Annotated in this window: 205 protein-coding genes, 1 pseudogene and 1 riboswitch (2 of these 207 cut by a window edge); of the genes and pseudogenes, 86 read left to right on the top strand and 120 right to left on the bottom strand. The window is 68.0% G+C overall.

Annotation, left to right across the window (positions count from 1 at the left end; all coding sequences use genetic code 11):
- Positions 1-294 carry the 3' portion of a hypothetical protein gene (locus tag BLQ28_RS26150; RefSeq protein WP_093246248.1) on the top strand. 42 nt of this gene lie to the left of the window's left edge, so only the last 294 of its 336 coding nucleotides appear in the window; its start codon lies beyond the left edge, outside the window; its stop codon occupies positions 292-294.
- A 72-nt stretch (positions 295-366) separates the two neighbouring features.
- Here BLQ28_RS26150 and BLQ28_RS26155 read toward each other — a convergent pair whose 3' ends face one another.
- Genes BLQ28_RS26155 through BLQ28_RS26175 form a run of 5 tightly spaced genes read right to left on the bottom strand, consistent with a single transcriptional unit; the run spans position 367 to position 4,950 of the window.
- Complete coding sequence (locus BLQ28_RS26155) at positions 367-819, bottom strand: DUF2214 family protein (protein ID WP_093246249.1); 453 nt, start codon at positions 817-819, stop codon at positions 367-369.
- Positions 820-879: 60 nt separating this feature from the next.
- Entirely contained in the window at positions 880-1,806 is a 927-nt protein-coding gene (locus tag BLQ28_RS26160; protein ID WP_093246250.1) for a LysR family transcriptional regulator, read from the bottom strand.
- 40 nt (positions 1,807-1,846) lie between these two features.
- On the bottom strand, positions 1,847-2,827 hold the full coding sequence (locus tag BLQ28_RS26165) for a Bug family tripartite tricarboxylate transporter substrate binding protein (protein WP_093246251.1): 981 nt from the start codon (positions 2,825-2,827) through the stop codon (positions 1,847-1,849).
- A gap of 4 nt (positions 2,828-2,831) precedes the next feature.
- Positions 2,832-4,022, bottom strand: a complete 1,191-nt coding sequence (locus tag BLQ28_RS26170; RefSeq protein ID WP_093246252.1) for a CaiB/BaiF CoA transferase family protein — start codon at positions 4,020-4,022, stop codon at positions 2,832-2,834.
- On the bottom strand, positions 4,015-4,950 hold the full coding sequence (locus BLQ28_RS26175) for a hydroxymethylglutaryl-CoA lyase (RefSeq protein WP_093246253.1): 936 nt from the start codon (positions 4,948-4,950) through the stop codon (positions 4,015-4,017). Before BLQ28_RS26175 ends, BLQ28_RS26170 begins: the two co-directional genes overlap by 8 nt.
- 117 nt (positions 4,951-5,067) lie before the next feature.
- Here BLQ28_RS26175 and BLQ28_RS26180 point away from each other — a divergent pair, with 117 nt between their 5' ends.
- The gene (locus tag BLQ28_RS26180) at positions 5,068-5,808 is read left to right on the top strand and encodes an IclR family transcriptional regulator (protein ID WP_093246254.1); all 741 of its coding nucleotides are present in this window, start codon (positions 5,068-5,070) and stop codon (positions 5,806-5,808) included.
- A 292-nt stretch (positions 5,809-6,100) separates the two neighbouring features.
- Here BLQ28_RS26180 and BLQ28_RS26185 read toward each other — a convergent pair whose 3' ends face one another.
- Positions 6,101-7,072, bottom strand: a complete 972-nt coding sequence (locus tag BLQ28_RS26185; RefSeq protein ID WP_093246255.1) for a Bug family tripartite tricarboxylate transporter substrate binding protein — start codon at positions 7,070-7,072, stop codon at positions 6,101-6,103.
- A gap of 84 nt (positions 7,073-7,156) precedes the next feature.
- Positions 7,157-8,140 (bottom strand): annotated as a pseudogene (hisC, locus tag BLQ28_RS26190) (histidinol-phosphate transaminase); the annotation flags it as partial.
- A gap of 217 nt (positions 8,141-8,357) precedes the next feature.
- On the opposite strand from hisC, the gene BLQ28_RS26195 reads away from it, so the two are divergent.
- A complete protein-coding gene (locus BLQ28_RS26195; protein ID WP_093246257.1) occupies positions 8,358-10,532 on the top strand; it encodes a malate synthase G in 2,175 nt (724 codons plus the stop codon).
- Positions 10,533-10,662: 130 nt separating this feature from the next.
- Positions 10,663-11,931 carry an MFS transporter gene (locus BLQ28_RS26200; RefSeq protein ID WP_093246258.1) on the top strand — a complete coding sequence of 423 codons (1,269 nt, stop codon included), beginning with the start codon at positions 10,663-10,665 and terminating at the stop codon, positions 11,929-11,931.
- Between the two features lie 19 nt (positions 11,932-11,950).
- Here BLQ28_RS26200 and BLQ28_RS26205 read toward each other — a convergent pair whose 3' ends face one another.
- A complete protein-coding gene (locus BLQ28_RS26205; RefSeq protein ID WP_093246259.1) occupies positions 11,951-12,715 on the bottom strand; it encodes a hypothetical protein in 765 nt (254 codons plus the stop codon).
- Entirely contained in the window at positions 12,708-13,307 is a 600-nt protein-coding gene (locus tag BLQ28_RS33390; protein WP_256327464.1) for a hypothetical protein, read from the bottom strand. Before BLQ28_RS33390 ends, BLQ28_RS26205 begins: the two co-directional genes overlap by 8 nt.
- 36 nt (positions 13,308-13,343) lie before the next feature.
- Here BLQ28_RS33390 and BLQ28_RS26215 point away from each other — a divergent pair, with 36 nt between their 5' ends.
- Entirely contained in the window at positions 13,344-13,916 is a 573-nt protein-coding gene (locus BLQ28_RS26215) for a fasciclin domain-containing protein (protein WP_093246261.1), read from the top strand.
- A 40-nt stretch (positions 13,917-13,956) separates the two neighbouring features.
- Here BLQ28_RS26215 and BLQ28_RS26220 read toward each other — a convergent pair whose 3' ends face one another.
- Entirely contained in the window at positions 13,957-14,892 is a 936-nt protein-coding gene (locus BLQ28_RS26220; protein ID WP_093246262.1) for a LysR substrate-binding domain-containing protein, read from the bottom strand.
- Positions 14,893-14,974: 82 nt separating this feature from the next.
- On the opposite strand from BLQ28_RS26220, the gene BLQ28_RS26225 reads away from it, so the two are divergent.
- Together BLQ28_RS26225 and BLQ28_RS26230 are read left to right on the top strand one after the other, a co-directional pair.
- Positions 14,975-15,319, top strand: coding sequence for a DUF2917 domain-containing protein (locus BLQ28_RS26225; RefSeq protein ID WP_256327466.1), 345 nt, complete (start codon positions 14,975-14,977; stop codon positions 15,317-15,319).
- 165 nt (positions 15,320-15,484) lie between these two features.
- A complete protein-coding gene (locus tag BLQ28_RS26230) occupies positions 15,485-16,288 on the top strand; it encodes an enoyl-CoA hydratase-related protein (RefSeq protein ID WP_093246264.1) in 804 nt (267 codons plus the stop codon).
- A 34-nt stretch (positions 16,289-16,322) separates the two neighbouring features.
- Here BLQ28_RS26230 and BLQ28_RS26235 read toward each other — a convergent pair whose 3' ends face one another.
- A complete protein-coding gene (locus BLQ28_RS26235; protein ID WP_093246265.1) occupies positions 16,323-17,216 on the bottom strand; it encodes a DUF4261 domain-containing protein in 894 nt (297 codons plus the stop codon).
- 248 nt (positions 17,217-17,464) lie between these two features.
- Here BLQ28_RS26235 and BLQ28_RS26240 point away from each other — a divergent pair, with 248 nt between their 5' ends.
- Together BLQ28_RS26240 and BLQ28_RS26245 are read left to right on the top strand one after the other, a co-directional pair.
- Complete coding sequence (locus BLQ28_RS26240) at positions 17,465-18,727, top strand: 6-phosphofructokinase (protein ID WP_093246266.1); 1,263 nt, start codon at positions 17,465-17,467, stop codon at positions 18,725-18,727.
- Positions 18,727-18,954: a cysteine-rich CWC family protein gene (locus BLQ28_RS26245; RefSeq protein WP_093246267.1), complete on the top strand. Its 228-nt coding sequence runs from the start codon at positions 18,727-18,729 to the stop codon at positions 18,952-18,954. Before BLQ28_RS26240 ends, BLQ28_RS26245 begins: the two co-directional genes overlap by 1 nt.
- On the opposite strand, the gene BLQ28_RS26250 is transcribed toward BLQ28_RS26245, so the two are convergent.
- Complete coding sequence (locus tag BLQ28_RS26250) at positions 18,945-20,327, bottom strand: zinc-binding metallopeptidase family protein (protein WP_093246268.1); 1,383 nt, start codon at positions 20,325-20,327, stop codon at positions 18,945-18,947. The two genes, BLQ28_RS26245 and BLQ28_RS26250, sit on opposite strands and share 10 nt — an antisense overlap.
- Positions 20,328-20,452: 125 nt before the next feature.
- Here BLQ28_RS26250 and BLQ28_RS26255 point away from each other — a divergent pair, with 125 nt between their 5' ends.
- Positions 20,453-21,955 carry a DHA2 family efflux MFS transporter permease subunit gene (locus tag BLQ28_RS26255; protein ID WP_093246269.1) on the top strand — a complete coding sequence of 501 codons (1,503 nt, stop codon included), beginning with the start codon at positions 20,453-20,455 and terminating at the stop codon, positions 21,953-21,955.
- Between the two features lie 73 nt (positions 21,956-22,028).
- Positions 22,029-23,177: an ABC transporter substrate-binding protein gene (locus BLQ28_RS26260; RefSeq protein ID WP_093246270.1), complete on the top strand. Its 1,149-nt coding sequence runs from the start codon at positions 22,029-22,031 to the stop codon at positions 23,175-23,177.
- A gap of 51 nt (positions 23,178-23,228) precedes the next feature.
- Here the strand turns inward: BLQ28_RS26260 and BLQ28_RS26265 are convergent, their stop codons facing one another.
- The 7 genes from BLQ28_RS26265 to BLQ28_RS26295 all read right to left on the bottom strand — a co-directional run bounded on the left by BLQ28_RS26265 (position 23,229) and on the right by BLQ28_RS26295 (position 31,035).
- Positions 23,229-23,999, bottom strand: coding sequence for an SDR family NAD(P)-dependent oxidoreductase (locus BLQ28_RS26265; RefSeq protein ID WP_256327467.1), 771 nt, complete (start codon positions 23,997-23,999; stop codon positions 23,229-23,231).
- Between the two features lie 61 nt (positions 24,000-24,060).
- Positions 24,061-24,858 carry an SDR family oxidoreductase gene (locus BLQ28_RS26270; protein WP_093246272.1) on the bottom strand — a complete coding sequence of 266 codons (798 nt, stop codon included), beginning with the start codon at positions 24,856-24,858 and terminating at the stop codon, positions 24,061-24,063.
- Positions 24,855-26,243 carry a transaminase gene (locus BLQ28_RS26275; protein WP_093246489.1) on the bottom strand — a complete coding sequence of 463 codons (1,389 nt, stop codon included), beginning with the start codon at positions 26,241-26,243 and terminating at the stop codon, positions 24,855-24,857. The genes BLQ28_RS26270 and BLQ28_RS26275 overlap by 4 nt, the downstream gene beginning before the upstream one ends.
- A gap of 14 nt (positions 26,244-26,257) precedes the next feature.
- A complete protein-coding gene (locus BLQ28_RS26280) occupies positions 26,258-26,944 on the bottom strand; it encodes an HAD-IA family hydrolase (protein ID WP_093246273.1) in 687 nt (228 codons plus the stop codon).
- Positions 26,941-28,185: a Tm-1-like ATP-binding domain-containing protein gene (locus tag BLQ28_RS26285; protein WP_093246274.1), complete on the bottom strand. Its 1,245-nt coding sequence runs from the start codon at positions 28,183-28,185 to the stop codon at positions 26,941-26,943. The genes BLQ28_RS26280 and BLQ28_RS26285 overlap by 4 nt, the downstream gene beginning before the upstream one ends.
- Positions 28,182-29,561, bottom strand: a complete 1,380-nt coding sequence (locus BLQ28_RS26290) for an aminotransferase class III-fold pyridoxal phosphate-dependent enzyme (protein WP_093246275.1) — start codon at positions 29,559-29,561, stop codon at positions 28,182-28,184. Before BLQ28_RS26290 ends, BLQ28_RS26285 begins: the two co-directional genes overlap by 4 nt.
- A gap of 31 nt (positions 29,562-29,592) precedes the next feature.
- Complete coding sequence (locus BLQ28_RS26295; protein WP_093246276.1) at positions 29,593-31,035, bottom strand: NAD-dependent succinate-semialdehyde dehydrogenase; 1,443 nt, start codon at positions 31,033-31,035, stop codon at positions 29,593-29,595.
- 143 nt (positions 31,036-31,178) lie between these two features.
- Between BLQ28_RS26295 and BLQ28_RS26300 the strand changes: the two genes are divergently transcribed.
- From BLQ28_RS26300 to BLQ28_RS26355, 12 genes are all read left to right on the top strand, one after another.
- Positions 31,179-31,709 carry a MarR family winged helix-turn-helix transcriptional regulator gene (locus tag BLQ28_RS26300; RefSeq protein ID WP_176801233.1) on the top strand — a complete coding sequence of 177 codons (531 nt, stop codon included), beginning with the start codon at positions 31,179-31,181 and terminating at the stop codon, positions 31,707-31,709.
- A 137-nt stretch (positions 31,710-31,846) separates the two neighbouring features.
- Positions 31,847-32,842, top strand: coding sequence for a helix-turn-helix domain-containing protein (locus BLQ28_RS26305; RefSeq protein ID WP_143012580.1), 996 nt, complete (start codon positions 31,847-31,849; stop codon positions 32,840-32,842).
- Positions 32,843-32,954: 112 nt separating this feature from the next.
- Positions 32,955-34,433 (top strand): amidase, encoded by a 1,479-nt coding sequence (locus tag BLQ28_RS26310; RefSeq protein WP_093246278.1) that lies wholly within the window; start codon positions 32,955-32,957, stop codon positions 34,431-34,433.
- Positions 34,434-34,476: 43 nt separating this feature from the next.
- Positions 34,477-35,457 (top strand): Bug family tripartite tricarboxylate transporter substrate binding protein, encoded by a 981-nt coding sequence (locus BLQ28_RS26315; protein ID WP_093246279.1) that lies wholly within the window; start codon positions 34,477-34,479, stop codon positions 35,455-35,457.
- Between the two features lie 136 nt (positions 35,458-35,593).
- Complete coding sequence (locus BLQ28_RS26320; protein ID WP_093246280.1) at positions 35,594-36,904, top strand: ABC transporter substrate-binding protein; 1,311 nt, start codon at positions 35,594-35,596, stop codon at positions 36,902-36,904.
- 25 nt (positions 36,905-36,929) lie between these two features.
- Positions 36,930-37,685: an ABC transporter ATP-binding protein gene (locus BLQ28_RS26325; protein ID WP_093246281.1), complete on the top strand. Its 756-nt coding sequence runs from the start codon at positions 36,930-36,932 to the stop codon at positions 37,683-37,685.
- Complete coding sequence (locus BLQ28_RS26330; RefSeq protein ID WP_093246282.1) at positions 37,672-38,370, top strand: ABC transporter ATP-binding protein; 699 nt, start codon at positions 37,672-37,674, stop codon at positions 38,368-38,370. Before BLQ28_RS26325 ends, BLQ28_RS26330 begins: the two co-directional genes overlap by 14 nt.
- A gap of 8 nt (positions 38,371-38,378) precedes the next feature.
- On the top strand, positions 38,379-39,245 hold the full coding sequence (locus BLQ28_RS26335) for a branched-chain amino acid ABC transporter permease (protein WP_093246283.1): 867 nt from the start codon (positions 38,379-38,381) through the stop codon (positions 39,243-39,245).
- A gap of 9 nt (positions 39,246-39,254) precedes the next feature.
- The gene (locus BLQ28_RS26340) at positions 39,255-40,322 is read left to right on the top strand and encodes a branched-chain amino acid ABC transporter permease (RefSeq protein ID WP_093246284.1); all 1,068 of its coding nucleotides are present in this window, start codon (positions 39,255-39,257) and stop codon (positions 40,320-40,322) included.
- Entirely contained in the window at positions 40,319-41,431 is a 1,113-nt protein-coding gene (locus BLQ28_RS26345; protein ID WP_093246285.1) for a class II histone deacetylase, read from the top strand. The genes BLQ28_RS26340 and BLQ28_RS26345 overlap by 4 nt, the downstream gene beginning before the upstream one ends.
- Positions 41,432-41,477: 46 nt before the next feature.
- Positions 41,478-42,245, top strand: coding sequence for a class II glutamine amidotransferase (locus tag BLQ28_RS26350; RefSeq protein ID WP_093246286.1), 768 nt, complete (start codon positions 41,478-41,480; stop codon positions 42,243-42,245).
- Positions 42,246-42,360: 115 nt separating this feature from the next.
- Positions 42,361-44,628 (top strand): TonB-dependent receptor, encoded by a 2,268-nt coding sequence (locus tag BLQ28_RS26355; protein ID WP_093246287.1) that lies wholly within the window; start codon positions 42,361-42,363, stop codon positions 44,626-44,628.
- A 21-nt stretch (positions 44,629-44,649) separates the two neighbouring features.
- Here the strand turns inward: BLQ28_RS26355 and gshB are convergent, their stop codons facing one another.
- From gshB to leuS, 8 genes are all read right to left on the bottom strand, one after another.
- A complete protein-coding gene (gene gshB / locus BLQ28_RS26360; RefSeq protein WP_093246288.1) occupies positions 44,650-45,606 on the bottom strand; it encodes a glutathione synthase in 957 nt (318 codons plus the stop codon).
- Positions 45,606-46,877 carry a benzoate/H(+) symporter BenE family transporter gene (locus BLQ28_RS26365; protein WP_093246289.1) on the bottom strand — a complete coding sequence of 424 codons (1,272 nt, stop codon included), beginning with the start codon at positions 46,875-46,877 and terminating at the stop codon, positions 45,606-45,608. Before BLQ28_RS26365 ends, gshB begins: the two co-directional genes overlap by 1 nt.
- A gap of 21 nt (positions 46,878-46,898) precedes the next feature.
- Positions 46,899-48,767, bottom strand: a complete 1,869-nt coding sequence (locus BLQ28_RS26370) for a potassium transporter Kup (RefSeq protein WP_093246290.1) — start codon at positions 48,765-48,767, stop codon at positions 46,899-46,901.
- 166 nt (positions 48,768-48,933) lie between these two features.
- Positions 48,934-50,250 carry a glutamate--cysteine ligase gene (gshA, locus tag BLQ28_RS26375; RefSeq protein ID WP_093246291.1) on the bottom strand — a complete coding sequence of 439 codons (1,317 nt, stop codon included), beginning with the start codon at positions 50,248-50,250 and terminating at the stop codon, positions 48,934-48,936.
- A gap of 92 nt (positions 50,251-50,342) precedes the next feature.
- Entirely contained in the window at positions 50,343-51,635 is a 1,293-nt protein-coding gene (locus tag BLQ28_RS26380; protein ID WP_093246292.1) for a glutamate-5-semialdehyde dehydrogenase, read from the bottom strand.
- 73 nt (positions 51,636-51,708) lie between these two features.
- Positions 51,709-52,785: a DNA polymerase III subunit delta gene (gene holA, locus BLQ28_RS26385; RefSeq protein WP_093246293.1), complete on the bottom strand. Its 1,077-nt coding sequence runs from the start codon at positions 52,783-52,785 to the stop codon at positions 51,709-51,711.
- A 20-nt stretch (positions 52,786-52,805) separates the two neighbouring features.
- Positions 52,806-53,327, bottom strand: a complete 522-nt coding sequence (gene lptE / locus BLQ28_RS26390; RefSeq protein ID WP_093246294.1) for an LPS-assembly lipoprotein LptE — start codon at positions 53,325-53,327, stop codon at positions 52,806-52,808.
- Between the two features lie 11 nt (positions 53,328-53,338).
- Complete coding sequence (gene leuS, locus BLQ28_RS26395; RefSeq protein ID WP_093246295.1) at positions 53,339-55,969, bottom strand: leucine--tRNA ligase; 2,631 nt, start codon at positions 55,967-55,969, stop codon at positions 53,339-53,341.
- A gap of 203 nt (positions 55,970-56,172) precedes the next feature.
- On the opposite strand from leuS, the gene BLQ28_RS26400 reads away from it, so the two are divergent.
- Positions 56,173-57,147 carry a Bug family tripartite tricarboxylate transporter substrate binding protein gene (locus BLQ28_RS26400; protein WP_093246296.1) on the top strand — a complete coding sequence of 325 codons (975 nt, stop codon included), beginning with the start codon at positions 56,173-56,175 and terminating at the stop codon, positions 57,145-57,147.
- Positions 57,140-58,219, top strand: coding sequence for an NAD/NADP octopine/nopaline dehydrogenase family protein (locus BLQ28_RS26405; RefSeq protein WP_093246297.1), 1,080 nt, complete (start codon positions 57,140-57,142; stop codon positions 58,217-58,219). Before BLQ28_RS26400 ends, BLQ28_RS26405 begins: the two co-directional genes overlap by 8 nt.
- Before the next feature lie 4 nt (positions 58,220-58,223).
- Here BLQ28_RS26405 and BLQ28_RS26410 read toward each other — a convergent pair whose 3' ends face one another.
- The 3 genes from BLQ28_RS26410 to BLQ28_RS26420 are packed head-to-tail and all read right to left on the bottom strand — an operon-like array spanning position 58,224 to position 60,843.
- Positions 58,224-58,820, bottom strand: coding sequence for a peroxidase-related enzyme (locus tag BLQ28_RS26410; protein ID WP_093246298.1), 597 nt, complete (start codon positions 58,818-58,820; stop codon positions 58,224-58,226).
- Entirely contained in the window at positions 58,817-59,344 is a 528-nt protein-coding gene (locus BLQ28_RS26415; protein WP_093246299.1) for a CMD domain-containing protein, read from the bottom strand. The genes BLQ28_RS26410 and BLQ28_RS26415 overlap by 4 nt, the downstream gene beginning before the upstream one ends.
- Positions 59,341-60,843, bottom strand: a complete 1,503-nt coding sequence (locus BLQ28_RS26420; RefSeq protein WP_093246300.1) for an NAD(P)-binding domain-containing protein — start codon at positions 60,841-60,843, stop codon at positions 59,341-59,343. Before BLQ28_RS26420 ends, BLQ28_RS26415 begins: the two co-directional genes overlap by 4 nt.
- A 126-nt stretch (positions 60,844-60,969) precedes the next feature.
- Here BLQ28_RS26420 and BLQ28_RS26425 point away from each other — a divergent pair, with 126 nt between their 5' ends.
- From BLQ28_RS26425 to BLQ28_RS26450, 6 genes are all read left to right on the top strand, one after another.
- Positions 60,970-62,637 (top strand): alpha-glucosidase, encoded by a 1,668-nt coding sequence (locus BLQ28_RS26425; RefSeq protein ID WP_093246301.1) that lies wholly within the window; start codon positions 60,970-60,972, stop codon positions 62,635-62,637.
- Positions 62,638-62,642: 5 nt separating this feature from the next.
- Positions 62,643-64,817: a 1,4-alpha-glucan branching protein GlgB gene (glgB, locus tag BLQ28_RS26430; RefSeq protein ID WP_093246302.1), complete on the top strand. Its 2,175-nt coding sequence runs from the start codon at positions 62,643-62,645 to the stop codon at positions 64,815-64,817.
- A 39-nt stretch (positions 64,818-64,856) separates the two neighbouring features.
- Entirely contained in the window at positions 64,857-66,959 is a 2,103-nt protein-coding gene (gene glgX / locus BLQ28_RS26435; RefSeq protein WP_093246303.1) for a glycogen debranching protein GlgX, read from the top strand.
- A 79-nt stretch (positions 66,960-67,038) separates the two neighbouring features.
- A complete protein-coding gene (glgC, locus tag BLQ28_RS26440) occupies positions 67,039-68,337 on the top strand; it encodes a glucose-1-phosphate adenylyltransferase (protein WP_093246304.1) in 1,299 nt (432 codons plus the stop codon).
- Between the two features lie 17 nt (positions 68,338-68,354).
- Positions 68,355-69,824 (top strand): glycogen synthase GlgA, encoded by a 1,470-nt coding sequence (glgA, locus tag BLQ28_RS26445; RefSeq protein ID WP_093246305.1) that lies wholly within the window; start codon positions 68,355-68,357, stop codon positions 69,822-69,824.
- Positions 69,825-69,966: 142 nt separating this feature from the next.
- Entirely contained in the window at positions 69,967-72,450 is a 2,484-nt protein-coding gene (locus BLQ28_RS26450; protein ID WP_093246306.1) for a glycogen/starch/alpha-glucan phosphorylase, read from the top strand.
- A 129-nt stretch (positions 72,451-72,579) separates the two neighbouring features.
- Here BLQ28_RS26450 and BLQ28_RS26455 read toward each other — a convergent pair whose 3' ends face one another.
- From BLQ28_RS26455 to BLQ28_RS26470, 4 genes are all read right to left on the bottom strand, one after another.
- Complete coding sequence (locus BLQ28_RS26455) at positions 72,580-73,050, bottom strand: ExbD/TolR family protein (protein ID WP_093246307.1); 471 nt, start codon at positions 73,048-73,050, stop codon at positions 72,580-72,582.
- A gap of 39 nt (positions 73,051-73,089) precedes the next feature.
- On the bottom strand, positions 73,090-73,785 hold the full coding sequence (locus BLQ28_RS26460; protein ID WP_093246308.1) for a MotA/TolQ/ExbB proton channel family protein: 696 nt from the start codon (positions 73,783-73,785) through the stop codon (positions 73,090-73,092).
- A gap of 31 nt (positions 73,786-73,816) precedes the next feature.
- Entirely contained in the window at positions 73,817-74,662 is an 846-nt protein-coding gene (gene dapB / locus BLQ28_RS26465) for a 4-hydroxy-tetrahydrodipicolinate reductase (protein ID WP_093246309.1), read from the bottom strand.
- A 93-nt stretch (positions 74,663-74,755) separates the two neighbouring features.
- The gene (locus tag BLQ28_RS26470) at positions 74,756-75,319 is read right to left on the bottom strand and encodes an outer membrane protein assembly factor BamE (protein WP_093246310.1); all 564 of its coding nucleotides are present in this window, start codon (positions 75,317-75,319) and stop codon (positions 74,756-74,758) included.
- A gap of 90 nt (positions 75,320-75,409) precedes the next feature.
- On the opposite strand from BLQ28_RS26470, the gene fur reads away from it, so the two are divergent.
- Positions 75,410-75,829, top strand: coding sequence for a ferric iron uptake transcriptional regulator (gene fur, locus BLQ28_RS26475; protein ID WP_056584276.1), 420 nt, complete (start codon positions 75,410-75,412; stop codon positions 75,827-75,829).
- 36 nt (positions 75,830-75,865) lie between these two features.
- Here fur and hprK read toward each other — a convergent pair whose 3' ends face one another.
- The 4 genes from hprK to BLQ28_RS26495 all read right to left on the bottom strand — a co-directional run bounded on the left by hprK (position 75,866) and on the right by BLQ28_RS26495 (position 80,362).
- Entirely contained in the window at positions 75,866-76,819 is a 954-nt protein-coding gene (gene hprK / locus BLQ28_RS26480) for an HPr(Ser) kinase/phosphatase (RefSeq protein ID WP_093246311.1), read from the bottom strand.
- Positions 76,820-76,918: 99 nt separating this feature from the next.
- The gene (locus tag BLQ28_RS26485; RefSeq protein ID WP_093127334.1) at positions 76,919-77,386 is read right to left on the bottom strand and encodes a PTS sugar transporter subunit IIA; all 468 of its coding nucleotides are present in this window, start codon (positions 77,384-77,386) and stop codon (positions 76,919-76,921) included.
- A 188-nt stretch (positions 77,387-77,574) separates the two neighbouring features.
- Entirely contained in the window at positions 77,575-77,904 is a 330-nt protein-coding gene (hpf, locus tag BLQ28_RS26490; protein WP_093246312.1) for a ribosome hibernation-promoting factor, HPF/YfiA family, read from the bottom strand.
- A 340-nt stretch (positions 77,905-78,244) separates the two neighbouring features.
- Positions 78,245-80,362, bottom strand: a complete 2,118-nt coding sequence (locus BLQ28_RS26495) for an ATP-dependent helicase (RefSeq protein ID WP_093246313.1) — start codon at positions 80,360-80,362, stop codon at positions 78,245-78,247.
- Positions 80,363-80,582: 220 nt separating this feature from the next.
- Between BLQ28_RS26495 and corA the strand changes: the two genes are divergently transcribed.
- Both corA and BLQ28_RS26505 read left to right on the top strand, forming a co-directional pair.
- A complete protein-coding gene (corA, locus tag BLQ28_RS26500) occupies positions 80,583-81,569 on the top strand; it encodes a magnesium/cobalt transporter CorA (RefSeq protein ID WP_093246314.1) in 987 nt (328 codons plus the stop codon).
- Between the two features lie 135 nt (positions 81,570-81,704).
- Positions 81,705-82,466, top strand: a complete 762-nt coding sequence (locus tag BLQ28_RS26505) for a YoaK family protein (RefSeq protein ID WP_093246315.1) — start codon at positions 81,705-81,707, stop codon at positions 82,464-82,466.
- 10 nt (positions 82,467-82,476) lie between these two features.
- Here the strand turns inward: BLQ28_RS26505 and BLQ28_RS26510 are convergent, their stop codons facing one another.
- From BLQ28_RS26510 to BLQ28_RS26560, 10 genes are all read right to left on the bottom strand, one after another.
- Entirely contained in the window at positions 82,477-83,250 is a 774-nt protein-coding gene (locus BLQ28_RS26510; protein ID WP_093246316.1) for a 5'-methylthioadenosine/adenosylhomocysteine nucleosidase, read from the bottom strand.
- 13 nt (positions 83,251-83,263) lie between these two features.
- Positions 83,264-84,895: an ABC transporter substrate-binding protein gene (locus BLQ28_RS26515; protein WP_093246317.1), complete on the bottom strand. Its 1,632-nt coding sequence runs from the start codon at positions 84,893-84,895 to the stop codon at positions 83,264-83,266.
- Positions 84,896-84,931: 36 nt separating this feature from the next.
- Positions 84,932-85,966 carry a dipeptide ABC transporter ATP-binding protein gene (locus BLQ28_RS26520; protein WP_093246318.1) on the bottom strand — a complete coding sequence of 345 codons (1,035 nt, stop codon included), beginning with the start codon at positions 85,964-85,966 and terminating at the stop codon, positions 84,932-84,934.
- Entirely contained in the window at positions 85,963-86,988 is a 1,026-nt protein-coding gene (locus BLQ28_RS26525; protein ID WP_093246319.1) for an ABC transporter ATP-binding protein, read from the bottom strand. Before BLQ28_RS26525 ends, BLQ28_RS26520 begins: the two co-directional genes overlap by 4 nt.
- A gap of 118 nt (positions 86,989-87,106) precedes the next feature.
- On the bottom strand, positions 87,107-88,009 hold the full coding sequence (locus BLQ28_RS26535; protein ID WP_093246320.1) for an ABC transporter permease subunit: 903 nt from the start codon (positions 88,007-88,009) through the stop codon (positions 87,107-87,109).
- A 4-nt stretch (positions 88,010-88,013) separates the two neighbouring features.
- A complete protein-coding gene (locus BLQ28_RS26540; RefSeq protein WP_093246321.1) occupies positions 88,014-89,018 on the bottom strand; it encodes an ABC transporter permease subunit in 1,005 nt (334 codons plus the stop codon).
- A gap of 51 nt (positions 89,019-89,069) precedes the next feature.
- Entirely contained in the window at positions 89,070-90,749 is a 1,680-nt protein-coding gene (locus BLQ28_RS26545) for a long-chain-fatty-acid--CoA ligase (RefSeq protein WP_093246322.1), read from the bottom strand.
- Between the two features lie 100 nt (positions 90,750-90,849).
- Positions 90,850-92,349 (bottom strand): NAD(P)(+) transhydrogenase (Re/Si-specific) subunit beta, encoded by a 1,500-nt coding sequence (locus BLQ28_RS26550; RefSeq protein WP_093246323.1) that lies wholly within the window; start codon positions 92,347-92,349, stop codon positions 90,850-90,852.
- Complete coding sequence (locus BLQ28_RS26555; protein ID WP_093246324.1) at positions 92,346-92,684, bottom strand: NAD(P) transhydrogenase subunit alpha part 2; 339 nt, start codon at positions 92,682-92,684, stop codon at positions 92,346-92,348. Before BLQ28_RS26555 ends, BLQ28_RS26550 begins: the two co-directional genes overlap by 4 nt.
- A gap of 34 nt (positions 92,685-92,718) precedes the next feature.
- Positions 92,719-93,849: a Re/Si-specific NAD(P)(+) transhydrogenase subunit alpha gene (locus BLQ28_RS26560; RefSeq protein WP_093246325.1), complete on the bottom strand. Its 1,131-nt coding sequence runs from the start codon at positions 93,847-93,849 to the stop codon at positions 92,719-92,721.
- 441 nt (positions 93,850-94,290) lie between these two features.
- Between BLQ28_RS26560 and BLQ28_RS26565 the strand changes: the two genes are divergently transcribed.
- The 3 genes from BLQ28_RS26565 (at position 94,291) to BLQ28_RS26575 (ending at position 96,101) form a co-directional block, all read left to right on the top strand.
- On the top strand, positions 94,291-95,004 hold the full coding sequence (locus tag BLQ28_RS26565; RefSeq protein ID WP_093246326.1) for a response regulator transcription factor: 714 nt from the start codon (positions 94,291-94,293) through the stop codon (positions 95,002-95,004).
- 151 nt (positions 95,005-95,155) lie between these two features.
- On the top strand, positions 95,156-95,590 hold the full coding sequence (locus tag BLQ28_RS26570; RefSeq protein ID WP_093246327.1) for a DUF4019 domain-containing protein: 435 nt from the start codon (positions 95,156-95,158) through the stop codon (positions 95,588-95,590).
- Positions 95,591-95,597: 7 nt separating this feature from the next.
- A complete protein-coding gene (locus BLQ28_RS26575; protein ID WP_093246328.1) occupies positions 95,598-96,101 on the top strand; it encodes an NUDIX hydrolase in 504 nt (167 codons plus the stop codon).
- Here the strand turns inward: BLQ28_RS26575 and mnmA are convergent.
- The gene (gene mnmA / locus BLQ28_RS26580; RefSeq protein WP_093246329.1) at positions 96,091-97,200 is read right to left on the bottom strand and encodes a tRNA 2-thiouridine(34) synthase MnmA; all 1,110 of its coding nucleotides are present in this window, start codon (positions 97,198-97,200) and stop codon (positions 96,091-96,093) included. The two genes, BLQ28_RS26575 and mnmA, sit on opposite strands and share 11 nt — an antisense overlap.
- Before the next feature lie 178 nt (positions 97,201-97,378).
- Between mnmA and BLQ28_RS26585 the strand changes: the two genes are divergently transcribed.
- The gene (locus BLQ28_RS26585; RefSeq protein WP_093246330.1) at positions 97,379-99,097 is read left to right on the top strand and encodes a long-chain-fatty-acid--CoA ligase; all 1,719 of its coding nucleotides are present in this window, start codon (positions 97,379-97,381) and stop codon (positions 99,095-99,097) included.
- Positions 99,098-99,110: 13 nt separating this feature from the next.
- Here BLQ28_RS26585 and BLQ28_RS26590 read toward each other — a convergent pair whose 3' ends face one another.
- From BLQ28_RS26590 to BLQ28_RS26610, 5 genes are all read right to left on the bottom strand, one after another.
- Positions 99,111-100,100 (bottom strand): LLM class flavin-dependent oxidoreductase, encoded by a 990-nt coding sequence (locus BLQ28_RS26590; RefSeq protein WP_093246491.1) that lies wholly within the window; start codon positions 100,098-100,100, stop codon positions 99,111-99,113.
- A gap of 45 nt (positions 100,101-100,145) precedes the next feature.
- Entirely contained in the window at positions 100,146-101,819 is a 1,674-nt protein-coding gene (locus BLQ28_RS26595) for an FxLYD domain-containing protein (RefSeq protein ID WP_093246331.1), read from the bottom strand.
- Between the two features lie 72 nt (positions 101,820-101,891).
- Complete coding sequence (locus BLQ28_RS26600; RefSeq protein WP_093246332.1) at positions 101,892-102,491, bottom strand: hypothetical protein; 600 nt, start codon at positions 102,489-102,491, stop codon at positions 101,892-101,894.
- Between the two features lie 12 nt (positions 102,492-102,503).
- Positions 102,504-104,309, bottom strand: a complete 1,806-nt coding sequence (locus tag BLQ28_RS26605; protein WP_256327469.1) for a VanW family protein — start codon at positions 104,307-104,309, stop codon at positions 102,504-102,506.
- On the bottom strand, positions 104,306-104,911 hold the full coding sequence (locus tag BLQ28_RS26610) for a DUF6891 domain-containing protein (RefSeq protein ID WP_093246334.1): 606 nt from the start codon (positions 104,909-104,911) through the stop codon (positions 104,306-104,308). The genes BLQ28_RS26605 and BLQ28_RS26610 overlap by 4 nt, the downstream gene beginning before the upstream one ends.
- A 287-nt stretch (positions 104,912-105,198) precedes the next feature.
- Between BLQ28_RS26610 and BLQ28_RS26615 the strand changes: the two genes are divergently transcribed.
- Entirely contained in the window at positions 105,199-105,888 is a 690-nt protein-coding gene (locus BLQ28_RS26615) for a hypothetical protein (protein ID WP_093246492.1), read from the top strand.
- A gap of 1 nt (position 105,889) precedes the next feature.
- On the opposite strand, the gene BLQ28_RS26620 is transcribed toward BLQ28_RS26615, so the two are convergent.
- A complete protein-coding gene (locus tag BLQ28_RS26620) occupies positions 105,890-106,483 on the bottom strand; it encodes an isochorismatase family protein (protein WP_093246335.1) in 594 nt (197 codons plus the stop codon).
- 137 nt (positions 106,484-106,620) lie between these two features.
- Entirely contained in the window at positions 106,621-107,001 is a 381-nt protein-coding gene (locus tag BLQ28_RS26625) for a helicase SNF2 (protein ID WP_093246336.1), read from the bottom strand.
- Positions 107,002-107,260: 259 nt separating this feature from the next.
- On the opposite strand from BLQ28_RS26625, the gene BLQ28_RS26630 reads away from it, so the two are divergent.
- Positions 107,261-107,749 carry a DUF6314 family protein gene (locus tag BLQ28_RS26630; RefSeq protein ID WP_093246337.1) on the top strand — a complete coding sequence of 163 codons (489 nt, stop codon included), beginning with the start codon at positions 107,261-107,263 and terminating at the stop codon, positions 107,747-107,749.
- A 12-nt stretch (positions 107,750-107,761) separates the two neighbouring features.
- On the opposite strand, the gene BLQ28_RS26635 is transcribed toward BLQ28_RS26630, so the two are convergent.
- The 4 genes from BLQ28_RS26635 to BLQ28_RS26650 all read right to left on the bottom strand — a co-directional run bounded on the left by BLQ28_RS26635 (position 107,762) and on the right by BLQ28_RS26650 (position 110,650).
- On the bottom strand, positions 107,762-108,340 hold the full coding sequence (locus BLQ28_RS26635) for a biotin transporter BioY (protein ID WP_093246338.1): 579 nt from the start codon (positions 108,338-108,340) through the stop codon (positions 107,762-107,764).
- A gap of 32 nt (positions 108,341-108,372) precedes the next feature.
- Positions 108,373-108,966 (bottom strand): energy-coupling factor transporter transmembrane component T family protein, encoded by a 594-nt coding sequence (locus BLQ28_RS26640; protein ID WP_093246339.1) that lies wholly within the window; start codon positions 108,964-108,966, stop codon positions 108,373-108,375.
- Positions 108,959-109,708 (bottom strand): energy-coupling factor ABC transporter ATP-binding protein, encoded by a 750-nt coding sequence (locus BLQ28_RS26645; protein ID WP_093246340.1) that lies wholly within the window; start codon positions 109,706-109,708, stop codon positions 108,959-108,961. Before BLQ28_RS26645 ends, BLQ28_RS26640 begins: the two co-directional genes overlap by 8 nt.
- A gap of 84 nt (positions 109,709-109,792) precedes the next feature.
- Positions 109,793-110,650: an isocitrate lyase/PEP mutase family protein gene (locus BLQ28_RS26650; protein ID WP_093246341.1), complete on the bottom strand. Its 858-nt coding sequence runs from the start codon at positions 110,648-110,650 to the stop codon at positions 109,793-109,795.
- Between the two features lie 278 nt (positions 110,651-110,928).
- Between BLQ28_RS26650 and BLQ28_RS26655 the strand changes: the two genes are divergently transcribed.
- Both BLQ28_RS26655 and BLQ28_RS26660 read left to right on the top strand, forming a co-directional pair.
- Positions 110,929-111,642, top strand: coding sequence for a YebC/PmpR family DNA-binding transcriptional regulator (locus BLQ28_RS26655; RefSeq protein ID WP_093246342.1), 714 nt, complete (start codon positions 110,929-110,931; stop codon positions 111,640-111,642).
- A gap of 53 nt (positions 111,643-111,695) precedes the next feature.
- The gene (locus tag BLQ28_RS26660) at positions 111,696-112,133 is read left to right on the top strand and encodes a GFA family protein (protein WP_176801234.1); all 438 of its coding nucleotides are present in this window, start codon (positions 111,696-111,698) and stop codon (positions 112,131-112,133) included.
- 13 nt (positions 112,134-112,146) lie between these two features.
- On the opposite strand, the gene BLQ28_RS26665 is transcribed toward BLQ28_RS26660, so the two are convergent.
- From BLQ28_RS26665 to BLQ28_RS26730, 15 genes are all read right to left on the bottom strand, one after another.
- A complete protein-coding gene (locus tag BLQ28_RS26665; RefSeq protein ID WP_256327470.1) occupies positions 112,147-113,361 on the bottom strand; it encodes a PepSY-associated TM helix domain-containing protein in 1,215 nt (404 codons plus the stop codon).
- A gap of 24 nt (positions 113,362-113,385) precedes the next feature.
- A complete protein-coding gene (locus BLQ28_RS26670) occupies positions 113,386-114,135 on the bottom strand; it encodes a DUF4198 domain-containing protein (protein WP_093246343.1) in 750 nt (249 codons plus the stop codon).
- A gap of 13 nt (positions 114,136-114,148) precedes the next feature.
- Positions 114,149-116,590, bottom strand: coding sequence for a TonB-dependent siderophore receptor (locus BLQ28_RS26675; RefSeq protein WP_093246344.1), 2,442 nt, complete (start codon positions 116,588-116,590; stop codon positions 114,149-114,151).
- Positions 116,591-116,723: 133 nt separating this feature from the next.
- On the bottom strand, positions 116,724-117,758 hold the full coding sequence (locus BLQ28_RS26680) for a FecR domain-containing protein (protein WP_093246345.1): 1,035 nt from the start codon (positions 117,756-117,758) through the stop codon (positions 116,724-116,726).
- On the bottom strand, positions 117,748-118,257 hold the full coding sequence (locus BLQ28_RS26685; protein ID WP_093246495.1) for a sigma-70 family RNA polymerase sigma factor: 510 nt from the start codon (positions 118,255-118,257) through the stop codon (positions 117,748-117,750). Before BLQ28_RS26685 ends, BLQ28_RS26680 begins: the two co-directional genes overlap by 11 nt.
- 117 nt (positions 118,258-118,374) lie before the next feature.
- Complete coding sequence (gene fetB, locus BLQ28_RS26690; RefSeq protein WP_093246346.1) at positions 118,375-119,166, bottom strand: ABC transporter permease; 792 nt, start codon at positions 119,164-119,166, stop codon at positions 118,375-118,377.
- On the bottom strand, positions 119,163-119,744 hold the full coding sequence (locus tag BLQ28_RS26695; RefSeq protein WP_256327471.1) for an ABC transporter ATP-binding protein: 582 nt from the start codon (positions 119,742-119,744) through the stop codon (positions 119,163-119,165). Before BLQ28_RS26695 ends, fetB begins: the two co-directional genes overlap by 4 nt.
- Before the next feature lie 174 nt (positions 119,745-119,918).
- Positions 119,919-122,390, bottom strand: a complete 2,472-nt coding sequence (locus BLQ28_RS26700; RefSeq protein ID WP_093246348.1) for a PepSY domain-containing protein — start codon at positions 122,388-122,390, stop codon at positions 119,919-119,921.
- Positions 122,391-123,137 (bottom strand): hypothetical protein, encoded by a 747-nt coding sequence (locus BLQ28_RS26705; RefSeq protein WP_093246349.1) that lies wholly within the window; start codon positions 123,135-123,137, stop codon positions 122,391-122,393. It lies immediately after the preceding gene.
- A 1-nt stretch (position 123,138) separates the two neighbouring features.
- A complete protein-coding gene (locus BLQ28_RS26710; RefSeq protein ID WP_093246350.1) occupies positions 123,139-125,682 on the bottom strand; it encodes a TonB-dependent siderophore receptor in 2,544 nt (847 codons plus the stop codon).
- A 128-nt stretch (positions 125,683-125,810) separates the two neighbouring features.
- Entirely contained in the window at positions 125,811-126,842 is a 1,032-nt protein-coding gene (locus tag BLQ28_RS26715) for a FecR domain-containing protein (RefSeq protein ID WP_256327472.1), read from the bottom strand.
- Positions 126,839-127,345: a sigma-70 family RNA polymerase sigma factor gene (locus BLQ28_RS26720; RefSeq protein WP_093246352.1), complete on the bottom strand. Its 507-nt coding sequence runs from the start codon at positions 127,343-127,345 to the stop codon at positions 126,839-126,841. Before BLQ28_RS26720 ends, BLQ28_RS26715 begins: the two co-directional genes overlap by 4 nt.
- 130 nt (positions 127,346-127,475) lie before the next feature.
- A complete protein-coding gene (locus tag BLQ28_RS33400; RefSeq protein ID WP_256327473.1) occupies positions 127,476-127,604 on the bottom strand; it encodes a hypothetical protein in 129 nt (42 codons plus the stop codon).
- A gap of 16 nt (positions 127,605-127,620) precedes the next feature.
- The gene (locus tag BLQ28_RS26725) at positions 127,621-128,625 is read right to left on the bottom strand and encodes a sodium:calcium antiporter (protein WP_093246353.1); all 1,005 of its coding nucleotides are present in this window, start codon (positions 128,623-128,625) and stop codon (positions 127,621-127,623) included.
- Positions 128,626-128,705: 80 nt separating this feature from the next.
- Positions 128,706-128,841: riboswitch (yybP-ykoY riboswitch) on the bottom strand.
- Between the two features lie 63 nt (positions 128,842-128,904).
- Positions 128,905-129,822 (bottom strand): LysR family transcriptional regulator, encoded by a 918-nt coding sequence (locus BLQ28_RS26730; RefSeq protein ID WP_093246354.1) that lies wholly within the window; start codon positions 129,820-129,822, stop codon positions 128,905-128,907.
- Between the two features lie 76 nt (positions 129,823-129,898).
- Between BLQ28_RS26730 and BLQ28_RS26735 the strand changes: the two genes are divergently transcribed.
- The 5 genes from BLQ28_RS26735 (at position 129,899) to BLQ28_RS26755 (ending at position 134,884) form a co-directional block, all read left to right on the top strand.
- Complete coding sequence (locus BLQ28_RS26735; protein ID WP_093246355.1) at positions 129,899-130,771, top strand: HpcH/HpaI aldolase/citrate lyase family protein; 873 nt, start codon at positions 129,899-129,901, stop codon at positions 130,769-130,771.
- Between the two features lie 76 nt (positions 130,772-130,847).
- Positions 130,848-131,801, top strand: coding sequence for a tripartite tricarboxylate transporter substrate binding protein (locus tag BLQ28_RS26740; protein ID WP_256327483.1), 954 nt, complete (start codon positions 130,848-130,850; stop codon positions 131,799-131,801).
- A gap of 29 nt (positions 131,802-131,830) precedes the next feature.
- Entirely contained in the window at positions 131,831-133,012 is a 1,182-nt protein-coding gene (locus tag BLQ28_RS26745; protein ID WP_093246357.1) for a CaiB/BaiF CoA transferase family protein, read from the top strand.
- Positions 133,009-133,884, top strand: a complete 876-nt coding sequence (locus tag BLQ28_RS26750; protein WP_143012581.1) for an amidohydrolase family protein — start codon at positions 133,009-133,011, stop codon at positions 133,882-133,884. The genes BLQ28_RS26745 and BLQ28_RS26750 overlap by 4 nt, the downstream gene beginning before the upstream one ends.
- A gap of 28 nt (positions 133,885-133,912) precedes the next feature.
- Positions 133,913-134,884, top strand: a complete 972-nt coding sequence (locus BLQ28_RS26755) for a Bug family tripartite tricarboxylate transporter substrate binding protein (RefSeq protein ID WP_093246496.1) — start codon at positions 133,913-133,915, stop codon at positions 134,882-134,884.
- Between the two features lie 99 nt (positions 134,885-134,983).
- Here the strand turns inward: BLQ28_RS26755 and BLQ28_RS26760 are convergent, their stop codons facing one another.
- Positions 134,984-135,919: a LysR family transcriptional regulator gene (locus tag BLQ28_RS26760; RefSeq protein ID WP_093246497.1), complete on the bottom strand. Its 936-nt coding sequence runs from the start codon at positions 135,917-135,919 to the stop codon at positions 134,984-134,986.
- Between the two features lie 117 nt (positions 135,920-136,036).
- Here BLQ28_RS26760 and BLQ28_RS26765 point away from each other — a divergent pair, with 117 nt between their 5' ends.
- Genes BLQ28_RS26765 through BLQ28_RS26780 form a run of 4 tightly spaced genes read left to right on the top strand, consistent with a single transcriptional unit; the run spans position 136,037 to position 139,922 of the window.
- Complete coding sequence (locus BLQ28_RS26765) at positions 136,037-136,975, top strand: dihydrodipicolinate synthase family protein (protein WP_093246358.1); 939 nt, start codon at positions 136,037-136,039, stop codon at positions 136,973-136,975.
- A gap of 53 nt (positions 136,976-137,028) precedes the next feature.
- A complete protein-coding gene (locus BLQ28_RS26770; RefSeq protein WP_093246359.1) occupies positions 137,029-138,012 on the top strand; it encodes a Bug family tripartite tricarboxylate transporter substrate binding protein in 984 nt (327 codons plus the stop codon).
- A complete protein-coding gene (locus BLQ28_RS26775) occupies positions 138,002-138,715 on the top strand; it encodes an SDR family NAD(P)-dependent oxidoreductase (protein WP_093246360.1) in 714 nt (237 codons plus the stop codon). The genes BLQ28_RS26770 and BLQ28_RS26775 overlap by 11 nt, the downstream gene beginning before the upstream one ends.
- 40 nt (positions 138,716-138,755) lie before the next feature.
- On the top strand, positions 138,756-139,922 hold the full coding sequence (locus BLQ28_RS26780; protein ID WP_093246361.1) for a mandelate racemase/muconate lactonizing enzyme family protein: 1,167 nt from the start codon (positions 138,756-138,758) through the stop codon (positions 139,920-139,922).
- Positions 139,923-139,946: 24 nt separating this feature from the next.
- Here the strand turns inward: BLQ28_RS26780 and BLQ28_RS26785 are convergent, their stop codons facing one another.
- Complete coding sequence (locus BLQ28_RS26785; RefSeq protein ID WP_093246362.1) at positions 139,947-140,924, bottom strand: tripartite tricarboxylate transporter substrate-binding protein; 978 nt, start codon at positions 140,922-140,924, stop codon at positions 139,947-139,949.
- A 209-nt stretch (positions 140,925-141,133) separates the two neighbouring features.
- Here BLQ28_RS26785 and BLQ28_RS26790 point away from each other — a divergent pair, with 209 nt between their 5' ends.
- Positions 141,134-141,679, top strand: coding sequence for a MarR family winged helix-turn-helix transcriptional regulator (locus BLQ28_RS26790; protein ID WP_093246363.1), 546 nt, complete (start codon positions 141,134-141,136; stop codon positions 141,677-141,679).
- 122 nt (positions 141,680-141,801) lie between these two features.
- Here BLQ28_RS26790 and BLQ28_RS26795 read toward each other — a convergent pair whose 3' ends face one another.
- A complete protein-coding gene (locus tag BLQ28_RS26795; protein ID WP_093246364.1) occupies positions 141,802-142,512 on the bottom strand; it encodes a glutathione S-transferase family protein in 711 nt (236 codons plus the stop codon).
- A 174-nt stretch (positions 142,513-142,686) separates the two neighbouring features.
- On the opposite strand from BLQ28_RS26795, the gene BLQ28_RS26800 reads away from it, so the two are divergent.
- Together BLQ28_RS26800 and BLQ28_RS26805 are read left to right on the top strand one after the other, a co-directional pair.
- Positions 142,687-143,508, top strand: a complete 822-nt coding sequence (locus tag BLQ28_RS26800; protein WP_093246365.1) for an SDR family oxidoreductase — start codon at positions 142,687-142,689, stop codon at positions 143,506-143,508.
- Positions 143,509-143,540: 32 nt separating this feature from the next.
- Complete coding sequence (locus tag BLQ28_RS26805) at positions 143,541-145,133, top strand: class I adenylate-forming enzyme family protein (protein ID WP_093246366.1); 1,593 nt, start codon at positions 143,541-143,543, stop codon at positions 145,131-145,133.
- A gap of 20 nt (positions 145,134-145,153) precedes the next feature.
- Here BLQ28_RS26805 and BLQ28_RS26810 read toward each other — a convergent pair whose 3' ends face one another.
- From BLQ28_RS26810 to BLQ28_RS26835, 6 genes are all read right to left on the bottom strand, one after another.
- The gene (locus BLQ28_RS26810) at positions 145,154-146,140 is read right to left on the bottom strand and encodes a Kelch repeat-containing protein (protein ID WP_093246367.1); all 987 of its coding nucleotides are present in this window, start codon (positions 146,138-146,140) and stop codon (positions 145,154-145,156) included.
- 88 nt (positions 146,141-146,228) lie between these two features.
- On the bottom strand, positions 146,229-146,840 hold the full coding sequence (locus BLQ28_RS26815; protein WP_256327474.1) for an NADPH-dependent FMN reductase: 612 nt from the start codon (positions 146,838-146,840) through the stop codon (positions 146,229-146,231).
- Entirely contained in the window at positions 146,837-147,820 is a 984-nt protein-coding gene (locus BLQ28_RS26820; RefSeq protein ID WP_093246368.1) for a tripartite tricarboxylate transporter substrate binding protein, read from the bottom strand. Before BLQ28_RS26820 ends, BLQ28_RS26815 begins: the two co-directional genes overlap by 4 nt.
- On the bottom strand, positions 147,817-149,154 hold the full coding sequence (gene hmgA / locus BLQ28_RS26825) for a homogentisate 1,2-dioxygenase (protein ID WP_093246369.1): 1,338 nt from the start codon (positions 149,152-149,154) through the stop codon (positions 147,817-147,819). Before hmgA ends, BLQ28_RS26820 begins: the two co-directional genes overlap by 4 nt.
- A gap of 38 nt (positions 149,155-149,192) precedes the next feature.
- Positions 149,193-149,516, bottom strand: coding sequence for an NIPSNAP family protein (locus tag BLQ28_RS26830; RefSeq protein WP_093246499.1), 324 nt, complete (start codon positions 149,514-149,516; stop codon positions 149,193-149,195).
- 32 nt (positions 149,517-149,548) lie between these two features.
- Positions 149,549-150,310: an SDR family NAD(P)-dependent oxidoreductase gene (locus tag BLQ28_RS26835; protein ID WP_093246370.1), complete on the bottom strand. Its 762-nt coding sequence runs from the start codon at positions 150,308-150,310 to the stop codon at positions 149,549-149,551.
- A 176-nt stretch (positions 150,311-150,486) separates the two neighbouring features.
- On the opposite strand from BLQ28_RS26835, the gene BLQ28_RS26840 reads away from it, so the two are divergent.
- Positions 150,487-151,260 carry an IclR family transcriptional regulator gene (locus tag BLQ28_RS26840; protein ID WP_093246371.1) on the top strand — a complete coding sequence of 258 codons (774 nt, stop codon included), beginning with the start codon at positions 150,487-150,489 and terminating at the stop codon, positions 151,258-151,260.
- A gap of 13 nt (positions 151,261-151,273) precedes the next feature.
- Here the strand turns inward: BLQ28_RS26840 and BLQ28_RS26845 are convergent, their stop codons facing one another.
- From BLQ28_RS26845 to BLQ28_RS26860, 4 genes are all read right to left on the bottom strand, one after another.
- A complete protein-coding gene (locus BLQ28_RS26845) occupies positions 151,274-152,041 on the bottom strand; it encodes an alpha/beta fold hydrolase (protein ID WP_176801235.1) in 768 nt (255 codons plus the stop codon).
- A gap of 68 nt (positions 152,042-152,109) precedes the next feature.
- Complete coding sequence (locus BLQ28_RS26850) at positions 152,110-153,105, bottom strand: tripartite tricarboxylate transporter substrate binding protein (protein ID WP_093246373.1); 996 nt, start codon at positions 153,103-153,105, stop codon at positions 152,110-152,112.
- 51 nt (positions 153,106-153,156) lie between these two features.
- Positions 153,157-153,888: an enoyl-CoA hydratase/isomerase family protein gene (locus BLQ28_RS26855; protein WP_093246374.1), complete on the bottom strand. Its 732-nt coding sequence runs from the start codon at positions 153,886-153,888 to the stop codon at positions 153,157-153,159.
- A complete protein-coding gene (locus BLQ28_RS26860) occupies positions 153,885-155,060 on the bottom strand; it encodes an alpha/beta hydrolase family protein (protein ID WP_093246375.1) in 1,176 nt (391 codons plus the stop codon). Before BLQ28_RS26860 ends, BLQ28_RS26855 begins: the two co-directional genes overlap by 4 nt.
- A 350-nt stretch (positions 155,061-155,410) precedes the next feature.
- On the opposite strand from BLQ28_RS26860, the gene BLQ28_RS26865 reads away from it, so the two are divergent.
- On the top strand, positions 155,411-155,857 hold the full coding sequence (locus BLQ28_RS26865; RefSeq protein ID WP_093246376.1) for a universal stress protein: 447 nt from the start codon (positions 155,411-155,413) through the stop codon (positions 155,855-155,857).
- 127 nt (positions 155,858-155,984) lie between these two features.
- On the opposite strand, the gene ssb is transcribed toward BLQ28_RS26865, so the two are convergent.
- Positions 155,985-156,542 (bottom strand): single-stranded DNA-binding protein, encoded by a 558-nt coding sequence (gene ssb, locus BLQ28_RS26870; RefSeq protein ID WP_081270734.1) that lies wholly within the window; start codon positions 156,540-156,542, stop codon positions 155,985-155,987.
- A gap of 105 nt (positions 156,543-156,647) precedes the next feature.
- Here ssb and BLQ28_RS26875 point away from each other — a divergent pair, with 105 nt between their 5' ends.
- The 3 genes from BLQ28_RS26875 to BLQ28_RS26885 are packed head-to-tail and all read left to right on the top strand — an operon-like array spanning position 156,648 to position 162,090.
- Entirely contained in the window at positions 156,648-158,030 is a 1,383-nt protein-coding gene (locus BLQ28_RS26875) for a chloride channel protein (protein ID WP_093246377.1), read from the top strand.
- 18 nt (positions 158,031-158,048) lie between these two features.
- Positions 158,049-161,156, top strand: coding sequence for an excinuclease ABC subunit UvrA (gene uvrA, locus BLQ28_RS26880; protein WP_093246378.1), 3,108 nt, complete (start codon positions 158,049-158,051; stop codon positions 161,154-161,156).
- A 43-nt stretch (positions 161,157-161,199) separates the two neighbouring features.
- Entirely contained in the window at positions 161,200-162,090 is an 891-nt protein-coding gene (locus BLQ28_RS26885; RefSeq protein WP_093246379.1) for a DMT family transporter, read from the top strand.
- Positions 162,091-162,106: 16 nt separating this feature from the next.
- Here the strand turns inward: BLQ28_RS26885 and BLQ28_RS26890 are convergent, their stop codons facing one another.
- The 3 genes from BLQ28_RS26890 to BLQ28_RS26900 form a co-directional block, all read right to left on the bottom strand.
- On the bottom strand, positions 162,107-162,862 hold the full coding sequence (locus BLQ28_RS26890) for a GntR family transcriptional regulator (protein WP_093246380.1): 756 nt from the start codon (positions 162,860-162,862) through the stop codon (positions 162,107-162,109).
- A 217-nt stretch (positions 162,863-163,079) separates the two neighbouring features.
- Complete coding sequence (locus BLQ28_RS26895; RefSeq protein WP_093246381.1) at positions 163,080-164,843, bottom strand: glycerol-3-phosphate dehydrogenase/oxidase; 1,764 nt, start codon at positions 164,841-164,843, stop codon at positions 163,080-163,082.
- On the bottom strand, positions 164,840-166,387 hold the full coding sequence (locus BLQ28_RS26900; protein ID WP_093246382.1) for an FGGY family carbohydrate kinase: 1,548 nt from the start codon (positions 166,385-166,387) through the stop codon (positions 164,840-164,842). Before BLQ28_RS26900 ends, BLQ28_RS26895 begins: the two co-directional genes overlap by 4 nt.
- A gap of 181 nt (positions 166,388-166,568) precedes the next feature.
- Here BLQ28_RS26900 and BLQ28_RS26905 point away from each other — a divergent pair, with 181 nt between their 5' ends.
- From BLQ28_RS26905 to BLQ28_RS26960, 12 genes are all read left to right on the top strand, one after another.
- Positions 166,569-167,615, top strand: coding sequence for a substrate-binding domain-containing protein (locus BLQ28_RS26905; RefSeq protein WP_093246383.1), 1,047 nt, complete (start codon positions 166,569-166,571; stop codon positions 167,613-167,615).
- 14 nt (positions 167,616-167,629) lie between these two features.
- Positions 167,630-169,138 carry a sugar ABC transporter ATP-binding protein gene (locus tag BLQ28_RS26910; RefSeq protein ID WP_093246500.1) on the top strand — a complete coding sequence of 503 codons (1,509 nt, stop codon included), beginning with the start codon at positions 167,630-167,632 and terminating at the stop codon, positions 169,136-169,138.
- Positions 169,135-170,151 (top strand): ABC transporter permease, encoded by a 1,017-nt coding sequence (locus BLQ28_RS26915; protein ID WP_093246384.1) that lies wholly within the window; start codon positions 169,135-169,137, stop codon positions 170,149-170,151. Before BLQ28_RS26910 ends, BLQ28_RS26915 begins: the two co-directional genes overlap by 4 nt.
- 20 nt (positions 170,152-170,171) lie before the next feature.
- Positions 170,172-171,152 carry an aldo/keto reductase gene (locus BLQ28_RS26920; protein ID WP_093246501.1) on the top strand — a complete coding sequence of 327 codons (981 nt, stop codon included), beginning with the start codon at positions 170,172-170,174 and terminating at the stop codon, positions 171,150-171,152.
- A 49-nt stretch (positions 171,153-171,201) separates the two neighbouring features.
- Positions 171,202-172,053, top strand: a complete 852-nt coding sequence (locus BLQ28_RS26925; RefSeq protein ID WP_093246385.1) for a class I fructose-bisphosphate aldolase — start codon at positions 171,202-171,204, stop codon at positions 172,051-172,053.
- A gap of 159 nt (positions 172,054-172,212) precedes the next feature.
- Positions 172,213-176,922: an RICIN domain-containing protein gene (locus BLQ28_RS26930; protein ID WP_093246386.1), complete on the top strand. Its 4,710-nt coding sequence runs from the start codon at positions 172,213-172,215 to the stop codon at positions 176,920-176,922.
- A 144-nt stretch (positions 176,923-177,066) separates the two neighbouring features.
- Complete coding sequence (gene atpE / locus BLQ28_RS26935; RefSeq protein WP_081270724.1) at positions 177,067-177,306, top strand: F0F1 ATP synthase subunit C; 240 nt, start codon at positions 177,067-177,069, stop codon at positions 177,304-177,306.
- Positions 177,307-177,569: 263 nt separating this feature from the next.
- Entirely contained in the window at positions 177,570-178,775 is a 1,206-nt protein-coding gene (locus BLQ28_RS26940) for an ABC transporter substrate-binding protein (protein ID WP_093246387.1), read from the top strand.
- 130 nt (positions 178,776-178,905) lie between these two features.
- Positions 178,906-179,826 carry a branched-chain amino acid ABC transporter permease gene (locus tag BLQ28_RS26945; RefSeq protein ID WP_093246388.1) on the top strand — a complete coding sequence of 307 codons (921 nt, stop codon included), beginning with the start codon at positions 178,906-178,908 and terminating at the stop codon, positions 179,824-179,826.
- Positions 179,823-180,818 carry a branched-chain amino acid ABC transporter permease gene (locus BLQ28_RS26950; RefSeq protein ID WP_093246389.1) on the top strand — a complete coding sequence of 332 codons (996 nt, stop codon included), beginning with the start codon at positions 179,823-179,825 and terminating at the stop codon, positions 180,816-180,818. Before BLQ28_RS26945 ends, BLQ28_RS26950 begins: the two co-directional genes overlap by 4 nt.
- The gene (locus BLQ28_RS26955) at positions 180,815-181,570 is read left to right on the top strand and encodes an ABC transporter ATP-binding protein (protein WP_093246390.1); all 756 of its coding nucleotides are present in this window, start codon (positions 180,815-180,817) and stop codon (positions 181,568-181,570) included. The genes BLQ28_RS26950 and BLQ28_RS26955 overlap by 4 nt, the downstream gene beginning before the upstream one ends.
- Positions 181,567-182,292 (top strand): ABC transporter ATP-binding protein, encoded by a 726-nt coding sequence (locus BLQ28_RS26960; RefSeq protein WP_093246391.1) that lies wholly within the window; start codon positions 181,567-181,569, stop codon positions 182,290-182,292. The genes BLQ28_RS26955 and BLQ28_RS26960 overlap by 4 nt, the downstream gene beginning before the upstream one ends.
- A 15-nt stretch (positions 182,293-182,307) precedes the next feature.
- On the opposite strand, the gene BLQ28_RS26965 is transcribed toward BLQ28_RS26960, so the two are convergent.
- From BLQ28_RS26965 to BLQ28_RS26985, 5 genes are all read right to left on the bottom strand, one after another.
- Positions 182,308-182,652 (bottom strand): hypothetical protein, encoded by a 345-nt coding sequence (locus BLQ28_RS26965; protein ID WP_176801236.1) that lies wholly within the window; start codon positions 182,650-182,652, stop codon positions 182,308-182,310.
- Between the two features lie 23 nt (positions 182,653-182,675).
- Complete coding sequence (locus tag BLQ28_RS26970) at positions 182,676-183,131, bottom strand: FecR family protein (RefSeq protein WP_093246392.1); 456 nt, start codon at positions 183,129-183,131, stop codon at positions 182,676-182,678.
- 14 nt (positions 183,132-183,145) lie between these two features.
- Positions 183,146-186,913: a beta strand repeat-containing protein gene (locus tag BLQ28_RS26975; RefSeq protein ID WP_093246393.1), complete on the bottom strand. Its 3,768-nt coding sequence runs from the start codon at positions 186,911-186,913 to the stop codon at positions 183,146-183,148.
- Positions 186,914-186,936: 23 nt separating this feature from the next.
- Positions 186,937-188,556 carry a ShlB/FhaC/HecB family hemolysin secretion/activation protein gene (locus BLQ28_RS26980; protein ID WP_256327476.1) on the bottom strand — a complete coding sequence of 540 codons (1,620 nt, stop codon included), beginning with the start codon at positions 188,554-188,556 and terminating at the stop codon, positions 186,937-186,939.
- 164 nt (positions 188,557-188,720) lie between these two features.
- Positions 188,721-189,947: a multidrug effflux MFS transporter gene (locus tag BLQ28_RS26985; RefSeq protein WP_093246395.1), complete on the bottom strand. Its 1,227-nt coding sequence runs from the start codon at positions 189,945-189,947 to the stop codon at positions 188,721-188,723.
- A gap of 75 nt (positions 189,948-190,022) precedes the next feature.
- On the opposite strand from BLQ28_RS26985, the gene BLQ28_RS26990 reads away from it, so the two are divergent.
- On the top strand, positions 190,023-190,979 hold the full coding sequence (locus BLQ28_RS26990; protein WP_093246396.1) for an AraC family transcriptional regulator: 957 nt from the start codon (positions 190,023-190,025) through the stop codon (positions 190,977-190,979).
- Here the strand turns inward: BLQ28_RS26990 and BLQ28_RS26995 are convergent.
- The 11 genes from BLQ28_RS26995 to BLQ28_RS27045 form a co-directional block, all read right to left on the bottom strand.
- Complete coding sequence (locus tag BLQ28_RS26995; RefSeq protein WP_093246397.1) at positions 190,963-191,676, bottom strand: SDR family oxidoreductase; 714 nt, start codon at positions 191,674-191,676, stop codon at positions 190,963-190,965. The genes BLQ28_RS26990 and BLQ28_RS26995 overlap by 17 nt on opposite strands.
- Positions 191,677-192,078: 402 nt before the next feature.
- Positions 192,079-192,687: a glutathione S-transferase gene (locus BLQ28_RS27000; protein WP_093246398.1), complete on the bottom strand. Its 609-nt coding sequence runs from the start codon at positions 192,685-192,687 to the stop codon at positions 192,079-192,081.
- Positions 192,688-192,712: 25 nt separating this feature from the next.
- Complete coding sequence (locus BLQ28_RS27005) at positions 192,713-194,437, bottom strand: FAD-dependent oxidoreductase (RefSeq protein WP_093246399.1); 1,725 nt, start codon at positions 194,435-194,437, stop codon at positions 192,713-192,715.
- Positions 194,437-195,180 (bottom strand): SDR family NAD(P)-dependent oxidoreductase, encoded by a 744-nt coding sequence (locus tag BLQ28_RS27010; RefSeq protein ID WP_093246400.1) that lies wholly within the window; start codon positions 195,178-195,180, stop codon positions 194,437-194,439. Before BLQ28_RS27010 ends, BLQ28_RS27005 begins: the two co-directional genes overlap by 1 nt.
- A gap of 24 nt (positions 195,181-195,204) precedes the next feature.
- Positions 195,205-195,954 (bottom strand): SDR family NAD(P)-dependent oxidoreductase, encoded by a 750-nt coding sequence (locus BLQ28_RS27015; RefSeq protein WP_093246401.1) that lies wholly within the window; start codon positions 195,952-195,954, stop codon positions 195,205-195,207.
- 25 nt (positions 195,955-195,979) lie between these two features.
- Complete coding sequence (locus BLQ28_RS27020; RefSeq protein WP_093246402.1) at positions 195,980-196,699, bottom strand: ABC transporter ATP-binding protein; 720 nt, start codon at positions 196,697-196,699, stop codon at positions 195,980-195,982.
- Positions 196,692-197,468, bottom strand: coding sequence for an ABC transporter ATP-binding protein (locus tag BLQ28_RS27025; protein ID WP_093246403.1), 777 nt, complete (start codon positions 197,466-197,468; stop codon positions 196,692-196,694). The genes BLQ28_RS27020 and BLQ28_RS27025 overlap by 8 nt, the downstream gene beginning before the upstream one ends.
- Complete coding sequence (locus tag BLQ28_RS27030; protein WP_093246404.1) at positions 197,465-198,448, bottom strand: branched-chain amino acid ABC transporter permease; 984 nt, start codon at positions 198,446-198,448, stop codon at positions 197,465-197,467. The genes BLQ28_RS27025 and BLQ28_RS27030 overlap by 4 nt, the downstream gene beginning before the upstream one ends.
- A complete protein-coding gene (locus BLQ28_RS27035; RefSeq protein WP_093246405.1) occupies positions 198,445-199,347 on the bottom strand; it encodes a branched-chain amino acid ABC transporter permease in 903 nt (300 codons plus the stop codon). The genes BLQ28_RS27030 and BLQ28_RS27035 overlap by 4 nt, the downstream gene beginning before the upstream one ends.
- A 13-nt stretch (positions 199,348-199,360) precedes the next feature.
- Entirely contained in the window at positions 199,361-200,587 is a 1,227-nt protein-coding gene (locus BLQ28_RS27040; RefSeq protein WP_093246406.1) for an ABC transporter substrate-binding protein, read from the bottom strand.
- A gap of 43 nt (positions 200,588-200,630) precedes the next feature.
- On the bottom strand, positions 200,631-201,410 hold the full coding sequence (locus BLQ28_RS27045; protein WP_093246407.1) for an SDR family NAD(P)-dependent oxidoreductase: 780 nt from the start codon (positions 201,408-201,410) through the stop codon (positions 200,631-200,633).
- A gap of 146 nt (positions 201,411-201,556) precedes the next feature.
- Here BLQ28_RS27045 and BLQ28_RS27050 point away from each other — a divergent pair, with 146 nt between their 5' ends.
- Entirely contained in the window at positions 201,557-202,291 is a 735-nt protein-coding gene (locus tag BLQ28_RS27050) for a GntR family transcriptional regulator (protein ID WP_093246408.1), read from the top strand.
- On the opposite strand, the gene BLQ28_RS27055 is transcribed toward BLQ28_RS27050, so the two are convergent.
- From BLQ28_RS27055 to gtdA, 9 genes are all read right to left on the bottom strand, one after another.
- Complete coding sequence (locus BLQ28_RS27055; RefSeq protein ID WP_093246409.1) at positions 202,278-203,162, bottom strand: acyl-CoA thioesterase; 885 nt, start codon at positions 203,160-203,162, stop codon at positions 202,278-202,280. The two genes, BLQ28_RS27050 and BLQ28_RS27055, sit on opposite strands and share 14 nt — an antisense overlap.
- Positions 203,163-203,273: 111 nt before the next feature.
- Positions 203,274-203,987, bottom strand: a complete 714-nt coding sequence (locus tag BLQ28_RS27060; protein WP_093246410.1) for a hypothetical protein — start codon at positions 203,985-203,987, stop codon at positions 203,274-203,276.
- Between the two features lie 52 nt (positions 203,988-204,039).
- The gene (locus BLQ28_RS27065; protein ID WP_093246411.1) at positions 204,040-205,389 is read right to left on the bottom strand and encodes an FAD-dependent oxidoreductase; all 1,350 of its coding nucleotides are present in this window, start codon (positions 205,387-205,389) and stop codon (positions 204,040-204,042) included.
- Positions 205,389-206,366 (bottom strand): Bug family tripartite tricarboxylate transporter substrate binding protein, encoded by a 978-nt coding sequence (locus tag BLQ28_RS27070; RefSeq protein WP_093246412.1) that lies wholly within the window; start codon positions 206,364-206,366, stop codon positions 205,389-205,391. The genes BLQ28_RS27065 and BLQ28_RS27070 overlap by 1 nt, the downstream gene beginning before the upstream one ends.
- A gap of 83 nt (positions 206,367-206,449) precedes the next feature.
- The gene (locus BLQ28_RS27075) at positions 206,450-207,427 is read right to left on the bottom strand and encodes a Bug family tripartite tricarboxylate transporter substrate binding protein (RefSeq protein WP_093246413.1); all 978 of its coding nucleotides are present in this window, start codon (positions 207,425-207,427) and stop codon (positions 206,450-206,452) included.
- A 53-nt stretch (positions 207,428-207,480) separates the two neighbouring features.
- A complete protein-coding gene (locus BLQ28_RS27080; protein ID WP_093246414.1) occupies positions 207,481-208,689 on the bottom strand; it encodes a 3-hydroxybenzoate 6-monooxygenase in 1,209 nt (402 codons plus the stop codon).
- Between the two features lie 61 nt (positions 208,690-208,750).
- A complete protein-coding gene (locus BLQ28_RS27085) occupies positions 208,751-210,103 on the bottom strand; it encodes an MFS transporter (protein WP_256327477.1) in 1,353 nt (450 codons plus the stop codon).
- A 65-nt stretch (positions 210,104-210,168) separates the two neighbouring features.
- Entirely contained in the window at positions 210,169-210,873 is a 705-nt protein-coding gene (locus BLQ28_RS27090; protein WP_093246415.1) for a fumarylacetoacetate hydrolase family protein, read from the bottom strand.
- Between the two features lie 68 nt (positions 210,874-210,941).
- Positions 210,942-212,030, bottom strand: coding sequence for a gentisate 1,2-dioxygenase (gtdA, locus tag BLQ28_RS27095; protein WP_093246503.1), 1,089 nt, complete (start codon positions 212,028-212,030; stop codon positions 210,942-210,944).
- 143 nt (positions 212,031-212,173) lie between these two features.
- On the opposite strand from gtdA, the gene BLQ28_RS27100 reads away from it, so the two are divergent.
- The 6 genes from BLQ28_RS27100 to BLQ28_RS27125 all read left to right on the top strand — a co-directional run bounded on the left by BLQ28_RS27100 (position 212,174) and on the right by BLQ28_RS27125 (position 216,288).
- Positions 212,174-213,067, top strand: a complete 894-nt coding sequence (locus BLQ28_RS27100) for a LysR family transcriptional regulator (RefSeq protein WP_093246416.1) — start codon at positions 212,174-212,176, stop codon at positions 213,065-213,067.
- Between the two features lie 168 nt (positions 213,068-213,235).
- Positions 213,236-213,685, top strand: a complete 450-nt coding sequence (locus BLQ28_RS27105) for an acyl-CoA thioesterase (RefSeq protein WP_093246417.1) — start codon at positions 213,236-213,238, stop codon at positions 213,683-213,685.
- 89 nt (positions 213,686-213,774) lie between these two features.
- Positions 213,775-214,290, top strand: coding sequence for a phasin family protein (locus BLQ28_RS27110; RefSeq protein WP_093246418.1), 516 nt, complete (start codon positions 213,775-213,777; stop codon positions 214,288-214,290).
- 125 nt (positions 214,291-214,415) lie between these two features.
- Complete coding sequence (locus BLQ28_RS27115; protein ID WP_093246419.1) at positions 214,416-215,123, top strand: TetR/AcrR family transcriptional regulator; 708 nt, start codon at positions 214,416-214,418, stop codon at positions 215,121-215,123.
- A 3-nt stretch (positions 215,124-215,126) separates the two neighbouring features.
- The gene (locus BLQ28_RS27120) at positions 215,127-215,963 is read left to right on the top strand and encodes a tetratricopeptide repeat protein (RefSeq protein WP_176801237.1); all 837 of its coding nucleotides are present in this window, start codon (positions 215,127-215,129) and stop codon (positions 215,961-215,963) included.
- 64 nt (positions 215,964-216,027) lie between these two features.
- Positions 216,028-216,288 (top strand): acyl-CoA-binding protein, encoded by a 261-nt coding sequence (locus BLQ28_RS27125; RefSeq protein ID WP_093246421.1) that lies wholly within the window; start codon positions 216,028-216,030, stop codon positions 216,286-216,288.
- A gap of 102 nt (positions 216,289-216,390) precedes the next feature.
- Here BLQ28_RS27125 and BLQ28_RS27130 read toward each other — a convergent pair whose 3' ends face one another.
- On the bottom strand, positions 216,391-217,653 hold the full coding sequence (locus BLQ28_RS27130) for a CaiB/BaiF CoA transferase family protein (protein WP_093246504.1): 1,263 nt from the start codon (positions 217,651-217,653) through the stop codon (positions 216,391-216,393).
- A 316-nt stretch (positions 217,654-217,969) separates the two neighbouring features.
- Between BLQ28_RS27130 and BLQ28_RS27135 the strand changes: the two genes are divergently transcribed.
- From BLQ28_RS27135 to BLQ28_RS27165, 7 genes are all read left to right on the top strand, one after another.
- Positions 217,970-218,860, top strand: coding sequence for a helix-turn-helix domain-containing protein (locus tag BLQ28_RS27135; protein ID WP_093246422.1), 891 nt, complete (start codon positions 217,970-217,972; stop codon positions 218,858-218,860).
- Positions 218,861-219,006: 146 nt separating this feature from the next.
- Complete coding sequence (locus BLQ28_RS27140) at positions 219,007-219,927, top strand: ABC transporter substrate-binding protein (protein WP_093246423.1); 921 nt, start codon at positions 219,007-219,009, stop codon at positions 219,925-219,927.
- Positions 219,928-219,992: 65 nt separating this feature from the next.
- Positions 219,993-221,483, top strand: a complete 1,491-nt coding sequence (locus tag BLQ28_RS27145) for a sugar ABC transporter ATP-binding protein (protein ID WP_093246505.1) — start codon at positions 219,993-219,995, stop codon at positions 221,481-221,483.
- Entirely contained in the window at positions 221,480-222,460 is a 981-nt protein-coding gene (locus tag BLQ28_RS27150; protein ID WP_093053717.1) for an ABC transporter permease, read from the top strand. The genes BLQ28_RS27145 and BLQ28_RS27150 overlap by 4 nt, the downstream gene beginning before the upstream one ends.
- Positions 222,461-222,632: 172 nt before the next feature.
- Positions 222,633-223,763, top strand: coding sequence for an alcohol dehydrogenase catalytic domain-containing protein (locus BLQ28_RS27155; RefSeq protein ID WP_093246424.1), 1,131 nt, complete (start codon positions 222,633-222,635; stop codon positions 223,761-223,763).
- A 21-nt stretch (positions 223,764-223,784) separates the two neighbouring features.
- Positions 223,785-225,311, top strand: coding sequence for an FGGY-family carbohydrate kinase (locus tag BLQ28_RS27160; RefSeq protein WP_093246425.1), 1,527 nt, complete (start codon positions 223,785-223,787; stop codon positions 225,309-225,311).
- Positions 225,312-225,618: 307 nt separating this feature from the next.
- On the top strand, positions 225,619-226,356 hold the full coding sequence (locus BLQ28_RS27165; protein WP_093246426.1) for an SDR family oxidoreductase: 738 nt from the start codon (positions 225,619-225,621) through the stop codon (positions 226,354-226,356).
- A 36-nt stretch (positions 226,357-226,392) separates the two neighbouring features.
- Here the strand turns inward: BLQ28_RS27165 and BLQ28_RS27170 are convergent, their stop codons facing one another.
- Together BLQ28_RS27170 and BLQ28_RS27175 are read right to left on the bottom strand one after the other, a co-directional pair.
- On the bottom strand, positions 226,393-226,707 hold the full coding sequence (locus tag BLQ28_RS27170) for a polyhydroxyalkanoic acid system family protein (protein WP_093246427.1): 315 nt from the start codon (positions 226,705-226,707) through the stop codon (positions 226,393-226,395).
- On the bottom strand, positions 226,700-227,226 hold the 3' end of the coding sequence (locus BLQ28_RS27175; protein WP_093246428.1) for an aminopeptidase. It continues 604 nt past the right edge of the window; 527 of the gene's 1,131 nt are visible here — the last part of the coding sequence; the start codon falls outside the window, past its right edge; its stop codon occupies positions 226,700-226,702. The genes BLQ28_RS27170 and BLQ28_RS27175 overlap by 8 nt, the downstream gene beginning before the upstream one ends.

The following is a 227,226-nucleotide window of genomic DNA, read 5'->3' on the forward strand; positions in this document are numbered from 1 at the left end:
TCCTTCGGTGCCGCACAGGCCCAAGACAAGGCCGCCGCGCCAGCTGCAGCACCTGCCGCGGCCGCCGCCCCCGCCGCTGGCGCAAGCTGCGACGCCAAGGCGGTCGACAAGAACGGCAAGGCCCTGGCCGGTGCCGCCAAGGCCAGCTCGATCAAGAAGTGCGAGAAAGAAGCCAAGGCTGCAGCAGCTCCCGCCTGCGCAACCAAGGCGGTCGACAAGAACGGCAAGGCCCTGGCCGGCGCCGCCAAGAACAGCTTCATGAAGAAGTGCGAAGCGGATGCAGCCAAGGGCTGATACATCGCCGCGCTGAAGCTGGCGCAAGAAAAAGGCCCGCCGCGTGCGGGCCTTTTTCATGGGGCCGTCTGCCTACTTGCCGAAGCCGCGCGCGAAGAACACCGCCACCAGCGGGATCACCGCAATGATGTGCGCCTGCACCATCACCAGCTTGCGGGTTTTCTTGATCTCGGCCTCGGCCGGCAGCTTGCCGCTGGCGCGCAGCGTCTTGCGCCAGCGGAAATACGTGAGCGTCGGGAAGATCGACAGCACGCCCACGATGATGAACAGCCCCAGCTTCACGTGCAGCAGCGGGTTGGTCCAGTACCAGGCCGTGCCCTTCACGCCCCACCAGGTGCGCGCGATGCCGGTCACCAGCACGGCGATGGCGGCAATGCCGTAGACCATGTCGATCTTGGCCAGCCGCTCCACCACCGCGGCATTCAGCCACTGGACCCGGCACAGCGCCGCCTCGCTGGAGATGAAGACGACCATCGTCAGGATGGCCAGCAAGTGCAGGTAGGCGAGGATGGCTTCGAGCGTCATCGATGGCTTTCTTCTCAGTGGGTTGCAAATGCAAACAGATTGTGCCGCCGCTCGAACGCCCTACGCCCTGCCTCCCCAGAATTCCGGGTTTCCGTACTGCTCCTTGAGGAAATCAAGCCACAGTCGCACCCGCAGCGGCAGGTGCTTGGCGCCTGCGAACACCGCGTAGATGCCGTTGGGCGGCGCGGCGAAGTCGTCGAGCAGCGGCACCAGCAGGCCGGCGTCGATCTCGGCCTCGACCTCCCAGGTGCTGCGCCAGGCGATGCCGTGGCCGGCCAGGCACCAGTCGTGCAGCACCTGGCCGTCGGAGCAGTCGAGCGGGCCGCTCGGGCGCAGATGGATCAGCTCTTGTGCGCCGCCCTCGGCGGTAATGCGAAAGGCCCAGCCGCGCGTCTGCGAAGCGTCGCTCGACAGCGTCAGGCAGGCAAAGCGCGAGAGCTCGCCGGGATGCTTGGGCATGCCGTGCCGTCGGATGAATTCGGGCGTCGCCACGCAGCGCCGCCGGTTGTCGGCCAGCCGCACGCTCACCAGCGACGAGTCGGGCAGGTCGCCCACGCGCACCGCGCAATCGAAGCTCTCGCCGGTCACGTCGACCACGCGGTCGCTGAGGTTGAGCGAGATCGTCACTTCCGGATGCAACGCATGAAAGCGCGGCACCAGCGGCGCCACATGACGGCGGCCGAAGCCCGCCGGCGCCGTCACGCGCAGATGCCCGCTGGCCTTGATGCCGCCGGCGCTCACGCTGGCTTCGGCATTCGCGAACTCGGCCAGCAGGCGCTGGCAGTCTTCGAGAAAGGCGCTGCCCTCGTGCGTGAGCGTGATGCGTCGCGTGGTGCGCACCAGCAGCTTGACGCCCAGCCGCTCTTCGAGCGCATCGAGGCGGCGGCCCATGATCGCGGGCGCCACGCCCTCGGCCTTGGCCGCGGCGGTCAGGCCGCCACGGGTCGCGACCGAGACGAAGGATTCGAGTTGCTTCAGGCGGTCCATGGGGCGGAAACTATATCGCCCGCCGCAACGGCGCCCGCTCTTATTCGGGCTGCACGCCCGCCTCGCGCACCGCCGCGCCCCAGCGCGCGTGCTCCGAGCGGATGTACTGCGCCGCCTGCTCCGGGCTGCCGCCGCCGGGCGTGCTGCCCTCGGCCAGCAGTTGCGAGATGGTGGCGGGCTTGGCCAGCGCCTTGTCGATCGCGGCGTTGAGCTTCTTCACGATGTCGGCGGGCGTGCCGGCCGGCACGACGATGGCCTTCCAGTCCACCGCCTCGAAGCCCTTGTAGCTTTCGGCCACGGTCGGCACCTCGGGCATCACCGGCAGCCGCTTGGCCGAGGTGACGGCCAGCGCGCGCAGCTTGCCACCCTTGACCATGGCCAGCGCGCCCTGCGGCGTGGCGAACATGTAGTCGGTCTGGCCGCCGAGCAGGTCGGTGATGGCGGGCGCCGCGCCCTTGTACGGCACGTTGAGCACCTTGAAGCCCGCGCGCTTGGCGAGCACCTCGCCGGCCATGTGACCCAGCGTGCCGGTGCCGGCAAGCGCCTGCTTGATCTCGCCGGGTTTGGCCTTGGCGGCCGTGACGAGGTCGGCCAGCGACTTGAACGGCGCGTCCGCGCGCACCACCAGCACCACGGGCTGCGAGGCAACGATCGATACCGCCACCAGGTCCTTCAGCGCGTCGTACGGCATCTTGGGAAACAGCGTCGGGTTGATCGCCAGGTTGGCGGTCTGCCCCAGGCCGACCGTGTAGCCGTCGGGCTTGGACTTGGCCACCACATCCATGCCGATGTTGCCGTTGCCGCCCGCGCGGTTGTCGACGATGAAGGTCCACTTGGTGTCGTCGATGAGCTTCTGCGCGATCAGGCGCGCCACGATGTCGGTGGCGCCGCCCGGCGTGTAGGGCACGACGAGGCGCACCGGCTTCTCGGGCCAGGCGGTGTCGGCGAGGGCGGGGGCGGCGTTCGGGCATGCGGCGGCCGCGGCGCACGCCAGCAAGGCGCGCCGTGTGGTTGAAAACATGGGGTCAGTCTCCGAGGGTGATGTGGTGTGTCTCGAGGGCGGCGATCTCTTCATCGCTGTAGCCCACTTCTTTCAGCAGCTCGCGGCTGTGTTCGCCGATGTGCGGCGGCTGCAGCCGGATGCCGGGTCGCTCGCCGTCCAGCGTGAACGGCATGAGCGGCACCTTGGCGGTGCTGCCGTCGTTCATGCGCACCGGCGCAAGGCCGCCGGTGGCATTGAGGTGCGGGTCGTCGAACAGCTCCTGCGGCCGCGTGATCGGCGCGAAGGGCAGCTCGTTCTGCTCGAACACGGCGGCCAGTTCGGCCGCGCTGCGGTTCGCCAGGTGCGAGCGCAGGATCGGCATCATCCAGTCGCGCGCCAGCACCCGGTCGTTGTTGGTCTTCAGGCGCGGATCGGCCAGCATCTCTTCGAGGCCGAAGGCCTTGCAGAAGATGGCCCACTGCTTGTCGCTCACGGCGGCAAGGAAGATCTGCTCGCCGTCCTTCACGGTGAACACGTCGTACACGGCCCAGGCCGAGATGCGGCTGGGCATCGGGTCGGCCGCCTTGCCGGTGGCGGCGAACTGCATCATGTGCTGCGCGACGAGGAACACGTTGTTCTCGAACAGCGCCGACTGCACCTCGCAGCCCTTGCCGGTAAGGTCGCGCTGGCGCAGCGCGGCCATCGCGCCGATGGCGCCGAACATGCCGCCCATGATGTCGTTCACGCTGGTGCCCGCGCGCAGCGGGTCGCCCGAGCGGCCGGTCATGTAGGCCAGGCCGCCCATCATCTGCACCACTTCGTCGAGCGCGGTGCGGTGGTCGTACGGCCCCGGCAGAAAGCCCTTGTGGCTCACGTAGACGAGGCGCGGGTTGAGCTTGGAAAGCGTGTCGTAGTCGAGCCCCAGCTTCTTCATCGTGCCGGGCTTGAAGTTCTCGCTCACGATGTCGGCGGTGGCGATCAGGCGCAGCGCCGCTTCCACGCCTTCGGGCTTCTTCAGGTCGAGCGCGATGCTCTTCTTGTTGCGGTTGAAGGTCGGAAAAAAACCCGAGCCCGAGCCGAGCAGCCGGCGCGTGTTGTCGCCCTCGATGGGCTCGACCTTGATGACCTCGGCACCGAGATCGGCCAGCAGCAGCCCGCAGGTCGGGCCCATCACCATGTGGGTGAACTCGACGACGCGGACGCCGGCGTAGGGAAGAGGATTCGCTTCAGACATGTGCGTTGTGTTCCTGGACAAAACCCTTGGGCAGGCCGGCTTCGGGCGTCATGCCGTAGACCGGTTCGCCGGGCAGGCCGGCCATGAGCGGCGCGCGCGCCGCGATGAGTTTCTGGATGTCGATGCCGGTGCGCACGCCCATGGCCTCGAACATGAAGACGAGGTCTTCGGTCACGGCATTGCCCGAGGCGCCGGGCGCGTAAGGGCAGCCGCCGAGCCCGCCGAGCGAAGCGTCGAAAGTGCGCACGCCTTCGTCCCACGCCGCAAGGCAGTTCGCCAGGCCGAGGCCGCGCGTGTTGTGCATGTGGGCCGCGCCGGCATGCACGCCGATCTCCGCACGCAGGCGCTTGAAGAGCCGGCGCACCTGCGCGGGGTTGGCATAGCCCACGGTGTCGGAAAGGCCCGACTCGTCGGCACCGGCCTCGATGCATTGCGCGGCAAGACGGATCACGTCGTCTTCCGGCACCAGCCCCTGCAGCGTGCAGCCGAAGGCGGTGGAGATGCCGGCTTCAAGCTTCACATGCGGCGCGATGGCGCGGCGCAGTTCGGCGATGGCACGCACCTCCTCGACCATCTCGGTCGGCGTCTTGCGCACGTTGGCCAGCGAATGCGCCACGCTGGCCGACACCGGCATCGTGAGCTTGTGCACGCCGGCTTCGAGCGCGGCCTGTGCGCCCTTGCGGTTGGGCACCAGCGCCATCACCATGAGGCCGGGAAGCGTGATCGCGTGGCGCACCACCTCGGCCGCATCGGCCATCTGCGGCAGCAGCTTCGCTGGCACGAAGGAAGCGACCTCGATCTCGCGCACGCCGGCCGCGTGGAGCGCGTCGATCCAGCGCAGTTTGTCGGCCGTGGGCATGGTGGCCTTGACCGATTGCAGGCCATCGCGCGGGCCGACCTCGCTGATGAGGACGTCGGGGGGTGTCATCGACTTTGTCTCCTTGAAGCGATCTGGCGTTGATCGCTTGACAGTTCTGTCTTACAGAACTAAATTCCGTTAAACAGAATTAGACCGCCGATCGACTTTCCCTGTCAAGCCCAAGCCATGCCCCGCAAAGCCCAGACCGGATCGGTTTCCGACCTCAATGCCGCCCCCGGCGGCGCGGCTGCGGTCGACCGCGCGTTGAGCCTGCTCTCGGCCTTCCAGCCGGGCGACGAGGCGCTGTCGCTCGCGCAGTTCGCCGAGCGCACGCAGCTCTACAAGAGCACGGCGCTGCGGCTGCTGGCCTCGCTCGAACATGCACGGCTCATCCGCCGGCAGGACGACGGGCGCTACGCACTCGGCACCGAGATCGCGCGGCTGCACGGTCTCTATGCAGCCTCGCAGTCGCTCGACCGCATCGTGTTGCCCGTGCTGCGTTCGCTGGCTGCCGCAACGGGCGAAAGCGCGGCGTACCACGTGCGGCAAGACCAGGGCGACAGCTGGGTGCGCCTGTGCCAGTTCCGGGTCGATTCATCGCATGTGGTGCGCGACCACGTGCGCGCGGGCGACCTGCTGCCCAACGACCGGGGCGCGGGCGCGCGCGTGCTGATCGCCTTCGGGCCCGAGGCCGAGCGGCCGCGCGGCACCAAGGAACGAAAGCTGTACGACACCATTCGCGCGCAGGGCTACTGCGCGCTGGTGGGCGACCGCACGGCCGAACTGGCGGGCATTTCTGCACCGGTGTTTCGTGCCGATGGCAGCCTTGCCGCGGCGGTCACGTTGACGATGCCGACGCATCGCTATGACGAGCGCTATATCGAGCCTGTGCGTGCTGCGGCGACGGAACTCAGCGGGCAGGTTTGATTTGAGCGGTGCGGAGTCGATTCGGGGCGTGTGCACAGGACACCGGGTACTCCCCTCCGCGAATGTCCCCCGCTTCGCTCCTCCTTTATTTCGCTGCGGGGAGCACCCGGTGCCCTGCGCACAAAAGGCGCTGCCGTTGTGCTCGCCGATCAACGACCACTCTGAACAACGCCCACGCTGGCGGGGTGCCTTGCGCAGCGAAATAAAGGAGGAGGCCGCAGGCCGGGGGACATTCGCGGAGCAAGGCACCCCGTCGGCGTGGGCGCCGCCCTGAACAGCGTCCGAATAGATCTCAGGCGTCCGCCTTGAAGCCCGAGTTCTTGATCGGCATTTCCCAGCGCTTCAGATGCGCCGCCTGAGTGGCTGCCAGTTCAGCCGGCCCGGCATGCGTGGGCACCAGCCCCAGCGCGTAGATCTTTTCCTGCACATCGGGCATCCGCATCGCGTCGGCTACGGCCTTGTCGATGCGCGCAACCAGGGCGGGCGACATGCCCGGTGGGCCATAGAGGCCGAAGAAGGCATCGGCCGTCACATTGAGGCCCGCCTCCTTCAGCGTCGGCACATCGGGCAGCGCGCGATTGCGCTGGTCGCCCGTCACCGCAAGGATGCGCACCTTGCCGGCGCGGTGGTGCTCGATGGTTTCGGAGGCGGTGTCGACCATCAGCGGCACCTGCCCGCCGATCAGGTCCTGCGCGGCGGGCGCGCCGCCGCGATAAGCCACGTGCGTCATCGGCACGCCGGCCGCCTGCGCGATCAACTGGCCCGCGAAGTGCGGCACCGTGCCCGCACCCGAGGTCGCGTAGTTGGCCTTGGCGGGGTTGGCCTTCATCCAGGCGAGCACGGCCTTGAGGTCGCCGGGCGGCGCACCGGGCCCGGCTGTCACCGCGAAGTCGAAGGTGCCGCCGAGCGAGATCGGCGTGAAGTCCTTCGCCGGGTCGTAGCCGAGGTTCGGGTACAGCCACGGGTGAATCACCATCGCGCCGCTGGGCGAAAAGGCCAGCGTGTTGCCGTCCGGTGCCGCGCGCCGCAACTCACCGAGCGCAAGACGACCGGCCGCGCCCGGCTTGTTGTCGATGATGACGTTCTGCCCCAGCGACACGCGCATCTTGTCGGCGAGCACGCGCGCCACCACGTCCGCCGAGCCGCCCGGCGGAAAGCCGACCAGGATGCGGATCGTGCGGTCCTGCTGCGCGAAAGCCATCGGCGCGATGGCCCCGGTGGCGATGACGGCAGCGGCCTGCGCTGCGAACTGGCGGCGTTTCATGGGCTTTGTCTCCTCGGGTGGTAATGGCTTTGGGGGCTTGGGGCTCAGGGCTCGGGGGCCGGGCAACAGCGGCGAAGGCGTCGGTCAGCGCAGCGCGGCCAGCACGGCCTTGTTCTGCTCCGGCAGGCCGATGCTGATGCGCAGCCATTGCGGCAGGCCGTAGTTGGCGAGCAGCGAGACCTCGATGCCGGCGGCCAGCAGGCGCGCATGCACCGCCTGGCCGTCGCCGACCTGCACGGCCAGAAAGTTGCCGGACGAAGGGATGTACGTCAGGCCCAGTTCGGTGAAGCCCGCCGCGAGCTGGTCGCGCCCGGCGGTGTTGACTTCATAAGTGCGCGCAAGAAATTCGGCGTCGCCCAGCGCGGCCACGGCGGCGGCCTGGGCCGGCGTCGTCACGTTGAAACGTGGGCGTTGCGCGTTCATGCGCGCCGTCAGCGCCGGCTGCGACACGCCATAGCCGATGCGCAGCCCCGCCAACCCGAAGGCCTTGGAAAAGGTGCGCGTCACGATCAGGTTGGGCAGGCGCCGCACCCACTCGACGCTGTTGTAGCGCTGCGCCGGCGACAGGTACTCGGTATAAGCCTCGTCGAGCAGCACCGTCACATGCGCGGGCACCGACTGCAGAAAGGCCAGCAGCGGTGCAGCGTCGATGAAGGTGCCGGTCGGGTTGTTGGGGTTGGCGACGAACACCAGCCTGGTGTCGTCGCCGATGGCGGCGCGCATGGCGTCCAGGTCGTGCCCGAAATCGCGCGAGGGCACGACGGTGGCGTGCGCATGGGCGTGCGCCGTGGCGGCCGCATAGACGATGAAGCCGTACTGCGAATAGACGACGCCCTCGCCCGGCTTCAGGCTCACCTGCGCCGCGAGTTCGAGGATCTCGCTCGACCCGCTGCCCAGCGTGAGCCATTCGGCCGGCACATAGAGCTTGGCGGCCAGCGCGTTCTTGAGCGCGGTGCCGTTGGCGTCGGGGTAGTTGCCCGCGCCTTCGAGCGCGGAAGCCGCCGCGCGGCGGGCCGATTCGGGCATGCCGAGGGGGTTTTCGTTGGAGGCCAGGAGGATCATTGCGGCGGAGGTCGATTTATTTAAGAAGTTAAATATATCCCGCGTTGAAAGCCTCCCTATCAGTGCCTACCCTTTGAACTCACAGGTGTCTTTGCGCCAATTACCTTCATTTTTGTCACTGATAAATCCCGCTTTCGGCTCTTACTCTCCAGTAAGGTATCGAATAAAGTTCAACCATCCTCCGTTTTCAAGTTTCAGCATTGCGTTCTCCAGGAGAAAAAACATGACTGCCCGCACCCCCTCCCACGGACTCCAGGTCGCGACCGAGCTCTACCGTTTCATCGAAGACAAGGTCCTGCCCGCCAGCGGCGTGGCCAGCGACGTTTTCTGGAAGGGCTTCGACGCCATCGTCAGCGACCTCGCACCGAAGAACATCGCGCTGCTCGCCGAGCGCGACCGCCTGCAGGCCGAACTCGACACCTGGCACAAGGCCCACCCCGGCCCCATCGCCGACATGCCGGCCTACCGCGCCTTCCTCGAAAAGATCGGCTACCTGCTGCCGCAGCCCAAGGGCACGAAGGCCACGACCGCCAACGTCGACTCCGAACTCGCGCTGCAGGCCGGCCCGCAGCTGGTGGTGCCCATCCTCAACGCACGCTATGCGCTGAACGCCGCCAACGCACGCTGGGGCTCGTTGTACGACGCGCTCTACGGCACCGACGCCATTCCCGAAACCGGCGGCGCCGAAAAGGGCAAGGGCTACAACCCGGTGCGCGGCGCCAAGGTCATCGAGTTCGCACGCAACGTGCTCGACCAGGCCGCACCGCTGGCCAACGGCTCGCACAAGAACGCCACCGGCTACAGCGTGAAAGACGGCCAGCTGGTCGTCGCGCTGCAAGGCGGCAGCACCGGCCTGGCCGATGCCTCGCAGTTCATCGGCTACCAGGGCGATGCCGCATCGCCGTCGTCGGTGCTGCTCAAGCACAACGGCATCCACCTGGACATCCGCATCGACCGCAGCACCGCCATCGGCAAGAGCGATGCAGCCGGCGTGAGCGACCTGGTGCTCGAAGCCGCGCTCTCGACCATCCTCGACCTCGAAGACTCGGTGGCCGTGGTCGATGCGGCCGACAAGGTGGTCGCGTACTCGAACTGGCTCGGCATCGTGCAAGGCACGTTGACCGAAGAAGTCGCCAAGGGCGGCAAGACCTTCACGCGCGGCCTGAACGCCGACCGCGAATACACCGGCGCCAACGGCCAGCCCGTCAAGCTGCATGGCCGCTCGCTGATGTTCCTGCGCAATGTGGGCCACCTGATGACCAACCCGGCCATCCTGTACGCAGGCGGCAAGGAGATCCCCGAAGGCATCCTCGATGCCGTGGTGACCACCACCATCGCCACCATCGACCTGAAGCGCAAGGGCAACTCGCGCACCGGCAGCATCTACATCGTCAAGCCGAAGATGCACGGCCCGGCCGAAGTGGCCTTCGCGAGCGAGCTGTTCGGCCGCGTCGAGCAACTGCTCGGCCTGCCCGCCAACACCGTGAAGCTCGGCATCATGGACGAAGAGCGCCGCACCAGCGTCAACCTGAAGGCCTGCATCGCCGAGGCCGCAGCGCGCGTGGCCTTCATCAACACCGGCTTCCTGGACCGCACCGGCGACGAGATGCACACCGCCATGCAGGGCGGCCCGATGATCCGCAAGGGCGACATGAAGTCCAGCGCATGGATCGGCGCTTACGAAAAGAACAACGTGCTGGTCGGCCTCTCGTGCGGCCTGCGCGGCAAGGCGCAGATCGGCAAGGGCATGTGGGCCATGCCCGACCTGATGGCCGCGATGCTCGAGCAGAAGATCGGCCACCCCAAGGCCGGCGCCAACACCGCCTGGGTGCCCTCGCCCACCGCCGCCACGCTGCACGCGCTGCACTATCACCAGGTCAGCGTGACCGCGGTGCAGCAGGAGCTGGAAAAGATCGACGCCGATGCCGAGCGCGACAACATCCTCAACGCGCTGCTGCAGGTGCCGATCGCGGCCGAAGCCAAGTGGTCCGCCGAAGAGCGCCAGCAGGAAATCGACAACAACGTGCAGGGCATCCTGGGCTACGTGGTGCGCTGGATCGACCAGGGCGTGGGCTGCTCCAAGGTGCCCGACATCCACAACGTCGGCCTGATGGAAGACCGCGCGACGCTGCGCATCTCGAGCCAGCACATCGCCAACTGGCTGCTGCACGGCGTGGTGACCAAGGCGCAGGTCGACGAGACCTTCCAGCGCATGGCCAAGGTGGTCGACGAGCAGAACGCGGGCGATCCGCTGTACCAGCCGATGGCGGGCCACTTCGCGACCTCGGCCGCGTACAAGGCCGCGCAAGACCTGGTGTTCAAGGGCATCGAGCAGCCGAGCGGCTACACCGAGCCGCTGCTGCATGCATGGCGCCTGAAGGTCAAGGGCGAAGCCTGACCCGCACCTTCCCGGCACTGCGCCGGGCTTGAGCGAACGAACGGCGCCCGAGGGCGCCGTTCTGCATGAAGGGCGGCATGCCAGTAGCATTCGTGCCGCTCCCTTCTTCTTTCAGCTCCCTCCCCTCCCGATGAACACGAACGCGGCATCGCCGCCCCCGCCGCGCTGGTCGACCTCCGCGGCCGCCATGCTCGTGGCACTCGCCAGTGCCTTCGCCCTGAGCCAGGCCTTCCGCACCGTCGGCGCCATGATGGCCACGCCGCTCAGCAGCCACTTCGGCCTGTCGCCGCAGCAGCTCGGCACGTGGGCCGGCACCTTTCACTTCATGTTCGGGATCATGCAGCTCGCGATGGGCGTGTCGATCGACATGTTCGGCGTGCGGCGCACGGTGCTCACCGCGTTTCCGCTGGCCATCGCGGGCGCGGCGCTGTGCGCGGTGGCATCGAGCTTTCACATGCTGCTGCTGGGGCAGGCGCTGATCGGCGTCGGCTGTGCGCCGGCATTCCTGGCCTGCACCGTATTCATCGCGCGGCACTTCGACGCCTCGCGCTTCACGGCGATGTCGGGGCTGGTGATGAGCATGGCCGGCCTGGGCATCGTGTTCACCGGCACGCCGCTGGCCCTGCTGATCGAGGCCGCGTCGTGGCGTGCCGGCTACGCGGTGCTGGCCGCGTTCGCGGTGCTCTCGTGGGCCGTCATCTTCTGGCGCGTGCGCGAGCCGGCGCGCGCGGTGGACCTTGCGCCGCAGTCGGCACCGGCCGAACGCCAGTCGCTGCGCAAGGCCGTGCGCGAGTTGCTGCCGCTGTTCGCGATGCCGCACACGCTCGGCCTGCTGTGTTTTGCCTGCGTGTCGTATGCGGCCTTCATCACGCTGCGCGGCCTGTGGCTCGGGCCGGTGCTGCACGAGCGGCACGGACTGTCGCTCGTTGCGAGCGGCAATGTCGCGCTGGTGATGACCGTCACCGGCATGATCAGCCCCGCGCTGTTCGGCCGCCTCGACCCGGGCGCCGCGCGGCGCCCTCTCTGGATGATGGGCTGCGCCTGTGCCGGCGCGCTGATGTTCACGGCGATGGCGCTCACGCATTCGCGCGCGATCGACATCGGCCTGCCGATCCTCTATGGCCTTCTCTCGGGCTACAGCGTGCTGCAGTACGCATACACCAAGAACGGCTACCCGGCCGCCATGACGGGGCGTGCGATGGCGCTGATGAACATGGCGATGTTCCTGGGCGTGTCGCTGATGCAATGGACGACGGGCGTGGCCGCGTCGTGGGCGGTGGCCCACGACGTGGAGCCGTTCCGTGCGGTGTTCCTCACGGTGGCGGGCATGCTGGCAGCGGGGACGCTCGCGTTCTTCGTGCTGCCGCGCGCACCGGTGGCGACGCGGGTTCACGCCTGACGGTCGAGCGCACGCCGCCTCAGGCCCCGTCGCCGAGACGCGCCCGTACTTCACGGCGACTCAACTGGCGCTTGGCCACGGCGTAGACAAAGTCCTGCGCGTACGTGACCTGACGGTATGTCGTGCCCGCCGGCGCGTGGCACACGCCGCGTCGTGTCACCAGGCAGCCGCGCAGCACGTCATAACGCTTCTCGTCCTTCGCACCGGCCCCCTTGCTTTCCGGGAACGGCGCCAGCCGGACTTCGAACCAGCAGCCATCGACCAGATGCCATTCGATGGCGTCGTCGATCGCGATACGGGCGATCACGGCCTTCGGTTTGTTCGCAGCCCGGTTCTGCCGCGCCTTGAGCCGAGCCCGATTTGGAAGCAGGATGCCGGTGACCGGATGCACGAACAGCTCCACGCGCAATGCATCGCGCAGCGGCACATGCAGATTGCCGCCCCAGCGATGCGAGCGCACCCGCACTTCGCCATCGCGCATCACCGCATCGCGCACGACAAAGTCGTCGATGTGCTCGAAGATGTGCGCCTGCACCGTGCTGCGGCGGTCGATGCCACTGCACAGCTCGGCGTACACCTTGTCCCACGGCCGATGCGCCTGCTTGTGCAGCCAGCGCTTGAGCGGCGCGAGATTCTCGTTGAGCCACTTCGTGCGACCGTAGCCGCGCTTCATGCCCAGGTGCGAACCACGCTCCTTGCTGTTGCGCCATGCGCGCCCATCGCCTTGCACGCCACCACCGCGACGTGGCCGCTCGACGATGACCTTGTCCATGTCGTCACGCATCGTCGCCCCTCCCCACCAGGCTGCGCGCAGCCTTCTGCAAAGCCACCTTCTGCGCCCGCCGTTCCGCACGGTGCGTGCGCAGATGGCGCCCCGCGCCCTGCCCCGTTTCGCGGCGCGCCATCGCGGCCACCACGGGGTTGCGCGGTGCCGTTGCCGGCACCGAAAAATAAAACCGGCCCAGACGCTTCTCGTCGTCGCGGGCCTTTCGTTGAGCACTCATGTGCGCACACTCCAAAAACAAAAAGGCCCCGGCAAATGGCTGCGCGGGGCCTTTGTCGATGGGCCTCGGCGGATGCATTGATGCACATCCGGCCGGGGCGGTCGGTGTGCGGGTCAGGTGTTCAGAAAACGGTTCATTGATGTGTGTTGTCGCCCGGGAGGTTGGTCGTCGCCAGGCGCGGAGAGAAAACTGTTGGCTGAAAAACGAAGGGCGGATTGTGGCGAGCGCGCATGCGATGCGCAAGCACCCCGCCTGCTGCTGTGGCGCAAAGCCGACGCGCAACAAATCGATGAACGGGTGCGAATCCAAACGCGAGCACGCGGCGTATTCGATCCAAGCGCATCGCGCCCCCGAGCTGTTGGCGGTTTCCACAGACACCTCAAGAACCATTCTTTCCAGGAGCCTTCAATGAAAAAACTCATGATTGCAGTCGGCGTTTCGGTCCTGCTCGGCGCTTGCGCGGGCGGCATGGGCATGAGCGGCAGTGGCGGCATGTCGTCGAACCCGATGGTCGGCGGCGCCGCGATGTACCCCACGAAGGACATCGTCGACAACGCCGTGAATTCGAAGGACCACACCACGCTGGTCGCTGCCGTGAAGGCCGCGGGCCTGGTCGATACGCTCAAGAGCCCCGGCCCGTTCACCGTGTTCGCGCCCACCAACGAAGCCTTCGCCGCACTGCCGGCCGGCACGGTCGACACGCTGCTCAAGCCCGAGAACAAGCCGACGCTGACCAAGGTGCTGACGTACCACGTGGTGCCCGGCCGCATGGACGGCCCGGCGCTGATGAGCGCGATCAACGCAGGCGGCGGCAAGGCCGTGCTGAAGACCGCCAGCGGCGGCACGCTGACCGCGACGATGAGCGGCGGCAACGTGTGGGTGACCGATGCCAAGGGCGGCACCGCGATGGTGACGATTGCCAACGTGTACCAGTCGAACGGCGTGATCCACGTGATCAACAAGGTGCTGCTGCCGGGTTGATCCTTCTTCTTCGACGCGGCAACGGCGCGGCGGGCCTTCGTCAGGTGCGCTGCGCCGCTTCCGCTTCGTCGCGCAGCCACTGCGCGAAGTCCTGCGCGTCGCGGTTGCCCGCGGCGCGCTTCGACATCTCGATGAAGTAGCCGCGGTGCGACACGGCGCCCTCGCCGAGCGGCGCCACCAGCCGGCCATCGCGCACCAGTTCGCGCAGCAGCGGCAAGCGGCCGATCACCACGCCCTGCCCCGCCACCGCGGCCGCCACGGCGTCGGCGTACTGCGTGAAGCGCAGCGTGCTCTTCATGCGCAGGTCTTCGAGCCCCATCACCTTGAGCCACGGCTCCCACTCGGCGGTCGGGGCCTTGCTGTGGTCGGGGTACTCGACGGTCAGCAGCGTGACGCCCGCAAAGTCCGACAGCTCGCGCAGCGACGCGGCCAGCTGCGGCGAGCACAGCGGAATGATCGACTCCTCGAACAGCGCCGGGCCGACGCCCCTATCGATGGGAGAGAAGCGCACGGCCAGGTCGAGCCGGCTGACGTCGAGGTCGAGCGCATCGAGCGTGGCCGACACGCGCACATCGACCTGCGGGTGCGTGCCGGTGAAGCGCGCCAGCTTGGGAATGAGCCAAAGCGACGCAAAGCCCGGCGTGGTGGTGATCGCCACCTGCCGTGGCGCGGCGCTGGCGCGCACGCGGGCGGTGGCGTCGCGCAGCCGCTCCAGGCTGTCGGTGACGGCGCGCTGCAGCACGCCGCCGGCCTCGGTGAGCGCCAGCGCGCGATGGCGGCGCTCGAAGAGCAGCACGCCCAGGCTGGCTTCGAGCTGCTGGATCTGCCGGCTCACGGCCGACTGGGTGAGGTACAGCTCGCCGGCCGCCAGCGTGAAGCTGAGCCGGCGCGCGGCGGCTTCGAAACTGCGCAGCAACTCGAGCGGCGGGAGCTCGCCGCTCAAGGCGCCAGGGGCTTTCGCATTCTCTGCAAGCATGCAACGAGTTCCGAATGACCGCGTGTAAGAGGGAGATCGGCTCACTATATTCATTCGTATCCCGAATGCAATGGAGTTAGCCATGAGCACCTACCCGTCTTCTTCGTCCGCCCCCTCCACACCCTCTTCGCGCTTCGACGTGAGCCTGCCGCATCGCGCGGTTTTCTCGGTGCCCGATGGCGCCGGCGTCGGCATCGAATGCCGCAGCGGCTCGGTCTGGGTCACGCTGGATCGCGATACGCGCGACATCGTGCTCGCACCGGGCGAGCGCTTCGAGGGCACCGAGCACCGGCGCATGCTGGTGTCGGCGCTGCAGTCGTCGTGCATCACGGTGACCGATGCGCAACCGGCTGCAATGCCGCTGCCCACGCCGGCGCGCCAGCGGTCGCCTTGGCGACTTCTGTCCCACGGGTTGTCCCCGGCTTGACCTGATGGCCACCGGCATCGACCCTCGATGCCATGGACTTCCAGTGCACCGAATGCCGCCGCCGCGACGGGCGGCTTTTTGTTTTGGGCGCACGATTCACGCTGTTTTCTTTTTTGAAAAGGACATGGACATGGCACAGGCACACACGGTGGCGGAGCAGCTCGGATGACCGCACCCTCCTTCATTCTTTGCGAAGTGGCCGACGGCATCGCGACGCTCACGCTGAACCTGCCGGCCAAGCTCAACCCGATCGCGCACGGGTTGCAGGTCGAGCTGAAGGAAACGCTGGAGCGCATCCGCGACGACCGCTCGGTGCGCGCCGTGATCCTGACGGGCGCCGGCAAGGCCTTCTGCGTGGGCGCCGACCTGAGCGCGATGGCGCCCAATGAAGCGGGCAAGTCGCTCGGCGCGCAGACGGCGGAGTGGATGCAGTCGCTGAGCAACCCGCTGATCGAGACGCTGCGCACGCTGCCGATTCCGGTGGTCGCGGCCGTCAATGGCCCGGCGGCCGGCGCGGGCGTGGGGCTCGCGCTCGCGGCCGACGTGACCATCGCGGCGCGCAGCGCCTACTTCTACCTGCCCTTCCTGCCCAAGCTGGGCATCGTGCCCGACCTGGGCTGCACCTGGGCCATTCCGCGCCGTGCCGGCAGGGCGCGCGCCATGGGCATGGCATTGCTCGACGAGCGCGTGGGCGCCGGGCGCGCCGTGCAGTGGGGGCTGATCTGGGCCTGCGTGGACGACGAGCAATTGCTCGAAGAAGCCCGCCGCATCGCGCAGCGCCTGGCCAGCCTGCCGGCGCACGCGGTGGTGGAGGCACGCGAAGCCTTCGAGGCCTCGGAGCACCACACGCTGAAGGAGCAACTGCACTACGAAAGCGAACGCCAGCGCGAACTCATCGACCGCCCGAGCTTCCGCGAAGGCGTGAGCGCCTTCCTGCAGAAGCGGCCACCGGTTTTCGAGGGGCGCTGAGCGCCACGCGGGGCCGCTCAGTCGGCGCGGCCCGTCAGTGCAGGCGCGCCTCGATCTCGTCGGCGCCGATCATCTCGGCCACCAGCACGGCATCGGGGCCGTCGAGAAAGTATTCCGTCTCGAGCGGCGCGCGCAGGCGCAGGAACTTGTCTTCGCCGACCTGCATGGTGTGGCCCGCGCCCATCTCGGCCCCGCTCTCGATCAGGTAGCGCAGGACATTGCCGAACAGGTCGAAGTACTTCCGGCCTTCGTGATGGCCTTCGGCCAGCGCCGCGAAATCGGGGTGGCCGAAGTGATGCGCGCCATAGGTGCGCATCCAGACGCCCTGCACGCCTTCGACCTCGTACTTGACGAAGCCGCAGTACAGGGCCGGCAGGTCGAGGTGCCGCAGCAGCTCGATGCTGTCGCCTTCGTTTTCGGCATCGAACACGCCCGCCGGCAGCGAGGTGCGGGCCGATTCGTTCAGCACCGCCAGCGCACCCAGGCGGGCCATGGCGCCGGCCACGGTCGCGAGGGCCACGTACTGCTCGAGCACCGAGGCCTCGTAGCCCGCGTAGTAGAGGATGACGTGGCTGCGGTGTGCGCGAACCCGGGCCTTGAGTTCCTGCGGGTAGTGCGCCGGCGCGACGCAGGCCTCGACCGATTCGCCTGGCATCGGTGCGTCGAAGCCGACCATCCGGACCACGTGTTTCTTCCAGCCCGCCAGCGCCAGAAAAGTGCCGGGCTCTTCCGTGATCTCGCAGCGCGCATCGCCGGTGGAGCGGTGGTAGGCGCGCAATGCCTCAGCGAGCGCGGCGACATCGATGTTCAGCGCATCGGCGAACACGACCGTCAGCGCGACGGTATCGCCGGCATCGGGGTTGGCCACCAGCGCACCGGCATCGGCCGGCTCGTCCTTGCGGCCGAAGAAGCGGGAAAAGATGCTCACGCGCGGACTCCTGAAAAGTTGTGTGCCTGCTGCCCAGGGAACGGCGCGGACCCGGTGGCGCGCCATGTACGCACGCCCTCGTGCGCGGCGTGCGGAAACGAACTGTAATCGCGCGAGATGTCGGTTGATCGGCCATTGGCCTGCGGCCGGCGATTGCGCCAGAATGGCCCTCCCGCGAAGCGTTGCCGCCATGCGCCCTGGACGCCCCCAGGGCGATGACCGTCGCGTCACAGCACGGAGATTGCCCCATGAGCACCGCCATCCTCAATGCCTTCTACGCCCAGTCGGGCGGCGTCACCTCGGTCATCAACGCGTCGGCCTGCGGCGTGATCGAAACGGCGCGCCGGCACCCGGACCGCATCGGCAAGCTCTACGCCGGGCGCAACGGCATCATCGGCGCGCTGACCGAAGAGCTGATCGACACCGGCGCCGAACCGGCCGAGGCCATCGCGGCCCTGCGCAGCACGCCCTCGGGTGCGTTCGGCTCCTGCCGCTACAAGCTCAAGTCGCTCGAGAAGAACCGGCGCGAGTACGAGCGGCTGATCGAGGTGTTCAAGGCGCACGGCATCGGCTATTTCTTCTACAACGGCGGCGGCGATTCGGCCGACACCTGCTTCAAGGTGAGCCAGCTGTCGCAGTCGCTCGGCTATCCGCTGCAGGCGATCCACGTGCCCAAGACCATCGACAACGACCTGCCGCTGACCGACTGCTGCCCCGGCTTCGGCTCGGTCGCGAAGTACGTGGCGGTGTCGACGCTGGAGGCCTCGTTCGACGTGCGCTCGATGGCGGCGACATCGACCAAGGTGTTCGTGCTCGAAGTGATGGGACGGCACGCAGGCTGGATCGCCGCAGCGGGCGGGCTCGCCGCGGACCAGGGCATTCCGGTGGTGGTGCTGTTCCCCGAGATCGAGTTCGACAAGCCGCGCTTTCTTGCGCGCGTCGATGAACTGGTGAAGCAGCACGGCTACTGCTCGGTGGTGGTGTCCGAAGGCTGCCATCACCCCGACGGCACCTTCCTGGCCGAGCAGGGCACGCGCGATGCCTTCGGCCATGCGCAGCTCGGCGGCGCCGCGCCGGTGGTGGCGCAGATGGTGAAGGACGCGCTGGGCCACAAGTTCCACTGGGCCGTGGCCGACTACCTTCAGCGCGCGGCCCGGCACATCGCCTCGGCGACCGACGTGAAGCAGGCCTACGAGCTGGGCCAGCGCGCGGTGGAGCTGGCCCTTGAAGGCCGCAACGCGGTGATGCCGACCATCGAGCGCATCTCCGACGTGCCGTATGCCTACCGCCTGGGCAGCGCGCCGCTCGAATCGGTGGCGAACGTCGAGAAGCCGATGCCGCGCGATTTCATTTCGGACGACGGCTACGGCATCACCGAGAAGTGCAGGCGCTACCTGCTGCCGCTGATCGAGGGCGAGGACTATCCGGCCTACCGCGACGGCCTGCCGGTTTATGTGACGCTGCAGAACGTGGCGGTGGCGAAGAAGCTGCCGCCCTTCGAGATCGCGTGATGGCAACAGCTACAGCGGTCATCGACCCCACGCGCTGCCCGCTGTGCGGCGAGTTGAATCGCTGCGCGATGGAGATCGAACGCGAGACCGGCCAGGCACAACCGCCCTGCTGGTGCATGCAGGCCGACTTCAGCCATGCGCCGTTGACGAACCTGCCGGAAGCGATGCGGGGCCTGTCGTGCATCTGCGCCCGCTGCGCCGCGGGTGACGCGCCCGCTCAGGACTGACCGGGCGCTTGCGACTGGGTCTGTGACGGGGCCTGTGACTGGGCCTGCACTTGCGGCTCGGGTGCCGGCTGCAACTCGATGATGGGCTCGGGCGCAGGCGCCGCCACGTCGCTGGCCATCACCATCGTCGGCGCCGAGCCATGCCGCTGCCCGGTGATCACGCCGTGGATGAACTGCAGCTTGCCCACCGCCGCGCGTGGCAGCACGAAGGGGTAGTAGTCGGGCTGGCCCATGCTGCGCGACAGCTCGTTCAGCACGTTGGTGAGCAGCACCCAGCCGTTGATGAAGTCGAGAAACTTCGCGGCATCGGGATGCGCGGGCTGCCAGAGGTCATCGACGGTGAAGAGGTCGCTCGCCAGTTCGACGTTGGTGGCGTCGACGCCGAAGCTCATCGCGGTGTCCGCCGTGTCGGCCATGTGCAGGTAGTGGGCCCAGGTCTCGGCCCAGTCTTCCCACGGGTGGGTGCTGGCGTAGCTGCTCACGAAGCGGTCGGCCCAGTCGGGCGGCGGGCCCTGTTCGTAGTGGGTCTGCAGTGCGACCGCGTAGTCGGCGCGGTCGTCGCCGAAGAGCGCGCGGAAGTCGTCGATCCACGGCGTGGGCAATACCAGCAGGTCCCAGTAGTAGTGGCCGATCTCGTGGCGAAAGTGGCCGAGCAGCGTGCGGTAGGGCTCGCGCATCTCGGCGCGGATGCGTTCGCGCACGGCGTCTTCGGCCTCTTCCGCGTTGAGGGTGATCACGCCGTGCTCGTGGCCCGTCATCACGTGCGGGCCGCCCGGCACGTTGCTGAGGAAGTCGAAGGCCAGGCCGTGCACCGCGTCGGCATGGCGGCTCACCACCGGCAGGCCGAGCGCGAGCAGTTGCGAGATCAAGCGGCGCTTGGCGGTTTCGAGCTTGCGCCAGAGTTCGCCGTTGGCCTCCACCGAGAGATCGGGAATGGTGCGCGTGACGCTGCACGCCAGGCAGTAGCCGGGCGCCAGGCCGTGCGTGTCGGCGGGAAGCGTCTCGCCCTCGCGCGGCACCGACACCATCCAGTTGCAGGCGGCGGGCGTCATGAGGTTGGCGCAGCGCCGGTAGGTGGGGCCGTGCGGGTCGCCGAAGACGGTGAAGGTGTCGGGCAATGCACCGCCCCCCACGGCCGGTGCGAGCGGCATGACGCCCAGGCGGTCGATGACGTAGCCGAGCGGCGTGTGGCAGGCCAGGCATTCGCTGTTGCGCAGGAACACGGGGCGCCCGCACTGGCAGCGGTAGGCTCGGCTGAGGGTCGGCGCGGCAAGCTCGGCCGCGAGCGTGGGCACGGCCCCGGGCTCGACCGGGGCGAAGGCCGCGACATCGTCGGGCTGGCCGTTGGCTTGTTCGTTCAGTGGAGAGTCCATGTCGTTGTGCGGCGCTTGACGCGAAGGGGACAGCCGCTGCATTGTGCGACCGCCCGGCGCGCCCTTGGCCGCGCAAACACCGATATGCTTGTAGGACGACGGACCCCGAGACATTCCGCCGCCCCATGACCTCCCCACAGACATCCGAAGCCGCGACCACGCCGGCCCCGCCTTCCATCGGCACGATGCGCCAGCGCTATGGCGAACACTACCGCTGGTACCTGCTGCTGTCGGTGATGGTGGGGACGATGGCATCGATCATGTCCTCGACCATCGTCAACGTGGCGATCCCCGGCATGAGCCATCACTTCTCGCTCGGACAGGAGCGCGCGCAGTGGGTGAGCTCGGGCTTCATGGTGGCGATGACGGTGTCGATGCTCACCACGCCGTGGCTGCTGTCGCGCTACGGCTACCGGCGCACCTACGTGGGCACGATGCTGTTGCTGCTGCTCGGCGGCATCGTGGGCGGACTGGCCAACAACTTCTCGCTGGTGCTGTTCGCGCGCGTGGCCGAAGGGCTGGCGGCGGGCGTGGTGCAGCCCATTCCGGCCATCATCATCCTGCGCGCCTTCGAGCCGCACGAGCAGGGGCGCGCAAGCGGCATCTTCGGCATGGGCGTGGTGCTGGCGCCGGCCATCGGGCCGAGCATCGGCGGCGTGCTGGTCGACCTGTTCGGCTGGCGCTCGATCTTCTTCATGGTGGTGCCGTTCTGCCTGGCGTCGCTGTGGCTGGCCTACAAGTTCGTGCCGACCACCGCGCCCGGTGGCGTGGCGGCCGTGCGCGGCGGCGGGCTCGACGGGCGCGGGCTGGCGCTGGGCACGGTCGGCACGCTGTGCCTGCTGAACGGGCTGGTCGAACTGCGCGGCGATTCGCCGCTGCAGGCAGCGCTGCTGCTGGCCGGTGCGCTGGCGGCTTTCGCGGCCTTCGTGTGGTGGCAGCGGCGGCTCGCGGCCTCGGGCGGCACGCCGCTGATGAACCTTGCGCTGTTCCAGTACCGGCAGTTCGCGATGGGCAGCGTGGTGGCGTTCATCTACGGCACGGCGCTGTTCGGCTCGACCTACCTGCTGCCGGTGTACATGCAGGTGGGGCTGCATCTGTCGGCCTCGCACGTGGGCACGATCCTGCTGCCGGCGGGCATCGTGCTGGCGGTGACCATCGCGGGCGTGGGCCGGCTGGCCGACCGGCACCCGACCTGGGTGCTGGTGAGCATCGGCCTTGCGCTGCTGGCCACCTCGTTCGCGCTGATGATGCTGCTGCGGCTCGACAGCGCGCTGTGGCTGCTGGTGGCCTTCGCGATCATCGGGCGCATCGGGCTAGGCTTCATCCTGCCTTCGCTCAACCTCGGATCGATGCGGCCGCTGGCCAAGCCGCTGATTCCGCAGGGCGCGAGCGCCATCAACTTCGTGCGCATGCTGGGCGGCGCGGCCGGCGTGAGCCTGTGCGCCATCGTGCTGGAGTGGCGCCTTGCGGCGCACGGCGATTCGCTTGCCAACCCGATGAGCAGCCCGGCGCGGCTCGCGGCCTTCGACGAGGTGTTCGCGATGCTCGCGGGGCTGTGCGCGCTGGCCGTTTGCGCCGCATGGCAGCTGCGCGAAGGTGCCAGGAGGACGGCACGCAACACGGGGTAAACCCCGGCGCTGGGGAGCGCCGCTTTCGCATTCAATTGTTATCAGTTGTATCTAAATCGCGAAACGGTTCCCCATGCATCGCAGAAGCTTTCTTGCCGCCTCGGCTGCGGCCATGGCCGCGCTCGGCCCCCTGTCGCCAGCCCATGCCGCCAATACCGCAGAGAGCGGCGTGAGCGATGGCGAGATCGTGCTCGGCCACACCGGCATCCTGAGCGGCCCGCTCGGGGTGCCGATCAAGGTCGTGATGGCCGGCGCAGGGCTGGCCTTCGACGCGGTCAACGCACAAGGCGGGCTGTCGGGCCGCAAGATCAAGCTGGTCTCGCTCGACGACGAACTCGTGCCCGAGAAGGCCGTTGCCAACTACGAGAAGCTGCTCGGCGAGCACCACGCGTTTGCCTTCTTCGGCTGCGTGGGTTCGGGCACCACCGCCGCGGCGGCCAAGGTGCTGAACCAGAGCGGCGCGCCGATGGTGGGCGGCTATGCGGTGTCGGACTCGGCGCGCGACAAGGTCAACGGCTCGGGGTATTTCGTGCGCGCCACCTTCGCGCGCGAGGCGCAAGCGCTGGTGCAGCACCTGACGACCATCGGCGTGTCGCGCATCGGCGTGGCCTACCTCGACAACCCCGGCGGTGCCGAAGTGGCCAAGCTCGTCGAGGCGGCGTTGAACGCGTTAAAGCTGCAACCGGCGGCCGCTGTGGCCGTCAAGGGCGACGGCTCGGGCAACGAAGCGGCCGGCAAGGCGCTCGCGGACAGCAAGGCGCAGGCGGTGATCATGTACCTCGGCGGCGGCATCGGCGGCGAGGTGATGAAGAGCGCATGGACGGCGGGCGGACGCCAGATGTTCTACGGCATGTCGATCGTGCCGGGCGACGTCACGGCGAAGCTGGTGGGCGACAAGACCAGCGGGCTGGCCATCTCGCAGATCGTTCCGTACCCGTGGAGCGAGGTCGATGCGGTGGCACGCGACTACCGGCAGCTGGCTGAGCGCGCCAAGGTGGACGTGGGCTACCTGAGCTACGAGGGCTACGTCAACGCGCTGGTGATGATCGAGGCGCTGCGCCGCACCGGCCGCGAGCTGACGCGCGCGAAGCTGCACGCCACGCTCAAGACCATGAAGCTGCGCGTGGGCAACATGGAGATCGACTTCACCGGGGCCAGCAACACGGGCTCGCGCTTCATCGAGATGGTGCGCGTGACGAAGGAAGGCAAGTTCCTGCGCTAGGCGAGGCCGCGGCAGCGCAAGCCGCCGCTGGCGAATGCGGTCACGCCGCGCTCAAGCCGCGCGCGCCGCCGCCGGCACCCGCGCCCCGCCGTCGGCCACCAGCGCCGCACCGGTCACGAACGACGCCTCGTCGCTGGCCAGGAACAGGCAGGCGGCGGCCATCTCCTCGGGCGTGGCCAGGCGGCCCAGCGCGATGCGCGCCACGGTCTGGGCGCGCGCGGCGTCTTCATCGATGCCGCGTTCAGCGGCCAGGTCGCGCATCTCCTGGCGGCTCATCGGCGTGTCGACCCAACCGGGGCACAACGCATTCACGCGCACGCCCTTCGGGCCGTAGGCCTGCGCGGCGGAGCGCGTGAGCGCGACCACGCCGGCCTTGCTGGCCGCATAGCTGGCCATGCCGGCCCCCGCATTGAAGGCCGCGACCGATGCGATGTTGACGATGGCACCGCCGCCCTGCGCCACCATGCCGGGCAGCACCGCGCGCTGGCAGCGCATGGTGCCGCCGAGATTGACTTCGTGCAGCCGCTGCCAGTCGCCGTCGTCGATGTCGGCCGCGTCGTCGTTGCGCACGATTCCGGCGCAGTTCACCAGCACGTCGATGCGGCCGAAGGCAGCCTGGACCGCGGCCACGGTGGCGCGCACGGCCGCGTCGTCGGTCACGTCGCAGTCGAAGGCCGGGCCGTCGCCCACCGGCTGCGGACGCGGCCAGCCGGCCACCGCGACACGTGCGCCCTCGGCCGCGAAGCGCGCGGCCACGGCGGCACCGATGCCGGTCGCCGCACCGACCACGAGGCAGGCCTTGCCATGCAGGCGTGTGCTCACAGGAGAACCTCCGTGCTGCGCACTGCGGTGCGAGCTTGCTTGGGGCGGCCCGGCGCGGCGCTCATTCCAGCTGCTCCGCGAAGAACGGGCTCTCGGGCAGCGTCGAGCCGCCATCGACCACGATCGTCTGCCCGGTGATGTAGCGCGCCGCCGGGCTTGCCAGGAAGCGCATCGCGTAGGCGATGTCCTCGGGCCGGCCCAGTTCGCCGGCCGGGATGTGGCGCGCGATGCGCGCGGCCTTGGCCGGATCGGACAGCAGCGAGCCGCCCTGCTTGGCGATGTAGCCCGGCTCCACGCCGTTGACGGTGATGCCCTCGCGCGCGTACTCCAGCGCGGCCGTGCGGATGAAGCCGTTCACCCCCGCCTTGCTGGCCGCGTAGTGCGCGCTGCCCGGCATGGCCACGCGCGGCCCGGTCACCGACGAGGTGACGAGCAGCCGCCCACCGCCGCGCGCACGCAGGTGCGGCACTGCCGCCTGTGCGAGCCAGAAGCAGGCCTTGAGGTTGACGGCCAGCGTGTGCTCCAGCTGTTCGTCGGTCATCGCATCGATGGCGGCCCAGGGATTGACGGCCGCGTTGTGGACCACGATGTCGAGCGCGCCGAAGGCACGCACCGCCTGAGCCACCGCGCGCTCGGCTTCGTCGCGCCGGCCGATGTCGCAGGCCAATGCATGCGCCGCGAAGCCGCGCGCCCGCAGCTCCGCCGCCACGGCCTCGCCGGCACTGCCGGTGCGGTTGGCGATCAGCACCGAGGCACCGGCCTGTGCAAACACCTGCGCGATGGCCGCGCCGATGCCGCGCCCGCCGCCCGTGACCAGCGCGACCTTGCCCTGCAGGCCGAAAGGATCGGCGGTGCTCATCCCCTGCACTCCCGCACGAACGCGGCAAAGGCCGCGTTGTGCTCGTCCACCTCGCGCGCGGTGGTGCCGGGGCAGCACAGCATCATGTTGTGGAAGGGCGTGATGAGCACGCCGCGGTTCATGAGGTACAGGTGCAGCAGCGCTTCGAGCTCGCCGTCGCGCGTGCGGCGCACGTCGCTCGCGTTGCGCGGCGCGTCGGCGCAGAACAGCGTCTCGACCCGCGCGCCGACCTGCGTCGCGTGCCACGGCAGGCCCGCCTCGGCGATGCTGGCGTTCACACCATCGGCCAGGCGCTGCGCGAGCTCCAGCATGCGCTCGAAGGCCTCGGGCGTGAGCACCTGCGAGAGCACCGCGCGCATCACCGCGACGGTGAGCGCGTTGCCCGCCAGCGTGCCGCCGAAGCCTGCATGCGCCGACTGACGCTGGGTGGGATGCAGCTTGGGCAGCACTTGCCAGACGCGTTCGGCGGTTTCGGCGCTCAGGCCGAAGGCAGCTGCGGGAATGCCGCCGGCAATCGCCTTGCCGACCACGAACATGTCGGGGTCGAGCCCGTGCTTTCGCGTGTAGCCGCCCGGCCCGCTGGAGAGGGTGTGCGTCTCGTCGATGACGAGCAGCGTGCCGGTCTCGCGCGTGAGGCGGCGCAGCGCGTCGTGGAAGCCGGGCTCGGGCGCGATCATTCCGTAGTTGGTCATGGCCGGCTCGGCCAGCACGCAGGCCACGTCGCCGGCGCGCAGCGCGCGTTCCAGCGCGGGCACGTCGTTGAACTCGACCACGGCCGACAGCTGGTCGTGCGGAAAGCCGTTGGGGTGGATGTTGTTGCGCATCGCGACGGCGCCGTCGCGCAGCTCGACATGCGCCTCTTCCACCGAGCCGTGGTAGCAGCCCGAGAACACCAGCACGCGCGGCCGGCCGGTGACCATGCGCGCCAGCCGGATGCAGGCGCGGTTGGCGTCCGAGGCGGAGGTCGTGAGGTTCCAGTACGGCAGCCCGAAGCGGCGCGACAGTTCCTCGCCGACCCAGGCTGCGTCGTCGGTGGGCAGCATCAGCGAGCTGCCGACGCGCGCCTGCCGCGTCAGCGCCTCGACCACCGCCGGGTGGCCGTGGCCGCACATGCCGCCGGTGTCGCCGAGGCAGAAGTCGGCGTAGCCGTTGCCGTCCACGTCGACGAAGCGCGCGCCGTAGGGCAGCTGTGCGTCCTGCACGTACAGCGGCCAGCCGCCGATCCAGCGGCGCATCCAGTGCGAGGGCGCGCCATAGAGCCAGGCCTGCTGGCCCTGGGCAAAGAGTTCGCCGGAGCGGGCGTGGGTGCGCGCATAGCGGTCCTGTTCGGCCTGCATCAGGGCCTGCACGCGCTCGCGCGGCACGGTGGGTTCGAAGGTCGGCATCATGGCAAGCCCGGTCAAAGGGAAGAACAAGAAGAAGAGGAAGGAGGGGAAACACCCAGCAGCGCGAGGGCCTGCGTGTAGCTCGCGCCCGGGTGCATCACGTCGAAGTGCACGGTGCGCAGGCCCACGCGCTGCGCGCCAACGATGTTGCGCAACTGGTCGTCGACGAAGACGCAGGCTTCGGCAGGCAGGCCGAGCTGGTCCAGGCACTGCTGGTAGGCGCGCGCATCGGGCTTGAGGATGCCGGTGTGCGTGGCGTCCACCACCACGTCGAAGGCGCTCATGAAGGGCAGCCGCTTGCGGAAGCCGGTGCCGTAGAACAGGTCGAGCTCGTTCGACAAGATGGCGAGCCGGCAGCCGGCGCGGCGCGCCGCCTCGATGGCCGCGAGGGCCTCGGGACGGATCGCCGCCTCGGGGTCGGCGCCGCGCGCGCGCTGCACGAAGGTCTCCATGCGGTCCCAGCGTTCGCCGACCAGCGCGCCCACTTCGCGGGTGCGCGCCATCCAGTAGTCGCGCTCCGAGAGCTTGTCGGCCTGCATGTCGCGCCACAGCGGATCGCTCGCGAGGTCGAAGGGGCCGCGCCAGGTGAGCGTGCCGCGCGGCAGCGACAGCGCCTCTTCGGTCAGTGCGTGGGTCTCGAACAGGGTGCGGCTGATGACGCCGCCGAAGTCGAGCACGAGGGCTTGCGTGTCGTGGGTCATTCGGGCCTCCCGGCGGGCACGGTGCCGTCGGCCACCCAGGCGTCGAACACGCGCAGCGCGGCGTCGCAGAAGGCGGCGTCGTTGATGTGCGCGTCCAGCTCGACCAGCCACGCAGGCTCGACGCTGCCGCGCAGCGCTTCGGTGAAGGCCGCAAGGCCTTCCGGATCGTGCAGCGGCTCGCCGGGACGGTCCCAGCCTTCGATGCCGTGCAGGGGCATCAGCACGCAGGTGGCGCCCTCGGCGCGCGCGAGGCGGCGCGCGATCTCGGTGGCCACGCCGCGACGGAACGCCGGTGCGCTGAGCGCCGAGGCCAGCAGCCGGTTGTGGATGTGCGCGGGCCGGCCTTCAAGGCCCTCGGGCGTGGGCTGCCAGGCCGGGTAGTCGAGCATGTCGATGGCGCCGGGCGCGACGATCTGCGGCGTGCCCGCGCGGCCGGCGCCGAGCAGCCGGTCGGGGCCCGCGGTGACGCACGAGCCGCCGAGCTGGTTGGCCAGCTCCTGCAGGCTGAAGTCCATCACCGCGCAGAAGCGGCCCTCGGCAGCCAGCGCCTCGAAGGCGCGCCCGCCCATGCCGGTGGTGTGGAACACGGCGACTTCGTAGCCGCGCGCTTCGAGCGCGGGCTTGAGCGTCTTCATGTAGGTGAGCGCGCTGGAGCCCAGCGAGGTCATGCCCACCAGCGGCTTCTCGAAGGCCGGCACGCAGGCCTGGCGGCAGGCGCCGAGCACCGCGCCCGCGGCCTGGCTCAATGCCGAGCGGCACAGGCTGTTGAGCCCGTAGAGCCCACCGGCCCACAGCACCATGATGAGGTCGGGCGGAATGCGCTCGGGCGGCAGCAGGTGCGAGTAGGCGATGGTCGAGACCAGCACCTTCGGCACGCCCAGCGGCAGCGCCTGCGCCACGTCGAGCGCCAGGTCGGTACCCATGGTGCCGCCCAGCGCGAGCAGGCCGTCGATGCGCCCCTCGGCCTGCCAGCGCGCGGCGAGCTTGGCGGCGCCGCGCGCCATCAGCGTCATGGCGCTGTTCTCGTCGCCGCTTTGCGCCACCTCGGCGACGGTCTTGCCGGCGGCCGCGGCCACTTCGGTGTTGGGAATGTCGGGCGCGAAGGGCGCGCCGTCGAGCACGCCCACGTCCATCACGACGACGCGGCCGCCGCCGGCCTCGATGCACGCGCGCATGAACAGCAGCTCGGCGCTCTTGGTGTCGGCGGTGCCGATCAGCAAGATGGTCGGGGGTCGGCTCACAGCGTCGCTTCCACGTCGGAGAACGCGCCTTCGAGCGCATCGACCATGAAGTCGACCTCTTCGCGCGTGATGACCAGCGGCGGCGAGAGGATGAGGTTCGGCCCCGAGATGCGCACCATCAGCCCGCGCCGGTAGGCCGCCTGCGCCACCTTCGCGGCGATCGGGTTGCCGCGCGGCAGCGTGGTGCGCGTGGCCTTGTCGGCCACCATCTCGATACCCAGCATGAGGCCCATGCCGCGCACGTCACCGACGAAGCTGAACCTGTCAACGAAGGGCCGCACGCGCGCCTGGAAATGCGCGCCCACGCGCGCGGCGTTGCCGGGCACGTCGAGCGCCTCGATCTGATCCAGCGTGGCCAGCGCGGCGGCGGCCGCCACCGGGTGAGCGCTGTAGGTGTAGCCGTGGCCCACCGCGGCCTGCCCCGAGGCGTCGTTGAGGAAGACCTCGGCCACCTTGCCGCCGATGGCGGTGGCACCCAGCGGCACGTAGCCCGACGAGATGCCCTTGGCCAGGCACCACAGGTCGGCCTTCACGTTCCACAGCCGCGTGCCGAACATCGCGCCGCCGCGGCCGAAGCCGGTGACGACCTCGTCGGCGATGAGCAGCACGCCGTACCTGTCGCAGATCTCGCGCACGCGCGGCCAGTAGTTGGGCGGCGGCACGATCACGCCGCCCGCGCCCTGGATCGGCTCGGCGATGAAGGCGGCCACGGTGTCGGGGCCCTGGAACTGGATCTCGCGCTCCAGCAGCGTGGCGCAGATCTCGCCGAGTTCTTCCGGGTCTTGCGTGTATGGGTTGCGATACAGCCAGGGCGTGTCGACATGAAAGCAGCCGGGAAGCAGCGGCTCGTAGGCGCGGCGAAAGTTCAGGTTGCCGTTGACGCTCATGCCGCCGAAGTGCACGCCGTGGTAGCCCTGCCGCAGCGCGATGAACTTGAAGCGGTCGGCCTGGCCCTTGAGCTTCCAGTACTGGCGCGCAAGCTTGAGCGCGCCTTCGACCGCGTCGGAGCCTCCGTTGCTGAAGAACACCGCGGCCACGCCGTCGGGTTCCATGGTCTGCACGAGGCGCGCCGACAGCTCGATGGCGCGCGGGTGCGTGGTGCCGCGGAACACGTTGTAGAAGGGCAGCTCGTCGAGCTGCGCGACGATGGCGTCGCGCACCGGCTTGTTGCTGTGGCCCAGGTTCGCGGCCCAGAGGCCGCCGACGCCGTCGAGCATCTTGTGGCCGTCGACGTCCCAGATCCAGCAGCCCTGGCCGCGCGCAATGATGTCGGGCCTGGTCTTGAGCATCGCCTGCGGATGGGCCATGGGGTGCCACAGGTACTGGGCGTTGTCTTGCTTGAGCGCCGCCACGGCGGCGGCATCGGTCGTTGTCATGCGGGTCTCCGGAAGTATTCGATGGATGTGTTCAGGCCGGCACGCCGACGGTGAGGGTCTTGACCTCGGTGTAGTGCAGCAGGCCCTCGGCGCCCATCTCCTGGCCGATGCCGCTTTCCTTCCAGCCGCCGAAGGGCATCTCGGGCTGCGAGACGCCGAAGTGGTTGATGCCGACCATGCCGGCCTCGAGCGCATCGCCCAGGCGGTGCGCGGTCTGCAGGTCGCGCGTGAAGGCGTAGGCGCCCAGGCCGTAGGGCAAGGCATTGGCCTGTGCGACGGCTTCGTCGAGCGTGTCGTAGGGCTGCAGCACGGCGATGGGGCCGAAGGGCTCCTGGCGCATCACGCGGCTGTCGGCGGGCGCGTTGGCGATCACGGTCGGCTCGAAGAAGAAGCCGGGCCGCTGCACGCGGTGGCCGCCGCACAGCAGCTGCGCGCCGCGCGCCACGGCGTCGTCGACGAAGCGTTGCATGTCCTCGATGCGGCGCGCGTGCGCGAGCGGGCCCATCTGCGTGGCCGCATCGGTGCCGGCGCCCAGGCGCAGCGCACGCGCGGCCTGCACGAAGGCCTCGCTCCATTCACCAAAGCGCGCGCGCGGCACGTAGAAGCGGATCGGCGACGCGCAGACCTGGCCCGCGTTGCGGAACTTGGCGGCCAGCGACTGCTTGAGCGCGAACGGAAAGTCGGCGTCGTCGCAGACGATCACTGGCGCATGGCCGCCCAGTTCGCCGGTGAAGCGCTTCACGTGCCGCGCCGCCTGCTCGCCGAGCAGCTTGCCCACGGCCACCGAACCGGTGAACGACACCTTGGCGATGGCCGGATGGTCGATGAGGAACGACGACACCTCGGCCGGGTCGCCGCACACCATGTTCAACGCATCGGGCGGCACGCCGGCATCGAGAAAGGCGCGCACCAGCAGCATGCAGGTGCCCGGCGTTTCTTCCGCCGGCTTGATGACCACGCTGCAGCCCGCGGCCAATGCACTGGCGAGCTTGCGCGCCGGCAGGTTGGCGGGAAAGTTCCACGGCGTGAAGGCGGCCACAGGCCCGACCGGCTGGCGCATGACCGACTGCGAAAGAATGCCCTCGACGCGTGGCGGCACGAGGCGGCCGTAGAGGCGCTTGGCCTCTTCGGCCTGGAAGTCGACGATGTCGGCCGAGAGCGTGACCTCGCGCAGCGATTCGGCGAGCGGCTTGCCCTGTTCGAGCGTGAGCACGTGCGCGATGGTCTGGGCCTGTTCGCGGATCTTCTGCGCGGCGGTGCGAAGGATGTTGCAGCGCTCGAGCGCGCTTCTGGCGCGCCACTGCACGAAGCCACGGCGCGCGGCATCAGCCGCCTCCGCGAGTTCGTCGCGGCCGGCCAGCGGCAGCTGCGCGATCGTTTCTTCGGTGGCGGGGTTGACGACCGCGCGGTGGCCGCCGGTGGTCTGCGTGCGCCATTGGCCGGCGATGTGCAATGCGAGTTCGGGGTAGTCCATACCTGCACGATAGGGAGCGAGCCCCTTGCCGCGTTATCGAAAACTGGCAAACCTCGCGCGGCTTCGTGCGCTGCATGCGATGGGCTTCCTATACTGTCCGCGCCCTTTCTTCTTTCACGACGCACACACGCCACGACCTCACCGTGCCCCGTTCACGCACTCCTTCCCGGCCGGCCGCCAAGGCCAACGCCAAGGCACGCAACAGCGCCGCCGGCGTGAAGGCCTTCGACCTCGAGACCTTCCTGCCCTTCCAGCTTTCGGTGGTCGCCAACCGCGTGAGCCAGACGGTGGGCCAGTCGATCGCCAGCCGCTTCTCGCTGCAGATTCCGGAGTGGCGCATCGTCGTGGTGCTGGGCAAGTACGGTGCGCTGTCGGCGCTCGAAATTGCACAGAAGACGAGCATGGACAAGGCCCGCGTGAGCCGCGCGCAGCATCGGCTGGTGGACCTGGGCCTGGCCAACATGCACCCTTCGGCCGACGACCGCCGCAAGGTCATCGTCTCGCTCGAAGAAGAAGGACTGGCGCTGTACCGCGACATGGTGCCGCTGGCCCACGACACCGCGCAGCGCCTGTTCGCGCAGCTCACCGCGGACGAGCGCCACGTGCTGCAGACCATCGTGCAGAAGCTGTTCGACAGCACCACCGGCTTCGAGCCCAGCGGCGAGCTCGAATAGACCTGGAGACAGAGAGCGATCGGGTGGCTTAGGGGTTTGTCCTGTCACTTTGAGATCGTTGTCAACGAAACAATCTGGTCTGGAGATTGCTTCCGGCACGGGTCTTCACGCCCTTGCCGCCGCTTCGCCGGACCGCCATGAATAGCCAGACCGCCTCCGTTCTTTCTGCCCCTGCCCCCACCGTTGCGACGCGCTGGACCCTCTCCACGCACGACATCGACGCCTATGCCAGCGGCCAGAACGGCTGGCACCTGGCGTGCGACATGCTCTCCGGCGGCAGCTTCGCCGGCTTTCTCGACCACGTGCAATTGCCCGGCCTGCGGCTGGTGCGCGAGACCACCAACCGCGCGCTGCGCCAGCACGGCGAGATGAACCCCGACTGCTGCGGCTTCGCGCTCACCTGCCGGCAGGACGGCGAGGCGCGCTTCTCGGGCCAGCGGCTGGACACCGGGTCGGTGATGGTGGGGCGCTGCGACGAGCTCGACCTGTGCAGCCCGCCGGGCTTCGAGCTGACGGGCATCGTGGTCGACAACGCGCTGCTGCAGTCGCTCACCGAACGCCTGAACGACCGCGAGCCGCCGGCCTGGCTCGAACGGCGCGTGGTGCTGCACTTCGACGACACCACCATGCAATCGCTGCGCGGCACGCTGCGCGGCGCCTTCACCGCGCTCGACGCGTTGCCCGGCCTGCTCGACGACCCCATCGCCACGGAGCAGTTGCGCGACGACGTGCTGCTGGCCTGGCTGAACGCGCTGCCCGAAGACGTCGATCTGCGGGAGCTGCGTTCCACCGAGGCGCACCGCCGCGTGGTGCGCCGTGCCTGCGAGCTGATGATGTCGCGACCCGACGAACCGCTGTCGATGCTCCAGGTGTGCAGCCGCATCGGCGCGAGCCAGCGCAAGCTGAACTACTGCTTCCAGGAAACGCTGGGCCTGAGCCCGGCGCGCTACCTGCGGGCGCTGCGCCTGAACGGCGTGCGCCGCGCACTCAAGCAGCCCGAGTCGCGCTCGGTGCAGGACATCGCGGCGCACTGGGGCTTCTGGCACCTGAGCCAGTTCGCGACGGACTACCGGCGCCAGTTCGGCGAACTGCCCTCGCAAACGCTGCGCGGCGCGGCGCTCACACGGCACTGATCCAGCCCTTTTCCGGCGCAATGGCCGAGGGGAATCCCTCGGTTTCCGGTGCTCCAGTTTTGCCGTTTTTCGATACCTCTTTGCAGAGGCGGTCGCTATCGTTGGCCGCCATATGTCCGCCGCCCTGCCCACTCTGCAGCCTCTTCCACTCCTTCCGGGTGCCCGCGCACTCGCCGCCGCCCTGCAACGCCGCGAGCTCTCGTGCCGCGAGCTGATGCAGGCCTGCCTGGCACGCATCGACCGCTTCAATCCGCAAGTCAACGCACTGGTCTCGCTGCAGCCGCCCGACGAGATGCTGCGCCAGGCCGATGCCTGCGACGCGCGGCTCGCACGCGGCGAGCCGGTGGGCCGGCTGCACGGCTTCCCGATGGCGCCGAAGGACTTCGTGGCCACTGCCGGCCTGCCGACCACGATGGGCAGCCCGGTGTTCGCGCGGCAGGTCACGGCGCACGACGCGATCATGGTCGAGCGCCTGCGCCGGGCCGGCGCCCTCTTCGTGGGGCGCAGCAACACGCCCGAGTTCGGCCTGGGCTCGCACACCTACAACACGGTGTTCGGCACCACGCGCAACGCATGGAGCCCCGACCACGCGGCCGGCGGCAGCAGCGGCGGCGCTGCGGTGGCACTCGCGCTGCACATGCTGCCGGTGGCCGACGGCAGCGACATGATGGGATCGCTGCGCAACCCCGCGGCCTGGAACCACGTCTACGGCCTGCGCCCCTCGCTGGGCCGCGTGCCCACCGGGCCGGGGCCGGAGCTGTTCTTCCAGCAACTGGGCTGCGAAGGGCCGATGGGCCGCACGCCCGAAGACGTGGCCTGGCTGCTGTCGGTGCAGGCGGGACATGACGCGCGCTCGCCGTTGAGCCTGGCCGGCGACGGCGAGGCCTTTGCGCAGCCGCTGGATTCGGAATTGCGCGGCAAGCGCATCGCGTGGCTCGGCGACCTCGGCGGCCACCTGCCGATGGACCCGGGCGTGATGGCGCTGTGCGAATCGGCGCTGCGGCACTTCGACACGCTGGGCTGCAGCGTCGAGCCCGCGTTGCCCGTCTTCGACTTCCATGCGCTGTGGAACGCCTGGCTGGGCCTGCGCGGCTTCATCGTCGCCGGTGCGCTGCGCGGGCTGCATGCCGACCCGGCCACGCGCGCCCTGCTCAAGCCCGAGGCGCGTTGGGAAATCGAACAGGGCGAACGCCTGAGCACCACCGCGCTGCACCAGGCTGCCGTCACGCGCACGCAGTGGCACGGCGTGCTGCTGCAGCTCTTCGAGCGCTTCGACTTCCTGGTGCTGCCGGCCGCGCAGGTGTTCCCGCTGCCGGTCGACGTGCACTGGCCGCGCGAAGTCGGCGGCCGCGCGATGGACACCTACCACCGCTGGATGGAAGTGACCATCGGCCCTTCGCTCGCCGGCCTGCCCGCGATGGCGATACCGGCCGGCTTCTCGCAGGCCGACGGCACGCGCGGCTTGCCGATGGGCCTGCAGCTCATCGGCCGCCCCGGTGCCGACCTCGACGTGCTGCGCATGGCGCACGGCTGGCACCAGGCCGTGCCCTTCGCGAACGTGCAGGCGCCGCTGCTGCGCCAGGCGCACTGAATTCCGCACCCACACACATCACCGCCCGAGGAGAAAAAAACCCATGCGCAGACGTTCACTCATCGGCGCCGGCCTGATTGCCGGCCTGGTCCCCGGCTTGTCCGCCATGGCCCAGGGTCTCGCGGGCAAGACGCTGAACCTGATCGTCCCCTACCCCGCGGGCGGCGGCTCCGACATCAACGCGCGGCTGGCCGCGCCCGAGCTGTCGCGGCTGCTGGGCCAGCCCGCCATCGTCGACAACGTGCCCGGCGCCAGCGGCTCGCTCGGCGTGATGCGGGCGGCCAACGCGCCCGCCGACGGCTCGGCGCTGCTGCTGGGCTCGCCCATGGAGCTGATGCTCACGCCGCTCACGCTCAACAGCGCGCGCTACAAGGCGGAAGACTTCCGGCCCATCGGCGTGATGTCCGTCACCTCGATGGTGCTGCTGGCGCGCAAGGACCTGGGTGCCGGCAGCGTCGACGAGCTGATCGCGCTGCTGCGCCGCCCCGGCGCGAAAGAGCTGAGCTACGGCAGCATCGGCCCCGGCTCGCTCTACCACCTGCTGGGCGAACGCTTCACGCAGCAGACGGGCACGAAGATGCTGCACGTGCCCTACAAGGGCATGGCACCGGTGGTCAACGACCTGCTGGGCGGGCAGATCGACCTGGTCTTCATGCCGCTGGCCGGCAACGTGCCCGACCTGCTGGAGGCCGGCAAGGTCAAGGCGCTGGGCATTGCGGCCTCGGCGCCGCACGAGCGCTTTGCGGCCGTTCCGTTGATGCGCAGCAGCAAGGGGCTGGAGGACTTCGTCTACAGCCTGTGGTCGGGCGTGCAGGTGTCGCAGCGCGTGCCGGAAGAAGCGCAGCAGCGGCTGCACACGGCCTTCAACCAGATGATGCAGAAGCCCGAGATCCGCCGCTCCATCGAACTCGGCGGCAGCAAGGTGGCACCCGAGCAGTCGCTGGCCGAGCTGCGCCGCGGCTACCTGGCCGACGTGGAGCGCTACCGCGCGATCGCCAGGTCGGTGAACCTGCGGCCCGAGTGAAGGCATGGACGCATCGATGCGAACGCGAGCCACGGCCGGCGGCCCGCGTTTTGCCAGTTTTCGATAACGCCGCCATGGCGCCCGGAGAGAGGATGCAGACCCGTCCATCCTTCATCCGCCAAGGAGAACCCCCATCATGTCCGCCGACCTTTTCCGTGCAGCCTCCGGCGCGCTCACGCGCCGCCAACTCGTCATTGGCGGCGGCGCGGCCGCGCTGGCCGGCGTGCCCGCGCTGGCGAATGCGCAGTCCAAGACGATCAAGATCGGCTACCTCACCACGCTGTCGGGCATTCGCGCCAACTTCGGCGAGGCCGACCCCTGGAGCCTGGAGCGCATCCGCGCCACGCTGAAGGACGGCCTGACCATCGGCGGCACGACCTACAAGGTCGAGATCGTGGTGCGCGACACCCAGTCCGATGCGAACCGCGGCGCCACCATGTCCAGCGAGCTGCTGCTGCGCGAGAAGGTCGACCTGCTGCTGGTGCAGGACAGCGACGCCGCGCTGGCCGCCGGCCAGCTGTGCGACGTCAACGGCGTGCCGATGGTCTCGACCATGGGGCCGTGGCAGGCCATCACCTTCGGGCGCGGCTCCACGCCGCAGAAGGGCTTTCCGTTTTCCTTCCACTTCTTCTGGGGCGCCGACGACGTGCTGAAGAACTTCTTCGGCATGTGGGAGCCGCTGAAGGTGGAACGCACGCTGGGCACGCTGTACATCGACAACGGCCCGGGCCATGCCTTCGCCGATCCGGCCACGGGCATCCCGAACGGCGCGAAGCAGCGCGGCTACAAGGAGACCAACGGCGGCTTCTTCAAGATCGCGACCGACGACTTCAGCAACCAGGTCTCCAGCTTCAAGGCGGCGCACGCGAACATCGTTTCGGGCTTTGCCTACGCCAACCACTTCGCCACATTCTGGAAGCAGGCGCAGCAGGCGGGCTACCGGCCCGAGGTGGTGACGATGGCCGCGTCGTTCCTGTTCCCGAGCGCGGTGGAGTCGCTGGGCGCGGCGGGCAACGGCATGTCGACCGAGATCTGGTGGACGCCCAGCTTCCCGTTCAAGTCTTCATTGACCGGCCAGAGCGCCAAGGCGCTGGCCGCCGACTGGGAAGCCACCACCGGCAAGCAGTGGACGCAGCCCATCGGCTACGGCCACGCGCTGTTCGAGGTCGGCATCGCGGCACTGAAGAACGCGAGCAACACGAAGGACAAGAAGGCCGTGCGCGACGCGCTGGCCAACCTGCAGCTCGACTCGGTGGTGGGGCGCATCGACTTCAAGGGCAGCCCGATCAAGAGCGTGGCCGTCACGCCGATGGTGGCGGGCCAGTGGCGCAAGACCAAGGCAGGCAGCAAGTTTCCGTACGAGCTGGTCATCACGCACAACAGCACCGCCAAGCAGATCGCGGTGGAAGACGAGCTCAAGCTGCTGTCGCAGCTGAAGCCGGCCTGAACGCGATGAACGCGACCGCATCCGCATGACCGACTGCCTCGTCATCGACGGCCTGTGCAAGCGCTACGGCGAGATCGTCGTGGCTGACCAGGTGTCGCTCTCGCTCGCGCGCGGCCAGTGCCTGGGCGTGGTCGGGCCGAACGGCGCCGGCAAGAGCTCGCTGTTCAACCTGATCACCGGCGTGGCCGTGCCCGACGGCGGCAGCATCCGCCTCGAAGGCCGCGAGCTGGTCGGCCTGCGCGCCGATGCACGCGCGCGCCTGGGCGTGGCGCGCGCCTTCCAGATTCCGCAGCCGTTCGCGCATCTGACCGCTTATGAGAACGCACTGGCCGCCGCCACCTTTGCCGCGCGGCTGCCGCGCGCGCAGGCCGAGCGCCAGGCCTGGGCCGTGCTGGAACGCACCGGGCTGGCCGACCGCGCCGACGTGCCGGCCGGCCGCCTGCCGCTGCTGGACCGCAAGCGGCTGGAGCTGGCCAAGGGCCTGGCGTCGCGGCCGCACCTGCTGCTGCTCGACGAAATCGCGGGTGGCCTGACCGAGGCCGAGGTGCAGGTGCTGGTCGCGCTGGTGCTCGAGCTAAAGCAGGACGTGGCGATGATCTGGATCGAGCACATCGCGCAGGCGCTGATGGCCGTGGCCGATCGCATCATGGTGCTGAACTTCGGCCGCAAGCTGCTGGAAGACACGCCCGCCGCCGCGATGGCCAGCCGCGAGGTGCGCGAGGTCTACATGGGCGTGGGCGATGAAGACGCACTGCAGGAGCACGCACATGCCGCTGCTTGAAGTGCGCGACCTGTGCAGCCACTACGGCGACCTGCAGGCGCTGTTCGACCTGTCGCTCGACGTGGCGGAAGGCGAGGCCACCGCGCTGATCGGCGCCAACGGCGCCGGCAAGTCGACGCTGATCCGCGCCATCGCCGGGCTGGGGAAGCGCAGCCGCGGCACCATCCGCTTCGACGGCCAGGCCATCGAAGCCGAGACGGCCGAGCGCATCGCGCGCCGCGGCATCGCGCTGGTGCCCGAGGGACGGATGCTGTTCCCTTCGCTCACCGTCGAAGAGAACCTGCGCATGGGCGCGCTGTGCGGCCGCACGGGCCACTGGACGCTGTCCACCGTGTATGCGCTGTTCCCCATCCTGCAGGAGTTTCGCCACCGGCCGGCCACGCAGCTGTCGGGCGGGCAGCAGCAGATGGTGAGCATCGGCCGCGCGCTGATGGCCAACCCGCGCCTGATGCTGTGCGACGAGATCTCGCTGGGCCTTGCGCCGGTGGTGATCGAGCAGATCTACCGCGCCTTCGGCGACATCCGCGCGCAAGGCACGGCGCTGCTGGTGGTGGAGCAGGACGTGACGCGCGCCTGCCGCATCGCGCAGCGCGTGTACTGCCTGCTCAAGGGGCGCGTCACGCTGGCGGGCCGCGCCACGGACTTCAGCGCCGCGCAGATCGCCAACGCCTACTTCGGACACTGAACGCACCCATGGCCTGGATCGAGACTCTCATCAACGGCGTGCTGCTCGGCGGCCTCTACGCGCTCTTCGGCCTCGGGCTGGCGCTGGTCTTCGGCGTGATGCGCATGGTCAACCTCGCGCATGGCGAGTTCGTGGTGCTGTCGGCGTACTTCGCGGTCTTTCTGGCGGCGCAGTTTCCCGATGTGTCGCCGCTGCTCTTCATCGGCCCGGTGGCGCTGGCGGCCTTCGGCGTCGGCTACGTGCTGCAGCGGCTGCTGCTGAACCGCGCGGTGGACACCGACGATCCGCTCACGCCGGTGCTGGTCACCTTCGGCATCGCGGTGGTGCTGCGCAACCTGATGGCCGAGCTGTTCGGCGCCGACCCGCGCGCGCTCGAGGGCGGCGCGCTGGCCACGGCCGGCTTCGACATCGGCGGGCTGCGCATCGGCTGGTACCCGGTGCTGGTGCTGGTGCTCGCGGTGCTGGCCTTCGGTGCGCTGCAGTGGCTGCTGCAGCACTCGCGCTTCGGACTGATCGTGCGCGCCACGTCGGACCACCGCGAGATCGTGCGCACGATGGGCGTGCGGCCGCGCCATGTGTATGCGGTGGTGATGGGGCTGTCGCTGGCCTTCGCTTCGGTGGCGGGGCTGCTGCTGGCGCTGCGCACGTCGTTCACGCCGTTCTCGGGCGTGGAGCGGCTCTTGGGCGCCTTCGAGGTCGTGATCATCGGCGGCATGGGTTCGTTCCGGTGGGCGCTGGTCGGTGGCATCGCGCTGGGCGTGGCGCAGCTCGCGGGCCAGCGGCTCGATTCCAATGCGGGCGCGCTGTATGCCCACCTGCTGTTCTTCGTCGTGTTGATGGTGCGCCCCAACGGCATCGCCGGCGCACGCACCTGAGGCACCGAGATGACTTCGACGCGCAACCCGTCCCTTGCTCCCTGGCTCGGTTTCGCCGCCGCGGCGGGGGCCATCGCCTTCGCGCCCACCGTGGCCGACGGCGGCCTGCTGCGCCTGCTCAGCGAAGTGCTGATCACCCTGGCCATGGCCCAGATGTGGAACCTGCTGGCCGGCTACACCGGGCTGGTGTCGATGGGCCACCAGGCCTTTGCCGGCATCGGCGCCTACCTGCTGTTCGTGGCCTCCGACCGGCTCGGCATCTCGCCCTACTGGATGGTGCCGGTGGCGGGCCTGGGCGGCGCGCTGCTGGCCGCCGTGGTGGCGCCGCTGATGTTCCGCCTGCGCGATGCCTACTTCTCGATCGGCATGTGGGTGCTGGCCGAGATCGTGCGCCTGCTGGTCGCCAAGTTCCCGCTGTTCGGCGGCGAATCGGGCGTGCCGCTGCAGGCGGTGCGGCTGGTGGAGCCCGAGAGCTTTCAGCAGAACGCGTTCTGGATCTCGGGCGCCATCGGGCTGGCGGCGGTGGCCGGCGTGTACCTGCTGATGCGCTCGCCCTTCGGCCTCGGGCTGATGGCGGTGCGCGACAACGAACTGGCCGCCACCAGAATCGGCGTGAACGTGTGGCGCAACCGCTTCATCGCCTTCGTGCTGTCGGGGCTGGGCTTCGGGCTGGCCGGCGCGGCGCACTTCATGGGCACGATGTTCGTCTCGCCCGACTCGGCCTTCGACATCAACTGGGTGGTGACAGCGATGTTCATCGTGATCATCGGCGGCATCGGCACCATCGAGGGGCCGCTGATCGGCACCGCCATCTACTTCGGGCTGCGCGAGCTGTTCAACACCTGGTTCGCGATGTCGGGCGGCTGGTACCTGATCGCCATGGGCTGCATCGCCATCGCCGTCATGCTGCTGGCACCGCGCGGGCTGTGGGGCCTGGCGCGCGAGCGCTGGGGCTGGCGCGGCCTGAGCGTGCAGCGCCATCCGCCAGGCGGCGCTGCCGTTGCCGCGGCGCCGTCTTCTTCCCTTCCTTCACCCACTTCACCCACACCCTCATCCACGCGAGGACGCACCGCATGAAGACCACCGCCTTCTTTCACGACGAACGCACCTTCTGGCACGTGCCCGGCGGACTGCATGCCCTGTTCCTGCCAGTGGGCGGCTGGGTCCAGCCGATGGCGGGCAGCGGCATGGCCGAGTCGCCCGACTCCAAGCGGCGCATCAAGTCGCTGATGGACGTGTCGGGCCTGAGCGCGCAGCTCGACGTACTGAGCGCCCCCATGGCCAGCGAAGACGACCTGCAGCGCGTGCATCCCGCGAGCTACCTGCAGAAGTTCAAGGCCGCCAGCGACGCCGGCGGCGGCGACCTGGGCGAGGTCGCGCCCTTCGGCCCCGGCAGCTACGAGATCGCGAAGCTCTCGACCGGCCTAGCCATCGCTGCGATGGACAGCGTGCTGCAGGGCCGCCATCGCAATGCCTTCGCGCTCACGCGCCCACCGGGCCATCACTGCCTGCGCGAGCACAGCATGGGCTTTTGCCTGTTCAACAACATCGCGGTCGCCATCGAGACCATGAAGGCACGCCACGGCCTGGGCCGCGTGGCCGTGATCGACTGGGACGTGCACCACGGCAACGGCACGCAGGAAATTTTCTACGACCGCCCCGACGTGCTCACGCTCTCGCTGCATCAAGAGAACTGCTTCCCGCCCGGCTACAGCGGCGCCGAAGACCGCGGCACGGGCGCGGGGCTGGGCTTCAACGTCAACATCCCGCTGCAGCCCGGCGGCGGGCACGCGGCCTACATGCACGCCTTCGAGCGCATCGTGGCGCCGGCGGTCGACCGCTACCGGCCCGAGCTGATCGTGGTGGCGAGCGGGCTGGATGCCAACGGCGTGGACCCGCTGGCGCGCATGCAGCTGCACCCCGAGTCGTTCCGCCAGATGATGCGGCGGGTCAACGCGCTGGCCGCGAAGCACTGCGGCGGGCGCGTGGTGGTGGTGCACGAAGGCGGCTACTCGGAAGCCTGCGTGCCGTTCTGCGGACTCGCGGTGGTGGAAGAGCTGTCGGGGCACCGGACCGAGGTGGAAGACCCGTTCAGCGAGTTCTTCGGACTGCAGCAGCCTTCGGCGCGCTTCGATGCGTTCCAGCGCGGGCTGATCGACGAGATGGCGGCGCTGCACGGACTCTGAGCCACGGCCGCCGCGGCGCCTGGCAAATCGCGGTCTAATCGACGCCATGTGCCAATTGCTAGGGATGAACTGCAACACGCCGACCGACGTGACCTTCAGCTTCACGGGGTTCGCGCAACGCGGCGGCCGCACCGACCATCACGCCGATGGCTGGGGCATCGCGTTCTTCGAAGACCGTGGGCTGCGCCACTTCGTCGATCACCAGCCGGCATGCGAATCGCCGGTGGCGGAGTTGATCCGTCGCTACCCCATTCAGAGTCGCAACGTCATTGCGCACATCCGCAAGGCGACGCAGGGCGAGGTCAACCTGCAGAACTGCCACCCCTTCGTGCGCGAGCTGTGGGGGCGCTACTGGGTGTTTGCCCACAACGGCGACCTGAAAGACTTTCGGCCGCGGCTGCACGGCAACTTTCATCCGGTGGGCAACACCGACAGCGAGCATGCCTTCTGCTGGCTGATGCAGGAACTGGCCAAGTCGCATGCGGGCGTGCCCAGCGTCGAGGAATTGACGCTCACGCTGCGCGAGCTGGCGCCGCAGCTGGCGAGCCACGGCACCTTCAACTTCATGCTGTCCAACGGACAGGCGCTGTGGGCGCATGCCTCGACCAACCTCTGGTACGTGGAGCGCCGCCACCCTTTCGTGACCGCGCAGCTGTCGGACGAAGACCTTGCCATCGACTTCGCGCAGCACACCACGCCCACCGACCGCGTGGCCGTGGTCGTGACCGCGCCGCTGACGACCAACGAGACCTGGACGCCCTTCGCGCCGGGCGAATTGCACGTGTTCGTGGATGGGCAGCGGTCCGCGCTCTGAGGGCGAAAAGTAGTATTTTTGACTGATACATTTTTGCAACAGCGCAATAAAGTATCAGTGGTTCGATGCAAACAGAGAACAATAATGGTTCTCATTTGCAAATTTCGAACCGTCCATGTCCGCCCCCTTCTTCCATCTCCGGCCCACCGTGGCCGCGTCGCTGCTTGCACTGAACGCCCTGACGGCCGTGGCGCAAACCTCGGGAACCTCGGAAACCTCGCAGGCGGCGCCTGCCCCTGCGGCGGCGTCGAGCGGCACGCTGTCCACCGTCACCGTGGAAGCCAGCGCCGACGCCTCGGCCGAGGGCCTGACCAAGCCTTACGCCGGCGGCCAGGTGGCGCGCGGTGGCCGGGTCGGCATCCTGGGCAACCAGGACATGATGAGCACGCCGTTCTCGAGCACCAGCTACACGAATGAGCTGATCCAGAACCAGCAGGCCCGCAGCGTGGCCGACGTGCTGCAGAACGATCCGACGGTGCGCGTGGCACGCGGCTTCGGCAACTTCCAGGAGTCGTATTTCATCCGCGGCTTCATCGTCAATTCCGACGACATCGCCTACAACGGCCTCTACGGCCTGCTGCCGCGCCAGTACATCTCGTCCGAGCTCTTCGAGCGCGTGGAAGTGTTCCGCGGCGCGAGCGCGTTCCTGAACGGCGCCACGCCCACGGGCGGCGGCATCGGCGGCAACATCAACCTGCTGCCCAAGCGCGCGCCGAACGATCCGCTCACGCAGGTCACGGTCGGCACCGCCAGCGGCTCGCAGACCTATGTTGCGACCGACATCGCGCGCCGCTTCGGCCCCGACCAGAGCCTGGGCGTGCGCCTGAATGCAGCGCACCGCGACGGTGGAACGGCCGTGGACGGCGAAGGCGTCAAGCTCGACACGCTGTCGGTCGGCCTCGACTGGCGCAGCCGCGACGCGCGGATCTCCGCCGACATCGGCCACCAGGAACACCGCCTGCGCGACGCGCGCCCCAACGTCACGCTCGGCAGTGGCGTCACCGTGGTGCCGAAGGCGCCCGACAACGGCACGAACTACTCGCAGCCCTGGACCTACTCCTACGAGCGCGACACCTTCGGCTCGGTGCGCGGCGAATACGACATCACGCCCGACATCACCGCCTGGGCCGCGGCCGGCGCGCGCAACAGCTACGAGAACAACTCGCTGGCGGGCCCGACGGTTTCCAACGGCTGGACGGGCGCCTCCACCACCACCCGCTTCGACAACACGCGCGAAGACCGGGTCAAGACGGCCGAGATCGGCCTGCGCGGCAAGCTGCGCACCGGCGACATCGGCCACGAATGGGTGATCGGCTACTCGTACTTCAACCTCGACAAGAAGAATGCCTATGGCATGGGGCTGGGCGCCGGCGGCACGCTCAACAGCAACATCTACTACCCGCGCGGCTACCTGCAGCCGGCGCTGACCTACCTGGGCAACGACCTCGCCAACCCGGCGCTCAACGGCACGACGACGCTGAAGAGCCTGGCGATCGGCGACACGCTGTCCTTCATGGACGACCGCCTGCGCCTGACGCTCGGTGCGCGCCACCAGACGCTGCAGACCAGCGACATCAGCTACCGCGTCGTGAGCAGCGGCAAGCTGACCGCCGCGGGCGGCACCGTCACCGCATACGACCAGAGCCGCACGAGCCCGATGGCGGGCATCGTGTTCAAGGCCAGCAACGAACTGTCGCTCTACGCGAACTACATCGAAGGCCTCTCGCAGGGCGAGACCGCGCCCGCGCAGTCCGGCGGCCAGCCGGTGCTCAATGCCGGCCAACAGTTGAGCCCCTACGTGTCCAAGCAGAAAGAAATCGGCATCAAGTACGACGCCGGCCAGGTGGGCGGAACGCTCGCGCTGTTCTCCACCGAGAAGCCACGCGCCTACATCGAGGGCAACTACTTCTCTTCAGCCGGCAAGGACCGCCATCAGGGCGCCGAGCTCAGCGTGTTCGGCCAGGTCACCAAGGGCCTGCGCCTGCTCGGCGGCCTGACGCTGCTCGACGCCAAGCAGAAGGACACCGGCAGCAGCACGACCAACGGCAAGCGCGTCATCGGCGTGCCCAAGGTGCAGGGCAGCATCGGTGTCGAATGGGACGTGCCGGGCGTGCGCGGCCTCTCGCTCGACGGCCGCCTGGTGACGACCGGATCGAGCTACGCGAACGCCACCAACACCTTGCGCGTACCGGGCTGGACGCGCCTGGACATCGGTGCCCGCTATGTGACCGAAGTGGCCGGCAAGCTGGTGACGCTGCGTGCGCGCATCGACAACCTCGCCAACCGCAGCTACTGGTCTTCGGTCGGCGGCTACCCCGGCTCGGGCTACCTGGTGCTGAGCACGCCGCGCACCTTCACGCTGTCGGCGTCGATGGACTTCTGACCGGGCCCGAACCGGCCGGTGCTACGCGGCGCCGACCAGATGCGCTTCGAGCGCATCGATGAACATGGCCGGCACATCGAAGCCGGTCTGTTCGGTGATCTCCTGGAAGCAGGTCGGGCTGGTCACGTTGATCTCGGTGACCGAATCGCCGATCACGTCGAGCCCGATCAGCAGCAGCCCACGCGGCGCGAGTGCCCGGCCCACGGCCTCGGCGATCTCGCGGTTGCGCGCGGTCAGCGACTGCGCCACGCCCTTGCCACCGGCGGCAAGGTTGCCGCGCACTTCGGTGCCTTGCGGAATGCGCGCCAGCACGAAGGGCGCCGGCTCGCCCGCGATGATCAGGATGCGCTTGTCGCCCTGGACGACCTCGGGGACGAAGCGTTGCACCATGATCGTTTCGGCGCCGTCCTTGTTGAGCGTCTCGACGATGGAGCCCAGGTTCAGCGCGTCCTGCTTCACGCGGAAGATGCCCATGCCGCCCATGCCGTCGAGCGGCTTCAGGATGATGTCGCCGTGCTCCGCATGGAAGTCGCGCACGGCCTGCGCGCTGCGCGTGACCAGCGTTGGTGTGACGAACTGCGGAAACTCCATGATCGCGAGCTTCTCGGGGTGGTCGCGCAGCGCACGCGGCGAATTGACCACCTGCGCGCCTTCGCGCTCGGCCTGCTGCAGCAGGTGCGTCGCGTAGATGTACTCGGCGTCGAAGGGCGGGTCCTTGCGCATCAGCACGGCGTCGAAATCTTTCAGCGCCTTCGACTCGGTGATGTCGATGCGGTACCAGTCCTTGCTGTCGCCGGTCAGCGTGATCTGCTGCACCGTGGCCGTGACCAGCCCGCCCGACTTCCACTGGATGTCCTGCGGCAGGCAGGCCGCGATGCGGTGGCCGCGGCGCTGCGCCTCGCGCATCATCGAGAAGGTCGTGTCCTTGTAGATCTTGAAATGATCGAGCGGGTCGGCGACGAAGAGGATGTTTTTCATCAGGCGTTCTTTCCGGCGCCGGGAGCGGCGGCCACTGGGGTGTCTGGCGCGATGTTGCCGGAAGCAGCGATGTCCTTGCCGGCCGGGGCCTTTTCCGCTGAAGGTGCGCGTCCGATCTGCTGCACGGCGAGCGCGACGGCGCCGGCCACCACGCCCCAGAACGCCGAGCCGATGCCCGCGAGCGTGACGCCGGACAGCGTGACCAGGAAGGTGATCAGTGCCGCCTCGCGATGCGCTTCGTCGCGCACCGCCGCAGCCAGCCCACCGCCGATGGTGCCCAGCAATGCCAGCCCCGCGATGCATGCCACCAGCTCCTTCGGAAAGGCCGTAAGCAGCCCAGTGACCGCCGCGCCGAACAGCCCGATCACCACGTAGATGGCACCGCAACTCACGGCCGCCGTGTAGCGGCGCGCCGGGTCTTCATGCGCCTCGCGGCCCATGCACATGGCAGCCGTGATCGCGCTCAGGTTCAGCGCGAACGCACCGAAAGGCGCGAGCACCAGCGTCGCAAGGCCGCTGATGGTGATGAGCTTGCTGACCGGCAGGTCGCTGTACCCGCTCGCGCGGATCGCAGCCACGCCCGGCAGGTTCTGCGAGGCCATCGTCACGACGAACAGCGGCAGCGACAGGCTGACGATGGCCTGCCAGCTGAAGACCGGCATCGTGAACACCGGCCAGGTGAACGCGAAGTGCACGGAAGACCATGCCAGTTGCCCGCGCGCCGCGACGAAGACGATGGCCACGAGCAAGGTCAGCGGCACCGCGTAGCGCGGCAGCAGCCGCTTGGTGACCAAGTACGTGCCGAGCATCAGCAGCACCAGGGGCAACGCGGTTTGCGCCGCAATGAAGGCCGACAGGCCGAAGCGCGCCAGCACGCCCGCGAGCAAAGCGGAAGCAATCGCCATCGGGATCTTGTTCATCACCCGCTCGAACCAGCCGGTGGCACCTGCAAGCACGATCAGCACCGCGCACACGATGAAGGCGCCCACCGCCTCGCCCATGCCGTAGCCCATGCCGGCGACGGCCAGCACCGCCGCGCCGGGCGTGCTCCAGGCAATCATCACGGGCTTCTTCCACCAGAGCGAGGGCAGCGCCGAGGCCAGCCCCATGCCAATGCCCAGTGCCCACATCCACGAAGCCGCCATCTCCGGCGTGGCGCCGAAGGCCTGCGCGGCCTGGAACACGATGGCCACCGAACTTGTGAAACCCACGAGCACGGCGACGAAGCCCGCGGTGAAAGCCGAGAGGCTCAGGTCTTTGAAGAACGACATCGGGCGATTGTGCCGCCGGCCTCAGATTTCGATCTTCGACCCTAGTTCAACGACCGCGTTGTTCGGCAACCCCAGGAATGCGGCCGCACCGCTCGCGTTGTGGTGCATCTGCGCGAAGAGCTTCTCGCGCCACGGCGCCATGCCGCTGCCGAGCGTGGGGATCACGACGTCACGCGACAGGAAGTAGCTGGTGGCCATCGGCTCCAGCTGGCAGCCGCGCAGGCGTGCGTTGTCGAGCGCACGCGGCAGGTCGATGTCGTTCTTGAAGCCGTAGTGCACGATCACCTGCCAGCAATGGTTGCCGAGCGCCTCGATCTCGATGCGCTTGTCCATGGGAATCCAGGGCACCTCGTGATTGCGCACGGTGACGAACATGTTCTGCTCGTGCAGCACCTTGTTGTGCTTCAGGTTGTGCAGCAGCGCATTGGGCACGACACCCGGCTCGGCCGTGAGAAACACCGCGGTGCCGTCGACACGCGCCGGCGGGCTCACGAACACCGAGGCAAGGAAGGACTTCAGGTCGATCGCGTCGGCGTGCTGTGCCTCGCCCATCAGGCGCCGGCCTTCCTTCCAGGTGATCATCAGCGTGAAGACGAAGCCGCCGATCATCAGCGGGAACCAGCCGCCCTCGAACAGCTTGAGCAGGTTCGACGCGAAGAACAGGAAGTCGACCACGAAGAAGACGGCGGTCGAGGCGATGCACAGCGCCAGCGGCAACTTCCACGCATAGCGGATCACGAAGAAGGTCAGGATCGTGGTGATCAGCATGTCGGTCGTCACCGCGATGCCGTAGGCCGCGGCCAGGCTACTCGAGGTGCGGAACATCACGACCGCCAGCACGATGGCCACGAACAGGCCCCAGTTGACCAGCGGAATGTAGATCTGCCCCGCCGTGCGCACGCTGGTGTGCTCGATGTTCAGGCGCGGCAGGTAGCCCAGCTGGATGACCTGCCGCGTGACGCTGAACGCCCCGGTGATGAGCGCCTGCGACGCGATCACCGTGGACGCCGTGGCCAGCATCACCAGCGGGATGAGCGCCCATTCGGGCGCCATCATGAAGAAGGGGTTCTTCACGGCCTCGGGGTTCTCCAGCAGCAGCGCGCCCTGGCCGAGGTAGTTGAGCGTCAGCGCCGGCATGACGACCGAGAACCACGCGATGCGGATCGGCTGCTTGCCGAAGTGGCCCAGGTCGGCATACAGCGCCTCGGCACCGGTCACGCACAGCACCATGGCGCCGAGCAGGATGAAGCTCGTTCCCGGGTTGCTCCAGATGAACCTCAGCGCATACCAGGGGTTCAGCGCCTTGATGATTTCAGGGTGGTGCAGGATCTGCCACACGCCCAGCACCGCGATCGCGATGAACCACGTCAGCGTGATCGGCCCGAAGAACTTGCCGATGCCCGCCGTACCGCGCTTTTGCACCGCGAACAGGCAGAACAGCACGACCAGCGTGATCGGGATCACATAGTGGGTGAAGTGCGGCGACACCACCTCCAGGCCTTCGACCGCCGACAGCACCGAGATGGCCGGGGTGATGACCCCGTCGCCATAGAAGAGCGAGGTTCCGAAGATGCCGACCACCAGGAGCAGGTGGCGCAGCCTGGGGTTATCGGCCACCGCGCGCGAGGCCAGCGCGAGCATCGCGACCAGCCCGCCCTCGCCTTCGTTGTCGGCCCGCAGCACCAGCACCACGTACTTGATGGAGACGATGACGGTCAGCGTCCAGAAGAACATCGAGAGGATGCCGTAGACGTTCTCGACGGTGAACGGCACATGGCCGTGGCCGAACACTTCCTTGACCGCATACAGCACGCTGGTGCCGATGTCGCCATAGACAACGCCGATGGCGCCGACGATCAGGCCGGCTGAGAGGGATTTGGGGGCTGACACGAAGTCGATGGGAAAAGGGCTTGCAGCTTGATCGATGCGTCAGACACACCGGGGACCCATGGCAGCAGGCTCTCGCCCGCCACGCATCCCCTCCGCCCTTTTGTTTCCGTTGATGTGGGGCCGCTATTTTGCCGTTGCGCGCCGCTGCCGCAACCCGCCCCTTCAATCATTCGTAGATTTCGGCGTCCGGATCGGTTGCTTCCATCTCGTAGCTGGCCGCCACCATGGCCAGCCGGCCGACCACCCCATACATGTAGAAGCGGTTCGGCGCGCTCGCGCCGGGCTTGGCACCAGGCTGCGGCAAGTGCGCACTTTCGGAAAAAGCCAGCGGCACGAAGCTCGCGCCCGGCAGCTTGAGGTTTTCGTCGGCCGCCTGCTCGGCGTGCACCCGGTAGAAGCCGCCCACCACGTAGCGGTCCATCATGTAGACGACCGGCTCGGCCACGCCGTTGTGCACGCGCTCGTTGGTCAGCACGCCTTCCTGGACGATCAGCTCGGTGGGTTCGCGCAGGTCCCTGCCGGCGCTGGTCTTGGCGGCCGAAGAGGTGCTGGTGCGCGACTTGCCGATCAGCGTCTCAACATCCTTGGCGTCGCGCACGGTGATCACGCCCGGGCTGCCGCTGCCGCTGTGGCCGCCCTTGACGACCACGAAGGGCTTCTCGTTGATGCCGTATTCCTTGTACTTGCGGCGCACCTTGGTCAGCACCGCGTCGACATGGCTGGTCAGCACGTCGATGCCGCGGCCCTCGGCCACGTCGACGCCTTCGGCGCGCGCATAGATCGGGTTGATCAGCCAGGGGTCGATGCCCAGCAGCTTGCCGAAGCGCTTGGACAGCTCTTCGTAGCTGTGCAGGTGGTTGCTCTTGCGGCGCACCGACCAGCCAGCGTGCAGCGGCGGCAGCAGATATTGCTCGTGAAGGTCTTCGAGGATGCCCGGCGTTCCTGCAGAAAGCTCGTTGTTGAGAAGAATTGTGCAGGGATCGAAGTTCTTGAGCCCCAGGCGGCGCTTGCTGCGCACCACCGGCTCCAGCGTCACGGTGTCTCCGTTCGGCAACTCGATCTTCTTGGGCGAATTGATCGCCGGATCGATCGAGCCAATGCGCACGTTGAGCCCCGCCATATGGAAGATGCGCACCAGTTGCGCGACGTTGGCGAGATAAAAGGTGTTTTTCGAGTGGTTTTCCGGAATGACGAGCAGGTTGCGCGCTTCCGGACAGATCTTCTCGATGGCCGCCTGCGCGGCCTGCACTGCCAGTGGCAGCATTTCCTTGGTGAGGTTGTTCCAGCCACCGGGAAACAGGTTGGTGTCCACGGGCGCCAGCTTGAAGCCCGCATTGCGGATGTCGACGGCGCTGTAGAACGGCGGCGTGTGCTCCATCCATTCGAGCCGGAACCAGCGCTCGATGGCGGGCATCGAGTCGAGTACCCGCTGCTCCAGTTCGTTGATCGGGCCGGTCAGGGCAGTGACGAGATGCGGAACCATGCGGCGGCCTTGTTGGTTTTGTGCTTAAAGGTGGAGCGGAATTGTAGGATTTGGGGATGTCCGCCCCGATGACAAGACCGACGGGGCGTGCATCAGGTCCGCACTTCGCCTTGACCGAGCACCACGTACTTCAGCGAGGTCAGCCCCTCGATGCCGACCGGCCCGCGCGCGTGGAACTTGTCGGTGCTGATGCCGATTTCAGCACCCAGGCCAAACTCGAAGCCATCCGCGAAGCGGGTGCTCGCATTGACCATGACGCTGGCCGAATCGACCTCGCGCAAGAAGCGCTGTGCGTGCACGTGGTCGCGCGTGACGATGGCGTCGGTGTGGTGGCTCGAATAGCGGTTGATGTGCGCGATGGCCTCGTCGACACCGGCCACGACCTTGATGCTGATCACCGCGGCCAGGTATTCCTCGGACCAGTCGGATTCGACTGCGTCGACGATCTTTGCCTGGGCACCGACCGCGCCGTCGGCCCGCAGGATGCGTGCGGCCACAGGGTCGCAGCGCATTTCCACACCCTTGGCCGCGAAGATGGCGGCGATTTCAGGCAGGAAGTCTTCCGCCACCGTGGCCGACACCAGCAGGCCTTCGGCCGCGTTGCAGGGGCTGTACTTCTGGGTCTTGGCGTTGTCGACGATGCGCAGCGCCATGTCGAACTCGGCCGTGTCGTCCACGTACACGTGGCAGTTGCCGTCCAGGTGCTTGATGACCGGCACCTTGGCATCGCGGCTGATGCGCTCGATCAGGCCCTTGCCGCCGCGCGGAATGATCACGTCGACGAACTCGGGCATGGCGATCAGCTGGCCCACGGCCTCGCGGTCGGTGGTCTGCACCAGTTGCACGGCCTCGACCGGCAGGCCCGCTTCGGCCAGCGCCTCGGACACCAGCAGCGCCAGCGCCTTGTTCGATTCGATGGCTTCGGAGCCACCGCGCAGGATGGCCGCATTGCCGCTCTTGATCGCCAGGCTCGCGGCCTCGATGGTCACGTTGGGACGGCTCTCGTAGATCATGCCGAACACGCCGATCGGCACGCGCATCTGGCCCACGCGGATGCCGCTGGGTTGCTGCTTCATGCCGATGATTTCGCCGATCACGTCGGCCATGCCGGCGAGTTGCTCGCAGCCGAGGGCAACGGTCTCGATGACCTTGGGCGTGAGTTTGAGGCGGTCGACCATGGGCGCCGAGAGGCCGGCGGCCGTGGCGCGCTCCAGGTCCTTCTGGTTGGCCGTCACCAGCACCGGGCCGGCTTCGCGCAGCCGGCGGGCCAGTGCCTTCAATGCTATGTTTTTGGTAGCTGCATCCGCACGGGCCATGAGGAATGCTGCGGCTTTTGCTTGCAAACCCAGGGTTTGCATGTGCTCGCTGACGTTAAACGCGTTCATGTCGGCATTTTCCCACGCCGACCTGTGGCCCGGCTTACAGAGGTTTTTTGACGCCTGAAGCCATCACGCGGACTCAGGCGCGACGCGGAGCGGCGGCCGCGCTGCTGCTGCAAGCACGGCACAGCATCAGCGCCAGCCGCTGCAGGGCCTGCCAGCCGCTGGCCGGCCAGTCGGGCTGTTTCAGCCCCTTCACGATGCCGTCCACCACGTGGGCCGAACGCAACAGCCGGGTCAGCATGCGGTCGTCCAGGCGCGGCAACACCCGCTCGAAGGCGCGCTCGCGCGGGCCCCAGATGCGGTTTTCGCGCAACGCCATCGGCAGCGGCCGGCCGGAGGCCATGGCGTCTTTCACGCGCTTGAGGGCGCGGATGTCTTCGGCCAGCGTGTAGTGCACCAACACCTCGGCCTCGCCCTCGGCCTGCAGGCCGTCGAGCATGCGCGCCACGCGCTGCGGATTGCCGGCCAGCACGGCTTCGGAGAGCTTGAAGACGTCGTAGCGCGCCACGTTGTTGACCGCACCCTCGACCTGCTCCCAGCTCAGCTCGCCGGCCGGATGGAGCAGCGCGAGCTTCTGGATTTCCTGGTGCGCGGCCAGCAGGTTGCCTTCGACCCGGTCGGCAAAGAACTGCAGCGTGCGTTGGCCTTCGTCGCCGGGCATCACGCGCTGGCCCTGCAGCCCAAGGCGCTGCGCGATCCATTGCGGCAGCGCGGCGCGTTCGATGGGATCGACCTGGATGCTCACGCCGTTGTTCTCGAGCGCCGAGAACCAGGCGCCAGTGCGCGTGGCCTTGTCCAGGCGCGGCAGCATCACCAGCGTGAGCGTGCTGTCGTTGCCGGGCGCCCCTTCGGCCAGTTGCTGCAGGGCGGTGCTGCCGTCCTTGCCGGGCTTGCCCGAGGGAATGCGGATCTCGACGATCTGCTTGTCGGCGAACAGCGAGAGCGAGCCACCGGCCGCGAGCACCGCGCTCCAGTCGAAATGCGCACCGGCCACGGTGTACGAGCTGCGCTCGGTGTAGCCCTGCGTGCGCGCGGCGGCGCGGATGGCATCGGCCGCTTCCTGCGCGAGCAGGGGCTCGTCGCCGTGGATCGTGTAGAGCGGCTTCAGGCCCTTCTGCAGGTGGGCACCGAGTTGGGCGCTGGCAAGTTGCATGGAATCGCGAGAGCCCTGGCCTACAGCGTTTTCACAGCCGCTAGGCGGCGCATCACCTGCTGTGCGATGTCGGACTGCATGTCGCGGAACAGCAGCTCGGCTTCGCCTTCCTTGGCCAGCGCATTGGTTTCGTTGTAGCTCAGGTCGCGCGTCTGCGAGACCTCGGAGACCGGCAGCAGGTCCTTGCCGCCCGGCGTGTGCAGCCGGAAGCGAACGCGCAGGCGCAGTTGCAGCTCGCGCAGCTGGCCCTGCGAGTTGGTCGAGATGATCAAGCGGTCGCGGTCTTCACCGACGATTTCGAGCACCGCATCGGCCGTCTTCGACTCCTCGGAAGGCACCAGCGTCACGGTGCCAGTGGCCCGGATCTCGCGCCGCAGCTGGTTGATCATCGCGGTGTTGCCCGATATCGACAGCGTCTTGAACGCGAAGACCGGCGCCTTGCGCAGCTCGAAACCGCAACCGGCCAGCCCCAGCGAAGCACCCGCCGCCGTGAGGCCGAGAAGAAAGCCGCGGCGCGGCAGCGAGACATTGCGTGTGTTCATGCTTGAGTCGTTCAAAGGACCACGTTGACCAGGCGGCCGGGAACCACGATCACGCGCTTGGGCTGCGCGCCTTCGGCGAAGTTGACGAAGTCGTCGCAGGCGATCGCCAGCTTCTCGATCTCGTCCTTGGAGGCGCCGGCGGGCACGAGCAGCTTGCCGCGCAGCTTGCCGTTGACCTGCAGCATCAGCTCGATCTCGTCCTGCACCAGCGCGCTGACGTCGACCGTCGGCCAGGCCGCGTCGAGCAGGCCGCCCAGGTCCTTGTCGTAGCCGAGTTCGTTCCAGAGTTGCTGGGCAATGTGCGGTGTGGCGGGGTACAGGCAGCGCAGCAGGATGCCAAAGCCTTCGCGCACCGCGGCCGCGTCGCCCGCGCTGCCGTCGGGCTTGAAGCCTTCGAGCGCATTGAGCAGCTTCATCGCACCCGACACCACCGTGTTGTATTGCATGCGCTGGTAGTCGTAGTCGACCTGGCGCAGCACCGTGTGCACTTCGCGGCGCAGCGCCTGGGCGGATTTGCCGAAGGTCTGGCCGCTGGCCGCCACCGGCTGCACGTCCGCCTGCGCAGCGCCGAAGTTCCACACCCGGCGCAGGAAGCGGTAGCTGCCTTCGACGGCCGCGTCGTTCCATTCGAGCGTGGCTTCGGGCGGCGCGGTGAACATCGTGTACAGACGCGCGGTGTCGGCGCCGTACTTCTCGATCAGGTCTTGCGGGTCGACGCCGTTGCGCTCGCTCTTGCCCATCTTGCCGACACCGCCGTACTCGACCTGCGTGCCGTCGGCCGTGGTACCGCCGGTGATGCGGCCCTGCGCATCGAGCACCGGCGTGACTTCGGACGGCGGGAAGTAGTCCTTGCCGCCCTTCTCGTTGCGCTTGTAGAAGATCTGGTTGAGCACCATGCCCTGCGTCAGCAGCTTGGCGAAGGGCTCGTCGGCCTTCACGAGGCCGATGTCGCGCATCACCTTGATCCAGAAGCGCGCATAGAGCAAATGCAGGATGGCATGCTCGATGCCGCCGATGTACTGGTCCATCGGCATCCAGTAGTTGGCGCCCTCGGCCACCATGGCGTCGTCGTTCTTCGGGTCGCAGTAGCGCATGAAGTACCACGACGAATCCACGAAGGTGTCCATGGTGTCGGTCTCGCGCCGCGCGGGCTTGCCGCAGACGGGGCAGACCACGCCGGCGTGGAAGCCTTCGTGCTTGTTCAGCGGGTTGCCCGAGCCATCGGGCACGCAGTCGGTGGGCAGCACCACGGGCAGGTCCTTCTCGGGGACCGGCACCGCGCCGTGTTCATCGCAATGGATGATCGGGATCGGCGTGCCCCAGTAGCGCTGGCGGCTCACGCCCCAGTCGCGCAGGCGCCAGGTGGTCTGCAGCTCGCCCAGGCCCTTCTGGCCCAGCGCATGCGCCACGGCGGCCACGGCCTCCTTGTAGCCCATGCCGCTGAAGTTGTCGGAGTTGATGGTCACGCCGCGCTGCTTGTCGCCGTACCAGTCCTGCCACTTGTGATAGTCGAAGTGCGGCTCATCGTCGACCAGCACGACCTGGATGATCTCGATGCCGTACTTGTTGGCGAAGGCGAAGTCGCGCTCGTCGTGCGCGGGCACGCCCATCACGGCGCCATCGCCGTAGCCGATCAGCACGTAGTTGCCGACCCACACCGGCACCTGCTCCTCGGTGATCGGGTGCTTGACGGTCAGGCCCGTGGGCACGCCCTTCTTTTCCTGCGTGGCGAGCTCGGCCTCGGTGGTGCCGCCGTTCTTGCATTCCTCGATGAAGGCCGCGACCTTGGGGTCGCGCGTGGCGGCGTGCGCGGCCAGCGGATGCTCGGGGGCCACGGCGCAGAAGGTCACGCCCATGATGGTGTCGGCACGCGTGGTGAACACGTACATGCGGCCGTCCTGGATCAGCTTGCCGCTGGCGTCCTTGATGTCATGGGTGAAGGCGAAGCGCAGGCCTTCGCTCTTGCCGATCCAGTTCTCCTGCATCAGCTTGACGCGCTCGGGCCAGCCCGGCAGCTTGTGCTGCGTGAATTCGAGCAGCTCTTCGGCGTAGTCGCTGATCTTCAGGTAGTAGCCCGGAATCTCGCGGCGCTCGACCGTGGCGCCGGTGCGCCAGCCCTTGCCGTCGATCACCTGCTCGTTGGCCAGCACGGTCTGGTCGACCGGGTCCCAGTTGACGACCTGGGTCTTGCGGTAGGCAATGCCCTTTTCGAGCATCTTCAGGAACAGCCACTGGTTCCACTTGTAGTAGCTCGGATCGCAGGTGGCGATCTCGCGGCTCCAGTCGATGGCCAGGCCCATGGCCTGGAGTTGGCCCTTCATGTAGGCGATGTTCTCGTAGGTCCACTTGGCCGGCGGCACGCCGTTCTTGAGCGCCGCGTTCTCGGCCGGCAGGCCGAAGGCGTCCCAGCCCATGGGCATCAGGACGTTGTAGCCGCTCATGCGCAGGTAGCGCGTGAGCATGTCGTTGATCGTGTAGTTGCGCACATGGCCCATGTGCAGCTTGCCGCTGGGGTACGGCAGCATCGAGCAGGCGTAGTACTTCTTGCGACTCGCGTCTTCGGTGACGCGGTAGGCATCGGCGGCGCTCCATTGCGCCTGGGCAGCGGACTCGACGTCGCTGGGTTTGTAGCTGGGGTTCATGTCGGCTCGGCAAGGCCCGGCGCGGGGTGGCCGGGGAAGGCGGATTATCGCGCCGGACTAGACTCGCCCCCAGGCTTCGCGCACTTCGTGTCGCTTCTCCACCCCCTACCGGGGGCAACACCAGCGGCCCGGCAAAGCCGGTTCCGCGGTGTTTCGCGAAAAATGCATGCTTACTCTCCCGTGATGCGGACGTAAAGAACACCATGAAACTGCGCCTGAAACACCTCGCCCTGGGCCTTGCGGCCGCCGCCGGCCTCGCCGCCACGCCCCTGTGGGCCCAGCACAACGACAAGCCCCTGCGCATCGTCGTGCCCTTCGCCTCCGGCGGCGCGCAGGACGTGATCGCCCGCTACCTGGGCGCCAAGCTCACCGACAAGCTGGGTGCGCCCGTCATCATCGACAACAAGGCCGGCGCCGGCGGCATCGTGGCCGCCGACGCGGTGGCCAAGGCGACCGACGGGGCCACCGTGCTGCTTGCCACGGGTGGCGCCATCACCATCGCGCCCCATCTGCAGGCCAAGCTGCCCTATGACCCGGTGCACGACCTCGTGCCGGTGGCCCTGGTCGGCGACACGCCCATGACGGTGTCCGTGCGCACCGAAAGCCCCTACAAGACGCTGGCCGACGTGCTGCGCGACGCCAAGGCCAAGCCCGGCCAGGTGACCTATGCCTCGACCGGCAATGGCACCGTCTCTCACCTGACGGGCGCGCTGCTGGCCCAGGCGAGCGGCGTGAACCTGCTGCACGTGCCCTACCGCGGCGCCGCGCCGGCGCTGACCGACCTGCTCGGCGGGCAGGTGGCGCTGATCGTCACCAGCGTGGCGTCGATCGAGCCGATGGTGGTCAGCGACAAGGCGCGCGTGCTCGGCACCTTCTCCCGCGTGGCGCTGCCCAGCATGGGCACGGCCCCGACCGTCGGCGAAGCGACCGGCCTGCCGGGCATGGAAGTGCCGGTCTGGGTCGGCGTGATGGCCCCCGCGCGCATGCCCGCCGCGAGTGTCGAGAAACTCTCAGCCGCGCTGGTCGAGGTGTGCAACCTGCCTGAAACGAAGCAGCGCTTTGCGCAGTTGGGCGCGGTCAATACCTGCGGCAATGCGGCGGCGCTGGGCAAGGTGATCACCGAGGACAGCCAACGCTGGGCCAAGGTCATCAAACAGGGCAGCATCAAAGTTGACTGAGACCACGACGAAGATTCACCGGGTCGGCATCGCAGGCACCGGCGCCATCGCGCTCGCCAGTGCGGCCTGGCTGCGCCACGCCGGCCACGCCGTCACGCTCTGGTCGCCGGGCGGCCAGGGTGCCGAGGCCCTGCGCACGCAAGAGTTGGAAGCCAGCGGCGTCCAGCCCTGCAGCGTGACGGTCGAGGTGGCCGACGACCCGGCGCAGCTGTGCCACGCGTCCGACGTGCTGCTGCTCGCCCTGCCCGTCAACGGCCACCGGCACGTGATGGATGCGCTGCTGCCCTTCATTCGCGACGGCCAGACGGTCATCGTCAGCTCGATGGCGTCGCTTTCATCGCTCTATCTCTGCGAAAGCGCCCGGCGCGCCGGCAAGCGGGTGACCGTCGCCAGTTTCGGCACGACCGTGCTGACCGCGCGCCGCGCATCCGGCACGCAGGTCAAGGTGATGACGCGGCGCAAGGCCGTCGGGGTGTCCGCCCTGCCGGTCGCGCACGTCGGGCAGGCGGTGGCGCTGTGTACCGAGCTGTTCGGCGACGGTTTCTTCGCGCAGGAGAGCACGTTGGCCAGCGCCCTGGCCAACGTCAACCCGCAATCGCATGGCCCGCTCGCGGTCTTCAACTGGACGCGCATCGAGCGCGCCGAGAACTGGCCGCAGTACCACTGCATGACGCCGGGCGTGTCCCGTGCGATCGAGGCGCTCGACCTGGAGCGGCGCGCCGTGGCGCGGGCCTTCGGCATCGAACTCGGCCCCATCGAGGAGCACTTCGCGCGCTCCTTCGGCACCGCATCGACGCGGCTCGAGGACATCGCGGCCGAGCTGCACGCCAAGCGCGGCGGCCCGCCCGGCCCGGTCGATACCGGCACCCGCTACGTGACCGAAGACATGCCCTACGGCCTCGTGTTCATCGAAGCGCTGGGCGCGATCGCCGGCGTGCCGACGCCCGCCACGCGCACCATCGTCGACGCCGCCTCGCTGGTCAACGGCATCGACTTCCGGCGCGAGAACGACCTGCTGGCGCCGCTGGGCCTGGCCAACGAAACCGTCGCCGGGCTGCTCGGCCGCCTGTAGCGACCTACGCCGCGGCGTCCGCCGGGAAGACCGGCTCGCCGAGGTTGAGCATCAGCCGGTTGGCCCAGGCGAACAGCGCCACCGAGTGGATCAGGTCGAGAATTTCCAGCTCGTTCAGCCCGACCTCTTTCAGTGCGCGGATGTCTTCGGCCGACACCTGGTCCGGCGCGGTGCCCAGCCGGGCCGAGAACGCGACGATGGCCTTCTCGCGCGGCGTGGTGCCGGCGGAGGCCGGCTCCTCGAACACCTGCGAAATCACATCGTTGCGCTTGGCCAGTTGCTCGAAGCGCTGCGCATGCACCGAGGCGCAATACACGCAGCCGTTGACGCGCGATTCCACCGTGGCGCCCAGCTCGCGCTCGGCGCGCGGCATGCCGCCCGGCGCGAACATGATCGCGTTGAAGGCAATGGAGCGCTGCAGCAAGATCTCGGGCTGGTGCGCGAGCACCAGGAAATACGGCGAGGTGCGCGCCTGCGGGCTCATCTCGTCCAACGCCGCGAGCTGACCCGCACTGGCGGTGCCGACATTCACCATGTCGAGCCACGGCTTCCAGCTCAACACCTCGGTGGTGAAGCCCTTGATGCGGATCGGGAGCGTCATGCCGACACCTCCGCGGCGGCCAGCGCCTTCAGTCCCGCAACGACGCGGACCTGGTAGGAGAGAAAGGCGATCAGTTGGCTCAGCGCCACGAGAGCTGGCGTCGACAGGCCATGCGCCGCCAGCGCGTCGATGGCCGCGCGGTCGCCTTCGATCGGCCGCTCGATCAGCTTGCCCGTGAAGAGCAGCATCGCGCGCAATCGCGCATCGGCGAGCGAGGCGATCTCGCCACGCTCCACCGCGTTGGCCACGGCGGCATCCGCGCGTTCGGCATCAAGTTCCTCGCGGTAGTGCGCGGCAAGATTCGCCGCCTTCGAGACGCGGCAGGCATGCAGCGCGACCAGCAGGCGCTCGGTGCGCGAGAGGCCCTCGACCTTGTGCGAGAACATGGCGTCATAGCTGCTCTGGGTGGCGGACACGACCTTCTCGCGCTGCTGTCGCAATGCCCAGGTCGGTTGGTTCGCGGAAAGGGGAACGACGTGGTCAACCACATCGATGGCCGGCAACTGCACGGCAGGGTTCGTCATGCGGGGTCCTTGGAAGAAGACGGGGAAGAAATTGAAGAGGCTTGCCCGGCACCCCGCTCGCCGGGCGGCAGCGCCGGCACCCACTCGTCGCCGAACAGTTCCGGCTCGCTGTAGGCCTCGAGGTTGGCGAAGTGGTGGTCGAAGTCTTCGCGGTAGAACAGGCTGGCGATGCCACTGGCGAGCCGCTTGGCACCTTCGCTGATGGCAGGAATGTCGCCCGACACCGTGCCGTGCGACAGCGCCGCCGGGTAGCAGAAGCAATGGATGCGATCGAGCCCCGGGCACTCACCCGGCACACGCTGCTGGAATTCGAAGACCGGCCCGAGGTCGGGCGAGTCGGCCAGTTCCTGGTCTTCGTCGCCGGGGGCGGGCACGAAGCGGTCGCTCCAGGTCCGCACGTGGGAGGCGATGCCGTCGAACTCGGGGCGATGGGCCCAGTCGACCTTGAAGCCGGTCGAGACGATCAAAAAGTCGAACACGAAGTCGCCCTTGGGCGTCGACACGCGCATGGCCTCGCCCTCGGGCGCGACCGACAGGATCGGGCAGCCGAAGTTGAAGAAGGCGTTCGGATGCCCCGACACCCGCAGCGTGCTGCCGTGCGGCGGCGGCACGTTCGCCACGTTGATGTAGTGGCGGATGCGCCACTTCAGTTCATCGGGCAGGTCGTAGTGGCCCTGCGTGAGCCCCGGCACGCCGGCACCCTTGCCCTTGTTGACGCGCGGCAGGTCGGGCCGGCGGATCAGCAGCTCGACGCTGTGCGCGCCAGCTTCCAGCGCGGTGCCCGCGCTGTCCATGGCCGAGGAGCCCGCGCCGACCACGCCCACGCGCAGGCCGCGCAACTGGCCGTAGCCCATCTCGTCCGATGAATGCGCCCACTTCGAACGCGGCAGTGCATTCACGAAAGCCGGAATGGCCGGCCCGCCAAGACCGTCGCGGCCGGTGGCGAGGACGACACGGCGTGCCAGCACGCTGCGTGGACCTTCCGGCGTGCGCAGGTCGAGGCGAACGGACGTCGCATCGGGCAACGGGTGAATGCCGGTAACAGCCGTGTCGTTGCGCACGTCCACGCCCATCACGCGGCGATACCAGACCAGGTAGTCCATCCACTGCAGGCGCGGGATCTTGTCCATGGCCGTCCAGGCTTCGAGGCCGAACTGGGCCTCGAACCATGCGCGGAAGGTCAGCGCGGGCAGGCCCAGCGCCGGACCGGTCAACTCCTTGGGCGAGCGCAGCGTCTCCATGCGCGCCGTGGTCGCCCACGGGCCTTCGTTGCCGGCGGGCGAACGGTCGAACACCACGGCGCGAATGCCCTGCTGCGCCAGCGCCACCGATGCGGCCAGGCCGGCCTGGCCGCCGCCGATGATCGCCACGTCGAGCGCCGTCTCGCCTTCCACCTGCCGGGCGGGCATCCATTGGCGGCCGGGAAAACCGAGGTATTCGAGGTCCTGGGCGAGCCGCGCTTCGAGCGCGGCGAGGGAAGAAGCGGAATCTGATGTCATTTTGAAAAGCGGAAACGGCGCCCAGTGTAGAAAGCTTCGCGGGCCGCCAGGCCGCATGCGCCTGCAAGCCCGTACCACTGGCCCGAATCTCGCATGCCACAATGAATTCCGACCACAGGGGCAGGCATGAGCATGAGCAGCAGCAACGGCGAATGGTGGCGTGGCGCGGTGATCTACCAGATCTATCCACGCAGCTTCATGGACAGCAATGGCGACGGCATCGGCGACCTGCCCGGCATCACCGCCCGGCTCGACCACGTGGCCAGCCTCGGGGTCGACGCGATCTGGGTCTCGCCCTTTTTCCGCTCCCCCATGAAGGACTTCGGCTACGACGTGGCCGACTACCGCGCGGTCGACCCGATGTTCGGCACGCTGGCCGACTTCGACGCGATGCTGGCGCGCATGCATTCACTGGGCCTCAAGCTCGTCATCGACCAGGTGCTGTCGCACACCTCCGACCAGCACGCGTGGTTCGTCGAAAGCCGCGCGAGCCGCGACAACCCCAAGGCCGACTGGTACGTGTGGGCCGACCCCAGGCCCGACGGCACGCCGCCCAACAACTGGCTGTCGGTGTTCGGCGGCTCGGCCTGGCAATGGGATTCGCGCCGGCGGCAGTACTACCTGCACAGCTTTCTCACCGAGCAGCCCGACCTCAACTTCCACTGCCCCGCCGTGCAGGACGCCCTGCTGGGCGAGGTGCGCTTCTGGTGCGAGCGCGGCGTGGACGGCTTTCGCTTCGACGCCTGCAACCACCAGTTCCATGACGCGCTGCTGCGCGACAACCCGCCGGCCTCGGTCGAATCGCAGGGCGAGGTCAGCACGGTGCGCGTCGACAACCCCTATGCGATGCAGCAGCACCTGCATGACAAGAGCCAGCCCGAGAACCTGCTGTTTCTCGAACGCCTGCGCCGCTTGCTCGACGGCTACGGCGCAGTGGCGCTGGGCGAGGTCGGCGACGAGAATGCGCCGCCCGTCATGGCGCAGTACACGGCGCGCGACAAACGCCTGCACCTGGCCTACAGCTTCAGCCTGCTGACGGCCGATCACAGCGCCAGGCACCTGCGCCATCAGGTCGAGGCGCTCGACCATGCCCTGGCGGCCACCGACGGCTGGGGCTGCTGGGCGCTGTCGAACCACGACGTGCCGCGCGTCGCCACGCGATGGAGCGACGGCGGCCCACCCGACACGCGGCGCGACCGCCTTTGGCTCGCACTGCTGCTGATGCTGCGCGGCAGCGCCAGCATCTACCAGGGCGAAGAACTGGGCCTGCCCGAAGCCGAAGTGCCCTTCGAGTTGCTGCAAGACCCGTACGGCCGCGCCTTCTGGCCCGAGTTCAAGGGCCGCGACGGTTGCCGCACGCCCATGCCCTGGACGGCGGAAGCGCCCCACGGCGGCTTCACCACCGGCACGCCCTGGCTGCCGGTGTACGGCCCGCACCTGCCGCTGGCGGTCGAGCAACAGGCCGGCGATGCGGCCTCGATGCTGGCCTTCAGCCGGGCGCTGCTGCACTGGCGCCGCACGCAGCCGCTGCTGCGCACGGGGCGCATCGCGTTCCTCGATGCGCCCGAACAGGTGTTGCGGTTCGAGCGGCGCGACGGCAACCGGTCGATGCAGGCGATCTTCAATCTGAAGAACGTGCCGGTGTCGATGCCGCTGTCCGCTGAGCTCGCGCCTCTGGCCGGCCACCCGCTGGCATCGACCGCCACCGTGCAGACGCAGGGCGAAAAGCGCATGCTGGTGCTGGCGCCCTACGGCGTCTTCCTCGGTGAACCTGCCGGCGAAGGACAAGTCTGACCACCATGCCCCCGAAGCTGCTGTTGCCCGAATCCGAAGTCCGCGCGCTGATGCGCGCCGAACATGGCGATCCCTTCGCCGTGCTGGGCCCCCACGAGACGCGCGAAGGCCTGGTGGTGCGCGCCCTGATGCCCGGCGCGCAAAGCGTGGCGGTGATGCATTCGCGCACCGGCTGGCCGCTGGCGATGCTCACCCGGCAAGAAGGCTCCGACGTGTTCGGCGGACTGGTACCGGCCGCCGAAGCCCGGCTGGGCTATTCGTTCCAGGTCGACTGGGGCACGCACAGCTCGCGGCTGCAGGACCCGTACCGCTTTGCGTTCGTGCTCGGCGACACCGACGTGTGGCTGCTGGCCGAGGGCACGCACCTGCGGCCCTGGGAGCGACTGGGCGCGCACCTGCGCGAGATGGACGGCGTCAAGGGCGTGGCCTTCGCGGTCTGGGCGCCGAATGCGCGGCGGGTGTCGGTGGTGGGCGACTTCAACAACTGGGACGGCCGGCGCCACATGATGCGGCTGCGCCGCGAGTGCGGCGTGTGGGAGATCTTTGCACCGCACGTGGCCACCGGCGACGCCTACGAGTTCGAGATTCTCTCGGCGCACGGCGAGGTGCTGCGCAAGGCCGATCCCTTCGCGTTCTCGTCGCAGCTGCGCCCCGGCACCGCGTGCGTGGTCGCGCCCCTGCCGGCGCCGGTGGCCATGCCCGAAGGGCGCGCGCAGGCCAACGAACGCCACGCGCCGATCAGCATCTACGAAGTGCACCTGGGCTCATGGCGCCGTAAGAACGGCCACGAATGGCTCGACTACCGCGAGCTGGCCGACACGCTGGTGCCCTACGCACGCGACATGGGCTTCACGCACATCGAGCTGCTGCCGGTCAGCGAGCACCCCTTCGACGGGTCGTGGGGCTACCAGCCGATCGGCCTGTATGCGCCGACATCGCGCTTTGGCACGCCGGGCGACTTCCGGCATTTCGTCGAAGCGGCGCATGCCGCGGGGCTGGGCGTGATCCTCGACTGGGTGCCCGCGCACTTTCCCACCGATGCGCACGGCCTGGGCCGCTTCGACGGCACGGCGCTGTACGAGTACGCCGACCCGCGCGAGGGCTTCCACAACGACTGGCAGACGCTGATCTTCAACTACGCGCGCACGGAGGTGCGCAACTACCTGGTCGGCAACGCGCTGTACTGGCTGGAGCGCTATGGCGTCGATGGGCTGCGGGTCGATGCGGTGGCCTCGATGCTGTACCGCGACTACAGCCGCAAATCGGGCGAGTGGATACCGAATTCGAGCGGCGGGCGCGAGAACCTGGAGGCCATCGACTTCCTGCGCCGCATGAACCGCGTGGTGGGCACGGAGCGGCCGGGCGCGGTGACGCTGGCCGAAGAGTCGACGAGCTTCCCCGGCGTGACGCGGCCGCCCGAAGATGGCGGACTGGGCTTTCACTACAAATGGAACATGGGCTGGATGAACGACACGCTGGCGTATGCGGGCACCGACCCGGTGTATCGCAAGCACCATCACCAGCAGATCACCTTCGGCCTGATGTACGCGCACAGCGAGAACTTCGTGCTGCCGCTCTCGCACGACGAGGTGGTGCACGGCAAGGGCTCGATGATCGGGCGGATGCCGGGCGACGAGTGGCAGAAATTCGCGGGGCTGCGCAACCTGTACGGCTATCTCTGGGCGTATCCGGGAAAGAAGCTGCTGTTCATGGGGGGCGAGTTCGCGCAGTACGCGGAATGGGATGCCGACCGCAGCCTCGACTGGCATCTGCTGGAGCACGCGCCGCATCAAGGCGTTCGGCGGCTGGTGCGCGACCTGAACAACGTGTACCGCTACTTTCCCGCGCTGCACGAGCTGGACAACGAGGCCGCGGGGTTCGAGTGGATCGTGCATGACGATGCGGACCAGTCGGTGTTCGCCTTTGTCCGGCGTGCGCGCGATGGTTCGTTCGTGATCGCCGTGTGCAACTTCACGCCTTTGCCCCGGCATTCGTACCGGCTGGGGGTTCCCGTGGCGGGGACCTATCGCGAGATCATCAATACGGATGGCGACGTGTATGGCGGAAGCGGCGTCGGCAACGGGATCGTCGAGAGCGCGGCCGTGCCCTGGCATGGGAAGGCGGATTCGATTTCGGTGAGCGTGCCGCCGCTGGGAACCGTGATGTGGGTGCTCGTTTGATGTGGGCGCGCAGGTGTCCTGTTCCTTCGCGTTTGGATCATGCTGAGTAGCGGCTCGCCCTTTCCTCTTGGTGCGTCGCTGTCCTCGGGCGGCGTCAACTTCGCGCTGGTTGCGCCCAATGCGGAGGCTGTCGAGCTCTGCCTCTTCGATGGCGCGGGGCAGAACGAACAACAACGCCTTCGGCTGCCGGCGTGCACCGATGGGGTCTGGCATGGGCTGCTGCCCAGCGGGCGGGCCGGGCTGGTCTACGGGTATCGCGTGCATGGCCCGTGGGCGCCGCATGAAGGGCAACGCTTCAATCCGGCGAAGCTGCTGCTCGATCCGTATGCGCGGGAGATCGTGGGGCGCTACGACGGAAGCGCGCTGTTCCTGGGGCATGACCCCGTCCGGCCGGACCAGCGGGATGCGCGGGACAACGGCGCCATTGCGCTCAAGGGACGCGTGACGGCGGCCACAAGCACGACGACGACGCCGCCAGGCCATGCGCGCATCGCAGCCGGCGAGCGCGTGCTCTGCGAGCTGCACGTTCGCGGCCAGACGCGGTTGCATCCGGGCGTGCCGGCCGCGCTGCGCGGCACCTATGCCGGCCTGGCCGAGCCTGCGGTGCTCGACCACCTGCAGCGCCTTGGCGTCACCACGCTGAGCCTCATGCCGGTGCAGCATCGCGCCGACGAGCAACGGCTGCTGGCGATGGGCCTCGCCAACTACTGGGGCTACAACACCATCGGCTGGTTCGCACCTGAGGCGCGCTACTGGAGCGGCCGCCCAGGCACCACGCCCGCGAGCGAGTTCCGCGCGATGGCCGATGCGGTGCATGCGCGCGGCATGGAGCTGGTGATCGATGTGGTCTACAACCACAGCGCCGAGAGCGACGAGCTCGGCCCCACGCTGTCGCTGCGCGGCATCGACAACGCCCTGTATTACCACCTGCGCGAAGACGACCGCGCGCTCTACGAGAACTGGGCGGGCACCGGCAACTGCCTGAACCTGGGCGAGCCCCGCGTGCTGCAACTGGTGATGGACAGCCTGCGCTTCTGGGCCTGCGAGATGGGCGTCGATGGCTTTCGCTTCGACCTTGCGCCGGTGCTGGGGCGCCACGCGGCCACGGGCTTCGATCCGCGTGCGCCGTTCTTCGCGGCGATCGCGCAGGACCCGGTGCTGTCGCGCACGCTGCTGATCGCGGAGCCGTGGGACATCGGCCCCGGCGGTTATCGCCTCGGCGAATTCCCGCCAGGCTGGCTCGAATGGAACGACCGTTACCGCGACACGCAGCGCGGCTTCTGGCTGCGGCAGGGGCGCGGCGACGCGGCGGGCCTCGGCGACTTCGCGTACCGCTTCACGGCCTCGAGCGTGCAGTTCGCGCACCATGGCCGCGCGCCGACCGCCAGCGTCAACTTCATCACCGCGCACGACGGCTTCACGCTGCGCGATCTCGTGAGTTTCGAAGAGCGCCACAACCTTGCCAACGGCGAGAACAACCGCGACGGCCACGCCCACAACCTGAGCAACAACTGCGGCGTCGAAGGCGCGAGCGACGACCCAACGGTGCTGGCGCTGCGCCTTCGCCTGCGGCGCGCGTTGCTGGCGACGCTGATGCTTTCGCAAGGCACGCCGATGCTGCTGGCAGGCGACGAACTGGGCCACAGCCAGCAAGGCAACAACAACGCCTATTGCCAGGACAACGAGACCACCTGGCTGGCGTGGATCGGCACGTCCGACCCGGCCAGCGACGCCGCGCAGATGAGCGCCTTCGTGGCCCGGCTCGCGGCCCTGCGCCGCGAAGCGCCCGCCTTGCGCAGCACGCATTGGTGGCCCGCCGAGCCGCCGCAGGGAACCACACCGGGCATCCGCTGGCTTCGCCCCGATGGCGCGCCGATGACGCCGGACGACTGGCGGCTGGGCACGGCCCTTGCAATCCTTTTCAGGCATGCGGCAACGAACGGCAACAACGACAACAACACACAGGGCGCGTGGCTGGTGATGCTGAACGCCGGTGCGCAGACGGTGTCGTTCCAGTTGCCCGAGGGCACCTGGCACGCCTGCCTCGCCACCGACCCGCAGTGCGATGCGGGCGGTGCGCCACAGGCGCTCGACGGTACGGCACAAGTGCCTTTTTCGAGCCTGCTGATTGCAAGAACGTAGAAGCCAGCCTCTCGCCGCGGTGCTAGTCTCGATGCAGAAACTCTGACGACGGATTCCAACGAACGAACGGAGACACAGGATGGACAAGCAGCTCACCACGCAGGAACCCCTGCAGGCTCATCAACTGGTCCGCCGCACCATCGCCCTGGTGCTGGCCGGTGGCCGAGGCTCCCGCCTCAAGCAGCTGACCGACCGGCGCGCCAAGCCGGCCGTGTACTTCGGCGGCAAGTTCCGCATCATCGATTTCGCGCTGTCGAACTGCCTGAACTCCGGCATCCGGCGCATGGCGGTGGTCACGCAGTACAAGTCGCACTCGCTCATGCGCCACCTGCAGCGCGGCTGGAGCTTCCTGCGGGCCGAGCTCAACGAAATGGTCGACGTGCTGCCCGCGCAGCAGCGCGTGGGCGACGAGCACTGGTACCGCGGCACGGCCGACGCGGTGTTCCAGAACCTGGACATCATCCAGACCCGCTCCACGAGGCACGACTACGTGGTGGTGCTGGCCGGCGACCACATCTACAAGATGGACTACTCGATCATGGTCAAGGACCATGCCGAGCGCGGTTTGGGCTGCACGGTCGGCTGCATCGAGGTGCCGCGCATGGAAGCCACGGCCTTCGGTGTGATGGCGATCGACGACGGACGGCAGATCACGGCCTTTCTCGAAAAGCCGGCCGACCCGCCCGCCATGCCCGGCCACCCCGACCTGGCGCTGGCGAGCATGGGCATCTACGTGTTCGACTCCGAATACCTCTACCAACTGCTCGAAGAAGACAGCGTCAACCCCGATTCGAGCCACGACTTCGGCAAGGACATCATTCCGCGCGCCGTGGCGCAGGGGCGCGCGCTGGCGCATCCCTTCACGATGTCATGCGTCACGCGGGCTTCTCGCGGGCCGGGCGCCAAGGCCTACTGGCGGGACGTGGGCACGATTGATGCATTCTGGGCAGCCAACCTCGACCTGGCCTCGATCACCCCGGAGCTCGACATCTATGACACCGACTGGCCCATCTGGACCTACCAGCGGCAGCTGCCACCGGCCAAGTTCGTGCTCGACCGCGAGGGCAAGCACGGCATGACGGTCAACACCATCGTGTCGGGCGGCTGCATCGTCTCGGGCTCCAAGGTCAGCAGCTCGGTGCTGTTCTCGGGCGTGCGCATCCATTCCTTCTGCGAGATCAACGAGGCCGTGCTGCTGCCCGACGTGGAAGTCGGCCGTGGCGCCCGCCTTCACCGCGTGGTGATCGACCGCGCCTGCGTGATCCCCGACGAGATGGTGATCGGCGAAGACGCCGAGGCCGATGCCGCGCGCTTCGAGCGCACCGAAAACGGCGTGGTGCTGGTCACGCGCGAAATGTTGAAACGACTGGCTGCCTGAGGCCGCGACGACCCACGATGCGAATCCTCCAGGTCAGCGCCGAAATCTTTCCCCTCCTCAAGACCGGCGGCCTGGCGGACATCGCCGGCGCCCTGCCCATCGCGCTCATGGCCGCGGGGCAAGACGCACGGGTGCTGCTGCCGGGCTTTCCGGCCATCGTGGCCGGCGTGCGCGACCTGGTGCCGCTGGCCGAATTCACGGCCCCGTGGGGCGAACGCTTCGGCCTGCGCGCGGGGCACATCGCGATCGATGGCGCGCCCCCGATCCCGGCCTACGTGATCGACGCGCCGGCACTCTACGACCGGCCCGGCAATCCCTACGAAGACACGACACGCCAGCCCTACAGCGACAACCACCGCCGCTTCGCCCTGCTCGGCTGGGCGGCGGCACAGCTTGCACAGGGGCTCGACCCGCACTGGCAGCCCGAGGTGGTGCACGCGCACGACTGGCATGCGGCGCTGGCCCCCGCGTACCTGGCCTTTGCGCGGCAGGCAGGCGGGCCGCGCGTGGGCAGCGTGTTCACCGTGCACAACCTGGCCTACCAGGGCGTGTTCGCGCCCTGGCACTTTGCCGAGCTGGGCCTGCCGGCCTCCGCATTCCACATGAACGGGCTCGAATACCACGGGCAGGTGTCGTTCATGAAGGGCGGCCTCTACTTCGCCGACCGGCTGACCACGGTGAGCCCGACCTACGCGCTGGAGATCCAGACGGCCGAACAGGGCTGCGGCCTCGACGGCCTGTTGCGCCAACGCAGCGGCGTGCTCAGCGGCATCCTCAACGCGGTCGACGACCAGGTCTGGAACCCCTCCACCGACGCCGCGCTGGTGCAGGGCTATCACACGCCCGAAGGCCGCCACATGGCGGGCAAGGCGCGCTGCAAGTCCGTGCTGCAGCACCAGCTCGGCCTGGCCGAGCGGCCGGATGCGCCGCTGTTCATCGTCGTGAGCCGGCTCACCGAGCAGAAGGGCCTGCACCTGGTGCTTGGCGGCCTTGATGCGCTGCTCGCGCAGGGCGGCCAGCTGGCGTTGCTGGGCAGCGGCGAGGCCTGGCTCGAAGAAGCATTCCGCCAGCGCGCGGCCGCCGCGCCGCAATCGATCAGCGTCACCATCGGCTACAACGAAACGCTCGCGCACCAGCTCTTCGGCGCCGGCGACGTGACGCTCGTGCCATCGCTCTTCGAGCCCTGCGGCCTCACGCAGATGTACGGCCTGAAGTACGGCAGCCTGCCGCTGGTGCGCCGCGTGGGCGGGCTGGCCGACACGGTGGTCGACAGCACGCTCGAAGACATGGCCAGCGGCGAGGCCACCGGTTTCGTGTTCGATCATTTCGACGATGCCGACTACGCACGCGCCCTGCGCCGCGCCTTCGCGCTCTACGACCGCGCGCCCGACTGGCGCCGCGTGCGCGGCAACGCGATGCGTCGGCCGGCCGACTGGGGCACGGCGGCGGCGCAATACATCGACGTCTACCGGCGGAGCATGAAATGACCCCCGGCCTTCGCGCACTTCGCGTCGCTGCGCCAACGCCCTTGCAGGGGGCAATACCTACGGCCCGGCAAAACCGGTTCCACGGTGTTCCCGCGAAGCCCCCTCGACTGCCAACCTGATCACTCACACCAGAGCGCCCACCATGACGATCAAAGACTTCGCCTACGACCACCCCGACCGCGACGTCGCGGCCTTCAAGCGCGCGGTGGCCAACAAGCTGATCTACGCGGTCGGCAAGGACCCGGTCGCCGCCAGCCAGGACGACTGGCTCAATGCCACCTCGCAGGCCGTGCGCGACCAACTGGTCGAGCGCTGGATGATGACCACGCGCGCCAACTACGCGCAGGACCTGAAGCGCGTCTACTACCTCTCGATGGAGTTTTTGATCGGGCGCACCTTCACCAACGCGCTGCTGGCGGTCGACCTCTACGACACGGTGCGCGAGGCGCTGGCCGACTTCGGCGTCGACATGTCGGCGCTGGCCGAGCGCGAGCCCGACGCGGCGCTGGGCAACGGCGGCCTGGGCCGGCTCGCGGCCTGTTTTCTCGATTCGATGGCCACGCTGGGCGTGCCGGGCATGGGCTACGGCATCCGTTATGAATACGGCATGTTCCGCCAGCGCATCGTCAACGGCCAGCAGGTGGAAACACCCGACTACTGGCTCACGCGCGGCAACCCGTGGGAGTTCCAGCGGCCCGAGGTCAACTACCGCGTGCGCTTCGGCGGCCATGTACAAAAGCGCGAGGGCACCAACGCACCTTACGGCGCGGCCGACTGGGTCGACACGCACGATGTGCTGGCCGTGGCCTACGACACCATCATTCCGGGCTACGGCACGCAGGCCACCAACACGCTGCGGCTGTGGTCGGCGCGTGCCACCGAAGAGATCGACCTCTCGGCCTTCAACCGCGGCAACTACATGGGCGCGGTGGAAAGCAAGAACCAGTCGGAGAACGTCTCGCGCGTGCTCTACCCCGACGACTCCACGCCTTCGGGCCGCGAGCTGCGGCTGCACCAGGAGTATTTTTTCTGCAGCGCGAGCGTGCAGGACCTGCTGCGCCGCTACCTGCGCAACCACAAGACCTTCGACCAGCTCTCCGAGAAGGTCAGCATCCATCTGAACGACACGCACCCGGTGCTCGCGGTGCCCGAGCTGATGCGCCTGCTGCTCGACGAGCACGGCCTGGCGTGGGACGTGGCCTGGGCGCACACGCAGAAGGTGTTCAGCTACACCAACCACACGCTGATGCACGAGGCGCTGGAGACCTGGCCGGTCGAGATGCTGGGCCGCATATTGCCGCGGCATCTGCAGATCATCTACGACATCAACGCGAAGTTTCTTGCCACGGTGACGCAGAAGCTGGGCAACGACGTCGAGCTGATGCGCCGGCTGTCGCTGGTTGACGAAGCGGGCGAGCGGCGCGTGCGCATGGCCTATGTGGCGGTGCTGGCGAGCCATTCGATCAACGGCGTGTCGGGGCTGCATTCGGAGCTGATGAAGCAGTCGATCTTCTCGGATTTCGCGAAGATCTTTCCCGAGCGCTTCAACAACAAGACCAACGGCGTCACGCCGCGTCGCTGGCTGGCGCAGGCCAACCCGCCGCTGGCCGCGCTGCTCGACCAGCGCATCGGCAAGGGCTGGCGGCGCGACCTGTCGCAGCTCGAAGCGCTCAGGCCCATGGCCGCGCAGCCGGCCTTCGTGCGCGCGTTTCGCCATGCCAAGCGCGAGAACAAGCTGCGGCTGGCCAACTGGGTCGAGCAGCACCTGAAGGTCGACATCGACACGGACGCGATGTTCGACGTACAGGTCAAGCGCATCCACGAATACAAGCGGCAGCTGCTCAACGTGCTGCACGTGGTGGCGCGCTACCACCGCATCCTCGATGCGCACGCGGCTGGCACGCCGATCGACATCGTGCCCCGCGTGGTGGTGTTCGCGGGCAAGGCGGCCTCGGCCTACGCCATGGCCAAGCTGGTGATCCGGCTCATCAACGACGTGGCGGACACCATCAACGCCGACACGCGCGTGGGCAAGCTGCTGAAGGTGGTGTTCTTGCCGAACTACAGCGTGAGCCTGGCCGAGGTCATCATGCCGGCGGCCGATCTGTCGGAGCAGATTTCCACCGCGGGCACAGAGGCCTCGGGCACCGGCAACATGAAGTTCGCGCTGAATGGCGCGCTCACCATCGGCACGTTGGACGGCGCCAATGTGGAGATGCGCGAGAACGTGGGGCCGGAGAACATCTTCATCTTCGGCAACACGACGCCGGAGGTGGCGGACATCCGTGCGCGGGGCTACCAGCCGCGCGACATCTACGAAGAGAACGCGGAGCTCAAGCGCGTGCTCGATGCGATCCGCGACGGCGCGTTCTCGGCGGGCGAGCCCGCGCGCTACCAGGGCATCTACGACGCGCTGGTGAACTGGGGCGACCACTATTTGCTGCTGGCGGACTATGCGAGCTACGTGGCGAAGCAGGCCGAGGTGGATGCGCTGTACCGCGACTCGGATGCGTGGACGCGGATGGCTGTGCTGAACGTGGCGGGGATGGGCGCGTTTTCATCGGACCGCACGATTGCGCAGTACGCGCATGAGATCTGGCATACCAAGCCGGTGGTGCTGGGTTGAATCTGCGGTATTTCTCCCTCCCCTCCCGGGGGAGGGCTGGGGTGGGGGCAAGCGGCGCTCATTGAGGGCGCTCTGCCCGCCCCCAACCCAACCTTCCCCCAGAGGGGGAAGGAGCAAGACAAGGCAGGGTCAGCGCGGCTTCTGCGGCGCCGCTTCGGCCTCGGTCACGAATCCGATGCGGCTCAGTCCCGCCTTGTTCGCAATGCCCATCAGCGTGACCACCTTGCCATAAGGCACGGTCTGGTCCGCGCGCAACTGCACCTCGGTGTCCTTGCTGTCGGCGGCAGCCTTCTCAAGCCGCGTCGCCAGTTCCTCGTCGGTCACGGGCTGGTCGTTGAGAAACACCTTGCCCGAGGCATCGACGGAAAGGCTCACGAACTTGGGCGCGTCGTTGGGCTGGCCCGCATCGGTCTGCGGCAGGTCGAGCTTGATCGAGCTGGCCATCAGCGGCGCCGTGATGATGAAGATCACCAGCAGCACCAGCATCACGTCGACCAGCGGCGTCACGTTGATGTCGGACAGCGGCCGCTGCGCGCCCGCGCCCATCGCACGCCCACCGCCGCCAGCGCTGCTGCCCAGGGAAGTGCGACCGAAGGCCATGGTGTTCTGCGTGGGTTGTTGTGTCTTGCCGGGGGCAGGTCAGACCGGCATCGGCCGCGCGGGCGGCGGCGCGGCCGGCTTCGGGGCTTCACCGAAGCTGCCGAGCAGGTCGTGCGCGAAGCCTTCGAGCTCGGCCTCGATGCGGCCGATGACGCGGCCAAACACGTTGTAGGCCAGCACGGCCGGAATGGCGACCGCCAGGCCGAAGGCCGTCATGACCAGCGCCTCGCCGACCGGGCCCGCCACCTTGTCGATGGTGAAGCCGCCGGTCTGGCCCGCGATGCCCGACAACGCGCCATAGATGCCCCAGACCGTGCCCAGCAGCCCGACGAAGGGGGCGGTGGCGCCGACCGTGGCAAGAAGAATCTGGCCGGCCTGCAGGCGCCGCAGCGCGGCGTGCAGCGCATCGCGCAGGACGCGGGTCAGCCGCTGGTTGCGGTCGACCGTGGCACCCAGCGTGCCGTCGGGTGCGCCGCCCGCCACGCTCCGGATGGCCGACACGGCGGGCGACACCAGCGTCGCGCGGTCGAAGGCCTTGAGCTTCTGCTCGGCGTCGGCGAGCGTGGACGACTGCCAGAACGCGGCGATGCTGCGCAGCACGTCGCGCGTGCCGCCGCGCAGCAACCAGGCCTTCCAGAGAATCACGACCCAGCTCGAGATCGACATCGCCAGCAGCAGCGCGGCCACCGCGCGGCTGACGCCGTCGCCGTGGGCCAGGAGATCCAGAACGCTCATCGGCGGTCCTTTGTCGGGCGTTTTGCGCGGATCAGCGCAGGCCGAGCACGTCGTACATGTCGAACAGGCCCGACTTCCGGCCCGCCAGGAAACGCACCGCGCGCAGGGCGCCCTGCGCATAGGTGACGCGGCTCGACGACTTGTGGGTGATCTCGATGCGCTCGCCGATGCCGGCGAACAGCACGGTGTGGTCGCCCACGATGTCGCCACCGCGGATGGCCGAGAAGCCGATGGTCGAAGGGTCGCGCTCGCCCGTGATGCCTTCGCGGGCATAGACGGCGCATTCCTTCAGGTCGCGGCCCAGGGCGTCGGCGATCACTTCGCCCATCTTGAGCGCGGTGCCCGAGGGCGCGTCGACCTTGTGGCGATGGTGCGCCTCGATGATCTCGATGTCGTAGCCGGTGGCCATCGCCTTGGCCGCCATTTCGAGCAGCTTGAAGGTGACGTTGACACCCACGCTCATGTTGGGCGCCATCATGATCGCGACGTCCTTGGCGATCTCGGCGATCTCGGCCTTTTGCGCGTCGCTGAAGCCGGTGGTGCCGATCACGGCCTGCACGCCCAGTTCGCGGCAGACCGCCAGGTGCGCCAGCGTGCCTTCGGGGCGGGTGAAGTCGATCAGCACCTGCGCGTCTTTCAGGCCGGTGCGCAGGTCGGAGACGATGGACACGCCGCTGTCGAAGCCCAGGAAGGCGCCGGCATCGGTGCCGAGGGCCGGGTTGCCAGCGATGTCGAGCGCGCCGGCGAGGCGGCAGTCGGGCGCATTGCGCACGGCCTCGATCAGCATGTGGCCCATGCGGCCCGAAGCCCCGGCGATCGCGATGCGGTGCGATGCGGGGGCGGAAGAAGAGAAGGAAGAGGAAATGGATTCAGTCACGCGGATTCAGTCTTCAGAATGGCCACTGGGATACATGGACACGGGACGGACGCCGCCTGACTCGGCGGGCGCCGCCCGCTGCTGCTGGTGCGCTCAGCGCGTGGCTTCGAGCGGGGGGTAGGCTGCGGGCAGCGGCGGCAGGTTGGCCGAAGCGGCGCCATCGGCCTTGTCGCTCTTGTCGTCCTTGGCGGGCGCGTATTTCTTCAGCGCGTCTTCGGAGGCTTCGAGCGGCGGCACCTTGCCGGTTTTTTTGCGGGTGTCGAGCGTGGCGACGAAGTCTTCTTCGCTGGGCATTTCGTCGCCCTCGAAGCGGTCCATCAGTTCGCCGTTGAAGAACACGGTCAGGTGGCGCTCTTGCGGGTCGACGCCCTGGCGGCGGATCGTGAAGACGTAGTCCCAGCGGTTGGCATGGAACACGTCGCTCAGCAGCGAAGTGCCGAGAACTTCACGCACCTGCTGGCGGGACATGCCGGGCTTGAGCGCCGCGACCTGTTCCTTCGACACGAAATTGCCCTGCACCACTTCGACTTTGTAAGGGGTGATGGCCGACAGTGCGCCACGCGTGCTATCGCTGAAACTGCTGCAGGCACCCAGGAGAAGCGTCGCGGTGACGGCAGCAACCAGCAGCCAGGGACGGCGTTGGAGAATGGCAGGCATGGGAGGAAAGGGGGGTAGCGATATGATCGGCCATTGTAGCGGCTGACCCTTTTCAGGGCCTTTGCCGCAGCCCCGGGCGCAGGAACCAACATGGCCAATATCGACGAACTCAAGAACACCGGCCTGAAGGCCACATTGCCACGCCTGAAGATTCTTGAAATCTTCCAGACCGGCAGCCAGCGGCACATGACGGCCGAAGACGTGTTTCGCGTGCTGCTGAACGAGCATTCCGACATCGGCCTGGCCACGGTGTACCGGGTGCTGACGCAGTTCGAGCAGGCCGGCATCCTCGAGCGCAGCCATTTCGAGAGCGGCAAGGCGGTCTACGAACTGAACGAAGGCACGCACCACGACCACCTGATCTGCACCTCGTGCGGCAAGGTCGAGGAGTTCTACGACGCCGAGATCGAACGCCGCCAGCAGATGATCGCCAAGGACAAGGGCTGGATCCTGCAGGACCACGCCATGTCGCTCTACGGCCTTTGCGGCGACTGTGTAAAGAAGCGCTGATTCAGGGGGCGCTCCGGCGCTCCCGGCAGGCCGTACTCAGTCCTGCCCGGTTTCCATCGCCTTGTGGTGGCGCGCCACGAAGTCCGCATAGGTGTCGATGCCCCGCAGCTGCAGGATCGAGTTGCGCACGGCCGCCTCGACCAGCACGGCGATGTTCCGCCCCGCCACCACCTGGATGATGACCTTGCGCACCGGAATGCCCAGCACGTCCTGGGTGAGCGGCGCCGAAGGCATGCGCTCGTAGTCGCGCTCGAAGCTGTCGCGCCGCACGAGGTGCACGATGAGCTTCAGGCGCATCTTCCGGCGCACCGCCGTCTCGCCGAAGATCGCGCGGATGTCCAGCAGGCCGATGCCGCGCACTTCCAGCAGGTTCAGCAGCAGGTCGGGGCAGCGCCCTTCGATGGTGTTCTGGTTGATGCGGTACAGGTCGACCGCGTCGTCGGCCACGAGGCCGTTGCCGCGCGAGATCAGCTCCAGGCCCAGCTCGCTCTTGCCCAGGCCCGATTCGCCCGTGATCATCACGCCCATGCCCAGGATGTCCATGAACACGCCGTGCATCGAGGTGCGTTCGGCGAAGTGCTTGGACAGGTAGGCGCGCAGCAGGTCGATCACGAAGGCCGACGATTCGCGCGTGGCAAACAGCGGCAGTTGGGCGCGCTCGCAGATCGACAGCAGCTCGTCGGGCGCCGCCTGGCCGTCGGCCAGCACCAGCATCGGCGGCTCCAGCGTGACGATGCGGGCGATGCGGCGGGCGCAGTCTTCGAGGCTGCCGCGCGTCAGGTAGGCCACCTCGCGGGCGCCCAGGATCTGCACGCGGTACGGGTGGATGTAGTTGAGGTAACCGACCAGGTCGGCAGCCGACTGGGCGCGGCTGATGACTTCGGGGTCGAACTGGCGCTCCGAGGCACCGAGCCCGGCGAGCCATTCCCAGCGGAGCGACCCACGGAACTCCTCGAACATGGCATCGGCGCTGATGACGGTCGGCTTCATGCGTTCAGGAGGCGGCGCTCACACGCCGGCATTTTCTTGTGATGGACGAAGGCAGCAGCAGCGCAGCTTATCAGCAGCTGCGAGTGCCAACGCATGCGCTCAGGCGACTTGGGTGGATTGCCAGCCGGCGATGAGGCCGTGGAGCGCGGCGGCATCGGTGCTGGACTTGATCTGTTCGCGCAGGCTGGCATCGCTCAGCAGCTCGGCGATTTCAGAGAGGATTTCGAGGTGCTTCTGCGTGGCCGCTTCGGGCACCAGCAGGAAGATCAGCAGTGCCACAGGCTGTTCGTCGGGGGCGTCGAAGCCGATCGGGTTGGCCAGCTGGAACACGGCGGCCATCGGTGCCTTCAGGCCCTTGATGCGGCCATGCGGAATGGCGACACCATGGCCCAGACCGGTGGAGCCGAGGCGCTCGCGCGCAAACAGGCTGTCGGTGATGAGGGCACGGCCCAGACCGTGAAGGCTTTCGAACAGCAGGCCGGCTTCTTCAAAAGCGCGTTTTTTGCTGGTGGCGTCAACGCTCACGAGCACTTGAGCGGGCGGCAGGATGGACGCGAGGCGATTCATGGTGGGTGCAGAGCGGGGGCGATTATGCACCCGCTTGGTAAAAACCCCCAGTCCCCCTATTTACTTTTTGTCTACATGTTGCCCAGAGGCCTCGTACGCCTCGAAGGGACTTGCAAAGCCCCACCACAACAGTCGGAAAACAAAAGGCCGCCCGAAGGCGGCCTGTGGCGTGAACCCTGGGGTCTTGCTTACATCAAGCGCTTGGGTGCCGAATGATGATGGTCCTGCAGGCGGTCCTTGTGGCGCACCACCTGGCGGTCGAGCTTGTCGACCAGCTCATCGACCGCGGCATAAAGATCAGCGTGGCTCGATTCCGCGAACATGTCATTGCCCTTGACGTGGATGTTGCATTCCGCCCTTTGGCGGCGTTCCTTTTCCTTCTGCTTTTCCACCGTGAGGATCACCTTGACATCGACGACCTGGTCGAAATGTCGGGTGATCCGGTCCAGCTTGCTCGTGACGTAAGTGCGCAAGGCAGGCGTGACGTCGAGGTGATGACCGCTGATCGTCAGATTCATGAATGACCTCCTGGAATTGACGTTGGGGGAAATGACCCCGCTCCGGAATGAAGCGTGGCCGGCGAAACCAATGAATCGGGGTGAATCGAGAGGAAGAGAAAGAGGGGGAAGAAGAGAGGGGAAAGAAGAGGAAAGAGGGGAAGGTCGATTCACTATGCCCAAGCTGTCACGGTATTGCAATACCCGAGTTGCCCGGGGGTGCGAGGCGCTCGAAACGCCTCATGATCCGCTATTCAATCCATAGCGGACAACGTCAGCGGGACAGCCGCTGCGGCGCTTTGAAAGGAAGTGTTTTCACCCGCGCGCCGCGGTGACCCTGCCGCCCGCAGGGCCAGCCGCTTCAGCGCCAGGCGGCGCGCATGCGGTTGCGCAGGTCGATCACGGCGGCCGGTGGCGGCACCGCCGGGGGCAGCACCGGCGCAGGCGGCCAGGTCTGCTGCTCGAAGCCCGCGAGATCGGCATCCGGAATGAAGCGCGTGCGGTTGGCGTACAGGTGCCGGTCGCCGCGCACGGCCTGTTGCGTGATGTGGAAGCGCTGCGGCACCAGCAGGTGCAGATGGTCGCGCGCCCGCGTCATCGCCACGTAGAGCAGGCGGCGCTCTTCTTCCAGTTCTTGCGCGCTCTGCACCACGTCGGCCGGCATGCAACCGTCGACGACGTTGAGCACGTGCACCGAACGCCACTCCTGTCCCTTCGCCGAATGGATGGTCGAGAGGATCAGGTAGTCCTCGTCGAGCAGCGGCGGCCCCGGGCGATCGCTCGTGGCTTCGGGCGGATCAAGCGTGAGTTCGGTGAGAAAGCTCTCGCGAGAGCCGTAGCCCGCCGCGAGCCGTGCGAGCTGCTCGATGTCGGCACGGCGCACGCCGGAGGTGTCTTCATAGAGACGCTCCAGGTGCGGCAGGTACCAGTCCATCGCCAGTTCCACATCGGCCGGCCACGTCAGCGAAGGCGCACGCAGCGCGGCATAGGCCTTGGCGAAGTCGTTCCATTGCGCGCGCGCCGCGGACGGCGGCACGAAATCGCGCACGGCCGCCGCGGGGTCGGCCGCCTTGTCCATCGCATCGAGCAGCCGCGTGCCGGTGGCCGGCCCGATGCCCGGTATCAGCTGCGTCACGCGAAAGCCCGCCATGCGTCCGCGCGGATTCTGGGCAAAGCGCAGCACCGCGAGCAGGTCTTTCACATGCGAGGCCTCCAGGAACTTGAGGCCGCCGAATTTCACGAACGGGATGTTGCGCCGCGCCAGTTCGAGTTCGAGTGCCGCGCTGTGCGTCGAGGTGCGAAACAGCACCGCTTGCGACTTGAGCGCCAGCCCGCCCTCGCGATGCGCCAGCACCTTGTCGGCCACCCAGCGCGCCTGCCCGGCCTCGTCGGGCACGAGCACCAGCAAGGGCTTGCCGGCCGAGGGCTTGTCAGTCCAGAGCGTCTTGGCGTGCCGCTCGGCCGCATGCGCGATCACGCGGTTCGACGCGTCGAGGATCGGCTGCGTCGAGCGGTAGTTGCGCTCCAGCGTGACCACGCGCGCGGCCTGCGTGAACTGCGAGGGAAAGTCGAGGATGTTGCGCACCGTCGCGCCGCGAAACGAATAGATCGATTGCGCGTCGTCCCCCACCACCGTCACGCCGCGCCCGTCGGGCTTGAGCGCCAGCAGGATCGACGCCTGCAGCAGGTTGGTGTCCTGGTACTCGTCGACCAGCACGTGGTCGAAGCGCGCGCCGATCTGCGCGGCCAGTGCGGGCTCGGCGGCCATCTCGGCCCAGTAGAGCAGCAGGTCGTCGTAGTCGAGCACGTTCTGCTGCTGCTTGGCTTCCACGTAGGCGCCGAACAATTTCTTGAGCTCGGCCTCCCACTCGTCGCACCAGGGGAAGGAGGTCTTCAGCACCTCGGCCAGCGGCGCGCGGGTGTTGACGCAGCGCGAGTAGATCGACAGGCAGGTCCCCTTGCGCGGAAAGCGGTTCACCGTTGCCGAGAGGCCCAGCTCGTGCCGCACCAGCCCCATCAGGTCTTCGGCATCGCCCCGGTCGTGGATGGTGAAGTTTTCGTCCAGGCCGATCTGCGCGGCGTACTCGCGCAGCAGCCGCGCGCCGATGCCGTGGAAGGTGCCGGCCCATGGCAACGCAGGCGGCACCGCCGAGGACAAGCCCAGCACCTGCGTCAGCACCTGGCCCGCGCGGCGCCCCATTTCCTGCGCGGCACGGCGCGAGAAGGTCAGCAGCAACAGGCGTTGCGGATCGACGCCCCCTGCGATCAGGTGCGCCACCCGGTGTGCCAGCGTGCTGGTCTTGCCGGAGCCTGCGCCTGCAATCACGAGCAGCGGACGGTGGTCGTCGCCCACGGCCGCGCCCACGCCGTGCTCGACCGCCGCGCGCTGCGCCTCGTTGAGCGTTGCCAGCGCCGCGGCCAGGCGTTCGGACTGGCTCGTTGCGGCGGCGGAAAAAACAGGAAGCGCAGCGGTCTGCATGGGCAGGACTTTACTGTATGCCCGTCCAGTCCGACCTCGATGCAGCCCCATGGCCAGTGACATAATCGCGCCTCGCTGCAAATGGAGACTCCCCCATGGAAACCGCCCCGTCTCGGCAGCTTTCAACTCCCTTTCTGACGGCCTGATCGCTCACGTCGGGCCCGGGAATTGAAAGCGCCCCTCCCTCGCCCATCGTTCAGTCATCCCCGGGAGTGAGCCCATGCTCAACATCTTTACGCTCGCCAACGGCCGCCTTGTCCAGGAAGAGATCGAGGCCCTCGAAGAGCTCTCCAAGTTCAGGCCGATCTGGGTCGACCTCGAATCGCCCACGCTCGAAGAAAAGCGCTGGATCAAGCAGTACTACGGCCTCTCGATCCCCGAAGACGCGATGGACGAGGACATCGAGGAGTCGGCCCGCTTCTACGAAGAAGACAACGGCGAGCTGCACATCCGCTCCGACTTCCTGATCGACGACGACGAGAACCCGCGCACGGTGCGCGTCGCCTTCATCCTCAACCAGCACAACACCGACCTGCGCAGCCGCGGCGTGCTGTTCTCGATCCACGACGAAGACGTGCCCGTGTTTCGCCTGCTGCGCATGCGCGCGCGCCGCGCGCCGGGGCTGATCGAAGACGCCAAGGAAGTGATGCTCAAGCTGTTCGACGCCGACGCCGAGTACTCGGCCGACACGCTGGAGAACATCTACGACGAACTCGAAGTGGCCGGCAAGAAAGTGCTGTCGGGCAACGTCAGCGACGAACTGGCCGGCGAGGTGCTCGGCGCCATCGCGCGGCAGGAAGACTTGAACGGCCGCATCCGCCGCAACGTGATGGACACGCGCCGCGCGGTCAGCTTCATGATGCGCAGCAAGATGCTCAACGCCGAGCAGTTCGAAGAAGCGCGGCAGATCCTGCGCGACATCGAATCGCTGGACAACCACACGGCGTTCCTCTTCGACAAGATCAACTTCCTGATGGATGCGACCGTCGGTTTCATCAACATCAACCAGAACAAGACCATCAAGATCTTCTCGGTGGCCAGCGTTGCGCTGCTGCCGCCCACGCTGATCGCGAGCATCTACGGCATGAACTTCAAGTTCATGCCCGAGCTGGACTGGGCCATGGGCTACCCCTATGCCATCGTGCTGATGGCGGCCAGCGCGCTGGTGCCGATGTGGTATTTCCGCCGGCGCGGCTGGCTGAAGTAACGCAACGCCCGCGCTGCCGCGCTGCCGCGCTGCCGCACTGTCGCACTGCCATAGCGCGCGCGGTGCCGGGGCCGGATACCGGGTGCTAGAGTCGCTCACAGCAGGCGCCAGCCGGCCGGCGCCACCGGAGAGCCCGTGCGCAGACTTCGCTTCCTCACCAACCGCCATCGCGCGCCGTCCACCAACAGCGCGCTCGGCCTTCTGCTTGCGTTCAATGCGGGCGCCGTCAATGCGGGCGGCTTCCTCGTGCTGCACATGTACACCTCGCACATGACCGGCTTCGCCTCGCAGCTGGCCGACGGCATGGTGCTGGGCAACGTCACGCTGCTGCTGAACGCGCTGGGCGCGATCCTCGCGTTCCTGACCGGTGCTGCGGCCTGCGCCGTACTGGTCAACTGGGGTCGGCAGCATCGCCTGCACGGCGTCTACGCCCTGCCCCTCGTGCTCGAAGCCGCGCTGATGTTTCCGTTCGGGCTCATGGGCGCCATCACCTTGACCTGGGCCACGCCGTTCGCGGTGCCGCTCACCGTGCTGCTGCTGTCGTTCATCATGGGCCTGCAGAACGCGGTGGCGTCGAAGACCTCGGGTGGCAGCATCCGCACGACCCACATGACCGGCAACATCACCGACATGGGAATCGAGCTGGGCAAGATGCTCTACTGGAACCGGCGCGCAACCGCATCGACTCAGACAGCGGTTCGCCACGACCGCAGTCGCCTGCGCAGGGCCGCAGGGCTGGTCGGCATGTTCGTGTTCGGCGGGGCCGTGGGGGCGCTCGGCTTCAAGTACGTCGGCTTCATCTGCGTCGTTCCGCTGGCGGCCTTGCTGCTGGCGCTGTCGATCCCACCGCTGCTTCGCGACATTCCGCTGCGCCGGCTTGCGCAGTGGCGAAACTGACGCCGTCTTCTCAGGCGGCGGTGCCGCCCGTGGCAAGCCACGTGCCCACCAGCGCAAGGCTGTAGCGGCTCGCGACCTCCGCCACGAAGCGCGCGAAGTCGCCATGCGCGGCATCGTCGGCCCGATCCGAAATCGTCCGCATCGCGGCGAAGGGCACACCGTAGTCGTGGCACACCTGCGCCATTGCCGCGCCCTCCATCTCGACCGCGAGCGCATCGGGCAAATCGCGCTGCAAGGCCGCGCTCTCCGCCGTGGTCGATACGAAGCGGTCACCGCTCACCAGCAGGCCGCGGTGCACCCTGGGCCGCCGAAGGCTGAATTCGTCGGCGGCTTGCTGGCCGACCAAGGCCACCGGGTCGCGCAGCACATCGGCTGCCACTGCCGACAGCGCGTTACCGATGGCCGCGTCGGCCGGAAAGCGCGCCATGCCCATCAGCGGAACCTCGTACTTCGGAAAGAGCGGCGAGGCGTCCATGTCGTGCTGCAGCAGCTCGGTTGCAACGACCACGTCGCCGACGTTCACGCCCGGCGCCAGTCCGCCCGCCACGCCGGTGAACACGATCGCGCGCACGCCGAAGCGTTCGAGCAGCACCGTGGCGGTGACCGCCGCCGCAACCTTGCCGATGCGCGACAGCACCGCCACCACCGGCTGGCCCTGCAGATGCCCCACCCAGAAGTCGCGCCCGGCAACCCGGACGCGCTGCTCGTCAGGCATCTGCGCGAGCAGCGCGCTCAGTTCCTCGTGCATGGCCGCCACGATGGCGACCGGTGCGACGCCACTCATGCGGCCACGTCCATCACTTCATGTCCACGCCGTAGAAGGTGTGGCGGCCGAAGGGGCTCAGCTTGAAGTCGACCACTTCCTTGCGCACCGGCTTCAGCTGCACCGCATGCGCGATGGTGAACCACGGCGCCTGCTCCTTGAAGATGACTTGCGCCTTCTTGTAGAGCGCGTCGCGGTCGGCCTGCTTGGTCGTGCTCTTGGCCTTCACCACGAGGTCTTCATACGGCTGGTAGCAGAACTTCGACACGTTGCTGCCGCTGGCCGACTTGGCCGAGGCGCAGCCCAGCAGCGTGTAGAGGAAGTTGTCCGGGTCGCCGTTGTCGCCGGTCCAGCCCATCATGCCCATCTGGTGTTCGCCGGCCTGCAGGCGCTTGCGGTACTCGCCCCACTCGAAGCTCTTGATCTCGGCCTTCACGTTGATCTTGGCCAGGTCGGCCTGCATCAGCTCGGCGATGCGCTTGGCGTTCGGGTTGTATGGACGCTGCACGGGCATGGCCCACAGGTCGGTCGTGAAGCCATCGGGAAAGCCGGCCTGCGCCAGCAGCTTCTTGGCGGCTTCGGGGTCGTACGGGTCGTCCTTCACCGCGTCGTTGTAGGACCACATGCTCGGCGGAATCGGGTTCTTCGCGGCCACGCCGGTCGACAGGTACACGCCGTCGATGATGGCCTTCTTGTTGATCGCCATGCTGATGGCCTTGCGCACGCGCACGTCGTCGAAGGGCTTCTTCGTGGTGTTGAACGACAGGTAGCCCACGTTCAGGCCGGGCTGCTCCAGCAGCTGCACGTTCGGGTCCTTGCGGATCGCGTCGAGGTCGGCCGGGTTCGGGTACGGCATGACGTGGCATTCGCCCTTTTGCAGCTTGGCCCAGCGCACCGACGCATCGGGTGTGATCGCGAACACGAGGTCGTCGATCTTGGCCTTGCCGCCCCAGTACTGCGGGAAGGCCTTGAAGCGGATGATCGCGTCCTTCTGGTATTGCACGAGGTAGAACGGGCCGGTGCCGATCGGGTCCTGGTCGACCTTCTCGGGCGTGCCGGCCTTCAGCATGGCAATGGCGTATTCCTTCGACTGGATGCCCGCGTACTGCATCGCCAGGTTCGCAAGGAACGGTGCCTCGGCCTGGTTGAGCGTGATCTTGACGGTGTAGTCGTCGATGCGGTCCACCGACTTCAGCAGCTTGGGCATGCCCATGTCATTGAAGTACGAGTGGTTCTGGCTCGTGACCTTGAAGTACGGGTCGCTCTCTTTCCACTGCCGCTCGATCATGAAGATGAAGTCGTCGGCGTTGAAGTCGCGCGTGGGCTTGAAGCTCTTGCTGGTGGTGTGCCACTTCACGCCCTTGCGCAGGTGGAAGGTGTAGACCGTGCCGTCGGGCGAGATGTCCCATTTTTCGGCCAGGCCCGGCACGACCTTGGTGCCGCCGCGCTCGAACTCGACGATGGTGTTGTAGACCTGCGTGGTCACGTCGAACGAAGTGCCGGTGGTGTTCATGCCCGGATAGAAATTCTCCGGGCTGCCTTCTGCGCAATACACCAGCGTCTTGGCAGACACGACGCCACAGGCCAGGGTAAGGGCCGCAAGCGCTGTCGGTGCCAGAAGCGCCAGCTTTCGTGAGCGGCGCGAAACGGTGGGCTGGGTCTTCATGTGGACTCCTTGGGACACGGTTGAAAAAGCAGGTTGCTAAGGATTCGTCGCCATCGAGATGGCGGGCGAAGGAACATCGGCGCGGACCGGGGCCGCACCGTCGAGGAACTTCTCCGAAAAGTGGCAGGCCACCAGCCGCTCGTCGAGCAAGCGCGGCAGCGGACGCTCTTCGCGGCAACGCGGCGCCACGTGCGGGCAGCGCGTGCTGAAGACACAGCCCGAAGGCGGATTCAGCGGCGAGGGCAGCTCGCCCTTGAGCACGATGCGCTGGTTGCTGAGGCCCGGCGTCGATGCCAGCAACGCCTGCGTGTAGGGATGCAGCGGCCGCGCGAAGATGCGCGACTTGGGGCCCTGCTCCACCGCGTGGCCCAGGTACATCACCAGCACGTCGTGCGCGATGTGGCGCACCACGCCGAGGTCGTGCGAAATGAAAAGGTACGCAAGGCCCAGTTCGGCCTGCAGGTCGCTCAGCAGGTTCAGCACCTGCGCCTGGATCGACACGTCGAGCGCCGACACCGGCTCGTCGGCCACGAGCAGGCGCGGCGACAACATGAGCGCGCGCGCGATCGCGATGCGCTGGCGCTGGCCGCCCGAGAACATGTGCGGATAGCGGTTGGCGTACTCGGGCCGCAGGCCCACGCGCACGAGCATCTCGCGGGCCTTCGCGGCGCGCTCCGGCTTGCCCAGTGCGGTGTTGATCGCGAGCGGGTCTTCGAGCACCGCCGAGATCTTCTTGCGTGGATTGAGCGAGCCGTAGGGGTTCTGGAACACCAGTTGCACGGCCTGGCGCAGCTCGCGCTTCTGCTCCGCCGCCTGATCCACCGCGTCGGCGCCGACCAACGTGAGCTGCCCCGCCGTCGGCTTCTCGATCAGCGCGATCATCCGCGCCAGCGTCGACTTGCCGCACCCCGACTCGCCGACCACGGCCAGCGTGCGGCCGCGCTCGATGCGAAAGGAGATGTCGCCCACGGCACGCAACTGCGAAGGCGCGCGAAACAACCCGCGCCGGATTTCATAAGTGCGCTGGAGGTTGCGTGCCTCCACCACGACGTTGCTCGTCACTTCGCTCATTGCACGGCCTCGGCAACCGACTGGCGCGGCCTGTCGTTCTCGATGGCCGCCAGCCGCCCCAGCTCGCCGAGCGGGAAGTGGCAACGCACCTCGGCCTCTTGCCACTCGCGCAGCGCCGGCCGCACATGGCAGGCGCGCTCGGTGACGTAGGCGCAACGCGGCGCGAACAGGCAACCGGCGGGCCGGTCGTGCACGCCCGGCACCATGCCGCTGATGGTGGCGAGCCGTCCCTCGGGCGCGGCCCGCTCGGGCAGCGCCGCGAGCAGCGCCTCGGTGTAGGGATGCTGCGGCGATGCGAAGAGGCGGTCGACGCGCTGCTGCTCCATCAGCTGCCCCGCGTACATCACGGCAATGCGCTGCGCCATCTCGCTGACCACGCCCATGTTGTGCGTGATGAGCACGAGCGCCATGCCGCGCTCTTTCTGCAGGTCACGCAGCAGGTCGAGGATCTGCGCCTGGATGGTGACGTCGAGCGCGGTGGTCGGCTCGTCGGCGATCAGCAGGCGCGGGTTGCAGGCGATGGCCATGGCGATCATCACGCGCTGGTTCATGCCGCCCGAGAGCTGGTGCGGATAGCTGCCCAGGCGCGACGACGCGGCCGGAATGCCGACCTGTTCGAGCAGCTCGGTTGCGCGCCGCTTCGCATCGCGCTTGTCGAGCTTCAGGTGCAGCCGCAGCGTTTCCATGAGCTGGAAGCCGATGGTGAAGCAGGGGTTGAGGCTCGTGGTCGGCTCCTGGAAGATCATCGCGACCTCCTTGCCGACCAGCGAGCGGCGCACCTTGTCGGAGATGCCGAGCAGCTCCTTGCCCGCGAAGCGCATGTGGTCCGCGCGCACCCGGCCGGGAAAGCCGACGAGGCCCATCAGCGCCATCATCGTGACGCTCTTGCCCGAGCCCGATTCGCCGACGATGCCGAGCACTTCGCCCTCTTCGAGCCTGAGGCTCACGCCGTCGACGGCATGCAGCACGCCGCCTTGTGTAGGGAACTCGACGTGCAAATCCTTGATGTCCAGAAGGCTCATCTCTCCCCCAGTCTTCGCGCACTTCGTGTCGCTACGCCAACCCCCTCGCAGGGGGCGATACCGGCGGCCCGGCAAAGCCGGTTCCGCGGTATCCCTGGAATGAGGAAATCGATACTTTTCATCGTTTCAGCTTCGGGTCGAGCGCGTCGCGCAGCCCGTCGCCCAGCAGGTTGAAGGCCAGCACGGCCATGAGAATCGCAAGGCCGGGGAAGGTGACGACCCACCACGCGCGCAGCACGAATTCGCGCGCATCGGCCAGCATCGTTCCCCATTCGGGCGACGGTGGCTGCGCGCCGAGGCCGAGAAAGCCGAGCGCGGCCGCATCGAGGATGGCGGTCGAGATGCCGAGCGAGGCCTGCACGATCAGCGGCGCGGCGCAGTTGGGCAGCACCTCGCGGAACATCAGGCGCAGCGTGCCGGCGCCGCTGACGCGCGCGGCGGTCACGTAGTCGCGCGAGACCTCGGCGATGACGGCGGCGCGCGTGATGCGCACGTAGTGCGGCAGCACCACGATCGCCACCGCGAGCATCGCGTTCACCAGGCCCGGCCCGAGGATCGCGACGATCACGATGGCGAGCAGCAGGCTCGGCAGCGTGAGCACGATGTCCATGAGCCGCATGATCGCGATCTCGAGCATGCCGCGAAAGAACCCCGCGATGAGGCCGAGCACCACGCCCGCGACCACCGACAGCGCGACCACCGCGACACCGATCGACAGCGAGAGCCGTGCGCCATGCATGAGGCGCGAAAGAATGTCGCGCCCGATCGCGTCGGTGCCCAGCAGGTAGCTGACGCTGCCGCCCTGCTGCCACGCCGGCGGCTGCAGGAAGACGGCGCTGTTGGTTTCGTTCGGCGCGTGCGGTGCGATCCACGGCGCGAACAGCGCGACGAGCAGCAGCAGGACGATGATGGCCAGCCCGATGACCGCGCCACGATTGGCCGAGAAGGCCGTCCAGAACTCGCGCCAGGGGCCGGGCGGTGCGGGGCTTGCGCCGGGGGAAATGATTTGTGTGGTCGCCATGCGTTCAGCGCCGGATGCGGGGGTTGATGACGCCGTAAGCCACGTCGACGAGCAGGTTGACCATCATCACGATGGCACCGAGCAGCAGCATGCCGCCCTGCAGCACCGGATAGTCGCGCCGGCCGATGGCCTCGATGAGCCACTTGCCGACGCCGGGCCAGGAGAAGATGGTCTCGGTGAGGATCGCGCCGGTGAACAGCACGCCCACCTGCAGCCCGATGACGGTGACGACCGGGATCAGCGCATTGCGCAGCGCATGCAGCCCCACCACGCGAAAGCGCGAGAGGCCCTTGGCGCGCGCGGTGCGGATGTAGTCTTCGCCGAGCACCTCGAGCATGGCCGAGCGCGTCATGCGCGCGATGACGGCGAGCGGCACGGTGCCCAGCACCACGGCCGGCAAGATCAGGTGATGCAGCGCCGACCAGAAGGCATCGGTGTCGCCGGCGCGCAGCGAGTCGATCAGCAAAAAGCCGGTGTCGGGCTCGATGTAGTACTGCACCGCGATGCGCCCCGACACGGGCGTCCATCCGAGCTGCACCGAGAAGAACAGGATCAGCAGCAGGCCCCACCAGAAGATCGGCATCGAGTAGCCGGTGAGCGACGTGGCCATGACGCCATGATCGAAGATGGAATTGCGCCGCACCGCCGCCAGGATGCCGGCCGGCAGGCCGAGCAGCAGCGCGAAAAGAATCGCGCAGACCGCAAGCTCCACCGTGGCCGGGAAGAGCGCGAGGAACTCGCTCATCACCGTGTCTTGCGTGATGAGCGACTTGCCGAGGTCACCGTGCAGCACGCGGCCGATGTAGATGCCGTACTGCACGATCACGGGCTTGTCGAAGCCGTAGGCGGTGCGCAGTTCGGCATGGCGCGCGGGATCGATCCCGCGCTCGCCGGCCATGGTTTCTATGGGATCACCCGGCACGAGCCGGATGAGGAAGAAGGCGAGCAATGTCATGCCGATGAAGGTCGGCACCAACAGGCTCACACGGGTAAGAATGAATCGAAACATCGACCCGCGAATATGCAAGATCGATGCCGTGGCCCTACCCGGGCCGAACCCTTACTTCTTCGCGTCTCGCAACTCGCGGCGAAGGATCTTGCCGACCGGTGTCTTCGGCATGTCCGTACGAAACTCTACGATTCGCGGCTGCTTGTAACCCGTTAGGTTTGCTCTGCAATATTCGCGCACTTGGGCCTCTGTGAGCGAAGGGTCTTTCTTGACGATCACGAGCTTCACGGCTTCGCCGGTCTTCTCATCAGGCACACCGACCGCCGCGCATTCGAGCACGCCCGGAATCAGTGCCACCACGTCTTCGATCTCGTTCGGGTACACGTTGAAGCCCGACACCAGGATCATGTCCTTCTTGCGGTCGACCACCTTGAAGTAGCCGCGCTCGTCGACCACGCCGATGTCGCCGCTCTTGAAGTAGCCATCGGGCGTCATGACCTTCGCGGTCTCGTCGGGGCGCTGCCAGTAGCCGGCCATCACCTGCGGGCCCTTGATCGCGATCTCGCCGCGCTCGCCCACAGGCACTTCGTTGCCTTCGTCGTCGAGCAGCTTGAGCCAGGTGTTCGGCAGCGGCAGGCCGATGGTGCCGGTGTAGGCGGTGCTGTTGGTGGGGTTGCAGGTGGTCGACGGCGAGGTCTCCGACAGGCCGTAGCCCTCGCAGATCGAGCAGCCGGTTTTCTCGAGCCAGAGCTTGGCCACCGCGGCCTGCACGGCCATGCCGCCGCCGACCGAGATCTTGAGGTTCTTCCAGTTGACGGTGTTGAAGTCGGGGTGGTTCGCCAGGCCGTTGAACAGCGTGTTGACGGCCGGGAAGCTGTGGATGGTGTGCTTCGACAGTTCCTTGAGCACGCCCGCGATGTCGCGCGGATTCGGGATCAGGATCAGCTTGCCGCCCGTGCGCATGTTCAGCATCATGCCGACCGTGAACGCGAAGATGTGATACAGCGGCAGCGCGCACACGCTGGTGGGCTGTTCATTGGCGGGCACCTTCTCCATGGCCGGCGCGTTCCATGCCTCGGACTGCAGCACGTTGGCGATCACGTTGCGATGCAGCAGCACCGCGCCCTTCGACACGCCCGTGGTGCCGCCGGTGTACTGCAGCACGGCCACGTCGTCGGGGCCGATGGCCACGGGTTGCGGCGCGCGGCTGGCGCCCTTGTCGAGCGCATCGTTGAAGCGCACCGCGCCCGGCAGGCTGAAGTGCGGCACCAGCTTCTTGACGTTGCGCACCACGTAGTTGACGAGCGCGCCCTTGAGGAAGCCCAGGCGGTCGCCCATGGAGGCCAGCACGATGTGCTTGATCGGCGTGGCCGCGATGCATTGCTGCAGCGTGGTGCCGAAGTTCTCCATGATGATGATGGTCTTGGCGCCCGAGTCCTTGAGCTGGTGCTCGAGTTCGCGCGGCGTGTACAGCGGGTTCACGTTGACCAGGATCAGGCCTGCGCGCAGGATGCCCGCGACCGCGATCGGGTACTGCGGGCAGTTGGGCATCATCGCGGCCACGCGGTCGCCCTTGACCAGGCCGAGCCCCTGCAGATAGCCCGCGAAGGCGCGGCTCTGCTTGTCGGTCTCGGCGTAGCTGATGTCCTTGCCCATGAAGCTGTAGGCCGTGCGGTCGGCGTACTTCGTGAAGCTCTCTTCCATGAGCGCGACCAGCGAGGGGTACTGCGAAGCATCGATATCGGCGGGCACACCCTGCGGGTAGCTGCTGAGCCAGGGACGGTCGGTCATTGGTTTTGTCTCCTCCGGGAGTCGGACAGTTGAAAACGAAAACGGCGCACGAAGTGGCGCCGCCAGGAACTCGCCCGCATCGCGGGCACGGACCTTCGGCCTATTCGATGGCCTTGCCCATATCTTCTACTACTTTCTTGGCATCGCCAAAAACCATCATGGTCTTGTCCATGTAGAAGAGCTCGTTGTCCAGGCCCGCATAACCCGCGGCCATGGAGCGCTTGTTCACGATCACGGTCTTGGCCTTGTAGGCCTCAAGAATGGGCATGCCGTAGATCGGGCTGCCCTTGGTGTGGGCGGCCGGGTTCACCACGTCGTTGGCGCCCAGGATGATCGCCACGTCGGCCTGGCCGAACTCGCCGTTGATGTCTTCCATCTCGAACACCTGGTCGTAGGGCACCTCGGCTTCAGCCAGCAGCACGTTCATGTGGCCGGGCATGCGGCCCGCCACCGGGTGGATGGCGTACTTGACGGTGATGCCCTTGTCGGTGAGCTTTTGCGCCAGCTCCTTCACCGCATGCTGCGCGCGTGCCACGGCAAGGCCATAGCCCGGCACGATGACGACCGTCTCTGCATTGCCGAGCACGAAGGCCGCGTCGTCGGCGCTGCCGGTCTTCACCGGGCGCTGTTCCTTCGCCGCACCGCCGGCGCTGGCGGCCTCGCCACCGAAGCCGCCCAGGATCACGTTGAAGAACGAGCGGTTCATGGCCTTGCACATGATGTAGCTCAGGATCGCACCCGAGGAGCCCACCAGCGAACCGGCCACGATCAGCATCGCGTTGTTCAGACTGAAGCCGATGCCCGCCGCCGCCCAGCCCGAGTAGCTGTTGAGCATCGACACCACCACCGGCATGTCGGCGCCGCCGATCGGGATGATGATGAGCACGCCCATCACGAAGGCCAGCGCCAGCATCGCGAAGAACGCGCCCCAGTTTTCGGTGGCCACGAACAGCAGGCCCAGCGCGATGGTCAGGAGGCCCAGCACCAGGTTCAGCATGTGCTGGCCCTTGAACTGCACCGGCGCACCCTGGAACAGGCGGAACTTGTACTTGCCCGACAGCTTGCCGAAGGCGATGACCGAGCCGCTGAAGGTGATGGCACCGATGGCCGCACCCAGGAACAGTTCGAGCCGGTTGCCGTAGGGAATGCCGTAGCGCACGAAGCCGTCGAGAACGAGCGCGCCATCGGGCGTGGCGGCACCGATCAGCGCGGCCACGGGTGCGGCCGTGATGCCGAAGGCCCAGGGCTCGGCCACGGCAGCCACACCGATGAAGACCGCAGCCAGGCCGATCATGCTGTGCATGAATGCGACCAGCTCGGGCATCTTGGTCATCTCGACCTTGTTGGCCATGAACGCGCCCAGGCCACCGCCGACGACCACGGCCGCCAGCACATAGCCGATGCCGGTACCGAAGTCGACGTTGAGCGAACGCGTCAACCCGTGGATCAGCGCGATGGTCGTCAGCACGGCGATCGCCATGCCGGTCATGCCGAAGATGTTGCCGCGGATCGAGGTGGTGGGATGGGACAGGCCCTTCAGGGCCTGGATGAAGCAGACGCTGGCAATGAGATACAGCAGCGTGACGAGGTTCATGCTCACTTGGCGGCTCCCTCTTCTGCCTTTGCGGCGCCTGGTGCGGCCTTCTTCTCTTTCTTCTTGAACATCTCCAGCATGCGGCGGGTGACCAGGAAGCCACCGAAGACGTTCACCGCCGCCAGCGCCACGGCCAGCACGCCCATGGTCTTGCCCAGCGGCGTGGTGGTGAGTGCGGCCGCCAGCATGGCGCCCACGATGACGATGGCGGAGATCGCGTTGGTCACCGCCATCAGCGGCGTATGCAGCGCGGGGGTGACGGTCCAGACCACGTGGTAGCCGACGTAGATCGCCAGCACGAAGATGATCAGGTTGATGACGGTATGGGAAACGGGATCCATGGCGCTTGTTCTCCTCGCGTTTTCGCTTGTTCGCTTATTTCCGGGTGACCTGGCCGTCTTGCGTGACGCGGCAGGCAGCGACGATGTCGTCCTCGAGGTCGATCTTCAGCGCGCCCTCCTTGGTGACGATCAGCTTGAGAAAGTCGAGCACGTTGCGCGCGTAGAGCGCCGACGCGTCGGCCGCCACGAGCGCCGCGAGATTGGTCTCGCCCACGATGGTCACGCCATGCTTGACCACGGTCTTGTCGGCTTCCGACAGCGGGCAGTTGCCGCCCACGCCATCGGGGCCCTTGCCCGCGGCGATGTCGACGATCACCGAACCCGGCTTCATGGCCTTGACCATGTCTTCGGTGATGAGCGTCGGCGCGGCGCGTCCGGGAATGAGCGCGGTGCTGATCACGATGTCGGCCAGCGCCACGCGCTTGGCGACTTCGATCTGCTGGCGCGCGAGCCAGCTCGGGGGCATCGGCTTGGCATAGCCGCCGACACCGACGGCGGCTTCTTTTTCTTCATCGGTGTCGTAGGACACCTCGATGAACTTGCCGCCGAGCGATTCGATCTGTTCCTTGACGCTGGGGCGCACGTCGGAAGCTTCGATGACGGCGCCCAGCCGCTTGGCCGTCGCGATGGCCTGCAGGCCGGCGACACCGACGCCGAGGATGACGACGCGCGCGGCCTTCACGGTGCCGGCCGCCGTCATGAGCATCGGGAAGAAACGCTGGTATCTGTCGGCCGCGATCATCACGGCCTTGTAGCCGGCGATGTTGGCTTGCGAAGAGAGCACGTCCATGCTCTGCGCGCGCGTGGTGCGCGGCGCGGCTTCGAGGGCGAAGCCGACGACGCCGGCCGACGCCAGGCGTTGCAGGCCGGTGGCATCGAAAGGATTGAGCATGCCGATGACGACGGCGCCGGACTTGAGCAGCGCGGCTTCCGCATCGGTGGGCGTGCGCACCTTGAGGACCATGTCGGCACCGAAGGCGCCCGCCTGGTCGGTGATCTCTGCCCCTGCGGCCTGGTAGGCGGCATCGGTGACGCTGGCTGCGACGCCGGCGCCCGACTGCACGCGAACGGTGTGCCCTGAGGCCGAAAGTTTCTTCACCGTTTCAGGTGTAACGGCCACTCGGGTTTCGCCAGCCAGTGTCTCGGCAGGCACGCCTATCAGCATAGAGATCTCCTCAGGGCAAGGGGGCACACGGAATGCGGGCAGAGCTTACAGCAAGATTACAGACGCTTGCTGTCGCCAAAATGCCCCGCACCCCTTGCCCGGGAGCGCCGGTGGATGCTGTGGTCTTAGCTATCTAATTCATAGCGAATCGAGGATGCCGCCCTTCATGCGGGTGCGGATCGCGATCTTCACGATGCCCTGGTGAGATCGACTGTGGCACCGCTTGTCCAGCACTCAATTGTTGGTGACACCTCGCTCAATCTTGCCCAAGAAAATCTTCATTTGTATTCAACTGACGCCAATTGTCCGCACTACTTCCTTGAAAAACTGGATTAGCGTGCATTAGTTGCAATTCACATTTCTTACGCCAGTCGCAGATAGATACACTTCAGGCAGATCGTCGGCTCAACGAGGCTGGCGCAGGGAGGAAAAGGGGATGGAATGCGAATTGCCGTACTGGACGCTGGCCCGGATCAGCTCAAGCTGATCAATCAAACCATGGTGGGACTCGGACACGAGTGCCACCTGTACACCGAAGGACGAACACTGCTGCAGGCGTTGCGCCGGCAGACCTTCGACCTGCTCATCCTGGACTGGAGCCTGCCCGACATGGCCGGGCCGGACGTCGTGAAGACCATCCGGCAGGAGCTCAAGAGCCGTCTTCCCATTCTTTTCGTGACCGACCGGCGCGACGAGGCGAACATGGTCGAGGGCCTCAATGCCGGCGCCGACGACTTCATGGCCAAGCCGATCCGCGCGGGCGAACTCGAAGCACGCATCAAGGCCTTGCTGCGCCGATCCTACCCGGCGCAGCACGAGTCCGAACTGATCTTCGGCCCTTACCACTTCTATCCGCCTTCGCGCGTGTTGAAGGTCCGTGGGGCGCCGGTCGAACTGAAGAACCGGGAGTACGAACTCGCGCTTTTCCTGTTCCAGAACCTCGGGCGGCTTCTTTCGCGCGAGCATCTGCACGAGGCCGTCTGGGGCCTGGGCATCGAGGCGCTGTCGCGGTCTCTCGACACCCACATTTCGCGCCTGCGAACCAAGCTCGACCTGCGGCCTGCGAACGGCTTTCTGCTGCTGGCCATCTATGGCCTGGGGTACCGGCTGGAAACGATCGAGTCGGACGCGCTTCCCAAGACCAGTACGCGGTAACCGAGGCACCCCGTTGCCGAGGCACGCAACAGCCTCCCGCCTGCCCCGGCCTTCGCGGGAATCTCCCGCGCGCTAAAGTCTCCAACGGTTCTGCCGCCCGGAGACCACTCATCGGGCACCCCGCGACCTCCCCTCACAAGGAACAAGACGAATGCCCCGAATGATCCGGTTTCTGCTCGCCGCCGCGCTGCTTTGGAGTTGGTTCGGCCCTGCCGCCGCCCAGGACGTCGAGCCCAGCGACATGGTTCGAGGCGGCATGCAGGCGATCCAGATGATCGACCAGGGCAGGGCCGGCGAACTTTGGGACGGCGCCACCGCCGCCACCCGCAAGCGCGTGACGCGCGCCGACTTCATGAGCAAGGTCACCGGAAACCGCGCCTCGCTCGGCGCACCGCGGCAGCGCGTCTGGGTGGCCATCAATCGCCAGGTGGTGACCGACCCTGACAGCGACACGGCCGGCCAGTACGTCAGCGTCGAATACGAAACCCGCTTCACCAACAAGCCCGAGAACACCCTGCGCGAACTCGTGAGCTTTCACCTCGACAGCGACCGCGTCTGGCGCTTCAGCGGCTACGTGCTGCGGTAGCCCCGCAATGGCTGCCGTGCGCTGGAAGCCCAATGTCACTGTGGCTGCGGTGATCGAACGGGATGGACGTTTCCTGCTGGTCGAGGAGCATGCCGCCGACGGCCTTCGGCTCAACACGCCCGCCGGGCACCTGGACCCCGGCGAATCCCCCGCCGAGGGCTGCGTGCGCGAGACGCTTGAAGAAACCGCCCACCATTTCACGCCCACGGCGCTCATCGGCATCTACATGGCCCGTGCCCGGCCGCAAGCCGAACAAGGCGAAGACGTGACCTACATGCGCTTCGCCTTCACCGGCACGCTCGGCGCGCTGGAAGAAGGCCGCGCACTCGACGAAGGCATCGTGCGCACCGTATGGATGACGCTCGCCGAGATTCGCGCCAGCGTCGCGCGGCATCGCAGTCCGTTGCTGCTGCAATGCATCGAGGACTACCTGGCCGGCAAGCGCTACTCGCTCGATATGGTTCACATCGACGAGTCGGTGCGCTCGGCACCGCCAGCGGTCAAACGATGACGCCGCCCCCCAGGCAGCGCTCGCCGTCGTAGAGCACGGCCGACTGCCCCGGCGTGACCGCCCATTGCGGCTCGCCGAAGCGCAGGCTGAACCCCTGGGCCCCACCCGTCTCGCCGGCTCCCATGTCGCAGGCCGCATCGGCCTGCCGGTAGCGCGCCTTCGATCCGTAGGCGCCCGGCACAGGCGCCTCGCCCGCCACCCAGCTTGCATCGTCGGCCTTCAGTTCCGACGACAGCAGCCACGGATGGTCGTGGCCCTGCACCACCCAGAGCGTGTTCTTCTCGACGTCCTTGCGTGCCACGAACCAGGGCGAATGGTCGCCCGAGCCACGCTGCGCGCCCTTCTCCTTGACGCCGCCGATGCCCAGCCCCTGCCGCTGGCCCAGCGTGTAGAAGCTCAGCCCCTGGTGCTCGCCCAGCTTGCGGCCCCGGTCGTCCTTGATCGGGCCCGGTTCCTTCGAGATGTAGCGGTTCAGGAAATCGCGGAACGGCCGCTCGCCGATGAAGCAGATGCCGGTCGAGTCCTTCTTCTTCGCGTTCGGCAGGCCGATCTGTTCGGCGATGCGGCGCACCTCGGTCTTGTGCAGCTCGCCGACCGGGAACAGCGTCTTCGACAGCTGCGCCTGGTTCAGGCGATGCAGGAAGTAGCTCTGGTCTTTTGACGCGTCGAGCCCCTTCAGCAGTTCGTGCCTGCCAGTGGCCTCGTTCAGCCGCACGCGCGCGTAATGCCCGGTGGCGATCTTCTCGGCGCCCAGCCGCATTGCGTGATCGAGGAAGGCCTTGAACTTGATCTCGGCGTTGCACAGCACGTCGGGGTTGGGCGTGCGGCCGGCCTTGTATTCGCGCAGGAACTCAGCGAACACGCGGTCCTTGTAGTCGGCCGCGAAGTTGACGTGCTCGATCTCGATGCCCAACACGTCGGCCACGCTGGCCGCGTCGATGAAGTCGATGTTCGACGAGCAGTATTCGCTGTCGTCATCGTCTTCCCAGTTCTTCATGAAGATGCCGACCACCTCGTGCCCCTGCTGCTTGAGCAGGTGCGCCGTGACCGCGGAGTCCACCCCGCCGCTCAGTCCCACCACGATCCGTTGCTTTGCCATAAGCCCGCCATTGTCCCAGCCTCGCGGTAGGGGCTTCCCGCGTGTGGGAAATCGGGAAAACCCGTGTCGCCTGCATGTCAGTCCGGGGGCCACAGTGGAAAGACCGGGCGCTACAGTGCCTCCGAAGGGCGGCACAGACCCGCCCGCGCGATTTGCAACAGCACAGCGGAGACAACGCATGGCCATCCCTTCCCCCTCTGGCGACAACACCCCCTGGACGCGCGCGTACCCGCCCGGCATGCGCTGGGACGCCGAGTTGCCCGTCAAGCCGGTCCAGCAGATGCTCGACGAAGCCGTCGCGCGATGGCCCGGGCACTCCGCCGTCGAGTTCATGGGCCAGGTCATGACCTATGGCGAACTCGGTGCCGCGGTCGACCGCGCCGCCAAGGGCCTGCAGGACCTGGGCGTGAAGCCCGGCGTGCACGTCGGCCTGTACCTGCCGAACACGCCCCACTACCCGATCGCATTCTTCGCGGTGCTCAAGGCCGGCGGCACGGTGGTGAACTACTCGCCGCTCGACGCCGAGCGCGTGCTGGCCCACAAGATCGAAGACAGCCGCACCAACATCCTGATCACGCTCGACCTCGCCAATCTCTACCCGCTGATGGCGCGGCTGCTCGACAACTCGCGCCTGCAGAAACTGGTGGTCGGCAGCCTGGGCGACTACGGCGCGGCCGGCGACAAGGTGCAGGCCCAGTTGCAGGCCGCGGGCCAGATCGCCGCCGTGCCCACCGACGACCGGCATGTGCGCTTCACCGCCCTGCTGAAAAGCGAAGGCGCGCACCGCACCTATCCGCTGGGCGATCTCGCGCAAGAGATCGTGGTGCTGCAGTACACCGGCGGCACCACCGGCCTGCCCAAGGGCGCGATGCTCACGCACGCCAACCTCACGTCGGCCAGCGCGCAGTACTACGAGTCGACGCGCGGCGAGCCGCCCATCCTCGACGAAGGCAGCGAGCGCTTTCTGGTCGTGCTGCCGCTGTTCCACATCTTCGCGCTGAGTGCCGCGATGCTGCTCGGCGTGCGCCTGGGCGCGGCGCTGGTGCTGCACACGCGCTTCGATGTCGATGCCGTGATGAACGAGCTGGCCGCCAGCAGGATCAGCGTGTTCCCCGGCGTGCCGACGATGTACACGGCCATCCTGTCGCACCCCAAGGCCAAGGAGATGGACCTGCGCTCGCTCAAGTTCTGCGGCTCGGGCGGCGCACCGTTGCCGGTGGAGGTGGAGCAGCGCTTCTTCGCGCTCACCGGCTGCCACCTCAACGAAGGCTGGGGCATGACCGAGACCTCGCCGGTGGGCACCTTCACGCCCGCGCGCGGCGTGCGCAAGGCGGGCTCGTGCGGCATGCCGTTGCCGCAGGTGCGCATCAAGCTCGTGAGCCTGGACGATCCGACGAAGGACGTGACCGCGTTCGGCGAAGCGGGCGAGCTGTGCGTCAAGGGCCCGAACGTGATGAAGGGCTACTGGAACAACCCCAAGGCCACGGCCGAGTCGATGACGCCCGACGGTTATTTCCGCAGCGGCGACGTCGCGAAGATGGACGCCGACGGCTACTTCTACATCGTCGATCGCACCAAGGACATGCTGCTGTGCGGCGGCTACAACGTCTATCCGCGCGTGCTCGAAGAAGCGGTGTACGAGCATCCCTCGGTGGCCGAGGTCTGCGTGATCGGCGTGCCCGACGACTACCGCGGCCAGTCGCCAAAAGCCTTCATCAAGCTGAAGGAAGGCGCGCCCGAACTCACGCTCGATGCGCTCAAGCTGTTCCTGAAAGACCGCCTGGGCAAGCACGAGATGATCGGCGCGCTGGAGCTGCGCGCGGAGCTACCCAAGACGGCCGTGGGCAAGCTCTCGAAGAAGGACCTCGTCGACGAGGAAGCCCGCAAGCGGGCCTGACTGACGGTTGCGGCTACTTCTTCTGGCCGAAGGCTTCGGCCAGGAGTTCGTACGAGCGCAGCCGCGCAACGTGGTCGAACACCTGCGAGGTGATCATGAGTTCGTCGGCGCCGGTGCGCGCCACGAACGCTTCCACGCCCTTCTTGACCGTGTCGACCGAACCGACCGCGGAACACGACAGCACCGAGTCGAGCAGTGCGTTCTCGGCCGGCCCGACCTTCTGGCGGTAGTTCTCGACCGGCGGCGGCAGGCGACCGGGCCGGCCGCTGCGCAGGTTGACGAAGGCCTGCTGCCACGACGTGGCGCGGAACTCGGCCTCTTCGTCGGTGTCGGCCGCGAACACATTGAAGCCCAGCATCACGTACGGCTTCTGCAGCTGCGCCGAGGGCTTGAAGGTCTCACGGTAGATCTGGATGGCCTGCATGATCTGCTGCGGCGCGAAGTGCGAGGCAAAGGCATAGGGCAAGCCCAGGTGCGCCGCGAGCTGCGCGCCGAAGGTGCTGGAGCCGAGGATCCACACCGGCACTTCGAGCCCCGCGCCGGGCACGGCTCGCACGGGCTGCTGCGGCGTCTTCGACATGAAGTCCATCAGCTCGATCACGTCCTGCGGGAACTGGTCGGCATCCGATTCGAGGTTGCGGCGCAGCGCCCGCGCGGTGCGCTGGTCGGAGCCGGGCGCACGCCCCAGGCCCAGGTCGATGCGACCCGGGTACAGCGACTCCAGCGTGCCGAACTGCTCGGCGATCACCAGCGGCGAATGGTTCGGCAGCATCACGCCGCCGGCACCGATGCGGATGGTCGACGTGCCCGCCCCCACGTACGACAGCAGCACTGCCGTGGCCGCGCTCGCAATGCCCGGCATGCCGTGGTGCTCGGCCAGCCAGTAGCGCGTGTAGCCCAGCTTCTCGCCGTGCTGCGCGAGCGAGAGCGAGTTGCGGAACGACTGCGCGGCGTCGCTGCCTTCGATGATCGGGGAGAGGTCGAGGATCGATAACGGAATCATGGGCGCGATCATGGCGCGAACCGCCCAACGCCGTCAGGCGAGGGGCTATTCGGTTTGGTATAGCGTCGTCACGCTCGCGAAGTCGCGGCCGTTCTGCTCCACGTTCACCTGGAAAGGCACGCTCTCGCCCGGCGCGATGGCCGGCAGGTTCTCCACCAGCTTGAAGCCCGTGAGCTGTCCGTTGCGGTCGCGCAGGCTGACCCACAGCCGCACCTTGCCGACGATGCCCGCGCCCGGGTTCTTCACGGTGCCCGTGACTTCGACGCTCTTGTAGGTGAAGCGCTGGCTGAAGTTGAGCAGCACGCTGCCGGTCTCGGCCTTGGTGCCCGTCACCTTCACCTCGAGCGGCATGCGCGGCCCCGGCATGGCGGCCCGGCGCATCGGCTTCCACTCGATGCGGGTGTCGGTGATGCGCTCCATGTCTTCCGGCTCCAGGAAGATCGGAAAGCGCTCGCCCGGATAGAGGTACGCCAGCCCCGAGATGTTGGTCGTGCCATCGGCCTTGCTGCCGCTGAAGCGCGAGATCACGCCGCCCGGCGCGATGACCACCGCGTCGGTGCTGCGGTTCACGAGTTCGGTCAGGAACAGCCGCTGCTGGATGTTGTTGCGCCCGTCGATCAGCGGCAGCAGCTCGAGCTGCTTCGGATCGAAGCGCTCGCTGTCGTCGGCCAGCAGGTCTTCGGTGCCCAGGCGCAGGTCGGGGTTGAAGCGCTCCGGCGCACCGGTGGTGCGGATCACGCGATCGGCGCTCAGCACCGCCGTGCGTGCGCCCGAGGCCTCGACCGTGCTGTAGCCGATGCGGTAGTCCCACGCCGCGATGGCCGCCGCGCGGCCGAAGCGCGCAATGCTCAGGTCCACCGAGGTCTGCGCGCCCGCCTTGAGTTCGTTCGCTTGCCCGTAGCCGTGGCCGAAGCCGATCACCTGCCCCGCGTCGTCGTACAGCGTGGCCAGTACCTCGATGCCGCCGAGCATGGCGCCGTCCTTGCGCGTGTTGGCGACGCGCCCCACCAGCCGCACGCGCTCGCCCTGCTGCACCAGCCGCACGCGCGAGAAGCTCATGCGCGGCCCCTCGACCGCGTTGTAGGGCTCGGCCAGCTTCTGCACCTGCAGCTCCTGCCGCGTGATGTTCTTGCCGCTGGGCATGTCGATCAGCGCGGGCGTGCTCTCGCCCGCTTCGAGCACCGAGATCGGCACCATCTCGCTGCGCTCGTCGAGACGGGTCTCGCCGTCGTAGTACGTGGCCCGGATGCCCGCGCGCGACAAGGGCTTGCCGGTCTCGTTGCGCACCACCACCAGCAGCTTGGGCACGGCCGAACTGCCGCTGCCCACCAGCACCTGCCGGGGCTCGCCGAGCTTCAGGCCATCCGTCGGGATGGTGCGGTCGATGACGGCAGCCACCACCGGCTGCGAGCCGGGCTGGTTGCGCGACCCGAGGAACACGTCAGCGAGGCTCCCCACCAGCAAGATGCCCAGCACGACGACCACGCCGATGCCGATCTTGCGCAGCATCAGCTTCTGCCGGAGCGCTTCCTCTGCCGCCAGTCGCCTGCCTGCCTCGTTCTTGACCTGGTTGAGCACGCGTTCAAGCCGGTCGGACACGTTGTCCTCGACCAGCGTGACGGAGCCGCAGTGCTCGCAGGTGTACTCATTGAGCCCGGTGCGCTTGAGCACGCTGCTGCCGCACTCGCCGCACTTGAGCGTCTGGAGATCGATGGTCATGAAGTGCTTCCGCTTTCTTGTTCTGCCCGCGATTCTCCCTGCACCCTGTTGCCTGCCGCGGTCATGCGCCTGCTACCAGCCGAATTCATCCACGATGGCTTCGGCCGTGGCGGCGTCGCCAAGCAGCGACACGAGCCGCTTTACCAGGTGCGCGCGTTGCACCGGGTCGACGCTGTCGTCGTCCAGGAACAGGTCGTCGCCGGCCTCTTCCACGAACTGGCCCACGGTGCCCAGGCAGGCGGCCATCTGCAGGATGTCGGCAAAGATCGGCTCGTCGTCCTGCCACGCGCCCGCGCCGTGCCGCGCGAACCGGATCGCACCCGTGCGCAGGTCGAAGATGAACGGGTCCGCGCCCTGGTCGGCCACCACCAGCCAATGGTCGGGCCAGTCGGCCAGGCGCTCGCCGGTGATGCCGTGCCAGCGGTAGCCGGCCTGCAAATGCCACAGGCGCGAGAGCGGCGGAATGCAGAAGGGATTGCCAACGTTCGGGACCGTGAGGCCCGCGTAACCCACGCGGTCGTTGACCCACTCGCCGAGCGGGCCGACCTGTTCGTAGAACATTGCGATGGCGGGCGGCAGCGGAATGTCGCCGTGCCAATGCGTCGCAGCCGGTTGCGGCGCCAGCTCGCCGTGCGGAGCCAGGGCCGCGCGGGCCTGTTCGATCGATGCCAAGTCTTTCTCCAGTCAGGTGTTGCAGGCCGTCTGCAGTGCGGCGCGCAGGGCTTCCACGTCGCCAGCCGCCACTTCGCGCACGCCCGGCCATGCAGCCAGGCCGCAGGCGGTCGAGGCCACCACGGGCAGGCCGGCCGCCACGGCACGCAAGAGCGCACGCGGCGCGTGCTCGATGTGCGCGGGCAATGCGACGACGCTGGCACCGGCCAGTCCATCGCCTTGCCAGTTCATGTGCTCGACATGGCCGATGCCCTGCCAGAGCCGCACGTCGTCGGACGGCGAGCCCAGCACGCGCAACCGGCATGGCCAGCCTTGCAGTGCCGCGGCCAGTTCGCGCGCGCCTTTACGCGCCAGCGCGCTTGCCGCGAACACGACGAGTGGCAGATCTTCGCGTCTCGCCGCGAGGGCCTTGGTGCCGGGCAGCACCCAGTCGAGCCGCGACAACGCGGCCTGCGGCGCCGCCTTGGCAAGTTGCCGTGCGACTTCCGCATGGGGCGTGACCACGGCCGCGGCGCGAGCCAGCCCCATGGACTCGGCCCGCACGAGCGCAGGGTCGACACGGAAGTCGCGCAGCGTGGCGTCGCCGGGCCAGCGGTCGGAAGCTGCATCGAGCCGGCGCTCGATCTCGGCCATGGGCAATGCACTGGCCAGCACGGTGACACGGCGGCCGTCGAGCGCGCCGGTCCGCTGCAGATGCGGCAACAACGCCTGATCGACCACCAGTTGCGTGTGCTCGGGCTTCAGGCGCGCGGCAAAAGCCTGCGCCATCCAGCGTTGGCCATCGATCAGGCTGGCCTGGCGCCGGCCCGCGTGCCGCGCCCAGAGCCGCTGCCACAGCGCGCGGCGCAGGCTCGCGGCCCATGGCGATGTCGCGGGTGCAACGCCTTCGGGCACGGGCTCCCGATGCCAGCCGAGCCTGGGTGCACGCCAGAACGCCAGCCGCAAGGGCACCGGCTGCATGCGGTCCGCGCCGGGGTGATGCGCCTGCAGGTAGCGCGCGAACTCCGGCGTCCACGCATCGACCAGAACGCCGGTGCGGCCTTGCGGCGCGACGTCGACTGCAGGGCGATGGCGAAAGCAGGCCGTCTGGTCGCAGCTCAGGCAGCCGCGCGCGAGCGGCAGTGCCTGCGGCGCAGCGCTCTCTTCACCGGATCGCCGCAGCGCGACGGCCGCAACCGGCGTCGCCAGCGGCGAACGCGCTCGGATGCGCAGCACCAGCTCGGTGGCCGTCAGCTCCACTTCGAGCCGCCACGCATGCTTTGCGCGCAGCTTGAGGTCGACGTAGTTCCAGAACACCGTGGCATCGACGGCATCGTGGTCGGCCGACCCGGCCTGCTCGATGCGCGCCGTGTGCCCATGCCGCTCGACCAGCTCGAAGCCGGCACGCGCCGCCACGGTGGCGAGCGCATTCGACAGCTGGCAGAGGCCCCCGGCCAGGGTCGGCACCACGCAGCCGCCGCGCAATTCGCGGCCCACGACGAAGCCGCGCCATGCGCCCGGCCGGCCCAGTTGGCGCCAGAAACTCAGCAGCTCATCGGCCGGCACCTCGATCGCATCGAAGGCACGGCGTGCCACGCGCAGGTTCTGCACCTTGCCGGCGACCAAAGGAAATTCGTCCGCGCGCCCGTCGGACCACAAGGGCGTGCGGTATTGCGCGAGCACGGGCGCATCGGCCAGCGCGTGATCGCCATCGCGCCATCGCCGGGCCGAAGGCCGCAGCGTCTCGCGCAGCGCATGGGCCGTGGCCAGCAGCCGCGAGCGCAGCCAGAAATCGATGGCGTCGATGCGGCGCGGCGGCTGCCAGGCCTGCACGCTCACGCGGAGGGGCCTCGCTTGCGCCATTGGCCAAGGTCGGCCTCGATGCGCTCGTTGATGTTGCCGCTCCACTTCGCGTCGAAGCCGGCTGCGCGCAGCAGCTCGACGATGCGATTCCCGACAAGGACGGTGTTGGCCTCGCGCTGCGTGATCTCGGGGATCATGCCGCCGCTGAAGGCCAGGTACAGGCGACCGGTGCGCACCGCGGTGTCGAGGTCTTGCGAGTGATAGAAGCAGCAGCCGCGAATGCCCGAGGCCAGGCGCCCCGCGGCACGCCACTGCTCGCGCACGTCGTCGTGGCCGTCGGCCAGCGAGTTGCCGGCGCGGTGCAACGCGATGATCTTTTCATCGCGCAATTGCACGAAGACGGCGTCGAGCCGGTCGTACTCGGTCTGCGCGGGCCAGTCGCGCTCGGCGGCGTGCTTGGCGGCGCAGGCACGCTCGGCTTCGGTCTTGACCCAGGCGCGGTCTTCGGCCGTGATCTCGTCGGGATCGAGGTACTCGTCGGTGATCATCCATTCGACATCGGCGTCGGGATAAAAGCCGCTCCACACCAGATCGTGGATGCGTCCGCGCGTGTCTTCGGGGTCGAGAGTAAGGGCCATGCGTGTGGGGTTGCCGCGTCAACGGCGACGGATCATGCTTTCTTTTTTTCGGCGAAAGTGCCCTCGTATTTTGGCCCGTGTGCACCATGATGGCGCAGTAATGCGAAAGCATGAAGCCTTGCGGCTCCTCCTTCCGCGTTGCCATCATGAAGGATGCGTGGGGGCAAGGCAATGCGCCTTTTGGCGAAGGAAGCCCTGGCCGCACGGCGGGCTCACAGCCGCTCTGGCCGGGGAACCGCACCGGGATGGGGCTGCTATTTGCGAATGGCTATGCTCGGCGCCTTCCCATGCCTCGCCACCCTCCTTCCATCGACCTCGTCACCCCCACGGGCGGGGAGCCCACCGAGTGGACGTCCAACGCGCCGCAGGCGATCGAGCGCGTGCCGCAGTCGGCCTCCGACTGGGCGGCGTGGCTGATCGCGCTCGCGGTGCTGGCGTTCTTCGCGGTCTTCGGCTTCCAGGCGATGACCTGGGCGCTGGCCGGTGGCTGGCAGTGGCTCTGGATGGTGGTCGGGCTGCCCGTGTTCGCGACCTTTTCCGTGCTGACGGTGATGTTCGTCGTCAAGCGCCTGCGCGAAGGGCGCCGCGTGCGCGTGGCGCTGGAGAACATGTCGCTGGAGCGCGGCGAGGGCTTTCGCGTCGGCGAGCCGCTCGAATTGCGCCTGCGCGCGACGGTGCCGCGGGCCCGGGCGGGCGAGCGCACGGTGGCGCCTGAGCGCATCGTCATGCGCCTGATGCGGCGCGCCGCCGGCGACGGGCTCGGCGGCGAGACGGATCGGTCCGATACCTGTTGCGACGAGGCCGTCGCGCATCGCGACGACGCGCGGGCCGACCGGCTGGTCTATGCCTGCGAGCTCTGCGCCAACCCTGAGCTCGGCGGCGATGCAGCGCAGTGGTTCATCGAACTGCACGACCCTGCGGCCGACGACGGTCTGCCTTTCTTCGTCGCCGGCCTGCGGCTGCTGCCCGCCCGCTGAATCAGCGCGCGGTGCCGCCGGCCGCAAGGGCCGCCAGCAGTGCCTCGGTCGAACGCACCCGGCCCATGCGCGGGAACAGCTCCCTGTTCGCGAAATGGTGCGGCTCGGCCGCCAGCGACGTCATCGCGTCTTCCACGAACACCAGTTCGTAGCCCCGGTCGAAGGCCGCACGCGCCGTCGACTCGACGCCGAAGTTGGTCGCGATGCCGCTCATCACCAGTGTCCTGACGCCGCGCCGGCGCAGTTGCTGGTCGAGATCGGTGCCGTAGAACGCGCCCCACTGGCGCTTGGTGATCCGCACATCGCCAGGCTGCACCTGCACTTCGGGCACCAGTTCCGAAAACTCGGGCGGCGGCACGGGCGATCCGGGCGGCCGGCTGATGGATGCATCCGCCGGCAGGCTCAGCAGCGCCGAGACGTCGACGCGCACCCAGACCACGGTGCCGCCCGCGGCGCGCAGTTTCTCGGCGATGTGAATGGTTCGCTCCACCACGTCGGCGGCGGCATGCGGCGCGAGCTGGCGCCCCACGTTGCTGCGCTGGAGATCGATGGAGATAAGGGCGGTTTGGCGGGGGTTCAGGTCAAGAAGTTCCATGCCGACCCATGATACGGACGCAATGTGAGCCCGTCATGAGCGGGACGGGCGCACAAAAAAAGCCGGGCCATGCGTTGGCATGGCCCGGCTTATTGAGACAACGTCCGCCGGAGCGAGGCGTCGGCTGTGAGGCTTGCTTACAGCGGCATTGCGTCGCCGTGGGCGGCAGCGCGGGCTGCGGCACGCACTGCAGCGCGGTCCACCGAGCTGGCAACGATCGGGGCCACGCCCGACGATGCGCCTTCGGCGTACGGGTCGGCGCTGTGTGCTGCGGCGACGGCTTCACTGCGCACGGCAGCGCGGCTGGTCGACGACACGAACACTGGCGCCGGGCCGGAGTTGGCACCGGTGGCGTAGGGGTTGGCGCTGTGCGCGGCAACCACGGCCTGGCTGGAAACATCGGCCCGGCTGGCGGCCGAGGTCAGCTGATGCACGCCTTCATAGGTTTCGGCATGGGCGGAACCGGCAGCAGCCAGCAGGGCAACGGCAACAGCGGAGAGGAGCTTCGAGGCGGTCATTTGGATTTCCTTCAGTTCAGTTCAATTGTTTTTGCACTTGGATGATTTCGAACCGGTCTTGGGTGGGTTGCCGTCCCTCTGGGGGGCGGCCACCGCGCTCGGGGCCCTGTTCATCCAGATCGGCTTGGGGGCCGGTCTGTGAATGAATTGTGCGCCGATATCTAAGTAGAAACCCGTAGCAAACAGAACCACGGTGTTCACACGCTGGAAACAATCACCCGTCAGAAAGGGAGATGAGGGCTTGTCGTAGAGTGCCGGCATGAACGCGCCAGCCCCTTCCTTCGCCCCTTCGTCCGAGGCCTTTGCGCCCTGGGGCAGCCCGGACGCTGTCTTCGACAGGCTGGAAGGCGCCTGGAACCTCGACCGGACCATCGAAGGCCAGGCCTCCATGACCGGCACAGCCATGTTCACGCGGCTCGACACAGGGGTGCTGAAGTACCGGGAGGAAGGCCGAATCCGGTTGGCCGACGGCAAGGAATTCGACGGCCACCGCGAATACCTCTTCGAGCGCGCCCCGGGCGGCTTCGAAGTTTTCTTCGCCGAGCAGCCGCCGCGCCTTTTTCATCGCATCGCCATCGTGCGCGACGGCGACGCGCTCGCCGGATCGGCCACGCACCTGTGCACGCCCGACACCTACGACAGCAGCTACCGCTTTCTGGGCGACGGCACCTTCGTCATCCGGCACACGGTGCACGGCCCGCGCAAGGACTACCTGTCGGCCACCATCTTCAAGCGACCCAGCGCATAGCCCGGGGGCAAATCAATCGCGGTCGAGCCGCCAGCCCGGCATGCCGCGCATCACCGTCTGCACGAGCATGGCGCAGATGCCGCACTTGATCAGGTCGCCTGGAATGAAGACCAGCATCGCCAGCGCCGCCTGCGACAACGACATGTGGGCCACCCACGAGAGCCCCACGATGCCGAAGGCATAGACCACCACGATCCCGCCGACCACCGACGCGACAAAAGCCGCCGCCAGCAGCCCGGTGCCTGTGGCGCCCGCCATGCGGCGCATCAGCAGGCCGCAGGTGAAGGCGCCGAACATCCAGCCGAACAGGAAGCCCGAGGCCGGTGCCACGAACACGCTCAGGCCCCCACGCCCACCCGGCAGCAGGGGCAAGCCCAGCGCCACCGCAAGCAGGAACAGCGCGATCGCCAGGAACCCGCGCCGCGGCCCCAGCAGGCAGCCGGCCAGCATCACGCCCAGCGACTGCAGCGTGATCGGCACGCCGAACGGCAGGTCGATCTTGGGGATCAGCCCGAACACCGCCATCAGCGCCGCGAACAGCGCGATGTACGACAGGGAACGGGACGAAGTGAGGGAGCCGGTGGTGGTCATGGGAATCTCGGTCCAGAAAAAAGGGTTCGGAGTCAGCGGCCCAGCCGCGCCGCCAGCGCATCGGCCACGCGCTCCGCGGTCTGCAGGGTGCGGATGGTCAACGGCGCCAGCAGCCGCAGGCCGCCGCCGTGCCCCGCACGGGCGCGGTAGGCATCGTCCAGGCGCTGCCATTGCACATAGAAATTTTCGGCGAAGCGCAGCATGAGGCCAAGGCCGAGCGCGATCCGCTCGGTCGGCACGCCAAGGCGCTGCAGCGGATGCATGAGGGTTTCGAGCACCGCCAGCAGGTCTTTGAAGCGCGTGGTCAGCGTCAGCATCAGCGCGAGCGTGGCCGCGCTGGCCAGCCGCAAAGCACTGGCCACGCCCAGCGGCGTCGTGCCCAGCGCCCAGTGAAAACCGACGATCAGGCCGCCGGCAATCGCCACGCCGACCAGCATGCGCACGCGGCGCCACGCGGGGCGCCCGAGCGACGCGAAGATCAACAGCACCACGGCGCAGGCAATGGCCAGATGCACGGGCCTGTCGACCAGCACCAGCAGCGTGCCGCACACCGACAAGACCGCGAGCTTGATCCACGCGGCAATCGCATGCATCCACGTCTGCTCTTCCGAATAGAGGCTACGCATGCGACGTGCCCCGCTCCGCCCTGGCGCGCTCGCGCACGTTCGCGGCATAGGCCTCGCAGACCTCGCGACCCGGCCCGTCGGCGCGCACCTTGCCTTGCTCCAGCCACAGCACGCGCTCGAAGTCGTGCACGTGGTCGAGCAGGTGCGTCGACAAGACGATCTGCTGGTCGGTGGCATCCAGCTGCGCCGCCAACCGCGCCTGGCTCAGCAGGTCGAGGCTGGCGAAGGGCTCGTCCAGCAGCAGCGTGGCGGGCTGGCTGATCTGCAATGCCAGCAGGCACACCTGCTGGCGCTGCCCCTGGCTCAGCTCGCCGATGGCGCGCCCGGCCCATGCGTCGAGCCCGCGCTGCGCAAGGAAGTCGCGCGCCCGCTGCCGCGCCGCCTGCCGCGTCTCGCCGCGTGCCGTGAGGCTGAAAGCCAGCTCCTCGGCCACGGTCGGAAAGATGATCTGGTCGTCGGGATTCTGGAACATCAGCCCCACGTGCTGCGACAACTGCCGCCGGTCGGTCTGCGTGTCGCAGCCATGCACCACGACGCGCCCCTGCTGCGGCTGGTCGAGCCCGCTGATGAGGCGGAACAGGCTGCTCTTGCCCGCCCCGTTGTCGCCGACCAGCCCGATGCGCGCCTCCTGCAGGTGGAGCGTCAGCCCCTCGAAGACGTGCTGGTTGCCGCGCGCCAGCGTGACCGCCTCGAGGCGAATGCTGTGCGGGGAAGAAGGGGTGATGGATGTCGGCTGCGGCAAGGGGCCGCCACTGTACCCGAACGCCTGCAGCCGGCCCTTCCCCCGCCCTGCTTCAGGCTGCGGCGGCTGGCGCCGATGGAATGCTCAAGGGGTGGACGGAAACAGCGCGTTGATCTCGCCGGCCGGGATCATCTCGCTGCCCATGGTGCGAAAGCCGGCGTCGTGGGCCGTGTCGTCGAATGCTTCGGTGGCAATGCGGCCAAGCAGGCCGAGCGCCGCCTGCAAAGGGCCGCACCCCAGGCTGATGCGCCGCGCACCAGCCTTGGCGAGCACATCGACCGCCGGCGCCTTGGTGTGGCCGGCGTAGACATTCACAGGCAGCGCCACCGCATCCGCAAGGCCCGCGATTTCTTCGAGGCTGCCCATGCCCGGCACGAAGATGCCGTCGGCGCCCGCCGATGCGTAAAGCTGCGCACGGCGCAACGTGTCCTGGTAGCGTGCGGCGGGGTCGTCGTTGGCGACGAAGTGGGTGTCGGTGCGCGCGTTGATGAAAAAGCGCGCGTCCAGCTGGCGCAGTGCGCCGATGCGCTCGCAGAGGATCTCCGGCGGTGCCAGTTCGCGCATGCCCGGCAGCACGCCGTCTTCGATGTTGATGCCGGCCACGCCCATGTCGATCAGCGCGCGCACCAGGTCGCACACCGCCTGCGTGCTGTCGCCAAAGCCGCGTTCGATGTCGACCGTCACCGGTACGCTCACCACGCGGCAGATGCGCGCGCAGGCTGCGAGCAATTCGCCGGCCGGCATGCGCTCGCCGTCCGCATGGCCCAATGACCACGCCATGCCGGCGCTGGTCGTGCCGATGGCCGGCGCACCGGCGCGCTCGACGATGCGCGCGCTGGCCGCGTCCCATGCGTTCACCAGCACCAGCGGGCCGGGGCCGCTGTGCAGGCGATGAAAGATGTCTGTCTGCTGGCGTTGTTGTCGCGTGTCGTGGGTCTGCATGGTGGTCGTTCGATGCCGAGGGGTGAAGGAATGGCCACAGCGTAGGCACGATCCGCCTTCGCGACTTGGAAAAAACTGCTGTCGGCACATCGAGGATGACGCGCGCACGCCTCTCGACAAGGCCGATTCCTGCCTCCGGCAAGTGGTGGCACGCACCCGGTTTCCCTCCCGGCCGCGCTCCAGCTACAGTAGTCGCCCCAAACCGGTCATCCAGCCCTTCTGCCGAGAACCAGACGAGAGCCAGACAAGGCCGCAACACACACCTCAAGGAATCAGACATGGGCGCGCAATGGAAAGCAAAACACAAGGATCTGGCCGCCAATGCCAAGGGCCGGCTCTTCGGCAAACTCGCCAAGGAAATCATGATGGCCGCGCGCAACGGCGCCGACCCGGCCTCCAACTCGCGCCTGCGGCTCGTCGTCGAACAGGCCCGCAAGGTCTCGATGCCCAAGGACACGCTGGACCGCGCCATCAAGAAGGGCGCGGGCCTCACGGGCGAGGCGGTGCATTTCGAGCACGTCATCTATGAAGGCTTCGCGCCGCACCGCGTGCCGGTGATGGTCGAGTGCCTGACCGACAACGTGAACCGCACCGCGCCCGAAATGCGCGTGCTGTTCCGCAAGGGCCAGCTGGGCACCTCGGGCTCGGTGTCATGGGACTTCGACCACGTCGGCATGATCGAAGCCGAGCCCACGGGCGCCGGCGCCGACCCCGAAGTGGCCGCCATCGAGGCCGGCGCGCAAGACTTTGAGCCGGCCGGCGAAGGCAACACCACCGTCTTCCTGACCGACCCCACCGACCTCGACCTCGTGAGCCGCGCACTGCCAGCCCAGGGCTTCACCGTGCTGTCGGCCAAGCTGGGCTACAAGCCCAAGAACCCGGTCGATCCGGCCAGCCTTAGCGCCGAGCACCTGGAAGAAGTCGAAACCTTCCTGGCCGCCATCGACGCGAACGACGACGTGCAGAACGTGTTCGTGGGCCTGGCGGGCTGAGGTTGCCCGGTGCAGCGCACTGTCTGCACTCCGAGGCAAGAAAGGAAAGGCCTGTGACCGCTCCTGAAGAAGCGCCCCGGCGACAGCTCACCGGCCAGTGCTTGTGCGGCGCGGTCCGCTACGCGGTCGCGGATGAATTCGTCTACGCGCTGAACTGCCACTGCGCCAACTGCCGGCGCGCGACGGGCTCGGCGTTCAAGCCCTTCGCGGGCATCGAACGCCGCAAGCTGGCGATCACGCAGGGCGAAGACAGGCTGCTGGTCTTCGGCGAGCGGGACGCGGGCGACATGCACTGCGGGCATTGCGGCTCGCTGCTCTATTCGATCGTGCGCGAGGGCATGTACGCCCACATCACCCTGGGCACGCTGGTCGATGCCCCTGCGATCCGGCCGAGCGCGCACATCTTCGTGGGCTCGAAGGCGCCGTGGTTCACGATCACCGACGCGCTGCCGCAGTACGACGAGCACGTGGCTCCGCCGGCCGAGGACTGACCGAGCCTGCGACCTACGAAGCCGCGCGTGTACGCGTCCTGCGAACCCACATGAGCACGCCCGTGGCAGACAACAGCGCCACGACCAACCCCAGCAACGCGACGAAAAGCTTGTAGGGCGTGCCGAACACGCGCGCCATGTGCAGCGCACCGAGCCAGTCTTCCAGCACATTGCCCTTGCCGCCGCCGGCAAATCCGCGCAACGCGCCGCTGTCGGCATCGATCAGCACGGCGGTCGCACCGGCTGCGTCCCGAATGTCGAGGCTCGATCGGACCCGGTACACATAGACGCCGTGCGCGCGGTCCAGGCGCAGGTCGCGCTCTGCTTCGACGACGAAGTTCTTTTCACGGGCCAGCGTCGACAGCGCCTGCCTGCCGGCTGCATGCGCGGCTCGCCAATCGAGCACGGGTTGCGCCATCGGAACCGGGCGCGAAGGCACGCCCGCCCAGAGATCCTGCGACACGACGCCCAGCGACATGACGGGTCGGTAGACGCTGTCGCGCAAAGTCAGCATCACGCTCGACCACGCGAAGACCAGCAGCACCGGCCACAGCCAGAGGCCCGGCGCCCGATGAAGGTCCAGCATCAGCCGCGCAACGCTGCCGGATGGCGCCACGCGCCACGCGCTTCGCCAGCGCCGCCACCAGCCTGGCAGTGAGCCCGTGGAACTGCGAGCGGGCGCCCTGCGCGGCAGCGTGAGGCCGAAGCCGATGAGGCAATTGAGCGTCCACAGCAGTCCCACCGCGCCCAGCACACGCGCGCTCCATGGCGCGGACATCGCCAGGGAGTAGTGCAGCCGATACAGGAAGCTGATGGCGGTCTCGCGCCGGAACAGCGACGCGCCCCACAACCGTGTGCCGAGCACCGCCGCGCTGTAGGGGTTCATGAACAACTCATCGACATCGAGCGCGAACGGCTGGCCGGTCTTCGGGTCGATGCGGGCCGAGAGAATGAACCGCAGCGAACGGCCGTCATGCCGGTTCAGGATCACCGTATCGACCAGCGCCTGCGGCGGCGCGGCAAGCTGTGCCCTTTCACGCAACACGAACGGGTCGAGCGCCGATGTCGCCGGCCGCGCATCGACGACGAACAGCGCCGGGTTCAACCAGGCTTCGAGGCTGTCCTCGAAAGCCAGCAGGCTGCCCGTCAACCCGGCCATCAGCAGGAAGGCGGCCGTGACGAGCCCCGCCCACCGATGCAGCCGCACGAAGTGTTGGCGCACCCTCACCGCCCTGCCATGCGCATGCGGCGATCAGTCGCCGGCACGCGGCAGCGTGAAGGCCAGCGTGGCTTCGAGCCCGTCTTCATCCGCCTCGCTTCGGTCGCTTCGCGGCCGCGTGAGGGAAACCGCGATCACGTTCAAGCCGCTGCTTCCGACGACGAGCGTGGCCCGCCCCGCCCTGTCGGTCTTGACGCGCGGCCCCGAGGTGTTGCCGATGAAGTCGCCGATGACCGCCGCGCCCGCCACCGGCTGGCCGTTCGACAGGACGCGGACCGCCAGCCGCTCGCCCCGGTGCAGCTTCAGCGGATCGGACAACGGCACGATCTCCAGCGCAGTGCCGAGCGGCTTGAACGGCATCCGCACCGGCTTGAGCAAGGTGGTGCCGAGCTTCATGTAGTAGCCCGCCTTGCGCGCGGCCGGCACCTGCAGGCGCGAGCCGCTGACCCATTTGCCGTCGGCGCCCTGCGACCAGAAGCCATCTTCGACCGCCATCGAGAGCACGGCCGCATCGGCATCGGGCTCGACGACCACGTTGCGGGTGCGCGGCTGCAGCTTGACGCCTGTGGGCGCACCAGTCGCGGTGAAAGCCTTCACCTCGTGAACCTGCCGAGCCTCGTAGGCTTCGTCGAGGGCGCCTTCGCCAAGAACCAGCGCCAGCTCGCCCGCGCGCTGCGTGATCCACACGCCATGCGCGGCGGCGGGCACGCAGAACACGGCCGACAGAAGGCACGCGGCCAGCGCGAGGCGGCGATGCACGGAAGAAAAAGAAGAGGTGTTCATCGCTGCGCGCGCCTCAGAAATTCGTCGTCATCGCCAGGCGGACGATGCGCGGGTTGCCTTGCGTCACGCCGCCATAGTTGACGGAACTCCAGTAGCGCCTGTTGGTGACGTTCTCGATCGACAGCCGGACCACCGAGGCCTTGCCCAGCACCTTCGTCACGTAGGCCGCGCCAAGGTCCCAGCGCGTGAAGGCCGGAACGATCATCGTGTTGGCGCGGTCGAGCGGGCGGTTGCCCACGTGGTAGATGCCCGTGTTGAACGACAGGCCCGGCACCGAGGTCAGCCGGTAGTCGAGGAACAGGTTGGCCTGGAAGCGCGCGACGTTGCTCGGGCGGCGTCCTTCGAGCGCCGCATCGCCGGTCTCGCGCTGCTCGGCATCGAGCCAGGACGCGCCGGCAATGCCGCTCAGCTGCGGCGTGATCTCGCCATTGGCCGTGAGCTCGACGCCCCGGTGGCGCTGCCGCCCCTGCTGGCGAAAGATGTTGTCCGAGGGCGTGACGGCCTGCAGCGGCTTGTCCATGTCGAAGGCCGCGGCGGTGACCATCAGGCCGTCGAGCACCCGGCTCTTCACGCCGATCTCGTACTGGCGGCTCTTGATGGGGCCGAGCTTCTGCAGCGCGTTCTCGGCATAGCTCGGCGCGTAGGCGCCCTGCTCGAAGCCTTCGCCATAAGTGGCGTAGAAGGTGGTGCGCTCCGACGGCTTGAACATCACACTCAGCGTGGGCACGGTGACGCGCGTCGTGTACTTGGGCGTGCCGTCGTACTTGCTGCCGATGTCGCTGCTGTAGCTGATGTGGCGCGCGCCCACCAGCAGTTGCCACTGCGGCGTGAAGCTGATGGTGTCGCTCACGAACACGCTGCTCTGCCGCGCGGTGCTCGCGGGCAGGTGGGTGTTATCAGCCAGGTAGGGCTGCAGGTAGGGCAGCGGCCGGAAGACGTTGCCGATGAGCTGCGGAAAGCGCTGGTAGTCCCCGTCGGGCGATTGCAGGCTGGAGTACGAATAGCCGATGACCGTCTCGTGCCCGAGCGTGCCGGTCTTGAAGCGGCCGGTGGCGAACACCTGGCCGGCGGCGGTGGGGTAAGGCTCGGCCTCGTAGCGCGTGTTGCCCTTGAGCACATCGCCGTTCGGCGCGATCTGCGAGGCATTGAAGAACAGCGCATTGCGCTTGGTGCGGCTGAAGCCCAGCTGCGCGGTCAGGTCCCAGTTGCTGTTCAGCGCATAGTCGAGGCGCGCGCCGATGTTCCAGGCGTCGGTCTTGTACTGGCCCCAGGGCTGGCCGACCAGCGTGCGCGGATTGAAGCGCGATGCGGCCAGCACGGTGCCGTCGCTGCGCGGGCCGATCATGCCGCTGGCCGCCAGCGATTTGCGCTGCCAGTCGAAGTCGAGCTGAAGCAGCGCATCGCGGTTGATCTTGATGTCGACCGCGCCACTAAGGAAGTCGCGCTTCAGGTCGCCGAAGTGGGTGAAGTCGCCGACCTTCTCGGTCGCGGCATTGAAGCGGTAGCCGACGGTGCCGTTGGCATCCAGCGGGCCGCCAGCATCGACGGCCGCATAGCGCCCGCCGTAGCTGCGCACTTCGGCGGTCACGCTCGCAAAGCGCTCGCGCGTCGGCCGCTTGACCACGTAGTTGACGATGCCGCTGGGCTCGCCCACGCCATACAGAAAGCCCGACAGGCCCTTGAGCACATCGACGCGCTCCTTGTTCTCCAGCGGCACGTCGCTGTAGACGTTGGCCAGCAGGCCGTCGCGGCGCACGTTGTTGAAGGAGTTGGCCGAGAAGCCACGCACGGCCACGCCGTCGAACGACGAGAAGCCCGAGGTCGGTGTGACCGACGGATCGTTGCGCAGCACGTCCAGCGCGGTGCGGGCACGCTGGGCCTCGATGGTGTCCACGGTGTAGGAACCCACGGCGAACGGCAGGTCCTGCAGCGAGCGGATACCGAGCGCGCCGGCGTTGACGTCCTGCACGTCGTAGAGCCGCTCGCGCTGGGCGCTGACGATGACGGGTGCCAGCGTTGCACCCGAAGCCCCCGCTTCGCTGCCCGACGCCGCCGATGCCGGTGCGACCACGGCCGCACCCGCCGCCTTGCGCAGGCGCCACCCACCGCTCGCACCCGGCACCGCTTCGAGCCCACTGCCCGCGAGCAGCCGATCAAGCCCCTCGGACACGCTGAAGCTGCCTTGCAGGCCCGGGCTGTCCAGGCCCTTCGTCAGCGTCGGATCGATCGCGATCATCACGTTGGCTTCACGGCCGAAGCGGCCCAGCACGCTGTCCAGCGAACCGGCGGCGATGGCGTAGGGCCGGCTCTGGCCTGCAGCCTGCGCGGCTTGCGCCCAGGCCGATGCCCCGCCCGTGGCGGCCACGCCCAGTGCCGCGGACAGGCAACCGGCGCGGGCCAGCGCGGCCAGTGGAGAGGGCCGGAAACGTCGTTCGGGCCGTGCGATGAATGCCATGTGAAGAGCTCTCTGTGATCGATGGAAATGGAAGCCGCACCGCTTGCTTTTCGCGGCACCTCTTTCCGTTGATGCACGAGATTCCGGAACCTGCCACTTTCCGGCGGGTTTTTTTCGAGGCGCCTTACCGGGCCTACCGGGCCGCGACCGTCACCCAGTAGCGGCTCAGGGATTGGCGCCTGACGGGCAGCGTTTCTTCCAGCATGGCCAGCACCGCATCGGTGTCGGCCAGCGGAAAGGAGCCGCTCACCAGCACGCTCGCCACCGCGGGGTCGCAGCGCAGCACGCCGGTGCGATAGCGGCCCAGTTCGGCGACGAAATCGTCCAGCCGCATGCGCTCGACCACCAGGCTGCCGTCGGCCCAGGCCGCGGCGCTTTCGTCCAGATGGCCCACGGCTCCGACGCTCGCCGCGCTGTAGCGCACGCGGCTGCCGGCGGGCACGCGGGTCACCTGGGAACGCTCGCCCGCGCTCACGTCCACGGCGCCTTCGAGCACGGTCACCTCGCTTCTTTCGCCGCCGTCGCCATCGAACTCGCGCACGACGAAGCGCGTGCCGATGGGCACGATGCGCCCGTCGCGGCCGAGCACGACGAACGGGCGCCGCATGGCGTCCTTGGCCGTAGCCACCATGATCTCGCCGCCCAGCAGCCGGAGCGTGCGCGTTGCCGCATCGAAGCGCACGTCGATCGCGGTGCGCGTGTTCAGCATGACCTGCGTGCCATCGGCCAGCACGACGCGCCGCCGCTCGCCGGCGGCGGTGCAGTGGTCGGCGTTCAGCGCGGCGATATCGTGCCGCATCGCCCATGCGCCCCACGCGCCCCATGCGCTAACACCCAGGCCCGCCACGGCCTTGAGCGCCCATCGGCGCTGCTGGCGATCGACACCGCGCAAGGTCGAGCGGGCGATCTGCGGGGTAACGGCGCTGGTGCCTTCGCGCAGGTCGCGGCCCAGCCCGCACAGGCGCAGCCAGGCGCGCTCGTGGTCGGGGTGCGACTGGCGCCAGCGGTCGCAGGCATCGCTTTCGCTGGCCGACGCGCCGCCGGACTGGATCTTCACCAGCCAGGCCACCGCCTGGTCGACGATGGCGGGATCGATGGGGCGGAGCGCATCGGCCGAGGGCCGGAACACGAGCCGCTCGAAGCGGGTGGTGCCGGACTCACTCGCCATAGACGGCGTCGTAGCAGTGGCGGTACGCCTTCACCATCGCCTTTTGCACGACGTTGACGGACACCTGGAGCTGCAGGGCGATCTGCGGATAGGTCATGCCGTCGAGCTGCGCCATCAGGAAGATCTCGCGCACGTGCGGCTTGAGGCCGTCGAGCACGCGGCTCACCGCCGCCAGGGCTTCGAGCACCAGCAGCCGGGTCTCGGGCGAAGGGCTCACGGCCTCCGGGAGATGCGCGATCGCGTCCAGGTACGTGCGCTCCAGTGCAAGGCGACGGAAATACTGGGCGGCGATGCGGCTCGCCACGGTCGTCAGGTAGGCGCGCGGCTCGCGCAGCGGCCCCGATTCATTGGAGGAAAGAATGCGCGCGAAGGTGTCCTGCGCCAGGTCAGCCGCGTTGTCCACATTGCCCAGCTTGCGGCGCAACATGTCCAGCAACCACGGTTGATGGTCGCTGTAGAGCGTGTTCACGAGGCGAATGGAGGCTTCGGAGGAAGACATGAAGGCTTGCAATGCGATCGCAGCACTTATTGCGAATCGTTCTCATTGTAAGCAGATGGTTATACGCAGGCAACGATCCAATCCGCGCCGATCGGACCGCGAGCCTCGCGCGGACGCTCAGCGCAGCCGGTCCGAGCGCAGCCGCTGGCGCTCGTCGGTCATCGACCGCGCCGCCATGTAGACCGCGCCGGCGGCCGCCAGCCCGCCCGCGCCAGTGAGCAGGAACAGCAGCAGGATCTGGTACTTCGCGGCCTCGATCGGGTCCATGCCCGCCAGCAGCTGGCCGGTCATGATGCCCGGCAGCGTGATGACGCCGGCCGCCGACATCTGGTTGATGATCGGGATCATCCCCCGGCGGATCGACGAGCGGATCAGCTCCGCGAGCGACTGGTGGATGGTCGAGCCCAGCGCCAGCTGGGCCTCGATGCCCGCGCGGCCCTTGGTCACGCCCTCGAAGAAACTATCGAGCCCGAGGCTGGCCGAATTGAGCACGCTGCCCAGCACGATGCCCATGAGCGGAATGGCATAGCGCGGGTCGTACCAGGGTTGCGGGCGGATCGCCGTCATCAGCGCCAGCACCACCGTCGCCACGCTCGACACGCCGACCGCCGCCGCGCCGATGCGGAAGTTGCCACCGCCCTTCAGCCGCCACGCGGGCCGCACCGCCACCTCACGGGCGGCGGCCAGGATCATCAGGACGACGATGGTGAGCGTTGCCACCGGCGACGCCGCGCTGAAGACGAAGCGCAGCACCAGCCCCACCAGCAGAAGCTGCACCACCATGCGCGTTGCGGCCCACAGCACCTGGCGATGCAGTTGCAGGTGCAGCATCAGCGAGGCACCCGCGTTCAGCAGCACCAGCAGCGTGGCGAGCACCAGGTCGGTGGCGTCGAGATGGATGGTGGTCATGCGATGGCCTGCAGCTGGCCTTGCGCCATCTCGAAACGCCGGTGACCCATGCGGTCTGCCTGCTCCTGCGAGTGGGTCACCATCAGAATCGTCAAGCCCGCCTCGAGCTGCCGCGACAGCAGCGCTTCGACTTCGAGCGTGGTCTTGGCGTCGAGCGAGGCGGTCGGTTCATCGAGCAGCAGCACGGCCGGCTTGCGCGCCAGCGAGCGCAGGAGCGCCATGCGCTGGCGCTCGCCCGTGGACAGGCGCGCGATCTCCGTGGCGAGCAGATCGCCCGACAGGCCCACGTCCGCCAGCCAGCCGGCCAGCGGCCCGTCGACGCCTTCCGGAAAATGCCCGGCCGCCGTGGGCGCCCACCATGCGGGCTCCGCCGCCTGGTAGATCACGCGGCGGCGCCATTCGGGGCCCGAGCCGGCATTGCGGTCGACGCCGTCGAGCGCGACGGCCCCCTCCCCCGGGTCCATGTCAGCGATGAGGCGCAGGAAGACGCTCTTGCCCGAGCCGGATTTGCCGAGGATGCAGATGCATTCGCCCGCCGCCACGTCCAGGTCGATGAGCCCGCCGGTTCGGGTGCGCAATTGCCTGATCCGCAGACGGGGAAGTGGATCGGTCATGCGGCGAGGCCTGCGAAGAACGACACGGCGAAAGCGGGGGGCGTGACCATCGCCGGATGCTAGGCGATGCAGCCCCCGCACGAAAAACTTCAACCGGATGCCATACCGCGCCGCTGCGGATAGCGGCCGATGTCAGATTCAGTACACGTCGCGGCGGTAGCGGCCTTCGGCGATGAGGTCGTCGAGCGCGGCGCGCCCCAGCACGTCTTCGAGCACCGCATCGACACCCGCGGCCATGCCGGCCACGCTGCCGCAGACATAGACCACCGCGCCGTCACCGATCCAGCGGCGCAACGTGTCGGCCGCCTCGCGCAACCGGTCCTGCACGTAGATGCGCGTGGGCTGGTCGCGCGAAAAGGCCAGATCGACACGCTCGATAGCCCCTTGCGTGCGCCATTGCGCCACTTCGTCCATGAAGAAGGCGTCGTGCGCGCGTTGCCGTTCGCCGAACAGCAGCCAGTTGCGCCGATGCCCGCGCGCGATGCGCTCGCGCAGGTGTCCGCGCAGCCCGGCATAGCCCGAGCCGTTGCCGATGAAGATGCAGGGCACGTCGCCGTCGACAAGTTCGAAGCCCGGATTGCGCAACAGGCGCAGCGCGATGTCCGCACCTTGCGGCGCAAGTGCGGTGAGCCAGCCAGACGCAATGCCGAGGCCCGACGCATGGCGCGCCTGACGCACCAGCAGGCGCACACGCCCTTCCTCTGGCACCGAGGCGATGGAGTAGCGCCGGGGCGCCAATGGCGCCAGGTTGTCGGCACGCGACTGGGCGTCGTGCAAGCGCGGCAGCAGCTCGACCAGCGCACCCGGCTGCCATGAAGGCAGCTCGCCATGCGCCGGCGTGAGTTCGATCTCGTACAGCGGCGTGCCGATGCTGTCCGGATTGAGCAGGCGGCGTGCCGACAGCGTCCAGTTGGCAAAGGGCACCTCGTCGACCTCTGGCACCGGCAGACCGGCGCTGCGGTCATCGCCCGCACCGGCCAGCACGCCGAGCTTGTGCCGCCAGGCCGCGAGCGCGCCCGGGTCGCCGTTGTCCACCTCGATCATCGGGAACATCGATTGCGCACCGGCCGCCACCAGCGCCTGGTCGAGCGTGTGGCCGAAGCCGCAAAAGCGCGGGTAGTTCCGGTCGCCCAGGGCCAGCAGGCCGTAGCGCAGATGCGAAAGCACTGCATCGCCGAACTGCGACAGCTGCTGCGCAAAGCGCCGCGCCATATCGGGCGGCCCGCCTTCGCCAAAACTGCTGACGACCATCAGCACGCGCTGGTGGTCGCGCAACTGCCCGGCATCGAGCCGCGCCAGCGACGCGAGCGTGACGGCGACGCCGGCAGCCTGCAGCGCGGCGGCACTGCGCAACGCGATGCCTTCGGCCACGCCCGACTGGCTGGCGAAGGCCAGCAGCACGCGCTCGGGCAGCGCGCCGTCGTCGGGCCGGGGCACCGTGCCAAGCGCTGCGCGCTCGGCACGAACCGCGCGCTTCTTGCGCCGCCGGTCGAGGTACAGCATCCAGCCCGTGACCGCGAACACCGGCAGCATCAGCGACGCCAGCAGCATCGCGATGCGTCCGGGCAAGCCGAAGTAGGTGCCCATGTGAAGCGGGTAGATCGCCGCCAGGAAGCGTCCGCCCTGCGACTTGGCAGCGTAGCGCTCGTCCTGCGTGACCTCGCCGTCGGGCAGCCGGACCGTCGTGCGGTTGCGCGCACGGTCGTGCGGCGGATCGGCGTCCAGCCAGGTGAAGAGCACCGAGGGCGTGGCACCCGAAGGCACGCGCAGGATCGCCTGGCTCCATCCACTGGAGTCCTTGGCGAGTTGCTCGAAGGCGGCCCATGCCGGCGCGATGTCGACCGCGCCCGCGTCCGCGCGCGCCATGTTGCGCACACGCGGTGCCGCCGCCGCACCGGCCGCTGGCCGCGCGGCCGTTCGTGCACCGCCCACCATCACGTCGACGGTGTCGCGCAATGCATCGAAGGCCCAGTACATGCCGGTGGTGGTGAGCACCATGTACATCAGCAGCGCGAACGTGCCCATCACCGAATGCAGACCCCACAAGAAGGAACGGCCCTTGAGGGCGGTGTCGAAGGTGAACCATGCGCGCCAGTCGAGCGGCCGGCGCGGCCATCGCAGGTACAGGCCCGAGAGCGACAGCAGCAACAGGCCGCCGGCCAGCACGCCGGCCGTCGTCTTGCCCTGCTCGCGCGGCAGCAGCAGCCAGCGATGCAGTTCCTCGATCCACTCGAAGAAATCGGCGCCCACGAGCGGCGGCAGTGCGGCGCCCGAATACGGATCGAGGTAGACGGTCTCGCCGCGCCGCTCGCCCTTGGGCGGCGCGAAGATGACGCGGGCCGCTGCGCCCGGTGCCGCGTACACGGTGAGCGTGCCGACCTGCCGTTCGCCGAAGGCCTGCCGCACGGCGCCGAGCAGTTGCGGCGGCGTGAGCGCCGGTGCGGCCTGCGCGGGCACTTCGCGCCCGCCCGGATTCATTGCGTCCAGCAGCTCTTCATGAAACGAAAGGACCGCGCCGCTCAGGCCGATCACGACCAGCACCGTGCCGGCCGTGATGCCGATCAGCCAATGCAGCTGGAACCAGATCTGGCGCAGTCCGGGGAGTTTCATTTATCGCGCACCCACTGCCCAGTCGATCGCCGCGTCGAACAGCTGCCGGCCCGAAGGCGCGAGGTTGGTGAAGGTGTCGTTGTCCAGGAAGAACATCACCCGCCTTGCCGGGGCGAGCGATTCGTAGTCCATCGTCGCGCCCTTCTCGTAGCCGAAGATCGCCGCCTTCTCGGGCTGGCCGTAGAGCGTGGCGATGGTGGTGGCGCCCAGGCCGGGCTTGCCCCAGCTCATGGCGGCCTGCTTCACGTAGACGTTGTTCACGCCGGCGGCGAGCCCCGCCGCCATCGGGTGTGGTGCGTTCACGATCCAGAGGTAGCGCTCCTTGGGCGCTTCGCCGAAGTCGACGTCGTGCCGCTTGCCGGTCATCGCGAGGTCGTCCAGCAGGTCGTTCTCCCAGGTGAGCAGGGGCACGGGCAACTGGCGCCACGCGCCGCTCACGTCCTTGGCCGCGACGGTGGACGAGATGACGACAAGGTCCGAGCCGTTCGCCACCGTGGGGCTGGCCGACTGGTCCTGCAGCGTGACGGCGTAGCCGCGCGATTCGATGTGCTGCCGGATCTTTTCATCGACCGGCAGGTTCGGGCCGCTGCGCTGCACCAGCAGCACGACCTTGCGCCCGTTGCCTGCAGCGGTGGAAGTTGCAGAGGCGGCAGGTTCGGCCGCCTGCGCGGCCTGCAGGCCGGCCAGCAGCCCGCATGCGATGAGGAGAGAAGCGGCGCGGCGCGAGAGATGCATGAGCGGATTCATCCTAGAACTCGAAGGTGGTCAGCAGCGACACCTGGCGCGCATCGCCCATCGAGATGAAGTAGGTGTTGACGGCCGAGGGGTAGTAGGTCTTGTCGAACAGGTTCTTCACGTTGAGCTGGAACTTCACCTTGCGCCCGTACATGCGCGTGTCGTACGTGGCGAAAGCATCGACCGTGGTGTAGGCCGGCAGCTCGAAGCTGTTGGCGGAGTCGCCCGCGCGCTTGCCGACGTAGCGCGCGCCCGCGCCCAGGCGCAGCCGGCCTTCGCCGCCGAACACCGGGCCGGCGTCGTACACGGCCGAGATCGATGCCGTCTGGCGCGCCACGTTCCAGAGCCGGTTGCCCGCGTACAGCGGGTCCTGCGTGGTCTTCGCATCGACGAAGGCATAGCTGCCGATGGCGCTCCAGCGCTTGCCGAGCTGGCCCGCGAAGTCGATCTCGAGGCCGCGCGAACGCGCGGCGCCCGAGGTGCGCCAGTCGGTCAGCTTGGTCACGTCGTTGAACTGCGACACGAGCACGTTCTTTTTGTGGATGTCGAACAGGGCCACGGTGCCGGTGATGCCGCCCGGCATGTCGAGCTTGGCGCCGAACTCCCACGACTTGGCGGTTTCCGGCTGCACGGCCGAGTCGAGGACGAAGCCGCTCGACAGCGGCGCGATGGTCGACGCGGGCTTGAGCGACTGCGTGTAGCTGCCGTACAGCGAGACGGTGTCGCTCCACTTGTAGACCAGCCCCACGCGCGGCAGCACCTTGGAGCCGTCGGTGTCGGTGTTGACCTTGAACGGCCGGCCGCGCCCTGCCGTCTGCGTCCATGCCTGGTAGCGCAAGGCGGCGACGGCGATCCACTTGTCGTTCAGGTGGATCGAGTCCTGGAAGAACAGCGACTGGTTGTGGAGCTTGTCGGTCTGATCGCTGTCGCTGGCCGACACGGTGCTCGAAGGCAGCTCGAGGCCGTACACCGGGAACAGGTAGCTGAAGGTGCGCGTGGTGGCCTGGCGCAGCAGGTCGGCGCGGTAGATCTTGCGGTACTCGGCGTCCACGCCGAACTGCAGGTCGTGCCGCATGCCCGCCAGCTGCACGCTGCCGTCGACGTACGCGGTGCCGTAGCTGTCGGTGCTCAGCGCGCCGTGCGTTGCGTCGTTGCTGCGCGTGAGCGTGCCGCGCGTGGCGTTCAGGCCGTTCACGCGCAGCTGGTTGGCGTCGTAGGTCTCGCGGTTGTAGCTGAGGTTCAGGTGGCCGGCCCAGCCGCCGCCGAACTGGTGGTCGACCGAGAGCTGGCCCAGGTGGGTTTCGCCCCGCATCTCGTTGAAGGGTTCATCGAGCCGCTGCGTCTTCGGCAGGTTCAGCGGACGCTGGGTGCGCGGGTCGAGCGCGGTGCCACGGTCGAAGGGCGTGACGTACTTGCGGTACTCGTACCAGAGCACGGCCTGCGTGTCGTCGCCATACCAGGCGAGCGATGGCGCAACGAGGGTCTCGCGGTGCGTGCCGAAGTTGCGCCAGTAGTCTTCGTCGACGTGATCGACGATCAGCCGGTAGGCCAGGCCGTTCTCGCCGATGGGGCCGGTGGTGTCGAGCGTGGCGCCGGTGCCGGTGCGGCCGTTGGCGTAGCCCGATCCGAGCAGCGATACGGCCGTGCGCTGGCGCAGTTGCGGCTTCTTGCTGACCACGTTGATCACGCCGCCCGGGTCCATGATCCCGTACAGCAGCGACGACGGGCCCTTGAGCACCTCGACGCTTTCGGCCGCCGCGTTCATGCCCCGGCCCTGCACCAGCGGCATGCCGTTGTGCATGATCGATCCGTCGCGGTTGCCACCGAAGCCGCGCTTCATGATGGTGTCCTGCGTGCTGGCCAGGGTGTTGCCCTGCGTGATGCCGCTGACGTTGTTGAGTGCATCGTCGATGTTGCGCGGGCGCTGGTCGCGGATCACCTGGGCCGGCACCACATTGACCACCTGCGGAATGTCGAGCACCGGCGCGGTGGTGCGCAGGGTCGATGCGTCGGGCGTGGGCTGGTAACGGTCGTCCGCGTCGGAGGGCGCGGGCGCCGCGCGGGCCACCACGCGCACGGCGGGCAGCGTGCCGTCTGCGTCGGTGTCGGGCTCGCTGCTGGATGCGGCCGCTTGCGGCTCGGGCGCCGCCTTGCGCAAGGTGAACTCGCCCACGCCGCCTTCCACGGCTTCGAGCCCGGTGCCGGCCAGCAAAGCGGCAAAGCCCGCGTGCACCGTGTAGCTGCCCTGGATACCGCTGGAACTCAGGGTGCGGGTGCTGGCGGGGTCGAACGACAAGGCCACGCCGGCGGCCGCCGCGAAACGACCCAGCACCGATGACAACGGACCCGCGTCGATGCGGTAGGCCTTGGCCGACTGGTTCTGCGTGCGCGCCGCCGCTTGGCCGGCAGCGGGCTCGGCGGCCCATGCCGCGGCGGGCAGCGTCACGGCGGCGAACAGGCACAGCAGGGCCTTGTGCACGGCATGCGTGACGGGCAAGAGCGCGGCGGGGGCAAGGGGCTCACGCGCGCGGTCGCGGCGTGACGGGTTCTCGGACATTCGGATCTCCTTCGGCACAGGGTTCGGTGTTGGGCGTCTTCTCTGGTAGGCCGAACGAGATCGAAAAAGATGAAAGCCGGAACGAAAAGAATTTTGAAAAGGCGAACGGATGCGGTGCGCCCGAGAGCTCAGAGCGGGCCCAGCGTGACCCAGTAGCGAGTCATCGCGGACACACGCACCGGGAGCGAACGGGCGATCACCGCCAGTGCCTTGTCGGTGTCCTGGAGCGGGAATGCGCCCGACACGCGGAGGTCTTCCACCGCCGGGTCGCAGGCCAGCCGGCCGCGGCGATAGCGCGACAGCTCGGCCACCACGTCGCCCAGCCGCCAGTCGTTCACCACGAGGCTGCCCTGCGCCCATTCGGCGGAAGCGGGGTCGGCCTGCTGGGGCGTGTCGATGCGGCCACGCGTGAAGCCGACCTGCTGGCCGGCGCGCAGCACGACGGCCTGGTCGGGCGCTTCGGAGGCGCGGATTTCTACGGCGTCTTCGAGCACGGTGACGGCCGTCCGCTCGCCATCGCGCCGAACCGTGAAGCGGGTGCCGAGCGCGACGATGCGGCCGTGATCGGTCTCGACCATGAAGGGCCGCATATCAGCCTGCGCAGCGGTGCGCAGGCCGCGATGCTTCGCGGTCTCGACCAGGATCTCGCCCTCCCGCAGCCGGACGACCCGGCGCGAAGCATTCATCGCCACATCGACGGACGTGCGCGTGTTCAGCAAGAGCTTCGAGCCATCGGCCAGCTCGACGGACTGCTGCTCGCCGGTGCCCGTGCGATGGTCGGCCAGCCACGCATGCCAGCCGCCTTGCGCATCAACCGCCTGCCACGAGAGGTATGCCAGCGCACCGCCCGAGGCCACGACGCCGATGCCGCGCAGCACGCGGCGCCGGTCGGGCTGCGCCGCGCGCAAGGTGGACGCGGCGATGTGCCCCGGCACGCGCCGCAAGGTGGCCTGCATGGCCTCGAGCCGCTGCCAGGCCCGCTGGTGATCGGGGTGCGCCTGGCGCCAGCGCTGCCACGCGGCCTCGTCGGCCTCGAGCGCATCGCCCGAGCACAGGCGCGCGTACCAGGCAACCGCCTCCTTGCGCACGTCGAGTTCGGTGCGGGCCGGTGCGCCGGCGCCACGCACCGTGGCCGTCGATTCGGGTTGCGGTGTTCTCACGGTGCGAGCAGGTAGCAATGCTCGATGGCCTTGAGCATGTAGTTGTTGACCGTGCGCACCGTCACGCCCAGGCGCCGGGCGATCTCGGCGTAGGTGAGCCCGTCGAGCTGCGAAAGGATGAAGGCCTGCCGCACCGCCGGCTTCATGCCGTCGAGCATGGCGTCAATGGCCGTGAGGGCTTCGAGCACGATGGCCCGCGCTTCGAGCGACGGCATCTGCGGCTCGGGCAGCGCGGCCAGCGTGTCGAGGTAGGCCCGCTCGAGCGCGCGGCGCCGGTGGAAGTCGACCACCAGTCCATGCGCGATGGTTGCCAGGTACGCGCGGGGCTCGGCCGCCGCCACGGGCTCCTTCTTGCTCAGCACGCGCACGAAGGTGTCGTGCGCAAGGTCGGCGGCGTTGTGCGAGCAGCCCAGCTTTCTGCGCAGCCACGCATGCAGCCACCCGTGATGGTCGCTGTACAACCCCTTCACTTGATGCTGCAACGCGAACTCGGCGGCCGACATGGCATTCCCACGCAGCCGGTCAAGCCGCGGTCAGAAGTTAATAAGAACTGTTCTCAATTATACAAAAGACCTCATGGCTTGGGACGGGCCGCCGTTGCCGGATGGCATCCGGCACGGTCGCGAAGCGGCGCTACGGGCAGATCGCCATCCATTCGCAGACGTTGAACCCCAGGTAGAGCATCACGACCGCCGCCACGGCAACCCAATGCCAGTGCCGCTGCAGCGCCCTGCAGAGCGCGTGGGCCGCGAGTCTCGCCATGGAACGCGGCCGTGCGTCAGCTGAAATACCAGACGACGTACCCCGCGAAGACGAAGTACAGCAGGCCTGCGCTGGCCAGCAGCCGGGTGTCCATGACGCCCCGCCGGAACAGCGACCACAGGAAGGCCACGGCCACCATCGTCACCACGGCCGCCGCCATGAGCGGCCCGTCGAACAGCCACGGCGTGAAGAACAGGCCCAAGGCGCTGGGAATCGTCGCCTGGATCATCATGGCGCCGGAGATGTTGGCAAGCGCCAGTCGCTCCTTGCCCTGGCGCACCCAGATCAACGCGTTCATCGTCTCCGGCAGCTCGGTGGCCACCGGGCTCAGCAGCAGCGCCACCATGTGCGGCGACATGCCGAACGCGATGCCGAGCGATTCGAGCTGGATGACGAAGACATGCGATGCCGCCGCGACGACCGCCAGTGCCGCGATGGTTTGCAGCGCCACCCAGAACAGGGTCGGGTTGGCGTCCTTCGGGCGGATCTTGAGCGGCTCGAAATCTTCCGCGCCCTCGCTTTCTCCACCCCGAAGCTCACGCCAGACGTAGATCGCATAGGCCGCCAGGAACAGCACGCCGAGCCACGGCTTGATGCTGAAGACCACCAGGCCCAGGCCCGCCTTCACCACGAAGATCGCCATGAACCAGGCCTGGTCGCGGCTCAGCCTGCGCTGGTCGACGGCAACCTCGTGCCGGTTGGCCAGCCCCTGCTGCTTGCGCCGGTTGGCGATCAGCGCAAAGCCGACCACCGCGTAGGCAATGGTGGCAAGGACCAGCGGGCCGCCGAGGGCGGCGCCGACACCGATGTCCTTCTGCGCCGGCGTGCTGCCCATCACCACGGCAGTGAAGGTGACGGCGCTTTCCGGCAACGCGGTGCCGAATGCCGCAAGCACGGTGCCGGTGGCGGTGGCGCTGAGGTTCAGGCGGTGGCCGAGCCACTCCACGCCATTGACGAAGAACTCGCAGGCGAAATAGATCGCGCCTGCGGACAAGGCAAACAAGACCAATGTAGTAAGCATGGAACGTGGGGCGCCAGACAAGCAGTGAACCATTGGCACAGCAACGTGGCTCGTCCGGCTGACGGTTCACGCTGTGGCCAAAGGTCTCGCTGGTCAAGCCGGAAACCGAGACGGTTCCGGTTGAAGCTCACGCCATGGAATTCGCAGAACTCCAAGACTGTTGACGTGAGCACCTCTCGAAGAACGAAAGGTTAGCTACTCCCCAATGACAGGAGCCGCGATTATGCCAAGCCCGGAAGAAAAAGAGATGACAGGCGATAGGACTCCGTTGCCATCCCCTCAAACTGCGGGTTGACTGCGGCGGCCCGGCCCGCGCGCCGGCCCCTTGCCGGAGACGACGATCTCGGCGCTTTCGACAAAGCCCTGGATCAGCCGCAGGCGCGGCGATGCACGCTGCCACAGGATGCCGAAGCGCCGCGGCTCCGACGGCAGCGGCAACGGGATCTTCGTCACGCGCTGGCCTTCCAGCAGCGGCGATGCGATGTCGGGCACCAGCGAAACGCCCAGGCCCCGATCGACCATCATCGCGATGGCCAGCAGCGAACTGAGCTCGAAGCGCTCCTGCGGCACGATGCCCGCCGCGCGCAGGTAGCGGTCGGCCTGCTTGCCGCCGCCGAGGTTGCGGTCGTAGCGAATCAGCGGCGAGGTTCTCAGCAGTTCGTGCGGATCGCGCCGCGCCAGGCGGCTCGGCGCCAGCAGCACCAGCGGCTCTTCGCGCAGCAGCGACCAGTCGAAGGTCTTGGCGAGCACATAGGGCGGGTACAGGCACACGGCCGCGTCGAGCTCGCCCTGCTGCACCGCCTTGTAGAGCGTCGCCGTCGTGCCCGATTGCAAAAAGACCTTGGCGCCCGGATGCGTCTTCACGAAGCGCGCGAGGATGTCCGGCAGCAGGCTGTGAATGGCCGTGTTGATAGTGCCGATGAGCAGCTCGCCACCCGCCGCGTCGCTGCCCAGCAGCGCCTTGATGTCGCCCACCTCCCGCAGCAGGTTGCGGGCCCTCTGCACCAGCTGGTGCCCCGCCTCGGTGGGCTGCACCGTGCGGCCGGCGCGCGCCAGCAGCGGCGCATTGAGTTCGCGCTCCAGCGTGCGGATCTGCTGGGCCACCGCCGCGGGCGTCAGGTCGAGGCGGCGCGCGGCCTCCGACATCGAGCCCGATTCCACCACCAGGAGAAAGCTGTGCAGGTAGGCCGTTTCCATGAAGATAATTTTCCTATCATCTGATCATAGAGAGCATATGTTTTTCTAATCTCATGAACTGCACACACTGCGGTGCATGAGAAGCAAACTGTTCGTTCCCGGCACGCGCCCCGAGTTGTTCGCCAAGGCGTTGGGCAGCGCGGCCGATGGCATCTGCCTCGACCTGGAAGACGCGGTGTCCGAACCGCGCAAGGACGAGGCGCGCGACACCGTGCGGCAACTGCTGCTGCAAGGCGGCGAGGCCACCGCATCCGGCAAGACGCTGATCGTTCGCGTCAACGCCATGGACACGCCGCACTTCGCGCACGACGTGGCAGCGACGGTGCAACCCGGCGTGCACCTCATCAACCTGCCGAAGCCGGAAAGCCCCGCGCATGTGCGCGCCGCGGTCGAGGCGATCGAGCGCGCCGAACAGGCCAACGGCGTGCGCACGCCCGTCGGCCTGCTGCTGAACATCGAGTCGCCCGCTGCCTTGCGCACGGCATCGCAACTCGCACTGGCCCATCCGCGCGTAGTAGGCCTGCAGCTGGGCCTGGGCGACCTGTTCGAGCCGCTGGGCATTGCGCGGCGCGAGCCGGCGGCCATCCAGCAGGCGATGTTCGCGGTGCGCATGGCCGCCGGCGAAGCGGGCATCTACGCCTACGACTGTGCCTTCGCCGACATCCGCGACGCCGAAGGATTCCGCGCCGAGGCCATGCTGTCGCGCAACCTCGGCTTTCTCGGAAAGACCTGCATCCACCCGAGCCAGATCGCCATCGCCAACGAGGTGTTCCGCCCCACCGACGAAGAAATCGCGCACGCATGCAAGGTGGTCGAGGCCGCCCGCGACGCCGATGCGAATGGCGTGGGCGCCTATGTGGTGGACGGAAAAATGATCGACATCCCCTTCGTGATCCGCGCGCGCGCCATCGTGGCGAGCGCGCGCAGCCTCGGCCTGCTGCCGGGCTGACCCTCTCGCTTCAAGAAAAAAACCGGAGACAAGACACATGCCCTCATCCCTTCGCCTGCGCGATCTTGGCCTTGCCATGGCCCTTCTTTCGGGCATTGGCCTGCCGGGCACCTGCGCATTCGCACAACCGCCCGCGTACCCGGCCAAGCCCGTCACCATCGTCGTTCCCTATCCGGCCGGCGGCTCGAACGACACCTTCGCGCGGCAGGTGGCCAAGGAACTGGGCGACGAACTCAAGCAGCCCGTGATCATCGACAACCGCCCCGGCGCGAGCGGCAACACCGGCACCGCGCAGGTCGCCAAGGCCACGCCCGACGGCTACCTGCTGGTGGCGGTGTCTTCGAGCATGACGACCAACGCGGCCGTGCAATCGAAGCTCCCCTTCGATCCGGTCAAGGGCCTGGCGCCCGTGGCCATGTTCGCCAAGGGACCGTTCATCGTCGCGGTCAACAACGACTTTCCGGCAAAGACGCCGGCCGAGCTGATCGCCGCCATCAAGGCGAAGCCGGGCCAGTACAACTACGCGTCGTCGGGCTCGGGTAGCGTCAACCAGTTCGGCACCGAGCTGCTCAAGGCCAAGGTGGGCGACCTGCAGATCGCGCACATCCCCTACAAGGGCATGGGCCCGGCCGTGACCGACCTGATCGGCAACCAGACGCAGCTGCTGATCTCCAGCGGCCCGTCGCTGCTGCCGATGGTGCGTGCCGGCAAGCTGCGTGCCGTCGGCATCACGAGCCTGAAGGCCAGCCCGGTCGCGCCCGAACTCACGCCCATGTCCACGGCCGTGCCGGGCTACGAATTCGAACTCTGGTGGGGCCTGCTGGCACCGGCCGGCACACCGCCCGATGTGGTCGCCAAGCTCAACGGCGCCGTCAACCGCATCCTGGCCAAGCCGGCAATCGCGGCCAACTTCCTGCGCGAAGGCGCCATCGCCACGCCGCTCACGCCGGCGCAGTTCGGCACGGTCATCGCCGACGACGTGGCGCGCTGGAAGACGCTGGCGCGGCAACAGAACATCACCGCCGATTGAAGACAGACGACAAAGAGAAAGAAAGATCCATGAGCCTCGACGCCCCCCACGACGACACACGCCTGCCTGCGCGCGGCGGCCCGGCCGGGCCGTTGAGCGGCCTGCGCGTGCTCGATCTGAGCGCCTACATCGCGGGCCCGTACGGCTGCTCGCTGCTGGCCGACCAGGGCGCGGAAGTCATCAAGATCGAGCCGCCCACCGGCGACAACCTGCGCAAGTACCCCTCGACGCTGGAAGCCGAAAGCCGCGCGTTCATCGGCGTCAACCGCAGCAAGCTCGGCGTGGTGCTCGACCTGAAGAATGCGGATGACCTTGCCGCGCTGATGGCGCTGGTGCGCACGGCCGATGTGCTGGTGCACAACTTCCGGCCCAGCGTGCCGCCCCGGCTGGGCATTGCGTACGAACAACTGAAGACCGTCAACCCGCGCCTGATCTATTGCAGCGTTACCGGCTATGGCGAAACCGGTCCGCTGCGCGAGAAGGCGGGCTACGACCAGGTGCTGCAGACCATGACCGGCATGTGTGCACTGCAAGGCAAGCGCGGCGAAGCACCCGAAATTCTTTATGGCTCGGTGGTCGACTACTACGCCGCCGCGCTGGTGGCCGCGGGCGTGGCCTCGGCGCTGTACGAGCGCGAGAAAAGCGGCCAGGGCCAGTACGTCGGCGTGTCGCTGCTGCGCTCGGCGCTCACGATGCAGTCGGCGCGCATGGTGTGGGCCGAGGGCGAGCCGAAAGACGTGGGGCGCGACATGCGCTCGGGCGGCATCACCGGCCTGCACCCGACGCACGAGGGCTACATCTACATCTCGGCCAACACGCCGCATTTCTGGCAGGCGCTGTGCGCCAAGGTCGGCCTGCCCGAACTCGCGGCCGACGAACGTTATGACTCGGTGCGCAAGCGCGCGCAGCACTTCGCGGAGATCGTGCCGAAGCTGCGCACCGCGCTGGCCACGCGCACCGCGCTCGAATGGGAAGCGCTGTTCGGCGAAGACGTGCCCTGCTCCGCCGCGCGCACGGTCGAGGACATGTTCGACAACGAACAGGTGCTGGCCGAAGACATGGTCGCGACCTTCGCGCACCCCACGCTCGGCACCTACCGTGGCTTCACACGGCCGGTGCAGTTCGGCCGCACGCCGGGCCCCGAGCCCTTTGCCGCGCCGACGCTGGGGCAGCACACCGACGCGGTGCTGGCAACGCGCAAGGCCCCATGAACGCGAGCGCCGCATACCCGCACAGCAGCGGCACGCACAAGCCCGCCGGCGTGGCACCGACAGGCGCCTGCGACGCGCACATGCACATCTACGACCGCCGCTTCGCGCATTTCGGCGCGCCGGATGCCATGGTCGACGGCGCCACCGTCGACGACTACCGCCAGCTGCAGCAACGCATCGGCACGCGGCGCACGGTCGTCGTGCAGCCGCGCGCGCACGGCACTGACAACAGCGTGACGCTGGCCGCCATCCGCTCGCTGGGCACCGCGCATGCACGAGGCATCGCGGTGCTGCGGCCCGACGTGAGCGATGCCGAACTCGAACGCCTGCACGCGGGTGGCATTCGCGGCATCCGCTTCACGCTCTACACGCCCACGCATGCGGCGACCGATTTCTCCATGGTCGAGCCGCTGGCGCAACGCGTGCACGCGCTGGGCTGGCATGTGCAACTGCACTGGAGCGCCGACCAGATCGCGGCGCACGCGGCCTTGCTGGCGCGCCTGCCCTGCACGATTGTGTTCGACCATCTGGCTCGGCTGCCCTTGCCCGATGCCGCATCGCATCCCGCGTTCGGCGTCGTCAGCCGGCTGCGCGACAACGGCCGCACGTGGATCAAGCTGTCGGGCGCCTACCTCGACTCCAAGGTGGGCGCCGCTGGCGGCTATGCCGACACGACCGCCATCGCGCAGGCCTGGGTGCAACAGGCACCCGAGCGCGTGGTGTGGGGCAGCGACTGGCCGCACCCGACCGAGCCCATCGCCAAGCCCGACGACGCGGTGCTGTTCGACCTGCTCAGCGAGTGGGTGCCCGATGCAGCCACGCGCCACCGCGTGCTGGTCGACAACCCGGCGCGGCTCTACGACTTTTCCTGAAACCACAAAGACCGAGCGAGACATCCGAATGAAGAGAAGAACAAGCCGCGTACTGGCATCGATCGCGGCGCTGGCCGCCTGCGTGCCGCTGCTGGGCAGGGCCGCCGCATGGCCCGACAAGCCGATCCGCATGGTGGTGCCCTACGCCGCGGGCGGTGGCGCCGACAACACCGCGCGCATCGTCGCGCAACAGATGAGCGTTGCGCTAGGCCAGCAGATCATCATCGACAACAAGCCCGGCGCGGGCGGCGTGATCGGCGCCGACAACGTGGCCAAGGCGCCCGGCGACGGCTACACGGTGCTGTACGACGCGTCGGCGTTCTCGGTCAATCCGTCGCTGCGCAAGCTGCCTTTCGACGCGGCGAAAGACTTCATTCCGGTGTCGCTGGTGGCCACCGCGCCGCAGATCCTCGTGGTGCCCGCCACCGCGCCGTACAAGACGGTCGCCGAGTTCCTGGACTTCGCGCGCAAGAACCCCGGCAAGCTGAGCTTTGCCTCGGCGGGCGGCGGCACCGGCTCGCACCTGGCGGGCGAAGCGCTGAACGAGCAGGCGAAGATCAACCTGATGCACGTGCCCTACAAGGGCGGCGCGCCCGCGCTGACCGACGTGATGGGCGAGCAGGTGTCGGCCTACTTCGGCAACGCGGCATCGACCCTCGGCTATGTGCAGTCGGGCAAGCTGCGCGCGCTGGCCGTGAGTTCGGCCCGGCGCGTGCCCACCTTGCCCGACACGCCGACGCTCGCCGAGTCGGGCCTGCCGGGCTACAACGTCGTCGAGTGGAACGGCGTGTTCCTGCCCAAGGGCACGCCGCCCGATATCGTGCAGAAGCTCGGCAAGGCAGTGCAGGCAGCGGTCAACGAACCCAAGGTCCGGCAGAAGCTGCTTGCTCTCGGGCTGGAACCCGCGGGCACGACGCCCGAGGCGTTCTCGAAGTTCGTGCAGGACGAAACCGGCCGCGTCAGCGCGTTGGTGCGTGCGCGCAATATCCGGGTCGATTGATTCGCCGGGCCGCGCCTTCGCTCACGTCGAGCGTGAAGACGCCACAGGCCTGGTCCGGTGGTGCGTCGGGCGCACCGTCGTTTCGATGGCCTGAAGAATTCAGCCGCGCGACGCACCGTCATTGACCAGCTGCCACAGCGCCTCGGCCACCGGCGCCATGTGCGCGGTCTGCCGGTACAGCCGGATGTCCACCGGCACCCGCCACGCGCCCGCGCCGGCATCCACCAGCGTTCCGTTGCGCAGATCGTCCGCCACGAGGCTCATCGGCAACCACGCAAGGCCGCGCCCTTCGAGCGCCATCGTGCGCAGCAGCGCGGCGTGGTGCGCGGTGAAGACCACCGACAGCGATGAAGCGAAGTCCTTGCCGAACTCGCTGCCCTGGATCGACCGCATGATCCGCCCCAGGCCCGATGCCTCGCTGTACGCCAGCACCGACGGCGCCTGTCCGCTGCCGAGCGCGTGCAGCGGCGCACCGTTCGCATCGGGCGCCGCGACCGGCAGCAGCACGTCGTCGCTCAGGCGTTGCATCGGGTACTGCGCATCGTCGAGCCTGCCCGGCGCATCGGCATGGCCATGGCACAGCACGAACTGCACGCGGCGCTGCAGCATCAGGTCTTCGCAGGCCAGGGAGCTGTCTGAAATCGTCTGGATCGGCCCCAGGGTCAGCCGGGCTTCGATGCTGCCCAGCCAGCGCGGAAAGAAGGTGAGCGACAGCACGTGCGTGGCCGCGAAGCTCAGGCTAGCCGCGGCCAGATCGTGCGCGGCCTTTGCCTTGATGCGGGCGGCTTCAAGGCCGGCCAGCACTTCCTGCAGCAACGGCTGAAAGCGCTTGCCCGCTGCCGTCAGCGCTGTGGGGTGCGCGCTGCGGTCGAACAGGTCGACGCCCACCCACTCCTCCAGCGCGCGGATGTGGCGGCTGAACGCGGGCTGGGCGATGGCGCGTGCCTGCGCCGCGCGCGAGAAATTGCCGGTCTCGGCCAGGGCCAGGAAATCTTCCAGCCATTCGAGGTCGAGGGGTCGGTTGCCGGGGCCCATGCGCAGCGCGATCTGGTGGTTTGAATAGTTGTATGCGATTCGAGTATTGGACGGTTCGCACCCCGCCAGCAAAAGATGCACGCATTCCTGCACCTCGAACCCCAACGGAGACACAGCATGCCTTCCATCGCGAATTATCGCGGGATCATTCCCGCCATTTCCTGCCCCTTCACCGCCGACCACCGCATCGACGAGCCGGCCTTGCGCAAGCTCGCTTCGTGGCTCGCGGGCCATGACGGCGTGGTGGCGATCATGACCAATGGCCACACCGGCGAAGTGTTTTCGCTGACCCCCACCGAGCGCGCCGAAGTGACCCGCATCGTTGCCGACGAGCTGCGCGGGCGCATGCCGGTGATCTCGTCCATCGTGTGCGAAGGGCTGGCCGAAGCCGCCGAGCATGCGCGTGCCGCGCAGGCCGCCGGCGCCGTGGCGCTCGACGTGATGCCGCCGCACCATTGGCTGCGCTTCGGTTTCACGCCGGGACATGCGCTGCAGTACTTCGACGCCATCCACCGCGCCGCGCCCGAGCTGGACCTGGTCTGCCACGTGTACCCTGCATGGACGCGCGCCTCGTACTCGTCGCAGCTGCTGGCCGACCTGGCCCGCCTGCCCTACCTGCAGGCCTTCAAGGTCGGGCAGCGCGACATGAACAAGTACGCCCGCGACATCCAGGCGATCCGCGAGGCCGATGCGTCGAAGGCAATCCTCACCTGCCACGACGAGTACCTGCTGGCCTCGATGGTGCAAGGCGTCGATGGCGCGCTGGTCGGCTTCGCCACCTTCATCCCGCAACTCATCATCGACCTGTGGAATGCGGTGAAGGCCGGCGACCTGAAGAAGGCGATGGCGGTGCAGGCGCTCATCACGCCGCTGAAGGATGCGGTGTACGGCGGCGGCGAGCCGACCGGCGAGGCGCATGCGCGCATGAAGGGCGGCATGTACCTGGCCGGCGTGCTCGACAACGCCACGGTGCGCCCGCCGACCGAAGCGCCCAACGCGCGCGAGATGCAAGCGCTGCACGCAGCCGTGCAGCAGGCCGGCCTGTCCAGGCGCTGAGCGCCAGCCCGACACGGCCGGGTCTTTCCCATAAACACAAGGAGACAAGAGACATGCAACGCCACCATTTCCTGCGCGCCGCGCAGGCCACGCTCATGGCCCTCGCGCTGGCCGCAGCCGCTCCGGGCTTTGCTCAACAGCAGACCTGGCCGAGCCGGCCGGTGCGCATGGTGATCCCGTTTCCGCCGGGCGGCACGCTCGACACCATCGGCCGCCTGCTGGCGCAGAAGCTCGGCGAGCAGACGGGACAGACCTTCATCGTCGAGAACCGGGCCGGCGGCAACGGCATCATCGGCGCCGACGTGGTGTCCAAGGCACCGGCGGATGGCTACACGCTGCTGTTCAACGCCTCGACCTTCACGACCGCACCAATGACGATGAAGTCCGTGCCCTACGACGTGGTGAAAGACTTCGCACCGGTGGCGCTGGTCGCCAAGGCGCCGCTGTCGGTGGCCATCAACAAGAACCTGCCGGTGACGGACGTGAAGTCGCTCATTGCCTATGCCAAGGCACATCCGGGCAAGATGACTTTCGCGGTGGGCTCGATCGGCTCGGCGGGCCACCTGTCGACCGAACTGCTAAAGCGCGCGGGCGGCGGGCTCGACTACCTGATCGTGCCGTACAAGGGCACCGCGCCGGCCTTCCAGGATTTGATCGGCGGGCAGATCGACGGCTTCATCGACCCCATCCTCGGATCGCTGCAGTACCAAAAGAGCGGCATGGTGAAGGTGATTGCCGTGACCTCGGCCGCGCGCGCCACGAGCCTGCCGAACGTGCCCACGGTGGCCGAGAGCATTCCGGGCTACGAGTTCTACAGCTGGTATGGCCTCTGGGGCCCGGCGAAGCTGCCGCCCGCCATCACGCAACGGCTGAATGCCGAGGTCAACAAGGCCCTGGGCACCGACATGCGCGAGACGCTCAACGCGCAGGGCCTGCTGCTCACGCCGGGCAGCGTCGACGACTTCGCCAGGTTCCAGGCGGCCGACATGGCGCGCTCGAAGAAGATCATTGTGGAAGGCCGCATCCATGTCGAATGACGCCATCGCAGCACCGCATGCCGTGGTGACGGGCAGCAGCGGCGGCATCGGCCGCGCCATCGCCTCGCACCTGCTGGCACAGGGCTGGCGCGTGAGCGGGCTCGACCTCGCGGCGCCGACACTGCTGTCGCAGCCGGGCTTCACGCATGCGACGGTCGACCTGTCGCAACCCGAAGACATCGCGCGCGCCACGGCCGCGCTCGGAGACGTCGACGCGCTGGTGCATGCGGCCGGCGTGCTGCGCGTGGGCCCGCTGGGCCGGCTCGACCATGCGGGCGGCGAACTGATGTGGCGCCTGCATGTCGATGCAGCCACACGTCTGGCCGATGCCCTCGTGCCCGCGATGGCCGCGCGCGGCACCGGTGGCCGCGTGGTGTTCGTCGGCAGCCGCGTCGCGCAAGGCATGCCGGGGCGCGGACAGTACGCCGGGACCAAGGCCGCGCTGATCGCGCTCGCGCGAAGCTGGGCGGCGGAAGTCGCCGACCGGGGCGTGACGATCAACGTGGTGTCGCCCGGCGCGACGCAGACCTCGATGCTGCAGGACCCTGCGCGCGCGGGCAGCGCGCCGCGCCTGCCGCCCATCGGCCGGCTGATCCAGCCCGAAGAAATCGCCGCGCTCGCCGGCTTCCTGCTGTCTCCATCGGCCGCCGCCATCACCGGGCAGGACATCGCCATCTGCGGCGGTGCATCGCTGCACCGCTGAGCTTTTCTTTTTTCCTCTTCTTTTCCACCACAGACAGACCATGAAAATCGTCGACATCCGCGAGTCCACGCGCCCCATCAAGTCGGACATCCGCAACGCCTACATCGACTTCTCGAAGATGACCCTGAGCCTGGTGGCGGTGGTCACCGACGTGATCCGCGATGGCAAGCCCGTGGTCGGCTACGGCTTCAACTCCAACGGCCGCTACGGCCAAGGCGGCCTGATCCGCGAGCGCTTCCTGCCGCGCCTGCTCGAAGCCGATCCCGCATCGCTCATCGACGAGACGGGCGACAACCTCGATGCGCACAAGATCTGGGCCCGCATGATGATCAACGAGAAGCCCGGCGGCCACGGCGAGCGCTCGGTGGCCGTCGGCACCATCGACATGGCCGTGTGGGACGCGGTCGCCAAGATCGCCGGCAAGCCGCTTTACCAGTTGCTGGCCGAACGCTACGGCAATGGCACGCCGAACCCGCGCGTGTTTGTCTATGCAGCCGGCGGCTACTACCACCCGGGCAAGGGACTGGAAGGGCTGCAGCGCGAGATGACCAGCTACCTGGAGCGCGGCTACTCGGTGGTGAAGATGAAGATCGGCGGCGCCTCGCTCGCGGAAGATTGCGAGCGCATCGAGTCGGTGTTGGAACTCCTCGCCCCCGGCCAGCAACTGGCGGTCGACGCCAACGGCCGCTTCGACCTGCCCACCGCCATCGACTACGGCCGCGCGCTGTCGCAGTACCCACTGTTCTGGTACGAGGAGGCCGGCGATCCGCTCGACTACGAACTGCAGGCGAAGCTGGGCGAGGTGTATGCCGGCCCCATGGCCACGGGCGAGAACCTGTTCTCGATGCAGGACGCACGCAACCTGATTCGCCACGGCGGCATGCGGCCCGACCGCGACTGGCTGCAGTTCGACTGCGCGCTGAGCTACGGCCTGGTCGAGTACCTGCGCACGCTCGACATGCTGAAGGCGCACGGCTGGTCGCCCTCGCGCTGCATTCCGCATGGCGGCCATCAGATGTCGCTGGCGATTGCGGCGGGCCTCGGGCTCGGCGGTAACGAGAGCTACCCCGACCTGTTCCAGCCCTACGGCGGCTTCCCCGACGGCGTGAAGGTGGACAACGGCTACGTCACGCTGCCACCGCTGCCGGGCATCGGCTTCGAGGGCAAGGCGGATCTCATTGCCGAGATGCGCGCCCTCGCGAGTTGAATGAAAGGATGAACGGTTGAACGCTCAGGGCTGGAAGCCCGAGCGGCGCACCACCGGTTCCCACTGCTGGCGATAGGCCTTGAGCATCTGCGCGGTCTCCGCGGCGGTGCTGACCACGGGCGTGATGTAGAGCGCGTCGGCCGCCTTCTGCAGCCCCGGGTCTTTCATCACGTCGTGGATCGCGTTGGCCAGCAATTGCACCTTCGCAGGCGCCATCGAGCTGGGCGCGAAAAAAGTGTTCCAGCCATCGGCATCGATCTTCATGCCGGCCTCGCGGAAGGTCGGAATGCCCGGCGCGAAGCTCGCGCGCTTCTTGCCCGACACGGCCAGGATGCGGATCTTGCCGGCCACGTGCTGAGCGTAGACCGAGTCGAGCGTGTCGATGGCAATCGGCAGGCTGCCGCCGATCAGGTCGGCCGACAGCGGCGCCGAGCCGCCGTAGCCCTTGATCTGCGGCTGCACGCTCAACGCATCGCCCACCATCAGGCCGAAGAAGTGAGGCAGGCTGCCGGTGGCCGGCACGCCGAAGACCGCTTCTTCGGGATGCGCCCAGAGCCGACCGACCAGAAACATCGCGCGGTCGAGCTGCAGCTTGTTGCCCACCGCGAGCGCGAAGTCGTAGCTGCTGACCTGCGAGACGGGCACGAAGTCCTTGTCGGGGTCGTAGCCCGCGTCCTTGAACACGAGCGGCGCCACCACCATCACCGCGGGATTGCCGAGCATCAGCACGTTCTGCCCCGCGGGTGCGCGCTTGACCTCCTTGGCCGCCAGCCGGCCGCCTTCGCCAGGGCGGTTTTCGACAGTCACCGCCACGCCGAGCTTGGGCGTCAGCCGCTCCGCGATCAGGCGCGCGATGCGGTCTGTGCTGCCGCCGGGGGCGTAGCCGACCACGAGGCTCAGCGGCGCGTCCAGCGCGGGTGCCTGGGCATGGGCCACGGGTGCGCAGGCGGCAAGGGCCATGCCCCATGCCATGAGCTTGCGCCGGGAAAGGAATGCAACCATCGGATCTCCTGGGGGGCGGGGGTGATGAGCAGGCAGGCAGGCAGTCAGGCAGGCGCGATTCCTGCACGGCGAAAATCGCCTGCCGAACCTGTTGCTGCTTGTGGAAACTTGTTACCGAGTTATACGTACGCCACAAACAGTTGATCTAATCCATCACCTGTGCGCTGAGGCGAGCGGACCACACTCCCGGCCCTTCTGAATCCATCCGTATGCAATCCTTTCCCGACGCGGCAGCGTTGCGCGCGCCGCAATCCCTGGACGACCTGTTGCTGTACCGGCTGTCGCGCGCCGCGCGCGCCGGCAGCGGCATGGCGACGCGCCTCGTCGAAGGCGGCTTCGGCATCACGCGTCGCGAGTGGGGAATGATCGGCACGCTCGCGCAAGAAGGCGAGCTGACGTCGTCGACGCTCGCCGCGCACCTGCAGCTCGACCGCGTGCGCACCTCGCGCGGGCTGCGCAGCCTCGTCGACAAGAAGCTGGTCGAGCGGCGCCAGGATGCACAGGACGGGCGCGAGGTGCACGTGCGCCTGAGCCCTTCGGGCCAGCAACTCTTCGCCAGGCTGTTCCCGCGGATCGCGGCGCTCAACACCGACCTGCTGGCGGGCATCGATCCTTCGGAGCTCGATGTCTTCCTGCGTTGCCTGCGGCACCTGGAGCAGCGCGGCGGCGAGTTAATCGCGCAAGGCGCCGTCGTGGAAAAGGCCGACCGGCGTTCCGGAGGCACGCGGCATCGGTGGCCGCAGCGCGAGGGCTGAACGGGCGGGGCACGAGGCCTGATTCCGCAGGGCCCGCGACGGTCGACTTGAGTGGTTGCGGCAGCTCGCCAAGAACACATCCCCGGCGCGAAGCAGATGCCACGCTCGGTTGGCTCAAAAGCTCAGGGCCGGGCACGGCCGCCGCCAGCCCCGGCCTGCCGTGCCCCAAGGCCGATCCCCTGTGGCGGCAACAGCGGAATGCCAGCTCGAGCGGCGGCCGCGTCCTGCACCGACATCGCGCGCTCGAAACCCGCGCGCGAACTCAGGCGCTGCCAGTAGCGCTGCACCGCCGGCCCCAGGCGCTCCTTCTGGCCCAGCACCCTGGCCAACAGCAAGGCGAAGCCGATCGAGATGTCGGCCGCCGTGAAGCGGCCGGCGCATGCGAAGTCCTGCGCCTCCAGCAGCTTCTCGAGCGTCCGCAAGCGCCCCGAAAAGAACTGCGCGTAGTCGTCCGCGGCCTGGGGCTGTTGGCGTTCCCTGGGCTCCAGCAGGGCATAGCGAAGCACCAGCGTCAGCGGAAAGGTCAGCGAGGCCTCGCCGAAATGAAGCCAGTTCAGGTACGCCCCGTAGGCGGCCTCGTCGCGCTCCACGTTCAGCGGCGTCGGGGCATGCAGGCTGGCCAGGTACTGGCAGATGGCGACCGACTCGGTCATGCGGGTTTCGCCATCGACCATCAGCGGCACCGTGCCCTGCGGATTGATCTTCAGGTACTCGCGGTGCAGCACGCGCGGCGGAAACGCCAGCATCTCCAGCCGGTAGGGAACGCCGAGCTCTTCGAGCATCCAGAGGACCCGGAACGAGCGGGCATTCGGGCAGTGGTAGAGCGTGATCATCGAATGAAGGGCTCGGCGCCAGGGGAGTTGCGGCGCCGATCGTTGCACGCGCGCGCTCGCGGTGCCTTGCGTCGATTGGCTGGAACGCGCAGCCAATCGACGCAAGTCTTTTGCCGCACCGGCGGATAGCCTGACGGGCTCATGCGGTCGGTGGACCGCGATTGCGGAGCGCCCATGCCATCCTTGAAATCGAAAACACTCTTCATCACCGGCGCCAGCCGCGGCATCGGCAAGGCCATTGCCCTGCGGGCCGCGCGCGACGGCGCCAACATCGTGGTCGCGGCGAAGACGGCAACGCCCGACCCTCGCCTGCCGGGCACCATCCACAGCGCCGCCGAAGAGATCGTCGCCGCCGGCGGACAGGCGCTGGCGGTGGTGGTCGACGTGCGCGACGAAGCCCAGGTGCGGGCCGCCATCGATGCCGCGGTGGCGCGCTTCGGCGGCATCGACATCCTGGTCAACAACGCCAGCGCGATCCACCTGGAGACGGTCGAGCACACGCCGATGAAGCGCTACGACCTGATGTTCGAGATCAACGCGCGGGGCAGCTACCTGTGCGCGCAGGCCTGCCTGCCGCATCTCGAAAAGGCGGCCAACCCGCACATCCTGACCCTGTCGCCGCCGCTGGACCTGAACCCCAAGTGGTTCGCGCGCCATGCGGCCTACACCACCTCGAAGTACGCGATGAGCATGCTCAGCCGCGGCCTGGCCGAAGAGCTGCGCGGGCGCGGCATCGCGAGCAACTCGCTGTGGCCGCGCACCGTGATCGCCACCAGCGCCCTGCGGATCGCCGCGCCCGACGTGGCGGGGCAGGCGCGCGTGCCGGCCATCATGGCCGATGCCGCATGGCACATCCTGACCCGGCCGAGCCGCGAGCTCACCGGCCAGTTGCTGATCGACGAACAGGTGCTGCGCGATGCCGGCGTGACCGACTTCGCGCCGTACCTGGTAACGCCGGGCGTCGAGCCGTTGATCGACTTCTTCGTGGAACCGTGACCGGGTTGCCAGCCTCTCCAGGAGACCATCGCATGCAGACAGCAGATACCGCAGACATCGAACGCACGGGCATTGCCCGCATTTCCCTCGCGGACATCGTCCGGCGCAGCGCGCGGCGCAACCCGGACAAGACAGCGGTCATCCAGGGCGACCGGCGGATCGGCTTCGCGGCGCTCGATGCGGCGAGCGAGCGCGTCGGCGAGGCGCTGCGCGACCAGGGGCACACCCAGCGCCGCATCGCGACGATGTGCGTCAACTCGATCGAGCACCTGACGGCCATCCAGGCCATCCACAAGTCGGGCAACGTCTGGGTGCCGGTCAATGTGCAGCTGGACGCGGCCTCGATCGAGCACGTGCTGAGCCACGCCGAAGTCAGCGGCGTCTTCATCGATGCGGCGCTGTTCGGCGTGCCACCGCTGCGCGAACTGGTCGAGCGCCTGGGCCTTCTGACGGTCGTGATCGGCGGTGCGCATCCGGCGGCCGCGGACACGCTGGCGTTCGATGCGCTGGCGTCGCGCCCGCCCGCGCAGCCGCTGGCGGCGCCCGGAGGCGACGACGATCTCGCGCTCATCATGTACACCAGCGGCACCACCGGAAAGCAGAAGGGCGTGATGCATTCGCACCGCTCGATTCACGGTGCGCTGCTGTCCTGCGCGCAGAGCTTCGAGGCCACCGAGCGCGACGTCGCCGGTTCGGTGCTGCCGCTCTTCCACTGCGCGCAGCACACCATCAGCATGGGCGCGCTGATGGCGGGCGCGACGATCTGGCTGGCCAACGGCTTCGACCCCGTGGCCATGCTGGCGGCGGTCGAGCGCGAACGCATCACCTGGCTGTCGTGCCTGCCGATGATGTTCGACGCGCTGATGAAGCACCCGCAGCGCCCAAAGACCGACCTCTCGTCGCTGCGCCTGTGCATGTACGGCCTGGCGCCGATGCCGAAGAACCTGCTGGCGGACATCCGGCGCGAGATGTGCGCCGACGTGCGGCTGGGCACCGGCCAGACCGAGATGTACCCGCCGACCATGGTCTACCGCGCGAGCGAGCATCCGGACAAGGACGGCAACTGCTGGGGCGTGTCGGTGGCGGGCGTCGAGACCGCCGTCATGGACGACGACGGCAGGCTGCTTGGGCCGGGCGAGGTCGGCGAGATCGTGCATCGCGGCCCCAACGTCTTTCTCGGCTACCTCAAGGACCCCGAGGCCACGGCCGCGGCGCGCCGCTTCGGATGGCACCACACGGGCGACATCGGCATGTTCGATGCCGACGGGCAGATGCTGTTTCTCGACCGCAAGAAAGACATGATCAAGTCGGGCGGCGAGAACGTCTCGAGCATCAAGCTGGAGGCCGTGCTGCTGGCGCACCCTGCGGTCGGTGCCGCGGCCGTGGTGGGCCTGCCGCATCCGCACTGGGGCGAGGCGGTCGCGGCCTTCGTGGTGCTGCGACAGGCCGATGGCGCGTGCGGCGAGAACGAACTGCTCGCGTTCTGCAAGGAACGCCTGGGCCGCTTCGAAGTGCCCAAGTCGATCCGCTTCGTCAGCGCGCTGCCGATGACGCCGACGGGCAAGGTGCAGAAGTTTCAGCTGCGCAACGGCCACCTGGCGCTCTTCGCGGCCGAAGAGAGGTAGCTCGGCGCTTCGGTGCCGCTTCAGGGCAGGCTGAACGCCATGAGTTCGCCGGTCGTCTCGCCGCCCATGTCACCGGGCAGGAAGAAGCCGCCGGCGACATAGAGCAACCTGCCATCGCTCGCGGCGCCCGCCGCATGGCGGCCTCGTGGCATGGGTGCCAGCGTGCGCCAGGTGTTCGTCTTCAGGTCGAACGCCTCGTTCTCCGCGAAGGCCCGCTTCTCTTGCGGGAACTCACCGCCCAGCACCACGGCGAGCCCCTTGTAGAGGGCATAGGCCAGGCCACTGCGCGCGGTGGGCAGCGGCGGGCCCGAAGTCCAGGTGTTGCTGGCCGGGTCGTAGATGTCGTGGAGATCGGTTCGGTCGCCGGGCCCGGTGAACCGGCCACCGATGACGTGGATCTTTCCTTCTGCCGCAATCACCGCGGCATGGTCCCGCGCCTTCGGCAACGGGGCCAGGGCCGTCCATGTGTTCGTGGCCGGGTCGTAGACCTCGTTGGTGGCGACCGTGGCGTTGGCGGGGTTGCGACCGCCGATCGCATACACCTTGCCATCGAGCACGGCCACGCCCACGGAGCCGCGCCCGGCGCTCATCGGCGCGAGCGTTCGCCATGTGTTCGCGGCCGGGTCGTACTCGAACACCGCCGCCTGGCCGTCCTTGTGCACCGCGCCGACGAAGCCGCCGACGGTGATGATCTTTCCGTTGACCACCGCAACGCCCAGATGGTCGAGCGCGCGGGGCATGGGCTCGCGCACGCGCCAGGTGTCGGTGGCGATGTCGTACGCCTCGTTGCGCGCCACCGAGGCGCCGTCGATCATTCCGCCCAGGGCGTAGAGCTTGCCGCCGACCTGCGCCAGCGACAGCTCGGCGCGCGGCGTGGGCATCGGCGCCTTCTGGACCCAGGTGCCGGTGGCTTCGACGGCCGGGCCCGCCTGGCACTGTCCGGCCAGGGCGGCAACGCCGAGCACGATGGCCATGGCGCGTGTGGCGAAAAATCCGGGCGTCTGCATGGGCGTTTCCTGTTCGGCTCATTGCTCCGGTCGAAGAGCATCGAGATGGCGACCTTGATCGCACGCATTCTGTACGCCCACGGTGAACCTACCGCTGCTGTTGTTGGTGCATCAGGCCGACCTGATCGATCCAATGCTCGAATGCCGCCATCTGCTCGGCGACGAAGCGGCGCGTCGTCTCGTCGGTGCACGTCCCGTCCGGTGCGAACTTGCTCGCCGCGTGGGCGATGAAGACCTCGGGCTTCGACAGGACCATCGCGTCCATGAAGAGCAGCACCTTGCGCAGCTCGTACTGCACGCGCGCGCCGCCGACCGGCCCCGGTGCCGCGCTCAGGATCGCGACCGGCTTGTGGCGCAGCGGCTGGTCGATGCCGCGCGACACCCAGTCGAGCATGTTCTTCAACATGCCCGGAATCGAGAAGTTGTACTCCGGCGTTGCAATGAGGACCGCATCCGCGCGCCGGATGCGATCGCGCAGCGCCTCGACGGGCGCGGGGATCGCATGCGCGAGCACGTCGGCGTCGAACGGCGGAATGTCGCGCCAGTCGACCACGTCCAGCGTCATGGCCGGCGGCATGCTGTCGCCGGCCAGGTTCAGCGCCATGCCGTTGAGCGATGCGCTGCGCAGGCTGCCGCAGAGCCCGATAACGTCGATGGCGCGCGAGGCCGCGCCGGCCTTGGGGTTGGTGTCGGTGCTCATTGCTGGGCAATCCCGGCCTGGGCGACGACTTCGCTCCAGCGCCTGATTTCGCTTTCGACCATCGCCGTCATCCGGGCCGGAGAAGACGGCGCAGGCTCGCTGCCGAGCGATGCCAGCGTGGCCTTGACGCCCGGATCGTCAAGCGCCACACGCACGTTGCGCTCGAGCAGCTCCACCACCTGCGGCGACGTACCGCGGGGCGCCGCGAGCCCCAGCCACGAGCGGATCTCGAAGCCCTTGAGCACGCTCGCCACCGCAGGCACCTGCGGCATCGACGGCCAGGGCTGCGCGCTGGTGACCGCCAGCGCGCGCAGGCGGCCCGACTGGATGTGCGGCGCGGCCACCGTCAGGGTGTCCGCAAGAACGTCGACGTCGCCGGCGATCACCGCCTGCACCGGCGCACCGCCGCCGCGATAGGGCACGTGCAGCAGCTTGACGCCTGCGCTGACGCCCAGCAGTTCGCCCACCATGTGCTGCGTCGAGCCCACGCCCACCGAGGTGAAGGTGACCCGGTCCGGCGTCTGCCGCGCGGTGGCCAGAAGCTCGGCAAGGTTGCGCGCCGGATGGTCCGCGCGCACGGCGATGACGAAGGGAAAGCTCGTCACGGTCGAGATGAACGCGAAGTCTTTCACCGGCGCGTAGGGCAGCGTCTTGCGCAGCACGGCCGACACCGTGTGCGCGCCGGTGAGCATGACGATGTTGTAGCCATCGGGCCGGGCCTTGGCCACGAAGTCGGAGGCAATGAGGCCGCCCGCGCCGCTCTTGATCTCGACGACCACGGGCTGCTTCAGCTTCTCCTGCATCTTCTGTGCGAGCAGGCGCGAAACGACGTCGGCATTGCCGCCCGCGCCGAAGCCGTGGTTCAGCTGGATCGGGCGGCTGGGGTAGCCGTCTTGCGCGCGCGCCGAAGGCAGCAGCGCGAGCATCGCTGCCGTTGCTGCCGCTGCTTCGACGAAGCTGCGTCGGGTTGAGGTCGTCATGGTTGCCTTGTCTCCTGTGGTCGTTGTGTGTTGCCGGCCTTGAAGCCACGCCATGCCGCGTCGTAGTCGGGCTGGAGGTTGGCCGCGCCAAGCGCCTGTGCCGTGGGGCGAAACACGTGCCGGCTCTCGAACATGAAGGCCAGGGTGTTGTCTATGCGATGCGGCTTCAGCTCGGCGGTGCTGGCCCGCTCGAAGGTGGCGGCGTCGGGGCCGTGCGGCAGCATGCAGTTGTGCAGGCTCACGCCGCCCGGCACGAAGCCTTCGGCCTTGGCGTCGTAGACGCCGCGCACCAGCCCCATCAGCTCGCTCATCACGTTGCGGTGGAACCAGGGCGGGCGAAAGGTGTCTTCCGCCACAAGCCAGCGCGGCGGAAAGATCACGAAGTCGCAGTTGGCAATGCCGGGCGTGTCGCTGCCCGAAGTCAGCACCGTGTAGATCGACGGATCGGGGTGGTCGAAGCTGATGGTGCCGATGGCCATGAAGTGCGCCAGGTCGTACTTGCAGGGCACGAGGTTGCCGTGCCACGCGACCACGTCCAGCGGCGTGTGGGCCTGCCCGCCTTCCCAGAGATGGCCCATGAACTTGTTGACGATGCGCACGGGGCCGGCGTCTTCCTCGAAGGCCGCGACGGGGGCCAGGAAGTCGCGCGCATTGGCCAGGCCGTTCGAACCGATCGGCCCCAGCTCCGGCAGGCGGAAGGGCACGCCATAGTTTTCGCAGACGTAGCCCCGGGCCTCGCCCTCGGGCAGCGTGACGCGCCACCGCATGCCGCGTGGCACCAGCGCGATTTCGCCGGGCGCGACGTGCAGGCGCCCCAGCTCGGTATGGAGCAGCAACGCGCCGGCCTGCGGCACGATGAGCAATTCGCCGTCCGAGTTCATGAGGTAGCGCGAGTCCATCGACCGGTTCGCGCGATAGACGTGCACCGCCGCGCCGGTCTGCGCATGCGGGTCGCCATTGCCGGCGATGGTCAGCATTCCGTCGATGAAGTCGGTGGCCGTGTCCGGCATCGGCCAGGGGTTCCAGCGCAGCCGGTTGGCCGGCGTCTCCGCGTCGGTGAACGGACCGCTGCGCCAGCCGCCGTCGTCGATGCGCGCGAAGGCCTCATGCATGGCGCTGGGGCGCCGCCTGTACATCCAGGTGCGCAGGTTGTGATTGCGCGGTGCCGTGAAGGCGGTGCCGGACAGCAGCTCGGCGTAGAGCCCCAGCGGCGCCTGCTGCGGCGAGTTGCGGCCCACGGGCAGCGCGCCGGGGAGCGCCTCGCTGGCGAACTGGTTGCCGAAGCCGCTCTGGTAGCCGGGCGGCGTGTCGGCGTGCGCGGTGTGTGCTGTCATGCGGTCTCCTTCCGCTCTTCTTGCGATCAGTCTTGCTGTCACTCTTGCCACTGGGGCGTGAAGAAGGCCGCTGGCAGCAGGATCTTCGATTCCTGGCTTTGCAGGAGCGGGAGCATTTCCGCCACGTAGGCTTTCCATCCGGGGTCGGCCATCAGCAGCTCCCGCCGCTCGGCGCGTTCGTTCATGTCCACGTAGGCCCACATGTGGATCACCTGGTTGAGCGGGCCGGTTTCGGTGCGGTAGTAGCCGACCATGCGGCCAAGGATGCGCCGCTGGATGGCCAGCCCCTTGGCCTCGTACAGCGACAGGTAGGCCCGCCACTGGCCGGGGTGGGTGGTGTAGGTGCGTTGTTCGACGAGCATGGTTCGGTCCGTTGCGGCATCGCGCCCGGTGCTCACAGGCTGTGGCCTCCGTCGATGACGATCCGCGTGCCCGTGGCCGTGCGCAGATGCGTCACGCATGCCAGCACCGCGAGCGCCACGTCCTGCGGCGTGACGATGCGCCCGAGCGGCGTGGTGGCGGCCTTCTTCGCCAGTTCATCGCGGTTGCGTCCTTGCACGAAGCCGGTGTCGACCGCCGCGGGCGACACGCTGACGAAGCGCACGGGGCCGAAGGCCCTGGCCATCGACACGGTCATCGTGTCGAGCGCGGCCTTGGCCGCGCAATAGGCGATGTTGCTGCCCAGGCCGGTGAACGCGGACACGGAGGACACGTTGACCACGGCCGCGTCCGTGGACGCCTTCAGCAGCGGCATGAGCGCACGCGTGATGGCGTAGGGGCCACCCACGTTGGCGGCGAGTATCTCGTCGAACAGCGCCGGCGCCAGCGCGTCCAGGTCGCCGTGCGCGATGCGCTGCGTGAAGCCGGCCGAGTTCACGAGCACGTCGACGCGGCCGAAGTTGCGCTGCAGCACATCGGCCATGGCGGCATGCGCCGCGCCATCGGTCAGCGGAATGCGCAGCGTGTCGTGGCCATTGCCCGGCAACTCTTCGCACAACGCCCGCGCACGCGCCGCGCCTTCGTTGTAGCCAATGACGACCGTCGCGCCGGCATGCGCCAGTGCGCGCACGCAGGCAGCGCCGATGCCGCTGCTTCCCCCGGTGACGACGGCGACCTTGCCTTCCAGTGCGGAAGCGGGGTCCGGTGCCGTGCTCATCGAAGCCTCCGGGGATGCGCTCGTTTCTTCATGAATGCCCTTGGTCGTTGCGTTCCATGTGCGTGCCTTGCTGCCTTGAACGAGTGCTGTCCGATAGACGGGGCACCGCTATGGCTCCAGCAGGAATTGTTTTCTAATGAATCGCTTCCAACCAGTCGTTTGTCCATCAATCGAACATGAAAACGCCCTCCGATGCAGGCTCGCTGAAACGAGGCGTGGTGATCCTCAAGCTGCTGGCCACCGCGGGCCCGCGCGGACTGGCGCTGACCGAGTTGTCGGAGAAGTCGCAGATTCCGCACCCGTCGGTGCACCGCATCCTGGGCCAGCTCGCGGCGGAGCGGCTGGCGGTTTTCAACGACGAGCTGCGGCGCTACAAGCTTGGTCCGCTGGCGTTCGAGCTGGGCGTGGCCAGCTCGACCATGCACGACATCCGCGACCTGTGCGAACCCGCGATGGACGTGCTGGCGCGAGAGACCGGCGACACGGTCTATCTGGTCGTGCGCAGCAGTTTCGATGCGGTCTGCATGCATCGCCGCGAGGGTGCGTTCCCCATCCGCGCGCTGGTGCTGGAGGTCGGCAGCCGAAGGCCGTTGGGCGTGGGCGCGGGTGGCTTGGCGATTCTTTCGGCCATCGACGACGAAGAGCGCGCAGACATCATCGAGCGCGTCGGCCCGAGCCTCTCGGCCTTCGGGAAACTCTCGACGCAGGATTTGACGGAAGCCTGCGTGCAGGCACGCGCGATGGGTGCCGCGGTGATCCAGAACCGCGTGAGCCTCGGCGTCAAGGCGGTGGGCGTGCCCTTCAGGGATTCGATGGGGCAGGCCGTGGGTGCGCTGAGCGTGGCCGCCCTGTCGCAGCGCCTGAGCCAGCGGCGCATTGCCCAGGTGGCCGACATGCTGCGCGGCGCCACGCAGTCGGTCGAGATCCTGCTGCGCAAGCGGAAGGCCTGAGGGAACGGTTCTTTCAACCGCCGCCGTGTTGCCGCAGGAACGCCTCGACCCGCGTCACGAGGTAAGGCGGCGTTTCGAGCATGGGGTAGTGGCCGCTGTTCGGCAGCAGTTCGATCTGCGCATGCGGGTACATGCGGGGGAAGGTGGCCTGCACGAAGTCGGGCGACACGCCCGCGTCGTGCTCGCCCACCAGCACCAGCAGCGGCGCACGCAGCGCGGCGGCCTTGTCGGAGAAGTCTGTTTTCGAGAAGGCGTGGAAGTAGTCCTCGAAGGCGTCGGGCGCGGCCGTGGCACGCTGGTGCGCCAGGACCCACCGGGCCAACGCAGGCGTGAGACGCGAACCCAGCGAAGGCTCGATCACGCCGAGCGCGGCCTGGTCGCTCCGGGTGGCGGACGCGAACATCGCCGACACCTCCTCGGGCAGCGGCACGCCCGAGGCCGGCACCGGCGTCACGCACACCGCCGCCTGGATGCGGTCGGGCGCATCGACCGCGACCCGCTGCGCCACCATGCCGCCCATGGAGTGGCCCAACAGGGCAAAGCGCTCCCACCCCAGGTGGTCGGCCAGCCCGAAGATGTCGGCGGCGATCTCCGCGATCGTGTGCGCGCCACGGAAGGCACGGGAAGCGCCGTAGCCGCGGTAGTCTGGGAAGGCGTAGGTGAATCCTTCCTCGTCCAGCAGCGGGTAGATCGGTGCCCAGATGCCGTGGTCGCCGAACCAGCCGTGCAGAACCATCACCCGCTGGGGCCCGTTGCCCCTGATCTCGTGGCCCAGAATCATGTGCGTTCTCCTTTGCCTGTACGTGCGTGCGTGTGCCTGTGAGTGTGCGCGTGCGTGCGTTCGCTGCGTCAGTCGATCTTGATGCCCGCGGTGCCGATCACCCGGGCCCATTTCGACGACTCGCTCGCGATGGTGCTCGCAAACTGCGACGGCGTGGCGGCGATGGCCTCGACGGTCTGGTCGTTCAGCTGCCGGCGAACCTCGGGGTCGGCCAGCACTTTCTGCAGTTCGGAAGACAGCCGTTCGACGATGGCGCCCGGCGTGCCTGCCGGCGCATGCAGGCCGAACCAGAGTGCCGAGTTGAAGTCTGCGATGCCCGCTTCGGCAAAGGTCGGCACCTGCGGCAACGCGGCGATGCGCTGCCGGCCGATGACCGCCAGCGCCTTGACCCGCCCGGCATTGACCTGCGCCAGCACCGGCGCCGCCGGCGTGAAGGCCAGGTCCACGCGGCCGGCCATGACATCGGTCAGCGCCTGCGCGCCGCCCTTGTAGGGCACGTGGGTCAGGCGCACCTGGGCCACCTGGTTGAACAGCTCGCCGTAGAGGTGCGTGAAGGTGCCGTTGCCGGACGAGCCGTAGCTGAACTTGCCGGGCGCATCCGATGCCGCGACGACCAGTTCCTTGACGGTGCGGCTGGGCAGGTCGGCGCGAGCGATCAGCAACGCGGGGGCTTCGGCCAGCAGCGTGACTGGCGCCAGGTCTTTCGTGAAGCTGAACCGGAGGTTCGGATACAGGCTGGTGTTGATGACGTTCGCGGTGGTGCTCAGCAGCAATGTGTAGCCGTCGGGCGGGGCATGGGCCACGGCTTCGGCCGCGATGCTGCTGCCCGCGCCCGGCCGGTTCTCGACGATCACGGGCTGCCCGAGGCCCTGCGTCATGCGCGGACCGAGGACGCGCACGATCAGGTCACCGGTGCTGCCGGCCGGGAAGCCGACGATGATGCGGATCGGCTTGTCGGGGTAGGTGGCGGCTGTGGCGGGCGTGCAGGCGCCCGCCAGCGCAAAGGCCGCCGCCAGAGGTGCGAGCAGAGGCGCAAAAAAACGCGCAAGAAATGAAAGTCGCATGGCGATGTCTCCTTGTCATGTTCCCGGGCGCGCCGCATCGGGCGCCGCCGTTCAGCGCGAGCCCAGCACGTTGGCCAGCAGGCCCGCGCCGTAAAGCACGGCGTTGGATTCGTGGTGGCGCGGCGCGGTCGCCAGGAACTGCTTGACCGCCTGCACCGCCGGCGCGGGGAACGACAGCAGCCGCTGCACCAGCGCATCGCCTTCGGCCTGGAGCCGGCCGCTCTCGACGACCCGGCCCACGATCCCCGCGGCCAGCGCCTCGCGGGCGTCGATGGGTTCCGCAGCAAAGACCAGATGCGCCAGCGCCTTGGCCGGCATCCGGTCGAGCAGCGGGGCCATGGCGATGCATGGCGGAATGCCGCGTTCGAGCTCGCGCAGCGCGAAGCTGCTTCCCTCTTCGCACAGCGTGAGGTCGCACCGGGCGGCCAGCACAAGGCCGATGCCCCACGCCCGCCCCGCCACCAGGCCGAGCACGGGCGCGCGGCAGCGTCCGAAGGCCTCGTAGAGCACCTGGATCGGGCTCGCGTCGTCGCGCAGCACGTCCGCCGCGTTGACCCCGGCACCGGGCGGCGGCGGCGCCATGTCGCGGCCGAGGCAGAAGTCCGCGCCGTCCGCGCCCAGCACGATCACGCGGCTCTCGCGCACCGAATCCAGCGCCTCGGCCAATGCCAGGGCCATGTCGTTGGTCAGCCGGTTGCCTGCCTGCGAGCGCTGCAGCCGGAGGGTGGCCACCTCGCCCTGTACCTCACGGCCGATCCACGAAGACTCTTCGGAAATGCTCATGGCGCTTTCTCCTGCAGGCGCTCGGCCATCCAGTCGCAGACCAGGCTCAGTGCCGGCTCCGGCCGGTCGAGGTTCACATGGGCGGCACCGCCCTCTTCCTCGGTGAACACGCGCAGTTGCTTGTGGCGCGAACTCACCGCCTCCAGCAGGCGCTGCGCTTCCGAAGGCGGTGCATGGCGGTCATTGGCGCCGTGCACGATGAAGAGGTCGCAGTCGATGCGGCCGGCCACGCCTTCCAGGCGGAAATCTTCCAGCTTGCGGAACGCGCTTTCCCAGTCGGGCACGCCGAGTATTCGCAGGATCTGCTTGCCGGTGGTGCCGAGCGGCGCGTTGTTGCCCAACTGCGTGGCGCCCTGCCCCGGCACGTAGCCGACGCGCCGCACCATGCACGCATGGGTGTCGAAGACCGCGCCCATCACCGCGCAGGCCTTGATCCGCTTTTCGAAGGCCACGGCGCGCGGTGCGTAGTAGCCGCCCCAGCTGGCGGCCACCAGGCCGATGCGTGCCGGGTCCACCTCCGGGCGCTGCAGCAGCCAGTCGACGCAGGCCGTCACCGGTTTTTCGAAATCGTGGCGCGCGACAAGGCCATGCACGCGCAGGGCCGAGCCCTGGCCCGGACCGTCGAAGGCCAGCGTGGCGATGCCGCGCCGCGCAAGGTTCAACGCCACGTAGAACATCTCTTCCTTGTTCGCGTCCAGGCCGTCCGACAGCAGCGCCACCGGCCCCGGGCCGCGAGGTCCGACGGCGGGCACGAAGTAGGCCGGGATCACGCTGCCTTCGAAGGGAATGTCGACCAGTTCGATCGCGGGATCGCGGTGCTGCGCGAAGGTCGCGAAGCACGACAGGTGCCTGGCATAGGCTTGCTCGGCGCGCGGGTCGTCCGGGTCCAGCAGCCCTTCGGCCCACTGGTGATAGACCGAGGCGCGCAACGAAAAATCGCTGGCGCTGACGCGGTGCCCACGTGCAAGCGCATCGGCCGCTGATTGCTCCAGCTGGCGCCCCAGCTCTCCCCACGTTCGATGCCAGGCCTCGACATCGCCCGAGGGCTGCACGCGCGCCGCATCCCGCAGGCGGGAACACGCCCAGTCGATCTCGCCGAACAGCCCGCCCGCGGCGATGGCGCGAAGCACGGCAAGAGACCAGCGGTAGTTTTCAGGGAAGTAGAAGAACATGGTCTTTGAAATCGGGTGGCGTCTGTCGGGCTTTCGACGGGTCGACGAACCGGCGCCTTTGTGAAGCGTTCCATTCCGCGCTCCAACAAACGGGACGACCTGTTCGCTGCTGTACGAATGCAGATTGTTCGCGGGGCCCTCTTCCGAGACCATGGGTTTGTCCGATAGGTGAACACGATTGCGGCCACACCCTATCGGCGACGCCATGCCGGCCCTGCAAGCGACTCTTTTGCGCGCCTTTCGCCTGCGAAATTAGAGTTTGCAGCCGACCCTCGTTCCTTGTTCATCAGGAACCTGCGCACTAGACTGATTGGGTGGCACCCGCGGTGCCGGGGGCCAAGGAGCCTGCCATGTACAAGCGCATTCTTGTTGCGACCGATGGCTCCGCGCTGTCGGAACAGGCGGTCGTTGCAGCCATCGACCTTGCCATGCTGACCGGCGCAGAACTGGTCAGCGTCACCGTGGCGCATCTGCAACCTTATGGTTATTTCGAGGGCTCGATGGTGCTGGGCCAGCGGGAGATCGAAGCCAACCAGCGACAGGTGGAAATGAACGCCCAGCATCTGGTCGATGCAGTCAAGGCGAAGGCGCTTGGCAGGGGCGTGAAGAGCGCCCAGGCCATCGTCATGACATCGAACCAGGTGGCCGAGGCCCTCATCACCACCGCCAAGAACCAGCAGTGCGACCTGATCGTGATGGCGTCCCACGGGCGGCGCAGCCTCGCGCGCTTGCTGATGGGCAGCGAGACGCTGCATGTGCTGACGCACTCGCACATTCCCGTGCTGGTGCTGCGCTAGGAATGTGCTGACGTCTCGACCCGTTCCAGCACGGCCGCCCGCAACGACGACCTGGGCTCAGGAATGAAAAAAGGCCCGCTCGGAAGAGCGGGCCTTGATCGACAAAACCGAAAGATCGGTTTCGGCTTCAGAACGGGATGTCGTCGTCCATGTCGTCGAAGCCCGACGACGATTTGGCTGGTGCCTGGCGCGGAGCCGGTGCCGGAGCACGCGGTGCCGCTGCGGGTGCACGGGGAGCGTAGCCGCCACCACCGCCGCCGCCATTGCCGCCCTGCGAGTAGCCGCCACCGCCGCCACCTTGCGAATAACCGCCGTCGTCCTCGGGACCGCCCGATGGGCCGCCCTGGCCTTGACGGCTGCCGAGCATCTGCATCTGGTCGGCGCGGATCTCGGTGGTGTACTTTTCGATGCCGTCCTTGTCGGTCCACTTGCGCGTGCGCAGGCTTCCTTCGACATAGACCTGCGAGCCCTTGCGCAGGTACTGGCCGGCGATTTCGGCCAGGCGGCCGTTGAAGACGATGCGGTGCCATTCGGTGGCTTCGCGCATTTCGCCGCTTTGCTTGTCTTTCCAGCGATCGGTGGTGGCCACTGTGACGTTCGCGACCTGGTCGCCGCTCGGGAAGGTTCGCATTTCAGGATCGCGACCCAGATTGCCGACGACGATGACTTTGTTGACCGATGCCATATGCACTGCCCCTGATAAGTAGATGAAGGAGGAGGAAGAGAACCCTCGATTGTGCCCGATGCGGGATGGCCGCAGCCCCGTCAGGTGCCAGAATGGGCCTTGCCGATGAACCGTGAACCTGACTTTTTCGAGCACCTGCGCGCCGAGCTGTCGGGCGGCCGTGTCTGGCTCGACCGCGCCATCGTGCTGGGCTACGCCATCGCGGCCGGGCTGTTCGTGGTGGGGTTCACGCTGGCCAGCGACTGGATCTTCGCGGGCTTTCACCGTTTCTACAGCGCATGGCCCTGGGCCGTGCTGCTGACCACGCCGCTCATCACCGCCGGCATCGTCTGGTTCACGCTGCGCTTTTTCCCCGGTGCGGGCGGCTCGGGCATTCCGCAGATCAAGGCGGCGCTGCACCCGGCGCTGCCCGAGGAGCGGCGTTTCATGTTCGCCTCGCTGCGGCTCACGGTCGCCAAGATCGGGCTCGGCGCGGCGGGGTTCGCGGCCGGGCTGTCGATCGGCCGCGAGGGCCCTTCGGTGCAGGTGGCGGCCGGCGTGATGCAGCACGCGCGGCGCTGGCTGTCGCCCAACACCACCATCGACGGGCGCGCACTGCTGGTGGCGGGCGGCGCGGCCGGCATTGCGGCGGCCTTCAATGCGCCGCTGGCGGGCGTGGTGTTCGCCATCGAGGAGCTGTCGGGCCGGCTCGAGGCGCGCTCCAGCGGGCTGATCATCACGGCCATCGTGCTGGCGGGCCTGGTGGCGGTCTCAGCTTTTGGCAACACCAGCTACTTCGGCGTGATCCGCGTGCCCCGGCTGGGCTGGGACGCGCTCGGGCCCGGCCTGCTGGTCACGCTGCTCAGCGGCGCGGCCGGCGGGCTGTTCGCACGGCTGCTGATCGCCTCGCTGACGGGGGCGCCCGGGCGCCTGAACCGCTGGCGGGCGCGCTTTCCGGTGCGCTTCGCGGCCGTCGGCGGGCTGGCGGTGGCGGTGATCGGGCTGGTCACGGGCGGCGTCACCTTCGGTGCCGGCTCGGAGGCGGTCAAGCAGATGCTGCAGGGCCATGACCAGCTGACGCCGCTCTACACGGTGCTCAAGTTCGTCGCCACCTGGCTCACGGCCTGGTGCGGCGTGCCGGGCGGGATCTTCGCGCCCTCGCTGTCCATCGGCGCTGGCATCGGCGACGCGGTGGCGCGGCTGGCCAATGGCGACCTGGGGCCGGCCCTCATCGCGATGGGCATGGCCGGCTTCCTGGCCGCGGTGACGCAGGCGCCGCTCACGGCCTTCATCATCGTGATGGAAATGGTCGACGGCCATTCGATGGTGCTGAGCCTGATGGCCGCCGCCATGCTGGCCAGCCTGGTGTCTCGCATGATCAGCCGGCCGCTGTACGACACGCTGGCCGAGCACATGGTCGGCCGGGCCATCGGCACCACCGAACCGGTGCGTCCGCCCCCGCCTGAAGCGCCCCCTGCCGAACCGCCGGAACCCGCCCGCTCGCCATGAAATCGCGGGCGGTCTATCATGTCCGGTTGCCCTCGGACGATCGCCCCCTTGAATTCAACATCCACTGAAGACTTCGCGGAGCGCGCGCGCGACGCGAAACTCGAACGCGACACCTACCTCGGCGCGGTGCTGGCGCAGCAGCGCATCAGCATCCGCGGCGCGCGCACCCACAACCTGAAGAACGTCGATCTCGACATTCCGCGCAACAAGCTGGTGGTCATCACCGGCCTGTCGGGCTCGGGCAAGTCGAGCCTGGCCTTCGACACGCTGTATGCCGAAGGGCAGCGGCGCTACGTCGAGAGCCTGTCGGCCTATGCGCGGCAGTTTTTGCAGCTCATGGACAAGCCCGATGTCGACGTGATCGAGGGCCTGTCGCCCGCCATCAGCATCGAGCAGAAGGCCACCAGCCACAACCCGCGCTCCACCGTGGGTACGGTGACCGAGATCCACGACTACCTGCGCCTGCTGTACGCCCGCGCCGGCACGCCCTACTGCCCCGATCATCACCTGCCGCTGCAGGCGCAGACCGTCTCGCAGATGGTCGACGCCACGCTGGCCCTGCCCGACGAGCCCCGGCTGATGATCCTGGCGCCCGTGGCGCGCGAGAAGAAAGGCGAGTTCCTCGAACTCTTCGCCGAGATGCAGGCCGCGGGCTACGTGCGCTTTCGCGTCGACGGGCAGACCTACGAATACAACGACCTGCCCAAGCTCAAGAAAACCGAGAAGCACGACATCGACGTCGTCATCGACCGCCTGCGCGCGCGCCCCGACATGCAGCAGCGCCTGGCCGAGAGCTTCGAGGCCGCGCTGCGCCTGGCCGAAGGCCGTGCCATTGCGCTGGAGCTGGGCGCCGAAGGTGTGGCCGACAAGGAGCACCTGTTCAACGCCAAGTTCGCCTGCCCGATCTGCCACTACTCGCTGTCGGAGCTGGAGCCGCGCCTCTTCTCGTTCAACTCGCCCGTGGGCGCCTGTCCGAGCTGCGATGGCCTGGGCCACCGCGAGGTGTTCGACCCGGCGCGCGTGGTCGCCTTCCCGTCGCTGTCGCTGGCCAGCGGCGCCATCAAGGGCTGGGACCGCCGCAACGGCTACTACTTCAGCATGATCGAGAGCGTCGCCAAGCACTACAAGTTCGACGTCGACGCGGCCTTCGAGTCGCTGCCCGCGTCGGTGCAGCAGGTGTTGCTGCACGGCTCGGCAGCCGAAGAGATCAAGTTCAACTACACCATGGAGTCGGGCAACTTCGCGGGCAAGAAGCTCACGAAGAAGCATCCCTTCGAAGGGATCATCCCGAACATGGCGCGGCGCTACCGCGAGACCGATTCGGTGATGGTGCGCGAAGACCTCGCGCGCTTTCGCAACCTGCAGCCCTGCCCCGATTGCGGCGGCTCACGGCTGCGGCGCGAGGCGCGCAACGTGTTCCTGGTCGATGAATCGGCGCGCCCGGCCGATGGCGGCGAACCGCCGCGCATGGCGATCTTCGAGCTGAGCCATCTCACGCTGCGCGATTCGCTCGCGTGGTTCCAGACGCTCAAGCTGCGCGGCGCCAAGGCCGACATCGCCGACAAGGTCGTGCGCGAGATCGGCCTGCGCCTGAAATTCCTCAACGACGTGGGCCTCAATTACCTGAGCCTGGACCGCAGCGCCGAAACCCTCTCGGGCGGCGAGGCGCAGCGCATCCGCCTCGCGTCGCAGATCGGCTCGGGCCTCACGGGCGTGATGTATGTGCTCGACGAGCCCAGCATCGGCCTGCACCAGCGCGACAACGACCGCCTGATCGGCACGCTCAAGCATCTGCGCGACATCGGCAACAGCGTGATCGTGGTCGAGCACGACGAGGACATGATCCACGCCGCCGACCACGTGATCGACATGGGCCCCGGCGCCGGTGTGCACGGCGGCCGCGTGATGGCGCAGGGCACTTATGCCGAGGTGTCGGCCAACCCCGAATCGCTCACGGGCCAGTACCTCTCGGGCGTGCGCAAGATCGAAGTGCCGAAGCACCGCACCGCCTGGTTGCCGGTCGTGAAGAAGGCCGCCTTCAACGAAGGCAAGAAGCCCTCGCGCTTTCCGCAAAGCCCCGCCGCCGAACGGCGTGCCGCGCGCGAAGCGGCCCACCTTGCCACGCAGACCGACCTGCAGGAGATCCGCGTGGTCGGCGCCACCGGCAACAACCTGAAGAACGTGAGCGTGGCCTTCCCGGTCGGCCTGCTGACCTGCGTGACGGGCGTCTCGGGCTCGGGCAAATCGACGCTGGTGAACGACACGCTCTACACCGCCGTGGCGCGCACCCTGTACCGCGCACATGAAGAACCCGCCGCGCACGAGTCGGTCGAGGGCATCGAGTATTTCGACAAGGTCATCAACGTCGACCAGAGCCCCATCGGCCGCACGCCGCGCAGCAACCCTGCCACCTACACCGGCCTGTTCACACCCATCCGCGAGCTGATGGCCGAGACCAACACCGCGCGCGAGCGCGGCTACGGCCCCGGCCGCTTCAGCTTCAACGTGGCCGGCGGCCGCTGCGAGGCCTGCCAGGGCGACGGCGTGGTGAAGGTCGAGATGCACTTCCTGCCCGACGTGTACGTGCCCTGCGAGGTCTGCCACGGCCAGCGCTACAACCGCGAAACGCTCGAGGTGCTCTACAAGGGCAAGAACATCGCGCAGATCCTCGAGATGACGGTCGAGACCGCGCACGAGTTCCTGAAGGCCGTGCCGACCATCGAGCGCAAGCTGCGCACGCTGCTCGACGTGGGCCTGAGCTACATCAAGCTGGGCCAGTCGGCCACCACACTGTCGGGCGGCGAGGCGCAGCGCGTCAAGCTCGCGCTGGAGCTGAGCAAGCGCGACACCGGCCGCACGCTGTACATCCTCGACGAGCCGACCACGGGCCTGCACTTCGCCGACATCGAGTTGCTGCTGAAGGTGCTGCACCAACTGCGCGACGCGGGCAACACCATCGTCGTGATCGAGCACAACCTGGACGTCATCAAGACCGCCGACTGGCTGATCGACATGGGCCCCGAAGGCGGCGCCGGCGGCGGCACGGTGGTGGGCGAAGGCACGCCGGAAGACATCGCGGCGAACGAGGCGAGCCACACAGGGCGCTACCTCAAGCGGCTGCTGTAGGCCTCTGCACACAGACGCACGGGCCGCGCCACAATCGCAGCCCATGCCCTCCTTCACACCGCGCCAGTTCGTCCTTCTCGTTCTCCTGACCCTCGCCTGGGGTTTCAACTGGCCGGTGATGAAGCTGGGCGTGGCGGACTATCCGCCGCTCGGCTTTCGCGCGATCTCGATCTGGCTGGGCCTGCCGGTGCTGGGCCTTGCGCTGGTGTGGATGAAGGTGCCGTTTCGCGTGCCGCGCAGCGCGTGGCCCGAGCTGCTGTGGCTGGGCGCCACCAACATGTTCGTCTGGCACGCCTGCATCATCCTGGCGGTGAAGGCACTGTCGGGCGGGCGCGCGGCGATCCTGGGCTACACGATGCCGGTGTTCTCCGCTGTCATCGGGGCCGTGCTGTTCGCGGCCGTGCTCACGCGACGTGCATGGCTCGGCGTGGGTGCCTGTGCGGTCGGCGTGGGCCTGCTGCTGTGGCACGAACTCACCGACTTCGCGGGGCGGCCCGGCTACGTGGCGCTGGCGCTGGTGGCGGCCGCCACGTGGGCGCTGGGCACGCAGCTGCTGCGGCACACGCGCATCGGGTTGCCGACGCTCACGCTGTCGTTCTGGATGACGGCGCTCACGGCGGTGGTGATGACGGTGCTGTCATTGCTCTTCGAGCGCGAGCAGTTGCGCTGGCCCGGCAGCGTGACGTGGGGATCGATCGGCTACAACGCGGTGCTGATCTTCGGCTTCGCGCATGCGGCGTGGTTCTATCTGGCGCGCGGCCTGCCGCCCATTGCGTCGACGCTGAGCGTGATGTTCATCCCCGTGCTCGGCGTGTTCAGCGGCGCAGTGTGGCTGGGCGAGGTCGTGCACTGGCAGGACTGGGTGGCGGTCGCGCTGATGATGGTCGCGATCGCGTCGGTGCTCTGGCCTTCGCGCGACACCGCCAAGGCCTGACGCGCGCCTCGGGGCCTCAGGTCGTCGTCTGCACGTGCAGGCGGCTGGTCTTGCAGCGGTGCAGTGCGCGGTAGTGCTCCAGTGGCCTGCCATTCGCGCCGTAGGCAATCGACTCGATGCGCAGCAGCGGCTCGGGCTGCGGCAGGGCCAGCAGTTCGCAGGTCGCGGCATCGGGCAGCACCGCATCGATCCAGCGCTCGGCACGCACGAGGCGCAGGCCGTATTGCCGGCGCAGCACGTCGTAGAGCGAGCGGTCGTCCAGGCGGGTGCGGTGCAGGCCCGGCGCGAGGTCGGCGGGCACCACGGTTTCGACCAGCAGGCGCAGTTCGCCATCGACGCTGCGCAGGCGCTTGAGCGCGACGACCTGGGTGTCGTCGGTGAGGCCCAGCGACGCGGCCTCCTGCTCGGTGGGTGCGCGCAGTTCCTGCGTGAGGATCTGCGTGCGCACCGAGCGGCCCTTGCGCTCCATCTCGTCGGAGAAGCCGAGCACGGTCGAGACAAAATCTTCATCGCGCTCGCGCGCCGACACGAAGGCGCCACGGCCCTTGATCTTGTAGATGAGGTTGTTGCGCACGAGGTCGGCCAGTGCTTCGCGCACCACGATGCGCGAGATGCCGAACTGCTCGCCCAGCTCGGCCTCGGAAGGCAGCTTGGTGCCGATGGGCAGCACGCCCTGCAGTATCTGCATGCGAATGGCGTCGCGGAACTGGGCCCACAGGGGGGATTCGGAATCGCGGTCGAGCACGATCGGGGTGTCGGTCGAAGAGTTCATGTCAGTGGTTCACCACGCAGTCGTGGATTTTTCATGGGACCGGCTTTGCGGGTTCGGGAGCGCTGCTGTTCGGGGCGCGTGCGAATCGCATCGGGTACGCCCCTCCGCGAATGTCCCCCGGCCTGCAGCCTCCTCCTTTGTTTCGCTGCGGAGAGCACCCGATGCCATTCGCACAGTGAGTGCCGCCGGTGCATCGCTGATCGACCAGTGGTTCATTTCACGACTGGCCAAAGGCCGAGCTGGCCATCAATGATGCATCGAAAGAAGGTGCCACCTCGGCCGCCACCGGCGAGAGCCGCACACCATGGCGCTCACGCAATGCGGTGCTGCAGGCCTGCAGTTCCTTGTGCGCCAGGGTTGCATCCCACCCCAGCGCCTCGGCTGCAACGCTCGCCATTTCAGCCAGCGCCGCGTCGGTGACAAGGCCACGGATCGCTAGCAGGGTCCGGCGGATCACCAGATCGTCAAGGTGCACCACGCCCGTTTCGAGGCACAGGTAGGAAAGCTCGGCCACCGAGTAATCGGGCGCGTGCAGCAGCGGCACGTCGCCCGAAGCCCCGAGGCGCTGCGCCAGCGGCAGCGCCTTCGAGCCGTAGCGGCGCAGCAGCACCTGCGCACGCGCACGGCCCAGGCCCGAGGCCGCGACCATGCGGTCGAGAAAGCGCTCGGTGGCTTGCGCATCGGCCGGCAGTTCGGCGCCACCGCCGATGGGCAGGCCCTCGGTCGATGCGGTGCGCGGGCGGCCCAGCCGCTGCAGCACTTCGTTCGTCGCTTCTTCGGCCAGCGCGCGGAAGGTGGTCCACTTGCCGCCGACGAGGCCGACGATGGGAATGTCGCGCGTGGCATTGGGCAGGTCGACCACCACCGAGTGGTCGCGCGAAATCTGCCCCGGCTTGTCGGCGTCCGAACGTGCGAGCGGGCGCACGCCGACGTAGGTGTAGACCACGTTGTCGCGGCCGAAGGCCATGTTCGGAAAGACTTCGCCCAGCACGTCGAGCAGGTAGTCGACCTCGGCCGGCTCGGTCGCGATCTTGTCGGGGTCTTCCACCGGGATGTCGGTGGAGCCCACCAGCACGCGGTCGAGGAACGGGTAGGCGATGCACACGCGCCCGTCCACCGCCTCGAAATACGCCATGCGGCCTTCGAGCGCATCGCGCAGCACGGGATGGTCGAGCACGAGGTGCGAGCCCTTGGTGCCCATCACGCGCGAGCCCGCGCCGCCGAGCACGGCGGTGCTGCGGTCGAGCCACGCGCCCGTTGCGTTGACCACGGTGTCGGCCGTCACGCGCACCAGCGCACCGGTGATCTCGTCGCGCAGCGTCAGGATGTTGCCCGCGCAGCCCATCACACGACAGTAGTTGGCGGCGGCCGAGCGCGGCTGGTCGCGGCAGGCGTCGCCGATCAACTCCAGGATGAGCCACTCGGGGTGGCTGATCCATGCGTCGAAGAAAGTGGCGGTCCAGCGCACGGCCGCGCGGAACAGGGTGCGGGCGGACGGCGGCACGCGGCAGATGCGGTGGTTGGGCATCACGCGCTGGCGGCGGCCCAGCAGGTCGTACAGGCGAAGGCCCGCGGCCACGGCCAGCAGGCCGCGCGTGCGTTGCGGCGGCGTGCGGCCGAAGAACTTGAGCGCGCTGCTCATGAGGCCGCCGAAGAAGCTCGACAGCGGCACCACGGTCTTGAGCGGCTGCACCAGGTGCGGCGCGTTGCGCAGCAGCAGGTTGCGCTCGCGCGTGGCTTCGGCCACCAGCGAGAAGCTGCCGTTCTCCAGGTAGCGCAGGCCGCCGTGGATCATGCGCGACGGTGCACTGCTCGCACCGGCACTGAAGTCGCCCTTGTCGACGATGAGGCAGTCGACGCGCTGCAGCGACAGGTCGCGGAACACGCCGACGCCGTTGATGCCGGCGCCGACGATCACGGTCGAAAAATGGCGGTCCGCCAGCAAGGCAGGACGCACGAAGGGCAGTTGCCAGGCGCTCATGGAGAAACCTCCGCGCTTCGCGCTGCGGTGCGAGCGCCTTCGGGCGGCCGGGCGGCGCTCATCGCGCCCCCCGCCAGATGAGAAAACACAGGAGACATGGTGTCGATCAGTTCGTTGAAACCGGCGTTGAAATCGGCATGGGCCTGCGCGTCGCGCGCATCGGGCTCGACGATGCCGCAGGGCGCAAGCAAGGCACTGCCCTGCGCGGCGTGATCGATGTCCTGCGACATGGCGGCATAGATCGCGGCACCGCGCGCGCCGGTTTCGTCGTCGGCGCAGCGTTCGACCGGGCGGCCGAGAAATGCAGCGAGCAGGCGCACCAGCCGCACGTCGCTGGCACCGCCGCCGAGCACGGTCGTGGCCGACACGGGCAGGCCGCATGCCGCAAGGCGCGCGGTGTGCCGCGCATGCAGGGCCGCCGTGGCATCGACCACGGCGCGCGCCATGTCGCCGCGCGTGTGATGGCTCTTGAGCCCGACGAAGCCGGCGGTGATGCCGCCTCCGCCATTCACGAAAGGCAGGAAGCGCAAGCCCCCCGCGCCCAGCGGCACCGACATCGCCAGATCGACCACGGCACGCGCATCGGGCAGGCCCAGCGCGCCGGCCAGCCACGCGATGTTGGCCATCGACGAGGGGCTGTTCTCCATGTAGAGCCGCTGCTGCTCGCGGCCGAAGTTCACGACGGCGGCAACGTCGGGCTTGGGCTCGATCACCGGCCCGATGACCGCGTTCACGCACCACGTGCCGAACACCGACACCGCGCGCCCGCGCCCTTCGGCGCAGATCGCGGTCATCGAGGCGAGCAGATCGATCGCGCCCATCGCGACGGGAATGCCCGCGGGCAATCCGCACAGTGCCGCTTCCGATGGCTGCAGCTGCCCGAGCACCGTGCTGCTCGGCAGCAGAGGCCCGAAAGCACGCGGGCCGAGGTCCGCGATGCCCGAGGCATCGAAGGCCGCCTGCGACCACGTGCCCGTGGCAATCGACACCAGCCCGGCGGTGCTGGCGTCGCTGGCATCGGTCGCGATCTCGCCGGTCAGCAGAAAGCCGAGGTAGTCCTTCGCGAACAGCAGGCGGTGCACCTCGCCGCGCTGCACGGCGTCGGTGCCCAGCAGCTCGGCCGCGATCACCGTGGGCTGCCCCGGCCAGGGCTGGCAGCCGACGTCGGCGAACAGGCGCGGGCCATGGCTGGCAGCCAGTGCGCGCGCACGCGCATCGGCGCGCTGGTCGGTCGAGGCCACGGCCCGCCCGCCCACGAGCTGGTTGCGCGCATCGAGCGGGTAGAGCCCCGCGCCATGGCCGGTGCAGCCGATGGCGCGGACTTCCGCCACGCGGGCGCCGAGCTGGTGGGCGACATCGCGCAGCACATGGGTCAGGGCCGAGCGGATGGCGGTCGCGCTCACTTCGCATCCCCCCGCGGGCAGCCGGTCGTGCGGCAATGGCATTCGGGACAGGGCGACGGCCCGGCCGCTCCCGGCCTCGAGGGCCAGGGCTTTCAGGCTGCTCGACCCCATGTCGATGCCGATGAGTATGTTGGGCTTCATGTCATAACAGCTTCGGCGGAATAAAAGCACCTTGCCAGTAGCGTTTCCCCTAGTTAACCCCGTAAACAGGCAGCGCGTACATTCTAGCCTGTCATAACAACTGTCGTGACAACGAGGATCAGAGAGCTGCCTTCAAAAGCAGCATCAGCAAGCTGTGCCACCCAACGTGAGGAGACAAAAAATGAGGCGTAATTTCCTGAAGTCCGCAGCGGCCGCCGGCATCGGCCTGGCCGGTGCGAGCGCGCTTGCGCAGCAGCAAGCGGCAGCCCCCGCCGCGGGTGCCGGCCTGCGCGGCAACGCCAGCGACGTCTACGTGATGAACGTGATGGTGTCGGGCGTGGAGTACTGGTTTCCGGTCTACGAAATGATGAAGCAGCTCGGCCGCACGCTGGGCGTTCGCACCCGCTACACCGGCACGCCGGAGTACGACGTCAACAAGCAGTTGGCCTCGTTCGAGCAGGAACTGGCGCGCAAGCCGGCCGGCATCCTGCTGCACCCGATGAACCCCGACCCCTTCATCGAGCCGATCAACCGCGCGGCGGCGATGGGCATCCCGGTCGTCACCTTCGCAGCCGATTCGCCGAACTCCAAGCGCACCTCGTTCATCACCTCGGACAACGACCGCGAAGGCACGCAGGCGGCCGACGCGATTGCCGCCTCGCTCAACGGCAAGGGCGAATACGCCGTGCTGGAAAACCCCGGCCAGGACAACCACGACCGCCGCATCGCCGCCTTCGTGAACCGCATGAAGACCAAGCACCCGGGCATGAAGCTGGTCGGCCGCGCTGCCAGCAATCAGGACCCGAACAAGGCCTACCAGGCGGTGCTGAGCCTGGCGCAGGCCAACCCGAACCTGGGTGCGCTGTTCATGCCCGAGGCCAACTCGGCGCTGGGCGCGGCGCAGGCCAAGGTCGAGACCAAGAAGAACATCAAGGTGATGTGCTGCGACGTGAACGCGAAGATCCTCGACATGATCAAGTCGGGCGACGTGTTCGGCTCCATCAACCCGAACCAGGGCATGCAGGGCTACATGGGGATGATGATGTTGTTCCTTGCCAAAAACCCGACGCTCATCGACCCGATGAACGACGCCAGGCGCAACGGCACCAACCCGATGGCCGTGCCCTTCCTGGACAACGGCCTGGCCGTGGTCAGCAAGGCCAACGCCGACGACTTCTACTGGGACAAGTACCTCGCCCGCCGCGGCACCAAGGGCATCGGCGAGTGAGCCGGGAGAACGCGGTGGGCGCACTGCTCGAGTTGCGCGGCATCAGCAAGCGCTTCGGCGCTTCGCGCGCGCTCTCGGGCGTGGACTTCTCGTTGCACGCCGGCGAGATCCACGCCCTGTGCGGCGAGAACGGCGCGGGCAAGTCCACGCTGATGAACATCATCGATGGCATCCACCAGCCGGACGAGGGCACGATCTCGCTCGACGGCCAGAAGGTGGTCATCGACGGCCCGGCGCATGCGATGCGCCTGGGCATCGGCCTGGTGCACCAGGAGATCGCCCTGTGCGGCGACGCCACCGTGGCCGAGAACATCTTCATGCCCGAGATCAACGCCGGCAAGCACGCGTGGATGAACTACGCGAGCCTCAACGAACGCGCCGCCAGGGTGCTGCAGCGGCTCGGGCAGGACATCGACCCGGCCTCGCTGGTGAGCACGCTGAGCATTTCGAGCCAGCAGCTCATCGAGATCGCCAAGGCGCTCACGCTCGACTGCAAAGTGCTGATCCTCGACGAGCCGACGGCCGCGCTGACCGACAACGAATCGGTGGCGCTCTTCAAGGTGCTGCACGACCTGAAGGCGCAGGGCATCGGCATCATCTACATCAGCCACCGCATGGCCGAGATCTTTGCGCATGGCGACCGCGTGACCGTGCTGCGCGACGGGCGCAACGTGCATTGCGGCCCGCTGGCCGAGCTCAATGCCGACGACCTGGTGCGCCGCATGGTCGGGCGCGACCTGGGCAACTACTACCCGCCCAAGCAGGACGACCGAAGCTCCAACGACCCCGTGCTCGAAGTGAGCGACATCGCCGATGGCGAGCGCGTGCATGGCATCTCGTTCACGCTCAGGCGCGGCGAGATCCTCGGCATTGCCGGCCTGATGGGCGCCGGCCGCAGCGAACTCGCCGAGACCGTGTGCGGCCTGCGCCCCGCCACGCGCGGCACGGTGCGCCTGCGCGGCAAGACGCTCACGGTGCGCAAGTACAGCGACGCGCTGCGCGAAGGCATCGCCTACCTCAGCGAAGACCGCAAGGCGGCCGGCGTGTACCTCGACCTGCCCATTGCGCAGAACATCGCATCGATGGCGCTGCAGCGTGTCAGCTCGCGCTTCGGCCTTTTGCAGCGCGCGGCCGAACACAAGCTGGCCACCGACCTGGGCGCCAAGCTCAAGCTGAAGTCCGATGGCGTGGCGATCGACGTGGCGAGCCTGTCGGGCGGCAACCAGCAGAAGGTGGCCATCGCCAAGCTGCTGGCCACCAACCCGTCGGTGCTGCTGATGGACGAGCCCACGCGCGGCGTGGACGTGGGCGCCAAGTCGGAGATCCATCACATCCTGCGCGAGCTGGCGGGCCAGGGCGTGGGCGTGGTCGTGATCTCGTCGGAGCTGCCCGAAATCATCGGGCTGTGCGACCGCGCACTGGTGATCCGCGACGGCCGGCTGGCCGGTGAACTGCAAGACAACGAAATGACGGAAGAGGCGCTGCTGCGGCTGGCCTCGGGACTCGAACAGGAGATGGCATGAACTACCCCGCACAACTCGACGCCGGCGTGGCGCCACGGCAGGCACCGGGCGGCCCGGCGAAGCCGCCCAACAAGCTCACCAGCATGCGCGAGATGGGCCTGTTGCTCATCATCGCGGTGCTGTGCGTGGCCATGAGCTTCGCCTCGCCCTACTTCCTCACGTGGGACAACGTGCGCGCGATGCTGCTGTCGTTCTCCATCGAAGGCATCGTGGTGGTTGGCATGACGATCCTGCTGATCGTCGGCGGCATCGACCTGTCGGTGGGCTCGGTGGTGTGCTTCGCGATGGTGGTCACCGGCAAGCTGTTCCTCATGGGGCTGGACCCGTGGACGGCAGGCCTCGTGGCCATCGGCGCGAGCGCGTTGATCGGCGCCATGATCGGCGGCTGCGTCACGCGCATCGGGCTGAACCACTTCATCGCCTCGCTGGCCTTCATGGTGATCGTGCGCGGGCTGTGCCTAGCGCTCACGCAGGGCACGCCGCAGTCGCTGTTCTCGCTGCCGGCGGAGTTCAAGTTCATCGGCCAGGGCACGCTGTTCGGCATTCCGGCGGTGATCCTGATCTTTTTGGCGATCGTGGTGGTGAGCGACTTCGTGCTGCGCCGCTCGACGCTGCTGCGCCGCGTGTTCTACACCGGCAGCAATGAGAAGGCCGCGCTGTACTCGGGCATTCGCGTGGGCCACGTGAAGTTCTGGGTCACGGTGCTGTGCTCGGCTTCGGCCGGTCTTGCCGGCGTGATCTACACCGCACGCTTCGGCGCCGCCACGCCGACCTTCGGCATGGGCATGGAACTCAACGTGATCGCCGCTGCCGTGATCGGCGGCGCCAGCCTCAAGGGCGGCTCGGGCACGGTGCTTGGCGCGGTGCTCGGGCTGGCCCTGCTGTCGGTGGTGACCAGCTCGCTGATCCTGCTCGACGTGTCGCCTTACTGGCAGGACGTGATCAAGGGCCTGATCCTGCTCGCGGCCGTGACCATCGACCACATCCTGAACACCCGAAAGACCAAGCGATGAGCTCCACCACTGCATCGACGATGAAGAAGACCACCCTCGGCCCCTCGGGCATCGAAAGCTCGGCCATCGGCCTGGGCACCTGGGCCATGGGCGGATGGATGTGGGGCGGCGGCGACAACGCGGCCGCCGTGCTGGCGATCCAGGCCTCGCTGGACGCAGGCGTGACGCTGATCGACACCGCGCCGGCCTACGGCCTGGGCCGCTCCGAGAGCATCGTCGGAACTGCGCTCAAGGGGCGCCGGCAGGAAGCGGTGATTGCCACCAAGTGCGGGCTGGTGTGGCACACCCAACAGGGAACGCACTTCTTTGAAGAAGACGGCCACCCGGTGTACCGCTACCTCGGGCGCGAGTCGATCTTTCATGAATGCGAAGAGAGCCTGAAGCGCCTGCAGACCGACTACATCGACCTGTACATCACGCACTGGCAGGACAGCACCACGCCCGTGGCCGAGACCATGGACGCGCTGCTTTCGCTGAAGAAGCAGGGAAAGATCCGCGCCATCGGCGTGAGCAACGTGAGCCCCGAGACGCTGGCCGAGTACCTGCAATACGGCCCGGTCGATGCCGCGCAGGAGCGCTACAGCCTGATCGACCGCGAGATCGAGCAGACGCTGGTGCCGCTGTGCACCGAGCACAACGTGGCGGTGCTCGGCTACTCGTCGCTCGCGCTCGGCCTGCTGGCCGGCCCCATCGACCCCGCGCGCCAGTTCACCGGCGATGACCAGCGCGCCACCAACCCGCGCTTCAGCACGGCGAACCGCGTGAAGCTCAAGGCCTTCTTCGAAGAACTGGAGCCGCTGCGCAAGCAGCTCGAATGCTCGTTCGGCCAGATGATGATCGCGTGGACGCTTGCACGCGGCAGCGTCTCGGTGGCGCTGTGCGGCGCGCGCGTGCCGAAGCAGGCCATCGAGAACGCGGCCGCCGGCGCGATCACCCTGCGCGACGACGCGCTGCTGCTGATCGACGCCGCAGCCGCCCGCCACCTGAACGCGCTGGCCTGACGCCTGCCGCTTCATTCCCCTCACTTCTCTGAACAAGGATTCCCTTCGTATGTCGAAAGACAAGACCGCGCGCCTGAACCGGCTGCTGAACAACGGCCGCTGCCTGGACATCGCGCTCGACCATGGCGTGTGCAACGAGCCCTCGTTCCTCGACGGCCTGGAGGACATGCCCCAGGTCATCGACAGGCTCGTGGGCGCCAAGCCCGATGCGCTGCAGCTCAACTACGGCCAGTCCGACCTGCTGCAGGACCGCCCCGGCCGCGACAAGCCCGCGCTGGTGATGCGCATCGACATGGGCAACCCCTACAACGCCACGCTGCACCGCGTGATGTGGGCCCAGTTGCAGAACGAGCACGACCCGGTGCTGCCGGCCGTGCAGCGCGACGCGGCCTGCGTGGTGGTCAACCTGTTCATGCTGCCGAACGAGCCCGACCTGTTTCGCCAGTGCGTGCAGAACATCGCGCGCGTGCGCGCCGACTGCGACCGCTACGGCATGCCGCTGATGATCGAGCCGCTGGTGATGCAGTCGCCCACGCCGGGCAGCCGCTACATGGTCGACGGCGACGCCGAGAAGATCGTCACGCTGGTGCGCCTGGCGCGCGAGATGGGCGCCGACATCGTCAAGGCCGACCCGACCAGCGACCCGAAGGATTTCCACCGCGTGGTGCAGGCCGCGCGCTGCCCCGTGCTCGTGCGCGGCGGCGGCCGCGAAGACCTGCAGCAGGTCTTCGCGCGTTCGCGCGTGCTGATGGACGAGGGTGCGGTCGGCATGGTGTACGGGCGCAACGTCTACCAGCACGCCAACCCGTCGGCGGTGGTCGATGCGCTGATGGCCATGATCCACCGCGGCGCCAGCGCCAAGGAGGCATGGGACATCTATGAATCGGGCGGCGCGAAGTGATGCGCTGACGCCCGCTTGACGGAGGAGGGAGAGGCTGCACGGCGGGCAACGGTTTCGTTGCCCGCCGGGGGTGCGCCTGCGCGCGCGCTTTGCTGGTGAACGACGGAGTTGATCGAGGAAGAGGGTTCCCTGCGAACTTCAAACAACCTGGAGGCGACGATGAAAATCCGGTATTACTTGATGGCGTTCCTGCTGCCATGCATCACCTTGCTGACGCATGCGGCGATCACCGGGGTCAGTCCGATGACGACCCTGGGCAACATGGCGGCGGCGGTGTCCGAAGCCGTCGCCGACCCGCTCCCGCTGCAGGGGCCGGGCCTGGGCAATCTCACCTACACCTCGGCCGAGCTGTTCAAGCCGGTGTCGATGATCACGAGCCTGGCGCACCCGCTCGACCCGGCGCACAGCGATGCCTACGAGTCGCGCGAGGTGCCCGCCACCTACCCGGGCCGCAAGGACTACGGCATGAACGCGGGCATCATGATCAACGGCTACTTCCTCACCTCCTTCGCGCCGGACAGCGGCCTGGGCCCGGGCGGCTTCCTGCTGTACGACGTGTCGAACCCGCGCCAGATCAAGCTCGTCAAGAAGATCTACGAGCCCGAGGCCCGCACCAAGGAGTTCCGCGAAACGCACTCCTTCGGCACCGCGAAGATCGGCGGCAAGACCTACGTGGTGCTGCCCAGCATCAACGGCGTCGAGTTCTGGGACTTCACCGACATCAACGACATCAAGCAGGTGAAGAAGCTGGCGCTGCCCGGCGTGAACGGCGGCGACTACGAGAACGTGGCCTGGCAGCTCTGGTGGCAGGCGCCCTACCTGTACGTGGCGTCTGCCGGCCGCGGCATCTTCATCGTCGATGCCACGGACCCCGCGAACGCGGTGGTCGCGAACCGCGGCGCCGGCAAGCCGAACCCGGTGCCGACGGGCGAACTCGGCGGCTTTCGCATCGGCCCGATCTTCACGATGGGCAACCACATGGTGCTGACCGCGATGGAAAGCAACGGCGGCTTCGCGAGCCTGGACATCTCCGACCCGCTCAACCCCAAGGTGCTCGATTCGATCGTGGGCACCACGCCGTTCTATTACGCAACCTGCTTCGACGGCCGGAACCTGCATGCCTCCGCGCGCAACAGCGGCGCCAAGATGTACAGCTACGACCTCTCCGACCGCTCGCGCTTCGTGGCCGAAGACAACCGGCTGGTCATCGACGAACAGCTCTACTGCGCCACGCAGGACAACTACGTGATCCAGGGCGCGCAGACGCGCATCCACAAGGTCGATGTGAGCAACCCGCTGAACCATGTCGAAGTGGGCCGCGGCAGCATCCTGCGCGAGGACGACCCGAACTTTTCGCACTCGGACAACGGCCAGGTCGCGATGTTCGGCAACCTCGTCTTCGTGGGCAACGACCACGGCTCGGGCAGCGGCTTCATCGTGCACTCGGTCGACCCGGACACCACCAAGCCTGAGGTGAAGCAGGTCTCGCCCGCCAACGGCGCGAAGCAGCAGGCGCTGACCTCGCGCATCGGCCTGGGCATGACCGACAACATCCGGCCCGAGAGCGTGAATTCCAACACCTTCATCGTGCGCCCCGTGGGCGGCAACACGCTGGCGGGCACCTACAGCGTGCAGCTGGGCATCGTCAACTTCCACCCCGAGCAGCCGCTGCAGCCGGGCACGAGCTATGAAGTGTTCCTGCCGGCCAACGGCCTGAAGGACTATGCGGGCAACGCCATCGGTGCGGACTACAAATCGACCTTCAACACCGGCAACGCGACCGACATCAACCTGATGCACCACTGGACGCTGGCGGGCAACCTCTCGGACCCGGTCGGCAACAACGGCGGCACGCCGGCACAGGGCGATGCGTTCGAGAGCATCGGCATGAACTTCGCGAACCGCACCGCCGGTGTGCCGCTGAAGAACGATTCGGTGGCCACCGTGCTCGGCGGCACCGCATCGCTGAGCTTCTACATGAAGACCACGCAGGCAGGCGGCCCCAACTCGTGGACCGCGCCCGGCATCTTCGGGCGCGACCAGTCGGGCGGCGCGGACGACGTGTTCTGGGGCTGGCTCGACAACGGCGGCCGCATCAAGCTGTCGATCGGCAACGACGCGGGCACGGCCTCCACGGCAGCCGTGAACGACGGCAACTGGCACCACGTGGTGTTGACGCGCGATGCGGCCTCGGGCGCGCAGGCGGTGTACGTCGATGGCGTGAAGACCACCTCCACCGGCCCCACGGGCAACAAAGGCCTGTCGAACAAGTTCAGCGTGCTGGGGCAGATCCAGGGCAACACGGCACTGTTCAAGGGCACGCTGGCGGAAGTGCGCGTGTACGGCCGCGTGCTCAACGACACCGAGGTGAACACGCTGCGCGGCCAGGCCATCATCGGCGACCCGGGCCTTGGCGGCGGGCCGAAGATCGTCAATGGCCAGCTGGTGTTCAACCCGGCCACGCTGGGCAGCGGCGGCGCGCAGTTCCGCTGGAACTTCGGCGACGGCACGCAGACGGCCTACTCGAACCAGCCGAACTACAGCTACACCTACACGCGCCCCGGCCACTTCACGGTGACGCTGACGGTGAAGGACGCCAACGGCCGCGAGACCTTCTACACCTACAACCTCACGGTGATCGTTCCGGTCACGGCGCGGGCGCCCACGCACACCACCAACATCGCGGGCGACGCGAACGCGGTGTACTCGGTCAACCCCGACAGCGGCACGGTCGCGGCCATCGATGCGCAGACGCTGGCCAAGCGCTGGGAAGTACGCGTGGGCGAAGAACCGAAGACGCTGGCCGTGGGCCCCGACGGCCGCCTCTGGGTCGCGGTGCAGGGCGAAGACAAGCTGGTGGTGCTCAACGCGGCCGACGGCAGCACCTCGGCCACCGTGCCGCTGGCCTACGGCAGCGGTCCCTACGGCGTGGCCTTCACGCCCGACGGTGCCAAGGGCCTGCTGACGCTGGAGAGCAAGTCGGTGCTGATGAGCTTCGACCCGAGCAACGGCGCCACCACCGGCGCGGTCGCGCTCGACGGCAACCTGCGCGGCATTGCCGTCAACGCCGATGCGCAGGTGGCCTACGTCACGCGCTTCAAGTCGAAGATGACCGGCGGCCAGCTGCACAAGGTGAACCTGCAGACCATGAGCGCGATGACGACCATCGCGCTGCCGGTGGACACCACCACGGTCGACACCGAAAGCCGCGCACGCGGCGTGGCCAACTACCTGAGCCAGGTCGTCATCTCGCCGGACGGCACGCGGGCGGTGCTGCCTTCGAAGAAGGACAACATCGTGCGCGGCAAGTTCAGGGACGGCAACAACCTGGTGCACGACCAGACGGTGCGATCCATCCTCTCGCAGGTCAACCTGCAGACGGCGGCCGAAGTGTTCGCCGAGCAGATCGACTTCGACGACCGCGCACCGGCGCGCGCCGCGCTGTTCTCGCCGTCGGGCGACTACCTGTTCGTGGCGCAGATGGAAGGCAACCGCGTGGCCATCGTCGATCCGTACAGCCGCTCGGTGCGGGGCGAGATCAACGCCAGCAGCGCGCCGCACGGCCTGTATCTGGACGCGGTGCGCAAGCGCCTGTACGTCAACAACTTCCTGGCGCGCTCGGTGTCGGTGCACGACGTGGCCTCGGTGCTGGCGTCGGAATCGGCGGCGGCGGTCTTCCTGCAGAACGTCTCGACGGTCGCGCAGGAGCCGATGTCGCCCGCGGCGCTGCGCGGCAAGCAGGTGTTCTACAACGCGGCCGACCGACGCATGAGCAAGGACAACTACATCTCCTGCGCGAGCTGCCACGCGGATGCCGGCGACGACGGCATGGTGTGGGACTTCACCCAGCGCGGCGAGGGCCTGCGCCGCACCATCAGCCTGCAGGGACGGCGCGGCCTGGGCCACGGCAAGCTGCACTGGACGGCCAACTTCGACGAGGTGCAGGACTTCGAGAACGACATCCGCAACGAGTTCGGCGGCACCGGCTTCCTGACGAATGCGGACTTCGCGGCCACGCAAGACCCGCTGGGCGCGCCCAAGGCCGGCAAGAGCGCGCAGCTGGACGACCTGGCGGCCTACCTGACCTCGCTGAACAAGTACATGCGCAGCCCGGCGCGCAACGCCGACGGCAGCCTCAGCGTGGATGCGGCGCGGGGCCAGGCGCTGTTCGCCTCGGCGCAGTGCGTGACCTGCCACACCGGCGCCACCTTCCGCGACGGCGTGCGGCATGACGTGGGCACGATCCAGGCCTCGTCGGGCAAGGGCATGAACCAGCCGCTGGCGGGCGTGGGCTTCGACACCCCGACGCTGCTGGGCACCTGGAACACGACGGCGTTCTTCCACAACGGCCAGGCGGCCACGCTGCAGGACGTGCTCGCCAGCGGTCACGGCAACGCCAGCAGCCTGCCGCCCGCCGACGTGGTGGCGATCCGCGAGTACGTGCGCTCGCAGGACACCGACCCGACGCCGACCATCACCCGCATCCGTTCGAACCACAGCAACCTGTGCGTGAACGTCAAGGGCGCTGCAACGACGAGCGGGACGACGGTGGTGCAGTGGCCATGCGGCAACGCGGGCAACGAGAGGTTCACGGTGACGGGCCTGCCCGGCGGCTACGTGCAGTTCAAGGCCGAGCACAGCGGCCTGTGCCTGGCGCAGAACGGCACCGCGACGACGAACGCGGCGGTGGTGCAGCTGGCCTGCTCGGCCGGCGACACCACGCAATGGAGCCAGGTGGGCGGCGCCTTGAAGAACCGCGCCTCGGGTTCGTGCCTCGACGTGCCGAACAACGCCACGACGCAAGACACGGCGCTGATCACCTGGACCTGCAACGGCGGCAACAACCAGAGCTGGACGCAGCTGCCCTGAAGCCCGGGCACTCGCCTGAAAGCAAAGCCGGCCGCGTCATGCGGCCGGCTTTTTTCTTGCCGCCCATGACCTCCCACGTCATGGACCGTGCGCACCCGCTCTGGGAAAGTACGTCCATCGATCAACCAACCAGGAGAAAACACCATGACCGGCTTCAACATCCTTCCCCTCGCAGTCGCGCTGCTGATCGGCATTGCCGCACTCGGCTCGTGCCTGGGCATCGGACTGGTCGGCCAGAAGTTTCTGGAAAGCAGCGCACGCCAGCCCGAAATGGTCGACACGCTGCAGACCAAGTTCTTCCTGATCGCGGGTGTGACAGACGGCGCATTCATCATCGCCACCGGCATCGGCCTGTGGTTTGCGACGGCCAATCCGTTTGGCTGACCCCCAGTCTTCGCGCACTTCGTGTCGCTGCGCCAACCCCCTTTCAGGGGGCAACACCTGCGGCCCGGCAAAGCCGGTTCCGCGGTGTTCTCGAGCAGGCAGCGCACCAGGAAGTGACACGCCCCACTGGCACCATTCGTGCTAGCACCGTTGACATTGAATTGTTTATAGTTAAAGTATTTAGCTATCAACGGTTCGATGTCGTCGGTGCTGCATGACGTGGTGCCGACGCGTCGTTTCACCCATCCTTGACGGAGAACCTGATGAGCCACCTGCCCCTGAAGTCGCCCGCGCTGCCGCGCACCCTGCTCTCGCTGCTGCTGTGCGGCGCCGCCCTCGGGGCTGCAGTGTCGGCCACCGCCGCCCCCGTCAAGGTCGGCCTGGCCCTCGACATCTCGGGGCCTTTTGCGGCATTGGGCGCCGAGGCGCGCGACGGTTTCGCGCTGGGCATCAAGCAGCTCAACGGCAAGCTCGGCGGGCAGGACGTCGAGTTCATCCAGGCCGACATGGCCGGCAGCCCCGACCAGGCCAAGCAGCTGGTCGACCGCATGATCCAGCGCGACAAGATCGATCTCTTCAGCGGCCCCATCGGCTCCAACGTGGCGCTGGCCGTGGGCCCGACGCTCTTCAACGCGAAGGTGCCGTACCTGTCGGCCAATGCCGGCCCGAGCCAGTTCGCGGGTGCGCAATGCAATGCCTACTTCTTCGGCACCGCCTACCAGAACGACCAGTTCCATGAAGCGGCTGGCAAGTTCGCGCAAGACCGCGCCTTCAAGAAGATCGTGCTCATTGCGCCCAACTACCCGGCCGGCAAGGATGCGCTCGGCGGCTTCAAGCGCCAGTTCAAGGGCCAGGTGGCCGACGAGCTGTACACCAAGCTCGGCCAGATCGACTACGCCGCCGAACTCGCGCAACTGCGCGCGGCCAAGCCCGACTCGATCTACTTCTTCCTGCCCGGCGCGATGGGCATCAACTTCATCAAGCAGTTCGTGGGCGCGGGCCTGTCGAAAGACATCACGCTCGTGACCAGCGGCTTCTCGGCCGATGAAGACGTGATCGGCGCGGTGGGCGAGCCGATGCTCGGCCTGTTCAACACCTCGCACTGGGCGCACGACCTGGACAACGCCGCCAACAAGTCTTTCGTGGCCGCGTTCCGCAAGGAATACAACGGCCGCTATCCGTCGGTGTACGCCGCGCAGGCCTACGACGCGATCCTCGCGATGGACGCGGCCGTGAAGCAGTCGGGCGGCAACGCGCAGAACCGCGAAGCCGTCATCGCCGCGCTGAAGAAGGCCAACTACGCCTCGACGCGCGGCAACTTCAAGTATGCGAACAACCACTATCCGGTCGAGAACTTCTACCTGCGCGTGATCGGCAAGGACGCACAGGGCAAGGTCACGAACAAGCTGATCAATACGGTGCTCACGAACTACGGCGACTCGTACGCCGACAAGTGCCCGCTGAAATAAGGCTCGCCCCCAGGCTACGCGCACTTCGTGTCGCTCCTCCTACCCCCTACCGGGGGCGACACCTGAGGCCCGGCAAAGCCGGTTCCTCGGTGTCTCCTGAATGAATGCGGGCAACCCTCCTGATGATCGTATGAGTGGAATTCTTGTTCTCGAGCAGCTGCTCAATGGCCTCGGCTACGGGCTGATGCTGTTCCTGCTGGCGGCCGGGCTCACGCTGGTGTTCGGCATCATGGACGTGCTGAACCTTGCGCACGGCTCGCTGTTCATGGCCGGCGCGTACGTGGCGGCCGAGGCGCACACGCGCACCGGCTCGTTCACGGCCGCCATCGTCATCGCGGTGGCGGTCACGGTGGTGGTGGCGCTGCTGCTCGAAGTGCTGCTGATGCGCCGGCTCTACACACGCGATCACCTCGCGCAGGTGCTCGCCACCTTCGGCGTGATCCTGGTGGCCGACGACATCGTGACGATGGCCTGGGGCCCGTCGCCGGTGATGGCACCGACGCCGGCTGCGCTTTCGGGTCCGGTCAACCTCATGGACGGCCTGCCCTACCCGGCCTACCGCCTCGTGATCCTTGTCGGCGGGCTGCTGGTGGCGCTCGCGCTGTACCTGCTGGTCAACCACACGCGCATCGGCATGCGGGTGCGCGCGGGCGCGTCCGACCGGCCGATGGCCGAGCTGATGGGCGTGCGCGTGGGCCGCATCTTCAACGGCGTGTTCCTGCTCGGTGCGGCGCTGGCCGCACTGGCCGGCGCGCTGATGGGCCCGATCGTCGCGGTGCAGGTCGGCATGGGCGAAGCCATCCTGATTCCGGCGCTGGTGGTGCTGGTGATCGGCGGCATCGGTTCGGTGCGCGGCGCCTTCGTGGCCGCACTGCTGGTGGGCGTGGTCGATACCGTCGGGCGCGCCTTCGTGCCGATGCTGCTGCGTGCCACGCTGCCGCCCGCCACGGCGGCCGACCTGGGCCCGCTGTTCGCCGAAGTCGCGATGTACGCGCTGATGGTGATCGTCCTGATCTTCCGGCCCTCGGGGCTTTTCTCGGCGCGCGCATGAAGCCCTCTTCCTCATCTTCACGCTACATCGGCCTCGGGCTGCTCTTCGTGCTGCTCGCGGCGTTTCCGCTGGTCGCGCCGCTGTTCGGGCTCGAGTTCTACATCGGCTTCGTGCGGCGCGTGCTCATCGTGGCGCTGGCCGCCGCGAGCCTCAATTTCATCCTCGGCTTCGGCGGCATGGTGGCGCTGGGGCATGCGGGCTTCATCGGCATGGGCGCGTACACGCTGGTGGCGCTCAGCGACGCGGGCGTCACGTCGGCCTGGATCATGTGGCCAGCGGCGGCGCTCGTGGCCGGCCTCGTTGCCGCGCTGATCGGCACGGTGGCGCTGCGCACGCGCGGCGTGTACTTCATCATGACCACGCTGGCCTTCGCGCAGATGCTGTACTTCGTGGTGGTGTCGCTGCGCCGCTATGGCGGCGACGACGGCTACACGCTGATGTCGCGCCCCACGCTGCTGCCCGGCCTCGACCTGGGCAACGAATCGAACTTCTACTGGGTGGTGCTGGCCATCGTGGCGCTGGCGCTGTGGTGGCTGCACCGCGCCACGCAGTCGCGCTTCGGCCATGCGCTGATGGGCATTCGCGACAACGAGACGCGCATGCGGGCGCTGGGCTATCCGGTGTTCCGGCTGCAGCTGGTGGCGTTCACCATCGCGGGGGCCATCGCCGGATTGGCGGGTGCGCTGCTCGCCGGCGGCAACGGCTTCGTGAGCCCGGCCACGATGCACTGGACGCAGTCCGCGACGCTGCTGGTGATGGTGGTCATAGGCGGACTGGGCCGCAGCTGGGGCGGGCCCGTGGGCGCCGTCGTGTGGCTGGTGCTCGAAGAGGCGCTGAAGCAGCACACCGAGCATTGGCACATGCCGCTCGGGCTGCTGTTGATTGCTGTCGCGTTGTGGGCACCCAAAGGGCTTGCTGCTCTCTACAAGCGCCGCCTGCCCGTCACCCCGGCTCTCTCCCCAGAGGGGCGAGGCAGCAAGGCAACACCATGAGCCTTTTCAGAATCGAAGGGTTGGTCAAGCGCTTCGGCGGACTGCTGGCCACCGACCATGTGAACCTCACCGTGGAGCGCGGCGAAGTGCATGCGCTGATCGGGCCGAACGGCGCGGGCAAGACCACGCTGGTGAACCTCATCACCGGGCTGCTGAAGGCCGACGCGGGCCGCATCCTGCTCGACGAGATCGACATCACGAAGCTCAAGGACCACCAGCGCGTGGCCGCCGGCATGTCGCGCTGCTTCCAGGTCACGCGCGTCTTCGCCAAGGAGACGGTGCACGACAACCTCATGCTCGCCGCGCAGGCCCATGCGGGCAGCAGCCTGCGCTTCATGGCGCCGCGCGCGACCGAACGCGACCTGATCGACCGCGCCGTGGCGCTGGCCGACCGCGTGGGCCTGGGCAGCGAGCGCAACCGCATCGCCGGCACCTTGCCGCACGGTGCGCAGCGCGCGCTCGACGTGGCGCTGGCGCTCGCGGCCGAGCCCAAGTTGCTGCTGCTCGACGAGCCGATGGCCGGCATGGGCCCCGACGAATCGGCGCGCATGGTCGAGCTGATCGAATCGCTGCGCGCGTCGATGGCCATCCTTTTGATCGAACACGACATGGACGCGGTGTTCCGCCTAGCCAACCGGCTCACGGTGCTGGTGCAGGGCAAGGTGCTGATGAGCGGTACCGCCGACGAAGTGCGGGGCCACCCCGACGTACAGGCCGTCTACCTCGGCACCGAAGCAGAAGGCCATTCATGACAACGACATTGCTCGAAGCGAAGGCCATCGAGGCCGGCTACGGCGCGAGCCAAGTGCTGTTCGGCATCGACCTCGACATCCGCCCCGGCGAAGTGCTTGCGCTGCTCGGCCGCAACGGCATGGGCAAGAGCACGCTGCTGAAGGTGCTGACCGGCACGCTCGCGCCGATGCGCGGTGACGTGCATTTCGACGGCGCGGCCATCGGCGGCCCGAACAAGTCGATGCGGCCGGATGCCATCGCGCGGCGCGGCGTGGCCATCGTGCCCGAGGGCCGGCACGTGTTTCCGAATCTCAGTGTCGACGAGCACCTGCGCGCCTTCGCGCGGCCGCGCCCCGGCAGCGCGCCGCGCTGGACGGTGGAGGCGCTCTACGGCCTGTTCCCGCGTCTGTCGGAGCGCAAGGCCAACGCGGGCAACCAGCTCTCGGGCGGCGAGCAGCAGATGCTGGCAATTGCGCGCGCTCTCTCGACGCACCCTCGCCTGTTGATCCTCGATGAAGCCACCGAAGGCCTCGCACCGGCGATCCGCGAAGAGATCTGGCATTGCATCGCCACGCTCAAGGCCGAGGGCGAAGCGATCCTGGTGGTCGACAAGTACGTGCAGCGCCTGCTGCCGCTGGCCAACCGCCACGTGATCCTCGAACGCGGGCGCGTGGTGTGGCAGGGCGACTCGGCCGCGCTCGACGCCGACCGCTCGTTGTGGACGCGCTACCTGGGCGTCTAGGCCTCTTGCTCGCGCCTATCGCACTTCGCAGTCGACGGCATTCGACTTGGGTGAACTGCTGCCGTTCGCCGCGACGGGCGTGCCCGAATTGAACACGGGCGGCGGCGTGAACTGGATGCCCGGGTTCTGGGGCACGACCACAGGCGGTACGGTGAACGAGGGCGTGAAGCCGAACTGCCCCGCGCTGAAATTGGCCGTACCGGCCGGGTTGGTGACATGGATCAGCCCATCGAGCACCTGCACGTAAAGACCGGGCGCCCGCGAGGCGCCGGGTATCGGCGGCACGTTGTTCTGTGCAAAAGCGGGTGTCGCGGCCATCGCGACCACGGCGGCAAGCAGGGCGAAGAAGATTTTTTTCATCGGTGTCTCGCGAAGGTGGTGGCTCAAGGCTGCTGCAGGGACACGACCATGCTGGCGTTGCCCTTCAGTGCGCCCATCGGCGTGTTGATGACGGTGGCGTCCTTGCTGCGCTGGCCCACGGCCCCGGCGATGCTGCGAAAGCCGCCCTGTGCCAGGCCCAGCTCGATGTTGTCCTGCTGCGGCTTGCCGGCGTCGTAGTCGTAGCGCGTCACCACCAGCATCGACTGCGGCTGCAGGATCAGCTCGGCACCGTCGTTGAACTTCAACTGGGCGTAGGCGCGGCTCTCGGTCATGAGCGTGTCGCCCCGGCGGATCTGCGAGTCCACGGCCAGCAGCCGGGTGGTGCCTTCGGCGCTGCGAACGACCAGCACGCCCGACAGGTTGGTCACCGTGCCGACGGCCTGTGCGTGAGCGGCGGTGGCCCCTGCGAGCGATGCGGCAAGGGCCAGCAGCCCGGCGATGGATTGAAACGGTTTCATGGTGTGGGCCGGCCTCAATTGCAGTACATCTTCTTCGGGGTTGCGCCGGACTTGGGCTCGCTCTTCGCCACCAGGTCGGCATCGGTCGCGGTCTTGTCCTTCGACTTCGGGTCCGGGGACGTCGACGAAGCGTCGCTCGTGGGCAGCGATGCGACGACGGTCTTGACGACTTCGCTGGCCGCCTGCTGCACAGGCGCGACCGGCGACGACGCCGTCGGCGGCGACAGGACCTGGCAGAGCGCCGAGTTGGGCGCGATCGTGCAGATGTCGGCGGACGGCGGAGGCACCACCGCGGGCGTCGATGCCACGGCGGAACAACCCGCCAGCGACGGGCTCACCGCGCACATGGCCGCGCTCGGCAGCACGGCCGAGCAGCCTGGCAGCGCAGCGTTCACGGTGCAGGAGGCCAGCGTCGGCAACACGGCGGTGCAACCCGGCAGCGCGGCGTTGGCGGTGCACGCCGACAGCGTCGGCGCGGTGACGGCCAGGGCGCGCGCCACGGTCGCGCCGCTCGACGGATAGCTGACGAAGAGCGTCGCGGTGCTGCTGCTCGATGCCAAGGGCGGCGCGTTGACCTGGGCGAAGGCGCCGGTGTTGTAGGCGCCGCGCGTCACCACGAAGTCGGCCGTCGCGCCGTTGGCGGGCACGAAGCCGCCCAGCGCGCCGAGGTTCAGCGTCCCGCCGAGGTTGACCGATCCGCCCACATCGAGCAGGTCGAAGCCGTCGTTGCCGAGCCGGATGTTCAGCACGCCGCTGCTGCCCTGCGTGTAGTTGCCCTGCACGGCGAGCGTGCCCGTGGCGCCGGCCGTGCCGGGCGACACGGTGCCGTTGTTGTACAGCGTGGCGTCGCCGCCCAGCGCGATGGCGCCGCTGCCCGCGATGCTGCCGTTGTTGTACAGGTGGGTGCCGCCGCTGCCCAGCGTGGTGCCGGCCTGCAGCACGATGGCGCCGTTGTTCGGGTTGTCGGCGCCCAGGCGCGCATCGAGTTCGCCTTCGTTGATCTGCACCGTGCCGCCGGCCAGGTTGGCCAGTGGCACGTAGGCCGTGCCGGCGCCGCTCTTGACGACGGTGCCGCTGTTCGCGAGCCGCCCCAGGTCGCCCGCGGTGAAGAGCGGCGCGGCATCCGAAGCGTTTGCCGCGATGCGCACGGTGGCGTTGGCATCGTTGGTGATCGTGCTGCCCGCAACCAGCGTCACATGCGATTGCGCGGCGAGGTCGAGCACCGCGCCCGCCTTGTTGTTGAAGGCGCCGCTGCCATGGAAGACCAGGCTGGCCGGCGACGCCGCGCCGAGGTTGACGGTGCCGTAGTTGTTCCAGGTGGTCTGGTCCAGGATGTCGAGCTGGGCCGCGTCCACGCTCACGAGGTTGCGCGTGGTGAGCGCGTAGCCCTGCCCGTTGATCGTGGCCGCCTCGCCGATGGCGAGCTGCGGTGCCGAGGCACCGATGTCCACCGCGCCGAGCAGCGTGATGTAGTTCTTCCAGGCCATCGTGCCCGCGCCGGCAAAGGCGACGTGGCTGTTGAGGTTCACGCTGTCGAGCGTCAGGCGCGTGCCGCCCGCGACCAGCACCTGCCCGTCGAGCGAAACGCCCTGCAGCGTCAGCGCGCCCGCATCGACGCGCACCGTGCTGCCGTTGCTGTTGGACATGCCGGTGTATTGCTGGTCGCTGGCGCTGTTCTTGATGAGCGTGCCGTTGTTGACGAAGTTGCTGACGAAAGCGCCCGAGCCCGCGAGCACGTCGGACTGCGTGCCCGAGGTGGTGATGCTGCCGTTGTTCTCGAAGTAGACGCCTTCGCTGCGCGCATTGATCGCACCGCCGCCGGCCACGGCGATGCCCGCGCCGTTGTGCCATGCGGTGGCGCCCTGCAGCACGACCTGGCCGTCGACCACGACGGGCGCGCCCTGGGTCGAGAGCGAACCGCCCGCGCTGCCGTAGATGTTGCTCGCGTGCAGCACCAGGCTGTTGTTGTTGCCGCTGGCGCCGAACACCATCGCCGTGCCGAGCGTCACGTTGCCGGACCACTCGACGGTGCCGGTACCTGTGAAGCCCGCGCCGGCATTGAAGGCATGCCCGCCCGAGAGCGACAGCGTGGTGCCCGAGCCCACGTTGAAGGTGCCGGTGTGCGTGCCGCCCTGGCCGAACACCGCGATGCCCGCGCCGCTGACCGACACCGTGCCGGCGTTGTTGAGCACGCCCGAGATCGGAGAGACCGGCGAGCCCGCGACGCCCACCGCCAGCGTGGCGCCCGATGCGACATTGACCGTCGCCGCATTGATCGCCGAGCCTGGCAAGCCGAGCGTGGTCGTTCCGCTCGCGATGTCGAGCGTGCCGTTGCCGTTCTGTATCACGCCCTCGGACACCGTGAGCACGCCGCCGTGCAGGTCCATGCCCGCGTTGAGCTTCACGGCATGGTTGGTGGTGGGGCTGGCGGGATAGTCGCCCTGGTAGTTGCTGTTGAGGTTCAGCGTGAGCGCGCTGGCGCTGCTGGTGATCGGTGCGTTGATGACGATGTTGTTGGCGTTCAGCGTCAGCGCCGAATCGATGGCCCCGCGCTTGGCGATGGCCGACGAGACGGTGATGTTGCCCTGGTCGATGTCCGTCGCCGGGTTGCCGCGGCCGGTCGTGATGCTCACGTTCACGCCCGCATCGAGCTGCGCCGTGACCACGTCGGCGCCGATGTACGCGCTGGTCTCGTTCGAGCTGATGGCGTTGCTGCCGGTGGTGCCGCCGCTGCCGCCGCCGGCCACGATCTCGATGCTGTAGGGGTCGATGTGCCACTCGCCGCCCTTGCCCACCGTGGGCACGTTGACGACATCGAGCGAGCGTTGGCCCGAGGTATCGACATAGCCGCCGCGTCCCGCGCTGCCGGTGGCCGACACGCGCCCGTCGATGGCAGCCGCGCCGTCGGCGTAGAGCTGCACGTTGCCGCCCGTGGTGCCGTTGGCGCTGATGTCGGAGGCGGCCGTGGTCTTGAGGTCGCCCGATGCGCGCAGGAACACGCGGCCGCCCTCGCGCACCACGCTGTCGGCGTTGATGCTGCCGCCGTTGCTCACGAGCCCCGCCGCCAGGCCGATGCGGCCCGCTTCGGCGGCGATGCGCCCGAGGTTCTTCACCTCGCCGGCCGTGCCGGTGATGGCCACCGAAACGCCCGGCGTGCCGGTGTCCATCAGCTGCACGCTCTGGCCGGCCGCGAGCAGGATCTCGCCATTCGGCGCGGTCAGCGTGCCGGTGTTGGTCACGCTCGGCGCGACCATGTAGATGCTGCCGCCGCTGGCAGTGGTGATGGTGCCCGCGTTACGGATCTCGCCGGCCGTGGCGCCGGCCTTGATGAAGGTCAGGCGGCCCGCCAGGAAGTCGCTGTCGTTCACGTTGAGCGTGCTCGCGATGAAGCTGCCGACGTCGATGCGCGCGCCCGGCCCGACCATGATGCCGGCCGGATTGATGAGCCACAGCGCGCCGTTGGCCTTGATCTGCCCGTAGATCAGCGACGGGTCGCCGCCGATGGTGCGGGCGAGCAGCGCCGAGGTGCTGCCGGGCTGGCGGATGTCGACCAGCGCGTCCGCGCCCACATTGAAGGTCGCGAAGTTGACCAGCGCCTGCGGCGTGCTCTGGTTGATGTTCAGCGTCGTGCCGTTGCGCACGATCGAGACGTTGCCCGAGGTGACGTTCCACCCGGTCGGCAACGCGCCCGGTGCGAGCTGTGCCCACAGGGGCGTGCCGATCACGGCGCACGCGGCGGCGATGGCCAGGGAAATGAAGCGGGGGCGTAGGTGCAAGCGCATGAGGGTCTGCCTTTTGGAGAGGGTCAGAACGCCAACATGGCGCTCAGGTGCGCGCGCCAGTCGCCGCGCTTCTCGGTCAGCGAATTGCCGGCGTCGTTGACGCGGGCGATGTCCAGCCGCAGGTTGAAGTCGCGGCTCCAGGCGTAGCGCGCGCCGACGCCCATGCTCGAGACGGTGACGTGGCGCGGCACCGCGGTGCCCGCCACGCGGCTGTTGGCGCCGTAGCCGGCGTCATAGAACACCAGCGCGCGCAGCTGGCCCGGAATGCCGGCCCCGCCGGCCAGCTCGGGCGTGTACAGCTCGGCATTGACGATGGCGCCGCTGTCCGCCACCACCGCGCGCTCCTGGAAGCCGCGCACCAATGACAGCCCGGTCAGGCCGAACTGCTCGCTCGACACCAGCGGCGTGCGCGCGTACTGCGCGCTGCCGTTCAGGCGCACCTGCCAGTCGCCCGCCAGTCCCTTGAACCACGAGGCCGCGCCGTGCAGCACCACGAAGCCGTCGTGCGTGTCGCGGTTGCCGGGCGTGAGGTACGAGTAGCGGTCGGTGCGGCCGTCGACGTTGGTGTAGCGCGTGCCGCTGGCAAGGTTGCGCGAGATGCCGACGCTGTAGCCCAGCGTTTCGCCGACGCCCTCGCGCTGGCCGATGTAGGTCAGGCTCAACGGAGCCGTGGTGTAGGGCACACAAGAAGCGATGGGCGGCGTCGGCGGCGCAATGCTCACGTCTTCGCCGCCGATGTTGCAGCGCGAGTCGATGCGCTTGCGGTCGATGCCGAGCACGAGCTTGGCGCTGTACTCGCCGCTGCGGCCCAGGAAGTGGTTCCAGCGCAGGCCGTAGATGTCGCCCTTGCCGGTGAAGCCCAGCACGCCGCCGAGCGTGGGCGAGCTGGCCGGCGAGTTGGCGCTCGATTTGCCGTAGACGAAGTCGATGCTGTCGCCCAGGCGGTACAGCGGAATCCGGTAGCCGAGCGAATACAGCTCCAGGCGCATGCCCGAGGGGCTGTCGGGCGAGGTGGTGTAGGCCAGCGTGCCCACCTGGTCGCGGTCGAACAGGTTCGCATGCTGCAGCGCGACGCCGGTGCGCCAGCGGCCGCTCGCGGGCGTGCCGGTGTTGTCGAGCGTGGCGATGATGCGCAGCGGGTTGTTGTCGGTCACCGCCACCTTGGCGTCGAGGGTGCCGGGCGTTGCGCCCTCGGCGAGCGACACGCCGATGTGCTTGGCCGGGTTGTCGTTGGCCAGCTGCACCGACTCGGAAATGGCGCGCAGGTCCGGCACGCGCCCTGGCTGCAGTTGCGGCAGGCTGGCGAGGATGTTGTCGGTGCTGAACCGGTTGTTGCCGGTGACGGCGACCGCGCCGATCACGGGCTGCACGACCTTGAGCCTGACGATGCCGCCGGTCAGCTCCTGCTCGGGCACCGAGACCTTCACCATCGTGTAGCCGGCCTTCGCGTAGGCCTGCTGCAGCGCATCGACAGCGCGCTGGATGTCGCCATAGGCGCGCCCCTGGCCCGTCAGCGGGCCGACCAGCCGGTCGATTTCCGCGGGGCCGAGCAAGGTGTTGCCGTCGACCTCGAAGCGCACGATGTCGAAGCGTTCGCCCTGCGCACCCGCGCCCAGCGCCGCCGCCACGAGTGTCGCGGCCACACCACATCGAACCCACCACTGTCTCATCGCGCGTCGCCTCATTGTTTTTGTTTCACCGGCAAGCTGAACAAAAAGGCGCCACCGCGGCGATGTTCAGAATGGATACGAATGGTATCTTGATGTAAACAAAAGTGTAAGAGGGCGCGCCCCGGGACGGCGCGGGATCAGGTGCCCGCGACCTCCGTCCGCTGCCCGTTGTGGCTGCCGCCACGACCCAGCACGCGCAGGGCCAACGCGCCGACGACGGCCGAGCAGCACGCAATGCCCGCCACCATCGGCAGCGGCGTGCCGTCGGCAAACGGCGCGACCAGCGCCACGGCCACCGCGCCGCCCGCGAAGTTCATCGTGCCCAGCAGCGCCGATGCGGTGCCGGCCCGCGCGGCATGCCCTTCCATCGCGACCACGAAGGTCGACGGCACGATCACGCCATTGAGCCCGTACACGGCCATCAGCAGGCCGACCAGCCCGCCGATGCGGTCGACGCCCGCCAGCGTGAGCACCAGCAACAGCGCGGTGATGGCGGCATGCGCCATGACCGCCGTGCGCAGCACGCGCCGGATGCCGAAGCGCGCCGCGAGCCAGCCATTCATCTGCGACGCCGCGATCATCGACACCGCATTCAGCGCGAACAGCACGGCGTACAGGCGCGGCGACACGCCGAAATGCGTGCTCATCACGAAGGACGAATTCGCGACGTAGATGAAGAAGCCCGAGAGCGTGAGCGAGGCCATGAAGGCCACGGCCATGAAATGCCGGTCGCCCAGCAGCACGCCGTAGCCGGCCATCGCGCCGCGCAGGCTGCTCTGCAGCCGCGCCGCCGGCGGCCGTGTCTCGGGCAGCAGGAGCGCCACCATGGCCACGGCCAGCACCGCAAGCGCGCCGATCACCCAGAACACCGCGCGCCAACTGCCCGCGTCGGCCACGACGCTGCCCACCAGCGGCGCAAGGATCGGCGACACGCTGTAGACCAGGATCAACAGCGACATGAGCCGCGCCGCCTCGGCACCGGTGTGCAGGTCGCGCACCACCGCGCGCGGCGTCACCATGCAGGCACAGGCGCCGAGCCCCTGCAGGAAGCGGAACGCGATCAGCACGCCGATGCCCGGCGCCAGCGCACAGCCGATGCTCGCGGCCACGAACACGCCCAGGCCCACGTACATCGGCCGCTTGCGCCCGAACATGTCCGACAGCGGGCCGGCCACGAGCTGGCCCACGCCGGTCGCGATGAAGAAGGCCATCAGGCTGGCCTGCACCGCGTGCGGGCCAGCCCCCAGCGCGTGCCCGATGGCCGGCAGCGCGGGCAGGTACATGTCGATGGCCGACGGTCCGATCGCGGTGAGCAGGCCCAGCACGATGGCGTAGCGGGAAAGTTGAGCGTTCGATGAGGACATGCGCCGATGGTCGCGCTGCGGCTTGGATGATTGAATAATCAACAGCCCGCATTTCCTATTCATCCGTACAAAACCATGGACCCCTTGTCCGATGTGCTGTCGATGCTCACGGTGAGCAGCACGCTCTCGTCACGCTTCGAGGCGCGCGGCCTGTGGGCCTTTCGGTATCCGCACTACGCCTCGCACATCAAGCTGGGCGGGGTGCTCGCAGGGCGGTTCCGCCTGCAGGTCGAGGGCGCCGGCGCGCCGGTCGTGCTGGACGCGGGCGACTTCTTCCTGCTGACCAACGGCCAGCCTTTCACGGCCTCCAGCGATCCGCCCGGTCCGCTGCAGGACGGCGTGCAGATCAGCCGCGACCATCGCGGGCCCGATGGCGTGCTGCGCTACGACGGCCAGAACGCCGAAGGCGGCCCGCTGGCCGTCATGGCCAGTGGCCGCTTCACCCTGCATGGCGAGGCCGGCGAACTGCTGCTGCGCCACCTGCCACCGCTCATTCACCTGCGCGCAAGCGATCCCGGCGCGCGGCCGCTGGTGGGGCTGCTCGACCTGCTCGCATGGGAAACGGCCGAGCTGCGGCCGGGCGCATCGCTGGCGCGCACCAACCTCGCGGCGCTGGTGCTGGTGCAGGCCCTGCGCGTGTACCTGGCCCATGCGCCGCAACCCGAAGGCTGGCTCGGCGCGATGGCCGATGCGCGCATCGGCGAAGCGCTGTCGCAGATGCATGGCGACATCGCGCGGCCATGGACCGTGGAGCGCCTCGCCCAGTCGGCCGGCATGTCTCGCACGGCCTTCGCGGTGCGCTTCAAGACGTTGACCGGCTCGACGCCGCTCGACTACCTCGGCGGCTGGCGCATGACGGTGGCGCGCAATGCGCTGCGGCATGGCGACGAAGCCATTGCACGCATCGCAGAGCGCGTCGGCTACCAATCAGAAACAGCTTTCAGTGCGGCCTTCAAGCGCACCGTGGGCGAAAGCCCGGGGCGCTTCCGGACGTTGAGCCGCGACAGCGCGGGCCTTACACCGAGCGCGTGATCCCGCCGTCCACGCGCAGGTTCTGCCCGGTGATGTAGCCCGCGCCTTCCGATGCGAGAAAGCCGATGACGGCGGCGATCTCGCTGCTCTTGCCGTAGCGGCCCATCGGAATGCGCGAACGGAACTCGGCCTTCTCGGGCAGGCTGTCGATGAAGCCGGGCAGCACGTTGTTCATGCGCACGTTCTGCGCGGCGTACTTGTCGGCAAACAACTTGGTGAAGGCCGCAAGGCCCGCGCGGAACACGCCCGAAGTCGGGAACACCGGGTCGGGCTCGAAGGCCGCGAAGGTCGAGATGTTGATGATCGTGCCGCCGCCTTGCGCCACCATCAGCGGCGCCACGAGGCGGCTGGGGCGCACGGCACTCAGCAGGTAGACGTCCATGCCGCGGTGCCAGTCTTCGTCGGTAATCTCCAGGATCGGCGCGCGAGGGCCGTGGCCCGCGCTGTTGACCAGCACGTCGACGCGGCCCCACTCATTGGCGACGCGGTCCACGAGCCGTTTCAGGTCGTCGTTCGATTGGTTCGAGCCCGTCACGCCGATGCCGCCCAGTTCGGCCGCGAGCGCTTCGCCCTTGCCCGACGACGAAAGAATGGCCACGCGAAAGCCGTCGTCCGCGAGCTTGCGGGCCGCTGCCGCGCCCATGCCGCTGCCACCGGCGGTGACGATGGCTACTTTTTTCTGTGCATCAGAAGACATGCAGGGTTCCTTGGTTCATGCAAAGCCTGCATTTAGCCAAGGATTCGGGTCTGCTGCCAGGCGGGGTTTGTGTTTCGGGCTGCTGCTGTTCGGGGGGCGTGCGGATGACACCGGGTACTCCCCTCCGCGAATGTCCCCCGGGGCTGCGCCCCTCCTCCTTTATTTCGCTGCAGGGAGCACCCGGTGCCATTCGCCCGAGGGCACGCTGCTGGTGTGCCGCCGATCAACGACTGCTCTGAACACGCTCACGCCGGCGGTGTGCTCCCCGCAGCGAAATAAAGGAGGAGCGAAGCGGGGGACATTCGCGGAGGGGAGCACGCCGTCGGCGTGGGCGTCGCCCTGAACAGCACAGCTCACCCACCAACCGCACAACGCAACGCAACGCAACGAACCGAAGCCGGCCTATGCCGTAGGCAACGTCGCCTGCATCGAAGCGCGCTGGTTGAACACCTTGAACCACTTCGCGCTGTTCGGCGCCTCGGCGCGCCAGTCGACGGCGGGAAAGCGAAAGTCCATGTAGCCCAGCGCGCAGGCGAAAGCGATGGTGCCGATGTCGACGCGATCGCCAAAAGAAGGCGCCGCGGCTTCGAGCCATTCAAGGCCGGTGCTCACCTTGGCGAGTTGGCCGTCGGTCCAGTCGGACCAGCGAAGCTCCTCGGGGCGCAGCACGTTTTCGTAGCGCGCGAGCAGTGCGGCACCGGTCATGCCGTCGGCCAGCGACAGTTCCGTGAGGCGTGCCCAGCGGTCGGCGCCTTCGGCCGGAAACAGCTTGCCCGACTGCGTGGCGTTCAGGTACTCGCAGATCACGCGGCTGTCGAACAGCACCTGGCCGTCGTCGGTCAGGAAGGTCGGCACCTGGCCCAGCGGGTTCTTCGGAATGATGGTGACGTCGCGCTTCACCGGGCCGGCCGCGCTCGGCAGCTTCTCGATGCGGTCGGCAATGCCCAGCTCGTGTGCCACGACCATGCACTTGCGCACGAAGGGGGAAGCGGGAGAGAAGAAGATTTTCATGATGGTGAAGAAGAAGTGATGTTGTTCAGCCGTGTTCTGCCGCGCCGTGTGCCAGGTGCATGCCCGCCACCCAGCCGAAGGTTAGCGCGGGCCCGAGCGTGATACCCGGCGCAGGGTACTCGCCGCCCATGACCGAGTGCATGTCGTTGCCGGCCACATACAGGCCCGCGATGGGCTCGCCCTGCGCATCGAGCGCGCGGGCGTTGCCGTCGGCGCGAATGCCGAGCGCGGTGCCGATGTCGCCGGGGTACACCTTCACGGCATAGAACGGCGCTTGCTTCACTGGCGCAAGGCAGGCGTTGGGTTGATGGTCCGGGTCGCCGAGGTAGCGGTTGTAGGCATCGCCGCCCTTGCCGAACACCGGGTCCTGCCCTTGCGCGGCGAGCGGGTTGAATTTGGCGACGGTGCGCGCCAGCCCGGACGGGTCCACGCCCGCCTGCTGCGCGAGTGCTTCGAGCGTGTCGGCGCGATAGAGATAACCGGCGCGCACCAGATGCTCGCGCGGACGGCCACCGGGCAAGGCAAGGCCCAGGCCCCACTTCTCCATGAAGGCGCTGTCGCACACCAGCAGCGCGGGAATGGCTGTGGCATTGGCATTCGCGCGGTACATGCCGCGCACGAACTCGTGGTACGAGGTCGATTCATTGACGAAGCGCTCGCCGCGCGCATCGACCGCGATCAGCCCCGGCTTGGCGCGGTCCCACACCAGATGCGGGTAGCGCAGCACGCTGCCGTCGGGCCGCGTGAGCAGCGAGACGGGCGCCCACAGCGCCGGGCCCGTGTGGCCGGTGCCGAGCACACCGCCGGCCTGCCGCGCCATCGCGATGCCTTCGCCGGCATTGTCTTGCGGCGACATCGAATACGGCCCGGTGGGCGCCGGGTAGTGCTGGCCGCGCATGGCCGCGTTCCACGGAAAGCCGCCGGTAGCGATGACCACGCCGCGCCGCGCGTGCACGGTCAGCTCCTTGCCGTCGCGGCGCAGGCGCACGCCGGTGACGGCGCCCGTGGCGTCCTTCTCCAGCCCCAGCGCCGGCGTGTTCAGCCAGAACGGAATGCCCTTCTTCAGCACGCTGTGAAAGAGCCGCGCCGCCAGCGCATTGCCCAGCAGCAGCCGCGTGCCGCGGTGATGGCCGCTCAGGCGGTCGCCGAAGTAGCGCAGCACCAGCTTCACGCCATGCTTCCACGATGCGAGCGAGCGCCAGACCCCGAGCAGGTGCTTCACGTCGGTCATGTTGACCATCATCCCGCCGAGCACGCAGAACTCGGGCAGCGGATCGCGCAGCGTCTTGAAGTGCGCACCGAGCAGCCGGCCGTCGAACTCGATGGGGTCGAGCGAACGGCCGCCCATGGCGGCGCCTTCGCGGTCGGGGTAGTAGTCCGGCGAATAGGTGCGCGCGGCCAGTTGCACGTCGGTGCGTTCGCGCAGGTAGCGCAATGCGAGCGGGCCTGCGTCGAGGAATGCGTGGCGCAGGTCTTCGTCGCCGGCCGCGCCCACGGTGTTCTGCAGGTAGGTCCAGGCCTTGCCGCGCGTGTCGGGGTGGCCGGCCGCCTCGGCCTGGTCGTTGAGCGGCACCCACACGGCGCCGCCCGAGATGGCGGTCGATCCACCGATGCGGTCGGTCTTCTCGACCACGAGCACGTCGAGGCCTTCGAGCTTTGCGGTGAGCGCGGCGGAAAGACCACCCGCGCCGCTGCCGATGACGACGACGTCGTACGCGGTCTTTTCTTGTTGTTGCTGTTGTTGTGCCATCAGGACCCGGAGCCTCCCAGCGATTTGCCGCCATCGACAAACAACACCTGCCCCGTGACGAAGCAGGTCGAGGGCGATGCAAAGAAGGCCACCGCATGCGCGATGTCTTCGGGCCGGCCGGCTGCACCCGTGGGCTGCAGCGCAAGCTGCGCGGCCAAGCGTTCGGGCGACAGTGCGCGCAGCAGCGGTGTGTCGATCAGCCCCGGTGCGATGGCGTTGACCATGATGCCGCGCGGCGCCAGCTCCATCGCGCTGGCGCGCGTGTAGCCGACCAGCGCGGCCTTCGAGGCCACGTAGTGCGCGTGGTTCTTCGCACCCAGGTAGGCACGCGACGCGATGTTGACGATGCGCGCACCGTCCACCATCTTGTGTGCGGCCTCCTGCGTGAGCGTGGCCACGGCCAGCAGGTTCACTTCGTACATGCGGCGGAAGTCCGCCGAAGTCACGTCGAGAAACGCCCGCTCGTCGAAGATGCCGGCGTTGTTGACCAGCGCCGCGAGCGGCGGCAGCTGCTGCACCATCGCGCGCACCGCCGCTTCGTCGGTGAGGTCGATGGCGCGGCATTCCACGTCGAGGCCGGCGGCGCGCAGCACCTGCGTTTCGCGCTCGGCCAGCTCGCCGTTGAAGTCGGCCATCACCACGCGCCAGCCATCGCGCGCCATGCGCTCGACGATGGCGCGGCCCATGCCGCTGGCGCCGCCTGTCACGAGGACGAGCGGCTTCTCTGTACTGCTGTTGTTCATGGTTGTTCCGATGTGCGGCGGTGCTCAGACCGCCAGGTAGCCGCCATCGACCGGCAGCACCACGCCATTGACGTAGCTGGCCATCGATGACGCAAGAAAGACGACCGGCCCGGCAATCTCGTCGGCCTCGCCGTGGCGCTTGATGGGCACGCGGCTCATGTACCAATCGGTGCCGTGTTCGGTCTCTCGCTGGCCAGCCGTCATGTCGGTGACCATCAGGCCCGGCGCCACCGCGTTCACGCGCACGCCGTGCGGTGCGAGGTCGCGCGCCAGCACCTGCGTGAGCGAACGCACGCCGCCCTTGGCCACCACGTAGCCGGCCGACGAGATGCCCGCGCCGAAGGCGACGATGGACGACAGGTTCACGATGTTCCCCTGCGTGCGCTTGAGCGCCGGCACGAAGGCCTGCGTGACGTTGAACACGCCCTGCAGGTTGACCGACATCACGCGGTCCCAGGCTTCGCGCGCGCCGGGTTCGTCGAACTTCGAGCGCGCCGAAATGCCGGCGTTGTTGACCAGCACGTCGATGTCGCCGTGCGACGCCGCGACGCGCACCGCGAGTGCATCGACCGCCATCGCATCGCTCACGTCGACGCTCTCCGCATCGGCGCGGCCACCGGTTTCGCGGATCGACGCAGCCACCTGTTGGGCCACGGCCAGGTCGCGGTCGACCACGAGCACGTGTGCGCCTTCGGCCGCCATGCGGCGCGCGATGGCTTCGCCCAGGCCGCGCGCGGCACCGGTGACGAGCGAGAGTTTGTCTTTGAGGAGCATGGGAATTTCCTTCAGGGTGGCGCCGTCAGACGCCGAGGTAGGCGCGGCGCACGGCCTCGTCGTTCGCGAGTTGCGCGGCGGGGCCGTGCAAGGAGATCTCGCCGTTTTCGAGGATGTAGCCGTAGCTCGACACGGCCAGCGCAAGCTGCACGTTCTGTTCGACCAGCAGGATGGTGATCTTCTGTTCGCGGTGCAGCCGCTCGATGATCTCGAACATCTGCTCCACCAGCAGCGGCGACAGGCCCATCGACGGTTCGTCGAACAGCATCACGCGCGGGCGCGCCATCACCGCGCGGCCGATGGCCAGCATCTGTTGCTCGCCGCCCGACAGGGTGGCGGCCATCTGGTGCTGGCGCTCCTTCAGGCGCGGGAACATCGCATAGACCGATTCGAGGTCGTTGCGAATGCCCGCGCGGTCGCGCCGCAGATACGCGCCCAGGTCGAGGTTCTCGCGCACGCTCATGTCGCGAAACACCTGGCGGCCTTCGGGCACCTGCACGATGCCGCGCTTGACGAGTGCGTCGGAGCCCAGCCGGTCGATGCGTTCACCGTCCAGCCGCACTTCGCCCTCGGTGCAGTCCACAAGGTTCGAGATGCAATTGAGCGTGGTGGTCTTGCCCGCGCCGTTGCTGCCGAGCAGTGCGACGATCTCGCCCTCGGGCACGTCGACCGACACATCGCACAGCGCCTGGATGCGGCCATAGGCGGCCGAGATGGCGCGCAGGGACAACAATGCTTCAGCCATGCGCGGCTCCCTTTCCATTTCCCTTGCCCAGGTAGGCTTCGATCACGCGCGCATTGCTGCCGATTTCCGCGGGCGTGCCTTCCGCGATCTTTTCGCCGAAGGCCATGACGGTGATGCGGTCCGAGATCGACATCACCAGTTGCATCACGTGCTCGACCAGCAGCACGGTGATGCCGTCGCGTGCCACCAGCTCTTTCAGCAACCGGTCGAGGCTTTCGATCTCTCGGTTGCGCAAACCGGCCGCCGGCTCATCGAGCAGCAGCAGCTTGGGCTTGATGGCCAGCGCGCGCGCCAGCTCCAGCAGCTTCTGGCGGCCGAAGTCGAGGTCGCGTGCCGGCTGGTGGCGTTCGTCGGCCAGGCCGACGCGCTCCAGCAGGTGCATCGCGAAGTCTTCGGTTTCGCGGTCGGGGCGGCGCAGCAGCCGGCCCAGCGTGCTGGCGCCGCGCGAGTGCGTGCCGAGCAATACGTTCTCGAGCACCGACAGTTCGGCGAACAGCTCCAGATTCTGGAAGGTGCGCGCGATGCCGAGCGAGGCCATGCGGTGCGGCGACACGCTCGTCAGCTCGCGGCCTTCGAAGGTCACGCTGCCGCTGCTCGGTGTGTAGAAGCGCGAGATGCAGTTGAAGGTGGTCGACTTGCCCGCGCCGTTCGGCCCGATCAGCGCGTGGATGCGGCCTTGCTCCACCTGGAACGACAGCCCGTTCACCGCCTTGAGGCCGCCGAACACCACGCTGATGTCGCGCACGTCGAGGAATGCAGTGGCGCTCATGCGTGCTTCTCCGTTGCATTCACGGAAGTCGCACGCTGCGCCTTGCGACGCGCCGTGAACAGCGACGCCATGCCCTTGGGCAGGAACATCATGAAGAGCATGAGGATGCCGCCGTAGATGATTTCCTGGTACGACGGGGCCTGCCGCAGCAGCTCCGACGCCAGGCCGAACACGATGGCACCGGCCACCGCACCGCGCACCGAACCGAGGCCGCCCACAACCACCATCGTGAGGATCAGGATGGTGGTCTGAAAGCCCAGGCTCTCGGGATGAATGAACGAGGTGAACAGCGTGTACATGCCGCCCGCCACGCCCGCGAACGCCGCCGACAGCACAAAGGCCGTGACCTTCACCGTGCGCGTGTTCACGCCCATCGCCACGGCCGCCACATCGCTCTCGCGCACCGCGCGGAACGACGAGCCCAGCCGCGAGCGCGACAGCGCCACGGTCAGCCACAGCATCAGCGCCGCGATGGCGATGACGAAGGGGTAAGCCTGCAGGTCGTTCATGAGCTGGTAGCCGCCGAGCGAGGCCGGCTTCATCTGCAAGCCGTTCGAGCCGTTGGTCACCGACTCCCAGTTCAAGAACACCCACTGCATCGCCTCGCCGAAGGCGAATGTGGCCAACGCCAGGTAGATGTCGCGCATGCGCAGCGCCAGCAGGCCGATCACCCAGCCCAGCGCGGCCGACAGCACGGCGCCCGCAAGGATCGACACGAAGAACGGCGGCTGCCACTGGTTGTTGATGAGCCCTGCCGTATAGATGCCGATGCCGAAGAAGGCCGCGTGCGACAGCGCGAACTGGCCTGTCTCTCCGATGACCAGGTGCATGCCCAGCGCGAGCACCGAGAACACCATCAGCAGGTTGACCACGTACAGCACATAGCCGCTGGTGGTGAAGGGCAGGACCGCGAGCACCACGGCCATGCCGAGCAGCACCGCGCGGTCCCACCACGGGGACGAAACTGTCGAAGCGCTCATACCTTCTTCACCTGAGGCTTGCCGCCGAGCAGCCCTTGCGGACGCACCAGCAGCACCACCATGATCGCCACGAAGGGCGCGACCACGATGGCGTTGGACGAAATGAAAAGCCCCACCAGGTTCTCGACGATGCCGATGACGAAGCCGCCGACCACCGCGCCCGGCAGGCTGGTGAAGCCACCGACGATGGCGGCCGCGTAGGCCAGGATCGCGATGTGGCCGATGTCGGGCGTGATGAGGATCTTGGGCGTGATGAGCAGCGCGGCAATGGCCGAGATGACGCCCGTGAGCGCCCAGATCTTCATGCGGATGGTGCCGAGCTTCACGCCCACGATCTGCGCGCCGCGCGGGTTCATGCCCACCGCGCGCATGGCCTGGCCGGTGCGGGTGCGCGTGAACATCAAATACAGCAGCACCATCACCACCACGGCCGAGCCGAAGATGGCCAGGTCGAGCAGCGTGAGCGAGGCCTGCCCGATCATGATCGGGTCTTGCGGCACCAGCGAAGGCAGCGAGCGCGGCGTGTCGCCCAGGCCGGTCTTGCGCACCAGGCCCTTGAGCAGGTATGCAAAGCCGAGCGTGGCAATCACGAGCTGCACGCCGACGCCGCGCGAGGCGGTCACGCGCTGCATCACCACGCGCTGGAACGCGGCGGCGAGCATGGCGGTGACCACGATGCTCGCGAGCACCGCGGCCCAGTAGGGCCAGCCCCACACCACCAGCGGAAAGAGCGCGGCGTAGCCGCCGGCCATGAAGATCTCGCCCTGCGAGAAGTTCGGCACGTCGGTGGTCTTGAAGACCATGACGATCGCCACCGCGAGCAGCGCGTAGACGCTGCCGGTGACGATGCCGGACAGCACGCCCTGCTGGACGAACAGCCAGATGTCGGAAAGGCTCATGTCGCGCCGGCCCTCAGGGCTTGTACTTCCACACGCTCTTGTAGCTGCCGGGCACCAGGGCCATGTTGCTGCCGTCGAACTTGATGTAGATGGCCGACTCCTGCGCCGCGCGGTCGTCAGGGCCGAACTCGATCGGGCCGGCCATCACGCCGGAGTCGAACTTCATGGTCGAGAGCGCCGTCAGCACCTTCTCGCGCGTGGGGTTGGGGCCGGCCGCCTTCAGGGCGTTGACCACGGCCATCGCGGGCGGAATGCCGTAGGGCATGTAGGCCTGCGGATGGCCAGGCTTGGAAGCCAGCTCGGGATACGCGGCCTTGTACATGTCGTACACCCACTTCAGCTTGGGGCCGCCGGGCATGTCGGCCAGCACTTCCTGGATGTAGACGTTCTTGAAGGCGTCCTTGTTGCCCACGTTCTCGACCAGTTGCTTCAGGTCGGCGGTGGAGTTCACGGCCAGCACGATGGGCTTGTTGAAGCCCAGCTCGAAGGCGCGCTTGACGATCAGGCTCACGGGCCGCGCATAGGTGGTGAGCAGCAGCACGTCGGGGTTGGCCGCCTTGATCTTCAGCATGGGCGCCGTGACGTCGGTGATGTTCGGGTTGACCGACTGCACCTGCAGGTCGATGCCGCCGAGCGCCTTGGCCTGTGCCTGCGCCGACTCGAGGTTCCAGCCGCCGTAGGCGTCGTCGTGGTTGATGTAGCCGATCTTCTTGGCCTTGAGGTGCTCGCTCGCGAACTGCACCATCGAGCCGCCCACCGCGTGCTGCGAGATCGAGAACGCGCCATAGATGTACTTCGATGGCGGATACAGCGCGCCGTCGCCCGAGGCGTTGAGCATCACCAGCGGGATCTTCGCGCGCTCGACGTATTCGCGCGCGCCCACCACGGCCGCCGAGCACGAGCCGCCGTTGAGCAGGAACACCTGGTCCTGTTCGGTGAGCTTCTTCACCGCGGCCAGCAGGTCGTTGGCGTTGCAGCGGTCGTCTTCGACCACGAGTTCGATCTTGCGGCCGTTCACGCCGCCTTCCTTGTTGATCTTGTCGTAGTACATCTTCGCGGCGTTGATGACGTCGAAGCCGTAGTTCATCGACGCGCCCGACATCGGCGAGAACATGCCGATCTTGATGGTCTTGTCGGTCACGCCTGGCTCGGCCTGCGCAAAGGCGACGCCCGTCAGGGTGGACAGTGCGGCGACCAGTGCCACGCGTGCCAGGGCGGGAATCAGAGGGTTCTTTTTCATGAGCTGTCTCCGTTGGTATGTGTGAGTGAAAGGCGCCGCCCGCTTACTGCATGCGGTAGCCGCCGTTGACGTCGATCACGTTGCCCGTGATGTACGCCGCCTGCTCCGAGACCAGGTAGTCGACCGCGCCGGCCACGTCGTCCACCGTGCCGATGCGACCGAGCGGGATGTTGGCGGCGGCGGCGGTCAGCGCGCCGCTGCTTTGCACGGTGCCGCGCAGCATGTCGGTGTCGATCAGGCCGGGGGCCACCGAGTTGACGGTGATGCCCATGTGCGCCGATTCGCGCGCCATTGCCTTGGTCAGGCCCAGCACCGCCGACTTGGCGCCGATGTAGGTCGCGCTGGAGCGGTAGCCGCCCAGTTGCGCCGCTACCGAGCCGAAGGTGACGATGCGGCCATGCGCCACGGGCAGCGCCTCGCGCCGGCGCAGGTAGGCGCGGCCGCACAGGAACACGCTGCGCGCGTTCACGGCGAAGGTGCGTTCCCAGTCGTCGAGCGAGGTGTCCTTGATGAGCGAGCGCTCGCCGCCGGGCATCAGCAGGATGCCGGCCACGCAGACCAGCGCGGCGACGGGGCCGAGCTGGCTTTCGATGCCGTCGAACGCGGCCTCGACCGCGGCTTCGTCGCTCACGTCGAACTGGCGGAAGTGATGGCCTTCACCCAGCGACTGCGCCACGTTGCGCGCGTTGTCGCCGTCGATGTCGGCCACGACGACGCGAAAGCCGCTGGCCGCGAGGCGGCGGCACACGGCCTCGCCGATGCCGCGGCCGCCGCCGGTCACGAGGGCCAGCCGGCCGGGTGCTTGTGCATGATGTTCCGCCATGGGCTGCGAGTTCTCCGTGCCGCGTCGGTGCGGCGTGAAAGTTGATCGAGGGCCGCATTGTGTATACATGGATACTTTTTACAGTCCTCGTTAACCCTAATATCACGCCTTAATTCTTATATTCACTGGCATCATGTATACCTGACATGGACACACTCTCCCAACAAGTCACAGAGACGCTGCGCACCTGGATCCTTCACGGGCGGCTTGCGCCCGGCATGCGGGTCGAGGAAGTGCCGATCGCCGAAAGCCTGAAGGTGTCGCGCACGCCGGTGCGCGCCGCGCTGGCCGCGCTGGCGATGGAAGGGCTGATCGACCATCAGCCGAAGAAGGGCTACCTGGTGCGCTCGTTCGCGCTCGAAGACATCCTGGCGGCCTACGAAGTGCGCTCGGTGCTGGAGGGTCTGGCCTGCCGGCGCTTCGCGGCGCTGGGCGTGGACAAGCCGACCGCCGCGCTATTGCAGGCGTGCCTGCGCGAAGGCGACGAAATACTTGCGAAGGGGCAACTGCTGGTCGAAGACCTGGCGCCCTACCAGCAGATGAACGTGAAGCTGCACAACGCGCTGATGCACGGCGCCGGCAACCAGTGGATCGTGCGCTTCGGCGCGCAGGCGCAGGCGGTGCCTTTCGCGTCGGACCGGATCATGCTGTGGAACGACCACGGCGTGATCCTGCGTTCGCACGACGACCACCACCGCATCGTGCAGGCGGTGATCGCGGGCGACGCGGCGCGCGCCGAGCAGCTGATGCGCGAGCACGTGTACTACGCCGGCATCCTGCTGCGCGACAACTACCAGCGGCTGCTGGACGAGCGCAGCCGCGATGGCGCGGCGCCGTCGCCGCTCGCGGCAGGCGATCTCGGAGACCTCAGCGCGGCTTGACGATGCGCAGCATGCCCTCTTGCGCGGTGGAGGCCACCAGCCGGCCGTCGCGCGTGAAGAGGCTGCCGCGGCACAGCCCGCGCGCACCGCTCGCGCTGGGCGAATCGAGCACGTAGAGCAGCCAGTCGTCCATGCGGAAATCGCGGTGGAACCACATCGCGTGGTCCAGGCTCGCGGGGCGCACCTGCCCGCTCATGAAGCTCAGGCCGTGCGGCAGCATCGCGGCGCGCAGCAGGCCGTGGTCGGAGGCATAGGCCAGCAGCGCGCGGTGCACCATCGGATCGTCGGGCAGCGGCGCGATGGCACGCATCCAGATCGCGCTTTCGGACGGGCGCACGGCCGGCGTCAGCAGGTCTTCGGGTTCGACGCGGCGGTACTCGATGCCGTGCGGCTCCAGCCCCTTGACGCGCCAGCGCTCGGGCAGGCGGTCGCCCAGGGCGATGCGCTGGTCGAGTTCGCTCGGCAGCCCTTCGGGGCCGTCCACCTGGGGAATGGCGGACTGGTGCTCGATGCCGTCGTCCACCGTCTGGAACGAGGCCGACATCTCGAAGATGATGCGCTCCTGCTGGCGCGCCACCACATGGCGGGTGGTGAAGCTGCGGCCGTCGCGCACGCGGTCGACGCTGTATTCGATGGGGGCATGCTCGCCCGGCAGCAGGAAGTACGCGTGCATCGAATGCACCGGCCGTTCGGCGCCGACCGTGAGGCTGGCGGCCATCAGCGACTGGCCGAGCACCTGCCCGCCGAACACGGCGGGCGTGCCGATGTCTTCGCTCTGCGCCAGGAAGCGGTCGCCCCCGAGCGGCTCGAGCTGCATGAGGGCGACGAGTTCGTCGACGAGGCGGGTAGCGGGGGCGGGATCGGTGGTCATCGGGGCGGGAGCGGTCAACGCAAAAAAAGTGCAACCCGCAACCATAGCAAAGGCCGGGCCCGCGGGCTGTCGCGGGTCGGTCAGGCCGTCGGACCGTTCAGAGAGCGCCTCTTACTTGTAGAAGCAGAAGCCCATGAGGCCGGCGCGGCAGCTGTAGTCGGTGCCGCCCTGAACAACGCGCACGGGCACGCCGCCCAGCAGCATCGAGCCGTCGTCGGCATACACCAGCGGCGTGGGCGCGGCCTTGGTGAAGGCGCCGCTGAGCGTTTCCTGCTCGACGAAATTGACGTAGTAGCGCTTCGCAAAATCGACCGTGTCGGCCGACTTCAGCGGCGCCGCCGCATAGCGCTTGCCGTAGATGGTGCCGAAGTAGCGCAGCGCCGATCCGGTGCGGTCGCCGTACTTCATCTCCGCCCTGGCAAAGCCGGTCTGGATCAGGAAGACCCGGTCTTCGGGCGTGAGGTCGGCGTCGAAGGCCAGCAGCATGTACTGGCCCTCGAAGCTCTGGTTGCGCGCCACTTTCACCTCGCCGATCAGGGCGGGCGTGATCTTGGTGCGGCCTTCCCAGCGCAGCAGCGCCGCCACGGACGGGTCGCCGTCGAACACGTAGTGGTAGGTGTCGCCGGCAATGGCGATCTTGCGGCCGTCCTTGGCCGCGACAAGGCTCAGTATCCGGTCCTTGCCGTGCACGGGCTGGCCTTCGGGTGTACTGGCGCAAGCCGACAGCATCAGGCCGAGGGCGGCGCAGGAAAGAGCGAGGAGGATGCGACGCGCGGTGGTCGACAACGAAAGAAAGTGCACTTTTCGTCCGGGGTTCGAGTTCATCAAGCCCCGGACTCTAGCGCCATCCGCGTGCCTGGCGTGCACGGCGCGTCGTTCAGCGGTCCAGGTCCACGCCGTCGGCGGCCAGCTTCTTTTGCAGCGCCGGCACATCCACCGCCGCAAAGGCCGTGCGGCCCAGCGATGCCGCTGCCGTGCCCGCGGCCTGCCCCATGACGAAGCAGCCACCGCTGGCGCGCGCGGCCGACTGGCCTTCGTGCGTCATCGAGGCGCAGCGCCCGGCCACCAGCAGGTTGTCCAGCGTGCGCGGCACCAGCATGCGCCATGGCAGGTGGTTGTAGGCATTGGCTTCGTCGCGCGGGAAAGCCCACTCGATGCGGCCGTCGGCATGCATTTCCATCGGCCAGGCATTCAGGCCGATGTTGTCGTCGAACTTCGCCGACGCCAGGATGTCTTCGCGCTGCAGCGCATACAGGCCCTGGATGCGCCGTGTCTCGCGGATGCCGACCTGCGGCGCGATCTCCACGATGGCCGACCCGGCGAAGCCCGGCACCTCGGCCTTCAGGAACTTGAAGTACTCGCTGATCTGCCTGCGGCCTTCGAGCTCGCCTTCGGTGAGTTCGCGCGCGTCCACGCCGTTCATCGCATGGCCCTGCGCGTTGCGGATCTGCGTGACGTTGGCGCGCCATTCGCGCGGGTCCTTGTTGGGCCGCAGGATCGCGCCTTCGCGCGGAAACTTGTAGGTGCCCGGCTTTTGCGCCTGCACGCGTGCCATGACGTCGTTGATGGCCTTGAACTCGCCCACGGCTTCGAGCGCGGCCGGTGCGTCGACCTGGCCGATGCGGAACATCGTGGTCGGGAACAGCCCGCTGCCGTGGCCGTCGCCCACCTCGAAGGGCACGCCCGCGAAGGCGGCCACGTCGGCGTCGCCGCTGGCGTCGATGAAGGCATTGGCACGGATCGCCTGGCGGCCCGACTTGGTCTCGACCACCAGTGCCGCCATGCGGTTGCCGTCGTGAATGACCGCCGCCGCGAACGCATGGAACAGCAGCTTGACGCCAGCGGCTTCGAGCAACTGGTCGGCCGCCAGCTTGTAGGCCGAGGTGTCGTACGAGCGCACGCGGATGCGCCCGCCCATGCCGTCCTGCGGCGCGTTCATGCCGTTGAGCGCGCCGATGCGGTCGATCAGGTCGTCGACCACGCCGTGCACGAGCTGCGTCATCTCGCCCTTGCGCTTGCCGTACAGGCCCGCGAAGTTGGTCACGCCGCCGGCCGTGCCCATGCCGCCGAGAAAGCCGTAGCGCTCCACCAGCAGCGTGTTGGCGCCGTGGCGCGCGGCGCTCACGGCGGCGGCGATGCCGGCGGGGCCGCCGCCGACCACCACCACGTCGTATTCACCGAAGACCGGCAGCTCGCGTGCCGGCTCATGCAGGGTCTGGGCGGTCATTACTGCAACTTGATGCCGCGTGCGGAAATGATCTTGGTCATGATCGCCGCCTCTTCGTTCACGCGCGTGCGCATGCCGTCCGGCGAAGTGCCCACGGCCTGCCAGCCTTGCTCGAAGAGCTTGCGGCGCACGTCCGGGTCTTTCATGACGCCTTCGAGTGCCTGGCTGATGCGCGCCTGCGCGGTCTTCGACAGGTTGGCCGGGCCGAGCAGCGCCACCCACACCTCGAGGTTGAAGTCCTTCACGCCCGCGTCCGACAGCGGCGGAATCTCGGGCACCAGCGCGCTGCGGCCACCCGTGAGGCCGATGGCCTTGAGCTTGCCGGCCTTGATCTGCGGCATGGCCACGCCCGGCGGAATCAGGCCCATCTGCACCTGGTCGCCCAGCATGGCGGTGATGACCTGCGGGTTGCCCTGGTAGGGCACGTGCTCGGGCTTGAAGCCGGGCACGCGGGTCTTGAGCAGTTCCATGCCCAGGTGGCCGACCGAGCCGATGCCCACCGAGCCGTAGTTCCACTTGTCGCCGGCCTTGCGGCCCGCGTCGAAGAAGGCGGTGCCCGAAGGCAGGTTGTTCTGCGCCACCAGCACCAGCGGCGCGGTCGCGATCAGCGACAGGTAGGTGAAGTCCTTGGCCGGGTCGTATGGCAGCTTGGCGTACAGCATCTTCGACGACGTGAGGTTGCCGTTGATGACGATGCCCAGCGTGTGGTCGTCGGTGGCCTTGGCCACCTGGTCGGCCGCGATGTTGCCCGAAGCGCCGGCCTTGTTGTCGACCACGATCGGCTGGCCCAGCACCTTCGACAGCGGCTCGGCGATGGTGCGCGCGGCGATGTCGGGCGTGGAGCCGCCCGGGAAGCCCACCAGCAGGCGGATCGGCTTGGTTGGCCAGGTGTTGTTGTCGGCACTGGCGGTCAGCGGCAGCGCGGCAGCGGCGGCCAGGCCGCAGGCGATCAAAAGAGCTCTCTTGGTAGCTTGCATGAAAAGAAGTGTGAAAAAGTTGTCAAAACCAAAAGAGAGGCAGCTTAACTGTCGAGCAAGACAGCGGGCAAGCCGCGCCCTTGCTAATCGAGGCTGATGTTGCCCCTGCGCACCAGCTCGCCATACACCTTCGACTTGGCCTCGGCATTGCGCCCGATTTCCTCGGGCGACCACGCCAGCGGCTCAAAGGCGAAGGTGTCGAAGCGGGCGCGGATCTCGGGGTCGGCGATGACCTGCGCCACGTCGGCATTGATCTTCGACTTGATGGCCGCCGGCACGCCCTTGGGCGCGAGCAGCGACACGAAGGAATTGACCTCCAGCGACGCCGGGCCGCCGGCCTCGGCCATGGTCGGCACGTCGGGCATCTGCGGAATGCGCCTGGGCGCGGCAATGGCGAGGTAGCGCAGCTTGCCGGCCTTGTAGATGCCCTGGCTCGACGGAATGCTGGCAAAGCTCCACGGCACGTCGCCGGCGCCCACGTTCGAGAACAGCTGCGACACCTCGCGGTACGGCGCGTGCCGCATGCGGATGCCGGTGAGTGCCTCGAGCTGCTGCGCGCCCAGGTGGCCGGGGCTGCCGACGCCCCACGAGCCGTAGACCATCGCATCCGGCTCGGCCTTGGCGGCGGCGATCAGGTCGCTCATGTTCTTCCACTTCGAATCGCTGGCCACGGCCACGAAGAAGGGTGTGCGAAACAGCGAAGCCACCGGGTCGAAGTGTTGCAGCGTCACGAAGTTCTTCGACTTGTACAGGTGCGGCAACGCGGCGATGTGCTCGCTGTCGAGCTGCAGCAGCGTGTAGCCGTCGGGCGCGGCGCGGCGTGCCTGGTCGATGGCGATGAAGCCGCCGCCACCGGGCTTGTTGTCGATCAGCACGCGCTGGCCCCACAGCCGCGAGAGCTTGTCGGACACCAGGCGCAGCACCGCATCGGGCCCGCTGCCGGCCGCGAAGGGCGTGACCAGCGTCACCGGCTTGTTCGGAAAGTCGCCGGCCTGCGCCAACGCGCCCGTGGTGGCGGTCAGGGCAAGGATGCCGGTCAGCAGTGCGCGCGGAAATTTCATGCTTTGTCTCCTGGGCCTTCGGCCTCGAATGGTGATGATGAAGGGAACGGGTTTCAGCGCGGCGCGTCGTCCAGGCAATGCGCGGGCCGCCAGTCGTACAGCCACTCGACGGCATCGTAGAAGCGCTCGGGCGTGCGCCCCACCCAGAGGCTGTTGCGCACCAGCCGCTCCACGCCGCTGGCGTGATAGATGCGGCCCATCTCGCGCACCGACAGCACCACGCGCGCCGTGCGTGCCACCCGCGCGGCCTCGTACAGCTTGAACGCGGCGGCCATGTCGAAGTCGCAGGCCTTCACGGCTTCGCCCAGCGTCACCGCGTCTTCGAGCGCCATGCACGCGCCCTGCGCGAGGTACTGCATCATGGGATGCGCCGCGTCGCCCAGCAGCGTGGCCGGGCCGTCGCTCCAGCGCGCGACCGGATCGCGGTCGGCGGTGCTCCAGCGGCGCCACGACGTGGGCCGGTCGAGCAACTGGCGCGGGCGCGCATGCACGCCCTCGAAGTACGACAGCACCTCTTCCTTGCTGCCGTCGGTCACACCCCACTCTTCCTTGTCGCGGCTGTGGAAGGTGACGACCAGGTTGTATTGCTCGCCATGACGCAGCGGGTAGTGCACCAGGTGGCAGTTGGGGCCGGCCCAGACCACGGGCGCGTTCCAGCGCAGGTCAGCCGGCATGTCGGCCGCCGGCACCACCGCGCGATACACCACATGGCCCGAGACGCGCGGCGCATCGCCGATGAGCTTCGCGCGCACCACCGACTTCACGCCGTCGCAGCCGACGATGGCATCGGCGCTGAAGCGCCGGCTATCGCGCGTGATGGCCGTCACGCCGCCCGCGCCGATGTCGAGCGATTCGACCTGCGCCGAGGTGTGGAAGCGGATCAGCGGATGCTGCTTCACCGCCTCGTGGATCGCGCCATGCAGGTCGGCGCGGTGGCTCACCGCATACGGATTCTTGAAGCGCGCGCGGAAGGCTTCGCCGACCGGCACCGAGGCCACCTCGCTGCAATCGACCGCGTCCATCATCACCAGCCGGTCGGTGAACACCGAGCCCTTGCGCACCGCCTCGCCGACGCCCAGCGCATCGAGCGCCGCGAAGGCATTGGGGCCGAGCTGCAGGCCGGCACCGATCTCGCCGATGGCGGCGCTCTGCTCCAGCAGGTCGATGGCCACGCCCAGCCGGGCCAGCGCGAGCGCGGCGGCCATGCCGCCGATGCCGCCGCCGACGAGCAGCACGGTGGGGTTGACTCGGGTCGACGTCATCTTGATGGTTTCCTTGCGTATCTCTTCTCTGGGGAACGGGTCATTCGATGTTCAGGCGCCTCTAGGCGCGCACGGCATGGGAGGCAAGCCGCTGCGTCCTCGCCCGATGAACGCCCAGCATGGCCAGCGTCAGCCCCGCGACGATGGCCGGAATGCCGACCACCGCGAACAGGGCGGGCAGCGTGAGGCCCATGGCCAGCATCGCGCCGCCGCCCATCGAGCCGACCACCGACCCGATGCGCCCGATGCCGTTGGCCCAGCTCACGCCGGTCGCGCGGCAATCGGTAGGGTAGAAGGCCGCCGACAGCGCGTTGGCACCGACCTGCCCACCCGAGACGCAGAAGCCGGCCAGAAACACCACCGTTCCCACCAGCCACGGCGTTGCGGTGAAGCTGCCGATGGCGGCGATGAAAAGAGCGGCGAGCACATAGGCCACGGCCAGCACGTAGTGCGGGTTGGCCCGGTCCATCAGCCACCCCAGGGCGATCGCGCCCAGGGTGCCGCCCACCTGGAACATCATGGTGATCAGCGCCGCGGTCTTGAGGCTGACGCCGGTGGTCTTGAGCAGCGTCGGCAACCAGCTCGACAGCAGATAGATGATGAGCATGCTCATGAAGAAGGCCAGCCACATCAGCAAGGTGCCGCGCAACAGGTCGGGCCTGAAGAGGTGCGACACCGGCGAGCCAGCGGGCGGGCGCGGCGGCAGCCTGTAGGTGGCGCCTTGCAAATCGGTGTGGGGCGAAATGCGCCGCAGCGTGCGCGTGACTTCATCTAGGCGCTTGCCGGTGGTGACGAGGTAACGGGCCGACTCGGGCAGCAACACCCACAGCACCGGCAGCAGCAACAGCGGCAGCACACCGCCCACGACGAGTACCGAATGCCAGCCGTAAGCTTCGACAAGGCCGGCGGATGCCAGGCCGCCCAGCGCCGAGCCGACTGTGAAGCCGCAGAACATCGTCATGACCAGCAGCGAGCGCCGCTTCTCGGGGCAGTACTCCGCCGTCAGCGTGATCGCATTGGGCATGGCGCCGCCGAGCCCGAGGCCCGTGAGAAAGCGCAGCACGATCAGCATGTCGAGCGACGTCGACCAGGCCGACACCAGGCTCATGAGGCCGAAGAAGAAGACGCTGAGCAGCAGCACCGTCCGGCGGCCGAAGCGATCGGCAAAGGGCCCGATGGTCAGCGCGCCCACCATGAGCCCGAACAGGCCAGCGCCGAAGACCGGCGCGAGCTGAGCCGGCGCCAGCTGCCACTGCGCCCGGATGGCCGGCGCGATGAAGCCGATCGCGGCCGTGTCGAAGCCGTCGATGGCGACGATCAGAAAGCACAGGACCACGATCATGATCTGGTAGGGCGACACCCTGCGCTGATCGATGAAGCTGGCGACGTCGATGGTGGATGGGACGGCTGGCACGTGGATGTCTCCTTGTCGTTGTGTTCCCGGGCGGCTCGCGTTCCGGCGAGTGCTGTCGTGTCGTGTCAGTCGATGCGAACGGTGAGCGAAGGCAGCCGCTCGATGCTCACCTTGATCGTCTGGCCCGGCTTCACCGCGCCCACGCCTTCTGGCGTGCCGGTGAAGATCAGGTCGCCGGGCTGCAGCGTGAAGAGCGTCGAGAGATTGGCGATGACTTCGTTCACCGACCAGATCAGGTGGGTGATGTCGCTGTTCTGGCGCACCTGTCCATCGACTTCGAGCGTGATGGCGCCGCCATTGATCTCGCCCACGTCGGCCAGCGTGCGCAGCGGTGCGATGGGCGCCGAGAAGTCGAAGGCCTTGCCGATTTCCCAGGGGCGGCCCTGCTCGCGCATCTTCATCTGCAGGTCGCGGCGCGTCATGTCCAGGCCCACGGCGTAGCTGTGGATGTGGCTGGCGGCCTGCTCGACCGGGATGTCCTTGCCGCCCTTGCCGATGGCGACGACCAGCTCGGCTTCGTAGTGGTAGTTGCTCGTGAGCGGCGGGTACGGAATGGCGCCGGTCTGGCCTTCGGCCACGGGCACCACCGAGGCGTCGTCATTGGGCTTGCAGAAGAAGAAAGGCGGTTCGCGGTCGGGGTCGAACCCCATCTCGCGCGCATGCGCTGCGTAGTTGCGGCCGACGCAGTAGACGCGGCGCACGGGGAACAGCTTGTCGGAACCGGCGATGGGCAGGCCGACGATGGAAGGGGGCATGAAAACGAAGGACATGGGGGCTCCTGCCGCACGTGGCGGCACACGGTCGAACAAGTGAAAAAGAAAAAGAGATGCGCCTGTGTTCAGGCGTCTTCGAGGAAGGCTTCGCGCAGGATGCCCATGGCCTGCTGCACGGGGCGGTCGGAGAAGCTGAAGAGCACCGTGTCTTCGGCCGGTGACAACAGCCGCAGCGGTGCCCACGACGGCACGACGAAGGTGTCGCGCGGGCCGAACTCGAAGCGCTGGCCGGCAATCTCGGCGGTACCGTGGCCTTCGACCACGCTGTACACCGTGCCATCGGTCGCGCGGTGTGTCTTGCCGGCGAAGCCCTTGGGCAACAGCTGCAGGTTGGTCGAGATGGTCGGCATCGGCGAGCCGCCCGTCAGCGGGTTGATGTAGCGCAGTTTGTGGCCCAGCCATGCATCGGGCGCCTCCTGCTTCTGCAGCTGGGCCAATGCGTCGCGGCTGCGCGCATAGGGGTAGTTGAAGATCGGAGAGGTGGCCGATACATGGTCGTGCCGCACCGGCACCATGTTGTGGCCGAAGCGTGCCAGGCTGTGGCCTTCGGGCCGCGACACGTGCTGCACCTTGGCATCGTCGTTCTCGGCGAAGCCGGCGTCGAAGAAACGCAGCATCGGAATGTCGAGCCCGTCGAGCCACACCACCGGCTCGGTCACGCCGCCGATGCCTTCGTTGCCGTGGTCATGCCAGGCCCACGAGGGCGTGATGATGAAGTCGCCGGGGTGCATGGTGGTGCGCTCGCCGCCCACCGTGGTGTAGGCGCCCTTGCCGTCGACGATGAAGCGCAGCGCCGACTGCACATGGCGGTGCGAAGGCGCGACCTCGCCCGGCATGATGAGTTGCAGGCCCGCGTAGATCGACTGCGTGATCGACGCGTTGCCGGGCAGCGCCGGGTTTTCGAGCACCAGCACGCGGCGCACGGCCTCCTCGGCGGTGATGAGGTCGGCCGATGCCATCAGCAGCGGGCGGATCTCGTCGTAGCGCCACAGGGCGGGCACGCAGGGCGTCTGCGGTTCGCGCGGCACCAGTGCGTGCAGCGACTCCCACAGCGGCGAGAGGTTCAGCGGGCGGATGCGCGCGTAGTAGTCGCGGCGCTCGGCGGCGTTGGCCGGGGCGGGCGCGGGGGCTTTGTCTTGCGGTGCGGGGTTCATGGCGGTTTTTTGTCTCCGGGCGCCGGCGATGAACGCCAGCGGCGGCATTGTTGATCCGCACCACTATTTCCTCAAGACCGATAGCCAATACCCGGAATTGCAAATTCGGATAATGGTGTCTTTCGCATTCGGAAAAGCCCCTCATGTCCAAGCTCGATCTCGAATGGCTCGCCGTGTTCGACGAGGTCTACAAGACCGGCAATGTCTCGAAGGCGGCCGAGCGGCTGGGCATGGCGCAGGCGGCGGCGAGCACGGCGCTCAACAAGCTGCGCGCGCATTTCGACGACCGCCTGTTCACCCGCACCGCGCAGGGCATGCAGCCCACGCCGCATGCCGAGCGCATCTACCCCAACCTGCGCGAGGCATTGGCGCAACTGGCGCAGGCCCAGGGCAACCGCAGCAGCTTCGATCCGGCGCAGGCGCAGCGGCGCTTTCGCATCTGCATGACCGACATCAGCGAGGTGGTGCTGCTGCCGGGCCTGCTCGACCATCTGCGGCATGTGGCGCCGGGCGTGCACATCGAGACCGAGATCATCTCCACGATCAGCGGCCGTCGGCTGCAGGACGGCGAGGTCGACCTGGCCGTGGGCTTCATGCCGCAGCTGGACGCGGGCTTTTATCAGCAGACGCTGTTCATGCAGAACTTCGTCTGCCTGGCGGCGCAGAACCATCCGCGCATCGGCGCCCGGCTCACGCGCAAGCGCTTCGAGGCGGAAGCGCACGCGGTGGTGTCGACGTCGGGCACGGGCCACGCGATCGTCGACACGACCATCGCGCGGCTGGGGCTGAAGCGCGACGTGGTGGTGCGGCTGTCGAGCTTTCTGAGCGTGGCGCGCATCGTGGCGCACACCGAGCTGATCGTGGTGGTGCCGCGCATCCTGGGCAAGGTGCTGGCCACGCAGGAGCCGGTGAAGCTGCTGGAGCCGCCCTTCACGCTGGCGGACTACGCGGTCAAGCAGCACTGGCACGAGCGCTTTCATGCGGACCCTGGCAATGCGTGGCTGCGGCGGACGATGGCGCAGTTGTTCAACGGCTGAATTTTTTGGGCGCTGCTGTTCGGGGTGCGCCCACGCCCTGAACAGGCCCCTTGGCACAAGCCTTGCAGACAGGCGAGCATGCACGGGAGACGAGCGGCGCCGAAGCAGACGGCAGCCACTCGCATAATCGCGGCTCCCCACCCTACAGCCCACACAAAAAGGCGCGCCATGTCTTCCATCACCCTGCGATTCCTCGCCGAACCCAGCACCGTCAACTTCGGCGGCAAGGTCCACGGCGGCACGGTCATGAAGTGGATCGACGAAGCCGGCTACGCCTGCGCGACCAGTTGGGCCAAGCGCTACTGCGTCACCGCGTTCATCGGCAGCATCCGCTTTCACCGGCCGATCATGATCGGCGACCTCGTCGAGGTCGAAGCCCGCCTGGCCTACACAGGCAAGACCAGCATGAACATCTCGGTCGAGGTTCGCAGCGGCGACATGAAGGGCGGCGCGATGGAAAAGACCACCGAATGCCTCATCGTGTTCGTCTCGGTCGACTCGCACGGACGGCCGCTGCCGGTCGAGAGCTTCGTGCCCGGCACGCCCGGCGAAATGGCCCTGGCCGAGCGCGCCAAGACGCACCTCGATGCCAGCCGCGCGGCCGGTGCCACGCCCTGACCTTTCCCCGCTAGGCGGAAAGCTCTAACGGCAGGGGCCGCGGGCGGCTAGAGTCCTGCGATTCGACGCCTCTTTCAAGGAACATCCGCATGGCCACCGCCGACGACGACAGCAACAAAGCCTCCGACCGCATCAAGGATTCCGCCCAGCAGATCTGGCTGGCCGGCCTCGGCGCCTTCGCCAAGATGCAGCAAGAAGGCAGCAAGGCCTTCGAGGCGCTGGTCAAGGACGGCGCCGGCATGCAGAAGAAGACCCAGCAGGCCGCTGAAGAAACCCTGGCGCAGGCCCAGCAACGCATGGCGGGCTTTGCCAGCGAGTTCGGCACCAAGGCTGCCGGCCAGTGGGGCAAGCTGGAGAACATCTTCGAGGAGCGCGTGGCGCGCGCGCTCGAAAAACTCGGCGTACCCTCGGCCGCCGACGTGGCCGCGCTGCAGGCCCGTATCGACACCCTCGAAGCACAGCTGAAGCACCGCGGTGGCGCCGGCAGCGAAACCGCCACGCCCGCCAAGACGGCACGCGCCGCGCGCAAGACTGCGGCACGCAAGGCGCCCGTCGCCCCAGCCAAGAAAACCGTGCGCCGCAACAAGAGCGGCAACGCCGGCTGAGCCTGCCGAGATTGCGGCACTGCACAAAAAATCAGCGCCGCAAAACATGGCCCGCACCGTTCATGGTGCGGTGCACATACGCTAGAGTGTCCCCAAGAGACCACGAGACACACGGGGGCACCGACATGGCAAAGAAGGCGCCACGCCGCACAGCGCAACGCATCCTCGAAGCCGCATTGGACCTGTTCAACCGCTTCGGGGAACCGAACGTCTCGACCACATTGGTGGCGGGCGAGCTCAACATCAGCCCGGGCAATCTCTACTACCACTACCCCGCCAAGGAAGAGCTGATCAACAAGCTCTACGAAGGCTACGAGGCCGAGCTCAACGAGCTGCTGCACGCCAGCGAAGGCGTGCACGACGTGGAAGACGCATGGTTCTTCATGCACAGCCTGTTCGAGCTGATCTGGCGCTACCGCTTTCTGTATCGCGACCTCAACGACCTGCTGAGCAAGAACCGGCACCTGGAGACCCAGTTCCAGCTGGTGCTGAAGAACAAGGCCCGCGCCATCCGCCAACTGATCGCGGGCCTCAGCCGCGCCGGCCACCTGGAGATCGACGCGCACGAGGTCGACACGCTCGCGCAGAGCATGGTCGTGGTGCTGACCTACTGGCTCAGCTACGAGTACGTGCGCAATCCGCGCGAGGCGCTGGAGCCCGCGCATGCACAGGGCGCACTGCTGCGCGGCGGCCACCACACGCTGCACCTGCTGGCGCCCTACCTCGGGCGCGAACAGCGGCGGCATCTGCTGGCACTGAGCAACGCCTACAACGGAGAAGATGCAGCCCAAGGCGGCAGCGCCTCGGCCCCCACTGTCGATATGGCGGTCTAGACCATGCCTCACCCAGACTTCAAACCGCTCTCGCTGATGTCCGCCAGTCCGGTTGCCGCCAACGCGGAACCCTGGACGCCCCTGCCCTACGCCGATGCGCCGCGCTACGACGCCCGCAGCGTGCTGCCGCACTGGCAGCGCCTGCACGCCGGCAACGGACTGCCGCCGCCGGCCGAGGATTCGCCGCTCGCCGAAGGCTGGGCCCTGTTCCACAGCGGCGAGTTCGAACGCGCCGCCGCGCTCGGATTGCGGCACGGCGGCGACGGCTTGGTGCTCGCCAACCAGGCCACGGCCATCTACGCCAACTACCTGGAGCCGCGCGAGGCCATGCGCCTGTCGATGTTCCGCCAGGTGATCGAGCGCGCCGGCGCACAAGTGGCGGCCGAGCCCGAGAACTGCCACGCCCTCTACTGGCAGGCCTATGCGCTGGGCCGCTACAGCCAGGGCATCAGCGTGGCACGCGCGCTGGCGCAGGGCCTGGGCAGCAAGCTCAAGGGCGCGCTGGAACGCGTGATCGCGCTGCAGCCCCGGCACGCCGACGCGCACCTCGCGCTGGCGGCCTTCCATGCCGAGGTGATCGACAAGGTCGGCGCGCTGGTCGGGCGCATGACCTACGGCGTGAGGGCCGAGACATCGATCGAGCTGTTCGAGCGCGGCCTCGAACTGCACCCCGATTCGGCCGCCGGAATGATGGAGTACGCCCGCGCGCTCGCGATGCTGCATGGCGAATCGCGCATGGGCGAAGCCACGCGGCTTTTCGAGAAGGCCGCGGCGCTGAAGCCGGCGGATGCACGGGAGCGGCTGGACGTGGAACTGGCGCGCGTGGGGTTGCGCGACTGACTTTGGTACCCATGGGTACCGCGGCATTTAAGATGCGCGTTTTCCGCATTCCAATTTGACCGCCATGTCCGATCTCAACACCCTGTTCGAAGCCGCCCAGGCCAACTCCAAGCTGCTCGCCGAGCGCCCCGACAACCCGACCCTGCTCAAGATCTACGGCCTGTTCAAGCAGGCCACCGAAGGCGACAACGCCGCCAAGAAGCCCAGCTTCAGCGACATCGTGGCGCGCGCCAAGTGGGACGCCTGGACCGCCCAGAAGGGCGCGAGCGCCGACGAGGCGAAACAAAAATACATCGACCTCATCGAATCGCTCCGAGCAGGCTAGGCTCTCCCCCAGGCTGCGCGCACTTCGTGTCGCTGCGCCAACCCCCTTCCGGGGGCAACACCGACGACCCGGCAAAGCCGGTTCCGCGGTGTTTCACGAAGGCTAGCCAACGATCCCGCGCGCATGCAGCGCGGCGATCTGCTCGGCGCTCAAGCCGATTTCCTTCAACACCGCATCGGTGTCCGCGCCCAGCGCCGGCGCGTTGTGCCGGTGGCTGGCCGGCGTGAGCGACAGCTTGGGCACGAAGCCGGGCACCGCGAGCGCGCTGCCGTCGGGCATGGTCACCTGCTGCAGCATGCCGCGCGCGGCGTAGTGCGCATCGGCCGCGATGTCGGCGATGGTGTAGATGCGCCCGGCCGGCACATGCGCCGCATCGAGCACAGCCAGCACTTCGTCCACCGTGCGCTGCGCGGTCCAGTCGCCGATGGCGGCGTCGAGCATTCCGACCTGCGCCACGCGCCCGGCATTGCCCGACAGCGCCGGATCGGCCGCGAGATCGGGCCGGCCGATGCATTCCATGAGCCTGCGAAAGATGCTGTCGCCGTTGCCGGCGACGAGCGCATAGCCGCCGTCCGCGCAGCGGTACGCATTGGTCGGCGCGATGCCGGGCAAGGCGCTGCCGGCCGCCTCGCGCACTGCGCCGAATTCGCTGTACTCGGGCAGCAGGCTTTCCATGCAGTTGAAGACCGCCTCATAGAGCGCCACGTCGATCACCTGCCCCACGCCCTTCGGATGCTCGGCGCTCACCGTCGCATGCCGGTGCTGCATCGCCATCAGCACGCCGATCACGCCGTGCAATGACGCCAGCGTGTCGCCGATCGACACGCCCACGCGCACCGGCACGCGGCCCGGTTCGCCCGTGAGATGGCGCAGCCCGCCCATGGCCTCGGCCACCACGCCGAAGCCGGGGCGATCGCGGTAGGGGCCGGTCTGTCCGTAGCCGCTGATGCGCAGCATCACGAGCGCGGGGTTGGCGGCCAGCAGCGCATCGGGGCCCAGGCCCCAGCCTTCCATCGCGCCGGGGCGGAAGTTCTCGATCAGCACATCGGCCTCGGCCGCGAGCTGGCGCACGATGGCCTGCGCCTCGGGCTCGCGCAGGTCGAGCGCCAGCGAGCGCTTGTTGCGCGACTGCACCTGCCACCAGACCGAGGTGCCGTCCTTCAGCAGCCGCCAGGTGCGCAGCGGATCGCCCGCACCGGGCGGCTCGATCTTGATGACCTCCGCGCCGAAGTCGGCCAGCGTGCGCGCGGCGAAGGGCCCCGCAATGAGTTGCCCGAGTTCGACGACCTTGAGGCCGGCCAGCGGCCCTTTGGCCGGGGCTGCGGCAGAGGAGGAAGAGAAAGAGGAAGAAGCGGTTTCCGTCATGACGCCAGAGTGTGCCGTGCCGCCGGCCATCCGCCTCGGGGCGGGAAAACACCTATGAATTCTTGACACCGCATTTGCCGCGCCTTTTGCAGTGCAGCAATCGCCCCGGTGCGCCCTTCTCCCACCGGGGAGAAAGCACTTTGCTGCAACGCAATGCACAGCTTCCGTGGCTTGCCCTCGGGTCAAAAAAGTATCAATCTGGAGCGCCATCTCTGGTTGTTGACGTCCTGGGCGATTCGTACAGTCCGCCCCACGCTGTCACACGTCGCCATGCACGACAAACAAGTCAACAAAGAGACAAGGAAAGAAGAACGCCATGCAACCCGATCTGGAAATCGTCGAAGTCCGCGGTGACGAGTCGTTCACCGCCTGGGCGCACGGCTATCCGTATCGCACGGTGCGCTGGCACTTCCACCCCGAATACGAAATCCAGCTGATCGTGGAAACCAAGGGCGTGTACTTCGTGGGCGACCACGTCGGCCACTTCGAGCCCGGCAACCTCGTACTGATGGGCCCCGACCTGCCGCACAACTGGATCAGCGACGTGCCCGCAGGCCAGAGCGTCGAGCGGCGCGGCATCGTGATCCAGTTCCCGGCCACGCTGCCCGATCACATGGCCGCGGCCTTCCCGGAGTTCCAGCGCATCGTGCCGCTGCTGGCCGAGTCGGGCGCGGGCGTGCTCTTTTCCGCCGAGACCGCCGTCGCCGCCAAGCCGATCATGGAATCGCTGCTTGAGGCGCGCGGGTTGCGCCGCGTGATCCTGCTGCTGTCGCTGCTCGAGTTGCTGGTCGACAGCAGCGACCGCCAGCGGCTCGCCAGCCCCGCCTTCAAGCCCGACCCCAAGGCCTTCATGTCGCACGCGATCAACAACGTGCTGGCGCACATCGCCGCCAACCTGGGCGACGACCTGCGCGAGCCGATGCTGGCCGAGCTGGTGGGCCAGAGCCCGAGCGCTTTCTCGCGGTCGTTCCGCAAGCACACGGGCCAGTCGTTCGTGCGTTATGTGAACCGGCTGCGCATCAGCCGCGCCTGCGAGCTGCTCACCAGCAGCGAGAAGCCGGTGCTCGACGTCTGCATGGACGTGGGCTTCAACAACGTGTCGAACTTCAACCGGCAGTTCCTCCTGCACAAGCGCATGCCGCCGACCAAGTTCCGCAATTTCCATCGCATGCAGGCCGCGGCCTCGCGTGCCGCCAGCCCGCCGTAGCCGGCTCTTTCCGTGTTCCCCGTGTCGTCACCAGCGCGGCGCCTTCGGGTGCCGCGTGGGGCGAGCCTTTGTCCGCGTTTTTTCGACCGTCAGTCAGTTCATCAGTCCATCAGCCAGCCAGTCACAAACCCAAGGAGACAGCCACCATGAAGAACATCCTCAAAGCCACCGCCCTCACCGCCGCACTGCTGTGCGCTGCATCCGCCGTGCAGGCGCAGGCACCGAAGCAGCCGCTGCGCATCGGCATGACCTTCCAGGAACTGAACAACCCCTACTTCGTGACGATGAAGCAGGCGCTGGAAGAAGCCGCCGCCAGCATCGGCGCCACCGTGGTCACCACCGACGCGCGGCACGACGTGGCCAAGCAGATCGGCGACGTGGAAGACATGATCCAGAAGAAGGTCGACATCCTGCTGCTGAACCCGACCGACTCCACCGGCGTGCAGTCGGCCGTGCGCTCGGCCAAGAAGGCGGGGCTGATCGTGGTGGCGGTCGATGCGAATGCGCAGGGCCCGGTCGATTCGTTCGTGGGCTCGAAGAACACCGACGCGGGCCGCCTGGCCTGCGAGTACCTTGCCAAGAACATCGGCGAGAAGGGCGACGTGGCGATCCTCGACGGCATTCCGGTCGTGCCGATTCTTGAGCGCGTGAAGGGCTGCCGCGAAGCGCTCGCCAAGTACCCCGGCATCAAGGTGGTGAGCACGCAGAACGGCAAGCAGGAGCGCGCCACCGCGCTCACCGTGACCGAGAACATCCTGCAGGCCAACGGCAACCTGAAGGGCATCTTCAGCGTGAACGACGGCGGTTCGATGGGCGCGCTCGCCGCCATCGAGGCCAGCGGCAAGGACGTGAAGCTCACCAGCGTCGATGGCGCGCCCGAGGCCATCAAGGCCATGCAGAAGCCGGGCTCCAAGTTCATCGCGACCACAGCGCAGTACCCGCGCGACCAGATCCGTCTGGCCATCGGCATTGCGCTGGCGAAGAAGTGGGGCGCCAACGTGCCGGCCGCCGTGCCGGTCGACGTGAAGCTGATCGACGCCGAAGGCGCCAAGACCTTCAGCTGGTAAGCCGCGCAAACAAGCAAGCAAGCAAGCAGGCAGGCAAGCCCGTGACCACGAACGACAACGCCGAGATGCTGCGGCTCGAAGGCGTCTCCAAGAGCTTCCCCGGCGTGAAGGCGCTCGCGGGCATCGACCTCTCGATCCGCAAGGGCGAGGTGCATGCGCTGCTCGGCGAGAACGGCGCGGGCAAGTCGACGCTGATGAAGATCCTCGGCGGCATCTACCAGGCCGACGAGGGCCGCATCTTCATCGAAGGCAGCGAGCGCAGGTTCGCGGGCTACAACGACGCGATCGCGGCGGGCATCGGCATCATCTTCCAGGAGTTCAGCTTGGTGCCGTACCTGAACGCGGTGGAGAACATCTTCCTGGGCCGCTACCTGAAGAACCGCTTCGGGCTGATGGACAAGGCGGCGATGAAGCGTTCGGCCCAGCAGCTCTTCGACGAGCTGGGCGTGCAGATCGACCTGGGCGTGCCGATCTGCCGGCTCTCGGTGGCGCAGCAGCAGTTCGTGGAGATCGGCAAGGCGCTGTCGCTGAAGGCGCGGCTGCTGGTGCTCGACGAGCCGACCGCCACGCTCACGCCGAACGAGGCCGGGCACCTCTTCAAGATCATGCGCGAGCTGCGCGCCAGGGGCGTGGCGATGATCTTCATCTCGCATCACCTGGACGAGATCTTCGAGGTGTGCGACCGCATCAGCGTGCTGCGCGACGGGGCCAATGCAGGGCATGCGGACGTGGGCGCAACGAACGTGGATGCGCTGGTCGAGATGATGGTGGGCCGCCGCATCGAGCACAACTTTCCGCCCAAGCCGCAGCCCGCGCCGCGCGGTCGCAAGGTGCTCGAAGTGCCGGAGATCCAGCTCACCAAAGGCGGGCCGGTCAACGCCTTCGACCTGCACGAAGGCGAGATCCTCGGCTTCGCGGGGCTGGTGGGTTCGGGCCGCACTGAACTCGCACTGGGAATGATGGGCGCCGACCGCGTGCATCGAAAAACTGTTCTGCGCAACGGCAAGCCGGTGCGATTGAACGACCCGACGCAGGCGCTGGAAAACGGCATCGGCCTGCTGCCCGAGAGCCGCAAGGTCGAGGGGCTCATCACCGACTTCACGATCCGCTTCAACATCTCGATGAACAACCTCGGCAAGCACCGGAGCGCCGGGCTGGTGAGCCAGAAGTCGGAGAAGCAGTCGGCCGCCGAGCTTGCGAAGCGCGTGGGCGTGAAGGCGCCCGACATCGAGACCCGCGTGGCCACGCTCTCGGGTGGCAACCAGCAGAAGGTGGTGATCGCGCGCTGGCTCGGCCACGCCTGCGAGGTGCTGATCTTCGACGAGCCGACGCGCGGCATCGACGTGGGCGCCAAGGCAGAGATCTACGGCCTCATGCGTGAACTGACGCAGCAGGGCAAGGCCATCGTGATGATCTCGAGCGAGCTGCCCGAGATCGTCGGCATGTGCGACCGCGTCGCCGTGTTCTCGGGCGGGTCCATCGTGGCCACGCTCGAGGGCGACTCCATCAACTCCGGCGACATCATGCGCCACGCAACGACAGGGGGCCCGCAATGAATGCCACCGCCACTCACCCCACGCCACCGGCGCCCGCCGGCGGGTTCTTCACCCAGCTGCGCCGCTCGACGGCCTTCCTGCCGCTGGTGGGGCTGGTCGCGATCTCGGTCTTCATGATCGTCGCGACCGACAACTTCCTCTCGTGGGGCAACCTGCAGAACATCGCGCTGCAGTCGTCGATCAACGCGATCATCGCGGTGGGCATGACGGCCGCGATCCTCACCGGGGGCATCGATCTTTCAGTCGGTGCGGTGGTGGCGCTCTCGGGCACGCTGGCCTCGGGAATGATGGTGCAGTTCGGACTGCCGCCGATGCTCGCGGTGCCACTCGGGCTGGCGGTCGGCGTGGTCATCGGCCTGTTCAACGGCTACTGCGTGGCCTACCTGCGCATGCCGCCGATCATCGTGACGCTGGCCACCATGGGCATTGCGCGCGGCATCGCGCTGATCTACACGGGCGGCTACCCCATCGACGGGCTGCCCGACTCGTTCGCCTTTCTCGGCGGCGGCGTGCTGGCGGGCATCAAGGTGCCGATCCTCATCATGCTGGCGACGTACCTCGTGGCGTATGTGCTGCTGAACATGGCGCCGTTCGGCCGTTATGTGTATGCCATCGGAGGCAATGAGGAAGCCACGCGGCTGTCGGGTGTGCGCGTGTCGCGCTACAAGCTGCTGGTGTATGCGCTGAGCGGCCTCACAGCGGCCATCGCCGGCATCGTGCAGGCGGCGCGCGTCACGAGCGGACAACCCGGTGTCGGCGTGGGCTTCGAGCTCGACGCGATCGCGGCGGTGGTGATGGGCGGCACGTCCATCGCCGGCGGGCGCGGCGCCATCGTCGGCACGCTGGTCGGTGCGCTGCTGCTCGGCGTGCTGAACAACGGTCTCAACATGATCGGTGTGTCGCCGTATCTGCAATTGATCATCAAGGGCGGGATCGTCTTGCTCGCGATCTTCATCAGCCGGGAAGCCAAGCGCTGACCCCTCTTTCCTTCTGTCTTGCTCCTTCCCCCTCTGGGGGAAGGCTGGGATGGGGGCAGCCAGAGCGTGCCCAGTAGTGACGCCGCTTGCCCCCACCCCTGCCCTCCCCCAGAGGGAGAGGGAGAAAAACCAAAAGCCAAAACCCAACACACCCTCCGACCACAAGGACCCCATGTCGTACCAAAAACTCCAGCCCAACGCCTCAGGCGCCATCGGCGAACTCGCCGCCATGCAAGCCGTCGTCTGCCACGGCCCCAAGGACTACCGCCTCGAAACCGTGGCCATGCCCACCATCGGCGCGAACGAACTGCTGATCTCCATCGCCGCCTGCGGCATCTGCGCCTCGGACTGCAAGTGCCATTCGGGCGCGAAGATGTTCTGGGGCGGCGACGGACAGCCTTCGTGGGTGAAGGCACCAGTCATTCCTGGCCACGAGTTCTTCGGGTACGTCGAAGCACTCGGTAAAGGCGCGGCAGAACACTTCGGCGTGCAGAAAGGCGACCGCGTGATCGCCGAGCAGATCGTGCCCTGCGGCAAGTGCCGCTTCTGCACCTCGGGCAAATACTGGATGTGCGAGGTGCACAACATCTTCGGCTTCCAGCGCATCGTGGCCGATGGCGGCATGGCCGACTACATGCGGCTGCCGCCGACCTCGCGCGTGCACAAGATCCCCGACGGCATCTCGCTCGAAGACGCGGCCATCATCGAACCGCTCTCGTGCGCGATCCACACGGTGAACCGCGGCGACATCCAGCTCGACGACGTGGTGGTGATCGCAGGCGCCGGCCCGCTGGGCCTGATGATGGTGCAGGCCGCGCGCCTGAAGACGCCGAAGAAGCTGGTCGTGATCGACCTCGTGCCCGAGCGCCTCGCACTTGCCAAGCAGTTCGGCGCCGACGTGACCATCAACCCCAAGACCGAGAACGCCGACGCCATCGTCAAGGGCCTGACCGAAGGCTACGGCTGCGACGTGTACATCGAGACCACCGGCGCGCCCATCGGCGTGACGCAGGGGCTGGAGATGATCCGCAAGCTCGGCCGCTTCGTCGAGTTCAGCGTGTTCGGCTCGGAGACCAGCGCCGACTGGTCGATCATCGGCGACCGCAAGGAGCTGGACGTGCGCGGCGCGCACCTGGGGCCGTACTGCTACCCCATCGCCATCGACCTGCTGGCGCGCGGCCTCGTCACCTCGAAGGGCATCGTGACGCACGACTTTCCGCTGACCGAATGGGAACGCGCCTTTGCGCTGGCAAACTCGCTGGATTCCATCAAGGTGCTGCTCAAGCCGCAGCCCAGATCCTGAGAAACCGAGAGACAGCCAACCATGAAATACGTGATCGGCATCGACATCGGCACGCAGAGCACCAAGTGCCTGCTGGTCGGCATCGACGGCAAGGTGCATTCGCAACACAGCGTGGCCTACCAGCCCGAAACGCCGAAGCCGTTGTGGGCGCAACAAGATTGCGCGGTGTGGTTCGACGCGGTGTGCGAGAGCGTTCGCATCTGCGTCGCACAAAGCGGCGTCGCGCCTTCCGACATTGCAGCGATGTGCGTGAGCAGCCTCTACGGTGGCGCGGGCATCCCGGTGGATGCGGCCATGCAACCGCTGCACCCTTGCCTGATCTGGATGGACCGGCGCGCCACCGCCGAGGTCGCCTGGGTGAACGCAAACGTCGATGTGCCGCGCCTCGAAGCCATCACCGGCAACGGCGTCGACAGCTACCACGGCTTCACCAAGATCCTGTGGATTCGCGACCAGTTGCCCGAGGTGTGGGCCAGGACCGCGTACTTCCTGCCGCCCAACAGCTACATCAACTGGCGCCTGACCGGCGAGCTTGCGGTCGATCACAGTTCGGCCGGCAACATCGGCGGCGTGTACGACGCGGCGCGGCGCCGCTGGTCGAGCGAAGCGCTCGACATGCTCGGCATTCCGGCACGCATGATGCCGCCGCGCCTTGTCGAGTCGAGTGACATCGTGGGTGGCCTCAGTGCGGAATGGGCCGTGAAGCTCGGCCTTGCCGAAGGCATGCCGCTGATGGCGGGCGGCGTCGATGCGGCCGTGGCCACTTTCTGCGCGGGCGTCACCGGCAGCGGCGACCACGTGGCGATGATCGGCACCAGCATGTGCTGGGGCTTCGTGAGCCCGACGGTCGACGCGCGGCACAAGCTCATCACCATGCCCCATGTGTACCGCGGCGCCGACCGCAGCTATGTGTTCGGCGGTGCGATCACGGCGGGTGCGGCCATCACCTGGTTCAAGGACACCTTCTGCCAGGCCGAGATCGCCGAGGCCGCGCGCACCGGAGAAGATGCGCACGCGCTGATCGAGCGCAAGGCCGTCGACGTGCCGCCCGGCGCGGAAGGGCTGGTCTTCCTGCCCTACCTGATGGGCGAGCGCAGCCCGATCTGGGACGCGCAGGCCAAGGGTGCCTTCATCGGCCTGTCGCTCGCGCACAGCCGCGCGCATCTGTATCGCGCGGTGCTCGAAGGCGTGAGCTTCGCGCTGCAGCACAACATCGAGGCCGGCCGCCAAAGCGGGCAGCCGCTGGACGACCGACTCATCGTGGTCGGCGGCGCCGCGCATTCGGACCTGTGGATGCAGATCGTGGCGAACATCACCGGCTACCCGGTGTTCACCATCGAGGAAGAGGTCGAAGCGGCGCTGGGTGCGGCAATGCTTGCTGCGCTGGGCGCAGGGCTGGTCGATGCAGCAACGGCCGAGCGCGGCTGGGTCACGTTGGTGGAGCGAGCGCGGCCGGAGCCTTCGGCGCAGGCGGTGTATCGCGAGCGCTTCGAGATCTACAAGTCGCTTTACCCCGCGCTGCGGGATGCGATGCATCGGCTGAAATGAACTCCGTCCATTCGATTCGGGGCGCTGCCGTTCAGGGCGCGCTCACGCCGACGGCGTGCTCTGCTCCGCGAATGTCCCCCGGGGCTGCGCCCCTCCTCCTTTATTTCGCTGCGCAGAACACACCATCGACGTGATCGATGGACGCGGCCGTTGATCGGCCCGCACAACCGCAGCGCTCATGTGCGAATGGCATCGGGTGCTCCCCGCAGCGAAATAAAGGAGGAGCGAAGCGGGGGACATTCGCGGAGGGGAGTACCCGATGTCATTCGCACGCGCCCTGAACACAACACCCAGCAGACCCACTGACATGACCACCTCCTTCGACTTCCCCGGCAAGCGCGCACTCGTCACCGGTGCGAGCAGCGGCATCGGCCGCGCGGTAGCGGTGCGGCTCGCGCAATCGGGCGCGCAGGTCACCGCCATAGGACGCAACGCAGCCGCACTGAATGCGCTGCAGGCCGAAGCAGGCTGCATACCGCTGGTGCTCGACGTCGCCGACGCCCCCGCACTGGAACGCGCCCTCGCCGCATTGCCAGCCTTCGACCTCGTGGTGAACTGCGCCGGCATCGCCCTGCTCGAATCGGCCCTCGACCTGAAGGCCGAGAACTTCGACGCCGTGATGGCCGTCAACGCGCGCGCCGCCGCTCTGGTGGCCTCGCGCTGCGGCAAGGCCATGATCGCGGCCGGTGTGCGCGGCAGCATCGTCAACGTGTCGAGCCAGGCCGCGCTGGTCGCGCTCGACGCGCATCTTTGCTACTGCGCGTCGAAGGCCGCGATGGATGCGATCACGCGCTCGCTGTGCCTCGAATTCGGGCCGCACGGCATTCGCGTCAACAGTGTGAACCCGACCGTCACCCTCACGCCCATGGCCGAACAGGCCTGGGCCGATCCGGTCAAGAGCGCGGCGGCGATCCGTGGTATTCCGCTGGGCCGCTTCGCACAGGTGGAAGAAGTGGTCGCGCCCGTCCTGTTCCTGCTGAGCGACGGTGCGTCGATGGTGAGCGGCGTGGCGCTGCCGGTAGACGGCGGCTACACCATCGTCTGAAAGAAAAAGAAGGAAGAGAGAAGAAAGAAAAGCCGCTCAGGCGAAACGGCTGCCGCCCTGCGGCGCGTCGAGCAGCGCATCGAGGTTGCGCGTGATCTTCTGCTCGATCTGTTCGCTGAAGCTGCTGAACAGAAAGCCCAGCGTGGCATCGAGCGTGAAGGTGCTGGCCGTGACCTCGACCGTGCCGTCGATACCGGCGCGGGTGAACTGCGCGGTGTCGCGGTCCTTGCCTTCGGTGTAGGCGCACTCGAGGCCGAACTCCTGCTCGGCCTGTTGCACCCATTGGCGCGCGACTTCGCGTGCGCCGGCAATGCCCAGCGTGTGGTTGCGTTCGATATGGATGTCAGGCACCGTGATCTCCGTTTTTGTCGTTGTGGTCGCTGTGGGTTTGCAGGATACCGGTGGCCGCCTGCAGCGCGCTGCGGCGTTCTTCCTCGGTCGGCAATCTGGAAATGCGCCGGACCTCAGTGTAGAAGCGCGGCCAGTCATGGCCTTCGCGCTCGAAAAGTTTCTCGAAGCTGGGCACCAGGTCGTCGTAGGCGCCCTGCGCACCGAAGGCCGCGTTGTTGGCGCGCGCCACCCAGCCGTCGTAAGCGCCCTGGCGCGGACCGGGCCAGCCTTCGCGCAGCTTGGCGTAGCGCGCGCGAAAGTCCGCCATGGCGGCCTGCTTCATGACTTCCACCGCGGCCCAGTCCTTGGCCTTGGCTTGCGGCGATTCATAAACCTGCGTCAGCGCGCGGCGGGTGTTGAGCGCAAGCGCCCGGAAGTCCTGGCGTTGCGCGTCGAACTGGCTGTATTCGCGGCGGGCCGCCTCGCCGGCTTCGCGCTGCAGCCACATCGCGCCGCCGATGCGCTCGACCGCCGTGGCGT

Origin of the sequence: Variovorax sp. EL159 (assembly GCF_900100965.1) — a bacterium.
Classification (GTDB): domain Bacteria; phylum Pseudomonadota; class Gammaproteobacteria; order Burkholderiales; family Burkholderiaceae_C; genus Variovorax.

Bases quoted from the DNA above. Each gene is read 5' to 3' on its own strand.
- atpE (WP_081270724.1), top strand. From the start codon at position 177,067: ATGACCGGCTTCAACATCCTTCCCCTCGCAGTCGCGCTGCTGATCGGC.
- BLQ28_RS26570 (WP_093246327.1), top strand. From the start codon at position 95,156: ATGCCCCGAATGATCCGGTTTCTGCTCGCCGCCGCGCTGCTTTGGAGT.
- BLQ28_RS26865 (WP_093246376.1), top strand. From the start codon at position 155,411: ATGTACAAGCGCATTCTTGTTGCGACCGATGGCTCCGCGCTGTCGGAA.
- BLQ28_RS26950 (WP_093246389.1), top strand. From the start codon at position 179,823: ATGAAGCCCTCTTCCTCATCTTCACGCTACATCGGCCTCGGGCTGCTC.
- BLQ28_RS26760 (WP_093246497.1), bottom strand. From the start codon at position 135,919: ATGGGCCCCGGCAACCGACCCCTCGACCTCGAATGGCTGGAAGATTTC.
- BLQ28_RS26775 (WP_093246360.1), top strand. From the start codon at position 138,002: ATGTCGAATGACGCCATCGCAGCACCGCATGCCGTGGTGACGGGCAGC.
- BLQ28_RS26630 (WP_093246337.1), top strand. From the start codon at position 107,261: ATGAACGCGCCAGCCCCTTCCTTCGCCCCTTCGTCCGAGGCCTTTGCG.
- BLQ28_RS26240 (WP_093246266.1), top strand. From the start codon at position 17,465: ATGAGCACCGCCATCCTCAATGCCTTCTACGCCCAGTCGGGCGGCGTC.
- BLQ28_RS26555 (WP_093246324.1), bottom strand. From the start codon at position 92,684: ATGGATCCCGTTTCCCATACCGTCATCAACCTGATCATCTTCGTGCTG.
- BLQ28_RS26790 (WP_093246363.1), top strand. From the start codon at position 141,134: ATGCAATCCTTTCCCGACGCGGCAGCGTTGCGCGCGCCGCAATCCCTG.
- BLQ28_RS26990 (WP_093246396.1), top strand. From the start codon at position 190,023: ATGGACCCCTTGTCCGATGTGCTGTCGATGCTCACGGTGAGCAGCACG.
- BLQ28_RS26170 (WP_093246252.1), bottom strand. From the start codon at position 4,022: ATGTCTGAAGCGAATCCTCTTCCCTACGCCGGCGTCCGCGTCGTCGAG.
- BLQ28_RS27015 (WP_093246401.1), bottom strand. From the start codon at position 195,954: ATGCTCCTCAAAGACAAACTCTCGCTCGTCACCGGTGCCGCGCGCGGC.
- BLQ28_RS26800 (WP_093246365.1), top strand. From the start codon at position 142,687: ATGCCATCCTTGAAATCGAAAACACTCTTCATCACCGGCGCCAGCCGC.
- glgX (WP_093246303.1), top strand. From the start codon at position 64,857: ATGCTGAGTAGCGGCTCGCCCTTTCCTCTTGGTGCGTCGCTGTCCTCG.
- BLQ28_RS26180 (WP_093246254.1), top strand. From the start codon at position 5,068: ATGCCCCGCAAAGCCCAGACCGGATCGGTTTCCGACCTCAATGCCGCC.
- BLQ28_RS26485 (WP_093127334.1), bottom strand. From the start codon at position 77,386: ATGAATCGCCTCGCGTCCATCCTGCCGCCCGCTCAAGTGCTCGTGAGC.
- BLQ28_RS26535 (WP_093246320.1), bottom strand. From the start codon at position 88,009: ATGGCGACCACACAAATCATTTCCCCCGGCGCAAGCCCCGCACCGCCC.
- BLQ28_RS26275 (WP_093246489.1), bottom strand. From the start codon at position 26,243: ATGCCGACCTTCGAACCCACCGTGCCGCGCGAGCGCGTGCAGGCCCTG.
- glgC (WP_093246304.1), top strand. From the start codon at position 67,039: ATGGACAAGCAGCTCACCACGCAGGAACCCCTGCAGGCTCATCAACTG.
- BLQ28_RS26305 (WP_143012580.1), top strand. From the start codon at position 31,847: ATGAATAGCCAGACCGCCTCCGTTCTTTCTGCCCCTGCCCCCACCGTT.
- BLQ28_RS26400 (WP_093246296.1), top strand. From the start codon at position 56,173: ATGAAACTGCGCCTGAAACACCTCGCCCTGGGCCTTGCGGCCGCCGCC.
- hpf (WP_093246312.1), bottom strand. From the start codon at position 77,904: ATGAATCTGACGATCAGCGGTCATCACCTCGACGTCACGCCTGCCTTG.
- BLQ28_RS26805 (WP_093246366.1), top strand. From the start codon at position 143,541: ATGCAGACAGCAGATACCGCAGACATCGAACGCACGGGCATTGCCCGC.
- BLQ28_RS27130 (WP_093246504.1), bottom strand. From the start codon at position 217,653: ATGACGGAAACCGCTTCTTCCTCTTTCTCTTCCTCCTCTGCCGCAGCC.
- BLQ28_RS26350 (WP_093246286.1), top strand. From the start codon at position 41,478: ATGTGCCAATTGCTAGGGATGAACTGCAACACGCCGACCGACGTGACC.
- BLQ28_RS26745 (WP_093246357.1), top strand. From the start codon at position 131,831: ATGAGCCTCGACGCCCCCCACGACGACACACGCCTGCCTGCGCGCGGC.
- BLQ28_RS27155 (WP_093246424.1), top strand. From the start codon at position 222,633: ATGTCGTACCAAAAACTCCAGCCCAACGCCTCAGGCGCCATCGGCGAA.
- BLQ28_RS26310 (WP_093246278.1), top strand. From the start codon at position 32,955: ATGTCCGCCGCCCTGCCCACTCTGCAGCCTCTTCCACTCCTTCCGGGT.
- BLQ28_RS27075 (WP_093246413.1), bottom strand. From the start codon at position 207,427: ATGAAATTTCCGCGCGCACTGCTGACCGGCATCCTTGCCCTGACCGCC.
- BLQ28_RS26585 (WP_093246330.1), top strand. From the start codon at position 97,379: ATGGCCATCCCTTCCCCCTCTGGCGACAACACCCCCTGGACGCGCGCG.
- BLQ28_RS26635 (WP_093246338.1), bottom strand. From the start codon at position 108,340: ATGACCACCACCGGCTCCCTCACTTCGTCCCGTTCCCTGTCGTACATC.
- BLQ28_RS26450 (WP_093246306.1), top strand. From the start codon at position 69,967: ATGACGATCAAAGACTTCGCCTACGACCACCCCGACCGCGACGTCGCG.
- BLQ28_RS26735 (WP_093246355.1), top strand. From the start codon at position 129,899: ATGAGAAGCAAACTGTTCGTTCCCGGCACGCGCCCCGAGTTGTTCGCC.
- BLQ28_RS27010 (WP_093246400.1), bottom strand. From the start codon at position 195,180: ATGAACAACAGCAGTACAGAGAAGCCGCTCGTCCTCGTGACAGGCGGC.
- BLQ28_RS26885 (WP_093246379.1), top strand. From the start codon at position 161,200: ATGCCCTCCTTCACACCGCGCCAGTTCGTCCTTCTCGTTCTCCTGACC.
- BLQ28_RS26345 (WP_093246285.1), top strand. From the start codon at position 40,319: ATGAAGACCACCGCCTTCTTTCACGACGAACGCACCTTCTGGCACGTG.
- BLQ28_RS26835 (WP_093246370.1), bottom strand. From the start codon at position 150,310: ATGAGCACGGCACCGGACCCCGCTTCCGCACTGGAAGGCAAGGTCGCC.
- BLQ28_RS26860 (WP_093246375.1), bottom strand. From the start codon at position 155,060: ATGTTCTTCTACTTCCCTGAAAACTACCGCTGGTCTCTTGCCGTGCTT.
- BLQ28_RS27110 (WP_093246418.1), top strand. From the start codon at position 213,775: ATGGCCACCGCCGACGACGACAGCAACAAAGCCTCCGACCGCATCAAG.
- BLQ28_RS26175 (WP_093246253.1), bottom strand. From the start codon at position 4,950: ATGACACCCCCCGACGTCCTCATCAGCGAGGTCGGCCCGCGCGATGGC.
- BLQ28_RS26160 (WP_093246250.1), bottom strand. From the start codon at position 1,806: ATGGACCGCCTGAAGCAACTCGAATCCTTCGTCTCGGTCGCGACCCGT.
- gtdA (WP_093246503.1), bottom strand. From the start codon at position 212,030: ATGAACCCCGCACCGCAAGACAAAGCCCCCGCGCCCGCCCCGGCCAAC.
- BLQ28_RS26740 (WP_256327483.1), top strand. From the start codon at position 130,848: ATGGCCCTTCTTTCGGGCATTGGCCTGCCGGGCACCTGCGCATTCGCA.
- BLQ28_RS26540 (WP_093246321.1), bottom strand. From the start codon at position 89,018: ATGTTTCGATTCATTCTTACCCGTGTGAGCCTGTTGGTGCCGACCTTC.
- BLQ28_RS26620 (WP_093246335.1), bottom strand. From the start codon at position 106,483: ATGGAACTTCTTGACCTGAACCCCCGCCAAACCGCCCTTATCTCCATC.
- BLQ28_RS26295 (WP_093246276.1), bottom strand. From the start codon at position 31,035: ATGGACTACCCCGAACTCGCATTGCACATCGCCGGCCAATGGCGCACG.
- BLQ28_RS26920 (WP_093246501.1), top strand. From the start codon at position 170,172: ATGAAGAAGACCACCCTCGGCCCCTCGGGCATCGAAAGCTCGGCCATC.
- BLQ28_RS26425 (WP_093246301.1), top strand. From the start codon at position 60,970: ATGAGCATGAGCAGCAGCAACGGCGAATGGTGGCGTGGCGCGGTGATC.
- BLQ28_RS27165 (WP_093246426.1), top strand. From the start codon at position 225,619: ATGACCACCTCCTTCGACTTCCCCGGCAAGCGCGCACTCGTCACCGGT.
- BLQ28_RS26230 (WP_093246264.1), top strand. From the start codon at position 15,485: ATGACCGCACCCTCCTTCATTCTTTGCGAAGTGGCCGACGGCATCGCG.
- BLQ28_RS26795 (WP_093246364.1), bottom strand. From the start codon at position 142,512: ATGATCACGCTCTACCACTGCCCGAATGCCCGCTCGTTCCGGGTCCTC.
- BLQ28_RS26410 (WP_093246298.1), bottom strand. From the start codon at position 58,820: ATGACGCTCCCGATCCGCATCAAGGGCTTCACCACCGAGGTGTTGAGC.
- BLQ28_RS26155 (WP_093246249.1), bottom strand. From the start codon at position 819: ATGACGCTCGAAGCCATCCTCGCCTACCTGCACTTGCTGGCCATCCTG.
- corA (WP_093246314.1), top strand. From the start codon at position 80,583: ATGCTCAACATCTTTACGCTCGCCAACGGCCGCCTTGTCCAGGAAGAG.
- BLQ28_RS26595 (WP_093246331.1), bottom strand. From the start codon at position 101,819: ATGACCATCGATCTCCAGACGCTCAAGTGCGGCGAGTGCGGCAGCAGC.
- BLQ28_RS26930 (WP_093246386.1), top strand. From the start codon at position 172,213: ATGAAAATCCGGTATTACTTGATGGCGTTCCTGCTGCCATGCATCACC.
- BLQ28_RS26640 (WP_093246339.1), bottom strand. From the start codon at position 108,966: ATGCGTAGCCTCTATTCGGAAGAGCAGACGTGGATGCATGCGATTGCC.
- BLQ28_RS26945 (WP_093246388.1), top strand. From the start codon at position 178,906: ATGAGTGGAATTCTTGTTCTCGAGCAGCTGCTCAATGGCCTCGGCTAC.
- BLQ28_RS26315 (WP_093246279.1), top strand. From the start codon at position 34,477: ATGCGCAGACGTTCACTCATCGGCGCCGGCCTGATTGCCGGCCTGGTC.
- gshB (WP_093246288.1), bottom strand. From the start codon at position 45,606: ATGAAAAACATCCTCTTCGTCGCCGACCCGCTCGATCATTTCAAGATC.
- BLQ28_RS26685 (WP_093246495.1), bottom strand. From the start codon at position 118,257: ATGTCTTCCTCCGAAGCCTCCATTCGCCTCGTGAACACGCTCTACAGC.
- BLQ28_RS27080 (WP_093246414.1), bottom strand. From the start codon at position 208,689: ATGACGTCGACCCGAGTCAACCCCACCGTGCTGCTCGTCGGCGGCGGC.
- BLQ28_RS26545 (WP_093246322.1), bottom strand. From the start codon at position 90,749: ATGACCGACCGTCCCTGGCTCAGCAGCTACCCGCAGGGTGTGCCCGCC.
- BLQ28_RS26320 (WP_093246280.1), top strand. From the start codon at position 35,594: ATGTCCGCCGACCTTTTCCGTGCAGCCTCCGGCGCGCTCACGCGCCGC.
- BLQ28_RS27120 (WP_176801237.1), top strand. From the start codon at position 215,127: ATGCCTCACCCAGACTTCAAACCGCTCTCGCTGATGTCCGCCAGTCCG.
- BLQ28_RS26915 (WP_093246384.1), top strand. From the start codon at position 169,135: ATGAACTACCCCGCACAACTCGACGCCGGCGTGGCGCCACGGCAGGCA.
- BLQ28_RS27090 (WP_093246415.1), bottom strand. From the start codon at position 210,873: ATGTCCTTCGTTTTCATGCCCCCTTCCATCGTCGGCCTGCCCATCGCC.
- BLQ28_RS26280 (WP_093246273.1), bottom strand. From the start codon at position 26,944: ATGACCCACGACACGCAAGCCCTCGTGCTCGACTTCGGCGGCGTCATC.
- BLQ28_RS26765 (WP_093246358.1), top strand. From the start codon at position 136,037: ATGCCTTCCATCGCGAATTATCGCGGGATCATTCCCGCCATTTCCTGC.
- BLQ28_RS26700 (WP_093246348.1), bottom strand. From the start codon at position 122,390: ATGAAACTCCCCGGACTGCGCCAGATCTGGTTCCAGCTGCATTGGCTG.
- hprK (WP_093246311.1), bottom strand. From the start codon at position 76,819: ATGAAGCCGACCGTCATCAGCGCCGATGCCATGTTCGAGGAGTTCCGT.
- BLQ28_RS26845 (WP_176801235.1), bottom strand. From the start codon at position 152,041: ATGATTCTGGGCCACGAGATCAGGGGCAACGGGCCCCAGCGGGTGATG.
- BLQ28_RS26510 (WP_093246316.1), bottom strand. From the start codon at position 83,250: ATGAGTGGCGTCGCACCGGTCGCCATCGTGGCGGCCATGCACGAGGAA.
- BLQ28_RS27050 (WP_093246408.1), top strand. From the start codon at position 201,557: ATGGACACACTCTCCCAACAAGTCACAGAGACGCTGCGCACCTGGATC.
- BLQ28_RS26205 (WP_093246259.1), bottom strand. From the start codon at position 12,715: ATGCGTGACGACATGGACAAGGTCATCGTCGAGCGGCCACGTCGCGGT.
- BLQ28_RS26455 (WP_093246307.1), bottom strand. From the start codon at position 73,050: ATGGCCTTCGGTCGCACTTCCCTGGGCAGCAGCGCTGGCGGCGGTGGG.
- BLQ28_RS26820 (WP_093246368.1), bottom strand. From the start codon at position 147,820: ATGACGACCTCAACCCGACGCAGCTTCGTCGAAGCAGCGGCAGCAACG.
- BLQ28_RS27105 (WP_093246417.1), top strand. From the start codon at position 213,236: ATGTCTTCCATCACCCTGCGATTCCTCGCCGAACCCAGCACCGTCAAC.
- BLQ28_RS27025 (WP_093246403.1), bottom strand. From the start codon at position 197,468: ATGAGCGCCACTGCATTCCTCGACGTGCGCGACATCAGCGTGGTGTTC.
- fetB (WP_093246346.1), bottom strand. From the start codon at position 119,166: ATGACCACCATCCATCTCGACGCCACCGACCTGGTGCTCGCCACGCTG.
- BLQ28_RS27035 (WP_093246405.1), bottom strand. From the start codon at position 199,347: ATGAGCCTTTCCGACATCTGGCTGTTCGTCCAGCAGGGCGTGCTGTCC.
- BLQ28_RS26890 (WP_093246380.1), bottom strand. From the start codon at position 162,862: ATGAACTCTTCGACCGACACCCCGATCGTGCTCGACCGCGATTCCGAA.
- BLQ28_RS26670 (WP_093246343.1), bottom strand. From the start codon at position 114,135: ATGAACACCTCTTCTTTTTCTTCCGTGCATCGCCGCCTCGCGCTGGCC.
- fur (WP_056584276.1), top strand. From the start codon at position 75,410: ATGGCCAATATCGACGAACTCAAGAACACCGGCCTGAAGGCCACATTG.
- BLQ28_RS26725 (WP_093246353.1), bottom strand. From the start codon at position 128,625: ATGCTTACTACATTGGTCTTGTTTGCCTTGTCCGCAGGCGCGATCTAT.
- BLQ28_RS27065 (WP_093246411.1), bottom strand. From the start codon at position 205,389: ATGACCGCCCAGACCCTGCATGAGCCGGCACGCGAGCTGCCGGTCTTC.
- BLQ28_RS26165 (WP_093246251.1), bottom strand. From the start codon at position 2,827: ATGTTTTCAACCACACGGCGCGCCTTGCTGGCGTGCGCCGCGGCCGCC.
- BLQ28_RS26770 (WP_093246359.1), top strand. From the start codon at position 137,029: ATGCAACGCCACCATTTCCTGCGCGCCGCGCAGGCCACGCTCATGGCC.
- BLQ28_RS26810 (WP_093246367.1), bottom strand. From the start codon at position 146,140: ATGCAGACGCCCGGATTTTTCGCCACACGCGCCATGGCCATCGTGCTC.
- gshA (WP_093246291.1), bottom strand. From the start codon at position 50,250: ATGGTTCCGCATCTCGTCACTGCCCTGACCGGCCCGATCAACGAACTG.
- BLQ28_RS26380 (WP_093246292.1), bottom strand. From the start codon at position 51,635: ATGAACGCGTTTAACGTCAGCGAGCACATGCAAACCCTGGGTTTGCAA.
- BLQ28_RS26565 (WP_093246326.1), top strand. From the start codon at position 94,291: ATGCGAATTGCCGTACTGGACGCTGGCCCGGATCAGCTCAAGCTGATC.
- hmgA (WP_093246369.1), bottom strand. From the start codon at position 149,154: ATGACAGCACACACCGCGCACGCCGACACGCCGCCCGGCTACCAGAGC.
- BLQ28_RS26855 (WP_093246374.1), bottom strand. From the start codon at position 153,888: ATGAGCATTTCCGAAGAGTCTTCGTGGATCGGCCGTGAGGTACAGGGC.
- BLQ28_RS26710 (WP_093246350.1), bottom strand. From the start codon at position 125,682: ATGTCCGAGAACCCGTCACGCCGCGACCGCGCGCGTGAGCCCCTTGCC.
- BLQ28_RS26470 (WP_093246310.1), bottom strand. From the start codon at position 75,319: ATGCCTGCCATTCTCCAACGCCGTCCCTGGCTGCTGGTTGCTGCCGTC.
- BLQ28_RS26720 (WP_093246352.1), bottom strand. From the start codon at position 127,345: ATGTCGGCCGCCGAGTTCGCGTTGCAGCATCAAGTGAAGGGGTTGTAC.
- BLQ28_RS26705 (WP_093246349.1), bottom strand. From the start codon at position 123,137: ATGAATCCGCTCATGCATCTCTCGCGCCGCGCCGCTTCTCTCCTCATC.
- BLQ28_RS26200 (WP_093246258.1), top strand. From the start codon at position 10,663: ATGAACACGAACGCGGCATCGCCGCCCCCGCCGCGCTGGTCGACCTCC.
- BLQ28_RS27060 (WP_093246410.1), bottom strand. From the start codon at position 203,987: ATGAACTCGAACCCCGGACGAAAAGTGCACTTTCTTTCGTTGTCGACC.
- BLQ28_RS27070 (WP_093246412.1), bottom strand. From the start codon at position 206,366: ATGCAAGCTACCAAGAGAGCTCTTTTGATCGCCTGCGGCCTGGCCGCC.
- glgA (WP_093246305.1), top strand. From the start codon at position 68,355: ATGCGAATCCTCCAGGTCAGCGCCGAAATCTTTCCCCTCCTCAAGACC.
- BLQ28_RS26270 (WP_093246272.1), bottom strand. From the start codon at position 24,858: ATGAGCACCGCCGATCCTTTCGGCCTGCAGGGCAAGGTCGCGCTGGTC.
- BLQ28_RS26830 (WP_093246499.1), bottom strand. From the start codon at position 149,516: ATGCTCGTCGAACAACGCACCTACACCACCCACCCCGGCCAGTGGCGG.
- holA (WP_093246293.1), bottom strand. From the start codon at position 52,785: ATGCAACTTGCCAGCGCCCAACTCGGTGCCCACCTGCAGAAGGGCCTG.
- BLQ28_RS26325 (WP_093246281.1), top strand. From the start codon at position 36,930: ATGACCGACTGCCTCGTCATCGACGGCCTGTGCAAGCGCTACGGCGAG.
- BLQ28_RS26215 (WP_093246261.1), top strand. From the start codon at position 13,344: ATGAAAAAACTCATGATTGCAGTCGGCGTTTCGGTCCTGCTCGGCGCT.
- BLQ28_RS27125 (WP_093246421.1), top strand. From the start codon at position 216,028: ATGTCCGATCTCAACACCCTGTTCGAAGCCGCCCAGGCCAACTCCAAG.
- BLQ28_RS26975 (WP_093246393.1), bottom strand. From the start codon at position 186,913: ATGCGCTTGCACCTACGCCCCCGCTTCATTTCCCTGGCCATCGCCGCC.
- BLQ28_RS26245 (WP_093246267.1), top strand. From the start codon at position 18,727: ATGGCAACAGCTACAGCGGTCATCGACCCCACGCGCTGCCCGCTGTGC.
- BLQ28_RS26260 (WP_093246270.1), top strand. From the start codon at position 22,029: ATGCATCGCAGAAGCTTTCTTGCCGCCTCGGCTGCGGCCATGGCCGCG.
- BLQ28_RS26755 (WP_093246496.1), top strand. From the start codon at position 133,913: ATGAAGAGAAGAACAAGCCGCGTACTGGCATCGATCGCGGCGCTGGCC.
- BLQ28_RS26575 (WP_093246328.1), top strand. From the start codon at position 95,598: ATGGCTGCCGTGCGCTGGAAGCCCAATGTCACTGTGGCTGCGGTGATC.
- uvrA (WP_093246378.1), top strand. From the start codon at position 158,049: ATGTCCGGTTGCCCTCGGACGATCGCCCCCTTGAATTCAACATCCACT.
- BLQ28_RS26525 (WP_093246319.1), bottom strand. From the start codon at position 86,988: ATGAGCCTTCTGGACATCAAGGATTTGCACGTCGAGTTCCCTACACAA.
- BLQ28_RS26985 (WP_093246395.1), bottom strand. From the start codon at position 189,947: ATGTCCTCATCGAACGCTCAACTTTCCCGCTACGCCATCGTGCTGGGC.
- BLQ28_RS26940 (WP_093246387.1), top strand. From the start codon at position 177,570: ATGAGCCACCTGCCCCTGAAGTCGCCCGCGCTGCCGCGCACCCTGCTC.
- BLQ28_RS26610 (WP_093246334.1), bottom strand. From the start codon at position 104,911: ATGGCCCTTACTCTCGACCCCGAAGACACGCGCGGACGCATCCACGAT.
- BLQ28_RS26625 (WP_093246336.1), bottom strand. From the start codon at position 107,001: ATGACCGCCTCGAAGCTCCTCTCCGCTGTTGCCGTTGCCCTGCTGGCT.
- BLQ28_RS26960 (WP_093246391.1), top strand. From the start codon at position 181,567: ATGACAACGACATTGCTCGAAGCGAAGGCCATCGAGGCCGGCTACGGC.
- BLQ28_RS27140 (WP_093246423.1), top strand. From the start codon at position 219,007: ATGAAGAACATCCTCAAAGCCACCGCCCTCACCGCCGCACTGCTGTGC.
- BLQ28_RS26925 (WP_093246385.1), top strand. From the start codon at position 171,202: ATGTCGAAAGACAAGACCGCGCGCCTGAACCGGCTGCTGAACAACGGC.
- BLQ28_RS26900 (WP_093246382.1), bottom strand. From the start codon at position 166,387: ATGAAGCCCAACATACTCATCGGCATCGACATGGGGTCGAGCAGCCTG.
- BLQ28_RS26340 (WP_093246284.1), top strand. From the start codon at position 39,255: ATGACTTCGACGCGCAACCCGTCCCTTGCTCCCTGGCTCGGTTTCGCC.
- BLQ28_RS27145 (WP_093246505.1), top strand. From the start codon at position 219,993: ATGCTGCGGCTCGAAGGCGTCTCCAAGAGCTTCCCCGGCGTGAAGGCG.
- BLQ28_RS26255 (WP_093246269.1), top strand. From the start codon at position 20,453: ATGACCTCCCCACAGACATCCGAAGCCGCGACCACGCCGGCCCCGCCT.
- lptE (WP_093246294.1), bottom strand. From the start codon at position 53,327: ATGAACACACGCAATGTCTCGCTGCCGCGCCGCGGCTTTCTTCTCGGC.
- glgB (WP_093246302.1), top strand. From the start codon at position 62,643: ATGCCCCCGAAGCTGCTGTTGCCCGAATCCGAAGTCCGCGCGCTGATG.
- BLQ28_RS26750 (WP_143012581.1), top strand. From the start codon at position 133,009: ATGAACGCGAGCGCCGCATACCCGCACAGCAGCGGCACGCACAAGCCC.
- BLQ28_RS26355 (WP_093246287.1), top strand. From the start codon at position 42,361: ATGTCCGCCCCCTTCTTCCATCTCCGGCCCACCGTGGCCGCGTCGCTG.
- BLQ28_RS26970 (WP_093246392.1), bottom strand. From the start codon at position 183,131: ATGAAACCGTTTCAATCCATCGCCGGGCTGCTGGCCCTTGCCGCATCG.
- BLQ28_RS26495 (WP_093246313.1), bottom strand. From the start codon at position 80,362: ATGCAGACCGCTGCGCTTCCTGTTTTTTCCGCCGCCGCAACGAGCCAG.
- BLQ28_RS27160 (WP_093246425.1), top strand. From the start codon at position 223,785: ATGAAATACGTGATCGGCATCGACATCGGCACGCAGAGCACCAAGTGC.
- BLQ28_RS26650 (WP_093246341.1), bottom strand. From the start codon at position 110,650: ATGCAGACCCACGACACGCGACAACAACGCCAGCAGACAGACATCTTT.
- BLQ28_RS26815 (WP_256327474.1), bottom strand. From the start codon at position 146,840: ATGAGCACCGACACCAACCCCAAGGCCGGCGCGGCCTCGCGCGCCATC.
- ssb (WP_081270734.1), bottom strand. From the start codon at position 156,542: ATGGCATCGGTCAACAAAGTCATCGTCGTCGGCAATCTGGGTCGCGAT.
- BLQ28_RS26290 (WP_093246275.1), bottom strand. From the start codon at position 29,561: ATGACAACGACCGATGCCGCCGCCGTGGCGGCGCTCAAGCAAGACAAC.
- leuS (WP_093246295.1), bottom strand. From the start codon at position 55,969: ATGAACCCCAGCTACAAACCCAGCGACGTCGAGTCCGCTGCCCAGGCG.
- BLQ28_RS26460 (WP_093246308.1), bottom strand. From the start codon at position 73,785: ATGAGCGTTCTGGATCTCCTGGCCCACGGCGACGGCGTCAGCCGCGCG.
- BLQ28_RS26520 (WP_093246318.1), bottom strand. From the start codon at position 85,966: ATGAGCGAAGTGACGAGCAACGTCGTGGTGGAGGCACGCAACCTCCAG.
- BLQ28_RS27000 (WP_093246398.1), bottom strand. From the start codon at position 192,687: ATGAAAATCTTCTTCTCTCCCGCTTCCCCCTTCGTGCGCAAGTGCATG.
- BLQ28_RS26905 (WP_093246383.1), top strand. From the start codon at position 166,569: ATGAGGCGTAATTTCCTGAAGTCCGCAGCGGCCGCCGGCATCGGCCTG.
- BLQ28_RS26680 (WP_093246345.1), bottom strand. From the start codon at position 117,758: ATGGCGAGTGAGTCCGGCACCACCCGCTTCGAGCGGCTCGTGTTCCGG.
- BLQ28_RS26840 (WP_093246371.1), top strand. From the start codon at position 150,487: ATGAAAACGCCCTCCGATGCAGGCTCGCTGAAACGAGGCGTGGTGATC.
- BLQ28_RS27055 (WP_093246409.1), bottom strand. From the start codon at position 203,162: ATGACCACCGATCCCGCCCCCGCTACCCGCCTCGTCGACGAACTCGTC.
- BLQ28_RS26965 (WP_176801236.1), bottom strand. From the start codon at position 182,652: ATGAAAAAAATCTTCTTCGCCCTGCTTGCCGCCGTGGTCGCGATGGCC.
- BLQ28_RS26225 (WP_256327466.1), top strand. From the start codon at position 14,975: ATGAGCACCTACCCGTCTTCTTCGTCCGCCCCCTCCACACCCTCTTCG.
- BLQ28_RS26995 (WP_093246397.1), bottom strand. From the start codon at position 191,676: ATGTCTTCTGATGCACAGAAAAAAGTAGCCATCGTCACCGCCGGTGGC.
- BLQ28_RS26185 (WP_093246255.1), bottom strand. From the start codon at position 7,072: ATGAAACGCCGCCAGTTCGCAGCGCAGGCCGCTGCCGTCATCGCCACC.
- BLQ28_RS27115 (WP_093246419.1), top strand. From the start codon at position 214,416: ATGGCAAAGAAGGCGCCACGCCGCACAGCGCAACGCATCCTCGAAGCC.
- BLQ28_RS26730 (WP_093246354.1), bottom strand. From the start codon at position 129,822: ATGGAAACGGCCTACCTGCACAGCTTTCTCCTGGTGGTGGAATCGGGC.
- BLQ28_RS27030 (WP_093246404.1), bottom strand. From the start codon at position 198,448: ATGAGCGCTTCGACAGTTTCGTCCCCGTGGTGGGACCGCGCGGTGCTG.
- BLQ28_RS33400 (WP_256327473.1), bottom strand. From the start codon at position 127,604: ATGGCGAGACTCGCGGCCCACGCGCTCTGCAGGGCGCTGCAGCGGCAC.
- BLQ28_RS26875 (WP_093246377.1), top strand. From the start codon at position 156,648: ATGAACCGTGAACCTGACTTTTTCGAGCACCTGCGCGCCGAGCTGTCG.
- BLQ28_RS26330 (WP_093246282.1), top strand. From the start codon at position 37,672: ATGCCGCTGCTTGAAGTGCGCGACCTGTGCAGCCACTACGGCGACCTG.
- BLQ28_RS27040 (WP_093246406.1), bottom strand. From the start codon at position 200,587: ATGAAAAAGAACCCTCTGATTCCCGCCCTGGCACGCGTGGCACTGGTC.
- mnmA (WP_093246329.1), bottom strand. From the start codon at position 97,200: ATGGCAAAGCAACGGATCGTGGTGGGACTGAGCGGCGGGGTGGACTCC.
- BLQ28_RS26615 (WP_093246492.1), top strand. From the start codon at position 105,199: ATGCCTCGCCACCCTCCTTCCATCGACCTCGTCACCCCCACGGGCGGG.
- BLQ28_RS26675 (WP_093246344.1), bottom strand. From the start codon at position 116,590: ATGGCATTCATCGCACGGCCCGAACGACGTTTCCGGCCCTCTCCACTG.
- BLQ28_RS26780 (WP_093246361.1), top strand. From the start codon at position 138,756: ATGAAAATCGTCGACATCCGCGAGTCCACGCGCCCCATCAAGTCGGAC.
- BLQ28_RS26220 (WP_093246262.1), bottom strand. From the start codon at position 14,892: ATGCTTGCAGAGAATGCGAAAGCCCCTGGCGCCTTGAGCGGCGAGCTC.
- BLQ28_RS27005 (WP_093246399.1), bottom strand. From the start codon at position 194,437: ATGGCACAACAACAGCAACAACAAGAAAAGACCGCGTACGACGTCGTC.
- BLQ28_RS26560 (WP_093246325.1), bottom strand. From the start codon at position 93,849: ATGCTGATAGGCGTGCCTGCCGAGACACTGGCTGGCGAAACCCGAGTG.
- BLQ28_RS26955 (WP_093246390.1), top strand. From the start codon at position 180,815: ATGAGCCTTTTCAGAATCGAAGGGTTGGTCAAGCGCTTCGGCGGACTG.
- BLQ28_RS27045 (WP_093246407.1), bottom strand. From the start codon at position 201,410: ATGGCGGAACATCATGCACAAGCACCCGGCCGGCTGGCCCTCGTGACC.
- BLQ28_RS26335 (WP_093246283.1), top strand. From the start codon at position 38,379: ATGGCCTGGATCGAGACTCTCATCAACGGCGTGCTGCTCGGCGGCCTC.
- BLQ28_RS26365 (WP_093246289.1), bottom strand. From the start codon at position 46,877: ATGTCGTTCTTCAAAGACCTGAGCCTCTCGGCTTTCACCGCGGGCTTC.
- BLQ28_RS26420 (WP_093246300.1), bottom strand. From the start codon at position 60,843: ATGACATCAGATTCCGCTTCTTCCCTCGCCGCGCTCGAAGCGCGGCTC.
- BLQ28_RS26655 (WP_093246342.1), top strand. From the start codon at position 110,929: ATGGGCGCGCAATGGAAAGCAAAACACAAGGATCTGGCCGCCAATGCC.
- BLQ28_RS26415 (WP_093246299.1), bottom strand. From the start codon at position 59,344: ATGACGAACCCTGCCGTGCAGTTGCCGGCCATCGATGTGGTTGACCAC.
- BLQ28_RS26895 (WP_093246381.1), bottom strand. From the start codon at position 164,843: ATGAGCGCCTGGCAACTGCCCTTCGTGCGTCCTGCCTTGCTGGCGGAC.
- BLQ28_RS26850 (WP_093246373.1), bottom strand. From the start codon at position 153,105: ATGCGACTTTCATTTCTTGCGCGTTTTTTTGCGCCTCTGCTCGCACCT.
- BLQ28_RS26785 (WP_093246362.1), bottom strand. From the start codon at position 140,924: ATGGTTGCATTCCTTTCCCGGCGCAAGCTCATGGCATGGGGCATGGCC.
- BLQ28_RS26250 (WP_093246268.1), bottom strand. From the start codon at position 20,327: ATGGACTCTCCACTGAACGAACAAGCCAACGGCCAGCCCGACGATGTC.
- BLQ28_RS26590 (WP_093246491.1), bottom strand. From the start codon at position 100,100: ATGATTCCGTTATCGATCCTCGACCTCTCCCCGATCATCGAAGGCAGC.
- BLQ28_RS27150 (WP_093053717.1), top strand. From the start codon at position 221,480: ATGAATGCCACCGCCACTCACCCCACGCCACCGGCGCCCGCCGGCGGG.
- BLQ28_RS26515 (WP_093246317.1), bottom strand. From the start codon at position 84,895: ATGAAGACCCAGCCCACCGTTTCGCGCCGCTCACGAAAGCTGGCGCTT.
- BLQ28_RS27100 (WP_093246416.1), top strand. From the start codon at position 212,174: ATGTCCAAGCTCGATCTCGAATGGCTCGCCGTGTTCGACGAGGTCTAC.
- BLQ28_RS26195 (WP_093246257.1), top strand. From the start codon at position 8,358: ATGACTGCCCGCACCCCCTCCCACGGACTCCAGGTCGCGACCGAGCTC.
- BLQ28_RS27135 (WP_093246422.1), top strand. From the start codon at position 217,970: ATGCAACCCGATCTGGAAATCGTCGAAGTCCGCGGTGACGAGTCGTTC.
- BLQ28_RS27020 (WP_093246402.1), bottom strand. From the start codon at position 196,699: ATGGCTGAAGCATTGTTGTCCCTGCGCGCCATCTCGGCCGCCTATGGC.